This window comes from Streptomyces sp. NK08204 (genome assembly GCF_020400585.1).
Lineage (GTDB): Bacteria > Actinomycetota > Actinomycetes > Streptomycetales > Streptomycetaceae > Streptomyces.
In genome coordinates, this window is record NZ_JAINVF010000003.1 from 282,231 (window position 1) to 451,820 (window position 169,590).

At 71.2% G+C, this 169,590-nt stretch carries 147 protein-coding genes, 1 tRNA gene and 5 pseudogenes (1 of these 153 cut by a window edge); 101 read left to right on the forward strand and 52 right to left on the reverse strand.

Going from position 1 to position 169,590, the window contains the following annotated elements:
• The 16 genes from rsmH to K7G59_RS07145 form a co-directional block, all read left to right on the forward strand.
• Nucleotides 1–576: the 3' portion of a 16S rRNA (cytosine(1402)-N(4))-methyltransferase RsmH gene (gene rsmH, locus K7G59_RS07070; RefSeq protein WP_225831210.1), read on the forward strand. It extends 381 nt beyond the left edge of the window; only the last 576 of its 957 coding nucleotides appear in the window; its start codon lies beyond the left edge, outside the window; it ends in the stop codon at nucleotides 574–576.
• A gap of 34 nt (nucleotides 577–610) precedes the next feature.
• Nucleotides 611–1,288, forward strand: coding sequence for a septum formation initiator family protein (locus K7G59_RS07075; RefSeq protein ID WP_225831212.1), 678 nt, complete (start codon nucleotides 611–613; stop codon nucleotides 1,286–1,288).
• 5 nt (nucleotides 1,289–1,293) lie between these two features.
• Nucleotides 1,294–3,270, forward strand: a complete 1,977-nt coding sequence (locus K7G59_RS07080; RefSeq protein ID WP_308294999.1) for a penicillin-binding transpeptidase domain-containing protein — start codon at nucleotides 1,294–1,296, stop codon at nucleotides 3,268–3,270.
• Nucleotides 3,271–3,468: 198 nt separating this feature from the next.
• Nucleotides 3,469–4,989 carry a UDP-N-acetylmuramoyl-L-alanyl-D-glutamate--2,6-diaminopimelate ligase gene (locus K7G59_RS07085; protein ID WP_225831215.1) on the forward strand — a complete coding sequence of 507 codons (1,521 nt, stop codon included), beginning with the start codon at nucleotides 3,469–3,471 and terminating at the stop codon, nucleotides 4,987–4,989.
• A gap of 4 nt (nucleotides 4,990–4,993) precedes the next feature.
• Nucleotides 4,994–6,409, forward strand: coding sequence for a UDP-N-acetylmuramoyl-tripeptide--D-alanyl-D-alanine ligase (gene murF / locus K7G59_RS07090; RefSeq protein ID WP_225831217.1), 1,416 nt, complete (start codon nucleotides 4,994–4,996; stop codon nucleotides 6,407–6,409).
• Nucleotides 6,409–7,479 carry a phospho-N-acetylmuramoyl-pentapeptide-transferase gene (gene mraY, locus K7G59_RS07095; RefSeq protein ID WP_225831525.1) on the forward strand — a complete coding sequence of 357 codons (1,071 nt, stop codon included), beginning with the start codon at nucleotides 6,409–6,411 and terminating at the stop codon, nucleotides 7,477–7,479. Before murF ends, mraY begins: the two co-directional genes overlap by 1 nt.
• Nucleotides 7,461–8,921: a UDP-N-acetylmuramoyl-L-alanine--D-glutamate ligase gene (gene murD / locus K7G59_RS07100; RefSeq protein WP_225831219.1), complete on the forward strand. Its 1,461-nt coding sequence runs from the start codon at nucleotides 7,461–7,463 to the stop codon at nucleotides 8,919–8,921. The genes mraY and murD overlap by 19 nt, the downstream gene beginning before the upstream one ends.
• A 67-nt stretch (nucleotides 8,922–8,988) precedes the next feature.
• The gene (ftsW, locus tag K7G59_RS07105) at nucleotides 8,989–10,362 is read left to right on the forward strand and encodes a putative lipid II flippase FtsW (RefSeq protein WP_225831221.1); all 1,374 of its coding nucleotides are present in this window, start codon (nucleotides 8,989–8,991) and stop codon (nucleotides 10,360–10,362) included.
• Nucleotides 10,363–10,368: 6 nt separating this feature from the next.
• Nucleotides 10,369–11,457: an undecaprenyldiphospho-muramoylpentapeptide beta-N-acetylglucosaminyltransferase gene (gene murG, locus K7G59_RS07110; protein WP_225831223.1), complete on the forward strand. Its 1,089-nt coding sequence runs from the start codon at nucleotides 10,369–10,371 to the stop codon at nucleotides 11,455–11,457.
• 26 nt (nucleotides 11,458–11,483) lie between these two features.
• Nucleotides 11,484–12,278 carry an FtsQ-type POTRA domain-containing protein gene (locus K7G59_RS07115; RefSeq protein ID WP_225831224.1) on the forward strand — a complete coding sequence of 265 codons (795 nt, stop codon included), beginning with the start codon at nucleotides 11,484–11,486 and terminating at the stop codon, nucleotides 12,276–12,278.
• 278 nt (nucleotides 12,279–12,556) lie between these two features.
• On the forward strand, nucleotides 12,557–13,762 hold the full coding sequence (ftsZ, locus tag K7G59_RS07120) for a cell division protein FtsZ (protein WP_225831226.1): 1,206 nt from the start codon (nucleotides 12,557–12,559) through the stop codon (nucleotides 13,760–13,762).
• On the forward strand, nucleotides 13,759–14,487 hold the full coding sequence (gene pgeF / locus K7G59_RS07125; RefSeq protein WP_225831229.1) for a peptidoglycan editing factor PgeF: 729 nt from the start codon (nucleotides 13,759–13,761) through the stop codon (nucleotides 14,485–14,487). Before ftsZ ends, pgeF begins: the two co-directional genes overlap by 4 nt.
• Nucleotides 14,488–14,493: 6 nt before the next feature.
• A complete protein-coding gene (locus K7G59_RS07130) occupies nucleotides 14,494–15,213 on the forward strand; it encodes a YggS family pyridoxal phosphate-dependent enzyme (RefSeq protein WP_225831231.1) in 720 nt (239 codons plus the stop codon).
• A 128-nt stretch (nucleotides 15,214–15,341) separates the two neighbouring features.
• Nucleotides 15,342–15,983, forward strand: coding sequence for a cell division protein SepF (locus K7G59_RS07135; RefSeq protein ID WP_225831233.1), 642 nt, complete (start codon nucleotides 15,342–15,344; stop codon nucleotides 15,981–15,983).
• A 60-nt stretch (nucleotides 15,984–16,043) separates the two neighbouring features.
• Entirely contained in the window at nucleotides 16,044–16,334 is a 291-nt protein-coding gene (locus K7G59_RS07140; RefSeq protein ID WP_059248823.1) for a YggT family protein, read from the forward strand.
• A gap of 52 nt (nucleotides 16,335–16,386) precedes the next feature.
• Nucleotides 16,387–17,571, forward strand: coding sequence for a DivIVA domain-containing protein (locus K7G59_RS07145; RefSeq protein ID WP_225831236.1), 1,185 nt, complete (start codon nucleotides 16,387–16,389; stop codon nucleotides 17,569–17,571).
• 217 nt (nucleotides 17,572–17,788) lie between these two features.
• On the opposite strand, the gene ileS is transcribed toward K7G59_RS07145, so the two are convergent.
• Nucleotides 17,789–20,956 carry an isoleucine--tRNA ligase gene (gene ileS / locus K7G59_RS07150; protein WP_225831238.1) on the reverse strand — a complete coding sequence of 1,056 codons (3,168 nt, stop codon included), beginning with the start codon at nucleotides 20,954–20,956 and terminating at the stop codon, nucleotides 17,789–17,791.
• 601 nt (nucleotides 20,957–21,557) lie between these two features.
• Between ileS and K7G59_RS07155 the strand changes: the two genes are divergently transcribed.
• The 4 genes and pseudogenes from K7G59_RS07155 to K7G59_RS07170 all read left to right on the forward strand — a co-directional run.
• Nucleotides 21,558–23,021 carry a TraR/DksA C4-type zinc finger protein gene (locus K7G59_RS07155; RefSeq protein ID WP_308295000.1) on the forward strand — a complete coding sequence of 488 codons (1,464 nt, stop codon included), beginning with the start codon at nucleotides 21,558–21,560 and terminating at the stop codon, nucleotides 23,019–23,021.
• A 67-nt stretch (nucleotides 23,022–23,088) separates the two neighbouring features.
• A complete protein-coding gene (lspA, locus tag K7G59_RS07160; protein ID WP_225831240.1) occupies nucleotides 23,089–23,676 on the forward strand; it encodes a signal peptidase II in 588 nt (195 codons plus the stop codon).
• Between the two features lie 70 nt (nucleotides 23,677–23,746).
• Nucleotides 23,747–24,691: an RluA family pseudouridine synthase gene (locus K7G59_RS07165; RefSeq protein ID WP_225831242.1), complete on the forward strand. Its 945-nt coding sequence runs from the start codon at nucleotides 23,747–23,749 to the stop codon at nucleotides 24,689–24,691.
• Nucleotides 24,692–24,708: 17 nt separating this feature from the next.
• A pseudogene (locus K7G59_RS07170) lies at nucleotides 24,709–24,903 on the forward strand (GNAT family N-acetyltransferase); the annotation flags it as partial.
• Between the two features lie 172 nt (nucleotides 24,904–25,075).
• On the opposite strand, the gene K7G59_RS07175 reads toward K7G59_RS07170, so the two are convergent.
• Nucleotides 25,076–26,119, reverse strand: a complete 1,044-nt coding sequence (locus tag K7G59_RS07175) for a mechanosensitive ion channel family protein (protein ID WP_225831244.1) — start codon at nucleotides 26,117–26,119, stop codon at nucleotides 25,076–25,078.
• Between the two features lie 44 nt (nucleotides 26,120–26,163).
• On the opposite strand from K7G59_RS07175, the gene K7G59_RS07180 reads away from it, so the two are divergent.
• Complete coding sequence (locus K7G59_RS07180) at nucleotides 26,164–26,748, forward strand: dienelactone hydrolase family protein (protein ID WP_225831246.1); 585 nt, start codon at nucleotides 26,164–26,166, stop codon at nucleotides 26,746–26,748.
• A gap of 4 nt (nucleotides 26,749–26,752) precedes the next feature.
• Here K7G59_RS07180 and K7G59_RS07185 read toward each other — a convergent pair whose 3' ends face one another.
• The 4 genes from K7G59_RS07185 to K7G59_RS07200 form a co-directional block, all read right to left on the reverse strand.
• A complete protein-coding gene (locus K7G59_RS07185; protein WP_225831248.1) occupies nucleotides 26,753–28,423 on the reverse strand; it encodes an alkaline phosphatase in 1,671 nt (556 codons plus the stop codon).
• Nucleotides 28,424–28,515: 92 nt separating this feature from the next.
• The gene (locus tag K7G59_RS07190; protein WP_225831250.1) at nucleotides 28,516–29,334 is read right to left on the reverse strand and encodes a thioredoxin domain-containing protein; all 819 of its coding nucleotides are present in this window, start codon (nucleotides 29,332–29,334) and stop codon (nucleotides 28,516–28,518) included.
• A gap of 76 nt (nucleotides 29,335–29,410) precedes the next feature.
• Nucleotides 29,411–30,100, reverse strand: a complete 690-nt coding sequence (locus K7G59_RS07195) for a hypothetical protein (protein WP_225831253.1) — start codon at nucleotides 30,098–30,100, stop codon at nucleotides 29,411–29,413.
• A 74-nt stretch (nucleotides 30,101–30,174) separates the two neighbouring features.
• Nucleotides 30,175–31,500: a DUF2252 domain-containing protein gene (locus K7G59_RS07200; protein ID WP_225831255.1), complete on the reverse strand. Its 1,326-nt coding sequence runs from the start codon at nucleotides 31,498–31,500 to the stop codon at nucleotides 30,175–30,177.
• 192 nt (nucleotides 31,501–31,692) lie between these two features.
• Here K7G59_RS07200 and dnaE point away from each other — a divergent pair, with 192 nt between their 5' ends.
• Complete coding sequence (gene dnaE, locus K7G59_RS07205) at nucleotides 31,693–35,232, forward strand: DNA polymerase III subunit alpha (protein WP_225831257.1); 3,540 nt, start codon at nucleotides 31,693–31,695, stop codon at nucleotides 35,230–35,232.
• A gap of 99 nt (nucleotides 35,233–35,331) precedes the next feature.
• Here the strand turns inward: dnaE and K7G59_RS07210 are convergent, their stop codons facing one another.
• Complete coding sequence (locus tag K7G59_RS07210) at nucleotides 35,332–35,511, reverse strand: hypothetical protein (protein ID WP_225831259.1); 180 nt, start codon at nucleotides 35,509–35,511, stop codon at nucleotides 35,332–35,334.
• A gap of 223 nt (nucleotides 35,512–35,734) precedes the next feature.
• Here K7G59_RS07210 and K7G59_RS07215 point away from each other — a divergent pair, with 223 nt between their 5' ends.
• From K7G59_RS07215 to K7G59_RS07230, 4 genes are all read left to right on the forward strand, one after another.
• The gene (locus K7G59_RS07215; protein ID WP_225831261.1) at nucleotides 35,735–36,955 is read left to right on the forward strand and encodes an NYN domain-containing protein; all 1,221 of its coding nucleotides are present in this window, start codon (nucleotides 35,735–35,737) and stop codon (nucleotides 36,953–36,955) included.
• Nucleotides 36,956–37,022: 67 nt separating this feature from the next.
• Complete coding sequence (locus tag K7G59_RS07220) at nucleotides 37,023–38,036, forward strand: ABC transporter ATP-binding protein (protein WP_225831263.1); 1,014 nt, start codon at nucleotides 37,023–37,025, stop codon at nucleotides 38,034–38,036.
• A gap of 97 nt (nucleotides 38,037–38,133) precedes the next feature.
• Complete coding sequence (locus K7G59_RS07225; RefSeq protein ID WP_225831265.1) at nucleotides 38,134–38,955, forward strand: ABC transporter permease; 822 nt, start codon at nucleotides 38,134–38,136, stop codon at nucleotides 38,953–38,955.
• Nucleotides 38,956–38,989: 34 nt separating this feature from the next.
• Nucleotides 38,990–39,628, forward strand: a complete 639-nt coding sequence (locus tag K7G59_RS07230) for an AAA family ATPase (RefSeq protein ID WP_225831267.1) — start codon at nucleotides 38,990–38,992, stop codon at nucleotides 39,626–39,628.
• 14 nt (nucleotides 39,629–39,642) lie between these two features.
• Here K7G59_RS07230 and ybaK read toward each other — a convergent pair whose 3' ends face one another.
• From ybaK to K7G59_RS07250, 4 genes are all read right to left on the reverse strand, one after another.
• The gene (gene ybaK, locus K7G59_RS07235; protein ID WP_225831270.1) at nucleotides 39,643–40,143 is read right to left on the reverse strand and encodes a Cys-tRNA(Pro) deacylase; all 501 of its coding nucleotides are present in this window, start codon (nucleotides 40,141–40,143) and stop codon (nucleotides 39,643–39,645) included.
• A gap of 20 nt (nucleotides 40,144–40,163) precedes the next feature.
• A complete protein-coding gene (locus K7G59_RS07240) occupies nucleotides 40,164–40,904 on the reverse strand; it encodes an LON peptidase substrate-binding domain-containing protein (protein WP_225831272.1) in 741 nt (246 codons plus the stop codon).
• Nucleotides 40,905–40,915: 11 nt separating this feature from the next.
• A complete protein-coding gene (locus K7G59_RS07245) occupies nucleotides 40,916–42,013 on the reverse strand; it encodes a hypothetical protein (protein ID WP_225831274.1) in 1,098 nt (365 codons plus the stop codon).
• Nucleotides 42,014–42,226: 213 nt separating this feature from the next.
• A complete protein-coding gene (locus tag K7G59_RS07250; protein WP_225831277.1) occupies nucleotides 42,227–43,804 on the reverse strand; it encodes an oxidoreductase in 1,578 nt (525 codons plus the stop codon).
• 171 nt (nucleotides 43,805–43,975) lie between these two features.
• On the opposite strand from K7G59_RS07250, the gene hisD reads away from it, so the two are divergent.
• The 10 genes from hisD (at nucleotide 43,976) to K7G59_RS07300 (ending at nucleotide 51,763) form a co-directional block, all read left to right on the forward strand.
• Nucleotides 43,976–45,301: a histidinol dehydrogenase gene (gene hisD / locus K7G59_RS07255; RefSeq protein ID WP_225831279.1), complete on the forward strand. Its 1,326-nt coding sequence runs from the start codon at nucleotides 43,976–43,978 to the stop codon at nucleotides 45,299–45,301.
• Nucleotides 45,298–46,407 (forward strand): histidinol-phosphate transaminase, encoded by a 1,110-nt coding sequence (locus K7G59_RS07260; RefSeq protein ID WP_225831281.1) that lies wholly within the window; start codon nucleotides 45,298–45,300, stop codon nucleotides 46,405–46,407. The genes hisD and K7G59_RS07260 overlap by 4 nt, the downstream gene beginning before the upstream one ends.
• Nucleotides 46,404–46,997, forward strand: coding sequence for an imidazoleglycerol-phosphate dehydratase HisB (hisB, locus tag K7G59_RS07265; protein ID WP_225831283.1), 594 nt, complete (start codon nucleotides 46,404–46,406; stop codon nucleotides 46,995–46,997). The genes K7G59_RS07260 and hisB overlap by 4 nt, the downstream gene beginning before the upstream one ends.
• A 3-nt stretch (nucleotides 46,998–47,000) precedes the next feature.
• On the forward strand, nucleotides 47,001–47,165 hold the full coding sequence (locus K7G59_RS07270) for a hypothetical protein (RefSeq protein WP_225831285.1): 165 nt from the start codon (nucleotides 47,001–47,003) through the stop codon (nucleotides 47,163–47,165).
• Nucleotides 47,156–47,806: an imidazole glycerol phosphate synthase subunit HisH gene (gene hisH / locus K7G59_RS07275; protein WP_374114196.1), complete on the forward strand. Its 651-nt coding sequence runs from the start codon at nucleotides 47,156–47,158 to the stop codon at nucleotides 47,804–47,806. The genes K7G59_RS07270 and hisH overlap by 10 nt, the downstream gene beginning before the upstream one ends.
• Nucleotides 47,807–47,809: 3 nt before the next feature.
• Entirely contained in the window at nucleotides 47,810–48,544 is a 735-nt protein-coding gene (priA, locus tag K7G59_RS07280) for a bifunctional 1-(5-phosphoribosyl)-5-((5-phosphoribosylamino)methylideneamino)imidazole-4-carboxamide isomerase/phosphoribosylanthranilate isomerase PriA (RefSeq protein WP_225831287.1), read from the forward strand.
• Complete coding sequence (locus K7G59_RS07285; RefSeq protein ID WP_225831289.1) at nucleotides 48,541–48,945, forward strand: RidA family protein; 405 nt, start codon at nucleotides 48,541–48,543, stop codon at nucleotides 48,943–48,945. Before priA ends, K7G59_RS07285 begins: the two co-directional genes overlap by 4 nt.
• Nucleotides 48,942–49,712, forward strand: coding sequence for an imidazole glycerol phosphate synthase subunit HisF (gene hisF / locus K7G59_RS07290; protein WP_225831291.1), 771 nt, complete (start codon nucleotides 48,942–48,944; stop codon nucleotides 49,710–49,712). Before K7G59_RS07285 ends, hisF begins: the two co-directional genes overlap by 4 nt.
• Before the next feature lie 165 nt (nucleotides 49,713–49,877).
• The gene (locus K7G59_RS07295) at nucleotides 49,878–50,465 is read left to right on the forward strand and encodes a transcriptional regulator (RefSeq protein WP_225831294.1); all 588 of its coding nucleotides are present in this window, start codon (nucleotides 49,878–49,880) and stop codon (nucleotides 50,463–50,465) included.
• Between the two features lie 14 nt (nucleotides 50,466–50,479).
• The gene (locus tag K7G59_RS07300; RefSeq protein ID WP_225831296.1) at nucleotides 50,480–51,763 is read left to right on the forward strand and encodes an MFS transporter; all 1,284 of its coding nucleotides are present in this window, start codon (nucleotides 50,480–50,482) and stop codon (nucleotides 51,761–51,763) included.
• A 3-nt stretch (nucleotides 51,764–51,766) separates the two neighbouring features.
• Here K7G59_RS07300 and K7G59_RS07305 read toward each other — a convergent pair whose 3' ends face one another.
• Together K7G59_RS07305 and K7G59_RS07310 are read right to left on the reverse strand one after the other, a co-directional pair.
• A complete protein-coding gene (locus tag K7G59_RS07305; protein ID WP_225831298.1) occupies nucleotides 51,767–52,165 on the reverse strand; it encodes a VOC family protein in 399 nt (132 codons plus the stop codon).
• A gap of 20 nt (nucleotides 52,166–52,185) precedes the next feature.
• Nucleotides 52,186–52,821: a TIGR03085 family metal-binding protein gene (locus K7G59_RS07310; protein WP_225831300.1), complete on the reverse strand. Its 636-nt coding sequence runs from the start codon at nucleotides 52,819–52,821 to the stop codon at nucleotides 52,186–52,188.
• 82 nt (nucleotides 52,822–52,903) lie between these two features.
• Here K7G59_RS07310 and hisI point away from each other — a divergent pair, with 82 nt between their 5' ends.
• Both hisI and K7G59_RS07320 read left to right on the forward strand, forming a co-directional pair.
• Nucleotides 52,904–53,308 (forward strand): phosphoribosyl-AMP cyclohydrolase, encoded by a 405-nt coding sequence (hisI, locus tag K7G59_RS07315; RefSeq protein ID WP_225831302.1) that lies wholly within the window; start codon nucleotides 52,904–52,906, stop codon nucleotides 53,306–53,308.
• Nucleotides 53,309–53,319: 11 nt separating this feature from the next.
• Nucleotides 53,320–54,798, forward strand: coding sequence for an anthranilate synthase component I (locus tag K7G59_RS07320; RefSeq protein ID WP_225831304.1), 1,479 nt, complete (start codon nucleotides 53,320–53,322; stop codon nucleotides 54,796–54,798).
• Nucleotides 54,799–54,804: 6 nt separating this feature from the next.
• Here K7G59_RS07320 and K7G59_RS07325 read toward each other — a convergent pair whose 3' ends face one another.
• Nucleotides 54,805–56,019, reverse strand: a complete 1,215-nt coding sequence (locus K7G59_RS07325; RefSeq protein WP_225831306.1) for a S53 family peptidase — start codon at nucleotides 56,017–56,019, stop codon at nucleotides 54,805–54,807.
• A gap of 272 nt (nucleotides 56,020–56,291) precedes the next feature.
• On the opposite strand from K7G59_RS07325, the gene K7G59_RS07330 reads away from it, so the two are divergent.
• The 9 genes and pseudogenes from K7G59_RS07330 to lgt all read left to right on the forward strand — a co-directional run bounded on the left by K7G59_RS07330 (nucleotide 56,292) and on the right by lgt (nucleotide 64,154).
• A complete protein-coding gene (locus tag K7G59_RS07330; protein ID WP_225831308.1) occupies nucleotides 56,292–56,930 on the forward strand; it encodes a TIGR02234 family membrane protein in 639 nt (212 codons plus the stop codon).
• A gap of 169 nt (nucleotides 56,931–57,099) precedes the next feature.
• Nucleotides 57,100–57,357: an HGxxPAAW family protein gene (locus K7G59_RS07335; RefSeq protein ID WP_225831310.1), complete on the forward strand. Its 258-nt coding sequence runs from the start codon at nucleotides 57,100–57,102 to the stop codon at nucleotides 57,355–57,357.
• Nucleotides 57,358–57,460: 103 nt separating this feature from the next.
• Nucleotides 57,461–57,913 (forward strand): DUF2752 domain-containing protein, encoded by a 453-nt coding sequence (locus tag K7G59_RS07340; protein WP_225831312.1) that lies wholly within the window; start codon nucleotides 57,461–57,463, stop codon nucleotides 57,911–57,913.
• A 135-nt stretch (nucleotides 57,914–58,048) separates the two neighbouring features.
• Entirely contained in the window at nucleotides 58,049–58,858 is an 810-nt protein-coding gene (gene trpC / locus K7G59_RS07345) for an indole-3-glycerol phosphate synthase TrpC (RefSeq protein ID WP_225831314.1), read from the forward strand.
• Nucleotides 58,859–58,880: 22 nt separating this feature from the next.
• On the forward strand, nucleotides 58,881–59,069 hold the full coding sequence (trpM, locus tag K7G59_RS34950) for a tryptophan biosynthesis modulator TrpM (RefSeq protein ID WP_308295001.1): 189 nt from the start codon (nucleotides 58,881–58,883) through the stop codon (nucleotides 59,067–59,069).
• 1,036 nt (nucleotides 59,070–60,105) lie between these two features.
• The gene (gene trpB, locus K7G59_RS07350; protein WP_225831316.1) at nucleotides 60,106–61,389 is read left to right on the forward strand and encodes a tryptophan synthase subunit beta; all 1,284 of its coding nucleotides are present in this window, start codon (nucleotides 60,106–60,108) and stop codon (nucleotides 61,387–61,389) included.
• Nucleotides 61,386–62,126 (forward strand): annotated as a pseudogene (gene trpA, locus K7G59_RS07355) (tryptophan synthase subunit alpha); the annotation flags it as partial. The gene trpB and the pseudogene trpA, both read left to right, overlap by 4 nt.
• Before the next feature lie 185 nt (nucleotides 62,127–62,311).
• Nucleotides 62,312–63,085, forward strand: a complete 774-nt coding sequence (locus K7G59_RS07360; RefSeq protein ID WP_225831320.1) for a thioredoxin domain-containing protein — start codon at nucleotides 62,312–62,314, stop codon at nucleotides 63,083–63,085.
• A gap of 94 nt (nucleotides 63,086–63,179) precedes the next feature.
• Complete coding sequence (gene lgt, locus K7G59_RS07365) at nucleotides 63,180–64,154, forward strand: prolipoprotein diacylglyceryl transferase (RefSeq protein WP_225831322.1); 975 nt, start codon at nucleotides 63,180–63,182, stop codon at nucleotides 64,152–64,154.
• 80 nt (nucleotides 64,155–64,234) lie between these two features.
• On the opposite strand, the gene rbsK is transcribed toward lgt, so the two are convergent.
• Both rbsK and K7G59_RS07375 read right to left on the reverse strand, forming a co-directional pair.
• Nucleotides 64,235–65,128, reverse strand: coding sequence for a ribokinase (rbsK, locus tag K7G59_RS07370; protein ID WP_225831325.1), 894 nt, complete (start codon nucleotides 65,126–65,128; stop codon nucleotides 64,235–64,237).
• Nucleotides 65,125–66,570, reverse strand: a complete 1,446-nt coding sequence (locus tag K7G59_RS07375; RefSeq protein ID WP_225831327.1) for an ADP-ribosylglycohydrolase family protein — start codon at nucleotides 66,568–66,570, stop codon at nucleotides 65,125–65,127. Before K7G59_RS07375 ends, rbsK begins: the two co-directional genes overlap by 4 nt.
• 286 nt (nucleotides 66,571–66,856) lie before the next feature.
• Here K7G59_RS07375 and K7G59_RS07380 point away from each other — a divergent pair, with 286 nt between their 5' ends.
• The 5 genes and pseudogenes from K7G59_RS07380 to K7G59_RS07400 all read left to right on the forward strand — a co-directional run bounded on the left by K7G59_RS07380 (nucleotide 66,857) and on the right by K7G59_RS07400 (nucleotide 75,382).
• On the forward strand, nucleotides 66,857–67,588 hold the full coding sequence (locus K7G59_RS07380; protein ID WP_225831328.1) for a VIT1/CCC1 transporter family protein: 732 nt from the start codon (nucleotides 66,857–66,859) through the stop codon (nucleotides 67,586–67,588).
• A 403-nt stretch (nucleotides 67,589–67,991) separates the two neighbouring features.
• Nucleotides 67,992–72,584 (forward strand): glutamate synthase large subunit, encoded by a 4,593-nt coding sequence (gene gltB, locus K7G59_RS07385; RefSeq protein ID WP_225831531.1) that lies wholly within the window; start codon nucleotides 67,992–67,994, stop codon nucleotides 72,582–72,584.
• Complete coding sequence (locus K7G59_RS07390) at nucleotides 72,577–74,040, forward strand: glutamate synthase subunit beta (protein WP_225831330.1); 1,464 nt, start codon at nucleotides 72,577–72,579, stop codon at nucleotides 74,038–74,040. Before gltB ends, K7G59_RS07390 begins: the two co-directional genes overlap by 8 nt.
• Nucleotides 74,041–74,361: 321 nt before the next feature.
• A pseudogene (locus K7G59_RS07395) lies at nucleotides 74,362–74,659 on the forward strand (hypothetical protein); the annotation flags it as partial.
• A gap of 111 nt (nucleotides 74,660–74,770) precedes the next feature.
• Nucleotides 74,771–75,382, forward strand: a complete 612-nt coding sequence (locus K7G59_RS07400; protein ID WP_225831331.1) for a TetR/AcrR family transcriptional regulator — start codon at nucleotides 74,771–74,773, stop codon at nucleotides 75,380–75,382.
• 7 nt (nucleotides 75,383–75,389) lie between these two features.
• Here K7G59_RS07400 and K7G59_RS07405 read toward each other — a convergent pair whose 3' ends face one another.
• Entirely contained in the window at nucleotides 75,390–75,875 is a 486-nt protein-coding gene (locus K7G59_RS07405) for a MarR family winged helix-turn-helix transcriptional regulator (protein WP_225831334.1), read from the reverse strand.
• Between the two features lie 114 nt (nucleotides 75,876–75,989).
• Here K7G59_RS07405 and K7G59_RS07410 point away from each other — a divergent pair, with 114 nt between their 5' ends.
• A complete protein-coding gene (locus K7G59_RS07410) occupies nucleotides 75,990–77,429 on the forward strand; it encodes an MFS transporter (protein ID WP_225831336.1) in 1,440 nt (479 codons plus the stop codon).
• 50 nt (nucleotides 77,430–77,479) lie between these two features.
• Here the strand turns inward: K7G59_RS07410 and K7G59_RS07415 are convergent, their stop codons facing one another.
• The gene (locus K7G59_RS07415; protein WP_225831338.1) at nucleotides 77,480–78,361 is read right to left on the reverse strand and encodes a hypothetical protein; all 882 of its coding nucleotides are present in this window, start codon (nucleotides 78,359–78,361) and stop codon (nucleotides 77,480–77,482) included.
• Nucleotides 78,362–78,420: 59 nt separating this feature from the next.
• Nucleotides 78,421–80,175, reverse strand: a complete 1,755-nt coding sequence (locus tag K7G59_RS07420) for a beta-galactosidase family protein (RefSeq protein ID WP_225831340.1) — start codon at nucleotides 80,173–80,175, stop codon at nucleotides 78,421–78,423.
• 123 nt (nucleotides 80,176–80,298) lie between these two features.
• Here K7G59_RS07420 and K7G59_RS07425 point away from each other — a divergent pair, with 123 nt between their 5' ends.
• The 6 genes from K7G59_RS07425 (at nucleotide 80,299) to pyk (ending at nucleotide 89,458) form a co-directional block, all read left to right on the forward strand.
• Nucleotides 80,299–81,189 carry an AraC family transcriptional regulator gene (locus tag K7G59_RS07425; RefSeq protein WP_225831342.1) on the forward strand — a complete coding sequence of 297 codons (891 nt, stop codon included), beginning with the start codon at nucleotides 80,299–80,301 and terminating at the stop codon, nucleotides 81,187–81,189.
• Between the two features lie 34 nt (nucleotides 81,190–81,223).
• The gene (locus K7G59_RS07430) at nucleotides 81,224–81,574 is read left to right on the forward strand and encodes a chorismate mutase (RefSeq protein ID WP_225831344.1); all 351 of its coding nucleotides are present in this window, start codon (nucleotides 81,224–81,226) and stop codon (nucleotides 81,572–81,574) included.
• A gap of 140 nt (nucleotides 81,575–81,714) precedes the next feature.
• Complete coding sequence (pepN, locus tag K7G59_RS07435; RefSeq protein ID WP_225831346.1) at nucleotides 81,715–84,195, forward strand: aminopeptidase N; 2,481 nt, start codon at nucleotides 81,715–81,717, stop codon at nucleotides 84,193–84,195.
• Between the two features lie 884 nt (nucleotides 84,196–85,079).
• Nucleotides 85,080–86,450, forward strand: a complete 1,371-nt coding sequence (locus K7G59_RS07440; protein ID WP_225831348.1) for an aminotransferase class V-fold PLP-dependent enzyme — start codon at nucleotides 85,080–85,082, stop codon at nucleotides 86,448–86,450.
• Nucleotides 86,447–87,910, forward strand: a complete 1,464-nt coding sequence (locus tag K7G59_RS07445; protein WP_225831350.1) for a lysine N(6)-hydroxylase/L-ornithine N(5)-oxygenase family protein — start codon at nucleotides 86,447–86,449, stop codon at nucleotides 87,908–87,910. Before K7G59_RS07440 ends, K7G59_RS07445 begins: the two co-directional genes overlap by 4 nt.
• A gap of 111 nt (nucleotides 87,911–88,021) precedes the next feature.
• Complete coding sequence (gene pyk / locus K7G59_RS07450; RefSeq protein ID WP_225831352.1) at nucleotides 88,022–89,458, forward strand: pyruvate kinase; 1,437 nt, start codon at nucleotides 88,022–88,024, stop codon at nucleotides 89,456–89,458.
• 128 nt (nucleotides 89,459–89,586) lie between these two features.
• Here pyk and K7G59_RS07455 read toward each other — a convergent pair.
• Nucleotides 89,587–89,670, reverse strand: a tRNA-Leu gene (locus K7G59_RS07455).
• Nucleotides 89,671–89,763: 93 nt separating this feature from the next.
• Between K7G59_RS07455 and K7G59_RS07460 the strand changes: the two genes are divergently transcribed.
• Nucleotides 89,764–90,423, forward strand: coding sequence for an ANTAR domain-containing response regulator (locus K7G59_RS07460; RefSeq protein ID WP_225831354.1), 660 nt, complete (start codon nucleotides 89,764–89,766; stop codon nucleotides 90,421–90,423).
• An 84-nt stretch (nucleotides 90,424–90,507) separates the two neighbouring features.
• On the opposite strand, the gene K7G59_RS07465 is transcribed toward K7G59_RS07460, so the two are convergent.
• From K7G59_RS07465 to K7G59_RS07505, 9 genes are all read right to left on the reverse strand, one after another.
• Nucleotides 90,508–91,224 carry an ABC transporter ATP-binding protein gene (locus tag K7G59_RS07465; protein ID WP_225831357.1) on the reverse strand — a complete coding sequence of 239 codons (717 nt, stop codon included), beginning with the start codon at nucleotides 91,222–91,224 and terminating at the stop codon, nucleotides 90,508–90,510.
• On the reverse strand, nucleotides 91,221–92,174 hold the full coding sequence (locus K7G59_RS07470; RefSeq protein WP_225831359.1) for an ABC transporter ATP-binding protein: 954 nt from the start codon (nucleotides 92,172–92,174) through the stop codon (nucleotides 91,221–91,223). Before K7G59_RS07470 ends, K7G59_RS07465 begins: the two co-directional genes overlap by 4 nt.
• 5 nt (nucleotides 92,175–92,179) lie before the next feature.
• A complete protein-coding gene (locus K7G59_RS07475; RefSeq protein WP_225831361.1) occupies nucleotides 92,180–94,006 on the reverse strand; it encodes a branched-chain amino acid ABC transporter permease in 1,827 nt (608 codons plus the stop codon).
• A 5-nt stretch (nucleotides 94,007–94,011) separates the two neighbouring features.
• Nucleotides 94,012–94,941 carry a branched-chain amino acid ABC transporter permease gene (locus K7G59_RS07480; protein ID WP_225831364.1) on the reverse strand — a complete coding sequence of 310 codons (930 nt, stop codon included), beginning with the start codon at nucleotides 94,939–94,941 and terminating at the stop codon, nucleotides 94,012–94,014.
• A 112-nt stretch (nucleotides 94,942–95,053) separates the two neighbouring features.
• Nucleotides 95,054–96,289, reverse strand: coding sequence for a branched-chain amino acid ABC transporter substrate-binding protein (locus tag K7G59_RS07485; RefSeq protein WP_225831367.1), 1,236 nt, complete (start codon nucleotides 96,287–96,289; stop codon nucleotides 95,054–95,056).
• A 249-nt stretch (nucleotides 96,290–96,538) separates the two neighbouring features.
• A complete protein-coding gene (locus tag K7G59_RS07490) occupies nucleotides 96,539–97,219 on the reverse strand; it encodes a Tat pathway signal sequence domain protein (RefSeq protein WP_225831369.1) in 681 nt (226 codons plus the stop codon).
• Nucleotides 97,216–97,653, reverse strand: coding sequence for a hypothetical protein (locus K7G59_RS07495; protein WP_225831371.1), 438 nt, complete (start codon nucleotides 97,651–97,653; stop codon nucleotides 97,216–97,218). The genes K7G59_RS07490 and K7G59_RS07495 overlap by 4 nt, the downstream gene beginning before the upstream one ends.
• A 96-nt stretch (nucleotides 97,654–97,749) precedes the next feature.
• Nucleotides 97,750–98,244, reverse strand: a complete 495-nt coding sequence (locus K7G59_RS07500; RefSeq protein WP_225831373.1) for a hotdog fold thioesterase — start codon at nucleotides 98,242–98,244, stop codon at nucleotides 97,750–97,752.
• A 48-nt stretch (nucleotides 98,245–98,292) separates the two neighbouring features.
• Nucleotides 98,293–100,572 carry an FdhF/YdeP family oxidoreductase gene (locus K7G59_RS07505; RefSeq protein ID WP_225831375.1) on the reverse strand — a complete coding sequence of 760 codons (2,280 nt, stop codon included), beginning with the start codon at nucleotides 100,570–100,572 and terminating at the stop codon, nucleotides 98,293–98,295.
• Between the two features lie 162 nt (nucleotides 100,573–100,734).
• Between K7G59_RS07505 and polA the strand changes: the two genes are divergently transcribed.
• The 3 genes from polA (at nucleotide 100,735) to K7G59_RS07520 (ending at nucleotide 106,123) form a co-directional block, all read left to right on the forward strand.
• Nucleotides 100,735–103,461 carry a DNA polymerase I gene (polA, locus tag K7G59_RS07510; protein WP_225831378.1) on the forward strand — a complete coding sequence of 909 codons (2,727 nt, stop codon included), beginning with the start codon at nucleotides 100,735–100,737 and terminating at the stop codon, nucleotides 103,459–103,461.
• A 211-nt stretch (nucleotides 103,462–103,672) separates the two neighbouring features.
• The gene (locus K7G59_RS07515) at nucleotides 103,673–104,065 is read left to right on the forward strand and encodes a hypothetical protein (protein ID WP_225831380.1); all 393 of its coding nucleotides are present in this window, start codon (nucleotides 103,673–103,675) and stop codon (nucleotides 104,063–104,065) included.
• 288 nt (nucleotides 104,066–104,353) lie between these two features.
• Nucleotides 104,354–106,123, forward strand: coding sequence for a lytic transglycosylase domain-containing protein (locus tag K7G59_RS07520; protein ID WP_225831382.1), 1,770 nt, complete (start codon nucleotides 104,354–104,356; stop codon nucleotides 106,121–106,123).
• 402 nt (nucleotides 106,124–106,525) lie between these two features.
• On the opposite strand, the gene hrpB is transcribed toward K7G59_RS07520, so the two are convergent.
• Both hrpB and K7G59_RS07530 read right to left on the reverse strand, forming a co-directional pair.
• Nucleotides 106,526–109,099 (reverse strand): ATP-dependent helicase HrpB, encoded by a 2,574-nt coding sequence (gene hrpB / locus K7G59_RS07525; protein ID WP_225831383.1) that lies wholly within the window; start codon nucleotides 109,097–109,099, stop codon nucleotides 106,526–106,528.
• A gap of 68 nt (nucleotides 109,100–109,167) precedes the next feature.
• The gene (locus K7G59_RS07530; protein ID WP_225831385.1) at nucleotides 109,168–110,157 is read right to left on the reverse strand and encodes a class I SAM-dependent methyltransferase; all 990 of its coding nucleotides are present in this window, start codon (nucleotides 110,155–110,157) and stop codon (nucleotides 109,168–109,170) included.
• A gap of 228 nt (nucleotides 110,158–110,385) precedes the next feature.
• Here K7G59_RS07530 and rpsA point away from each other — a divergent pair, with 228 nt between their 5' ends.
• The 4 genes from rpsA to K7G59_RS07550 all read left to right on the forward strand — a co-directional run bounded on the left by rpsA (nucleotide 110,386) and on the right by K7G59_RS07550 (nucleotide 114,327).
• Nucleotides 110,386–111,876 carry a 30S ribosomal protein S1 gene (gene rpsA, locus K7G59_RS07535; RefSeq protein ID WP_100825641.1) on the forward strand — a complete coding sequence of 497 codons (1,491 nt, stop codon included), beginning with the start codon at nucleotides 110,386–110,388 and terminating at the stop codon, nucleotides 111,874–111,876.
• A gap of 332 nt (nucleotides 111,877–112,208) precedes the next feature.
• The gene (locus K7G59_RS07540) at nucleotides 112,209–113,147 is read left to right on the forward strand and encodes a PAC2 family protein (protein ID WP_225831387.1); all 939 of its coding nucleotides are present in this window, start codon (nucleotides 112,209–112,211) and stop codon (nucleotides 113,145–113,147) included.
• A 134-nt stretch (nucleotides 113,148–113,281) separates the two neighbouring features.
• Nucleotides 113,282–113,896: a dephospho-CoA kinase gene (coaE, locus tag K7G59_RS07545; RefSeq protein WP_225831388.1), complete on the forward strand. Its 615-nt coding sequence runs from the start codon at nucleotides 113,282–113,284 to the stop codon at nucleotides 113,894–113,896.
• 50 nt (nucleotides 113,897–113,946) lie between these two features.
• Entirely contained in the window at nucleotides 113,947–114,327 is a 381-nt protein-coding gene (locus K7G59_RS07550) for a tetratricopeptide repeat protein (RefSeq protein WP_225831391.1), read from the forward strand.
• Between the two features lie 31 nt (nucleotides 114,328–114,358).
• Here K7G59_RS07550 and K7G59_RS07555 read toward each other — a convergent pair whose 3' ends face one another.
• Nucleotides 114,359–114,706 (reverse strand): DUF6343 family protein, encoded by a 348-nt coding sequence (locus K7G59_RS07555; RefSeq protein ID WP_225831393.1) that lies wholly within the window; start codon nucleotides 114,704–114,706, stop codon nucleotides 114,359–114,361.
• Nucleotides 114,707–114,885: 179 nt separating this feature from the next.
• On the opposite strand from K7G59_RS07555, the gene K7G59_RS07560 reads away from it, so the two are divergent.
• Nucleotides 114,886–115,578 (forward strand): bifunctional 2-polyprenyl-6-hydroxyphenol methylase/3-demethylubiquinol 3-O-methyltransferase UbiG, encoded by a 693-nt coding sequence (locus K7G59_RS07560; RefSeq protein ID WP_225831395.1) that lies wholly within the window; start codon nucleotides 114,886–114,888, stop codon nucleotides 115,576–115,578.
• Nucleotides 115,579–115,593: 15 nt separating this feature from the next.
• Here the strand turns inward: K7G59_RS07560 and K7G59_RS07565 are convergent, their stop codons facing one another.
• A complete protein-coding gene (locus K7G59_RS07565) occupies nucleotides 115,594–116,190 on the reverse strand; it encodes an RNA-binding S4 domain-containing protein (RefSeq protein WP_225831396.1) in 597 nt (198 codons plus the stop codon).
• A 230-nt stretch (nucleotides 116,191–116,420) separates the two neighbouring features.
• Here K7G59_RS07565 and K7G59_RS07570 point away from each other — a divergent pair, with 230 nt between their 5' ends.
• A complete protein-coding gene (locus K7G59_RS07570) occupies nucleotides 116,421–117,167 on the forward strand; it encodes a uracil-DNA glycosylase (protein ID WP_225831398.1) in 747 nt (248 codons plus the stop codon).
• A 159-nt stretch (nucleotides 117,168–117,326) separates the two neighbouring features.
• Here the strand turns inward: K7G59_RS07570 and K7G59_RS07575 are convergent, their stop codons facing one another.
• A complete protein-coding gene (locus tag K7G59_RS07575; protein ID WP_225831400.1) occupies nucleotides 117,327–117,818 on the reverse strand; it encodes a GNAT family N-acetyltransferase in 492 nt (163 codons plus the stop codon).
• Nucleotides 117,815–118,225: a RidA family protein gene (locus K7G59_RS07580; protein WP_225831412.1), complete on the reverse strand. Its 411-nt coding sequence runs from the start codon at nucleotides 118,223–118,225 to the stop codon at nucleotides 117,815–117,817. The genes K7G59_RS07575 and K7G59_RS07580 overlap by 4 nt, the downstream gene beginning before the upstream one ends.
• Nucleotides 118,226–118,537: 312 nt before the next feature.
• Here K7G59_RS07580 and K7G59_RS07585 point away from each other — a divergent pair, with 312 nt between their 5' ends.
• The 3 genes and pseudogenes from K7G59_RS07585 (at nucleotide 118,538) to K7G59_RS07595 (ending at nucleotide 120,197) form a co-directional block, all read left to right on the forward strand.
• Complete coding sequence (locus K7G59_RS07585; protein WP_225831414.1) at nucleotides 118,538–119,707, forward strand: cytochrome P450; 1,170 nt, start codon at nucleotides 118,538–118,540, stop codon at nucleotides 119,705–119,707.
• A gap of 19 nt (nucleotides 119,708–119,726) precedes the next feature.
• Nucleotides 119,727–119,831, forward strand: a pseudogene (locus K7G59_RS35270) (DUF899 domain-containing protein); the annotation flags it as partial.
• Nucleotides 119,832–120,008: 177 nt separating this feature from the next.
• On the forward strand, nucleotides 120,009–120,197 hold the full coding sequence (locus tag K7G59_RS07595) for a hypothetical protein (protein ID WP_225831416.1): 189 nt from the start codon (nucleotides 120,009–120,011) through the stop codon (nucleotides 120,195–120,197).
• A gap of 182 nt (nucleotides 120,198–120,379) precedes the next feature.
• Here the strand turns inward: K7G59_RS07595 and K7G59_RS07600 are convergent, their stop codons facing one another.
• On the reverse strand, nucleotides 120,380–120,751 hold the full coding sequence (locus tag K7G59_RS07600; RefSeq protein WP_225831418.1) for a hypothetical protein: 372 nt from the start codon (nucleotides 120,749–120,751) through the stop codon (nucleotides 120,380–120,382).
• Between the two features lie 338 nt (nucleotides 120,752–121,089).
• The gene (locus K7G59_RS07605; RefSeq protein WP_225831420.1) at nucleotides 121,090–121,800 is read right to left on the reverse strand and encodes an ATP-binding protein; all 711 of its coding nucleotides are present in this window, start codon (nucleotides 121,798–121,800) and stop codon (nucleotides 121,090–121,092) included.
• A gap of 233 nt (nucleotides 121,801–122,033) precedes the next feature.
• Here K7G59_RS07605 and K7G59_RS07610 point away from each other — a divergent pair, with 233 nt between their 5' ends.
• Together K7G59_RS07610 and K7G59_RS07615 are read left to right on the forward strand one after the other, a co-directional pair.
• A complete protein-coding gene (locus K7G59_RS07610) occupies nucleotides 122,034–122,894 on the forward strand; it encodes a helix-turn-helix transcriptional regulator (RefSeq protein ID WP_225831423.1) in 861 nt (286 codons plus the stop codon).
• A complete protein-coding gene (locus K7G59_RS07615; protein WP_225831425.1) occupies nucleotides 122,895–123,149 on the forward strand; it encodes a DUF397 domain-containing protein in 255 nt (84 codons plus the stop codon).
• A 196-nt stretch (nucleotides 123,150–123,345) separates the two neighbouring features.
• Here the strand turns inward: K7G59_RS07615 and K7G59_RS07620 are convergent, their stop codons facing one another.
• A complete protein-coding gene (locus K7G59_RS07620; RefSeq protein ID WP_225831427.1) occupies nucleotides 123,346–124,776 on the reverse strand; it encodes a PLP-dependent aminotransferase family protein in 1,431 nt (476 codons plus the stop codon).
• A gap of 47 nt (nucleotides 124,777–124,823) precedes the next feature.
• Here K7G59_RS07620 and K7G59_RS07625 point away from each other — a divergent pair, with 47 nt between their 5' ends.
• On the forward strand, nucleotides 124,824–125,300 hold the full coding sequence (locus tag K7G59_RS07625) for a carboxymuconolactone decarboxylase family protein (protein WP_225831429.1): 477 nt from the start codon (nucleotides 124,824–124,826) through the stop codon (nucleotides 125,298–125,300).
• Between the two features lie 40 nt (nucleotides 125,301–125,340).
• On the opposite strand, the gene K7G59_RS07630 is transcribed toward K7G59_RS07625, so the two are convergent.
• Both K7G59_RS07630 and K7G59_RS07635 read right to left on the reverse strand, forming a co-directional pair.
• Entirely contained in the window at nucleotides 125,341–126,828 is a 1,488-nt protein-coding gene (locus tag K7G59_RS07630; protein WP_225831431.1) for a glutamate synthase subunit beta, read from the reverse strand.
• Nucleotides 126,829–126,984: 156 nt separating this feature from the next.
• Nucleotides 126,985–127,683, reverse strand: coding sequence for a DUF2293 domain-containing protein (locus K7G59_RS07635; RefSeq protein ID WP_225831433.1), 699 nt, complete (start codon nucleotides 127,681–127,683; stop codon nucleotides 126,985–126,987).
• 203 nt (nucleotides 127,684–127,886) lie between these two features.
• Between K7G59_RS07635 and K7G59_RS07640 the strand changes: the two genes are divergently transcribed.
• Complete coding sequence (locus K7G59_RS07640; protein ID WP_225831435.1) at nucleotides 127,887–128,519, forward strand: uridine kinase; 633 nt, start codon at nucleotides 127,887–127,889, stop codon at nucleotides 128,517–128,519.
• Between the two features lie 53 nt (nucleotides 128,520–128,572).
• Here the strand turns inward: K7G59_RS07640 and K7G59_RS07645 are convergent, their stop codons facing one another.
• A complete protein-coding gene (locus K7G59_RS07645) occupies nucleotides 128,573–129,700 on the reverse strand; it encodes a magnesium and cobalt transport protein CorA (protein ID WP_225831437.1) in 1,128 nt (375 codons plus the stop codon).
• Nucleotides 129,701–130,105: 405 nt separating this feature from the next.
• Here K7G59_RS07645 and K7G59_RS35275 point away from each other — a divergent pair, with 405 nt between their 5' ends.
• The 3 genes from K7G59_RS35275 (at nucleotide 130,106) to K7G59_RS07660 (ending at nucleotide 132,343) form a co-directional block, all read left to right on the forward strand.
• Complete coding sequence (locus tag K7G59_RS35275; RefSeq protein ID WP_225831533.1) at nucleotides 130,106–130,525, forward strand: DUF6153 family protein; 420 nt, start codon at nucleotides 130,106–130,108, stop codon at nucleotides 130,523–130,525.
• Between the two features lie 102 nt (nucleotides 130,526–130,627).
• Nucleotides 130,628–131,308, forward strand: a complete 681-nt coding sequence (locus K7G59_RS07655) for a DUF305 domain-containing protein (protein ID WP_225831439.1) — start codon at nucleotides 130,628–130,630, stop codon at nucleotides 131,306–131,308.
• Nucleotides 131,309–131,932: 624 nt separating this feature from the next.
• The gene (locus K7G59_RS07660; protein WP_225831441.1) at nucleotides 131,933–132,343 is read left to right on the forward strand and encodes a four-helix bundle copper-binding protein; all 411 of its coding nucleotides are present in this window, start codon (nucleotides 131,933–131,935) and stop codon (nucleotides 132,341–132,343) included.
• Between the two features lie 129 nt (nucleotides 132,344–132,472).
• On the opposite strand, the gene K7G59_RS34955 is transcribed toward K7G59_RS07660, so the two are convergent.
• Nucleotides 132,473–133,114, reverse strand: a complete 642-nt coding sequence (locus K7G59_RS34955; protein ID WP_225831443.1) for a class I SAM-dependent methyltransferase — start codon at nucleotides 133,112–133,114, stop codon at nucleotides 132,473–132,475.
• 442 nt (nucleotides 133,115–133,556) lie between these two features.
• Between K7G59_RS34955 and K7G59_RS07670 the strand changes: the two genes are divergently transcribed.
• Entirely contained in the window at nucleotides 133,557–134,351 is a 795-nt protein-coding gene (locus K7G59_RS07670; protein ID WP_225831445.1) for a methyltransferase, read from the forward strand.
• A gap of 485 nt (nucleotides 134,352–134,836) precedes the next feature.
• On the opposite strand, the gene K7G59_RS07675 is transcribed toward K7G59_RS07670, so the two are convergent.
• Both K7G59_RS07675 and K7G59_RS07680 read right to left on the reverse strand, forming a co-directional pair.
• The gene (locus tag K7G59_RS07675; RefSeq protein ID WP_225831447.1) at nucleotides 134,837–135,805 is read right to left on the reverse strand and encodes a PfkB family carbohydrate kinase; all 969 of its coding nucleotides are present in this window, start codon (nucleotides 135,803–135,805) and stop codon (nucleotides 134,837–134,839) included.
• On the reverse strand, nucleotides 135,790–136,698 hold the full coding sequence (locus tag K7G59_RS07680) for a pseudouridine-5'-phosphate glycosidase (protein ID WP_225831449.1): 909 nt from the start codon (nucleotides 136,696–136,698) through the stop codon (nucleotides 135,790–135,792). The genes K7G59_RS07675 and K7G59_RS07680 overlap by 16 nt, the downstream gene beginning before the upstream one ends.
• A gap of 100 nt (nucleotides 136,699–136,798) precedes the next feature.
• On the opposite strand from K7G59_RS07680, the gene K7G59_RS07685 reads away from it, so the two are divergent.
• Nucleotides 136,799–137,227: a VOC family protein gene (locus K7G59_RS07685; protein WP_225831451.1), complete on the forward strand. Its 429-nt coding sequence runs from the start codon at nucleotides 136,799–136,801 to the stop codon at nucleotides 137,225–137,227.
• A 16-nt stretch (nucleotides 137,228–137,243) separates the two neighbouring features.
• On the opposite strand, the gene K7G59_RS07690 is transcribed toward K7G59_RS07685, so the two are convergent.
• Nucleotides 137,244–137,798 carry a methylated-DNA--[protein]-cysteine S-methyltransferase gene (locus K7G59_RS07690; RefSeq protein ID WP_225831453.1) on the reverse strand — a complete coding sequence of 185 codons (555 nt, stop codon included), beginning with the start codon at nucleotides 137,796–137,798 and terminating at the stop codon, nucleotides 137,244–137,246.
• A gap of 245 nt (nucleotides 137,799–138,043) precedes the next feature.
• Between K7G59_RS07690 and K7G59_RS07695 the strand changes: the two genes are divergently transcribed.
• Nucleotides 138,044–138,760: a transposase gene (locus K7G59_RS07695; RefSeq protein WP_225831455.1), complete on the forward strand. Its 717-nt coding sequence runs from the start codon at nucleotides 138,044–138,046 to the stop codon at nucleotides 138,758–138,760.
• Between the two features lie 30 nt (nucleotides 138,761–138,790).
• Here the strand turns inward: K7G59_RS07695 and K7G59_RS07700 are convergent, their stop codons facing one another.
• On the reverse strand, nucleotides 138,791–139,699 hold the full coding sequence (locus K7G59_RS07700) for a glycerophosphodiester phosphodiesterase family protein (RefSeq protein ID WP_225831457.1): 909 nt from the start codon (nucleotides 139,697–139,699) through the stop codon (nucleotides 138,791–138,793).
• A 276-nt stretch (nucleotides 139,700–139,975) separates the two neighbouring features.
• On the opposite strand from K7G59_RS07700, the gene K7G59_RS07705 reads away from it, so the two are divergent.
• The 5 genes from K7G59_RS07705 to K7G59_RS07725 all read left to right on the forward strand — a co-directional run bounded on the left by K7G59_RS07705 (nucleotide 139,976) and on the right by K7G59_RS07725 (nucleotide 146,904).
• The gene (locus tag K7G59_RS07705; RefSeq protein WP_225831459.1) at nucleotides 139,976–140,851 is read left to right on the forward strand and encodes an MHYT domain-containing protein; all 876 of its coding nucleotides are present in this window, start codon (nucleotides 139,976–139,978) and stop codon (nucleotides 140,849–140,851) included.
• A 39-nt stretch (nucleotides 140,852–140,890) separates the two neighbouring features.
• Nucleotides 140,891–143,047 carry an excinuclease ABC subunit UvrB gene (uvrB, locus tag K7G59_RS07710; RefSeq protein WP_225831461.1) on the forward strand — a complete coding sequence of 719 codons (2,157 nt, stop codon included), beginning with the start codon at nucleotides 140,891–140,893 and terminating at the stop codon, nucleotides 143,045–143,047.
• 155 nt (nucleotides 143,048–143,202) lie between these two features.
• Complete coding sequence (locus tag K7G59_RS07715) at nucleotides 143,203–143,781, forward strand: TerD family protein (RefSeq protein ID WP_225831462.1); 579 nt, start codon at nucleotides 143,203–143,205, stop codon at nucleotides 143,779–143,781.
• A 57-nt stretch (nucleotides 143,782–143,838) separates the two neighbouring features.
• Entirely contained in the window at nucleotides 143,839–145,800 is a 1,962-nt protein-coding gene (locus K7G59_RS07720) for a TerD family protein (RefSeq protein ID WP_225831465.1), read from the forward strand.
• A 99-nt stretch (nucleotides 145,801–145,899) separates the two neighbouring features.
• Nucleotides 145,900–146,904, forward strand: coding sequence for a TerC family protein (locus K7G59_RS07725; RefSeq protein WP_225831467.1), 1,005 nt, complete (start codon nucleotides 145,900–145,902; stop codon nucleotides 146,902–146,904).
• 51 nt (nucleotides 146,905–146,955) lie between these two features.
• Here K7G59_RS07725 and K7G59_RS07730 read toward each other — a convergent pair whose 3' ends face one another.
• Entirely contained in the window at nucleotides 146,956–148,227 is a 1,272-nt protein-coding gene (locus K7G59_RS07730; protein ID WP_225831535.1) for an MFS transporter, read from the reverse strand.
• 211 nt (nucleotides 148,228–148,438) lie between these two features.
• Here K7G59_RS07730 and aroQ point away from each other — a divergent pair, with 211 nt between their 5' ends.
• Nucleotides 148,439–148,912: a type II 3-dehydroquinate dehydratase gene (aroQ, locus tag K7G59_RS07735; RefSeq protein WP_225831469.1), complete on the forward strand. Its 474-nt coding sequence runs from the start codon at nucleotides 148,439–148,441 to the stop codon at nucleotides 148,910–148,912.
• A 270-nt stretch (nucleotides 148,913–149,182) separates the two neighbouring features.
• Here the strand turns inward: aroQ and K7G59_RS07740 are convergent, their stop codons facing one another.
• Both K7G59_RS07740 and K7G59_RS07745 read right to left on the reverse strand, forming a co-directional pair.
• The gene (locus tag K7G59_RS07740; RefSeq protein ID WP_225831471.1) at nucleotides 149,183–149,839 is read right to left on the reverse strand and encodes an MBL fold metallo-hydrolase; all 657 of its coding nucleotides are present in this window, start codon (nucleotides 149,837–149,839) and stop codon (nucleotides 149,183–149,185) included.
• A gap of 44 nt (nucleotides 149,840–149,883) precedes the next feature.
• Nucleotides 149,884–150,570, reverse strand: a complete 687-nt coding sequence (locus K7G59_RS07745) for a maleylpyruvate isomerase family mycothiol-dependent enzyme (protein WP_225831473.1) — start codon at nucleotides 150,568–150,570, stop codon at nucleotides 149,884–149,886.
• A 224-nt stretch (nucleotides 150,571–150,794) separates the two neighbouring features.
• Here K7G59_RS07745 and uvrA point away from each other — a divergent pair, with 224 nt between their 5' ends.
• Nucleotides 150,795–153,824 (forward strand): excinuclease ABC subunit UvrA, encoded by a 3,030-nt coding sequence (gene uvrA, locus K7G59_RS07750; protein WP_225831474.1) that lies wholly within the window; start codon nucleotides 150,795–150,797, stop codon nucleotides 153,822–153,824.
• 191 nt (nucleotides 153,825–154,015) lie between these two features.
• Here uvrA and K7G59_RS07755 read toward each other — a convergent pair whose 3' ends face one another.
• Together K7G59_RS07755 and K7G59_RS07760 are read right to left on the reverse strand one after the other, a co-directional pair.
• Nucleotides 154,016–154,927, reverse strand: a complete 912-nt coding sequence (locus K7G59_RS07755; RefSeq protein ID WP_225831477.1) for a carbohydrate kinase — start codon at nucleotides 154,925–154,927, stop codon at nucleotides 154,016–154,018.
• The gene (locus K7G59_RS07760; RefSeq protein ID WP_225831479.1) at nucleotides 154,924–156,039 is read right to left on the reverse strand and encodes a LacI family DNA-binding transcriptional regulator; all 1,116 of its coding nucleotides are present in this window, start codon (nucleotides 156,037–156,039) and stop codon (nucleotides 154,924–154,926) included. Before K7G59_RS07760 ends, K7G59_RS07755 begins: the two co-directional genes overlap by 4 nt.
• 375 nt (nucleotides 156,040–156,414) lie before the next feature.
• On the opposite strand from K7G59_RS07760, the gene K7G59_RS07765 reads away from it, so the two are divergent.
• A complete protein-coding gene (locus tag K7G59_RS07765; RefSeq protein ID WP_225831480.1) occupies nucleotides 156,415–156,843 on the forward strand; it encodes a Rieske (2Fe-2S) protein in 429 nt (142 codons plus the stop codon).
• A 32-nt stretch (nucleotides 156,844–156,875) separates the two neighbouring features.
• On the opposite strand, the gene K7G59_RS07770 is transcribed toward K7G59_RS07765, so the two are convergent.
• Nucleotides 156,876–157,823, reverse strand: a complete 948-nt coding sequence (locus K7G59_RS07770) for a hypothetical protein (RefSeq protein ID WP_225831483.1) — start codon at nucleotides 157,821–157,823, stop codon at nucleotides 156,876–156,878.
• A 361-nt stretch (nucleotides 157,824–158,184) separates the two neighbouring features.
• Here K7G59_RS07770 and uvrC point away from each other — a divergent pair, with 361 nt between their 5' ends.
• The 11 genes and pseudogenes from uvrC to K7G59_RS07825 form a co-directional block, all read left to right on the forward strand.
• The gene (gene uvrC, locus K7G59_RS07775; RefSeq protein WP_225831485.1) at nucleotides 158,185–160,266 is read left to right on the forward strand and encodes an excinuclease ABC subunit UvrC; all 2,082 of its coding nucleotides are present in this window, start codon (nucleotides 158,185–158,187) and stop codon (nucleotides 160,264–160,266) included.
• Complete coding sequence (rapZ, locus tag K7G59_RS07780; RefSeq protein ID WP_225831487.1) at nucleotides 160,263–161,252, forward strand: RNase adapter RapZ; 990 nt, start codon at nucleotides 160,263–160,265, stop codon at nucleotides 161,250–161,252. The genes uvrC and rapZ overlap by 4 nt, the downstream gene beginning before the upstream one ends.
• On the forward strand, nucleotides 161,249–162,319 hold the full coding sequence (yvcK, locus tag K7G59_RS07785; protein WP_225831490.1) for a uridine diphosphate-N-acetylglucosamine-binding protein YvcK: 1,071 nt from the start codon (nucleotides 161,249–161,251) through the stop codon (nucleotides 162,317–162,319). Before rapZ ends, yvcK begins: the two co-directional genes overlap by 4 nt.
• The gene (whiA, locus tag K7G59_RS07790) at nucleotides 162,310–163,299 is read left to right on the forward strand and encodes a DNA-binding protein WhiA (RefSeq protein ID WP_225831492.1); all 990 of its coding nucleotides are present in this window, start codon (nucleotides 162,310–162,312) and stop codon (nucleotides 163,297–163,299) included. The genes yvcK and whiA overlap by 10 nt, the downstream gene beginning before the upstream one ends.
• 515 nt (nucleotides 163,300–163,814) lie before the next feature.
• Nucleotides 163,815–164,822, forward strand: coding sequence for a type I glyceraldehyde-3-phosphate dehydrogenase (gap, locus tag K7G59_RS07795; RefSeq protein ID WP_225831494.1), 1,008 nt, complete (start codon nucleotides 163,815–163,817; stop codon nucleotides 164,820–164,822).
• A gap of 136 nt (nucleotides 164,823–164,958) precedes the next feature.
• Nucleotides 164,959–166,170: a phosphoglycerate kinase gene (gene pgk / locus K7G59_RS07800; protein ID WP_225831495.1), complete on the forward strand. Its 1,212-nt coding sequence runs from the start codon at nucleotides 164,959–164,961 to the stop codon at nucleotides 166,168–166,170.
• 41 nt (nucleotides 166,171–166,211) lie between these two features.
• The gene (gene tpiA, locus K7G59_RS07805; RefSeq protein WP_225831537.1) at nucleotides 166,212–166,967 is read left to right on the forward strand and encodes a triose-phosphate isomerase; all 756 of its coding nucleotides are present in this window, start codon (nucleotides 166,212–166,214) and stop codon (nucleotides 166,965–166,967) included.
• 108 nt (nucleotides 166,968–167,075) lie between these two features.
• Complete coding sequence (gene secG, locus K7G59_RS07810) at nucleotides 167,076–167,312, forward strand: preprotein translocase subunit SecG (protein WP_225831497.1); 237 nt, start codon at nucleotides 167,076–167,078, stop codon at nucleotides 167,310–167,312.
• Nucleotides 167,313–167,569: 257 nt separating this feature from the next.
• Nucleotides 167,570–167,857: an RNA polymerase-binding protein RbpA gene (locus K7G59_RS07815; protein WP_067232139.1), complete on the forward strand. Its 288-nt coding sequence runs from the start codon at nucleotides 167,570–167,572 to the stop codon at nucleotides 167,855–167,857.
• 141 nt (nucleotides 167,858–167,998) lie between these two features.
• Entirely contained in the window at nucleotides 167,999–169,267 is a 1,269-nt protein-coding gene (locus K7G59_RS07820; RefSeq protein WP_225831498.1) for an MFS transporter, read from the forward strand.
• 83 nt (nucleotides 169,268–169,350) lie between these two features.
• Nucleotides 169,351–169,590: pseudogene (locus K7G59_RS07825) on the forward strand (glucose-6-phosphate isomerase); the annotation flags it as partial.

Below are 169,590 nucleotides of genomic sequence, written 5' to 3' on the forward strand. Positions count from 1 at the left end.
GACATGCGCATGGACCAGACGGCCGGCATCAGCGCCGCCGAGGTCCTCAACACGTACCCGGCGGGCGAGCTGGTGCGCATCCTGCGCGCCTACGGCGAGGAGAAGCAGGCCAAGCGGATCGTGTCCGCGATCGTGCGCGAGCGTGAGAAGGAGCCGTTCAGCAACAGCGCACGGCTCGTGGAGCTGATCCGCGAGGCGCTGCCACAGGCCGCCAAGCGCACCGGCGGCAACCCGGCCAAGCGCACGTTCCAGGCGCTGCGCATCGAGGTCAACGGCGAGCTGGCCGTGCTCGAGCGGGCCGTCCCGGCCGCCGTGAAGGCCCTCGCCGTCGGCGGTCGCATCGCCGTGCTGTCGTACCACTCGCTCGAGGACCGTCTGGTGAAGCAGGTCTTCGCGGCCGGTGCCGCGTCCACCGCCCCGCCCGGGCTGCCGGTCGTGCCCGAGCGCTACCAGCCCCGGCTCAAGCTGCTCACGCGCGGTGCCGAACTTCCCACCGAGGAGGAGATCGCGGAGAACCGCCGGGCGGCTCCGGCCCGGCTGCGCGGTGCCGAGCGCATCAGGGAGGACGCCGAGTGAGCGAGTCGGGTCCGCCGGACTCACCGGAGGCCATGTGAGCAGGAAACCCGAACTGAGGGGGAGGGCCGCCCGGCTCGCCCGGCTCTTGCCAGCCGGGCGCGCGCGGGCGGCCCGCACCCCGTTCGTCTTCCTCGTCGTCCTGCTGCTCGGCGGCGGCCTCATCGGGCTGCTGGTGCTCAACTCCGCCCTCAGTGAAGGCTCGTTCAAACTCGACGCCCTCCAGAAGCAGACGAAGAACCTCACCGACGAGGAGCAGGCGCTCCAGCGGGACATCGACGCCTACTCGTCCCCCGACGCCCTCCAGCGCCGCGCCCGCGAACTCGGCATGGTCCCCGGCGGCGACCCGGCCTTCCTCGGCCCCGACGGCACCGTCAAGGGCGTCCCCGGCGCCGCCGGCCCCGAATCCGCCGCCTTCAACGCCCCGGTCGCCCCCGAGGCGATGACCCCGGCCACCGGCCGCTCCCCGGCGCCGCCCTCCACGGGCCCCTCCGGCGCTCCGTCCATGCCCCCCTCCACGTCCCCTTCCGCACCCCCCTCCGCGCCGCTCTCCGCGCCCCCGTCCGCGGTGGCCTCCGCGGCTCCCTCGTCGACCTCCTCCGGGGGCCCCTCCGTGGCGCCCTCCACCCCGCCGGTCCGGCCGCACGGCGCCCCCGCCCCGCCGGCCGCGGTGACCGGTCCCCAGTCAGCCCCTCCTCCGACCTCCGGCAGGTGACGGAAGTGTCCGACAGGCAACCGCCGCGCCGTCGTGTGCCCGGACCGGCCAAGCCTCCCCGGCCGCAGGGCGCCGTGCGGCGGCAGCCCGGCCCCGGTGCCCGTCCCGCCCGCCGCCCGGGCGGCACGCGGCCCCCGGCCCAGCGTCCGGACCGGCGCCCCCTGCGGCTCGGCAGCCCCCGGCCCCGGCTGCGCATGGTCGGCTTCGCCCTGGCGCTGGTGCTGCTCGCCTTCGTCGTACGGCTGCTCCAGGTGCAGGCCGTCGACGCCCGCGCATACGCCGCGCGGGCCGAGCAGAACCGCTATGTCGTGCACACCCTGGCCGCCGCACGCGGCGGCATCACCGACCGCAACGGGGTGGCCCTCGCCATCAGCGAGGACGCCTACGACATCACCGCCGACCCGACGATGTTCACGGCCAGACAGCTGAAGATCGACGACGGGCCCGAACAGGCCGCGGCCCTGCTCGCGCCGATCCTCGGCCAGGACCAGTCCACGATCGTCAAGAAGCTCAGGCCCAGGAACAAGAACGCCCGCTACACCCGGCTCGCCGCCCGCCGGACCCCGCAGGTCTGGAAGCAGATCAAGGACCTGAAGTCCGCCCTGACCAAGAAGGCCGCGACGGACCACAACACGGTCAACGTGCTGGCCGGCGTCTTCGCCGACCCCAGCAGCCAGCGCGTGTACCCGAACGGCGACCTCGCCGCCGGGATACTGGGCTGGGTCAACGCCGAGGGCCGGGGTGGCGGCGGCATCGAGCAGGAGCTGGACAAACAGCTCTCCGGCAAGGACGGCAAGATCCGCTACGCCCAGGCCGGCGGGCGCGAGGTGCCCACCGTCGGGTCCACGGAGACACCCGCCGTGCCGGGCTCGGACGTCGAACTCACCATCGACCGCGACATCCAGTGGGCGGCGCAGAACGCCATCACCGAGCAGGTGAAGAAGTCCAGGGCGGACCGCGGCTACGTCATCGTCCAGGACACCCGTACGGGGCAGGTCCTGGCCATGGCCAACTCGCCCGGCTTCGACCCGAACGACCTGTCGAAGGCCGACTCCACGGCCATGGGCAACGCGGCCGTCCAGGACGCCTACGAGCCCGGCTCCACCGCCAAGGTGATGTCCATGGCGGCCGTGCTGGAGGAGAACGCGGCCACCCCGCTCACCCACGTCGTCGTACCCAACCGGCTGCACCGCGGCGACCGGCTCTTCCAGGACGACGTCGACCACATCACCTGGTACCTCACCCTCAACGGCGTGCTCGCCAGGTCCAGCAACATCGGCACCATCCTCGCCGCCGGCCAGCTGGGCAGGACCCAGCCCGAGGCCAACCGGGTCCTCTACTCGTACCTGCACAAGTTCGGCATCGGCAGGTACACCGGGCTCGGCTTCCCCGGCGAGACGCCGGGCATCCTCGCCCCCGCCGCCAAGTGGTCGACCTCGCAGCAGTACACGATTCCTTTCGGCCAGGGTTTCTCCATCAACGCCATGCAGGCCGCCTCCGTGTACTCGACCATCGCCAACGGCGGCGTGCGCGTCGAGCCGACGCTGGTGCGCGGCACCAAGGGTGCCGACGGGCGCTTCACCCCCGCGCCGAAGCCCGAGCGGACGCGCGTCGTCAGCGAGAAGACCGCGAAGGCCCTCGCGCAGATGCTGGAGTCCGTCGTGGACGACGAGCACGGCACCGGCATCAAGGCCCGCATCCCCGGCTACCGGGTCGCGGGCAAGACCGGCACGGCCAACCGTGTGGATCCGGCCACCGGCAAGTACCACGGCTACACGTCGTCGTTCGCCGGGTTCGCCCCTGCGGACAACCCCCGCATCACCGTCTACTGCGCCATCCAGAACGCCACCTCCGGCAACTACTTCGGGGGCCAGATCTGCGGTCCGATCTACAAGCAGGTGATGGAGTTCGCCCTGAAGACCCTGCAGATCCCGCCGACCGGCGCGAAGGCGGCGAACCTGCCCGTCGACTACAAGCCCTGACCAGCCCCGGTCCAAGGCCCGGCACCACGGAAGACCACCAGGAAGCAAGTCGTGACAACGATCACCCCCGATCCCGGGAACCAGTCCGGGAACCACAGCACCCCAGGGGGCTCACTTCGCTCCGGAGCGGGTGCGCCCGGTACGCTCACCGCCGTGCCACACGCTGATCAGTACCAAACCACCCAGAAGGGCGCTTCCGTGACATACCCGGGACCGCCGCGACCGGTTCAGGCCCCCGCCACACCCCTCGCGGAGCTGGCCGATCAGCTGGGTGTCGCCGCCGAGAACACCAGCGCCCGGGTCACGGGGATCACCCACGACTCGCGTGCCGTGCGCCCCGGCGACCTCTACGCCGCCCTCCCCGGCGCCCGCCTGCACGGCGCCGACTTCGTCACCCAGGCCGCCGGCCTCGGCGCCGTCGCCGTGCTGACCGACCCGACGGGGGCCGAACGCGCCGCCGCGACCGGACTGCCGGTCCTGGTCGTGGACGACCCACGCGCCCGGATGGGCGAGCTGGCGGCGACGATCTACGGCCACCCGGGCCGCGACCTGCTCCAGATCGGCATCACCGGCACCTCCGGCAAGACCACCACCGCCTACCTGGTCGAGGGCGGGCTCAGGACCACCCGCCGCACCGGGCTCATCGGCACCGTCGAGATGCGCATCGGCGACGAGCGCATCAAGTCCGAGCGCACCACCCCCGAGGCCACCGACCTGCAGGCCCTCTTCGCCGTCATGCGTGAACGCGGCGTCGAGGCGGTCGCCATGGAGGTCTCCAGCCACGCCCTGGTCCTCGGCCGGGTCGACGGCTGCGTCTTCGACATCGCCGTCTTCTCCAACCTCAGCCCGGAGCACATGGAGTTCCACTCCGGCATGGAGGACTACTTCCAGGCCAAGGCGGAGCTGTTCACACCGAGACGCAGCAGACTCGGGGTGATCAACCTCGACGACGAGTACGGCCGCCGGCTCGCCGGGGAGGCGACCGTCCCGGTCGTCACCTTCTCCGCCGAGGGCCACCCCGACGCCGACTGGCGCGCCGCCGACGTCCAGGTCGGCCCCATGGACTCGACGTTCACCGTCCTCGGCCCCCAGGGCGAGCGGATCCGCGCCAGGTCGCCGCTGCCCGGCCCGTTCAACGTGGCGAACACCCTCGCCGCCGTCGTCGCCCTCGCCGCGGCCGGTCTCGACCCCCAGGCCGCCGCCGACGGCATCGCCGCCGTACCGGGCGTGCCCGGCCGGCTGGAGCGCGTCGACGTCGGCCAGCCCTACCTCGCGGTGGTCGACTACGCGCACAAGACCGACGCCGTCGAGTCGGTGCTCAGGGCGCTGCGCAAAGTCACCAAGGGCCGGCTGCACGTCGTCCTCGGCTGCGGCGGCGACCGCGACCGGACCAAGCGCGGCCCGATGGGCGCCGCCGTGGCCCGGCTCGCCGACACGGCCGTACTGACCTCCGACAACCCCCGCTCCGAGGACCCCCTCGCGATCCTCGCCGCCATGCTCCAGGGCGCGGCCTGCGTGCCCGTGCACGAGCGCGGCGAGGTGCTCCTCTTCGAGGACCGGGCCGCCGCGATCGCCGCCGCCGTGGGCCGCGCCCAGGCCGGCGACACCGTGCTGGTCGCGGGCAAGGGCCACGAGCAGGGCCAGGACATCGCCGGCGTGGTCCGTCCCTTCGACGACCGCCAGGTGCTTCGCGAAGCTATCCAGAAGACCCAGGGATGAACTTGTGATCGCCCTCTCCCTCGCCGAGATCGCAGCAGTCGTCGGCGGGCAGACGCACGACATACCGGATCCGTCCGCCCAGGTCACCGGACCGGTCGTCCGGGACTCCCGCGAGGTGGTGCCCGGCAGCCTCTTCGCCGCCTTCGTCGGTGAGCGCGTGGACGGCCACGACTACGCCGCCGCGGTCGTCGAGGCGGGCGCGGTCGCCGTCCTCGCCTCCCGGCCCGTGGGCGTGCCCGCGATCGTCGTGGACGACGTCCAGGACGCCCTCGGCGCGCTCGCCCGGGACGTCGTACGCCGGCTCGGCGCGACCCTCGTCGCCCTGACCGGTTCCGCGGGCAAGACCAGCACCAAGGACCTCCTCGCCCAGGTGCTCCGGCGCAAGGCGCCGACCGTCTTCACGCCCGGCTCGCTCAACAACGAGATCGGGCTGCCGCTGACCGCCCTGTCCGCCACCGAGGAGACCGAGTTCCTCGTGCTGGAGATGGGCGCCCGCGGCATCGGGCACATCCGCTACCTCACCGGCCTCACCCCGCCGAGGATCGGCCTCGTGCTCAACGTCGGCAGCGCCCACATCGGCGAGTTCGGCGGCCGGGAGCAGATCGCCCAGGCGAAGGGCGAACTGGTCGAGGCCCTGCCTGCCCAGGACGAGGGCGGGGCGGCGATCCTCAACGCCGACGACCCGCTGGTGCGGGCCATGGCCTCGCGTACCAAGGCGAAGGTGGTCCTTTTCGGAGAGTCGGCCGAAGCGGACGTACGCGCCGAGAACGTGCGACTCACGGACAGCGGACAGCCCGCATTCAGGCTTCACACACCCTCCGGTGCATGCGATGTGACCATGCGCCTGTACGGTGAGCACCACGTGTCGAACGCGCTCGCCGCAGCCGCCGTCGCCCATGAGCTGGGTATGTCCGTAAGCGAGATCGCCACCGCGCTCTCCGAGGCGGGCTCCCTCTCCCGCTGGCGCATGGAGGTCACCGAGCGCCCGGACGGCGTGACCATCGTCAACGACGCCTACAACGCCAACCCCGAGTCCATGCGGGCCGCTCTCAGGGCGCTCGCGGCCATGGGCAAGGGGCGCCGCACGTGGGCGGTGCTCGGCAAGATGGCCGAGCTGGGGGACGAGGCGCTCGCCGAGCACGACGCCGTCGGACGGCTCGCCGTCCGGCTCAACGTCAGCAAGCTCGTCGCGGTCGGGGGGATCGAGGCCTCCTGGCTGCAACTGGGCGCATATAACGAGGGTTCGTGGGGTGAGGAGTCGGTGCACGTGTCCGACGCACAGGCGGCGGTCGACCTGTTGCGCAGAGAATTGCGTCCGGGAGACGTCGTACTCGTGAAGGCGTCCCGTTCGGTGGGTCTCGAGAGCGTTGCCCAGGCTCTGGTCGACGGCGGTGCCGAGGGTGAGGTTGCCGCCCGATGATGAAGCAGATCCTGTTCTCAGGAGTCATTGGCCTCTTCCTGACGCTGGTCGGCACCCCGCTGCTGATCAAGCTCCTCGCCCGCAAGGGCTACGGCCAGTACATCCGTGACGACGGTCCGCGCGAGCACGCCAGCAAGCGCGGTACGCCCACCATGGGCGGTATCGCCTTCATCCTGGCGACGATCGCCGCGTACTTCCTGAGCAAGCTCATCACCGGCTACCCCCCGACCTACTCCGGACTGCTGGTCCTCGGCCTGATGTTCGGCATGGGCCTGGTCGGCTTCCTGGACGACTACATCAAGATCGTCAAGCGGCGCTCGCTGGGCCTGCGGGCGAAGGCGAAGATGGCCGGCCAGCTGATCGTCGGCATCGCCTTCGCGGTGCTGTCGCTGATGTTCTCCGACGCCCGCGGCAACACCCCGGCCTCCACCAAGCTGTCGTTCATCACCGACTTCGGCTGGTCGATCGGCCCCGTGCTGTTCGTGATCTGGGCGCTGTTCATGATCCTCGCGATGTCGAACGGCGTGAACCTCACCGACGGTCTGGACGGCCTCGCCACCGGCGCCTCCGTCCTCGTCTTCGGCGCCTACACGTTCATCGGCGTCTGGCAGTTCCAGGAGTCCTGCGCCAACGCGCAGACCCTGACCAACCCGGGTGCCTGCTACGAGGTGCGCGACCCTCTCGACCTCGCCGTGGTCGCCTCCGCGCTGATGGGCGCCTGCCTGGGCTTCCTTTGGTGGAACACCTCGCCCGCGAAGATCTTCATGGGCGACACCGGCTCGCTCGCCCTCGGCGGTGTCCTCACCGGCCTGGCCATCCTCTCCCGCACGGAGCTGCTGGTGGCCATCATGGGCGGCCTGTTCGTCCTCATCACCATGTCGGTCGTCATCCAGGTCGGCTCGTTCCGGCTCACCGGCAAGCGCGTCTTCCGGATGGCACCCCTCCAGCACCACTTCGAACTCAAGGGCTGGTCCGAAGTGCTCGTGGTGGTCCGTTTCTGGATCATCCAGGGCATCTGTGTCATCGTCGGACTGGGCCTCTTCTACGCGGGATGGGCAGCGGACAAGTGACCTCCTCGGTGCCCACTGGGCCTTCTGAGTTCCAGGGCAAGCACGTGACCGTCGCCGGGCTCGGTGTCTCCGGCGTCCCGGCGGCCAAGGTGCTGCACGCACGCGGCGCGATCGTCACGGTCGTCAACGACGGCGACGACGCCCGCGCCCGCGAGCAGGCCGCTCAGCTGGAGGCGCTCGGCATCACCGTGCGCCTGGGCGACGGGGCAACCCTGCCGGAGGGCACCGAGCTGATCGTCACCGCGCCCGGCTGGAAGCCGGACAAGCCGCTGTTCCTCGCGGCCGAGCAGGCGGGCGTGCCCGTCTGGGGCGACGTCGAGCTGGCCTGGCGCCTGCGCGGCCTGGACGGCAGAAAGGCAGCCCCCTGGCTCGCCGTGACCGGCACCAACGGCAAGACGACGACCGTGCAGATGCTCGCGTCGATCCTGAAGGCGGCCGGGCTGCGCACCGCCGCGGTCGGCAACATCGGCGTCTCGCTGCTGGACGCGGTCCTCGGCAACGGGGAGTACGGCGATCTCGACGTACTCGCCGTGGAGCTGTCCAGCTACCAGCTCCACTGGGCGCCCTCCCTGCGCGCCCACTCCGCGGCCGTCCTCAACCTCGCCCCCGACCACCTCGACTGGCACGGCTCCATGGAGGCCTACGCCGCCGACAAGGGCCGTATCTACGAAGGCAATCGGGTCGCCTGCGTCTACAACGTGGCGGACAAGGCCACCGAGGACCTGGTGCGCGAGGCGGACGTCGAAGAGGGCTGCCGTGCGATCGGGTTCACCCTCGGTGCGCCCGGGCCCTCCCAACTCGGCGTCGTGGACGGCATCCTGGTCGACCGCGCCTTCGTGGAGAACCGGCACAAGAACGCGCAGGAGCTGGCCGAGGTCGCCGACGTCAACCCGCCGGCCCCGCACAACATCGCCAACGCCCTTGCCGCCGCGGCCCTCGCCCGCGCCTTCGGGGTGCCCCCCACGGCCGTGCGCGACGGTCTGCGGGCCTTCCGCCCGGACGCCCACCGCATCGCGCACGTCGCCGACATCGACGGCGTCGCCTACGTGGACGACTCCAAGGCGACCAACACCCATGCGGCGGAAGCCTCGTTGGCGGCATATGAACCGATCGTATGGATCGCGGGCGGTCTCGCGAAGGGTGCCGTCTTCGACGAACTGGTCGCCAGGTCGGCACAGCGGCTTCGCGGCGCGGTCCTGATCGGCGCCGACCGCGCGCTGATCCGCGAGGCCCTCGCGCGACACGCCCCGGAAGTACCCGTGGTCGACCTCGACCGGACCGACACTGGGGCGATGCTTCAGGCGGTGACGGAGGCGAAGCGGCTGGCACAGCCCGGCGACACGGTGCTGCTGGCCCCGGCCTGCGCCTCCATGGACATGTTCACCAATTACAACCAGCGCGGTGACGCGTTCGCGGCGGCGGTCCGCGAACTCGGAGCCTGACCCGGCCGCCTGCCGGGCGGATTGTGGGAGGGACGCGTGGGACGGTCGGCGTTCAGTGGAGGCGTTGATGTCCGGTAGCCGTACGGGCCGTCCGCCGGTCCAGCGGGCCGTCCGGCGGCCCGTCGTTCCCCGTCCCCCGGGCGACAACCCCGTACGACGGCTGTACACGCGGGCGCGCAGGGCCTGGGACCGGCCGTTGACCGCCTACTACCTGATCCTCGGCGGCAGTCTGCTGATCATCGTGCTCGGCCTGGTGATGGTCTACTCGGCCTCCCAGATCACCGCGCTCCAGCTCGCGCTGCCCGGGTCGTACTTCTTCCGCAAGCAGTTCCTCGCCGCGCTCATCGGTGGCGCACTGCTGTTCGCGGCCTCACGCATGCCGGTGAAACTGCACCGGGCGCTGGCCTACCCGATCCTCGCCGGTGCCGTGTTCCTGATGGCCCTGGTGCAGGTGCCGGGGATAGGGATGGCGGTCAACGGCAACCAGAACTGGATCTCCCTCGGCGGCTCCTTCCAGATCCAGCCCAGCGAGTTCGGCAAGCTCGCCCTGGTGCTGTGGGGCGCGGACCTGATGGCCCGCAAGCAGGAGAAGAGGCTGCTGACCCAGTGGAAGCACATGCTGGTGCCACTGGTGCCGGTCGCCTTCATGCTGCTCGGGCTCATCATGCTCGGCGGGGACATGGGCACCGCGATCATTCTCACAGCGATCCTGTTCGGCCTGCTGTGGCTGGCCGGCGCCCCGACCAGGCTGTTCGCCGGCGTGCTGTCCATCGCCGCGGTGATCGGCGTGATCCTGATCAAGACCAGCCCCAACCGGATGGCCCGGCTCGCCTGCATCGGCGCCACCCGGCCCAGGACCGGCGTCGCCGACTGCTGGCAGGCCGTACACGGCATCTACGCCCTCGCCTCCGGCGGACTCTTCGGCTCCGGCCTCGGTGCGAGTGTGGAAAAATGGGGCCAACTCCCGGAAGCCCACACCGACTTCATCTTCGCCGTCACCGGTGAGGAACTGGGGCTGGCCGGGACACTGTCGGTGCTCGCCCTGTTCGCGGCTCTAGGCTATGCGGGTATCCGCGTGGCCGGACGCACGGAGGACCCCTTCGTGAGGTACGCCGCGGGAGGTGTGACCACCTGGATCACCGCCCAGGCGGTGATCAACATCGGTGCGGTGCTCGGCCTGTTGCCGATCGCCGGCGTCCCCCTCCCGCTGTTCTCCTACGGAGGGTCCGCCCTGCTGCCGACCATGTTCGCCATCGGGCTGCTGATCGCCTTCGCGCGCGACGAGCCCGCTGCGCGGGCGGCGCTTGCGATGCGGCAACCTCGCTTTGGTAGAAAGCGGGCGGGAGACCCAGCGCCTGTCGGAAGGCCGGCCGGAGCTCCTCGGAGATGGAACACGATGCGACGGCGTGCCTCGGCGGCGCGTACGTCCGGAGAGCGGTGAATTTCGGTGCATGTCGTACTCGCCGGCGGAGGAACCGCGGGCCACATCGAGCCCGCGCTCGCCCTCGCGGACGCCCTGCGCAGGCAGGACCCGACCGTGGGGATCACGGCCCTGGGCACGGAGCGGGGACTGGAGACCCGGCTCGTTCCGGAGCGCGGCTACGAGCTGGCGCTGATCCCGGCGGTGCCGCTGCCCCGCAAGCCCACGCCGGAGCTGATCACCGTCCCGGGCCGGCTGCGCGGCACGATCAAGGCCGCCGAGCAGATCCTGGAGCGCACCAAGGCCGACGTCGTGGTGGGCTTCGGCGGTTATGTCGCCCTGCCCGGCTACCTGGCCGCCAAGCGGCGCGGCGTGCCCATCGTGATCCACGAGGCCAACGCGCGCCCCGGTCTGGCCAACAAGATCGGCTCGCGGTACGCCGCCCGGGTCGCCGTCTCCACTCCGGACAGCAAGCTGCGCGACGCCCGCTACATCGGCATCCCGCTGCGTCGCTCCATCGCCACCCTGGACCGTGCCGCCGCCCGCCCCGAGGCCCGCGCCCGCTTCGGCCTCGACCCCAACCTGCCCACGCTGCTCGTCTCCGGCGGCTCCCAGGGCGCCCGCCGCCTCAACGAGGTCGTCCAGCAGGTCGCGCCGTGGCTGCAGCAGGCCGGCATCCAGATCCTGCACGCGGTCGGCCCGAAGAACGAACTGCCGCAGGTGCAGCAGATGCCGGGAATGCCCCCGTACATCCCGGTAAGTTACCTGGACCGGATGGACCTCGCGTACGCCGCGGCCGACATGATGCTCTGCCGTGCGGGCGCGATGACCGTCGCCGAACTCTCCGCCGTCGGACTCCCGGCCGCCTACGTGCCGCTGCCCATCGGCAACGGTGAACAGCGGCTCAACGCACAGCCGGTGGTGAAGGCGGGCGGCGGACTCCTCGTCGACGACGCGGAACTCACGCCCGAGTGGGTGCAGCAGAACGTCCTGCCTGTGCTCGCCGACCCGCACCGCCTGTACGAGATGTCCCGCGCGGCAAGCGAGTTCGGCCGCCGGGACGCCGACGAACTGCTCGTCGGCATGGTGTACGAGGCGATCGCCTCGCGCCGTTAGGACCGTATGACGAAAGGGCAGTGAGCGTGGCCGGACCGACGACCGCCGAGCGCGGAGAACGCCAGCAGGAGTCGTCCGGCCCGCCGCCCGTCCGCCGGTGGGCCGGGCTCCGCCTTCGCACGACCGCCCTCGTGGCCGCGGCCCTGGTGCTCCTCGGGGCCGGTTCCGTCTGGGTGTTGTACGGATCGGAGTGGCTGCGTGTGCGGCACGTGTCGGTGTCGGGCGTGCGCGTGCTGACCCCCGCCGAGGTGCGCGAGGCCGCCGCCGTACCCGTCGGGTCGCCGCTGGTCTCCGTCGACACGGATGCCATCGAAGCCCGACTTCGCCGGAGATTGCCCCGAATTGACACCGTTGACGTGGTCCGTTCCTGGCCTCATGGGATCGGTCTGGAAGTGACCGAGCGAACTCCGGTACTGCTTGTCCGAAAAGGGCGGAACTTCATCGAAGTGGACAGGGAAGGTGTCCGGTTCGCCACGGTTCCGCACGCGCCGAAAGGTGTTCCGGCGCTGGAACTGACCGCTTCCCGGTCGGGGCCCGGCGCGGCGAGCTTCCGGCGCTTCGGCGCCGGCCGACTCGTGCGCGAGGCGGTCCGGGTCGCGGGCGACCTGCCGGCCGCCGTCGCACGGGACACCCGGAGCGTCCAAGTCCGTTCATACGACGACATCTCGCTGGAGTTGAGCGGCAACCGCACGATCGCGTGGGGCAGCAGCGAGGGCGGCGGCGTCAAGGCGCGGGCCCTCACAGCACTCATGAAAGCAGCTCCCGGCGCGCGGCACTTCGACGTCAGTGTCCCCACCGCCCCGGCGTCAGCGGGGAGTTGACGCACATCAGCGCAGGCCAGCACCCTGGTTGGGCATGCCTATGGCTGATCACATAGGGTGAAAAGAAAAACGGGAGGTTCGGCGTGTTCGTTGAACGGGCGCCACTTGTCGACTTAGTGTCAGGTTCAGAAGACTCCAAGGAACAGACACACTGGTAACCCTAAACTTCAGGGTTAGGGTTCGGGTCGGCGTTCGGACCGTCCCATTCGGCATCTGTCGTCCCGGTACGGGCCACCGTCCGGCGGCGACAACGTAATTCGAGGCGAGAGGCCTTCGACGTGGCAGCACCGCAGAACTACCTCGCAGTCATCAAGGTCATCGGTGTCGGCGGCGGTGGTGTCAATGCCATCAACCGGATGATCGAGGTCGGTCTCAAGGGCGTCGAGTTCATCGCCATCAACACCGACGCACAGGCGCTGTTGATGAGCGACGCCGACGTGAAGCTCGACGTCGGCCGCGAACTCACCCGCGGACTCGGCGCCGGAGCCAACCCGGCCGTCGGCCGCAAGGCTGCCGAGGACCACCGCGAGGAGATCGAGGAGGTCCTCAAGGGGGCCGACATGGTCTTCGTGACGGCCGGTGAAGGCGGCGGCACCGGCACCGGCGGAGCCCCCGTCGTGGCCAACATCGCGCGCTCGCTGGGCGCTCTCACCATCGGCGTGGTCACGCGCCCGTTCACCTTCGAGGGACGGCGCCGCGCGAACCAGGCCGAGGACGGCATCGCCGAGCTGCGCGAAGAGGTCGACACCCTCATCGTCATCCCCAACGACCGGCTGCTGTCCATCTCGGACCGCCAGGTCTCGGTCCTGGACGCCTTCAAGTCCGCCGACCAGGTCCTGCTCTCCGGCGTCCAGGGCATCACCGACCTCATCACCACGCCCGGTCTGATCAACCTCGACTTCGCCGACGTGAAGTCGGTCATGTCCGAGGCGGGTTCGGCCCTCATGGGCATCGGCTCGGCCCGCGGCGACGACCGTGCGGTGGCCGCCGCCGAGATGGCGATCTCCTCGCCGCTGCTGGAGGCGTCCATCGACGGTGCCCGGGGCGTGCTGCTCTCCATCTCCGGCGGCTCCGACCTCGGTCTGTTCGAGATCAACGAGGCCGCCCAGCTGGTCAGCGAGGCCGCCCACCCCGAGGCCAACATCATCTTCGGTGCCGTCATCGACGACGCCCTCGGCGACGAGGTGCGGGTCACCGTGATCGCGGCCGGCTTCGACGGCGGCCAGCCGCCGGCCCGCCGGGACAACGTCCTCGGCTCGGCGACCTCGTCGGCCCCCTCCCGTCGTGAGGAGCCCGCCCCGGCGCGGCAGCCCGAGCCCAGCCGTCCGTCCTTCGGCACGCTCGGCAGCGTGACCCCGAAGGAGGAGCCGGAGCCCGCGCCCGAGCCGGTGGCCGACATCCCGGTCGCCCCGCCGGTCCCGCCGTCGCGGACCTACGCGGACAGCGCGGCCGAGGAGCTGGACGTGCCGGACTTCCTCAAGTGATAGGACAGCGCGAGAGCGTGAGCGGCGCGCACTTCGCCTTCACCGACCGGTGGGGCGGGGTGAGCGCCGCTCCGTATGAGGAGCTGAACCTCGGGGGAGCCGTCGGTGACGACCCCGAGGCGGTACGGGGTAACCGGGAGCTGGCGGCGAAGACCCTCGGACTGGACGCCGGCCGGGTCGTCTGGATGAACCAGGTGCACGGCGGAGACGCGGCAGTGGTCGAGGAGCCCTGGGGCGACCGGCCGGTGCCGGAGGTCGACGCGATCGTCACCGCCCGCCGCGGACTCGCCCTCGCCGTCCTCACCGCCGACTGCGTGCCGGTCCTGCTGGCCGACCCCGTCGCCGGTGTCGTCGCCGCGGCCCACGCGGGCCGGCCCGGCATGGTCAAGGGGGTCGTGCCCGCAGCCGTACGGGCGATGGTCGGACTCGGCGCCGAGCCGGGCCGGATCGTCGCCCGCACCGGACCGGCCGTGTGCGGCCGGTGCTACGAAGTGCCCGAGGCGATGCGCACCGAGGTGGCCGCCGTCGAACCGGCGGCGCACGCTGTCACGAGCTGGGGCACCCCGTCGGTCGACGTGAGCGCCGGAGTGCACGCGCAGCTCGACCGGCTCGGGGTGGGCGACCGGGCGCAGTCGCCGGTGTGCACGCTGGAGTCGGACGACCACTTCTCGTACCGCCGCGACGGCGCGACCGGGCGCCTCGCGGGCTATGTCTGGCTGGACTGATGGGGCATGACGGACCGTAAGACCGAAATCGCCGCGAATCTGGCGAAAGTGGAGGAGCGCATCACCGCCGCGTGCAACGCGGCGGGACGCACGCGGGACGAGGTGACCCTGATCGTGGTCACCAAGACCTACCCGGCGAGCGATGTGCGGATCCTGTCCGAACTCGGTGTACGCCATGTCGCCGAGAACCGTGACCAGGACGCGGCGCCCAAGGCCGCCGCGTGTGCGGATCTGCCCCTGAATTGGCACTTTGTCGGTCAGTTGCAGACCAATAAGGTGCGATCCGTGGTCAGTTACGCGAATTTCGTGCAGTCTGTCGATCGTGCCCGACTCGTCACCGCACTGTCGAGGGAGGCGGTGCGGGCGGGGCGCGAGGTGGGCTGTCTCATCCAGGTCGCGCTGGACGCGGGGGTGAGCGGGCGCGGGGAGCGCGGAGGCGTCGCGCCCGAAGGAATCGAAGAGTTGGCCGACCTTGTCGCCGGGGCTCCCGGACTGCGGCTCGACGGCCTGATGACCGTCGCCCCGCTCACCGGTGAGTACGCGGGACGCGAACAGGCGGCGTTCGAGCGGCTCATGGATTTGTCGACCGACCTGCGCCGAGCCCATCCGGCTGCAACCATGGTGTCGGCAGGGATGAGCGTGGACCTCGAACAGGCCGTGGCTGCCGGGGCGACACATGTGCGCGTCGGTACCGCGGTACTCGGAGTCCGCCCCAGGCTCGGGTAACGTCGCCAGGAAGTCGGACCACAGCAGAAAATATGGTCAATGCCGCCGAAGGCGGGCACAACGACCGCGTGGATCGCGGGCACTTGGCAGTCGTCAGCCGATCCACCACAGAGCGGAGGACTCAGAGCATGGCCGGCGCGATGCGCAAGATGGCGGTCTACCTCGGCCTCGTGGAGGACGATGGGTACGACGGCCGCGGATTCGACCCCGATGACGACTTCGAGCCCGAGCTGGACCCGGAGCCCGAGCGGGACCACCGACGGCACGACTCGTCGCACCAGTCGCACAGCGCACACCAGTCCCAAAGGGACGAAGAGGTGCGAATCGTGCAACCGCCCGTGCAGCGCGAGCCGGTGGCCCGTTCGACTTCGCTCGCTGCGGAATCCGGACGTCCGGCGCGGATCGCGCCCGTGGCGTCCATCACACAAGAACGTCAGTCCCTGGAGAAGAGCGCACCGGTGATCATGCCCAAGGTCGTGTCGGAACGAGAGCCTTACCGGATCACCACGCTTCACCCGCGGACCTACAACGAGGCCCGTACCATCGGGGAACACTTCCGTGAGGGCACCCCGGTGATCATGAATCTGACTGAGATGGACGACACAGATGCGAAGCGACTTGTCGACTTTGCGGCTGGTTTGGTGTTTGGTCTTCACGGCAGCATCGAGCGGGTGACGCAGAAGGTGTTCCTGTTGTCTCCTGCTAACGTCGATGTCACGGCGGAGGACAAGGCCCGCATCGCAGAGGGCGGGTTCTTCAACCAGAGCTGAGACGCACGAGCTGACCGAAGTACGGAAAAGGCACGAAACGGGGAGAGGGAAGTCCAGGCCATGAGCGTGTTCGCGCAGGTGATCTACATCGCGCTGATGGTGTTTCTCGTTGTGCTGATCTTCCGGCTGGTCATGGACTACGTCTTCCAGTTCGCCCGCTCGTGGCAACCCGGCAAGGCGATGGTGGTCGTACTGGAGGCCACCTACACTGTCACCGATCCACCGCTGAAGCTTCTGCGGCGGTTCATCCCGCCGCTGCGTCTCGGGGGCGTGGCGCTCGACCTGTCCTTCTTCGTACTGATGATCATCGTTTACATTCTCATCTCCATTGCGCAGAGCTTCGTGAGATGAGGGTGGACGATACGGGCTTGCCGACTGCCGATGACTACGTTGAGGTGAAGAGATGCCGTTGACCCCCGAGGACGTGCGGAACAAGCAGTTCACGACCGTCCGCCTCCGAGAAGGCTATGACGAGGACGAGGTCGATGCCTTCCTCGACGAGGTCGAAGCCGAACTGACCCGTCTGCTCCGCGAGAACGAGGACCTGCGCGCCAAGCTGGCCGCGGCCACGCGCGCCGCTGCCCAGAACCAGCAGAACATGCGCAAGGGGCCGGAGCCGCAGGACCAGCAGCAGGGCGTGCCTCAGCAGGGGATGCGAGGACCCGGCGCGCCGGTGCCCGCCGGCATATCGGGCCCGCCGCAGCAGCAGATGGGCGGCCCCATGGGAGGCCCGCCCCAGCTGCCGAGCGGTGCCCCGCAGCTGCCCGCCGGCCCCGGCGGTCAGGGCGGTCCGCAGGGTCCCGGCCCGATGGGTCAGGGTCCGATGGGTCAGGGTCCGATGGGTCAGGGTCCGATGGGCCAGGGTCCGATGGGGCAAGGGCCTATGGGTCAGGGCCCGATGGGCGGCCAGCCGCCCATGCAGCAGCCGATGGGCGGTCCGATGGGCGGCCCCATGGGCGGTCCGATGGGCGGCCCCGGTCAGGGCCCGGGTGGCGACAGCGCCGCCCGAGTCCTCTCGCTGGCCCAGCAGACCGCCGACCAGGCGATCGCCGAGGCCCGCTCCGAGGCCAACAAGATCGTCGGCGAGGCACGCAGCCGCGCCGAGGGTCTGGAGCGTGACGCCCGCGCCAAGGCCGACGCGCTGGAGCGGGACGCGCAGGAGAAGCACCGCGTCGCGATGGGCTCCCTGGAGTCCGCCCGCGCCACGCTGGAGCGCAAGGTCGAGGACCTGCGCGGCTTCGAGCGCGAGTACCGCACCCGTCTGAAGTCGTACCTGGAGTCGCAGCTGCGCCAGCTGGAGACCCAGGCCGACGACTCCCTGGCCCCGCCGCGTACCCCGGCGACGGCCTCCCTCCCGCCGTCCCCGGCGCCCTCCATGGCCCCGGCCGGCGCGAGCGCCCCGTCCTACGGTGGCAACCAGACGATGGGTGGTGCCCCCGCTCCGTCCGCGCCGTCCTACGGCGGTCAGCAGCAGATGACCCCTGCCATGACCCAGCCCATGGCCCCGGTCCGTCCGCAGGGGCCGGCCCCGATGGGTCAGGCGCCCTCGCCGATGCGTGGGTTCCTGATCGACGAGGACGACAACTGACGGGCCGCGGACACTAGTACGACAACGGCGTCGGCAGCGTTCAGGGCGGGACCCCGGACTTCGGTCCGGGGTCCCGCCCTTTTTACGCGCGTTGCGTGGGGGACTTGTGTGTCCGGTGGGGCTTGTGCGGAAGGGCCCGGCCTCCCACGTGCCGGACGTGGGAGGCCGGGCCCTTCCGTGAACGGCCGGACGGCTGGCCGGCCGTCCGGCCGAACCGTCAAGCGGTCGGCGCCTGTGCCTTGTGCAGCCGGAACGTCAGCGACAGTCCCTCGTCGACGAAGGCGTCGCCGTACGTGCCGTCCGCCTCGCCCTGGCCGAAGTCGGTCGACAGGACCTCCTCGGCGATCAGTTCGGCGTGCTCGGTGAGGGCCGCGATGACCGCCGGGTCCGTGGAGGTCCAGCGCAGGGCGATCCGGTCGGCGACGTCCAGGCCGCTGTTCTTGCGGGCCTCCTGGATCAGCCGGATCGCGTCACGGGCCAGGCCCGCCTGCCGCAGCTCCTCCGTGATCTCCAGGTCCAGGGCGACCGTGGCACCGGAGTCGGAGGCCACCGACCAGCCCTCGCGCGGGGTTTCCGTGATGATCACCTCGTCGGGGGCGAGAGTGACCGTCTCGCCGTCGACCTCCACAGAGGCGGTGCCCTCGCGCAGCGCCAGGGACAGAGCCGCCGCGTCCGCGCCGGCGATGGCCTTCGCCACGTCCTGCACCCGCTTGCCGAAACGCTTGCCAAGGGCGCGGAAGTTGGCCTTGGCGGTGGTGTCCACCAGGGAGCCGCCGACCTCGGAGAGCGACGCCAGGGAGCTGACGTTCAACTCCTCGGTGATCTGGGCGTGCAGCTCGGTGTCGAGGGACTCGAAACCGGTCGCCGCGATCAGCGCCCGGGCCAGCGGCTGGCGCGTCTTGACACCCGACTCGGCGCGCGTGGCACGGCCCAGCTCCACCAGCCGGCGGACCAGGACCATCTGGTTGGACAGCTCCGGGTCGATGGCGGAGAGATCCGCCGCGGGCCACGCGGCCAGGTGGACGGACTCCGGGGCACCCGGGGTCACCGGCACGATCAGGTCCTGCCACACCCGCTCGGTGATGAACGGGGTGATCGGGGCCATCAGCTTGGTGACCGTCTCCAGCACCTCGTGCAGGGTGCGCAGTGCGGCCTTCTCGCCCTGCCAGAAGCGGCGGCGCGAACGGCGGACGTACCAGTTGGACAGGTCGTCGACGAACGCGGACAGCAGCTTGCCGGCGCGCTGGGTGTCGTACGCCTCCAGTGCCTGCGTGACCTGGTCGGTGAGGGCGTGCAGTTCGGACAGCAGCCAGCGGTCCAGCACCGGTCGCTCGGCCGGGGCCGGGTCCGCCGCCGACGGCGCCCAGTTCGACGTACGGGCGTACAGCGCCTGGAAGGCGACCGTGTTCCAGTAGGTCAGCAGGGTCTTGCGGACGACTTCCTGGATGGTGCCGTGGCCGACCCGGCGGGCCGCCCAAGGGGAACCGCCGGCCGCCATGAACCAGCGCACGGCGTCCGCGCCGTGCTGGTCCATCAGCGGGATCGGCTGCAGGATGTTGCCCAGGTGCTTGGACATCTTGCGGCCGTCCTCGGCGAGGATGTGGCCCAGGCAGACGACGTTCTCGTACGACGACCTGTCGAAGACGAGCGTGCCGACGGCCATGAGGGTGTAGAACCAGCCGCGGGTCTGGTCGATCGCCTCGGAGATGAACTGCGCCGGGTACCGGCTCTCGAACAGCTCCTTGTTCTTGTACGGGTAGCCCCACTGCGCGAACGGCATCGAGCCCGAGTCGTACCAGGCGTCGATGACCTCCGGCACGCGCGTGGCGGTCTTGCCGCAGCCCTCGTGACCGCAGGCGAAGGTGACCTCGTCGATGAACGGGCGGTGCGGGTCGAGGCCCGACTGGTCGGTGCCGGTCAGCTCGGTCAGCTCCGCGCGGGAGCCGACGCAGGTGAGGTGGTCGTCCTCGCAGCGCCAGATCGGCAGCGGGGTGCCCCAGTAGCGGTTGCGGGACAGCGCCCAGTCGATGTTGTTGTTCAGCCAGTCGCCGAAGCGGCCGTGCTTGACCGTCTCCGGGTACCAGTTGGTCTTCTCGTTCTCCTGGATCAGACGGTCCTTGACGGCCGTCGTACGGATGTACCAGGAGGGCTGCGCGTAGTAGAGCAGCGCGGTGTGGCAGCGCCAGCAGTGCGGGTAGCTGTGCTCGTACGGCAGGTGCCTGAACAGCAGGCCGCGGTCCTTGAGGTCCTCGGTGAGCTTTTCGTCGGCCTTCTTGAAGAAGACGCCGCCGACCAGCGGCGTGTCCTCCTCGAAGGTGCCGTCCGGGCGGACCGGGTTGACCACGGGCAGGCCGTAGGCGCGGCAGACCTTGAGGTCGTCCTCACCGAAGGCGGGGGACTGGTGGACCAGACCCGTACCGTCCTCGGTGGTCACGTACTCGGCGTTGACGACGAAGTGCGCCTCGGCGGCCTCGGCGGGGAACTCCACCAGCTCGAACGGCCGCTGGTAGGTCCAGCGCTCCATCTCGGCACCGGTGAAGGTCTGGCCGGTGGTCTCCCAGCCCTCACCGAGTGCCTTGGCGAGAAGCGGCTCGGCGACGACGATCTTCTCCTCGCCGTCGGTCGCGACGACGTAGGTGACCTCGGGGTGCGCGGCGACCGCCGTGTTGGACACCAGGGTCCAGGGGGTGGTCGTCCACACCAGGAGCGCGGCCTCGCCGGCGAGCGGACCGGAGGTGAGCGGGAAGCGGACGTACACGGACGGGTCGACGACCGTCTCGTAGCCCTGCGCCAGCTCGTGGTCGGACAGGCCGGTGCCGCAGCGCGGGCACCAGGGGGCGACGCGGTGGTCCTGGACCAGCAGGCGCTTGTTGAAGATCTCCTTCAGCGACCACCAGACCGACTCCACGTACTCGGGGTCCATGGTCCGGTAGGCGTCGTCCAGGTCGACCCAGTAGCCCATGCGGGTCGTCAGCTCGGCGAAGGCGTCGGTGTGCCGGGTCACGGACTCGCGGCACTTGGCGTTGAACTCGGCGATGCCGTATGCCTCGATGTCCTGCTTGCCGGAGAAGCCCAGCTCCTTCTCGACGGCCAGCTCGACCGGCAGGCCGTGGCAGTCCCAGCCGGCCTTGCGGGCCACGTGGTAGCCGCGCATGGTGCGGAAGCGGGGGAAGACGTCCTTGAAGACGCGGGCCTCGATGTGGTGGGCGCCGGGCATGCCGTTGGCGGTGGGCGGGCCCTCGTAGAACACCCACTCGGGGCGGCCCTCGGACTGCTCCAGGCTCTTGGCGAAGATCTTCTGTTCGCGCCAGAAGTCGAGCACGGCGTGCTCAAGAGCGGGCAGGTCGACCTGGGCGGGCACCTGGCGGTACGTCGGCGCTGTCATCTGCGAGCATCCTCCAACGGACTTGCTGCCTTCCGTCGGAGGGACGAGAGCCTTCGATCCTGTCTACGCCGTCTGCGGCGCGCTCCCGCGGTACCACCCTCCTTGGCTCCCCGTCGCGCCGTACGCGCCGTGGAGCCCCCTCATTGGGATCGCGAAGCCGGTTCTACTCGCCGCGCCTCGCGGCTGCGGCTTTCTTCCGGCGGCTCCGGGGTGATCTTCACGTCGCGCTCACCCCCGGGCTCACACCGTCCCCGGGTCGCTCTCGGCTGCGTACGCCGCTACTCGTCCCCATCCAAGCTTTTCGCTGCGCCCAGTGTACGGCGCCGCGCGGACAGCGGCCGACCGCTTTTCGGGGCATGGCGGCGCACGGCCCGGGAGCGGGCGGGATGACCCGAATGGCGAGGGGTCGGCCGGCGTGTCCGGGGAGGGCGACAGCGGCGGATTACCCGCCGGGGAGCTGGGCACAACCGATGCAGACCCGCTGCGCGGGGGTGCGGGCGGGCGAATCGGGCGGTGTGCCCCGTTGCCGCGGGACTCGAGTCGATTTATCGTCCCAGCACGATTCGCGTGCAAGATCACAATATGTGAAGGGGCCGCGGCGATGGTGGCGAAGAAGTCCGCCGTACAGCAGTCGGTGACCGGCCGGTCCAGTGACCCGGCTCCCTCCGGCGATGCGGCTGCCTCCGGTGGCGGGGCCGAGGGAACAGGCGGGAAGAAGAGCACGCGGGGGGCGTCGGCAGCGCGGGCCGAACTCGTGGAGAGGGTGACCGGGGAGACCGTCGCGAGGCCTCCGGCGAAGAAGGAGGCGGACGGGGCGGCGCCCAGGACGCAGGCGGCTGCCCGGAAGGCCCCGAAGAAGGCCGCCGTCAACAGCGCCGTCAACAGCGCCGTCAACAGCGCCGCCCAGAGCGCCGCCCGGACAGCGGTCGCCGCCGAGGCGGCTGCCGAGGCGCAGGGCGGCCCGGGGAAGCCGGCCACTTCGACGAAGGCGGCCACCGCGAAGAAGGTGACCATGGCGAAGAAGGCGGCCGGGAAGAAAGCCGCCGCCAGGACGGCGGCCACCGGTGGGACGGCCGTGACGGAGTCCGCCGCGAAGCGGGCGGCGGCTGAGCGGATGACTGGCCCGAAGGCGGTGGTCAGGGACGCGGTGCCGAAGCGGACGGCGGCCCAGAAGGCGACGGCCCAGAAGACGACGGCCCAGAAGGCGACGGCCCAGAAGGCGACGGCCCAGAAGGAGACGCCCGCCGGGAAGGCGCGCCCCAAGGCGACGGTCGTCGGCGCGAGCGCCGCTGAGAAAGCGGACACTGAGACGACGGCCGCCGGCATGCGGGCGGCTGAGAAAGCGGTCACCGAGACGGCGGTCACCGAGACGGCGGTCACCGAGACGACGGCCTCGGGCACGAGGGCCGCCGAGAAGACGGTCGCCAAGACGCCGGTCGGCGCAAGGAAGGTCGGTGAACCGATGGACGCCAAGACGGTCGGCGCCGAGGAGGCGGCTGCCGAGGGGGCCTCCACGGGAGGAGCCGAGCAGAGCACGGCCAAGAAAGCGGGCGCGGCGCGGGCCGCGAAGCAGACGGGAGCGACGACAGTGGTTGCGAAGAAGACTCCTGGCACGACCGCGGCAGCCGAGACCGGCGTTCCCAAGGCACGGGGCGGCGCGGCGGAGCCCGGCGAGCTGGCGGTGCGCCCGGGCGAGGACCCCTGGACCCTGGAAGAGGTCGAGGAGGCCCGTGCCGGGCTGCTGTCCGAGGGTGAACGGCTGCGGAACGAGATCAGCTCCTCCGAGCTGTCCCTCGCCGGCCTGATGCGGGAATCCGGCGACGGCGCGGGCGACGACCAGGCCGACACGGGCGCCAAGAACATCACGCGCGAGCACGAGATGGCGCTGGCCGCCAACGCGCGCGAGACGCTGACCCAGACCGAGCGGGCCCTGGAACGGCTGGACGCAGGCACCTACGGCCTGTGCGAGAACTGCGGCAACCCCATCGGCAAGGCACGCATGCAGGCATTCCCGCGGGCCACCCTGTGCGTGGAGTGCAAGCAGAAGCAGGAACGCCGCTCCTGAGCATGGGGGGCCGCCGGGGTGTGCCGTAGTCTCGTCATCAGTCAGGCACCTAGGTTGAGGGACTCACGTGGCAGAGGCGGAGCGCATCATCGATACGCCGGACACCCCGGACGGCAGCGACGAGCCGGCGGCGGCCGGGGAGCGGACCCCGCAGGGGCAGCGGACGGGGCGGGGCCGCCGTATCGCCGTGCTGTTCGCCGTGGCCGCGTTCGCGTACACCCTCGACCTGGTCAGCAAGATGCTCGTGGTCGCGAAGCTGGAGCGGCACGCGCCCATCCAGGTGATCGGGGACTGGCTGGAGCTGCACGCCCTGCGCAACCCGGGTGCCGCTTTCGGCTTCGGCGCGGCCTTCACGGTCATCTTCACCCTGATCGCGGCGGCCGTGATCGTGGTGATCATCCGGCTGGCCCGCAAGCTCTACAGCTTTCCCTGGGCGATCGCGCTGGGCCTGCTGCTCGGCGGGGCGCTCGGCAACCTCACCGACCGGATCTTCCGTTCGCCCGGCGTCTTCGAGGGCGAGGTGGTGGACTTCATCGCGCCGAAGGGCTTCGCGGTGTTCAACCTGGCCGACTCGGCGATCGTGTGCGGCGGCATCCTGATCGTGCTGTTGTCCTTCCGGGGCCTGGACCCGGACGGCACGGTCCACAAGGACTGAGGCGGGGCGCTCGGGCCCGTTGTCCACAGGCACGTGCGGTGCCGTTCCACCCGTCCGGCATACTCGACGGGTGAGCACGATTCCCGAGATCCGTACCCTGCCCGTGCCCGACGGCCTGGAGGGCGAGCGCGTGGACGCCGCCATCTCCCGCATGTTCGGCTTCTCCCGTACCAAGGCGGCGGAGCTTGCCGCCGCGGGCAAGGTCCAGGTCGACGGCGCGGTGGTCGGCAAGTCCGAGCGGGTGCGCGGCGGCGCCTGGCTCGAGGTCGAGATGCCGCAGGCGCCCGCACCCGTGCAGGTCGTCGCCGAACCCGTCGAAGGCATGGAGATCGTGCACGACGACGACGACGTGGTGGTGATCGTCAAGCCGGTCGGCGTCGCCGCGCACCCGAGCCCCGGCTGGACCGGCCCGACCGTGATCGGCGGTCTCGCCGCGGCCGGCTACCGGATCTCCACCTCCGGCGCCGCCGAGCGTCAGGGCATCGTGCACCGCCTGGACGTCGGCACGTCCGGCCTGATGGTGGTCGCCAAGTCCGAGTACGCGTACACGTCCCTCAAGCGCCAGTTCAAGGAGCGCACGGTGGACAAGCGCTACCACACGCTGGTCCAGGGCCACCCGGACCCGACGAGCGGCACCATCGACGCGCCCATCGGCCGCCACCCGAACCACGACTACAAGTGGGCGGTCACGGCCGACGGCAAGCCCTCCGTCACCCACTACGACCTCATCGAGGCCTTCCGCGCCGCCTCCCTGCTCGACGTCAAGCTGGAGACCGGCCGCACCCATCAGATCCGCGTCCACATGGCCGCCCACCGCCACCCCTGCGTCGGCGACCTGACCTATGGCGCCGACCCGACCCTCGCCAGGCGGCTGCACCTGACCCGCCAGTGGCTGCACGCCGTCCGCCTCGGCTTCGAGCACCCCGGGGACGGGCAGTGGGTGGAGTTCGAGAGCGACTACCCCGAGGACCTTCAGCAGGCCCTCGACCAGGTCCGCGAGGAGACATGGGCCTGAGCGCGCCGTAGACCGCCCGGGTCGCCGAGGACCCAGCCGACCGCGAGGCCTGCTGCGCGGTCCGCAAGGACGTGTTCGTCGTCGAGCAGGGCGTCCCGCAGGAGATCGAGGACGAAGCGTACGACGCCGCGGCCGTGCGCATGCCGGTCGTCCGGGAGGACGGCGTTCCGCCAGGTGCCGGACGCCTGCTGCACGGCGACTCCTCGTCTTCATCACCTTCGCGGTGATCGTCGCCACGCTGGTGCTCCAGGGGCTGACGCCGCCGTGGCGGCGGGAGGCACACCGCCGGCGCGCAGGGAACCCGGCGCCGACCCGCAGATCGTGGACCGGGTACTCCGGCACCTGGACGTGCGCAGCCTGCGGTGAGGACGGCCCCCAGGGGCCTCAGCCGCGCGGTGGCGGGATCGCGTCCCCCGTATTGACCCGGGGGAGGGCGTACGGGTGTTCGGCGCACAGCCACTTGATCATCTGTTCGCGGACCGTGACGCGGACCGTCCAGATGTCGTCCGAGTCCTTGGCGGTGACCAGGGCCCTCACCTGGATCGTGTTGGGCGTGGAGTCGGTGACGGCCAGGCTGTAGGCGCGCCCGTCCCAGGCCGGGCACTCGCGCAGGATGTCCTGAAGCCGCCCGCGCATCGCCTCTATCGGCGCGGTGTGGTCGACGTGCCAGTAGACGGTGCCGGTCATCTCCGGGGTGCCCCGCGACCAGTTCTCGAAGGGCTTGGAGGTGAAGTACGACACCGGCATGGTGATCCGGCGCTCGTCCCAGGTCCGCACGGTCAGGAAGGTGAGGGTGATCTCCTCGACCGTGCCCCACTCGCCGTCCACCACGACCGTGTCGCCGAGCCGCACCATGTCACCGAAGGCGATCTGGAGTCCCGCGAACAGGTTGGCGAGGGTCGACTGGGCGGCGACACCGGCGACGATGCCGAGAATGCCGGCCGAGGCCAGCAGCGAGGCACCGGCCGCGCGCATCGCCGGGAACGTCAGCAGCATCGCGGCCACCGCCAGCACACCCACGACCGCCGACACCACGCGCATGATCAGCGACACCTGGGTGCGTACCCGGCGGACGCGGGCCGGGTCACGGTGGTGGCGCGCGTAGCGGGTGTACGACGTCTCGACGACCGCGGAGGCGATCCGGACCACCAGCCAGGCCGCCGCCCCGATCAGCACCAGGGTCAGCGTCCGGCCGACGCCCACCCGGTGCTCCTGGAGGAGTTGCGCCTGGTCGTAGGAGCCTCTGAGCAGGGCCGCGCACAGCACGGTCTGGTACGGGACGCGGGCGCGGCGCAGCAGGTCCCACAGGGGCGTCTCGCTGTGCCGGGCGTCGGCCTTGCGCAGCAGCAGGTCCGTGGCCCAGCCGATGAGCGCGGTCAGGACCACGGACCCGCCGACGACTGTCAGAGGGCGGAGTACGGTCTCCATGCCTGAGAAAGTAACCAAGAACGGGCGGCTGGCACCATGGCCTCATGAACATCATGCTCTTTCACTCGACCTATGGGCTCAGGCCCGCGGTGCGCGAGGCCGCGGACCGGTTGCGCGCGGCGGGCCACGAGGTGTGGACGCCGGACCTCTTCGAGGGACGCACGTTCGAAACCGTCGAGGAGGGCATGGAGTTCAAGGAACGGATCGGCAAGGAGGAGCTGCTGAAGCGGGCCGTGCTGGCCGCCGCGCCCTATTCGGAGCGGGGACTTGTCTACGCGGGCTTCTCGCTCGGCGCGTCCGTCGCGCAGACGCTGGCCCTCGGCGACGACAAGGCGCGCGGGCTGCTGCTCCTGCACGGTACGTCGGACATCGCGCCCAACGCGCACGTGGACGAGCTTCCGGTGCAGCTGCACGTGGCCGAACCGGACCCGTTCGAGACGGACGACTGGCTGAGCGCCTGGTACCTGCAGATGGGCCGGGCGGGCGCCGACGTCGAGGTGTACCGGTACGCCGGGGCCGGTCACCTCTACACCGACCCCGGGCTGCCGGACTACGACGAGCAGGCCGCCGAGGCCACCTGGCGGGTGGCGCTCGGTTTCCTGGAATCGCTCGACGAGTCTGCCGACTGACCGGTCACACCGGGTCGTACGTCCGCTCGACCTTCTGCGTGCCGCTGCGGGTGCGGTACGAACGGACCCAGGACGACGTCGCGTCGGGGTCCGTGCGGTCGGACAGGACGTAGTAGTCCATCTGCGCGCGGGCGTCGGTGATGTCCAGGACGCCGTAGCCGTGCCGGTCCGTGTCCACCCAGTGGACGTGGCGGTTGGCGACCTCGATGAGCGGCGCGGCGATCGCGGAGACCGTGCCCTCGGGGACCTTCACGATGTCGTCCAGGTTGTCGGAGGTCACCGAGGTCACCACGAACTCCGTGGCGGCCGACGCCGACAGCGGGTACGTACCCGCGTCCACCGGGACGTCGTTGGCCCACGCCATGTGGATGTCGCCGGTCAGGAACACGGTGTTGCCGATGGCGTTGGAGCGCAGGTGGGCCAGCAGTTCGCGGCGGTCGTCGGTGTAGCCGTCCCACTGGTCGGTGTTGGCGGCGATGCCCTCCTGCGGCAGCCCGAGCAGCTCGGCGAGCGGCTTGAACAGGTCCGCGGAGAGGGACCCGAAGGAGAACGGCGAGATCATCACCGAGTTGCCGACCAGCCGCCACCTGGTGTCGGAGGCCTTCAACCCCGCCTTCAGCCAGTCCAGCTGGGCGCGCCCGGTGATCGTACGGTTCGGGTCGTCCACCGAGCCGCTGGCCGTGGCCGCCTGCTGGGAGCGGAAGGAGCGCAGGTCCAGCAGGGACAGGTCGGCGAGCTTGCCGAAACGCAGCCGGCGGTAGGTGGTGCCCGTGATCGCGGGGCGGACCGGCATCCACTCGAAGTACGCCTGTTTGGCGGCAGCCTGACGGGCCGTCCAGGTGCCCTCGGCGCCCTCGGTGTGGTTGACCGCGCCACCGGACCAGGCGTTGTCGGCGAACTCGTGGTCGTCCCAGATCGCGATGACCGGCGCCTTCAGGTGCAGCGCCTGCAGATCGGGGTCGGTCTTGTACGTGGCGTGCCGGACGCGGTAGTCGGCGAGGGTGATGATCTCGTTGGCGGGCTCGTGCGGACGTACGACCGTGCCCCGGGCCGCGTACTCGCCGCTCTTGTACTCGTAGATGTAGTCGCCGAGGTGCAGCCAGGCGTCGAGGTCGCTGCGGGCCGCGAGATGGCGGTAGGCGGAGAAGTAGCCGGCCTCCCAGTTGGCGCAGGAGACCACGCCGAAGCGCAGGCCGGGCACGGCCGCGTCCGCCGCCGGTGCGGTGCGGGTGCGCGCCACCGGGGAGTCGGTGCCGCCGGCCGAGAAGCGGAACCAGTAGTCGGTGGCCGGCTGCAGGCCGCGGATGTCGGCCTTCACGGTGTGGTCGGCGGCGGCGGTCGCGGTGGTCGAGCCCTTGGCCACGATGTCCGTGAGCGCCTTGTCCCTGGCGACGACCCAGCTCACCTGGGTGTCCGGGCCGAGCCCTGAGCCGGGTACCGCCTCGGGGGTGGGCGTCACCCGGGTCCACAGCAGGATCCCGTCGGGCAGCGGGTCGCCGGAGGCGACGCCGTGCAGGAAGGCGGGGGCCTCCGTCGCGGCGCGGGCCGGGAGGGCGGCGGCGAGCGGGCCGGCCAGGACAGCAGTCGCCGCCGCGGCCTTGACGACCGTACGGCGGCGGGGCGAGAGGGAGTCGGGTCTCTGGGATGCGTCGGAAGATCTGTATCGACTGGTCACGACCCATCAGGTTACTGATCGGTATGACCTGGAGCGGGCAAACCTCGGAAGTTCGCCCGCTCTTCATCTCGTGATCGGTTTCCGACGGGTCCTCAGCCCTTGAGGGCCGCGTCCACCAGGCGGTCGAAGTCCGCCACCGTCAGGGGCGGGCGGCCCTGGCTGTCGGTGACCAGCGTCCTGCCGTCCATGACGAGGGTCGGGGTGCCCGTGACGTTGTCCTTGTTCGTGTCGAACGTCTTCGTCATCGCCATCGCCCAGGCGTCGTAGGTACCCTTCCGCACGGCGCTGCGGAACGTCGCGTTGTTCTTCAGCGCGGGCACGGTGTCCGCGACCTCTATGAGGTAGTCGTCGCTCTTGAACTTGTCGTCCGCCTCCTCGGGATGCCACTTCGCGGAGTAGAGCGCGCTCTTGTACTCCACGAACGCCTCCGTGCTGACGTTCAGCGCGGCGCCCATGGCGCTCATCGCGTTCTTGGAGCCCTGGCCGTTGTCCTTGTCGTCGATGAACGTGCCGCCGACGTACTGGATCCTGAACTTGCCGGCGTCGAGGTCCTTCTTCACGGTCGGGCCGACGACCTGCTCGAACTGGGCGCAGACCGGGCAGCGCGGGTCCTCGTAGATCTTGAGCGTCTTCTTGGCGGTGTCCTTGCCGAGGACGACGGTGGTCCCGTCGGCGCCCGTGGTGTGGGCGGGCGCGACGACCTCGGCGTCCTTCAGGCCCTCCCAGTAGCCGGGCTTGTTGGCCTGGACGACCGCGTAGCCGACACCGCCGGCCGCGGCCAGGACGGCGACGGCGGAGGCGGCCACGACGACCTGGCGCCTCACCTTGTCGCGCCGGACCTGCCGCTCGCGTTCCGCGCGCAGCCGCTCCCGGGCCGCGGCCTTCGACGCCTGGCTGTTCCGCTTGCTCATATCGGTGATCTCCATGGGGACGCGCACACGTGGTACGCGGGGTGAAGGGGGACTGGTCGTGCTCAGCGGCCGTCGCTCAGACGAGAGCGAGGGCGGGTGAGCACGGCGGTCCACGCCGTCCCAGGGAGTGCACGAGGAGCCGGTCGCGGGTGACGACCGGGCGGGAGACCGGACGCGGTGGCCGGCGCGCCGGAGACAGCCGTACGGCGACGGCCGACACGGCCAGCAGCAGTGGCCGGAAAGCGGTCGCGGCCACCGCGCGCAGCAGCTGGACCAGGGCCCGCTCGCCCCGGCGCAGCCAGGCGGCGGCCACCAGTCCCACGGCGACGTGCGCCGCGAGCAGCAGCCAGGCGAGGGCCGGGCTCGCGTGCCACAGCAGCGCCTCCGCACGGCCGGGGCCGCCGGAGACCTGGGCCAGCGGGCTGCCCACGGGGCCGCCCTGGCACAGCACGTCGAGGCCGAGTGCGTGCAGCGGGCCCGTGACCGGGCCGCCCGCGCGGCCGTAACAGGACTGCTGGCCGGTGGTGAACACCGTGTCCGCGGCCAGTTCCAGCGGGACCAGCAGGGCCGCGATCCGGCCGAAGCCGCGCTCGCGGCCCGCCAGCGCGTACGCGGTGGCGAACACCCCGGCCGCGACCGCTGCCACGGTCGCGGCCGGCAGCGGGGCCCGTGACAGCAGCACGTGCGACGCGGTGCTGAGCGTCACGACGACAGCCGTGAACAGCGCCGCGCGTACGGCTCTGAGGTGGGTCCCGGAGATGTCCATAACTGCTTACGAGTCTGGCACGCGGGTGGATAAGGGGCCCTTAAAGGGTGGCCCGTGGTCCCCGGAGCGAGGGCCTACAGCCCCGGGATCCGGCCGTTGCGGAAGAGGTCGACGAAGATCTGGTGGTCGGCACGCGCGCGTGCGCCGTAGCGGTGCGCGAAGTCCACCAGCAGCGGTGCGAAGCCCTCCTCGTCGGCCGCGAGGGCCGCGTCGATGGCCCGCTCCGTGGAGAACGGCACCAGGGACTCGCCGGAGGTGTCGTCCGCCGCCGCGTGCATGGTGGCGGTGGCCCGCCCCAGGTCGGCGACGACGGCCGCGATCTCCTCCGGGTCGTCGATGTCGCCCCAGTCCAGGTCGACGGCGTACGGCGAGACCTCGGCCACCAGCTGCCCCGTGCCGTCCAGCTCGGTCCAGCCCAGCCACGGGTCGGCGTGCGCCTGGAGGGCGCGCTGGGAGATCACCGTGCGGTGGCCCTCGTGCTGGAAGTACCCGGCGATCGCCGGGTCGGTGATGTGCCGGGAGACGGCCGGTGTCTGGGCCTGCTTGACGTAGATCACGACGTCGTTCTCCAGGGCGTCGCTGTGGCCCTCCAGCAGGATGTTGTACGACGGCAGGCCCGCGGAGCCGATCCCGATGCCACGGCGGCCCACGACGTCCTTGACCCGGTAGGAGTCAGGGCGGGCCAGGGAGGAGTCCGGCAGCGTCTCCAGGTAGCCGTCGAAGGCGGCCAGCACCTTGTAGCGCGTGGCCGCATCCAGCTCGATGGAGCCGCCGCCGGGCGCGAAGCGGCGCTCGAAGTCACGGATCTCCGTCATCGAGTCCAGCAGCCCGAAGCGGGTCAGCGAGCGGGCGTCACGCAGCGCGTCCAGCAGCGGACCCTGCGCGGTGTCCAGCGTGAACGGCGGAACCTCGTCGTTCTTGGCGCCCGTGGCCAGGGCGTGGACGCGCTCGCGGTAGGCCCCGGCGTAGACCGTCACCAGCTCGGTGATCTGCTCGTCGCTGAGCGCCTTCGCGTACCCGATCAGCGCGATCGACGCCGCGAACCGCTTCAGGTCCCAGGTGAAGGGGCCGACGTAGGCCTCGTCGAAGTCGTTGACGTTGAAGACCAGCCGGCCGTGGGAGTCCATGTACGTGCCGAAGTTCTCGGCGTGCAGGTCGCCGTGGATCCACACGCGCGAGGTGCGGTCGTCCAGGTACGGCCCGCCGCGCTTCTCGGTGTCCAGGTCGTGGTAGAAGAGGCACGCCGTGCCCCGGTAGAACGCGAAGGCCGAGGCCGCCATCTTCCGGAACTTCACGCGGAACGCGGCCGGGTCGGCGGCCAGGAGCCGGCCGAAGGCGGTGTCGAAGACGGCGAGGATCTCCTCGCCGCGCTGCTCGTCGTCGAGCCGGGTAACCGACATCGGGGGGTGCCTCCTGGGGTTTTGCCTGTACGACAGCGTTTCTGCCGTCCTCAACGCACGACGGTACGCGCGAGTGCCCGTGCTGTGTCACTGCCGGGGCATAGACTTCGACGCTGTCCCCCAGACTGTCCGCAGCCGGTCCGCAGCCGGTCGGAAGACCGTCGACAGCCGTTTCCCTCGGAGGCCGAAACCGTGTCGAAGCCGCCCTTCACGCACCTGCACGTCCACACCCAGTACTCGCTGCTGGACGGTGCCGCGCGGCTCAAGGACATGTTCAGCGCCTGCAATGAGATGGGCATGACGCACATCGCCATGTCCGACCACGGCAACCTCCACGGGGCGTACGACTTCTTCCATTCCGCGAAGAAAGCCGGAATCACCCCGATCATCGGGATCGAGGCGTATGTCGCCCCCGAGTCCCGCCGGAACAAGCGCAAGATCCTCTGGGGTCAGCCGCACCAGAAGAAGGACGACATCTCCGGTTCCGGCGGTTACACCCACAAGACGATGTGGGCGGTGAACAGGACCGGCCTGCACAACCTCTTCCGGCTCTCCTCGGACGCGTACGCCGAGGGCTGGCTGCAGAAGTGGCCGCGCATGGACAAGGAGACCATCGCCCAGTGGTCCGAGGGCATCGTCGCCTCCACCGGCTGCCCCTCCGGCGAGGTGCAGACCCGGCTGCGCCTCGGCCACTTCGACGAGGCCCTCAAGGCCGCCGCCGACTACCAGGACATCTTCGGCAAGGACAGGTACTTCCTGGAGCTGATGGACCACGGCATCGAGATCGAGCGCCGAGTCCGCGACGGCCTGCTGGAGATCGGCAAGAAGCTCGGCATCCCCCCGCTGGTCACCAACGACTCCCACTACACGTACGCGCACGAGGCGGGCGCCCACGACGCCCTGCTGTGCATCCAGACCGGCAAGAACCTCTCCGACCCCGACCGCTTCAAGTTCGACGGCACCGGCTACTACCTGAAGTCCACGGACGAGATGTACGCCATCGACTCCTCGGACGCCTGGCAGGAAGGCTGCGCCAACACGCTCCTCGTCGCCGAGATGGTCGACACCACCGGCATGTTCGAGAAGCGCGACCTCATGCCCAAGTTCGACATCCCCGAGGGCTACACCGAGGTCACCTGGTTCAAGGAGGAGGTCCGCCGCGGCATGGAGCGCCGCTACCCCGGCGGCATCCCCGAGGACCGCCAGAAGCAGGCCGACTACGAGATGGACGTCATCATCTCGATGGGCTTCCCCGGCTACTTCCTCGTGGTCGCCGACTTCATCATGTGGGCCAAGAACAACGGCATCGCGGTCGGCCCCGGCCGAGGCTCCGCGGCCGGTTCCATCGTCGCCTACGCCATGGGCATCACCGACCTCGACCCGATCCCGCACGGCCTGATCTTCGAGCGGTTCCTCAACCCCGAGCGCATCTCGATGCCCGATGTCGACATCGACTTCGACGAGCGCCGGCGCGTCGAGGTGATCAGGTACGTGACGGAGAAGTACGGCGCCGACAAGGTCGCCATGATCGGCACCTACGGCACCATCAAGGCCAAGAACGCGATCAAGGACTCCGCGCGTGTGCTGGGCTACCCGTACGCGATGGGCGACCGCATCACCAAGGCCATGCCCGCCGACGTCCTCGGCAAGGGCATCCCGCTCTCCGGCATCACCGACCCCAGTCACCCGCGCTACAGCGAGGCCGGCGAGGTCCGCGCGATGTACGAGAACGAGCCGGACGTGAAGAAGGTCATCGACACCGCCCGTGGTGTGGAGGGCCTGGTCCGGCAGATGGGCGTGCACGCGGCCGGCGTGATCATGTCCAGCGAGACCATCACCGAGCACGTCCCCGTGTGGGTCAGGCACACCGACGGGGTGACCATCACACAGTGGGACTACCCGAGCTGTGAGTCGCTCGGCCTGCTGAAGATGGACTTCCTGGGCCTGCGCAACCTCACGATCATGGACGACGCCGTCAAGATGGTGAAGGCCAACAAGGGGATCGACATCGATCTCCTGGGCCTCCCGCTCGACGACCCCACGACCTTCGACCTGCTCCAGCGCGGCGACACCCTCGGCGTCTTCCAGTTCGACGGCGGCCCCATGCGCTCGCTGCTGCGACTGATGAAGCCCGACAACTTCGAGGACATCTCCGCCGTCTCGGCCCTCTACCGGCCGGGCCCGATGGGCATGAACTCCCACACCAACTACGCGCTGCGCAAGAACGGCCAGCAGGAGATCACGCCGATCCACCCCGAGCTGGAGGCGCCGCTCAAGGAGGTCCTCGACGTCACCTACGGCCTGATCGTCTACCAGGAGCAGGTGCAGAAGGCCGCCCAGATCATCGCGGGCTACTCGCTCGGCGAGGCCGACATCCTCCGCCGCGTGATGGGCAAGAAGAAGCCCGAGGAACTGGCGAAGAACTTCACCATCTTCCAGACCGGCGCCCGCAAGAACGGCTACAGCGACGAGGCCATCCAGGCACTGTGGGACGTGCTGGTCCCCTTCGCCGGCTACGCCTTCAACAAGGCCCACTCGGCCGCGTACGGCCTGGTGTCGTACTGGACCGCGTACCTCAAGGCGAACCACCCCGCCGAGTACATGGCAGCCCTGCTGACCTCCGTCAAGGACGACAAGGACAAGTCGGCGGTCTACCTCAACGAGTGCCGCCGCATGGGCATCAGGGTGCTCCCGCCGAACGTCAACGAGTCCGAGGCGAACTTCGCCGCCCAGGGCGACGACGTGATCCTCTTCGGCCTCTCCGCCGTCCGCAACGTCGGCACGAACGTCGTGGAGTCGATCATCAAGTGCCGCAAGGCCAAGGGGAAGTACGCCTCCTTCCCCGACTACCTCGACAAGGTCGAGGCGGTGGTCTGCAACAAGCGCACCACGGAATCGCTGATCAAGGCGGGCGCCTTCGACACCATGGGCCACACCCGCAAGGGGCTGATGGCGCAGTACGAGCCGATGATCGACAACGTGGTCGCGGTCAAGCGCAAGGAGGCCGAGGGCCAGTTCGACCTCTTCGGCGGCATGGGTGAGGAGACCAGCAGCGAGCCCGGCTTCGGACTCGACGTGCAGTTCACCGACGACGAGTGGGACAAGACCTATCTGCTCGCCCAGGAGCGGGAGATGCTCGGCCTGTACGTCTCCGACCACCCGCTCTTCGGCCTGGAGCACGTGCTGTCCGACAAGGCCGACGCGGGCATCGCCCAGCTCACCGGAGGCGAGCACGCGGACGGCGCGGTCGTCACCATCGGCGGCATCATCTCCGGCCTGCAGCGCAAGATGACCAAGCAGGGCAACGCCTGGGCGATCGCCACCGTCGAGGACCTCGCAGGCTCCATCGAGTGCATGTTCTTCCCGGCGACCTACCAGCTGATCTCCACCCAACTGGTCGAGGACGCGGTGGTGTTCGTCAAGGGCCGCCTCGACAAGCGCGAGGACGTGCCCCGGCTCGTCGCCATGGAGCTGATGGTCCCGGACCTTTCCCACGCGGGCACCAACGCGCCGGTGGTCCTCACCATCCCGGCCGTCAAGGTCACCCCGCCGATGGTCAGCCGCCTCGGCGAGATCCTCAGCCACCACAAGGGCGACAGCGAGGTCCGCATCAAGCTCCAGGGTCCGCGCAAGACCACCGTCCTGCGCCTGGACCGTCACCGGGTCAAGCCCGACCCGGCCCTGTTCGGCGACCTGAAGGTGCTGCTCGGCCCGTCCTGCCTGGCCGGCTGAGCCGGCGACCCGGCAGGAGGGGGACGAACCGCGCGACACACGAAGGGGCGCACCCTCACCGGGTGCGCCCCTCCTGTGTGTCCGGGCTTCAACTGCCCTTTAGTTGTGGCCGAATCGCTTCTGCTGCTTACGAGCAACATCCGCGGGGCTGCCCTGTATGTGCGACACGGGCGACTCGTGCGCCTCCGTCGACGACCGCTGTGCGTGCTCCTGAGCCTGCTCGGTCTGCGAAGCGCGGTTCTGCGGGCCACCCTGCTTGCGGTTCTTGTTCTTGGCCATGGTGATCTGCCTCCTGGGGGGATCTAGGGGCCAGGGCCGGGATCAGATTCACATACGCTGACATCAATCGCATGTCGGATAATTACCGTGTGTGACAAGCGAGGTGGTGGGGCGATCCCGCAAACGCCACGCCGAAGATCGAGTTCGGGCCGTTAACGCCCGCGCGGTCGGGCAGACTCGAAGTAAGTCCGAAGCAAAGCCTCCCGGGAAGAGGGTGAGTCGCGTGGACCGCTGCATCGTCCTGGTGGACGCCGGTTATCTGCTCGGCGCAGCCGCCAGCCTCCTCGCCGGTGAGCCCTCGCGGTCCCGCATCACCGTCGACCACGCAGCACTGATCCAGGCATTGCGCGACCGCGCCGAGTCGGACACCGAGCGCCCCCTGCTGCGCATCTACTGGTTCGACGGCGCCCCCGACCGCGTCCCCCAGCCGGAGCACCGGCGGCTGCGCGTGATGCCCCGGGTCACCGTCCGGCTGGGCGCCCTGACCCGCAGCGACGGACGCTGGGCGCAGAAGGGCGTGGACGCGGCCATGCACGCCGAGCTGACCGAACTGGCCCGCAATCGCGCCTGCTCCGACATCGTCCTGGTCACCGGCGACGGCGACCTGCTGCCGGGCATGATGGCCGCCAAGGAGCACGGCGTCGCCGTCCACCTGTGGGCCGTACAGGCCGCCGACGGCGACTACAACCAGTCCGAGGACCTGGTCGCCGAGGCGGACGAGCGGCGGGTGCTGGACCGGGCCTGGATCACCCAGGCCGTCCGCGCCAAGGAGCTGACCGGGGTCTGTGCGCCGCCGCCCGCGCCCCGTCCCGAGATCGCCGCGATCCTCTCCGCGCCGCTGCCGGAGTCCGCGCTCGCGGCGGCCGACCGGGCCACCGAGGACGGCGCCCACCATCCGCAGGCGGACACGGCGGCGCGCAACGGCGTCCAGGAGCGGGTGATGAGCGCCAAGGGCGTACCCACCCCGAAGGACGTCGCCGCGCTGCGCGCGCCCGGCGTGCAGGCCGTGCAGAACCCGGCGTCGGCGACCCTGCGCTGGTCCTCCGACAAGGGCTGGGTGGACCGGCCGGGCGTGGCCGCCGAGCCGCCCGAGGTCGCGGGTATGCCGACGCTGGCCCAGCTGACCACCGCCGAGCAGCGCTGGGCCGACCGGGAGGAGGACATCACCACGGTCGGCGGGGACCCTTACGAGGTCGGGCAGGTCTTCGCCCGCCGGTGGATGTCCCGGCTGGGCGACCAGAGCCATCTGCAGCGGCTGTCCACGCTGTACCCGCGCATCCCGCACCGCATCGACGGCGAGCTGCTGCGGTACGCCGCCCGCTTCGGCCTGCTCGCCCACAAGGACGACCAGATCGACGAACACGACCGTTACGCCATCCGGGCGGGCTTCTGGCGGGAGATCGACGTACCGGCCGCCGCGGAGCACGCGCCCGCCGGCGAGTGAGCCGGGGCCGGGACGGCAGCGGCCCCAAAGACGAGTAAAGTCGGGCGACCCCGTACTCTCGTGCCTTGTGAGTACGCGCGCGGGACAGGCATGCCGGCAGGACGAGGTCGTCCGTGTACGCGGGCTCAGAAAGACCTACCCGGCCGTGAAGGGGCGGCGCGGGGCGCCGGGCACACCCGAGGTGCGGGCCACCGACGGGGTGGAGCTCCAGGTGCGGCGCGGGGAGATCTTCGGGTTGCTCGGACCCAACGGCGCCGGCAAGTCCACCCTGGTACGACAGCTCACCGGGCTGCTCAGGCCGGACGCCGGAAGCGTCGAGATCCTCGGCCACGACATCGTCCGGCACCCGGAGCGGGCCGCGCGGATCCTCGCCTACCTCGGCCAGGAGTCCTCCGCCCTGGACGAGCTGACCGTGGCGCTCGCCGTCGAGACCACCGGCCGCCTGCGCGGTCTGGACCTACGGCAGGCACGCGCCGACCGGGACGCCGTACTGGACGAACTCGGGCTCACCGCGCTCGCCGGGCGCGCGCTGAAGAAGCTGTCCGGGGGACAGCGGCGGCTCGCCTGCTTCGCCGCGGCCCTCGTCGGGGAGCGGCCCCTGCTCGTGCTGGACGAGCCGACCACCGGGATGGATCCGGTGGCCCGGCGCGCGGTGTGGGCGGCCGTGGACCGGCGGCGGGCCGAGCGCGGCACGACCGTGCTGCTGGTCACGCACAACGTCATCGAGGCGGAGACGGTCCTGGACCGGGTCGCCGTCATCGACCAGGGCCGGGTCATCGCCTGTGACACCCCGGCCGGGCTGAAGGAGCGGGTCGCCGGCGAGGTGCGCGTCGAGCTGGTGTGGCGGGAGCGGGCGCCGCTGGAGGTGCCCGAGGTCGCCGGCTTGCGCGAGCGCGCAGTGGAGTCCGGCCGGCGCTGGACGCTGCGGCTCGCCCCCGAGGAGGCTCGCGCCGCCGTCGCGACGGTGACCGGTGGGGCCGCCTTCGCCGCCCTGGACGACTTCACGCTCGCCACACCCAGCCTGGAGGACGTCTACCTGGCGCTCGGCGGGGCGGCCCGGCAGGGGCTGGTGAAGGCATGAGCGCCGGGCGCGTATGGTCCCCTGACGAGGAGGGAGTCGTGTGGGGGTCCTTGGGGAGCGGCGGGTGTGCCGCCGTCGGGAAGAGGAGCAGCTCGTCGTGAGTGTCGTACCCGCGGAGGTTGTGCCGGGTGGTGCCCGCACCGTGCCGGAGACGGCGCCCGGCGCGGCCGAACTCGGGCCGCCCGCCCGGCTGTGGCCGTCGCTGGCCGCCGTCTACCGCGCACAGCTGTCCCGTGCCCGGGTGGCGCGGATCCCGCTGCTGTTCGTGGCCACCTTCCAGTCCGTCGGCATCACCGTGATGATGCGAGGCGTCGTCGACACCGCCGGCGAGGCCCAGTCCGTGGTGGCGGGCTCCTCCGTGCTGGTCGTCGCCTACGTCGCGTTGAACCTGCTCGCCCAGTACTTCGGGCAGCTGCGGGCCAGCGGCGGACTCGACCACTACGCCACGCTGCCGGTGCCGCCCGCCGCGGTGGTCCTGGGGGCCGCGGCGGCGTACGCCTCCTTCACGGTTCCCGGGACCCTGATGACGGCCGTGTTCGGCTGTGTACTGTTCGGGCTGCCGCTGGCCAACCTGTGGATCCTGCTGGCGGTGATCCCGCTCGCCGGAGCCGCGCTGTCCGGGCTGGGCGCGGCCTGCGGGCTGCTCGCGTCCCGGGCGGAGCTGGCCACGCTGCTCGGGCAGCTCGGCATGTCGGCGGCGCTGCTGCTCGGGGTGCTGCCCGCCGACCGGATGCCGGTGATCGTACGGCTGGCGCGCGACCTGCTGCCCTCGACCTACGGCGTGGAGGCCTACGCCCGTACGTTCGGCGCCCACCCGGACTGGGCCGTCGTCCTCGGTGACCTGGGGGTGTGCGCGGGCGTCGGGCTGGTCTCGCTGGCCGTGGCGACGTGGGCGTACCGCAGGGCCGCCGTCCGGTGACGCGGAGCACGGCGCGACCTGGCACGATGTCAGGGTGACCGCACCGCTGACTCCGCCACCGCCGCCGCATGACGACTCCGCGCATCAGCTCTGGCAGGCGCCGCCGCCCGCCGCGCAGGCCATGGGCCCGTACGAACAGGACGGCCCTGGGATGAAGACAGAAGTGCGTGAGGCCGCTGTCATCACGGTGGGCATGGCCCTGGGCGGGCTGCTGTTCGGACTGCTGTGGTGGTGGCTCGCGCCGCATGTGCCGCTGGTCGGGGACGAGGCCGGCCGGAACTGGGTCGTCTATTTCAAGGACCCCGAGGGCGAGCAGGCCATCGGCGTCGACGGGACGTTCACCCTGCTCGGGCTGGCCTTCGGCGTGGTCAGCGCGCTGGTGGTGTTCGCGCTGCGGCGGCGCGGCGGTGTGCCGCTCGTCGTCGCCCTCGGCCTCGGCGGACTGCTCGGGTCGTTGCTGGCGTGGCGGCTCGGGGTGTGGCTCGGGCCCGACTCCGACGTGCTCGCGCACGCGAAGGCCGTGGGCAAGGGGGTCACGTTCTCGGCGCCGCTGAAGTTGGGTGCGAAGGGGGCGTTGCTGGCCTGGCCGCTGGGGGCGCTGCTGGTGCACCTGGGGCTGACCGCGTTGTTCGGGCCCCGGGATCCCGAGTTGCCGGCGGCCCCGCCCCGCTGAACGGGCGCCGGCTCTCAGCCCCGCCCGATGGGCGCGAGCACCGCGTCCGTCAGGCCGGCCAGATCCGCCGGTGCCAGTTCCACCTCCAGACCCCGCCGCCCCGCCGACACGCAGATCGTCTTGTGCTGATCGGCCGAGTCGTCCAGGACCGTGCGCAGCTTCTTGCGCTGGCCCAGCGGGGAGATGCCGCCGCGGACGTAGCCGGTGGTGCGTTCCGCCAGGGTGGGGTCGGCCATGGTGGCCCGCTTGCCGCCGACGGCTGCCGCGAGGGCCTTCAGGTCCAGGGACCCGGCGACCGGGACCACGCCGACCACCAGGGCGCCGTCCACGTCGGCCACCAGGGTCTTGAAGACGCGGTCGGGGCTGACGCCCATCGCCTCGGCCGCCTCCTCTCCGTAGGAGGGGTGGGCGGGATCGTGGTCGTAGGCGTGGACCGTGAAGTCCACCCCGGCCGCCGTCAGCGCCACCGTCGCCGGCGTGCCGCCGGACTGCTGCTTCTTGGACTTCTTCGCCATGGGATGCGGGCCTCGTTCCCTCAGTTCAGACTCGTCGGCGTGCGCGTCAGCTCGAACGCGGGCAACGACGGCAGGTTGCGGATGATGGCCGTCTCGGCGCGCAGGAGCGTCAGCTCGTCCCGGAGACGGGAGGCGGTGTCCGGCGCCTGGAGGAGGCGCTGCTTGGTCGGGGTGTCGTGCACCATCGCCGCGGCCACCAGGTACGACACCACGCTCGGGTCGTTCGGCAGTTCCGCGCCCGTCGACAGGGACCGCTCCCGGGCGCCCGCCAGGCGCTTCTGGTACTGGAGGAAGGAGCGCAGCACCCCCTCGGCCAGCGCACCCGCCTCGTCGCCGGGCTCCTCCGGCAGCTCCTCCAGCTCCGCCGTCAGGTACGGGCCCGACGCGTCCACGGACAGCAGCCGTACCCGGGTCGTCCCCGTCGCCAGCACCTCGAAGGTGCCGCCCTCGCGCTCCCGGATCGTCGCCGCGTCCGCCACACAGCCCACGCCGTGGAAGGACTTGACCGGGTCGGGGCCGAAGCCCGCGGCCGGCCCCCGCTCGGGCTGTGCCGTCGGGTCGGGCATGCCGGGGGCGCTCGGTGCCACTTCGTGGCCGTCGCGGATCGCGACGACGGCGAACCGGCGCGGCTCGTCCTCGGGGGTCTTCAGCAGGTCGCGCATCATGGCGCGATAGCGCTCCTCGAAGACGGTCAGCGGCAGCACGAGCCCCGGGAACAGCACGGAGTTCAGGGGGAAGAGGGGGAGACGGACGGTGGTCACGGCGCCCCAGCCTAATGGTCACCGGCATGGACGCGGTCGTTGTGCCCGCATCCCGGCCGGCTCCGGGGTCGCGGGGGCGCCGGCAGCAGCCCCGCCGGGGTGGTGTGCGCACCCGCCGTCAGGAGGTTCTCGCGCAGCCGCAGGAAGAGGCCCAGCGGGTCGTCGGAGAGCCGGTCCCAGGGGAAGGACGTCGCGTACGGGCCGATCAGACGCAGCTGGGCGCGGGCGTCCGCCCAGCGTTCCAGCCGGAGCAGCACGTACAGCAGCTTGTTGCGGACCTCGGCGGGCCAGGGGTCGGCCGCCGGGAGCCGGGCGGAGAGCGCGATCGCCCGGTCGGCCGCCGCGTCCAGCCGGGCACGGGGCACCTGGGGGCCGCGGCCGTCCGTCAGACAGCCGAAGGCCGCCCGCGCCGGCAGCGCCTGGACGAGTGAGTCGTCCGGGGCGTCCTGAGCGGCCTGCTCGGCGAAGTCGAAGCACTCGCGGTGCGAGCCACGGGGGGTGTGGGGCGTGGTCCCCCGCAGGACGCAGCAGGAGACGGCCAGGTAGCGCAGGGCGGCCACATGGCAGCCGTAGTGGTGCGGGGCGCGGCGGACCGCTGCCTCCCACAGCTCCTCGAAGTACCGGTGCCCGGCCCGGGAGCCGCGGGCGTGGTCGAGGGCGATCCGCCAGGGCACCGGGTCGCGGGCGTCGGCGTGGGCGGCGGCCGTGATGAGCGGGCTCGCCTCGCGCAGCGACTCGGCGCGGGCCGGCGAGGTCCAGGCGCGGTCCACGGCCAGCTGGGTGCCGACCAGCAGGGCGCCCGGGTCGTCGGGGGCCGCTGTGCGCCATGTGTCGAACCACTCGGGGCGCGAGCGCGCGAACGCGGCCAGGCGCCGGGTGTACCGGTCGCGGTGCTCCCACTCGGCCGCCGTGCGCGTGGCCGCCAGCAAGGCGGCGGCGGTGGCGTACTCGGACCGGCCGGCCGCGACCAGCGCGGGGGAGAGGCGGTCGTCGGGCGCGTCGAGCACCGCCTCGTCGTCGGCCGACGGCCGGCCGACGGGGCACGTGAGGCGTTTGGTCATCCAGCCGGACCGGATGAGCGAGGGCAGCGCAGCCATGGTGCACACCATTGAAAGACCGCAGGTCGGGGGCGCGCCAGAGGGCCGGGGCAAGTCATGGAAGGTTGTACGGCAGGCGGTCAAAGCCAGGTAAAGGGCGATTCTTCAACTGCTGGCCCTTCAACTGCTGGCCCTTCGACCACTGGTGCCCCTTCGACCACTGGTGACACCTCATCTGCTCGACTGCCGGGCCGTGCCCGTCGGCGCGGCCCACTGCCTGCCGCCTCAGCCACGCCGCAGCAGCCGTGTCGCCCCCGCCGCCACCGTCGTCGCCAGGATCCAGCCCAGCAGGATCATCACCGCGGCCAGCCACTGCCAGCCGCCGCGCAGCTGCCACTGGCCGACCTGGCCCAGGTCGATCACCGGCAGCAGCAGGTCCAGCGTGAACAGGGCCGGACTCCAGGCCGGGTGCCCGTCGGCGTTCATCGGCGGATGGCTCGCGTGCGCGAAGGCGAGCGTGCCCGCCGCCCACAGCACCGCCATCCACACCGCGGCCCGGCCCGGCCGGTAGCCGTAGGCCACCGCCCAGTCCTGGACGTAGCCCCAGAGCTTGGCGGCCACCGGCAGGGTCTCGCGGCGCCGGCGCTGCTTGGCCAGCAGCACCTCGCGCGCGTCCTCGTCCTCCCCGGCGGCGCGCAGCACCGCGGCCAGCCGCTCGTACGGCTCCGGGTGGTACTCGGGGGTGGCCGCCGCCACCCAGTCCAGACGCCGGACCAACGGGAACGGGCCCTGCGGGGCAAGGGCCTCGTACGTGAAGCCGCGCATCTGCAGGCGCCCGAGGCCCGGCCAGCTGCCCGCGCGGTCCACCAGGTTGGCGACCCGCGCACCGGAGAGCACCACCTTGCCGCGCTGAGGCTCGTCGCCGAGGAAGCGCAGCTCCGGTGTCTGCACCCGGCGCAGGGACACCTCCTGGTCGTCGGTGAGGTCGAACCGGGCCCGCTCCAGGTCGACCGCGTCCCCGAACCGCCCGTCGTCCAGGCGCACCCCGCCCCGGCACTCGAAACGCTGGATGCGCGTCCCACGCGCCGGGGTCGTGCCGCTCAGCAACGGGCTGCCCACGCCGGCCGGGGTCAGGTACAAGGTGCGCTCCACCGTGAGCTGGGGGGCGTTGAGGGCGAGGCGGGCGTAGGGGTTGGCGAGCCGGGCGCCGCGCAGGCTCAACGACACGCCGACCTTGGCGCTGCGCAGGCTCAGCTCGCCGTGCGACTCCAGCATCTCCGCCTGGAGGTCCTGGCCGACGGTCATGCCGTCCGCCGCGATGGACCGCCCGCTGCGGTCCCGGTACGCCACCGCCTGGTTGAGCAGCAGATCGGTGCCGATGTGCGCGTCGGTCAGCCGGACCCCGTTCTGGAAGCGGCAGCGCGGCAGATGCAGATCGCCCTCGGTGTGCACCCGGGCGGCCTCCAGACGCGGTACCGCGCAGTCCACCAGGCGCATGGTCGTGAAGCGGGCCTCCGGCAGCAGGACCTCGTGGTCGAAGCGGCAGCCGCGCAGCTCCACGTACGGCGTGACGGTGCCGCCCGCCAGGTTCACCGTGCCCGTGATCCGCACGCCGACGAGCTTCAGCGAGGACACCCGGCCGGCCAGCGCCGGCGGCCCGTCCAGCAGCAGCCAGCAGATGATCCGCGCGCGCACGCTGCGCTCGGGCCCCCAGGGATGCCCGCCGTGCGGGTCGTCCACGACGGCGTCCCCGCTGCTCAGGTCGTACACGCTGCCGTTGCGGAACGCCTGCCACATGCCCGCCTCGGCCGGGGTCAGGTCGTCCGGCGGCTCCCCGGTGAGGATGCCGGCCCCCTCGGTCACCGCAGTTCCGTCTCCCTCCACCGTCCAGGGGATTTCGTACAGCCGTTCATGCCCGTTGAGTGGCTGCTGGAACACTAGAGGTGAAGGCGATCTTCCAGATTTGGCCATGTTCTGTATCAGCCATTGATACGCGCCAACGCCCCGTGACGCCGGTCTGAGAGAATTGAGCCCGTGATCTCCCGAATCGATCTGCGCGGTGAGGCCCTTCCCCAGGGTCCCGCCTTGCGCGACCTGCTGCCCCGAGCCGACTTCGACGTTCAGGCCGCCCTCGAGAAGGTGCGTCCGATCTGCGAAGCCGTGCATCATCGTGGCGACGCGGCGCTGATCGACTTCGCCGAGAAGTTCGACGGAGTACGGCTGGAAACCGTCCGTGTCCCGGCCCAGGCGCTCACCGACGCGCTGGCCGGACTCGACCCGGCCGTGCGCGCCGCCCTGGAGGAGTCCATCCGCCGCGCCCGCCTGGTCCACCGCGAGCAGCGCCGGACCACGCACACCACCCAGGTCGTACCCGGCGGCTCCGTGACCGAGAAGTGGGTGCCGGTCGAGCGCGTCGGACTGTACGCACCCGGCGGCCGGTCCGTGTACCCGTCCTCCGTGATCATGAACGCCGTGCCGGCCCAGGAGGCCGGCGTCGAGTCGATCGCGCTCGCCTCCCCGCCGCAGGCCGAGTTCGGCGGGCTGCCGCACCCGACGATCCTCGCCGCGTGCGCGCTGCTCGGCGTGGACGAGGTCTACGCGGCGGGCGGCGCCACCGCCGTCGCGATGTTCGCCCACGGCACCGAGTCCTGCGCCCCGGCCAACATGGTCACCGGTCCCGGCAACATCTGGGTCGCCGCCGCCAAGCGCTACTTCACCGGCAAGATCGGTATCGACACCGAGGCCGGCCCCACCGAGATCGCGGTCCTCGCCGACGACACCGCCGACCCGGTGCACATCGCCGCGGACCTGATCAGCCAGGCCGAGCACGACCCGCTCGCGGCGGCCGTGCTGGTCACCGACTCCGTCGAGCTGGCGGACGCGGTGGCCAAGGAGCTGGAGCCGCAGGTCGCGGCCACCAAGCACATCGAGGACCGCATCCGCCCGGCCCTGGCCGGCAAGCAGTCCGCGATCGTGCTCGTCGACGGCATCGAGGAAGGACTCAGGGTGGTCGACGCCTACGGCGCCGAGCACCTGGAGATCCAGACCGCCGACGCCGCCGCGGTGGCCGACCGGGTACGCAACGCGGGCGCGATCTTCATCGGACCCTGGGCCCCCGTCTCGCTCGGTGACTACGCGGCCGGGTCCAACCACGTCCTGCCCACCGGCGGCTGCGCCTGTCACTCCTCCGGCCTGTCCGTCCAGTCCTTCCTGCGCGGCATCCACATCGTGGACTACACCAAGGACGCGCTCGCCGAGGTCGCGCACCACGTGGTGACGCTGGCGGAGGCGGAGGACCTGCCGGCGCACGGTGCGGCGATCAAGGCCCGGTTCGGCTGGAAGGTACCGACGAGCAAGTGAGCTACGGAATCGACGATCTTCCCGTACGGGACGAGCTGCGCGGCAAGTCCCCCTACGGCGCGCCCCAACTGGACGTCCCCGTACGGCTGAACACCAACGAGAACCCCTACCCGCTGCCCGAGCCGCTGGTCGAGCGGATCGCGGAGCGGGTGCGGGAGGCCGCCCGCCACCTGAACCGCTATCCCGACCGGGACGCGGTCCAGCTGCGCACCGAACTGGCCGCGTACCTGACGAGGACCGGCAACCACCCGCTCGGCATGGAGAACGTGTGGGCCGCCAACGGCTCCAACGAGGTCATCCAGCAGCTGCTGCAGACCTTCGGCGGACCGGGCCGCACCGCCCTCGGCTTCGAGCCGTCGTACTCGATGCACGCGCTCATCGCGCGCGGCACCGGAACCGGCTGGATCTCCGGCCCCCGCAGCGAGGACTTCTCGCTCGACGTCGCGGCGGCCGAGCGGGCGATCGCGGAGCACAAGCCGGACGTCGTCTTCATCACCACACCCAACAACCCCACCGGCAACGCGGTTCCACCGGAGACGGTCCTCGCACTGTACGAGGCGGCGCAGGCGGCCAAGCCGTCCATGGTGGTCGTGGACGAGGCCTACGTCGAGTTCAGCCACGGCGCCTCGCTGCTGCCGCTGCTGGCGGGCCGCCCGCACCTCGTCGTCTCCCGCACGATGTCGAAGGCGTTCGGCGCGGCCGGCCTGCGCCTCGGCTACCTGGCCGCGCACCCGGCGGTCGTGGACGCCGTCCAGCTCGTACGGCTGCCGTACCACCTCTCGGCGGTCACCCAGGCGACCGCCCTGGCCGCCCTGGAGCACACCGACACGCTGCTGGGGTACGTCGAGCAGCTGAAGTCGGAGCGCGACCGGCTGCTCGCCGAACTGCGGGCCATCGGCTACGACGTCACGGAGTCGGATGCGAACTTCGTGCAGTTCGGGCGGTTCGCCGACACGCACGAGGCCTGGCAGAAGATCCTCGACCGGGGTGTCCTGGTCCGGGACAACGGCGTACCGGGGTGGCTGCGGGTGTCCGCCGGAACCCCGCAGGAGAACGACGCGTTCCTCGACGCGGTACGAGAGCTGAAGAAGGAGCTGGAGGCATGAACCGCGTAGGACGCGTGGAGCGCACCACCAAGGAGACCTCGGTCCTGGTCGAGATAGACCTCGACGGCACCGGGCGGACCGACATCGCCACCGGCGTCGGCTTCTACGACCACATGCTCGACCAGCTCGGCCGGCACGGTCTGTTCGACCTGACCGTGAAGACCGACGGCGACCTGCACATCGACTCCCACCACACCATCGAGGACACCGCCCTCGCGCTCGGCGCCGCCTTCAGGCAGGCGCTCGGCGACAAGGTGGGGATCTACCGCTTCGGCAACTGCACGGTCCCGCTGGACGAGTCCCTCGCCCAGGTCACCGTCGACCTGTCCGGCCGCCCCTACCTCGTGCACACCGAGCCCGAGAACATGGCACCGATGATCGGCGAGTACGACACCACGATGACGCGGCACATCCTGGAGTCCTTCGTGGCCCAGGCGCAGATCGCGCTGCACGTGCACGTGCCCTACGGGCGCAACGCGCACCACATCGTGGAATGCCAGTTCAAGGCGCTCGCGCGAGCGCTGCGTTACGCGTCGGAGCGCGACCCGCGCGCGGCCGGCATCATCCCGTCGACGAAGGGCGCCCTGTAAGCGATGAACGGTCTGTCCACCGCCCTGATCTTCGTGGGCCTCGTCCTCGTCGGCGGGATCATCTCCTTCGTCAAGCAGAAGATGCCCACCAGCCTCATCGTGCTGCTGTCCATCAGCGCGGCGATGTGCCTGGTCGCGGGCGTCATGCGGCTGGAGGTGTGGAATTGAGCACCGGCGGCAAGAAGGTCGTCGTCTTCGACTACGGCTTCGGCAACGTCCGCTCCGCCGAGCGCGCCCTCGCGCGCGTGGGGGCCGACGTCGAGATCACGCGTGACTTCGACAAGGCGATGAACGCCGACGGTCTGCTGGTGCCCGGCGTCGGCGCGTTCGCCGCCTGCATGCGGGGCCTGCGCGCGGCCCGCGGTGACTGGGTCGTGGACCGCCGGCTGTCCGGCGGGCGGCCCGTGATGGGCATCTGCGTGGGCATGCAGATCCTTTTCGCGCGCGGCATCGAGCACGGCGTGGAGGCCGAGGGCCTCGACGAGTGGCCCGGCACGGTCGAGCCGCTCCAGGCCGACGTCGTGCCCCACATGGGCTGGAACACCGTCGACGCCCCGCTCGACTCCCAGCTGTTCGCAGGCCTGGACCGGGACGCCCGCTTCTACTTCGTGCACTCCTACGCCGTCCACGACTGGACCCTGGAGACGAACAACCCGGTGATCGAGGCACCCAGGATCACCTGGACGACGCACGGCAGGCCCTTCGTGGCCGCCGTGGAGAACGGCGCCCTGTGGGCCACCCAGTTCCACCCCGAGAAGTCCGGCGACGCCGGCGCCCAGCTCCTCACCAACTGGATCGGAACCCTGTAGACCATGGCCAAGCTCGAACTCCTCCCCGCCGTCGACGTCCGCGACGGCCAGGCCGTACGCCTCGTGCACGGTGAGTCCGGGACCGAAACCTCCTACGGCTCCCCGCTGGAGGCCGCCCTCGCCTGGCAGCGGTCCGGCGCCGAGTGGCTGCACCTGGTCGACCTGGACGCCGCGTTCGGCACGGGCGACAACCGCGAGCTGATCGCCGAGGTCGCCGAGCGCATGGCGGAACTGCACATCAAGGTGGAGCTGTCCGGGGGCATCCGCGACGACGCCTCCCTGGCGGCGGCCCTGGCCACCGGCTGCACCCGGGTCAACCTCGGCACCGCCGCCCTGGAGAGCCCCGAGTGGGTCGCCAAGGTCATCGCCGAGCACGGCGACAAGATCGCCGTCGGCCTCGACGTGCGCGGCACGACCCTGCGCGGACGCGGCTGGACCCGCGACGGCGGCGACCTGTACGAGACGCTGGAGCGCCTCGACCGGGAGGGCTGCGCCCGCTACGTCGTCACCGACATCGCCAAGGACGGCACCCTCCAGGGCCCGAACCTGGAGCTGCTGAAGAGCGTGTGCGCGGCCACCGACCGCCCGGTCGTGGCCTCCGGCGGCGTGTCGTCCCTGGACGACCTGCGTGCCATCGCCGAGCTGGTACCCCTCGGTGTCGAGGGCGCCATCGTCGGGAAGGCGCTGTACGCGAAGGCGTTCACCCTGGAAGAGGCCTTGGAGGCTGTGTCGTCATGACGTCCGAAGCCGTGCGGCGCGTGCAGAGCGGAAGTCCCTGGGAAGAGAGTTTCGGTTTCGCGCGTGCCGTCGCGGCGGGGGACCGGGTGCTGGTGGCCGGCACGACGTCCTTCAAGGGCACCGTGCTGTACGGCGAGGGCGACCCCTACGAACAGGCCAAGGTGGCCTTCGCCGGCGCGGTCGAGGCGATCGGTGAGTTCGGGCTCGGGATCGAGTCCGTGATCCGTACACGCATGTATCTGACCCATGCGCGGGACGTGGACGCCGTGGGCCGCGCCCACAAGGAACTGTTCGACAGCGTCCGCCCGGCCTCGACCCTGCTGGTCGTCGAGGGCTTCGTCGACCCGCGCATCCTGGTCGAAGTAGAACTAGAGGCATTCAGAGGAGCCGTGGATTCATGACCCTGGCGGTTCGAGTCATCCCCTGCCTGGACGTGGACAACGGCCGGGTGGTCAAGGGCGTCAACTTCCAGAACCTGCGTGACGCGGGCGACCCCGTCGAGATGGCCAAGGTGTACGACGCCGAGGGCGCCGACGAGCTGACGTTCCTGGACATCACCGCGTCCTCGGGCAACCGGGAGACGACGTACGACGTGGTGCGCCGCACCGCCGAGCAGGTGTTCATCCCGCTGACGGTCGGCGGCGGTGTCCGCACGGCCGAGGACGTGGACAGGCTGCTGCGGGCGGGCGCCGACAAGGTGGGCGTGAACACCGCCGCGATCGCCCGCCCCGACCTGATCCGCGAGATCGCGGAGCGCTTCGGCCGGCAGGTGCTGGTCCTGTCGGTGGACGCCCGCCGCACCCCTTCCCGCAGCGGCTCGTCCGGCTCCTTCGAGGTCACCACCCATGGCGGACGCCGCGGCACCGGCATCGACGCCGTCGAGTGGGCGCACCGGGCGGCGGAACTGGGCGCCGGCGAGATCCTCCTCAACTCCATGGACGCGGACGGCACCAAGGACGGCTACGACCTGGAGATGATCGCCGCCGTCCGCAAGCACGTGACGGTGCCCGTGATCGCCTCGGGCGGCGCCGGCAAGCTGACCGACTTCCCGCCGGCGATCGAGGCGGGCGCGGACGCGGTACTGGCCGCGTCGGTGTTCCACTTCGGGGACCTGCGCATCGGCGAGGTGAAGCAGACCCTGCGGGAGGCGGGACACCCCGTCAGGTAGGGCGTACGGCCAAGGGCCCCGGCTGCCGGTGGTGGCCGGGGCCTTGTCGTGGCCGGACACCGGCGCAGGACACCACACGAGGCGCGCAGAAGGCACGGGCAAATGCGAAAGAGAAGTTGCGCAAAATCTATTGCGCAGTTTTTCTTTCGTATCTAGCGTGAGTGCATGGCAAGCAACGAGAACCACCGGATCACGGACGTCGGAACACTCAAGGCCCTGGCGCACCCGCTGCGGGCGAACCTGTACCGGCTGTTGTGCGCCGAGCGGGTCGCGACGGCCTCCCAGCTCGCCGAGCACGTGGACGAGGCCGTGTCCCTGGTCAGCTACCACCTGCGCAAACTCGCCGAACACGGCCTGATCGAGGAGGCCGAGCCGCAGACGGCGGACGGGCGGGAGCGCTGGTGGCAGCCCGCCTCCGACGGGGTGAGCATCCGGGACGAGGACTTCCGCGGAGAACCGGCCAAGGCCGCGGCCCACCTGGCGGCCATCCGTCTCTTCCACGACCAGCGGGCCGACCGCTACCGCCGCTACCTGGACGAGCGCCCCACCTGGAGCCCCGAGTGGAACACCGCGTCCGTGGACAGCGAGTCCCTCATGCGCCTGACCCCGGCCGAACTCACCGCGCTGCAGGGCGAGCTGGAAGAACTCCTGCGCAGGTACGACGCGCAGGGCCGGGCCGCCGAGGCGGCCGGCGAGACCGAGGGCCGCGAGCACGTCGCGCTGTACGTGTACGGATTCCCCTTCCGCTTCTGAGAGAGGCCGCCGCCGTGACCACCCTGTCCGCGCCCCCCGCCGCACAGCACCTACCGGACCTGCCCGCCCACCGCGACCCCAACGTCCTGCGCTGGCTCGGCGCCTACACCTCCTCGATGGTCGGTGACAGCGTCTACTACGTCGCCCTGTCCTGGGCCGCGGTCCAGGACGGCACTCCCGTCCAGGCCGGGGTCGTGATGTCCGTCAGCGCGCTGCCCAGGGCCTTACTCATGCTCGGCGGCGGAGTCGTCGCCGACCGGCTGGGCCCGCGCCGGGTCGTCATCGGCAGCGACACCGTCCGCTGCGGGGCCGTCCTCGCGGTGGCGGCCCTGCTCTTCCTCACCGGCCCCGGGCTGTGGCCGCTCGCCCTGCTGGCCCTGGTCTTCGGGACCGTCGACGCCGTGTTCATGCCCGCCGTCGGGGCACTGCCCGCGCGGATCACCGGACGCGACCAGCTCGCCCGGGTCCAGGGCATGCGCGGCCTCGCCATCAGGTTCGCGAGCGTGGCCGGCGCCCCGCTCGGCGGACTCGGCGTGGCGCTGGGCGGAGCGCCCGCCGCCTTCGCCGTCGCGGGCCTGCTCATCGCCGTCTCCATACCGCTGCTGATCCTCGTACGGGTCCGCGGCCTGCCCGCGGACAGCACGGACGGGGACCGGTCCCGGAGCGTCGACGCGGACGCCTCTCGGGGCACCGGGTGGAGCGATCTCGTGGACGGGCTGCGCTACATCCGCCGGCACCGGGTGCTCGCCCCGCTCATGGCGGCCATCGCCCTCGGTGACCTCGGCTTCGTCGGCCCGCTCAACGTCGGCCTCACCCTCCTCGCCGACCGGCGCGGCTGGGGCGCCTCCGATGTGGGCTGGGTGCTCGCCGGGTTCGGCGTCGGCGCGGGCGCCGCCTCGCTGCTGCTGGCCGTCCGGGGCCGGCTGCCCCGGGCCGGGCTGGTCGCCGGGTGCACGATCATCGGTGGGTCGGTGGCCATCGGCACGCTCGGCTGTGTTCCCGCTCTCGCCGGGGCCGTGGGCACCGCCCTGCTCATCGGCCTGTTCGCCGGGCTCAGCGGCGCGATGTGCGGGGCCCTGCTGCAGACCCACGCCGACCCCGCCTACCTGGGCCGGGTCACTGCCGTCGCCGGCCTGGTGAGCCTCGGTCTCGCCCCGCTGAGCATGCCCTTCGCCGCCGCCGCGATCGGGGCGTGGGGACCCGGCCCGGTCTTCGTGGTCAGCGCCCTCGTCTGCGGCCTCGGCGGTGTCGTCACCCTCGTCGCCCCGCACCTGCGCCGCGCCGAACTGCCCCGCTGACGTTCACCGCCCGGGCTGGGTCAGCTGCACCAGGTTGCCGACGGTGTCGTCGAAGACCGCGGCCAGCACCGGCCCCTGCTCCTGCGGCGGATGCGTGAAGCGGACACCGAGGCCGCGCAGCCGGTCGTACTCCGCTCGCAGATCGTCCACGGAGAAGACGATGCACGGGATGCCCGCCTCGTAGAGGGCCGTGCGGTAGGGCTCCGCGATGGGGCCCTGGCCGGGCTCCAGCAGCAGCTGGAGGTCCGGCTGCGCCCCACCGGGTGCCCCGACCGTGACGAACAGCGTGCCCCCGCCCAGATCCAGGTGCGTGCGGGTCTCGAAGCCCAGGACACCCGTGTAGAAGGCGTGCGCCGTGGCCACGTCGTCCACGTACACGCTGGTCATCGCGACCTTGATCACGGCGAGGCGCCTTCCGGGTCTCAGATGCCCAGTCGCCGGGACTCGTGCAGCCGGGTGATCGCCTCCGTCTCGCCGTCCAGGTCCACCCTGGCCGCGCTCTGCCGGCCGAACGCGAACAGGAGCAGCTCCGAGGGCTCGCCGGTCGCCGTCACCACCGGCGTACCGCGGTGGGCGACGGCCGTCTGGCCGTTCGGGCGCCGCAGGACCAGGCCCGTGGGCACACCCCGGCCGAGCAGACGGGCGGTGCGCTCCAGACGGGACCAGAGCGCGTCCTGGAAGACGGCGTCCAGCTCGCGCGGCGACCAGTCCGGCTGCGCCCGGCGCACGTCCTCCGTGTGGACGTAGAACTCGACGATGTTGGCCGCCTCGTCGATCTGCTTGAGGGCGAACGGCGAGAAGCGCGGCGGACCGGTACGGATGAGCTGGATCAGCTCCTCGTACGGTTTCGCCGCGTACTCGTCCATGACCTTCTCCAGACGAGCCGCGAGAGGCTTGATCAGCGTGCCCCCGGCCGCGTCCGGGCGCCGCTCGCGCACCACCACGTGCGCGGCCAGATCCCGCGTCCGCCAGCCCTCGCACAGGGTCGGCGCATCCGGTCCGGCGGTTTCCAAGAGGTCGGCGAGCAGGAGCCGTTCACGCTTGGCAAAGGTCGACATGTGGTCAGCCTACGACCAGGTGATCCGTCCGCCCAGCCGGCGCGTCCCGTCACCGCCGGTGCCGCACGGCACAATGGCACCCATGACCAGTACGACCGGTACCCCCCGGCCCAGCAGCCGCCTCGCCCCTGAGATCGCCGCACGTCTCAAGCGCAGCGCCGACGGACTCCTGCCCGCCATCGCCCAGCAGTACGACACCGGTGAGGTGCTCATGCTCGGCTGGATGGACGACGAGGCGCTGCACCGGACCCTCACCACCGGCCGTTGCACGTACTGGTCACGCAGCCGGCAGGAGTACTGGGTCAAGGGCGACACCTCGGGCCACTTCCAGTGGGTGAAGTCGGTCGCGCTCGACTGCGACGCCGACACCCTGCTGGTCAAGGTCGACCAGGTGGGCGCGGCCTGCCACACCGGCGCGCGCACCTGCTTCGACGAGGACGTATTGCTCAAGGACGCCGATTCCGGCGCGTCCGGGCCGCATCAGTAAGGTCAGTCGCCATGGACCTCGAGACCTTCCGCAAGCTCGCCACCGACCGGCGCGTCGTCCCGGTCACGCGCAAGCTCCTCGTCGACGGCGACACCCCCGTGGCGCTGTACCGCAAGCTCGCCGCCGAACGCTCCGGCACCTTCCTGCTGGAGTCCGCGGAGAACGGCCGCTCCTGGTCCCGGTACTCCTTCGTGGGCGTACGCTCCGACGCCACGCTGACCACGCGGGACGGCCAGGCCCACTGGCTCGGCACCCCGCCCGTCGGCGTCCCGGTCGACGGCGACCCGCTCGCCGCCCTCCGCGCCACGATCCAGGCCCTGCACACCCCCCACCAGGACGGCATGCCGCCCTTCACCGGCGGCATGGTCGGCTACCTCGGCTACGACATCGTCCGCCGCCTGGAGAAGATCGGCCCCGGCGAGCGCGACGACCTCCGGCTGCCCGAGCTGACCATGCTCCTCACCAGTGACCTCGCCGTCATGGACCACTGGGAGGGCTCGGTGCTGCTGATCGCCAACGCGATCAACCACAACGACCTCGACACCGGGGTGGACGAGGCCTACGCGGACGCCGTGGCCCGGCTCGACGCCATGGAGGCCGACCTCGCCCGCCCGGTCGCCCAGCCCCCGGCCGTCCTGCCGCCCTCGGAGCTGCCCGAGTACACCGCACGGTGGGGCGGCCCCGACTTCCAGGTGGCCGTCGAGGACATCAAGGAGCGCATCCGCGCGGGCGAGGCCTTCCAGGTCGTGCCCTCCCAGCGCTTCGAGACCCCCTGCACGGCGAGCGCACTCGACGTCTACCGCGTGCTGAGGGCCACGAACCCGTCGCCGTACATGTACCTGTTCCGCTTCGACGGTTTCGACGTGGTCGGCTCGTCCCCCGAGGCGCTGGTCAAGGTCGAGGACGGGCGCGCGATGGTCCACCCCATCGCCGGGACCCGGCACCGAGGCGCCACCCCGCAGGAGGACCAGGCCCTCGCCGAGGAACTGCTCGCCGACCCCAAGGAGCGCGCCGAGCACCTGATGCTGGTCGACCTGGGGCGCAACGACCTGGGCCGGGTCTGCGAGCCCGGCTCCGTCGAGGTCGTGGACTTCATGTCCATCGAGCGCTACTCGCACGTGATGCACATCGTCTCCACGGTCACCGGCAAGGTGGCCGAGGGCCGCACCGCCTTCGACGTGCTCACCGCATGCTTCCCGGCGGGCACCCTCTCCGGTGCGCCCAAGCCGCGCGCGATGCAGATCATCGACGAGCTGGAGCCGTCCCGGCGCGGCCTGTACGGCGGTTGCGTCGGCTATCTGGACTTCGCCGGCGACTCCGACACGGCCATCGCCATCCGCACCGCCCTGCTGCGCGATGGCACGGCGTACGTCCAGGCCGGAGCCGGCGTCGTCGCCGACTCCGACCCGGTCGCGGAGGACCAGGAGTGCCGCAACAAGGCGGCGGCGGTCCTCCGCGCGGTGCACACGGCCAACCGGCTCAGCTCGTAGGAAGGCTCAGCCGGTGAACGCGGCGGTGCCGTTCGGGACGCCGAGCCCGGACGGGCCGTCGTACCCCGTGGTGGCGGTGCACAGGTAGGACCCGCCGCAGCTGCCGTTGGAGCCGGTGGTCACGTCGTACAGCGCCGAGGTGTGGGCGTAGGGGAAGGACGCCGGGTAGGAGCCGGAGGAGGGGCTGCCGGCCAGCGCGTAGACCGCCGCGATCAGCGGGGACGAGACGCTGGTGCCGCCGAAGACCATCCAGCCGGTGCCCTGGCCGTAGGTGTCGTACACCGCGACGCCGGTGTTGGGGTCGGCGACCGCCGAGACGTCCGCGACGGTGCGGTTGGCGCAGCCGGTGTCCTTCTGCCAGGTGGGCTTGGCGTCGTACGCGGAGCAGCCGGAGCCGGCCCCGTTCCACACCGTGTCGGTCCAGCCGCGCGTGGTGGACGAGGTCTTCAGGGACGTACCGCCCACGGCCGTCACGTACTTGGACGCGGCCGGGTACTCGACGCCGTAGCCGCTGTCGCCGGAGGAGACGGTGATGGCGACACCCGGGTGGTTGAAGTACGAGGAGTCGTACGACGCGTCGTTGGAGGACTCGGAGCCGCCGTAGCTGTTGGAGACGAACTTGGCGCCCAGCCGGACCGCGGTGTTCACGGCCGTGCCGAGGTTGGTCATGGTCGCCGAACTGGCCTCCACCAGCAGGATCTTGCAGTTCGGGCAGGCCGCGCTGACCATGTCGAGGTCGAGGGCGATCTCCTCCCCCCAGCCGGAGTTGCCGCGCGGGTACTTGGTGCCGCCGGTCTGGTCCACCTTCTGGAAGCAGCCGTTGGCGGTGGTGCAGGCCGGCAGACCGTACTGGGAGCGGTAGACGGCGAGGTCGGCCTCTGCGTTCGGGTTGTCGTAGGCGTCGACGATCGCCACGGTCTGGCCCGAACCGCCGGTCGCGGACGGCAGGTTGTACGCGGCCTGGAGCGAGGCGGGGCCGTAGCCGGAGGGTGTGGCGGCGGCCGTCAGGCCGCTCTCGGCGTGCGCCGACACCGGGGTGCCCGCGGTGACCTTGAGGGCGTTGCACGCCATCTCGTCCTTCGCCGTCGGGACGGCACACGAGCGGGCGACGGTGACTGCGTGCGAGGAGGTGGCCTGGGCCGCCTGGCCGACCGGTGCGGCGAGCGCGAGGGCGGCGGTGGCGAGCGTGGCCACGGCGGTGAGGGATACGGTTCTGCGCAACGTACGTCCTCCGCGAGGTGGGTGAACCGGGAAGGTGCGTGGGGGGTGCGCGGTGCGACCGCGGCGCGGGGTGAACGCCAGGGCCGCGCAGAACCTATGGATGTCGAGGGCACGTCAACAAGGTCCAGGGGGGGAGCCGGTATGTTCCTTTGCCGTTCCTGTGCGCTTCCTGCCGAACCCATGAGCCGTACTCGAAGACGTCATGAGGAGAACGTGGCCTCACCATGGCTTGACGGAACCCGGGTGCGGGTTCGCCCGGGGTGCAGGCGATAGTGGAGTACGTGACTGCCGTACCTCACTCCCGTTCCGAAGCCGCCGCGCCCGCCCGGTCCGGCCGGCGCAGCCTCGCCGTCGCCCTGCTGTGCGGCGCGCTCGGCGCGGCCGTGACCCTGCTCGCCACCCGGCAGCGCTGGTCGCAGGGCAGCGCGACAGTGGCCGGCGGTGCCTTCCGCCTCACCGCCAAGGGCAGCGACGTCACGGGCGTCCCCGCGGCCCTCGCCGTCGTGGGCCTCGCCGCGCTCGTCGCCGTCTTCGCCGTCCGCAAGGCCGGCCGCCTCGCCGTCGCCGCGCTGCTCACGCTCTCCGGCGCGGGCATCGTCGCCGCCTCCCTCGTCGGCGCCTCCGACAGCTCGGCGCTGGACGACAAGGCCGCCAGGGCGGCCGGCGACAGCTCCGCCACCGTCGCCGCGCTCAGCCACACCGGCTGGCCCTACGTCGCGGCCGCCGGCGGCGCCCTCATCCTCCTCGCCGGCCTGCTCGCCCTGCGCTACGGCAGCCTGTGGCCCGCCATGTCCGGCCGCTACGAACGCGGCACCGACCGTCCGCGCCGCACGGCCCGCCCGGTCGACCCCGAGCGCCCGGAGGAGATGTGGAAGGCGCTGGACCGCGGAGAGGACCCGACCGGGGCCTGACCGCAAACCCGCCCCACGGACGTCCCGTGCCGGGGGTGTGGTGAATCAGACTCCACCCCCGCGTCCGGGGCGCGCGGGCGTACGGGAGAATGGGCGACGAGCGTCCGGCTTCGGACAGGCGGACGGGCTCGGAAACGCTACGACTCATACAAGCAACGAGGAGCAAGTCATGGCGGGCAGCGAACACGGTCACACCCCGGCCGCCTGGACCGGTGTCACCATCGTCTTCATCGGTTTCTGCGTCTCGGGCGCCTTCACGGTGATGGCCGAGCCGGTCGGCTTCTGGGCCGGCATGGCGATCGCGGTTCTCGGCGGCGTCGTCGGCGCCGCCATGAGCGCCATGGGCCTCGGTATGCCGAAGGAGGCGCACCGCGCCCCGCACGCGACCCCGGTCGCGACCCCTGAGCCGGCCGGCGCCGAGAGCTGAGCGGCGGCGACGCTTCCCGCGAGGGGCGGCCCCGCACCGGAAACGGGTGCGGGGCCGCCCCTCGCGTATGCACGGGACGCGCACCGGGCGCGTGCGGGGCAGAATGCGAGGCGTGAACGCCGACAGCCGCACCACCCCGCTCAGCCCCGCCCCGCCCGCCCCGGTGTGGACGCGGCTCGCCGTCCCGGCCGGGCTGCTCGCGGCCGTCGCCGGGGCCTTCGCGTACGTCGGCACCGTCGACCCCGACGAGCCCGGCCACTACCCGGTGTGCCCCCTCTACCGGCTCACCGGCCTGTACTGCCCCGGCTGCGGCGGACTGCGCGGCGCGCACGCCTTCGTCCACGGTGACTTCCTCACCGCGCTGCACGACAACGCGCTGGGCGCGGTCGCCTATCCGCTCCTCGCCGTGCTGTGGACCGCCTGGGTGGTCCGCGCGGTGCGCGGCAGGCCGCCGCGGATGGATCCGCGTCCGGCGCACCTGTGGGCCGTCGGCGCGCTGCTCCTCGTCTTCACCGTTGTCCGGAACCTGCCGTTCGGTGGCTGGCTGCATCCTTGATCGACTGGCGAATGTCCAGGTAGTGGGACCGCCGTCGGCCGGATGCGAGACGGACCCGGTCATGCGGATACCATCGCAGTGACCACGGGTTTTCAGAACCTGTAAGGAACCACCGTCTGGAAGGGGGCCGCTCGCGTGAGTGTGCTCGACGAGATCATCGACGGAGTCCGTGCCGACCTCGCCGAGCGGCAGGCGCGGGTCAGCCTCGACGAGCTCAAGGAGCGCGCGGCGAAGGCGCCCGCCGCGAAGGACGGGGTGGCCGCGCTCAAGGGCGACGGCGTCAAGGTGATCTGCGAGGTCAAGCGCTCCAGCCCTTCGAAGGGCGCGCTTGCCGCGATCGCCGACCCGGCAGGGCTCGCCGCGGACTACGAGGCGGGCGGTGCGGCCGTCATCTCCGTTCTCACCGAACAGCGCCGCTTCGGCGGCTCGCTGGCCGATCTGGAGGCGGTCCGCGCCCGCGTGGACATCCCCGTCCTCCGCAAGGACTTCATCGTCACGTCGTACCAGCTGTGGGAGGCGCGGGCCTACGGCGCCGACCTCGCGCTGCTGATCGTGGCCGCGCTGGACCAGCCGGCCCTGGAGTCGCTGATCGAGCGTGCCGTGTCCATCGGCCTCACTCCGCTCGTCGAGGTGCACGACGAGGAGGAGGTCGAGCGTGCCGTGGACGCGGGCGCGCGGGTCATCGGTGTCAACGCACGCAACCTGAAGACACTGGAGGTCGACCGCGGCACGTTCGAGCGGATCGCCCCGGAGATTCCGGAAGGCATCGTGAAGGTCGCCGAGTCCGGCGTCCGCGGACCGCACGACCTGATCGCCTACGCCAATGCGGGCGCCGACGCGGTCCTGGTCGGCGAGTCCCTCGTCACCGGACGCGACCCCAAGGCCGCCGTCGCCGACCTGGTCGCCGCGGGCGAACACCCCGCCCTGCGGCACGGACGGAGCTGAACCACCGCTAAGCTGTGCCCTGATGATGCTTCCGATCACGCCGGCGACGCGGGATCCTTATGCCCGTCTCGCCCGAGGCTGCCGACCCCGAGGCTGCCGTGCCCCCGCGCGCCGGGTGCACGGGCGGCGGGTCCGCTATGTGATCGGCGACGAACCGGGCCAGGTGAACGGCATGCGATGGCGCCCGACGCGTGCGCGTCACCTGCGGTGAGCTGAGCCGACGACCCCACGCACGTCCGGCCGAGGACGACCGGGCTTCCCGCGGCGGTGAGGGCATTCCCGATCTGTTGCGGTGGCCTTCCGCGGCGGCGGGTTCTCCCCGTCCCGCGCAGTCGCCTCCTCGGCAGCAGCACGGGATCCCTGGTTCGCGCGGAGGTCTTCCCGCAAGGGCCCTGGTCTCCCGGGCTGCGCTGAAGAGGTGCGGCGCGACCGAGGTTTTCCCGGTCGCGGTGCGGCCTTCTGCGGCGGTCGGGGATGTTCCTGGTCCACGGCGGTGGTCTTCCCGGCGGCGGGGACGGTTTCCCGGTCCGTGACGGTTGCTTTCCGCGGCGGTGGGTTTCCCTGGCCCGTGGCACGGTCTCCGGTGACGGTACGGGTTCCCTGACTCGCGCGGAGGCTTCCGGCGGTGGCCCTGGATCTCCGGGGCCGCGGTGCGGTCCTCTGTGGCGGCGACGGGATTCCCTGTCCGTGCTGGTGGTCTTCGGGCGGCCGGAGTTTCCCCTTTCGCGGCGGCGGTTTTCCGTGGCGGTGGAGATTTCTCGGCTGACAGCGGTGGCTTTCCGTGGTGGACAGGAACTCCTGGGCTTTTGACGGAGGCTTGTGGCTGCGGCTTCGGATTTCCCGGCCTTCCGGCGGAGGCTTCCGGCTGCGGCCCGGGTTTCTCGGAGCGGTGCGGACGCTTCCGGCAGTGGCTGGGGTTTTCCCCGGCTCGCGGCTGAGGATCGCGGCGGCGGCTGGGGTTTTCCCTGGCACGCGGCTGAGGATCCCGGCGGCTGGGGTTTTCCCTGGCTCGCGGTGGAGCGTCTGCGGCGGCCGGGAATTCTCGGCTCGCCGCGGTGGCCGTGCCTCTGAGGCCGGTTTTCCTGGTCCACAGCGGTAGCTTTCCGTACCGGTGAGTGTTTTCCCTTCGCCTCGGCCGACAGTGCGGGCGGGCGGGTGGAAAAGTGCCTTCGAGGACAGCGCGCGCACGCGTATTCACGTACCCCAAGTCCGGCAACCCGGGGCCACGGCCCCTGCGAGGTATTCGTATGCCCAGCCAGTTCTTCATCCCTGACCCCACCGGCCAGGTTCCCACCGCCGAGGGCTACTTCGGCGCGTTCGGCGGCAAGTTCATCCCGGAGGCCCTCGTCGCCGCCGTGGACGAGGTCGCCGTCGAGTACGACAAGGCGAAGGCCGACCCCGAGTTCGCCCGCGAACTCGACGACCTGCTCGTCCACTACACCGGCCGCCCGAGCGCGCTGACCGAGGTGTCCCGGTTCGCCGAACACGCCGGTGGCGCCCGGGTCTTCCTCAAACGGGAGGACCTCAACCACACCGGCTCCCACAAGATCAACAACGTCCTCGGCCAGGCCCTGCTCACCAAGAGGATGGGCAAGACCCGTGTCATCGCCGAGACCGGCGCCGGTCAGCACGGCGTCGCCACGGCCACCGCCTGCGCGCTCTTCGGCCTCGACTGCACCATCTACATGGGCGAGATCGACACCCGGCGCCAGGCCCTCAACGTCGCCCGCATGCGCATGCTCGGCGCCGAGGTCGTCGCCGTGAAGTCCGGCAGCCGCACGCTCAAGGACGCCATCAACGAGGCGTTCCGGGACTGGGTCGCCAACGTCGACCACACGCACTACCTGTTCGGGACCGTCGCGGGGCCCCACCCGTTCCCGGCCATGGTCCGCGACTTCCACCGCGTCATCGGCGTCGAGGCTCGCCGCCAGCTCCTGGAGCGCGCCGGCCGCCTCCCGGACGCCGCCATCGCCTGCGTCGGCGGCGGCTCCAACGCCATCGGTCTCTTCCACGCCTTCATCCCCGACGAGGGCGTCCGCCTCATCGGCTGCGAGCCCGCCGGGCACGGCATCGAGACCGGCGAGCACGCGGCCACCCTCACCGCCGGCGAACCCGGCATCCTGCACGGCTCACGGTCGTACGTCCTGCAGGACGAGGAAGGCCAGATCACCGAGCCGTACTCCATCTCGGCCGGACTGGACTACCCGGGCATCGGCCCGGAGCACTCCTACCTCAAGGACTCCGGCCGCGGCGAGTACCGCGCGATCACCGACGACGCCGCCATGCAGGCCCTGCGCCTGCTGTCGCGCACCGAGGGCATCATCCCGGCCATCGAGAGCGCCCACGCCCTGGCCGGCGCCCTGGAGGTCGGCAGGGAGCTGGGCACGGACGGACTGATCGTGGTCAACCTGTCCGGCCGCGGCGACAAGGACATGGACACCGCCGCGCGCTACTTCGGCCTCTACGACATCGACGCCGAGGTGGCCGCCAACGAAGCCGACACGGCCGAGATCGAGGGGGACGCCAAGTGAGCGGGAACATCCAACTGCTGTCGGACACGCTCGCCGCCGCCAAGGCGGAGGGCCGGTCCGCGCTCATCGCCTACCTCCCGGCCGGCTTCCCGACCGTGGAGGGCGGCATCGAGGCGATCAAGGCCGTCTTCGACGGCGGAGCCGACGTCGTCGAGGTGGGCCTGCCGCACAGCGACCCCGTCCTGGACGGCCCGGTCATCCAGACCGCCGACGACATCGCCCTGCGCGGCGGGCTGAAGATCGCGGACGTGATGCGTACGGTCCGGGAGGCGTACCGGGCCACCGGCAAGCCGGTGCTCGTCATGACGTACTGGAACCCCATCGACCGCTACGGCGTCGAGCGGTTCACCGCCGAACTGGCCGAGGCCGGCGGCGCCGGCTGCATCCTGCCCGACCTGCCGGTGCAGGAGTCGGCGCTGTGGAGGGAGCACGCGGACAAGCACGGTCTCGCGACCGTCTTCGTCGTCGCCCCCAGCAGCAAGGACGAGCGGCTCGCCCAGATCACCGCGGCGGGCAGCGGCTTCGTGTACGCCGCCTCGCTCATGGGCGTCACCGGCACCCGCGAGTCCGTCGGCACACAGGCCCAGGGCCTGGTGGAGCGCACCCGGGCCACCGGCACCCCGCTGCCGGTGTGCGTCGGGCTCGGCGTCTCGAACATGGCCCAGGCCGCCGAGGTCGCCGGATTCGCGGACGGCGTGATCGTCGGCACCGCGTTCGTGAAGCGGATGCTGGACGCGCCGGACCACGCCTCCGGGCTCGAGGCGGTCCGCGCGCTCGCCGGTGAGCTGGCCCAGGGCGTCCGCGGACAGGCGTAACCGCCGATAACCCTCCGCAGTCGTTCACAACGGAATAATCGGTCACTCGAACGGGTGGACCTCGGGACGGGGAGGCGCGCTGCGCCTCCCCGGCTCGTTCTGGGGGTGTGAGCGAGAAGAACCGTGACGGAAAGCGCACCGCCCGGGAGCGGCTGGCGGTCGAACGCGAGAAGCAGAAGGCCACGGAGAAACGACGGCGCGCGCTGGTCGTGGGCGCCGGTGTGGCCGGTGTCCTGGGCCTCGCCGCGGTGATCGGCATCATCGCCGCCAACGCGGGCAAGGACCAGGGCGGCGGCGCGGGCCCGGTCGTGGCGCCCATGGGTGCGCGGGGCAAGGACGGTCTCGCGATCCCGGTCGGCAAGGACAGTGCCAAGTCGACGCTCACGGTCTGGGAGGACTTCCGCTGCCCGGCCTGCCAGGTCTTCGAGACGGCGTACCGTCCGACGCTCCACGAACTGGTCGACTCCGGCAAGCTCAGAATCGAGTACCACCTGGTCCGGCTGATCGACGGCAACCTCGGCGGCAGCGGCTCCCTGCGCGCGGGGAACGCGGCGGCCTGCGCCCAGGACGCCGGAAAGTTCCGTGACTACCACGACGCGCTCTATGCGAACCAGCCCAAGGAGAGCGACGACGCGTACGGCGACAACGCCAAGCTGATCGAGGTGGCGGGCAAGGTCAGCGGCCTCGGCTCGGCCGCGTTCCAGAAGTGCGTCAAGGACGGCGCCCACGACAGCTGGGTGGACAAGTCGAACAAGGCCTTCCGGACCGGCGGCTTCACCGGCACCCCGACGGTCCTGCTGGACGACAAGAACATCTACCAGGACCGGACGATGACACCGGCCAAGCTCAAGCAGATGGTGGAGGCCGCCGGCCGCCAGTAGGCGTTTCCCGCGTCTGCGTAGGGATTCCCGTTATGGAGCCGTAGCCGGGCTGCTTGCCGTCCCCCTGGTCCGGCACGGTAGCGTCGACCTTGCCATGGAACTTGCCTACATTCCCAGCCCGTCGCGCGGGGTGATCCACCTCGGTCCCATTCCGCTGCGCGGTTATGCGTTCTGCATCATCATCGGCGTCTTCATCGCCGTCTGGCTCGGCAACAAACGCTGGATCGCCCGCGGCGGCCAGGCCGGCACGGTGGCGGACATCGCGGTCTGGGCCGTACCGTTCGGTCTGCTCGGCGGCCGGCTCTACCACGTGATCACGGACTACGAGCTGTACTTCAGCGAGGGCCGTGACTGGGTGGACGCCTTCAAGGTGTGGCAGGGCGGCCTGGGCATCTGGGGCGCGATCGCGCTCGGCGCGCTCGGCGCGTGGATCGGCGCGCGGCGCCGGGGCATCCCGATGCCGGCGTACGCCGACGCCGTTGCGCCCGGCATCGCCTTCGCGCAGGCTATGGGCCGCTGGGGCAACTGGTTCAACCAGGAGCTGTACGGGCGCGAGACCCATGTTCCCTGGGCACTGCACATCACCTCCTCCGAGGGCGGCCGGGTGCCCGGCTACTACCACCCGACGTTCCTCTACGAGTCCCTGTGGTGCGTCGGCGTCGGCCTCCTCGTGATCTGGGCCGACCGCCGCTTCACGCTGGGCCACGGCCGGGCGTTCGCGCTGTACGTCGCCGCCTACTGCGTGGGCCGCGGCTGGATCGAGTACATGCGTGTGGACGACGCCCACCACATCCTGGGCCTCCGCCTCAACGACTGGACCGCGTTGATCGTGTTCCTGCTGGCGGTGACCTACCTCGTGGTGTCCTCCCAGCTGCGGCCGGGGCGGGAGACCATGGTGGAGCCGGCCGTCTCCGGCGGTTCCGCCGAGGGTGCCACCGGTGCCGGGGCGACCGGCGCCGAGGAGGCCGACGCCGAGGCGGCCGGTGCCGAGACGAAGGGTGACGAGGATCCCGAGCCGGACGCCGCTGAGCCCCAGGACGAGGCCGAGTCGGCCGCCAAGAAGAGCTGACGGCTGCTTGTACGACGCCGAGGGCGCCCGGAACCGTCCGGGCGCCCTCGGCGTCGTGTGGGCTCATACGTCGTACAGCGTCATGCGTTGTACCGCGCCTCGATCTCCGGCCGGTACGGCATCGACGCCGACGCCCCTTCCCGCTGTACGGACAGCGCCGCCGCCGCTGCCGCCCAGGACAGGGCCTCCCGTACCGGCCTCTCCTCGGCCAGGGCCACCGCGAGCGCGCCGACGAAGGTGTCGCCCGCGCCCGTGGAGTCGACGGCCTTCACCTGGGGTGCGGCCACCACCAGCGGCTCGGTGCCGCGCGCCAGGTACAGGCAGCCCGTCGCACCCAGGGTGACCACCACCTCCGGGACCAGGTCCAGCAGGGCGGCAGCCGCCTCACGCGGGTCGGTGCGGCCGGTGAGGGTGACGGCCTCGTACTCGTTCGCCACCAGCAGGTCGATCATGGCGAGCAGCTCGGACGGCAGCGGCTGGGCGGGGGAGGGGGTGAGGACCGTACGGACGCCGTGCCGACGCGCCGCCTGCGCACCCGCCACGACCGCGGGCATGGGGATCTCCAGCTGCAGCAGCAGGGCGTCGGCGGAAGCGAGGAGGCCCTCGTCGCCGGGGGAGAGATGGTCGACGGTGCCGTTCGCGCCGGGGATGACGACGATCGCGTTGCCGCCCTCGTCGTCCACCACGATGTGCGCGGTGCCGGACGGGCCCTCGACCGTGCGCAGGAAGTCGGTGTCCACGCCGGAGTGTTCGAGGGTGTCGCGCATCCGCATGCCGAAGGCGTCGTTGCCCACCGCGCCGATCATCGACACGGTGGCGCCGGCGCGGGCCGCGGCGATCGCCTGGTTGGCGCCCTTGCCGCCGGGGATCGTGCGGAACTCCCGTCCGGTCACGGTCTCGCCGCGCTGCGGTGCCTTCGCGACGTAGGTGACGAGGTCCATGTTGGCGCTGCCGAGGACGACGATATGGGTCATGGGCGGGTCGCCTCCAGGTGGGTGAGGTGGGCGAGGGCGTCGAAACCGGTGCCGTCGAAGTCGGCGACGGTGGTGGCGAGCCGGTTCTTGAGCGGGGCCCGCCAGTGGGCGGGCAGCGCGTCCGGGCCGCCGGCGAGCAGGCCGGCGACGCTTCCGGCGGTCGCGCCGTTGGAGCCGGTGTCCCAGCCGCCCGACACCGCACGGCACACGGAGCCGGTGAAGTCGCCGTCCGCGTGGGTGAGGGCGGCGGTGATCAGGGCGGAGTTGGGGACGGCGTGCAGCCAGTGGTGGGTGGCGGCGTAGCGGGCGTGGAGTTCGTCCACGACCTTGTCGAAGTCCCCGTGTTCTCCGGCCACCCGGACGGCGTGGTCGATCGCCCGCGCCAGCCGGGAGCGGGCCGGGACCACCGTGCGGCCGGTGCGCAGGCAGGCGTGGACGTCGTACGTGCCCGTGGCCGCGGCGGCGATGGCGGCGGCCGTGAACATCGCGGCGTAGACCCCGTTCGCGGTGTGGGTGAGGACGGCGTCGCGGTGCGCCTGCTCGGCTGCGGCGGCCGGGTCGCCCGGGTTGGTCCAGCCGTGGACGTCGGCGCGGACCAGGGCGCCGGTCCACTCGCGGAACGGGTTGCGGTGGCGGGCGGTGTGCGGGGGTTCGATGCCACAGAGCAGATTGCGGTGGGCGAGGCGCTCGGCGGCACAGGTGCGGCCGGGCGGGAGTTCCTCCAGCCAGAGGCGGGCGACGTCCGCGGTGGTGAAGGACTTTCCGTGCCGCCGGAGCAGAAGAAGGCCCAGCAGCGGGCGGTCGAGGGCCTTGTCCTCGGGCATGCCGTCGATGTTCTCGGCGAGGGAGGTGGCCGCCGCGCGGTGGTTCCAGGGGTACTGGGCGAGCAGCTCCTCGGAGACGCCCTTCGCCGTGAACCAGGTGCTCAGCTGCCGGTTCCCGGTCGCCCGGGCGAGGGCGCGGACGCCGTCCAGCGGGAGCGTCTTCACAGGCCTGCCGAGCAGGCAGCCGGCGGCGCGACCGAGCCATGCGGCTTCCAGGGCGAGGAGGGCGGGGGCGGTGGAGGGCGGGGCCGCGAACGGCGCCGCGGACGGGGATGCGGAGCGGACGGCGGACCCGGTGGCGGACCCGGCGTCGGGCCGGGCGTCGGGCCGGGCGTCGGGCCAGTCGGGGCAGGAGGCCTTGATGGCCGCCAGGTCCGTCGGCTCGTCGTCCGCGAGCCTGCTGGGCAGATCGGCCAGTTCGTCCAGCAGGTCCTCCGCCAGCAGGCGCAGATAGCGGGAGGCACGGTGCGCCGACGAACCTGCCGTTCGCGGGGCGTCGGGGCCGCCCGCCGCCCGCCAGCGCGTCTCGACCGCCGACGGCTCGCGGCCGTCCAGCCGGGCCTGCCGGAGTTCATGGCCCAGCAGGTCCTCCGGCTGGACCCAGCTCAGGCGGAGCATGGCACGCTCCCGGACCGCTCGGACGCGGGCGAGGCCCCACTGATTTCTTCTCCGTTGGGCGTCATGCACGAATCATCCTCCGGGCCGGGCCCGTCGGGGACGTTTTGACGCTGTGTCCCCCGAGAGGGGTCACGCGGGTGGCAGCGAAGATCAAACCGAGGGTAAAGCCGCAGGTTAGCCGAGCCTTTCCTTGCTGGCGGCGGCAGCCATACCAACGTACTTTTAGGGACGTTAAAAGTAGAACTCGTCCAAAGTTAGCTTTGGCTAAGCTTTTCTGGGGGGCCTCATGGCCATCATCGACACCGAGGCCACGCTGCACCAGGCGCACCGCGACAACCACACGCACCGCGATGTGAACGGCGGCTGGCTCCGCCCCGCCGTCTTCGGAGCCATGGACGGCCTGGTCTCCAACCTTGCCCTGATGACCGGTGTGGCCGGCGGGTCCGTGAGCCAGCAGACGATCATTCTCACCGGTTTCGCGGGGCTCGCCGCCGGCGCCTTCTCGATGGCCGCCGGCGAGTACACCTCCGTGGCCTCGCAGCGCGAACTCGTCGAGGCCGAACTGGACGTCGAACGGCGTGAGCTGCGCAAGCACCCGCAGGACGAGGAGAAGGAGCTGGCCGCACTCTACGTCTCCCGCGGGGTCGAGCCCGAGCTGGCCCGGGAGGTCGCGCGGCAGCTGTCGAAGGACCCCGAGCAGGCCCTGGAGATCCACGCCCGCGAGGAGCTGGGCATCGACCCCGGCGACCTGCCCTCGCCGCTGGTCGCCGCCGTCTCGTCCTTCGGAGCCTTTGCGCTCGGCGCCCTGCTGCCCCTGCTGCCGTATCTGCTCGGGGCGAGCGCGCTGTGGCCGGCCGTGCTGCTCGCCCTCGCCGGGCTGTTCGGCTGCGGTGCCGTCGTGGCCAGGGTGACCGCGCGAAGCTGGTGGTACAGCGGGCTGCGGCAGCTGGCGCTCGGCGGGGCGGCGGCCGGTGTGACGTACGTCCTGGGCAGTCTGTTCGGAACGGCCGTAGGATAGTCGGACAGTACTTATGCGATGGGCCGTATAAGCAGCTGTTACTCGCTGGTTTCGGATGCCTCACCATGGGGCATGAGCCGTAAGCGCTGTGGGCAATGAGGCCTGCCGCACCCCCCAGGGGTGGGCGAAGAAGCTCACCCCGCCCCTTTCGGGCCGACGGACGCCGATCCGACCGATCTCGTCCACAGCGGTCCCCCACATACTTCCGCCGCCTGCGCGCGGCACTCTGCCGTGACCCCACGGCACCCTGCCGCGACCTGGCGGTGTCCGCATGCTGGAACGGGCTATCCACTTCCCGAGAATCGCTCCATCATGTAACCTGCACGAAATTTTGCACTCCACGCAGAGGGCCAACGTCGTCCCTCGGCACAGCACTTGCCACATGACGACGACGGGAGAGCCGATGCGTACGCCGCGCCAGCCGTCCCAGCACTCCGCGAATGGCCGGAACTGGTCCTTCATGGATGCTCGCCCTGCTGCGCAGGGTATGTACGACCCCCGCAACGAGCACGACGCCTGTGGCGTCGGTTTCGTGGCCACTCTCACCGGCGAGGCGAGCCATGCGCTGGTCGAGCAGGCGCTGACTGTTCTGCGCAACCTGGAGCACCGTGGCGCCACCGGCTCCGAGCCGGACTCCGGCGACGGCGCGGGCATCCTCTCCCAGGTGCCGGACGCCTTCTTCCGTGAGGTGACCGGATTCGATCTCCCCGCTGCGGGTTCCTATGCGGTAGGCATCGCCTTCCTGCCGGAGGAGGGGACCGAGGACGCCGTCTCGCGTATCGAGACGATCGCGACCGAGGAGGGACTGGACGTCCTCGGCTGGCGCGAGGTCCCGGTCGCCCCCGAACTGCTGGGGGCCACGGCCCGCTCGACCATGCCGGCCTTCCGGCAGATCTTCGTGGCCGACGGCGCCAGCGAGGGCATCGCCCTGGACCGCAAGGCGTTCGTGCTGCGCAAGCGCGCCGAGCGCGAGGCCGGTGTGTACTTCCCGTCCCTCTCGGCCCGCACGATCGTCTACAAGGGCATGCTGACCACCGGCCAGCTGGAGCCCTTCTTCCCGGACCTGTCCGACCGCCGCTTCGCCTCGGCGATCGCCCTCGTCCACTCGCGCTTCTCCACGAACACCTTCCCGTCGTGGCCGCTCGCGCACCCCTACCGCTTCGTCGCGCACAACGGTGAGATCAACACCGTCAAGGGCAACCGCAACTGGATGCGCGCCCGCGAGTCCCAGCTGGTCTCCGACCTGTTCGGCGGCAAGGAGCTGGACCGCATCTTCCCGGTCTGCACTCCGGACGCGTCCGACTCGGCCTCCTTCGACGAGGTGCTGGAGCTGCTCCACCTCGGTGGCCGTTCGCTGCCGCACTCCGTGCTGATGATGATCCCGGAGGCGTGGGAGAACCACGACTCCATGGACCCGGCGCGGCGCGCCTTCTACCAGTTCCACTCCACGATGATGGAGCCCTGGGACGGCCCCGCCTGCGTCACCTTCACCGACGGCACCCAGGTCGGCGCCGTGCTCGACCGCAACGGCCTGCGCCCCGGCCGCTACTGGGTCACCGACGACGGCCTCGTCGTCCTCGGCTCCGAGGTCGGCGTCCTCGACATCGACCCGGCCAAGGTCGTCCGCAAGGGCCGCCTGCAGCCCGGCAAGATGTTCCTCGTCGACACCGCCGAGCACCGCATCATCGAGGACGACGAGATCAAGGCGGCCCTCGCCGCCGAGCAGCCGTACGCCGAGTGGCTGGAGACCGGCGAGATCGAGCTGGGCGACCTGCCCGAGCGCGAGCACATCGTCCACACCCACGCCTCGGTCACCCGCCGCCAGCAGACCTTCGGGTACACCGAGGAAGAGCTGCGCGTCATCCTCGCCCCGATGGCCAAGACCGGTGCCGAGCCGATCGGTTCGATGGGCACGGACTCCCCGATCGCGGCCCTGTCCGAGCGCCCGCGTCTGCTCTTCGACTACTTCACCCAGCTGTTCGCGCAGGTCACCAACCCGCCGCTGGACGCGATCCGCGAGGAGCTGGTCACCTCCCTGCGCAGCTCGCTGGGCCCGCAGGGCAATCTGCTCGACCCGAGCGCCGCCTCCTGCCGGTCCGTCGTGCTGCCCTTCCCGGTCATCGACAACGACGAGCTGGCCAAGCTCATCCACATCAACGCCGACGGCGACATGCCCGGCTTCAAGGCCGCGACCCTGTCGGGCCTGTACCGGGTCTCCGGCGGCGGCGATGCCCTCGCCGCGCGCCTGGAGGAGATGTGCGCGGAGGCCGACGCGGCCATCGAGAACGGCGCCCGGCTGATCGTCCTGTCCGACCGGCACTCCGACGCCGAACACGCGCCGATCCCGTCGCTGCTGCTCACCGCGGCCGTCCACCACCACCTCATCCGCACCAAGCAGCGCACCCACGTGGGCCTGCTGGTCGAGGCCGGCGACGTCCGCGAGGTCCACCACGTCGCCCTGCTCATCGGCTACGGCGCCGCCGCCGTCAACCCGTACCTGGCGATGGAGTCCGTCGAGGACCTGCTGCGCGCGGGCACCTTCATCAACGGCGTCGAGCCCGAGAAGGCCATCCGCAACCTGATCTACGCCCTCGGCAAGGGCGTCCTGAAGGTCATGTCCAAGATGGGCATCTCGACCGTGGCCTCCTACCGCGGCGCCCAGGTCTTCGAGGCCGTCGGCCTGGACGATGCCTTCGTCGAGAAGTACTTCGACGGCACCGCGACCAAGATCGGCGGCGTCGGCATCGACGTCATCGCCAAGGAGGTCGCCGCCCGGCACGCAAAGGCCTACCCGGCCTCCGGCATCGCCCCGGCGCACCGCGCGCTGGAGATCGGCGGCGAGTACCAGTGGCGCCGTGAGGGCGAGCCGCACCTGTTCGACCCGGAGACGGTCTTCCGCCTCCAGCACTCCACCCGCTCGGGCCGCTACGACATCTTCAAGAAGTACACCGAGCGCGTGAACGAGCAGTCCGAGCGCCTGATGACGCTGCGCGGCCTGTTCGGCTTCACGTCCGACCGCCAGCCGATCTCCATCGACGAGGTCGAGCCGGTGAGCGAGATCGTCAAGCGCTTCTCCACCGGCGCCATGTCGTACGGCTCCATCTCCAAGGAGGCGCACGAGACCCTCGCCATCGCCATGAACCAGCTGGGCGGCAAGTCCAACACCGGTGAGGGCGGCGAGGACCCGGACCGCCTGTACGACCCGGCGCGCCGCTCGGCGATCAAGCAGGTCGCCTCCGGCCGCTTCGGCGTCACCTCCGAGTACCTGGTCAACGCCGACGACATCCAGATCAAGATGGCCCAGGGCGCCAAGCCCGGCGAGGGCGGCCAGCTGCCCGGCCACAAGGTCTACCCGTGGGTCGCGAAGACCCGGCACTCGACCCCCGGTGTCGGTCTGATCTCCCCGCCGCCGCACCACGACATCTACTCCATCGAGGACCTGGCCCAGCTGATCCACGACCTCAAGAACGCGAACCCGCAGGCGCGGATTCACGTCAAGCTGGTCTCCGAGGTCGGCGTCGGCACGGTCGCGGCCGGTGTGTCCAAGGCGCACGCGGACGTCGTCCTGATCTCCGGCCACGACGGCGGTACGGGCGCCTCCCCGCTCACCTCGCTGAAGCACGCCGGCGGCCCCTGGGAGCTGGGCCTCGCCGAGACCCAGCAGACGCTGCTGCTCAACGGCCTGCGCGACCGGATCGTCGTCCAGACCGACGGCCAGCTGAAGACCGGCCGGGACGTGGTGATCGCCGCGCTGCTCGGCGCCGAGGAGTTCGGTTTCGCGACCGCGCCGCTCGTCGTCTCCGGCTGCGTGATGATGCGCGTCTGCCACCTGGACACCTGCCCGGTCGGCATCGCCACCCAGAACCCGATCCTGCGCGACCGCTTCTCCGGCAAGGCCGAGCACGTGGTGAACTTCTTCCGGTTCATCGCCGAGGAGGTCCGCGAGCTGCTGGCCGAGCTGGGATTCCGCTCCATCGAGGAGGCCGTCGGCCACGCCGAGGTGCTGGACGTCGAGCGGGCGGTCGACCACTGGAAGGCGCAGGGCCTGGATCTGCAGCCGCTGTTCCACGTGCCCGAGCTGCCCGAGGGCGCGGTGCGCCACCAGCTCGTCGCCCAGGACCACGGCCTGGAGAAGGCCCTGGACAACGAGCTGATCAAGCTGGCCGCGGACGCGCTGGCCGCCGAGGACGCCACCGCCGCACAGCCGGTGCGCGCCCAGGTCGCCATCCGTAACATCAACCGCACGGTCGGCACCATGCTCGGCCACGAGGTGACGAAGAAGTTCGGCGGCGCGGGCCTGCCCGACGACACCATCGACATCACCTTCACCGGTTCGGCCGGCCAGTCCTTCGGCGCGTTCCTGCCGCGCGGTGTCACGCTGCGTCTGGAGGGCGACGCCAACGACTACGTCGGCAAGGGCCTGTCCGGCGGCCGGATCGTCGTCCGCCCGGACCGCGCGGCCGACCACCTCGCCGAGTACTCGACCATCGCGGGCAACACCATCGCCTACGGTGCCACCGGCGGCGAGCTGTTCCTGCGCGGCCGTACCGGTGAGCGGTTCTGCGTCCGCAACTCCGGCGCGCTGGTCGTCTCCGAGGGCGTGGGCGACCACGGCTGCGAGTACATGACCGGCGGTCACGCCGTCGTCCTCGGTCCGACCGGCCGCAACTTCGCGGCGGGCATGTCCGGCGGCGTCGCCTACGTCATCGACCTCGACCGCGACAACGTCAACGTCGGCAACGCCGACTCCGTCGAGGCGCTGGACGACACCGACAAGCAGTGGCTGCACGACGTGGTGCGCCGCCACGCCGAGGAGACCGGCTCCACGGTCGCCGAGAAGCTGCTCGCCGGGTGGGACACCGCCGTGGACCGTTTCAGCAAGATCATCCCCAGCACGTACAAGGCAGTGCTCGCCGCCAAGGACGCCGCCGAGCGAGCCGGTCTGTCCGAGACCGAGATCACCGAGAAGATGATGGAGGCGGCGATCAATGGCTGACCCGAAGGGCTTCCTGAACCACGGCCGTGAGGTCGCCGAGTCCCGCCCCGTCGACGAACGCGTCAAGGACTGGAACGAGGTCTACGTCCCCGGCTCGCTGCTGCCGATCATCGGCAAGCAGGCCAGCCGGTGCATGGACTGCGGCATCCCGTTCTGTCACAACGGCTGCCCGCTGGGGAACCTGATCCCCGAGTGGAACGACTACGCCTACCGCGAGGACTGGGCGGCGGCCTACGAGCGCCTGCACGCGACGAACAACTTCCCGGAGTTCACCGGCCGCCTGTGCCCGGCCCCGTGCGAGTCGGCGTGCGTGCTCGGCATCAACCAGCAGCCGGTCACCATCAAGAACGTCGAGGTCTCGATCATCGACAAGGCGTGGGAGACCGGGGACGTCGCCCCGCAGATCCCCGAGCGCCTGTCCGGCAAGACGGTCGCGGTGATCGGCTCGGGCCCGGCGGGCCTGGCCGCCGCCCAGCAGCTCACCCGGGCGGGCCACACCGTCGCCGTCTACGAGCGCGCCGACCGCGTCGGCGGCCTGCTCCGCTACGGCATCCCCGAGTTCAAGATGGAGAAGCGGCACATCAACCGCCGTATCGAGCAGATGCGCGCGGAGGGCACCCGCTTCCGGACCGGTATCGAGATCGGCCGCGACATCAAGGCGACCGACCTGAAGAAGCGGTACGACGCGATCGTCATCGCCGCCGGTGCGACCACCGCGCGCGACCTGCCGGTGCCGGGCCGCGAACTCAAGGGCGTCTACCAGGCGATGGAGTACCTGCCGCTGGCCAACAAGGTCCAGGAGGGCGACTACGTCGCCCCGCCGGTCTCGGCCGAGGGCAAGCACGTCGTCGTCATCGGCGGCGGTGACACCGGCGCCGACTGCGTGGGCACCGCCCACCGCCAGGGCGCGGCCTCCGTCACCCAGCTGGAGATCATGCCCCGCCCGAACGAGGACCGGAACCCGGTCAGCCAGCCCTGGCCGACCTTCCCGATCCTCTACAAGGTCACCTCGGCCCACGAGGAGGGCGGCGAGCGGATCTACTCCGCCTCCACCACCCACTTCGAGGGCGACGAGGAGGGCAACGTCCAGTGGCTGCACCTGGCCGAGGTGGAGTTCGTCGACGGCAAGCTGACCTCCAAGCCGGGCACCGAGCGCAAGATCCCGGCCCAGCTGGTCACCCTCGCCATGGGCTTCACCGGCACCGACCGGGAGAACGGCCTGGTCGACCAGTTCGGCCTGGAGCTGGACGAACGCGGTAACATCGCCCGCGACGCCGACTTCCAGACGAACGTGCCAGGAGTGTTCGTCGCCGGCGACGCCGGCCGCGGCCAGTCCCTGATCGTGTGGGCGATCGCGGAGGGCCGCTCGGCCGCCCGCGGCGTCGACCGCTTCCTGACCGGAGCCAGCGACCTGCCGGCCCCGATCCGCCCGACGGACCGCGCCCTCGCTGTCTGACGGCCCACCAAGACGTCCCGCACAAAGGCGTGCGGAACACTGACGACGCCTGCCCGCCACGTCCCCGACCGGACGGCTGGACAGGCGTCGTCGCCTTTTCCGCTGTCGTCTTCCCAGGCGGCGCCGGCATCGGCGGGGGCGACCGCGCGCCGCTTCGATTCCCGGGCGCGGTCACCGCGGTGCGGTGGTCGAAGGTGCTCGACGTGACACTGAACGGAACCTTCCGCTGCGTGCCTGCGGCTCTGCGGCACTTCCGCGCGGAGCGGGTTCGGCGGGGGCGACCGCGCGCCGCTTCGATTCCCGGGCGCGGTCACCGCGGTGCGGTGGTCGAAGGTGCTCGACGTGACACTGAACGGAACCTTCCGCTGCGTGCCTGCGGCTCTGCGGCTCTGCGGCTCTGCGGCGCTTCCGCTGCGTGCCTGCGGCTCTGCGGCTCTGCGGCTCTGCGGCGCTTCCGCGCGGAGCGGGCAGGGCGGCCTGATCGTCAGCAAGGCGCCCGTCGTCGGCCGGCGCGCCCAGGCCGGACAGGCGCACCACGCCGCCGCGAAGGCAGGGTGCGCTGACCCGGTGCGCGGCCGTGGAGGGCGCCGCGTCCGGGGTGCGGGTGAACGCCGTCTCCCGAGCCCCGCCATGCCCCTGTGGCGCCCGGCTGCCCGTCCTGCCTGACCGCCGAGTCGTCTCCGTGAGCAGCCGGCACCTCTGCGTCATGAGCGCAGACCACAATGGATCCGTGCCGAACAAGAAGAAGTCCCAGGTGACCGCAGCGCCCGCCCGTCGCCGCGAGCTCCTCGACACCGCAGCCGAGGTCTTCGCCGAGCGGGGCTACAACGCCACGACCGTTCGCACCATCGCCGACCACGCCGGGATTCTCGCGGGCAGCCTCTACTACCACTTCGACTCCAAGGAGTCGATGCTGGAGGAGATCCTGCGGACCTTCCTCGGCGAGCTGTGGGACGGCTACGACACCGTTCTGGCCTCCGGGCTCGGGCCCCGCGAGACGCTGGAGGCTCTGGTCAGCGAGTCCTTCCGGGGGATCGACCGGCGCCGCGCCGCCGTCGCGATCTACCAGAAGGAGAGCAGACAGCTCCTCGCCCAGGAACGGTTCGCCTTCCTCGCCGAGTCACAGCGCCGGTTCGAACAGGCGTGGCTGTCCACCCTCGAACGCGGCGTCGCGGAACAGGTGTTCCGCGCCGACCTCGACGTCTGCCTCACCTACCGGTTCGTGCGCGACACGGTGTGGGCCGCCGCCTCCTGGTACCGGCCCGACGGACAGCACAGCCCGGGGCAGATCGGCCGCCACTACCTGGCGATGGTGCTGGACGGAATCGCCGTACGCCCGTGACGGGCGGTCAGCCGCTCAGGCGGGCTGCGGCCTTGCGCTGCCGCTCGCTCATCACGGACAGAAAGCGGACCACGGTCTTCAGCTCGTCCGTGCTGAACTCCTCGCAGGCCTCGACGATGTCCCGAGCCCAGTCCTCGAAGAATTCCGCCAGCTCGTCGAGCTTCTCCTCGTCCAGCTCCACCAGCACCCGGCGCTTGTCCGTCGGGTGCTTCACCCTGCGGACGAACCCCTTGGACTCCAGCCGGTCGAGCAGACCGGTGACGGAAGCCGGGGCGAGTCCGGTCAGCGCCGCGAGGTCCTTCGCCGTGAGCGGTCCTTCCCGCTGCAGGAAGTCGAGGGTCTTCTCCTCCGTGGCGTTCAGGCCCTGCTTGGCGGCGACGGCCGAGTGGAACATCACCGTCACGGCGCTGTGCGCCCGCCCCACGTCCATGAGCTGCCGCAGCGTCTCGGCGCGCGCCGCTTCGTCGGTCCGTTCCCGCTCTCGCTCGCTCATGAGAGGAGGCTACCAAAAATTTCGTTCGGTCTAACTAAGTACTTGCGCACAGGGGCGTGCGGGTGCAAGTCTTTCGTTAGTCCGAACGAAATAAATCGAGTGGGGGACCCCTCCATGTCCATGAACCTCGCCGCTTCCCCGCCCCTCGCGACCACGCCGCACCCGCGCCGCTGGGCCGCCGCCGTCGTCATGACGACCGCGGCCCTGATGGACCTGCTCGACGGCACGATCGTCAACGTCGCGATCCCGTCCATCGGCCGCGACCTGCACGCCTCACCCGGTGACCTGCAATGGCTGGTCTCCGCCTACCTCCTCGGCTTCGCCGCCGCGCTGATCGTCTCCGGCCACCTCGGCGACCGCTTCGGCCGCCGCCCGCTCTTCCTCGCCGGGACGGCGGGCTTCGGCCTGGCCGGCCTGGCGTGCGGGATCGCCCAGTCACCGGGGCAGTTGATCGCCGCGCGGGCGGTGCAGGGCGTGCTGGCCGCCGTGCTGGTGCCGCAGGTGATCGGCTCCTTCCGCACGCTGTTCCAGGGCAAGGAGCGTGGCGCCGCCTTCGGCATGTACGGCGCTGTCGCCGGTTTCGCCTCGGCGGTCGGGCTGCTGCTCGGCGGGGTGCTCACCGACGTCGACCTGTTCGGCTGGGGCTGGCGGTCGGTGTTCCTGGTGAACGTGCCGGTGGCCGTGGGGACTTTCGTGGGCGGCCTGCTGCTGGTCCCGGCCACGCGTGAGCGGTCGGCGGGCCGGCCGGACGTGCCGGCGAGTCTGGTGCTGGCCGGCGGGCTGGTCGCGATCGTGCTGCCGCTGGTGCAGGGACGACAGGACGGCTGGCCGGTGTGGGGCTGGGTGTGCCTGGCCGCAGGTGTCGTGGCCGTCGTCGGGCTCGGTGTGTACGAGGCGCGGCGGCACCGGCCCGGGATCGTGCCGCTGCTGCCGGCGCGGGCCTTCGGGCTCCCGGCGTTCTCCGTGGGCGTCGTGGTCCAGCTGCTGTTCTCCGTCGGCATGCAGGGCTTCTTCCTGGTCTTCGCGGTCTGGCTGCAGGGCGGCGAGGGATACACGCCCCTGCAGGCCGGCGTGGTGACGGTCGCCTTCTCGGCCGGCGGCTTCCTGACGGCGCCCGCCGCGGACGCGCTCGCCGCGAAGTACGGGCGGCTCGTGCTCGGTGCCGGGGCGCTGCTGATGGCGGGCGGCTACGGCTGGGTGTGGGCGGCGGTCGACGGCGCGCCGGCCCGGCACGCAGGGGCGTGGCCGCTGGTGCCGGGTCTGGTGCTCGCCGGGGCCGGACTCGGGTTCCTGGTGGTGCCGCTGGTGAACGTGGTGCTGTCGGCGGTGCCGGCGGAGCTGGCCGGAGGGGCGTCCGGGATCTTCTCCACGGCTCAGCAGTTCGGCGGAGCGCTGGGGGCGGCGGTGGTCGGCACGGTGTTCTTCGGACGGGCCGGGGAGGGGTTCACCGGGGCGCTCACCCATGCGATGCCGTGGGTGGTGGGAGCCTTCGTGGTGTGCGGGCTGCTGTGCGCCGCGCTGCCTCGGCGGGCGGTGACCGAGCACCTCGGCTGACACAGCCCCGAGCCCCCGCGGAAGAAGCCGGGGCACCGCGCTCGGCCTCCCTAGGTGTCGCACTCCAGTACCGTCCGGCACAGCCCGCACCGCGCACGGACGCGCCCCCGTACCGGCACCCTGATCCGCTGGTGGCAGGTGGGGCAGGGGAAGGACACACGGAGGTGGCCCGCCGGGTCGGGGCTGAAGGCGTAGGGGGCCGTCGGCTGGACGCCGGAGACGTGCCGGCGGTCGTGGGCGTAGCGGCGGCGGCCCGCCCAGCCGGCCCCGGTCAGCGGCGGCTGCTCCTCGTCCCGGCGGGCCCGCGCCCATCCCTTCTCGTAGGCCGTATAGGCCTGCGGACTGGTGAACCACACGGAAGGGTCCTCGTGGAACAGCAGCGCCCGCTTCGCCAGTACGTACCCGAACTCCTCCGGCGTGAGGTAGCCGAGTTTCTGGGAGGCCTCCCCGTGCTCGCGGTAGGCGTCCAGCAGCAGCCAGCCCGCCCCCAGGTACGTCGCCGTCGTGTCCGTGAGGATCTCGTTCTCCGCCGTGGTGGGGAGAGCGAGGCCCAGACGGTGCAGGTAGACGTGCGCCACCTCGTGGGCCAGTGCCGCGCCGATGTCCTCGCGGTGGGTGCGGAAGCGGTCGTTCAGCTCCACGAAATACTCGGGGCCCGCCGCCAGTTCGACGTTCGCCGCGTGGGTCATCTCCCGGAAGCCGACGATCAGCCGGGCGTCCGGCAGCCGGAAGTGCCGCACGATCTCGCGAGCCACCCGCTGCGCCCCCAGATGCAGGTCGTCGGTGTCGCAGAAGGCCACGTCGGCGGGGGCCACGCTGGTCGAGAAGGTCTGGACGGTGTCGTACGACAGACGTCTGTACAGCGCGGTGACGCAGGCCCGCACCGTCTCCAGGTGCGGGTAGCCGTGCTCGACCGGTCCGCCGTTCGCCACGCCCGCACCCCCAAAGACGCCGGGAACTCCTCTCCACTGTATGCGGGGCGGGCCTTCGCTCACACCGGCAGCAGGCGGGGCGAGGAGAAGCCCGGCGCGGCCTCCTCCAGCTCCAGGACCCACACCTCGTTCCCGCCCTCCCGCAGCACGGGCCCGGGGACGTACAGGAAGCGCTGGGGGCCCGCCGACCAGTAGCGGCCGAGGCCGAAGCCGTTGATCCAGACGAACCCGCGTGTCCAGCCCGGCAGTCCGAGCCGGGCGTCCCCGGCACCCCGCACCGTGACCGTACCGCGGTACAGGCCGGCGGAGCCGTCCCCGGGGAGTGCCCCGAAGGGCACCGCTTCCACACCGTCGTCGAAGGCGTCCAGGTCCAGTCCGCGCGCGCGTACCCCGTGCAGGTACTGCCGCTCGTGCAGGATCCCGCCGGTGATCCCCTTCGCCTCGCCGAGCCGCGGGCCGTAGTTCACCCTCCCCAGGGACTCCACCCACAGCTCCACGCGCGCCGGGCCCGCCACCGGCTCCTTCAGCCCGGGCTCGCCCTCGGTGAGCACCCCGGCCCGCGCGCCGTCGACGTACACCACCGCCAGATCCCGCAGCCCGCGCGCCGTCAGCGGGAAGGGCCGCCGGGGCCCCGGCACGTGCACCTCGTAGCGCACCAGGCCACGGGTGACCCCCAGCTCCTCGAAGGACGGCGGCAGCGGCGTGACCGTCTCCTCGCCGCCGAGCGCCTCGAGGACATCCCCCATGGAGGCCCAGTCCATGAGTTCCACGTCCACGGCAGAAGCCAACCGGGCGGGCGGGGGCGGCAGTTCGCGCAGCGGGCCGAGGCTGTGGGCGGCCAGGACCTCGCGGAAGCGCCAGAACTTCTCCGTGGGCCGCCCGTACTCGTCGACGGGCGCGTCGTAGTCGTACGACGTCACGTCCGGCTGCAGCGCCCCCTCATGGAGTTCGCCGTCCCGGTTGGCGCCCGCCCAGCCCGCGAAACTCGTGCCGCCGTGCGCCATGTAGAGGTTCACCGACGCCCCGCACCGCAGGATCTCCCGCAGCCTCCCGGCCGCGTCCCGCGGGTCGCGCACGACGTGATCGCCGCCCCAGTGGTCGAACCAGCCGCACCAGAACTCCATGCACATCAAAGGGCCCTTCGCCCGGTGGCGGCGCAGCGTCTCGAAGGCCACGCGCGCATGGGAGCCCAAATTCACCGTGGCGAGCACCCCGGGCAGCGAGCCGCCGGTGAGCATGTGGTCCTCGGGGCCGTCCGAGGTGAACAGCGGGACCGTGACTCCCTCGGCACGCAGGATCCCGGCCAGCCGTTCCAGGTAGTCCGCGTCGGAGCCGTAGCTGCCGTACTCGTTCTCGACCTGCACCATGATCACCGGGCCGCCGCGGTCGATCTGCCGGGGCACGATCTCGGGCAGCAGGTCGCGGAACCAGTTCCGTACATGGCCCAGGAACCGCTCGTCGTGGGTCCGCGCGCGCGTGCCCGGCTCGCCCGTCACCCACACCGGCAGCCCGCCGTTCTCCCACTCGGCGCAGATGTACGGCCCCGGCCGCACGATCGCCCACATTCCGGCCTCCCGGACCGCGTCCAGGAAGCGGCCGGCCTGCCCCACGTCCCGCGAGGTCCCCGGGCGCGGCTGATGCAGGTTCCAGGGGACGTACGTCTCCACGCAGTTCAGGCCCAGCGCCCGCAGCATCGCCAGCCGGTGCCACCACTGCGCCTCGTGTACCCGGAAGTAGTGCAGCGCCCCGGACAGCAGCCGCACCGGCCGCCCGTCCAGCAGGAAGTCGGACTCCCCGACCGTGAACTCGCCCATGTCCGCAAGCCTCACCCCTGGCACCGACCGGCGCCATGGACGAAGATCGGCGCTGCTTGGACAAAAGTCCTGGACCTGGGCCACGGGCGGGGCACACGGTCGCCGACGCCGGGAGGAGCGCCGATGTACCAGACCTGGATGCGGTTCTTCAGCCCCGGCCCCGCCCACCGCCGGCTCGGACTGGTCTGTCTCGGCGTCGGCCTCCAGCACGGCGCGCTGCCCACGGTCGGCCCGCGCACCCTGGACCATCACGTGGCCGTCGTGATCAGCGCGGGCGGCGGCTGGTACCGGGGTGCCGACGGGCGCCGTACCACCGTCACGGCGCCCGCCCTGCTGTGGCTCACCCCCGGCACACCGCACCACTACGCGCCCGACCCCGACACCGGCTGGGACGAGGGCTTCGTCGACTTCGCCGGGCCCGCCACCGCCACCTACACCGAACTCGGCTACATCGAGCCCGAGCGGCCCGTCGTCCCGCTCTCCGACGCCGCCGGACCCCGCACGGTCGTCGCCCGCATCGCCCGCGCCGCCCGCCGCGGCAACCCGCTGCTGGAGGTGGAGACCGGCGCGGCCGTGCACGAACTGCTCGTCGCCCTGCGCCGCGCCCGCGCCGACCTCGCCCCGGACGGGAACCAGGTGCTCGAAGCGCTCGCCCGGGACGCCTGCAAGCCCATGAGCGTCGCCGACCATGCGCGCGTGCACGGCATGACGCCCGCCGAGCTGCGCTCTGCCGTCCGCCGCGCCGCCGGGTGCAGCCCCAAGGACTACCTGCTCGGCATCCGCCTCGGCCGGGCCAAGGAACTCCTCGCCGCCACCGAACTGCCCGTCGCCGCCGTGGCCCGCCGCGTCGGCTACGACGACCCCGCCTACTTCTCCCGCCTGTTCACCCGCCGCGTCGGCCTCGCCCCCGTCCGCTTCCGGGCACAACAAGGCCGTAGCGTCCCCGGCGGCTGGAGCGACCGGATTCCGGATCCGGACGATCCGCCGACGGTCTCACCCCTTGACGCGTACTAGGGACCGCTGCGCCCACCCCCTAGGGTGGGCGTCCATGAGCATCAGCAACACCGGTACCGGTGACGTCGACCCCGCGGTCCAGCAGGAACTGGAGCGGCTGCGCCAGAGCATCGACAACATCGACGCGGCCGTCGTCCACATGCTCGCCGAACGGTTCAAGGCCACACAGCAGGTCGGCCGGCTCAAGGCACTGCACCATCTGCCGCCCGCCGACCCGGCCCGCGAGGCCCGGCAGATCGAGCGGCTGCGCAACCTCGCCGCGAACGCCAAGCTCGACCCGGCGTTCGCCGAGAAGTTCCTGAACTTCATCATCGCCGAGGTGATCCGGCACCACGAGCGCATCGCCGAGGACACCGCGACCGGGCAGTCCGTGGCGAGCGACTGACCCGGGCCGGGGCGGGACATGCGGCCGGCCGGGACACGTGCGGCCGGCCGCAACGGGACACGTACGGACGCGGCCAGGACAAATGCCGCGTACCGGTCTGCCTCTGTGCGCTGCCGGTGCCATCAGGCAGCATGGCGTGTATGTCCGTACTGACGCGCGACGAAGCGCAGCTCCGAGCACAGTTCCTCGACGTCCACCGCTACACGGTCGAACTCGACCTCACCACCGGGGACGAGACCTTCGACTCCCGCACGGCGATCCGGTTCACCGCCCGGTCCGCCGGGGACACGTTCGTCGAACTGAAGCCTGCCGAGCTGCGCAGTGTCTCGCTCGACGGAGAGCCCCTGGACCCGCAGTCCCTGGACGACGGCCGGCTGCCGTTGAAGAACCTCGCCGCGGGCGAGCACGAACTGCGCGTCGACGCCGCCATGACCTACTCCCGGACCGGCGAGGGCATGCACCGGTTCACGGACCCCGCCGACGGCGAGACGTACGTCTACACACAGCTGTTCCTGGACGACGTCCAGCGGGTCTTCGCCGCCTTCGACCAGCCCGATCTGAAGGCCGTGTTCGAGCTGTCCGTCACGGCACCCGAGGGCTGGACCGTGCTCGCCAACACCGTCACCGAGCACCTCGGCGGCGGCCGCTGGCGGGCCGCCCCGACCCCGCTGCTCTCCACCTACCTCGTCGCCGTCGCCGCCGGCCCCTGGCACTCGGTGCGCACCGAGCACCGCGGGCTGCCCTTCGGCATCCACTGCCGCCGCTCCCTCGCGCCCCACCTCGACGCCGACGCCGACGAGATCCTCGACATCACACGCGCCTGCTTCGACCGCTACCACGAGAAGTTCGAGGAGCCGTACCCCTTCGACTCCTACGACCAGGCCTTCGTCCCCGAGTTCAACGCCGGCGCCATGGAGAACCCCGGCCTGGTCACCTTCCGTGACGAGTTCGTCTACCGCTCCGCCGTCACCGACACCGAGCGGCAGGAACGCGCGATGGTCATCTCCCACGAGATGGCCCACATGTGGTTCGGCGACCTCGTCACCCTCAAGTGGTGGGACGACATCTGGCTGAACGAGTCCTTCGCCGAGTACATGGGCTACCAGACCACCGCCGAGGCCACCCGCTTCACCGGCCCCTGGACCGAGTTCGGCGTCTCCCGCAAGGGCTGGGGCTACGACGCCGACCAGCGCCCCTCCACCCACCCGGTCGCCCCCGACGCCGTCGACGACACGGCCTCCGCCCTGCTCAACTTCGACGGCATCTCCTACGCCAAGGGCGCCTCCGCGCTGCGCCAGCTCGTCGCCTGGCTCGGCGAGAAGGACTTCCTCGCCGGCATCAACATCCACTTCAAGCGCCACCGGTTCGCCAACGCGACCCTCGCCGACTTCCTGGACTCCCTCGCCGCCGCCACCGAACGCGACGTGCACGCCTGGGCCGACGCCTGGCTGCGCACCAGCGGCGTCGACACGCTCACCCCCGCGATCGCCTCCGCCGACGGCACCTGCACGCTCACCGTCGACCGCGCGGGCAGCCGCCCGCACCGCGTCACCGTCGGCCTGTACGACCACGACGTCGCCGACGAGGGCCACCTCATCCTGCGTGAACGTGTCGAACTCGACATCCCGCAGACCGCCCCGCAGCCGATCGGCAAGCGCCCCGCGCTGCTCCTGCTCAACGACGGCGACCTCACCTACGCCAAGGTCCGCTTCGACGCCGACTCCTTCGAGGCCATCCGCACCAGCCTGGCCGGGCTGCCCGGTGCGCTCAACCGCGCGGTCGTGTGGAACGCCCTGCGCGACGCCGTCCGCGACGGTGAACTGTCGCCCACCCTCTACCTGGAGACGGCCCGCACCCACCTGCCGCTGGAGACCGACCTCGCACTCGCCCAGGGCGTCCTCGCCTTCGCCTCCGGCCAGATCGCCGACCGCTACCTCACCCCGGAGGACCGCCCGGCCGCCCTCGCCACTCTCTCCGCGCTCTGCCGCGACCTGCTGCGCCGCACCGAGGACGGCGACAACCCCGGCCTGCGCCTGATCGCCGTACGGCACTTCATCGATGTCGCCGCCCACCCCGACACCATCGCAGCCTGGCTCGCCGACGGCACCGTCCCCGGCGGACCGGAACTCGACCCCGAGCTGCGCTGGCGCATCCTCGGCCGGCTCGCGGTGCTCGGCGCCACCGACGAGGCCGCCATCGCCGCCGAACTGGAACGCGACCCGTCCGCCACGGGCCAGGAGGGCGCCGCGCGCTGCCGTGCCGCCCTGCCCGACCCGGCGGCCAAGGCGGCGGCCTGGGAGGCCATGTTCAGCCGCGACGACCTGTCCAACTACCTCTTCACGGCGACCGCGCAGGGCTTCTGGCAGCCGGAACAGGCCGACCTGGTACGGCAGTACGTGCCGCGCTACTACGAGGACGTGGTCGCGCTCGCCGCCCGCCGTGGCCCGGCCATCGCCGTCGCCGCGGGCCGCTGGGCGTTCCCGCGTCACACCGTGGACGCCGAACACCTCGCCCTCGGTGAGGCCTGCCTGCGCGACGCCGAGCCGGTCACCGCGCTGCGCCGCAAGCTCGTCGACGAACTGGACGACCTCGCGCGGGCGCTGCGGGTGCGCCAGGCGTAGGGACGGGTGACGCAGGGACGGGTGACCCAGGGGGGGCGGTGCAGAGGGGCGGCCGGGCCGGGCCTCGCTCCGCCCGGCCGCCTCACCGCCGTTCGGCTCGCCGTAGCCTCCCCTCGCGTGGTCCCGTGCGCCGGCTGCCCGTTCCGGACACCCCGCGGCCGGGGGTCCAGGGTGAAGCCGAGCTGGGCCTCACGGCCGTAGTTCGGCTCGCCGCAGCCTTCCCTCGCGTGGTCCCGTGCGCCGGCTGCCAGTTCCGGACACCTCCGCGGCCGGGGGTCCAGGGTGAAGCCGAGCCGTTCCAGGAAGCGCTCACCCGGGCGCCAGCCGGGCGGTACCGTCCCCGCCACCGACGACACGCCCTCGGCGCGGGCCGGCAGCGCCTCCGCCACGGCCCGGCCGAGGTCCCGGCCCCGCGCCCAGGGCGCCAGCAGGAACAGACCCACCGCCACCGCCCCGGGCTCCGGATGGTTCCGTACGGCGTCCACCAGCCCCGTGACCGCGCCGTCCCGCTCCACCACCCGGAGCACCTTGTCCTCGGGGTGCGCACCCTCCGACAGCGCGTAGAACAGGCTCTGCACGTCGCCCGGCCCCGAAGGCCGTCCCGTCGCCGCCACGAACCAGTCCGCGCGCTCCTCGAACAACCGCAGCAGCGGCCCCTCGTCCGCCGGATCCAGCACCAGCACCAGCACCAGCACCCGGTCCCCGGGCACATCGATCATCCATGCGTCAACCATCCTGCGACGCCAGCCACCACCGGGCACCGGTCCAACGCGTTTTCCCCGTACGGCAGTACCCCCTTCCGGGTCGCGATCGTTGGACTCTCCGGAGGCACGGCCCTCTTCCGGCACAAGCCGGTGGTCACCCGTGCTCCCGGAGGAGAGCCCATGAGCATGCCGCCCCTCGCCTCGGGCCCCGACGGCCCCGACGCCCTGCGCCCGTACCTGGACACCGTGCTCGGCGCGCTGGCGGCCGGCGGCAGGGCACGCGGTGGTCCGCTGCCCGCCGGCGGTCCCGAGGCCGTCGCCGCCCGGGTCGTTGCCGCGCTCGGCGACGTACTGCCGGACGAGGGCGACCCCGACGCCCTGCGCGCCCTCGTGCACGCGCTCGCAGAGGGCGCCGCCGATCCCGCCGACCCGCTGTGCGCGGCCCATCTGCACTGCCCGCCGCTCGCCGTCGCCGCCGCCGCCGATCTCGCCGTGAGCGCCCTCAACCCGTCGCTGGACTCCTGGGACCAGGCCCCGGCCGCCTCCGTGCTGGAGGCCGAGGTCACCCGCGCCCTCGCCCTGGAGATCGGCCTCGCCGACGCCCTGGTCACCACCGGCGGCACCGAGGCCAACCAGCTCGCCCTGCTGCTCGCCCGTGAGGCCCACGGCGGTAGCGTCCGGCTGGTCTGCGGGGCCAACGCCCACCACTCGCTGCCCCGCGCCGCCTGGCTGCTCGGGCTGCCCGAGCCCGTCGTCGTGCCCGCCCCGAACGGCACGCTCGACCCGGCCGCGCTGGACGATGCGCTCACCGCGCTCTCCGGCCCGCTGCTCGTCGCCGCCACCGCCGGCACCACCGACGCCGGGCTCATCGACCCGCTGCCCGAGATCGCCGCCCTGTGCGCCACCCACGGCACCCGACTGCACATCGACGCCGCCTATGGCGGAGGCCTCGTCCTCAGCGACCGGCACCGCGGCAAGCTCGCCGGGCTCGAGGCCGCCGACACCGTCACCCTCGACCTGCACAAGCTCGGCTGGCAGCCGGTCGCCGCCGGCCTGCTCGCCGTCGCCCGCCCCCGCGAACTCGCCGTACTCCACCAGAGCGCCGACTATCTGAACGCCGACGACGACACCGACGCCGGCCTGCCCGACCTGCTCGGCCGCTCCGCGCGCACCACCCGCCGCCCCGACGTCCTCAAGGTCGCGGTGACCCTGAAGACCCTGGGCCGCTCCGGACTGGCCGCCCTGGTCGACCAGGTCTGCGCGCGTGCCCGGGACTTCGCCGCACTCGTGCAGGACGACCCCGCCTTCGAGCTGTACGACCGGCCGGTCATCAGCACCGTCCTGTTCCGGCCCGCGGGCGCCGCCGACGACACCGTGGCCGCCGTACGCCGCAGGCTGCTGCACGAGGGCCTCGCCGTCCTCGGCCGGGCCCGCCTCGAGGGCCGCCTCTGGCTCAAGGCCACCCTCCTCAACCCCCGCACCCAGTCCGACGAACTGGCCCACCTGCTGAAACTCGTCGCAGAACTCACAAGAGAAGGCACCCTCGGATGACCCTCCCCCCACGCGATGAGCCCGATTCCCCGCGCGACCTGGTCGGCATCGGCATCGGGCCGTGCAACCTCTCCCTCGCCGCCCTCGCCCACCCGCTCGCCGAACTCGACGCCGTCTTCTACGAACAGCGTCCCGGCTTCGACTGGCACCCCGGCCTGCTCATCGAGGGCGCCATCCTCCAGGTGCCCTTCCTCGCCGACCTGGTGACCCTCGCCGATCCCACCAGCCGGTGGAGCTTCCTCAACTACCTCAAGGCCCACGGGCGGCTCTTCCCCTTCTACTTCGCCGAGCGCTTCCGCATCCAGCGCGCCGAGTACGACGCCTACTGCCGCTGGGTCGCCGACAGCCTGCCCGGGCTGCGCTTCGGCCACCAGGTCGACGCGGTGCGCTGGAACCCCGAACGGGAGGTGTTCGAGGTCGACTTCACCCATCTCGGCGCCGACGGCGAGGCGGAGTCCCTCGGCCGCACGTACACCCGGAACGTCGTCCTCGGCGTCGGCACCGCACCCCATGTGCCCGACCCGCTCAGGCCGCTGGCGGACGCCCCGGGCGTGCCCGTCGTCCATGCCGCCGACTACCTCGACCACCGGGAGGCCCTCCTGGCCGCCGGGCACGTGACCGTCGTCGGCTCCGGACAGTCCGGCGCGGAGGTCTTCCTCGATCTGCTGCGCCACCGCCCCGCCGGGCGCGAGCAACTCCACTGGATCGGCCGCACCGAGGCGTTCTCGCCGATGGAGTACTCCAAGCTCGGCCTGGAGCACTTCACCCCCGACTACACCCGCTACTTCCACGCCCTCGACGAGCCCGTCCGCGACCGGCTCGTCGCCGCGCAGTGGCAGCTGCACAAGGGCATCGACGCGGAGACGCTCGCCGCCATCCACGACGAGCTGTACCGGCGCACCGTGCACGGCGACTGGCCGGACGCCGTCCTCACGCCGGGTGTGTGCGTCCGTACGGCGGGCCGTGTCGCCACCACCAGGGTCGAGCTCCACCTGGAACACATCCAGCAGGGCAGCCGCTCCCGCCTCACCACCGACGCGGTCGTCCTCGCCACCGGCTACCGCGAGCGCCCCCTCGGCCGCATGCTCGCCGGACTCGAGCCCTACATGCGCCACGACGACAGCGGACGCCCGCGCATCGACGAGGAGTTCCGGCTCGTCCTCGACCCCACGGTCACCGGCTCGGTCCGCGTCCAGAACGCCGAACTGCACACCCACGGCGTCGGCGCCCCCGACCTGGGCCTCGCCGCCTGGCGCAGCGCCGCCATCCTCAACTCACTCACGGGAAAGGAGCCGTATCCGCTTCCGGACCGGACCGCTTTCACCACGTTCGGACTTCAGGAACGACCCGGACGCGTGCCGCAGCCCAGGCAGCTGACCCCCCTCGTGGACGGCGCCCGGAACACCGACACCCGGAACACCGACGGCCGGAACACCGCGACCGAAAAGCATCGCTCATAGGAGCGGACCATCGCACAATTCAACACTTGTCAATAACTCTTTGCTCAACGTGTGTTGAATAGTCATACAGGGCCAATTCTCTACCGGTCGGTAAGGAATAGGCTCGAAGTCATGCGCCGAGCGAAGATCGTTTGTACTCTGGGGCCCGCCACCGACTCGTACGACCAGATCAAGGCATTGGTCGAAGCCGGAATGGACGTGGCCCGTTTCAACCTCAGCCACGGCAGTCAGGCAGACCACGAGGAGCGTTACCGGCGGGTGCGGAAGGCGGCCGACGAAACCGGCCGCAGCGTCGGAATTCTCGCGGACCTTCAAGGTCCGAAGATCCGGCTCGGCCGCTTCGGTGAAGGACCCGTATTCCTTGAACGCGGCGACACCTTCACCATCACCGTGGAGGAGGGCGTCGAGGGCGACCGCCATCAGTGCGGCACCACCTACGCCGGCCTCGCCGCCGACGTCGCTCCCGGTGAACGCGTCCTCGTGGACGACGGCAAGGTCTGCCTGGAGGTCACCGCCGTCGACGGCCCCCGGGTCCGCACCCGGGTCGTCGAGGGCGGCGTGATCTCCGACCACAAGGGCCTGAACCTCCCCGGCGTCGCCGTCTCCGTCCCCGCCCTGTCCGAGAAGGACGAGGACGACCTGCGCTGGGCGCTGCGCACGGGCTTCGACGTCGTCGCGCTCTCCTTCGTCCGCAGCGGCAAGGACGTCGAGGACGTGCACCGCATCATGGACGAGGAGGGCCGCCGCCTCCCGGTCATCGCCAAGGTCGAGAAGCCGCAGGCCGTGGAGGACCTCGACGGCATCGTGGCCGCCTTCGACGGCCTGATGGTCGCGCGTGGCGACCTGGGCGTGGAAATGCCGCTGGAGGAGGTGCCGATCGTCCAGAAGCGGGCGGTCAAGCTCGCCAAGCGCAACGCCAAGCCGGTCATCGTGGCCACGCAGATGCTGGACTCGATGATCGAGAACTCCCGCCCGACCCGCGCCGAGGCCTCCGACGTGGCCAACGCCGTCCTCGACGGCACGGACGCGGTGATGCTCTCCGGCGAGACCAGCGTCGGCAAGTACCCGGTCGAGACCGTGCAGACCATGGCGCGGATCGTCGAAGCGGCCGAGGAAGGCATGCTCGCGGCCGGCCTGCCCCCGCTGACCGAGCGGAACAAGCCGCGCACCCAGGGCGGCGCCGTCGCGCGGGCCGCCGCCGAGATGGGCGACTTCCTCGGGGCGAAGTTCCTCGTGGCATTCACCCAGTCCGGCGACACCGCACGCCGGCTGTCGCGCTACCGCTCGCCCATTCCGCTGCTGGCCTTCACCCCGGAGCCGGCCACCCGCTCCCAGCTCAGCCTCACCTGGGGCGCGGAGACCTTCCTGGGCCCGCACGTCGACTCCACCGACGCCATGGTCGCCCAGGTGGACGAGCTGCTGCTGAAATACGGCCGCTGCGAGAAGGGCGACGTCGTCGTCATCACCGCGGGCTCCCCGCCCGGTGTCTCGGGCTCGACCAACATGGTCCGTGTCCACCACATCGGCGAGGACGACAGCCCCAGGTGACGTGGCCGACAGGGGTCAGGGACGGATCGGGATGTGCCGTTCCCTGCGACCCCTCGGTGCTGTCGATCGTGGCCGCGCGTATGCAGTGAAAGCGCAAGATCACGCGAACGTGATACTCCGCTTACGGGTGCCGGGTATGGGATTCGAACCCACACGTCCTTGCGGACAGAGGTGTTTGAGACCTCCGCGTCAACCAGTTGCGCCAACCCGGCTCGGTAACCCTGGAGGAGTGTACCGGGTCACCGCTGGGAAGCGCAGCTAGGTAGGCTCTTGTCAGCAGACCCCTGCCTGAACGAGGAGCCTCAGTGACTGCCCCCGAGTCGCCCCAGCCCGTAGACGTGCCCGATGACGACAAGTCGCACGTGCCGCCGCTGACGACCCGCGTCGTCATCGCCGAGGACGAGGCCCTGATCCGGCTCGACCTGAAAGAGATGCTGGAGGAGGAGGGGTACACCGTCGTCGGCGAGGCCGGGGACGGCGAGCAGGCCGTCGAGCTGGCCCGCGAGCACAGGCCCGACCTGGTCATCCTCGATGTGAAGATGCCCAAGCTGGACGGCATCTCCGCGGCCGAGAAGATCGCCGAGGAGTCCATCGCCCCGGTCCTGATGCTGACCGCCTTCTCGCAGCGCGACCTCGTGGAGCGCGCCCGTGACGCCGGCGCGATGGCGTACCTGGTCAAGCCGTTCAGCAAGAGCGACGTCGTCCCGGCGATCGAGATGGCCGTCTCCCGGTTCGCCGAGCTGAAGCAGCTGGAGCAGGAGGTCGCCGACCTCAGCCAGCGGCTGGAGACCCGCAAGCTGGTCGACCGCGCCAAGTCCGTCCTCCAGACCGAGTACGGGCTGACCGAACCGGCCGCCTTCCGCTGGATCCAGAAGACCTCCATGGACCGCCGCATGTCGATGCAGCAGGTCGCCGAGGCGGTCATCGCGGACAGCGAGGAGAAGAAGGCGGCCAAGAAGAGCTGAGCCCGCCCCACGGCCGTACCGCCGAGCGGACATGAAGAGGCCCGCGCCCCGGAGAAGAGGGCGCGGGCCTCGGCCGTACGGCGATCAGTCCTCGCCGAGGTACGCCTTGCGCACGGACTCGTCGTGCAACAGGTCCTGGCCGGTGCCGGAGAGCACGATGGAGCCGACCTCCATGACGTGCCCCTGGTCGGCGAGCGAGAGCGCGGCCTGGGCGTTCTGCTCGACCAGCAGGATCGTGGTGCCCTGGGCCTTCAGCTCGGCGATCGTCGCCATGATCTTCTGCATCATGATCGGCGACAGGCCCATGGACGGCTCGTCCAGCATCAGCAGCTTCGGCTGGGACATCAGCGCCCTGCCCATCGCGAGCATCTGCTGCTCACCGCCGGAGAGGGTGCCCGCGGCCTGCTTCCTGCGCTCCCCGAGGATCGGGAAGAGGTCGTAGGCGCGCTGGATGTCCTTCTCGATGCCCTGCTTGTCGCTGCGCAGGAACGCACCGAGGCGCAGGTTGTCCTCGATGGTCATGCGCGGGAAGATGTGCCGCCCCTCGGGGGAGTGGGCGAGTCCCAGCGAGACGACCTGATGGGCCGGGACCTTCTTCAGCGACTTGCCGTTGAACCGGATCTGCCCGCCGACCGGCTTGAGCAGTCCGGACAGCGTGCGCAGGGTCGTGGTCTTGCCGGCGCCGTTGGTGCCGATCAGGGTGACCACCTGGCCGGCCTCGACCTTGAAGGAGATGCCCTTGACGGCCTCGATCTTGCCGTAGGCGACCCTCAGGTCCTCTACTTCGAGCAGTGCGGTCATCGGTCGTTCTCCTCGCCGGGCGCGGCATCCGTGGTGGTCTCTGCCTCCGCTTCGGCCTCCGCTTCGGCTTCAGCTTCCGCCTCGGCGTGGGCCTCGGCGGCCTCGACCTCGGCGACCTCCTCGGCGCCGGGGGCGTTCTCGAAGGGCTCGCCGAGGTAGGCGGCGACGACCCGCTCGTCGCCCTGCACGGTCGCGCTGTCGCCCTCGACGAGCTTCTGGCCCTGCACGAGCACGGCGACGCGGTCGCACAGATTGAAGATGAACCGCATGTCGTGCTCGATGACGAGGATGGCGATGCCCTTGTCCCGGATGGCGAAGACCAGTTCCTCGGTGGTCCGGGTCTCCTGCGGGTTCATGCCGGCGGTCGGCTCGTCCAGCAGCAGCAGCCCGGGCTCGCTGGCGAGGGCGCGCGCGATCTCCAGCTTGCGCTGCTCACCGTAGGGCAGGTTGCGGGCCAGGTGCTCGGCCTTGTGCTCCAGGCCGACGAACTCCAGGAGTTCCATGGCCCGTTCGCGCGAGGCCTTCTCGGCGCGGTGGAATCCGGGACCGCGCAGCACGGCCGACCAGAAGCCCTCCTTGGTCCGGGTGTGGCGGCCGACGAGCACGTTCTCCAGGACCGTCATGTTGGCGAACAGACGGATGTTCTGGAAGGTGCGGGCGATGCCTGCCTCGGTGACCTTGAAGGACTTGGGCGGCAGGACGTTGCCCTTGTAGCGGACCTCGCCCTCGGTGGGGACGTACAGGCCGGTGAGGCAGTTGAAGAAGGTGGTCTTACCGGCGCCGTTGGGACCGATGAGGCCGACGATCTCGCCGGCGTTGACGGTGAGGTCGACGCCGCGGACGGCGGTGAGACCGCCGAAGCGCATCGTCACGCCGCGGGCGTCGAGGACGGTCTCGCCGGGCGCGGCTGCGTCGGGGGCGGTGTCCTTCGTGGTGGTGTCGGTGGTCATCTTGGTCAGGCCCCTGCCTTGGTGAGGACGGCGGGCGCTTCCGCGTCTTCGTGGAACTCGAGCTGGCGGCGCCGGTTGGGGATGAGGCCCTCGGGACGGAAACGCATCAGCAGGATGAGTGCGACACCGAAGGCGAAGAGCTGGTAGTCGCCGAGGAACTGGAGCTTGTTGGGGATCAGGTACAGCAGGGCCGCGCCGATGAGCGGTCCGCTGATGGTGCCCATGCCGCCGAGGACGACCGCGGCCAGCAGGAAGGCGGAGTTGGGCGGGATGGCGCCGGCGAACTGGTACTGCTCCGGTGTCACGGTGTAGGTGACGTGGGCCTGCACGGTGCCGGCGAGACCGGCGAGGGAGGCGCCGACGGCGAAGGCGACGAGCTTGACCCGGAAGCCGTTGATGCCCATCGCGAGCGCGGCGGTCTCGTCCTCGCGGATGGCCACCCAGGCGCGGCCGATGCGGGAGTCGCCGCTGCGCCGGAAGACGACCACGACGACGGCCGTGATGAGCAGCATCAGCAGGAAGTAGTTGGCGAACCGGCCGATGGTGAAACCGGCGATGTCGTGCTGGACGCCGAAGTCGAATCCGCCGATGTCGAGGTTCGGGATGGACGAGACGCCGTTGGATCCGTTGGTGACATCGGGGCCGGAGGTGCCGTCGAGGTTGTTGACGGTGATCCGGAAGATCTCACCGAAGCCGAGCGTGACGATGGCGAGGTAGTCGCCGCGCAGGCGCAGCGTCGGGGCGCCGATGAGGACGCCGAAGACGAGCGAGGCGGCGGCGCCGACCAGGGCGGCGGCCCAGAACGGGAAGTGCACGTCGAACGGCGAGCTGGGGGAGCCCGAGACCAGACCTGCGGCGTAGGCGCCGACGCCGAGGAAGGCGACGTAGCCGAGGTCGAGCAGGCCCGCGCGGCCGACGACGATGTTCAGGCCGAGCGCGACCGTGGCGAAGATCAGGATGTAGACCCCGAGCGTCGCGTACTGGTCGGAGGTCTGCGTGAAGGGGAACAGTGCCGCGGCGATGAACGCGCCGAAGATGGTGATGGTCTGGTGCCGGGACGTGATCTCCGAGGCTTGGGCGACCAGACCGGCCTTGTTCAGGGCGGCGAAGCTGAAGCCCGCAGTGATCAGGAAGCCGATGAACAGTTCGTCGTACTCGGTGCCGATGCCGTAGGTGAAGACGGTCAGGCCGAGCGCGAGGATCGCGACGATGACCAGGATCTCGGCGTACGCGGGCAGTTTGGGCACGGGCCGCGGGGAACCGGCGCTGAAGGCTGCCTTGACCGTCTCCCACTGCTGGGCGCGGGCGTGCTTGAACTGCTCCCAGCCGGTGTCCTCGGGGTCGATCGGATCCGGCTCGGGTCGCTGGAAGGGCAGGGCCAGGGCACCGACGAAGGCGGCGAGGCTGCCCACGGCGACGACGAAGCCGCCGGGTTCGAGGTTGACGAGCCCGCCGAGCTTGTCGCTGATCGCGATGATCGTGTACCAGCTGGTGGCGAAGGTGGCGAGCGCGGCGAACTTGATGGCCACGTCCGCGCCGGCCGGCACGAGCCAGCGCAGGCCCCGGATGTCGTACGAGGCAAGGCACAGCAGTGTGGTCAGGATGCCGCCGATGAGCACCAGAACCTGCAGGCCGCCCGGGTAGCCGTAGACGGTGAGGTCGCCGGGGAAGTCGGCGGTCCAGGTCCAGGCGAGGAACGTGGAGATGATCGTCAGCACGCCGCCGCCGGTGGCGAGTGCGCGTCCGGCCTTTTCCGGCAGGGCGATCAGGCCGGAGGGTGTGCCCGCGGCGGGGGTGCTCGGGGTGTCGGATGCGGTGGTCTGTGTGGTCATCGGTCTCACGCCCTGTCCGCGACGCGCTCGCCGAGCAGACCCTGTGGCCTGAACAGCAGTACGAGGATGAGGAGTACGAAGGCCCAGACGTCGGCCCAGGACTGGCTGCCGAACTTGTCCATGCCCGGGATGTCGGCGATGTAGGCGGTCGCGAGGGTCTCCGCGACACCGAGGACGACGCCGCCGATCATGGCTCCGTAGATGTTGCCGATGCCGCCGAGGACGGCCGCCGTGAACGCCTTCAGACCGAGGATGAAGCCCATACGGAAGTTGATCTCGCCGTACTTCAGGCCGTAGGCCACGGCTCCGACCGCGGCGAACGCGGCGCCGAGGGCGAACGCGATCACGATGATGCGGTCGGTGTTGACGCCCATCAGCTTGGCGGTGTCCGGGTCCTGGGCGGTTGCCTGCATGCCGCGCCCGGTGCGGGTCTTCGTCACGAAGTAGGCGAGGATCGCCATGCTGATCGGGGCCGCGGCCACGAGGAAGATGTCACCGGTCTGGATGGTGACGTTGCCGATCTCGAAGGGACCGCCGTCGATCTGCGGGAAGGTGCGCGCGGACTTCGCCTGCGGGTACCAGGCCCACACGGCCTGCTGCAGGGCGAGGGAGAGGCCGATGGCGGTGATGAGGGGCGCGAGACGTGGGGCGGTGCGCAGGGGGCGGTAGGCGAATCGTTCCGCTCCGACGGCGATGGCCACCGCGACGATGATGGCCCCGATGATCATCAGGGGCAGCGCGATCCACATCGTCGTGCCGCCGGGAAGCCAGAGCCAGACCGTGAGAGCGCCGAAGGCTCCCGTCATGAATATCTCGCCGTGGGCGAAGTTGATGAGCTGGACGATGCCATAGACCATCGTGTAGCCGATGGCGACCAGCCCGTACATGGATCCCAGTAGCAGGCCGTTGACCAGCTGCTGCGGCAGTTCGTTCACCGCATGTCCTCCGAGACGTTCGGAATGTTCGACGAAGTGTGGCCGGATGCGAGTCCGCGCGGGGCGCCAGTGGTGCAGCGCCCCGCGCGGCTCGGCTGGTGCGGGGGAGGGGTCAGCTGCCGTTGTAGGTGCCGGACTCCACGGCCTTCCAGGCACCGGAGGTCACGGAGTAGACGGTGAGCTGCTTGTTGGTCGCGTCACCGTACTCGTCGAAGGAGACCTTGCCGGTCACACCGTCGAAGGAGACGTTCTGGACGGCGGCGGTGACCTTGGCGCGGGCGTCGGACGGCAGCTTGCCGCCGTTGTCGTCCACGACCTTCTTCACGGCCTCGATGATCGCCCAGGCGGAGTCGTAGGAGTAACCGCCGTAGGCCGCGTAGGCCTCCTTGTAGCCCGCCGCCTTGTAGTTGGCGACGAAGTCCTTGGCGGAGGGCAGCGTCTCGACCGGCGCGCCGACCGAGGTGGCCAGGTCACCGGTGCCGGAGGACCCGGCCAGCTTGATGAAGTCGTCGGCGTAGATGCCGTCACCGCCGACCAGCGGGACCTTGGCGCCGGCGGCCTTGATCTGCTTGCTCAGCGGGCCGGCCTGCGGGTACTCGCCGCCGTAGTAGACGACCTGGGCGCCGGAGCTCTTCACCTTGGTCGCGACCGCGGAGAAGTCCTTGGTGTCCGGGTTGATGTGCTCGGTGCCGACCACCTTGCCGCCGAGCTTGGTGAACTCGCTGGTGAAGGTCGCGGCGAGGCCGGCGCCGTAGGTCTTCTTGTCGTCGATGACGAAGACCTTCGTCTTCTTGGCCTTGTTGTACACGTACTGCGCGGCGAACGGGCCCTGGATGGCGTCCGTGGTCGCGGTGCGGAAGTACGACTTGTACATGCGCGCCTTCGACTTCTGCCAGTTGTCACCCTGGGTCAGCGCCGGGTTGGTGTTGGCCGGGGAGACCTCGACCAGCTTGGCGTCGTCGAAGACCTTCTGCATCGACTGGGCCACGGAGGAGTTCAGCGGGCCGACGACGCCGAGGACGTTGGACTCGCCGACGAACTTGGTGGCGTTCTGCTGGCCGGAGGAGGGCTGCGCCTGGTCGTCGAGGCCCTCGACCTTGAAGGTGACACCCTTGACGTAGTTCTTCTTGTTGGCCTGCTTGGCCGCGAGGTCCACCGAGTTCCGGATGCCCAGGCCGAGCGCGGACAGGTCGCCGGTCAGTGGGGCGTCGACACCGATGACGACGGTGGTGCCGCCGTTGCCGGAGTCGGAACCCTTGTCGCCGCTGTCGCGCGAGCCGCAGGCGGTGAGGGTGAGTGCTCCCGCCGCCAGCGCGGCGGTGATGGCGATGAGCGAACGTTGACGCACGATCAGTCCTTTCCCCTGGACGGCCGTCTCCCTGTGGAAACGGTCGAGCCGCGCGCCTGGTCGAAGTGACAATCTGACGGCGCGGTGACTGGCCGTGACTCTAGGCGCGTGCAGGGAATGTGGAGGAGGGTCTGAGGCATGCTGTGACTCTCTTGTTATGACACGGGGTAATGCACAGCGGTACGCCGAGGGGAGAAGGGAGGAATTCCGGCCGATTCGCCCCGTCCGCATCGTGAGAACCCGCAGGACTCACCCAGGTCCGTTCAGGCGTCTCGAGGGTTTTGGTGATGACGCGCTGATGTTGCTGCAGGAGACTTTCAGGGCCCGTGAGAGGTGCTGCGCGTAGCGCGAACCAGGTATGAAACTGTGAATCTGTATTGCGCGCGCATTACGCAGAGTTACTTCCAGGAAAGGGAGTCCGGCGTCCTTCGGTACTTTTCCGCATTCCGTCACGTGCATGGTTATCGTGATCTTGCGGGCCGAATCCACCTGCGTTTCGAAGGGCGTGCGCGGGTCCGTGGTCAACGACAGACCCGCGTACGGCTGGGTCACCCGGGTCACGGTGACCGGTGGTCCCGACTCCACGGTCAGCAGCAGCGTGAAACTGAAGCTGCGGGGCGGGGCGCCCGCCGGAGTGGCCGCGCCGTGCAGATACGTCACCTCCACCACCTGGGCCGGGTACGGCGGCTCCGGCGGAGGCGGCTGCTGGGGGCGGGTCGCGTAGAGGGTGCCGCCGCCCGCGAGCAGGACGGCTCCGGCGGCCACGGCCACGGTGGCGCGGCGGTGGCGGGCGTACAGCGCCCGGAGGACGCCAGGCGTGCGGCCGGCGGTACGGGCGGCGGCGCCGGCGGCTGAGGCGCGGCCCTGCGCCCACCCGGCCTCCCGCTCATGGGTGCCCTCGCCGGGCTCCAGGGGTCCGATGCCGCTCACCGCCACGGACCTCCGCTCGGGGCACCGTGCCGGTAGCGCTCGGCGCAGGCCCGGCGGGCCCGACGGTCGATCAACTTGTCGGCTGCCGCCGCACCTTGACGGCGCTTCACGGCGCGTGCGGCGTCCACGACGTCCCGCAGGATCTCGTACTGGCCGTTGGACAGCCCCATCGACTGGTAATCGCCGTAGGTGCCGCTGTCGAGCACCGCGCGCGACCAGTGCGCGACGATCCTGGCGCACAGCTCGGTGTCGTGGGCCGCCGACGCCGACGACGCCGAGACGGCCGAGGTGGCCGAGGTGGCCGGGACGGAACCGCGGGCGGGGTGCCCGGAGCCCTTGCCGCAGCCGGCCGCCGACACCGACAGGAGCGCCGGCAGCGCCAGTCCGAGCACCAGTGACCTCACCCCCCGCAGGGAGCCTCCTCGCCGTCCCATGAGCCGAAGCTAAGGGGGCGAGCGGCCGGGGGCAACGGCCTGGCCGGACCCGCTCGCCTTCCGGCGGGGGCCACTTGCCTCCCGGCGGCGGTCTGCTCAGCTTCCGGTGGCGGTCTGCGCCTGAGCCTCCTCGCCCGCCGGGATGTCCCGCAGCAGGCAGGTCAGCCGGGCGCTGCACACCCGGCGGCCCTGCTCGTCGCTGATCACGATCTCGTACGTCGCCGTCGAGCGGCCCCGGTGCACGGGCGTGGCGACGCCGGTCACCATGCCCGAGCGGACCCCGCGGTGGTGCGTGCAGTTCAGGTCCACACCGACCGCGAGCTTCGAGCTGCCGCCGTGCAGCATGGAGCCGATCGAGCCCAGGGTCTCCGCCAGGACCGCGGAGGCGCCGCCGTGCAGCAGGCCGTACGGCTGGGTGTTGCCCTCCACCGGCATCGTCCCGACGACCCGCTCGGGTGAGGCCTCCAGGATCTGCACGCCCATGCGCGTGCCCAGGTGCCCGGCCGAGAACAGGGCCGGCAGGTCGACGCCGAGCGAGGCGTACTCCTCGACGATCTCCGGCGGGAACTTCACACGCTGCTGCTCACCCATGGGCCCGGCTCCGTTCATGGTGCTCCTGTCTGGCGGCTGAGCAAACGCTCAGTCGGTCGCCGATTGTTCCAGACGCACCACGACGGACTTGCTGGCCGGGGTATTGCTCGTCTCCGCGGTGGCGTCCAGCGGCACCAGCACGTTGGTCTCCGGGTAGTACGCCGCCGCGCACCCCCGTGCCGTCGGATAGTGCACCACCCGGAAACCGGGCGCCCGCCGCTCCACACCGTCCTGCCACTCGCTCACCAGGTCGACGTACGACCCGTCCGCCACCTTCAGCTCCCGCGCGTCCTCGGGGTTCACCAGGACGACCCGGCGGCCGTTCTTGATGCCCCGGTAACGGTCGTCCAGTCCGTAGATGGTGGTGTTGTACTGGTCGTGCGAGCGCAGGGTCTGCAGCAGCAGCCGCCCCTCGGGCAGCTCGGGACACTCCACCGGCGCGGCCGTGAAGTTCGCCTTGCCGGTGGCTGTCGGGAAACGCCGCTCGTCGCGCGGGGCATGCGGCAGCGCGAAGCCGCCCGGACGGGCCACGCGCGCGTTGAAGTCCTCGAAACCGGGGATCACCCGCGCGATGCGGTCACGGATCGTCGCGTAGTCCCTCTCGAACTCCTCCCACGGCACCACGCTGTCCTCGCCCAGCACCCGGCGCGCCAGCCGGCACACGATCGCCGGCTCCGACAGCAGATGCACGCTCGCGGGCCGCAGACGGCCCCGGGAGGCGTGCACCATGCCCATGGAGTCCTCGACGGTCACGAACTGCTCGCCGCTGCCCTGCACATCCCGCTCGGTCCGCCCGAGCGTCGGCAGGATCAGCGCCCGCGCACCCGTCACGACGTGCGAACGGTTGAGCTTGGTCGACACGTGCACGGTCAGCCGGGCCCGCCGCATGGCCGCCTCGGTCACCTCGGTGTCCGGGGATGCGGAGACGAAGTTCCCGCCCATCGCGAAGAACACCTTCGCCTCTCCGTCGCGCAACGCGCGGATGGCCCGGACGACGTCGAGGCCGTGCTCTCGCGGCGGCGCGAACCCGAACTCCTTCTCCAGCGCGTCCAGGAAGGCCGGCGCGGGACGCTCGAAGATGCCCATCGTCCGGTCGCCCTGCACGTTCGAGTGACCGCGCACCGGGCACACGCCCGCGCCCGGACGGCCGATGTTGCCGCGCAGCAGCAGGAAGTTGACCACCTCGCGGATGGTCGCGACGGAGTGCTTGTGCTGGGTGAGGCCCATCGCCCAGCAGACGATGGTGCGCCGGGAGGCGAGCACCATCCGCAGGGCTTCCTCGATCTCCGCGCGCGAGAGACCGGTGGCCGCCAGGGTCCCGTCCCAGTCGGCGGCCCGGGCCGCCTTCGCGAACTCCTCGTAACCGTGGGTGTGTTCGCGTACGAACTCCTCGTCGACCGCGCCCTCGGTCTCGAGGATCAGCTTGTTCAGCAGCCGGAAGAGCGCCTGGTCGCCGCCGATACGGATCTGCAGGAACAGATCCGTGAGCGCGGTGCCCTTGAGGATGCCCCTCGCGGTCTGCGGGTCCTTGAACCGCTCCAGGCCCGCCTCGGGCAGCGGATTGACGCTGATGATCCGCGCGCCGTTCGTCTTGGCCTTCTCCAGCGCGCTGAGCATGCGCGGATGGTTGGTCCCCGGGTTCTGACCCGCGACGATGATCAGGTCGGCCTGGTACAGGTCCTCCAGCAGGACACTGCCCTTGCCGATGCCGATGGTCTCGGACAGTGCGGAACCCGAGGACTCGTGGCACATGTTCGAGCAGTCCGGCAGGTTGTTCGTGCCCAGCTCGCGCGCGAACAGCTGGTACAGGAACGCCGCCTCGTTGCTGGTACGGCCCGAGGTGTAGAAGACGGCCTCGTCAGGGGAGCCGAGGGCGGCGATCTCCTCGGCGATGATGTCGAAGGCCCGCTCCCAGGTCACCGGCTCGTAGTGCGCGCCCCCTTCGGGGAGGTACACGGGGTGGGTCAGCCGCCCCTGCTGCCCCAGCCAGTAGCCGCTGCGCCCCGCGAGGTCGGCGACGGAGTGCGCGGCGAAGAACTCCGGGGTCACCCGGCGCAGCGTGGCCTCTTCGGCCACCGCCTTCGCGCCGTTCTCGCAGAACTCCGCCGTGTGCCGGCGCTCCGGCTCCGGCCAGGCACAGCCCGGGCAGTCGAAGCCGCTCTTCTGGTTCACGCTCAGCAGCGTCAGTGTGGCGCGCTTCACACCCATCTGCTGCTGGGCGATGCGCAGCGTGTGCCCGATGGCAGGCAGCCCCGCCGCCTTGTGCTTGGGCTCCGCGACCTGCGGCGCGTCCTGAACCGGATCACCCTTCGGTGGCTTCGTCGCCATCGCACGGTCCCCTTCGACTGCATGTGAGAAGTACGACGTCGATCCTCCCACGCACCACCGACAACGGCGCCGGGCGGGCGCAGGGGAACCGGGAACCGGCCGTCTGCTCCCCCCGTCCGCCGCTGTCCCGGCTTGTCAGTGGGGCGTGGCAGGATCGGGGGCGTGGCAGAGACAGCATCGAACACGACCGACAAGAACCCCGGCGGCACCCGTCCCCGGCTGATGCTCATGGACGGGCACTCGCTGGCCTACCGCGCGTTCTTCGCGCTGCCCGCGGAGAACTTCACGACCGCGACGGGCCAGCCGACGAACGCGATCTACGGTTTCGCTTCGATGCTGGCCAACACGCTGCGTGACGAGGCACCCACCCACTTCGCGGTGGCCTTCGACGTCTCCCGCAAGACCTGGCGCTCCGAGCAGTTCACCGAGTACAAGGCGAACCGCTCGAAGACCCCGGACGAGTTCAAGGGCCAGGTCGAGCTGATCGGCGAGCTGCTCGACGCGATGCACGCGCCGCGCTTCGCCGTCGAGGGCTTCGAGGCCGACGACGTCATCGCCACCCTCGCCACCCAGGCCGAGGCCGCGGGCTTCGAGGTGCTGATCGTCACCGGCGACCGCGACTCCTTCCAACTGGTCACCGAGAACACGACCGTGCTCTACCCGACGAAGGGCGTCTCGGAGCTGACCCGGTTCACCCCGGAGAAGGTTCTCGAGAAGTACGGACTGACGCCCGTGCAGTACCCGGACTTCGCGGCCCTGCGCGGCGACCCGTCCGACAACCTCCCCGGCATCCCCGGCGTCGGCCCGAAGACCGCCGCCAAGTGGATCAACGAGTTCGGTTCGTTCGCGCAGCTGGTCGAGCGCGTGGACGAGGTCAAGGGCAAGGCGGGGCAGAACCTGCGCGACCACCTGGAGTCGGTCAAGCTCAACCGCCGTCTCACCGAGCTGGACCGCCAGGTGGACCTGCCCAGGACCGTCGCCGACCTGCAGCGGGCCCCGTACGACCGCAAGAGCGTCGCGATGGTCCTGGACACCCTGGAGATCCGCAACCCCTCTCTGCGCGAGCGTCTCTTCGCGGTGGACCCGGGCGCCGAGGAGGCCGACTCCACCCCGGTCACGGCTCAGGGCGTGGAACTGGACGGCAAGATCCTCGGCGTCGGCGAGCTGGCCCCCTGGCTCGCCGAGCACGGCACGCAGACCCTGGGCGTCGCCACCGTCGACACCTGGGCACTCGGCACCGGCTCGGTCGCCGAGGTCGCCCTCGCCGCGGCCGGGGGAGCGGCTGCCTGGTTCGACCCGTCCGAGCTGGACGAGGCCGACGAGAAGGCGTTCGCCGCCTGGCTGGCCGACGCCGGCCGCCCCAAGGTGTTCCACAACGCCAAGGGCGCCATGCGCGTCCTCGCCGAGCACGGCTGGTCCGTCGAGGGCGTCATCATGGACACCGCGCTCGCCGCCTACCTGGTCAAGCCGGGCCGCCGCTCCTTCGACCTGGACGCGCTGTCCATGGAGTACCTGCACCGCGAACTGGCCCCGGCCGCCGTCGCCGACGGCCAGCTGGCCTTCGGCGCGGACGAGGGCGCGGAGGCCGAGGCGCTGATGACGAAGGCCCGCGCCGTCCTCGACCTGGGTGCGGCCTTCGAGGGCCGCCTGGAGGAAGTGGGCGCCGCCGACCTCCTGCGCGACATGGAGCTGCCCACCTCCGCACTGCTCGCCCGCATGGAGCGCCACGGCATCGCGGCCGACCGCGCACACCTCGAAGCCATGGAGCAGATGTTCGCGGGTGCCGTGCAGCAGGCCGTGAAGGAGGCGCATGCGGCGGCCGGCCACGAGTTCAACCTGGGCTCGCCCAAGCAGCTCCAGGAGGTCCTCTTCGGCGAGCTGGCCCTGCCCAGGACCAAGAAGACCAAGACCGGCTACACCACCGACGCCGACGCCCTCACCTGGCTCGCCACCCAGACCGACAACGAACTGCCGGTGATCATGCTCCGGCACCGCGAGCAGGCCAAGCTGCGGGTCACGGTCGAGGGCCTGATCAAGACCGTCGCCACCGACGGCCGCATCCACACCACGTTCAACCAGACGGTCGCCGCCACCGGCCGCCTCTCCTCCACCGACCCGAACCTGCAGAACATCCCGGTCCGCACCGACGAGGGCCGGGCCATCCGCCGCGGTTTCGTGGTCGGTGAGGGCTTCGAGTCCCTGATGACCGCCGACTACAGCCAGATCGAGCTGCGCGTGATGGCCCACCTGTCCGAGGACGAGGGCCTGATCGAGGCGTTCACCTCCGGCGAGGACCTGCACACCACGGTCGCCTCCCAGGTCTTCTCCGTGGCGCGCGACGCGGTGGACGCGGAGATGCGCCGCAAGATCAAGGCGATGTCGTACGGCCTCGCCTACGGCCTCTCCGCCTTCGGCCTCTCCCAGCAGCTGAACATCGAGGCCGCCGAGGCCCGCGCCCTGATGGACACCTACTTCGAGCGGTTCGGCGGCGTACGGGACTACCTTCGCCGGGCGGTCGACGAAGCACGGGCGACGGGCTACACGGCGACCCTCTTCGGGCGCCGCCGCTACCTCCCCGACCTCAACAGCGACAACCGCCAGCGCCGCGAGGCGGCCGAGCGCATGGCCCTGAACGCCCCGATCCAGGGCACCGCGGCCGACATCGTCAAGATCGCCATGCTCAACGTCGACCGGGCGCTGCGCGAGGCGGACCTCACGTCCCGCATGCTGCTCCAGGTCCATGACGAAATCGTCCTGGAGATCGCCCCCGGCGAACGCGAGAGCGCGGAGCGGATCGTCCGCCGTGAGATGGCGGGCGCCGTGCAGCTGAGGGCCCCGCTGGACGTCTCGGTGGGTGTGGGCCCGGACTGGGAGTCGGCGGCGCACTAGCCTGCCCCGCCTGGACGGGAGGGGCGCTGCCGTACAAGAGCAGGGCAGCGCCCCTTTGCCTCCCCCTGCCGGCCGTTGCTGGGACACCGGCGTCGAGGAGCCGGCCTCACCGGCCCGGCGCACCCCCATGGCGGCCCTGCCCGCCGGGCCCGTCACTCACGTGGCCCCCGCCAAAACGCCCCGGGGGCCTCCCAGCCGCCAAGATGCGGGCATGGGTATACGCATGCTCCACCGCCGGTCGCCCGAGGCGGGCACCCCGGACCGGGCGGACACCGCCTCGGCTCCGGTACCGCCTCACACGCCGGTCCCGGCCCTCGCGGCCGACGCAAGCACCGCCCGCATTCCCGCCGACCTGGCCGCGACCGTACGCAGAGCCGCCTCGGACCTCGGACACCGGCTCGCCGGCCGGGCCGTCCGAGCGGGCGACGCCCCCGACTGGCGCCAGTGGGCCGACCTCGCCCGCTCCTACCTCGCCCTCGCGCTCACCCTCGTCCCGAGGACGCGCACCCGGCCCAAGCTCACCGTCTTCGTGGCACCCCTCACCGAGCGACCGCCCGGCCGCGGCCCGCACCGACCGGAACCGGGACCGGCCGCCACGCCCTGACCCTCGAGACACACCCGAGCCGCGCCGCCGCCGTCGGCACCCTTATGACCACCCCCGCCCGGTGTGCCCTGGGTCCTGCCATGGCGTCGTGGACAGACGTCAGTCGGCCAACCGGTGAAAACCGGGCACGAACGGGTCCCGGCCCACGGCAAGTTGTCGTAGGGTCACCTGGGTTGCCGTACAGGGAGGGCAACCACTGCACCGGGTCAACCGTCAGACCAGAACGAGGCAGACGGACGGACACTGACGGACACGGACGCCACGGCGTCCACGGGAGGGGTTCACTCTATGGCGGCGCATTTCGGCAGGCGGCTGCGCAAGGGGGCGGCGACCACCGCCGTGGCCGCGGCGGCGGTCGCGGCTCTGTCCGCGTCCCAGGCTCCGGGAGTGATCAGTGAGAACCACGGCGGACAGGCCGCGGCCGGCGCCAGCACGCCGGTACCGGAACCGGACACCGGCTCCGGCTTCGGCTCCCACGCCGATACCAACGCCACCGGCGACTCGCCGTACTACACGGACCTGCCGCCGCTGAACAGCCCCGAACCGAGCCCCTCGCCGACGATCGGCACCCCCGTCTCCCGGGGCGACGCCGAGGCCGGCATCCCCGCGACCGTCCTCGACGCCTACAAGCGGGCCGAGGCCGAGCTGCGCGCCTCCAAGCCTGGCTGCAACCTTCCCTGGCAACTGCTCGCCGCCATCGGCAAGGTGGAGTCGGGCCAGGCCCGCGGCGGCCGTGTCGACGCCGAAGGCACCACCCTGGGCCGGATCCTGGGCCCGCAGCTCGACGGCAACGGCTTCGCCCTCATCAAGGACACCGACCACGGCGCGTACGACGGCAACAGCACCTACGACCAGGCCGTCGGCCCGATGCAGTTCATCCCGTCCACCTGGGCCTGGGCCGGCCGGGACGGCAACGACGACGGCAAGAAGGACCCCAACAACGTCTACGACGCCGCCCTTGCCGCCGGTCACTACCTGTGCCGCAACGGCTGGGACATGTCCACCACGGACGGCCTGCACAGCGCGATCCTCAGCTACAACGGCTCCCAGGACTACCTCAACCTCGTCCTGAGCTGGCTGGAGTACTACCGCAAGGGCACCCACTCCGTCCCCGACGGCACCGGCCCCGTGCCCTCCCACCGCAGCGACGGGCACAAGGGCGGCCACCACGGCGCCTCGTCGTCCCCCAAGCCGCACCACCCGAAGCCGCAGAAGAAGAAGCCGGAGCAGAAGAAGCCGACCCCGCCCTCGCACAAGCCCGGCGGCGGCACCGGGACCCCCGACCCGACCCCGCCGAAGCCTCCGGTCCCGCCGCAGCAGCCCACCCCCACCGAGACCGTGGACCACCTCGTGGACGCGGGCACCGGGAAACTCACCGCAATGGCCGGCGACGCGTTCGACCACCGGATCAGCACCCGCGCCGAGACCAAGGCAGGGATGGCCGTCGGCAAGGTCAGGATCCGGTTCACCATCACCGGTGACACCGACGCCACCTTCGACGGCGGCGAGACCGTGGCCACGATCGTCACCGACGCGCAGGGCGTGGCGGTCGCACCGGTGCTCCAGGCGGGCGGGAACACCGGCGACTTCACCGTCACCACGGCCGTCGTCGGCCACCAGGCCAAGGGCGTCGACTACACCGCCACCGTCACCGAGCGCGCCGCGGACACCCTCACCCGCACCAGTGACACCCCGCTGACCTGCACCCCCGGCGGCGAGTTCGCCGACCAGGTCCAGGTGAAGGCGACGTACAAGGACGCGGTCGCGGACGACGTCGCGGCCACGGCCACGCTGATCAAGTCGGCCGACGACGCCACCGAGAACGACAAGGGCCCCTACTTCAAGGACGCCGACGGCAAGGCCGTGCGCACGCTCACCGGCCTCCGGACGGACGCCAAGGGCCTGCTGACACTGCCGAAGCTGTACGCGGACGACGTTACCGGCACCTTCCTGCTCCGTATCACCACCCCCGGCGGCGCCACCCTCACCGTCGAACTGACGGTCGCGGCGGCCGACACCTCGCCGAGCCCGTCGCCGAGCCCGTCCACGACGTCCTGACCGGACGGCCACAAGGGACAGCACAGCAGGGCGCCCCCTCCGCTCCGGCGGGGAGGGCGCCCTCACCCGTTCGTGCAACGTGTTCTCGTCCCACCCGCCCGTCGCCGCGTCGCCTCACCTGAGTCGCCATCAGGAACCGTCCCCGTCCGGAGGGAGGGGCCGCAAGGCGTCGCGCGGCCGGCCTGGTCCTGGTCGCCTGCGCCGTGTGCTGCGCGGCGCTGTCCCCCAAGTGGCCCTTCCCGACCCAGAAACGCGCCACGAGCAGTGACCGGGGCACCCGTCTTCGGCGAGGAGACCCACAAGGAGGAGTTGCGCGGCGGCACGCTGCTCGGAGGCCGACCGTAGGCAGGCAGCCCCGCGCGGCGGACCCGGCCCCCGCACGGGCGGCGCAACCGGAGCCGGTCAGCGCCTGAGCCGCGCGTTGGTGTGCCGGGTGGGCTCGGCGCCGGCCGGGTCCTCGGGCCACGGATGCTTCGGATAACGCCCGCGCAGCTCCGCGCGTACGCCCTTGTAGCCGTCCTTCCAGAAGGAGGCGAGGTCGGCCGTCACGGCGGCCGGCCGCCCGGCGGGGGAGAGCAGATGCACCAGCAGCGGCATCCCGGCCACGCTCGGCGTGTCCTGCAGGCCGAACATCTCCTGCAGCTTGACGGCGAGGACCGGCCGCTCCGGGTCCTGGTAGTCGATCCGGATCCTGGACCCGCTCGGCACGGCGATCCGCTCGGGTGCCAGCTCGTCCAGCCGGGCGGCCTCCCCGCTCGCCCAGGGCAGCAGCCGCGCGAGCGCCTGCCCGGCATCGATCCGCGCCAGATCAGCCCGCCGCCGGGCCCGGCTCAGCTCCGGCTCCAGCCACTCCTCCACGCGCGCGTGCAGGGCACGGTCCGACACGTCCGGCCACGGCTCCCCGATGTGCGCGCGCAGGAACGCCAGCCGCTGCCGCAGCACGTGCGACTCCGGCGACCAGCGCAGCAGCCCGAGCCCTTCGACGCGGAGCCCTTCGAGCAGCGCGTCGCGCACGAGACGGGGGTCGGCGTCCTTCAGAGGCCGTACGCCCAGCTCCACGGCCCCGAGCCGTTCGACACGCCGGGCGACGACATCCCCGTCGGCCCAGTGCACCTCCTCCCGCTCCTCCAGGAGCGCCCCGGCGGCGGCCCGTGCCACGTCCTCCGGCACCGCGGCCCCGAGCCGCACCCGCGCGTGCCCCTTCCCCGAGGGCCGGTCGGCCACGGCGACGACGATCCAGGGCGCCCCCCGCAACGCCGACCCCTCCGCCGGCTCGGCCCGGGTACCGGACGCCATGAGGTACGACCCCCCGTCCAGCTTGCCGACCCGTTCGGGAAACGCGAGCGCCGCAACGACCCCGACGAGCTCCTCCTCCCCGGCAACCGCAGCCGCCGAAGGAGCACCCCCACCCGCACCCCCGGCCACGGAAGCCGCAGCGGCCTGGGCATTTGCCGGAGCCTGGCGGTCGTGGGCGCGCGGGTGGGCGAACTCCGCGGAGAGGGCCCGCAGGCGCCGGACCTCCGCCGCCCACCGCCCCGCATAGGCGTCACCCCCGCGCCGCGCACGCCGCAACGCACCGGCGAGGTCGTCCCCGTAGTCCCGCGGCACCTCCTCGGACAGCAGGGCGACGACCGGGGCACCCTCGCCGCAGGTGTCCAGCAGCGCCCGCCCCAGCCGGGGGTGCACCCCCAGCCGGGCCAGCCGTACACCCAGCTCCGTGGCCCGGCCGGCCCAGTCCACCCCGCCCACGGCCGCCAGAACGTCCCGCGCCGCCGCCATCGCCCCGCCCGGCGGCGGATCCAGCAACGCCAGCCCGGAGGCGTCCGGATCGCCCCAGCAGGCCGCCTGGAGCGCGAACGCGGTCAGGTCGGCCACCTTGATCTCTGGTGCCGGAAAAGCCGGCAGACGGATGTCCTCGGCCTCCGCCCAGCACCGGTACACCGCGCCCGGCGCCTGCCGCCCGGCCCGGCCCGCCCGTTGCCGCCCGGCCGCCCGCGACGCCCGTACCGTCGTCAGCCCGCTCAACCCGCGCGCATGGTCGACCCGCGGTTCCCGCGCGAGCCCCGAGTCCACGACCACCCGCACTCCGGGCACCGTCAGCGACGACTCCGCCACGGACGTGGCCAGCACCACCCGCCGCCGATCCCCGCCCGCCAGCACCGCGTCCTGGACGGCGGCCGGCGCCCGTCCGTGCACCTGGAGCACCTCGACATCGCCGAGCCCCGCGAGCTGCCCGGCCACGCGGGCGATCTCACCGACACCCGGCAGGAAGCACAGCACGTCCCCGTCCCGCTCGGCCAGCGCCCGCCGCACCACCGACGCCACGTGCGCCAGCAGCGCCGGATCCACACGCATCCCCTGCGGCGGTCGTACCGGACGGGCCGGAGGCGCCCACACCACCTCCACGGGATGGGTCACGCCCGCGGCCTCGACCACACGGGCCCCGCCGAGCAGCCGCGCCCAGCCCTCCGCGTCGGTGGTGGCCGACGCGGCCACCAGCCGCAGCTCCGGCCGCAGCGTCTGCCGCACGTCCCACAGGAACGCGGCCACCGTGTCGGCGTCCAGATGCCTCTCGTGGCACTCGTCGAGCACCACCACGTCCACGCCCGACAGCTCCTGGTCGCGCTGCAGCCGCTGGAGCAGCACGCCCGTCGTCACGACCTCCACGCGCGTGTGCCGCCCCACGACCCGCTCACCGCGCACCGTGTAGCCGACGCTGTCGCCCGCCCGCTCGCCCAGCAGCCACGCCATCCGCCGGGCCGCCGCACGCGCCGCGATCCGCCGCGGCTCGGCGACCACGACCCGCCGCGCGGGACCGTCCCCGACCAGCCCGGCCAGCACCAGCGGCACCAGCGTCGTCTTGCCGGTGCCGGGCGGTGCCACGAGCACGGCGGTGCCGTCCGCCTCCAGCGCCTCGGCGAGAGCGGGCAGGGCGGTACGCACGGGCAGCGCGTCCAGGGCGTCGTAACGGATCACGCCCCCAGTGTCGTACGACGGCGAGGGCACCCCTCACGAGCGCCCTGGGCGCGCGGCTGCAACCGGTCTCAGTCCCGCTCGCACACGAAGACCGCCGTGCCCGGGATCAGGTTCCCGCGCAGCGGGGACCAGCCGCCCCACTCCGAGGTGTTCCAGGCCGGCCACTCCGGCTCCACCAGATCGGCCAGCCGGAAGCCCGAGGCCACGATGTCCCGCACCCGGTCGCCGAGGGTGCGGTGGTGCTCGACGTACACCGCGCGGCCCTCCCCGTCCTGCTCGACGTAGGGCGTGCGGTCGAAGTAGGACGAGGACACCGACAAGCCCTCCGCGCCGGGCTCGTCCGGGAACGCCCAGCGGATCGGGTGCGTCACCGAGAACACGAACCGGCCGCCCGGCCGCAGCACCCGGTGCACCTCCCGCAGCACCAGCCGCGGGTCGGCGACGAACGGCAGCGCCCCGTACGCGGAACACGCCAGGTCGAAGGAGCCGTCCGCGAAGGGCAGCGCGCCGGCGTCGGCACACACGAGCGGGAACGATCCGCCGATGCGCAGCGCGTGCTGGAGCTGGCGGTGCGAGAGGTCCAGCGCCACCGGCCGGGCGCCCTGGGCGGCCAGCCAGCGCGCGCACTGCGCCGCGCCGGCGCCGATCTCCAGGACGTCCTTGCCCTTCAGCTCCTCCGGCGGCCCCAGCAGCTCGGCCTCGACCTCGTCCAGACCCTCCGGGCCCCACACGAAGCGGTCGTCGCCGAGGAACGTGCCGTGCTCGACCTGGTACTCGTCGGCGTTGCGGTCCCACCAGCCCCGGTTGGCGCGGGCGCTCTCCGCGACCCCGGCGTCACGTCGGGTGGCTTCCGGTTCGAACTCCTCGGACCCCCGGGGTTCGAACGCTTCCGGCTCTTGGATGATCGGCTCCCTCGTCGTACTCTTCCGTGCAACCCGCCGGGCACGCGTGTCGCAACGCGTGTCACGGAAGGGGTCCCGCAGCCCTGTGCGGGACCCCTGGGACGATTCCTGTGCCGGGAATGCGGCGATCCGCCCCGGGTGTGCGCCTTCGCGCATTGACCCTGCCCGGCTGCCCCCGTATGCTACAAGTTGCGCTGCGGGCCTGCGCACCTCAGACGTAGCAGGCTGCGCTCGCATCTGTTGTATGTCCCCTCGGTTCTCGAGGCGCCATCACCAGTTTCTGGTGAGGCGCTTCCTTGGCTGTCCGGCTTCATCAGAGCGAAACGGGCTCCCGGCGTAAGCAGTGCCTACGACTTCAATGTCCGTACCGGAGCCCTTTCCCACATGACGAGCAGCACCGAGACCACCGCCACCACCCCGCAGGTTGCGGTCAACGACATCGGTAACGAGGAAGCCTTCCTCGCAGCGATCGACGAGACGATCAAGTACTTCAACGACGGCGACATCGTCGACGGCGTCATCGTGAAGGTCGACCGGGACGAGGTCCTGCTCGACATCGGTTACAAGACCGAAGGTGTCATCCCGAGCCGCGAGCTCTCGATCAAGCACGACGTCGACCCGAACGAGGTCGTCGCCGTGGGCGACGAGATCGAGGCCCTTGTCCTCCAGAAGGAGGACAAGGAAGGCCGCCTGATCCTCTCGAAGAAGCGCGCCCAGTACGAGCGTGCCTGGGGCACCATCGAGAAGATCAAGGAAGAGGACGGCATCGTCACCGGTACCGTCATCGAGGTCGTCAAGGGTGGTCTCATCCTCGACATCGGCCTCCGTGGCTTCCTGCCGGCTTCTCTCGTCGAGATGCGTCGTGTCCGCGACCTCCAGCCGTACGTCGGCAAGGAGCTCGAGGCCAAGATCATCGAGCTGGACAAGAACCGCAACAACGTGGTCCTGTCCCGCCGTGCCTGGCTGGAGCAGACCCAGTCCGAGGTCCGCCAGACGTTCCTCACGACCCTCCAGAAGGGTCAGGTCCGTTCCGGTGTGGTCTCCTCGATCGTCAACTTCGGTGCCTTCGTGGACCTGGGTGGCGTCGACGGTCTGGTCCACGTCTCCGAGCTCTCCTGGAAGCACATCGACCACCCGTCCGAGGTTGTCGAGGTCGGCCAGGAGGTCACCGTCGAGGTCCTCGACGTCGACATGGACCGCGAGCGCGTCTCCCTGTCGCTGAAGGCGACCCAGGAAGACCCGTGGCAGCAGTTCGCCCGCACCCACCAGATCGGTCAGGTCGTGCCCGGCAAGGTCACGAAGCTGGTTCCGTTCGGTGCGTTCGTCCGCGTGGACGAGGGCATCGAGGGTCTGGTCCACATCTCCGAGCTGGCCGAGCGCCACGTGGAGATCCCGGAGCAGGTCGTCCAGGTCAACGACGAGATCTTCGTCAAGGTCATCGACATCGACCTCGAGCGTCGCCGCATCAGCCTCTCGCTGAAGCAGGCCAACGAGGCCTTCGGCCCCGACGCCGCCGCGGTCGAGTTCGACCCGACCCTGTACGGCATGGCCGCGTCCTACGACGACCAGGGCAACTACATCTACCCCGAGGGCTTCGACCCGGAGACCAACGACTGGCTGCCGGGCTACGAGAAGCAGCGCGAGGAGTGGGAGCGCCAGTACGCCGAGGCGCAGGCCCGCTTCGAGCAGCACCAGCAGCAGGTCATCAAGTCCCGCGAGGCCGACGCTGCCGCTGCCGCCGAGGGTGGCGAGGCCGCCGCTCCGGCCGCGACCGGCGGTTCGTACTCCTCCGAGGGCGCGGACACCTCTGGTGCCCTGGCCTCGGACGAGGCGCTGGCCGCGCTGCGCGAGAAGCTGGCCGGCGGCCAGAGCTGATCGCTAGCCGCTGGGCTTAGCCGACGACGGCTTCGAGGGGTCGCACCTTTCACGGGTGCGGCCCCTCGGGTCTTTTTCCGTGCCCGGTCTTCTTCCCGATCTTCTTCCCCGTCTTCTTCTGGGCGGCTCCAGGCCGGGGCGTGTTCCCGGTGGCGCAGCTCTTCGCCTTCCTGATCACACGGTCCAGGACCATTTCCTGGGCCTCGCCGGTCTTTCGCTGCCCGACGGTGCCTCAACAGGCGGAAACAAGGGGCCTGATGAGAGGCGTGCCGCGGGAATGCCCACGCCGCAAGGCATGTTGTCGATGAGGAGGACGAGGAGGAGCGGTCACAGTGCTTGATCCGCAGGGTTTGTACGCATGGGAGCCGAAGGGCCTGGCCGTCGTCGACATGGCGCTGGCACAGGAGTCGGCCGGACTTGTCATGCTCTACCACTTCGACGGATACATCGACGCGGGTGAGACCGGCGACCAGATCGTCGACCGGCTCCTCGACTCGCTGCCCCACCAGGTCGTGGCCCGCTTCGACCACGACCGGCTCGTGGACTACCGGGCCCGCCGCCCCCTGCTGACCTTCAAGCGGGACCGCTGGACCGGCTACGAGGTCCCCTCCCTCGAGGTCCGCGTGGTCCAGGACACCACCGGCGCCCCCTTCCTGCTGTTGTCCGGCCCCGAGCCGGACGTCGAGTGGGAGCGGTTCGCGGCGGCCGTCCAGCAGATCGTCGAGCGGCTCGGCGTCCGCCTGTCCGTGAACTTCCACGGCATCCCCATGGGCGTCCCGCACTCCCGCCCCGTGGGCCTCACCCCCCACGGCAACCGCACCGACCTCGTCCCCGGCCACCGCAGCCCCTTCGACGAGGCCCAGGTGCCGGGCAGCGCCGAGTCGCTCGTCGAGTACCGCCTCATGGAGGCCGGACACGACGTCCTGGGCGTCGCCGCGCACGTTCCGCACTACATCGCCCGCTCTCCGTACCCGGACGCGGCTCTGACCGTCATCGAGGCCATCACCGCCGCCACCGGTCTGGTCCTGCCCGGGATCGCGCACTCCCTGCGCACGGACGCCCACCGCACCCAGACCGAGATCGACCGGCAGATCCGGGAAGGCGACGCGGAGCTGACCGCGCTCGTACAGGGCCTCGAGCACCAGTACGACGCCGCAGCCGGCGCCGAGACCCGCGGCAACATGCTCGCCGAACCCGTCGACATCCCCTCGGCCGACGAGATCGGGCAAGAGTTCGAGCGCTTCCTGGCGGAGCGCGAGGGCGACAGCTGACCCCGTCCTCCACGACCGGTCTCCGCAACCGGCACCGTGCCGGCGACACCCGCGCAAACGAACCCGCGCAACCGAACCTCCGCAACCGACCTCCGCCGATCCCGCCGTCAGAGGCAGGCCCTAAGCTTCCGTTCATGCTGAAAGTGGGCCTCACCGGTGGGATCGGCGCCGGCAAGAGCGAGGTGTCACGGCTGCTCGTGGAGCACGGAGCCGTACTGATCGACGCCGACCGCATCGCACGCGAGGTCGTCGCGCCCGGAACACCCGGCCTGGCGGCGGTGGCCGAGGCATTCGGTGAGGACGTCCTCGCCGCCGACGGCAGCCTCGACCGTCCCCGGCTCGGTTCCATCGTCTTCGCCGACCCCGGCAAGCTCGCCGTCCTCAACTCGATCGTCCACCCCCTGGTGGGTGCCCGCTCCCGCGAACTGGAGAGCGCCGCCGACGACGACGCCGTCGTGATCCACGACGTCCCGCTCCTCACCGAGAACGGCCTGGCGCCGCTGTACGACGTCGTGGTCGTCGTGGACGCGAGCCCCGAGACCCAGCTCGACCGGCTCGTACGGCTGCGTGGCATGACGGAGGACGACGCACGCGCCCGTATGGCCGCGCAGGCGACACGCGAGCGGCGCCGGGAGATCGCGGACATCGTCATCGACAACGACGTCCCCCTGGACGCCCTCCGAAAGCGTGTGGCGGAGGTCTGGGACGACCTCGTGCGCCGGGCCCGCGACGCCGGTGGCGCGGAATAGCCTCCCCTCGCCCGAGCGTTGAACCGCCCGAGCATGGGAAGGACTCTGTCGTGCCCGAGACCAGCGGTCCGACCGGACGTACCCCGGAAACGCATGTCATCGACTTCCGCGCCGCCGAACAGCTCCTCAACCAGCGCGACCCGCGGGGCGCGGTCAAGCTGCTCGACGGAGTCATCGCCGCACACCCCGAGAACACCGCCGCCCGCCTGCTGCGCGCGCGTGCCTTCTTCGCCTCCGCGCAACTGCGTCCCGCCGAACTGGAATTCTCCCTCGTGCTGGAACGCGAGCCGGACAACGCCTTCGCACACTTCGCGCTCGCCCGGACCTACGAACGCCAAGGCCGCCCCGACCCTGCCAGGCGCCACTTCCGGCTGGCCGCCGCGCTCGACCCCAACCCGGACTACCTGAAGGCCGCAGGCTTCGACACATGAGGCCCGCCCCCGCACATCACGGACGACGGGGCTACGGCGGCTGCCGCCGACGGAACGGCGGCCGCGGGTACGGTGGCTGCTGTGGACCGGGCTGACCGCCCTCCGGAGGCCGGCGCGGCGGGTGGGTGTCCGGCGGCCAGTACGGCGGTACATCGGGGCCTGGCTGATAGTGCGGGCCCTGCCGGATATGCCTGATGATCATGATCAGGTCGGTGACGACCACCAGGAGCAACACCCCGAAGGCCATCGCCCAGCCGGGACGCCCGACCAGGGCGAACACCACCGTGCCGCAGATCGCCCAGGCCAGCCCCCACAGGCTCAGCCAGAAGCGCGCCCGCAGGGCACTGCGCGCGGTCGCCGGTTCACTGCCCGTACGCATAGGATCATCGCTCCTCCTAGAAACGTACTCTCCGGCGACGACGTTCACCAACCGCATCCACGGCCTGCCCGGGCCCCCGCGATCAGGCCGCAAAGTTCCCGGTACAGCGGTGAATCCCTCGAACAGGTGAACCCGCCGGAAACGGGAACGGCTGTCAGACGCCCCGCCGTTCTCCGGGCATGACGATCGAAATGCGGAACGGACACAGCGGAACAGGCCCAGGTGCGATCACCCCGGACGGCTGCGCGGTCGAACTGTACTCGCGCCTGCCCGTACGCGACGAACCGGACATCATCGCCGCGGCGGTACCGGCCGGAGCACACATCCTGGAGCTGGGCAGCGGAGTGGGCAGGGTGACCCACCCCCTGCTGGAGCGCGGCTTCACGGTCACCGCCGTCGACGAGTCCGCGCAGATGCTCGCCCGCGTCCGCGGGGCCCGCACGATATGCAGCCCCATCGAACACCTCGACCTGGACGAAAGGTTCGACGTGGTGATGCTCGCGTCGTTCCTCGTCCACACCGCCGACGTCGAGGTGCGCCGAGGCCTGCTGCGCACCTGTGTCCGGCATGTCGCGGACGGCGGCTGCGTGCTCATCCAGCGGGAGGGCGCCGACTACCACGCCAACGTGCCGAGGGAGCGCGTCGACCCGAGCGGCTTCACCGTGCGGATCGTCTCCTCGGAGCCGGTCGGCGACGGGGTGGACTCGGTCCGCGCCGAGTACCTCTTCCCCGACGCGGTCTGGACACAGACCTTCCGGTCCCGCCTCCTCACAAAGGAGCAGTTCGAGACGGCACTCGCGGAAGCGGGACTGGCGGTCGCCGAGTACCTGACCCCGGACGGGATATGGGTGAAGGCGATACCGGTGAAGTGACCCAGATGGTCCAGATCAGCTGCTCCTGGGCCGGGTGCCGGGGCGGCCTGGACCCCCGAGGCCGCCTTGGGCGGCAAGAGCCCGCAGGCGCTCCAGTTCGCGGCGGTCCCGTTTGGTGGGGCGGCCGGTGCCACGGTCGCGCAGACCGGCCGGGGCCGTGGCCTCGCGGGGCGGGGGCGGCGGGGAGTTGTCGATGTAGCACTGGACGGCCACGGGGGCGCCGACCCGCTTGCGGATCAGGCGTCTGACGATGACGACACGTTCCCGGCCCTCGTGCCGCAGGCGAACCTCGTCCCCGACGCGCACGGAATAGGCGGGCTTCACCCGCTCTCCGTTGACGTGGACGTGCCCGCCACGGCAGGCGGCGGCACCCAGGGAACGGGTCTTGATCAGGCGTACGGCCCAGATCCAACTGTCGATCCGTACCGTCTCGCCGCCGGCCGGACCGGCGGCCTCGGCGGCGGCCACCGCAGCGGCGATCTTGGGGTCGAGCGGCTGGGCAACGCCGGCGCCGGGGCTCTCGGCACCTCGGGCAGCAGCCGCCTCGACCTGTCCGCCGACGCGTCCGCCGGTGTCACGGTTCACGTCCTCGTCCGCATCCTCGGAAGCCATGCTCCGACCCTAACGCCATGGGACCTGCGACCCGGAGCCGTTTTTTGCGGCGCAACGCCCGACCCCTGGGCATTCAGAGAACACGGAACCGGACCACGAGAAAGGGGGAGGGACTGGGTGGGAAGCGGAGAACGATCGGTGCGGGTGCGGGTGCGGTGCGGGCGGGGGGAGGGGGGCGGGAGGGGGAGGGGGAGGGGCCCCTCCTGGTCGAGCGGGCATACCGTGGGCCCATGGACGACAGCTGTGCCCTCGCTCGGCTCGACCGGCGTGTCGTCGGGTGCCGGGCCTGTCCTCGGCTCGTCGCCTGGCGCGAGGAGGTGGCCCGGTCCAAACGGGCCGCGTTCGCCGACTGTACGTACTGGGGGCGGCCGGTGCCCGGCTTCGGCCCGGCCGACGCCCGTCTGGTGATCATCGGGTTGGCGCCTGCCGCGCACGGCGGAAACCGCACCGGCCGCATGTTCACCGGCGACCGCTCCGGAGATGTGCTCTACCAGGCGCTGTACGACGTGGGGCTCGCCTCGCAGCCCACCTCGGTCGGCGCCGACGACGGCCTGGAGCTGTACGGCGTCCGGGTCACCGCGCCCGTGCACTGCGCCCCGCCCGCCAACAGGCCGACCCCCGGCGAACGCGACACCTGCCGCCCCTGGCTGGTCCAGGAGCTGAAGCTGCTGCGCCCGACGCTCAGGGCGGCGGTCGTGCTCGGCGCCTTCGGCTGGCAGGCCGCGCTGCCCGCCTTCGCCGAGGCGGGCTGGACCGTACCGCGCCCCCGCCCGGCCTTCGCCCATGGCACCCGGGTCGCCTTGGACGGCCTCGTTCTCCGCTCCGATCTCGGTCCTGGTCTCCGCCCTGCTCGCCGCCTCGACCTGTTCGGCTGCTTCCACGTCAGCCAGCGCAACACCTTCACCGGCAGGCTCACTGCCGAGATGCTGCGCGAGGTGCTGCGCACGGCGGCGGACGCGGCCGGGCTGTTGCCGTAGCACGCCGCGCATCGCTCGGCCGGGTTCCCGCCTGGACAGGTGCCGTACCGTCTGCGCCGCGTCGGGACGACGGGACTGCAGCGGGTGGTGGGGGACAGGCCGGGGCTGCCAGTGGTCGGGTGAGCGGTCGCGCCGGGGTCGGTCCGGGTGCCGGATCCCTCAGAGGCGCCAGACGTAGCGCACGTCCGGTTCCTGCTCCTCGTTGCCGCTGCCGTCGGTGAACTCGACGGCGCGGAAGCCGTGTCGTTCGTAGAAGCGGTGGGCGGGCTTGTTGACCTGGAACGTCCACAGGGTCAGGCCACCCGGACTGCGTTCCTTGGCGAGGGCGACGAGCCGATCGCCGAGACCACGGCCCCGCCACTCGGGAGCCAGGTACAGCTGGGACAGCAGCTCCCCGTCCAGGACCATCAAGCCCACGATCTCACCCCCGGCCGCCTCCGCGACCCACGTCTCCCGTAGGGGCACCACGACGTCCCGGATGTAGTGCCGCACCTCCTCGTCGGAGCGCGGCCGGACCACCGTGGGCAGCGCGGCGGCGAAGGAACGCAGCCAGACGTCGGCGGCGGCGCGGGCGTCCGCGGGACCCGCCCGCCGAATCCGGACGGTCCCCTGCCCGGCCGTCCCCTGCCCGGCCGTCCCCTCGGCCGTCACGCCCCCTCCTCCGGCACCACGGCCGTTGCCGTGATCTCCACCAGCTGACCGGCATACCCGAGGCAGGCCACACCGAGCAGCGTGGACGAATGCGGGCCCACGCTCAGCCCCGAAGCCTCGACGACCTTCCACACGGCGGCCAGCACGGCGGGATCGGCGCTCACCACGTACACATCAGTGGCGACGACATGCTCCAAGTCGCTGCCGACAGCCTGCAGTTGCTCTCGGAGATTGGCGATCACCTGCTCGGCCTGCCGCAGCGGGTCGCCCTCCCCGACCAGCGCTCCCTCGGCGTCGAGCGGCACGGCACCGCCGAGGAACGCGAGCTTCGTGCCCGCCTCCACGACGGAGACGTGCGCATAGGTGGGCGGCGGAAAGAGACCGGGTGCGTTCACTCGCCGGATCATGGCGACTCCTCGGATTGGATCGGGTCGGCCGGTCGGGAGGGTTGGGCCGAGTTGGCGGGGCGGACCGGGTTGGGCGGCAAGGGGCAGCCTCCTGATGATCCGTGTCACGGCCGCGGTTCGCACGCGGTTTTCTGCTCGGCCGCCCATGACGGCACCAGGTCGAGGCCACTGAGCAGCCAACCTCAGCGGAACACGCTCGATGCCCCATGAGGCGTACGGGAGTTGACGTAGCGGCTGCCTGTCCCCGGTCCGCCGCCGTCATGGGCGGCGGGGCCAGGAGTCCGACGCCCGAGCCCGCGTAGGCTGCCTGTCATGGATCTTGCGGACGGCCTGGTCGACCACCCCTACGACATCTACCGGCGCCTGCGCGACACCGCGCCCGTGCACCGCATCACCGGTCCGGACGGAACCCCCGCCTGGCTCGTCACCCGGTACGAGGACGTACGGGCCGCCCTCACCGATCCGCGGCTCTCGCTGGACAAACGGCATGCGTCGGCCGGCACCTACAAGGGGTTCTCCCTGCCGCCCGCCCTGGACGCCAACCTCCTCAACATGGACCCGCCGGACCACACCCGTATCCGGCGTCTGGTCGGCCGGGCCTTCACCCCGCGCCGCGTAGAGCAACTGCGCGAGCCCATCCGCCGCACCGCCGACCGGCTCCTCGACGCGCTCGGCCCGCACGGCACCACCGACCTGATCGCCGCCTACGCGGCCCCCTTGCCGATCACCGTCATCTGCGACCTGCTCGGCGTGCCGGAGAGCCATCGCCTGGACTTCCGGATCTGGACGGACACCCTCGTAGCCCCGGACCCGGCAAGGCCCGGTGCCGCCCGCGAAGCGGTGGGGGCGATGCTCGGCTTCTTCACCCGGCTTCTCGCCGCCAAGCGCGCCGAGCCTGCCGACGACCTCCTCTCCGACCTGATCGCCGTACGCGAGGAGGGAGGCGACCGGCTCAGCGAGGACGAACTGATGTCGCTGGCCTTCCTCATCCTCTTCGCCGGCTACGAGAACACGGTCCAGCTCATCGGCAACGCCGTCCTGGCCCTCCTCCAGCACCCGGACCAGCTCGCCGCCCTGCGCAAGGACCCGGATCGACTGCCCGCCGCCGTGGAGGAGTCGATGCGTTACGAGGGCCCCGCCCTGCTCGCCATCCGCCGGTTCCCTGTCGAGGACGTGACGATCGCCGGGGTGACGATCCCAGCGGGCGAGACGGTCTGGGTGTCCCTGTCCGCCGCCGACCGCGACCCCGACCGCTTTCCTGACCCCGACCGCCTAGACCTGGGTCGCGACGCCTCCGGTCACCTCGCCCTCGGCCATGGCATCCACTACTGCCTGGGCGCGCCCCTGGCGCGCGCCGAGACCGAGATCGCACTGGCGGCCCTGCTGGAGCGGTTCCCCGATCTGGCACTCGCCGAGGGTGAGTTGCGGTGGCGTCGGTCGCTGCGGGCCCACGGTCTGGTGGCGCTCCCGGTGACGTACTGAGTCATGGAGGGAAGAGGCGGTCAGCAGGGCCTGTGAGCTACTGCACGCCGAGCGGCGACGGTTGCCCATGGTCGAGGTCGACCGGGAGTACGTCCTCGAGGGCGGCGACCTCAAGGCCACCCTCCTGAACCTCCTTCGAGCTGGGACCAAAGGGCCGTCCATCACTTCATGTTCACGCTGGACCAGGCGGCGGGCTGCCCGTGCTACGTGGCCCTCCCCGACCAGGTCGGCCACCTCGCGTCTACGGGCCGCATGGATCGTGCCGAAGTGGTGTCGCAACGCTTTCTGGAGGTGCAGGACGGTGAACGGGCGAACGGTGCTCGAACGCTTTCCGGCCGGTGGTCCGCGAGGATCGTGGCCCGCGGAGGAGTTCGCGCACGCGCGGCGTCTGGAGGGTCTGCCCGCCGAGGTAGTCATGGACCTCGCGGCGGACATGTTCCTGGTCATCGTCCGCGGCGGGTCGGCTTCGGGTTCGGTTCCCGCGCCCTGAACCGCGTCCTGAACTGTTCCGTCTGCAGCGCGTGCGGCTCCGCATGGAACTCGCCCCTGGCCATCTCGGGCCGCACGTCCAGCGCCGCAGTCGACTCGTCGCCGATGAGGACACCGCCACGCCGGTAGGCGGCCCGGGCGGACGCGGGTGCGCGGGGTGCGGAGGGCGAAGCTGCGCGGCGGCTATGCCGAGACGGCCCGGGACCAGTCCGGGGCCGTGCCCGTCACCCGGCACAGGGACAGGTACAGCGGGATCGGCGGGGTGTAGGGGACCGTACCCTCCGGGCGGTGGATGAGGCGGGCGGTGCCGGGCAGCAGGGCGCCGGGGGCGTAGTGGGCGGGGGCCGGCCAGGGGAGGTCGAAGTCGGAGTCCGCCGGAACGATCCACCACCAGCGCGCGCCGTCGGTGTACACGCAGCCGAGGCGTGGCAACCGCGGCACGACGAGCGGGCCGAGGCGGTCGGGTACGGCCACGGCGTCGAAGCCGAGCGGGGCTGTCATGCCCTCGGGCATCGTCAGTCGGCGGGGCGTCGCTGTGGGTGTGGCCGTAGTCATAGCCGAGGTCGTAGCCTTGGCCGCAGCCGCCACAGCCCCAGACGTGGCCGCAGCCGCAGCCGCAGCCGCAGCCGCAGCCGTGGCCGCAGACGTTGTGGCGGTGGCCCACGCGGGTTGCCGACGCTTCAGACGCACCAGCGTGTCCAGCCCGATAGGCCGGTCGGACCCCACGGCGAGGCGCGGACCGGGCTCGTCGGCATGGTGTGCGCCGACTCCGGGACCGGTGCCGAGACGCGGGCCGAGCCCGGCGCCGTCGACGGGGTGTGGGCCGCTGGCGAAGTGCGGGGCGATGCCGGGCCCGATGCTGTGGTGCGGGCGGCCGGGGCCGATGGTGCCGGTCACGGCAACTCCCATGCGCTGTGCTGCTTCGGGGGTGTCCGGCGCCGGGCAGGGACCGGCTCGTCCTCGCGGTAGCCGTGCGAGGGGCTCGGTTCGTGGGAAGGGCTCGGCTCGTGCGAGGGGCTGGGCTTGGGCCGGGCGCCCCAGCCCAGGTCGCTGTGCGGTCCGCTTGCACCGGAGTCCGCGTCGGCCTGGCGCACCAGCTCGGCCCAGACCAGCAGCCCGGGGCCGTGTTCCTGGGCGCCCCAGGCCCGGCACAGGGCATCCACGAGCATCAGTCCGCGCCCGCACTCCTCGTCGGGCCGCCGCGCGGACGGATGCGGTTCGCCGGGTGCGCAGCCCTCGTCGCGCACAGCTATGCGCACCGTGTCGTCGCGGTCGTGCAGTTCGCACACGACGCGACTGCTCGCGGTGTGCACGATCGCATTGGTGACCAGCTCGGATATGACCAGAGCCGCGTTGTCGCACGTGTCCGCGCACACCGACCAGCCCGTCAACCGGGCACGCGTCAGGCGTCTCGCCTGGGCGGGGGAACCCGGATGTGCGGCCAGCTCGAACCGGAACCGACGCCCGGCAGCGCCCCGTTCGGGAGCTGCCTCCTCCCCCACTCTCGAGCATGCTCGAACGGGGGGTCCCGCATCGGCACCGAGACCGAGGCGGTCAGCGGCGGCGTCTGTTCCTAAGGGCGCGGACGGAATCACGCTTGCCACTATCTCCCCGCCGTGAACACTTGGCAAGGGTCACTCTGAAAATTGCAGAGTGCAGTGTGACTCGGTCGGGGGCCGTGGCACACTGCTCGCAACAGCACGTCCAACGGCGCCAATTGGGACCCCGCTGATCCGCCCCGGATCTTCGAACGAGTCTTCGAGCGGCGCCGTGGGGCTGTCAGGATCCGTTGCTGGATCCTCTGCGGACTTCGGTTTCCTTCGGTGGAGGTGGGAGCGTGAGCGAGCCGCGGTCCGCGCCGACCGTGGGCCAGGTGGTCCTTGGCCGGCGCCTGCTGGACCTGCGGGAACGCGCCGGTCTCAAGCGCGAGGAGGCCGCCCGTGTCCTTCGTGTCGCCCCCGCCACTGTCCGCCGTATGGAGATGGCCGAGGTCGCCCTCAAGATCCCGTACCTGCAACTGCTGCTGAAGGCGTACGGGATCCCCGAGGACGAGGCCGAGCTTTTCGTCCAGATCGCCGAGGAGGCCAACAAGCCCGGCTGGTGGCAGCGGTTCCATGACATCCTGCCCGGCTGGTTCTCCATGTACGTCAGCCTGGAGGGCGCGGCCAGCCTCATCCGCTCGTACGAGCCCCACTTCGTCCCCGGCCTGCTGCAGACCGAGGACTACGCGCGTGGAGTGCTCATGTCCGGTGCCATCGGCCAGACGAGCCCGGACGAGATCGAGCGCCACGTCGCGCTGCGCATGCAGCGCCAGGAACTGCTCACGCGTTCCGACGCCCCCCGCTTCTGGGTGGTGATGGACGAGACCGCCCTGCGCCGCCCCGTCGGCGGCCCGGAGGTGATGCGCGCGCAGATCGACAAGCTGCTGGAGGCCGTGAAGCTCCCGCATGTGACGCTCCAGGTGGCCCCGTTCACCAACGGGCCGCACCCGGGGACCTACGGACCCTTCGTGCTGTTCCGATTCGCCATGCCGGAACTGCCGGACATGGTCTACAGCGAGTACCTGACCGGCGCCGTCTATCTGGACGCGCGCTCCGAGGTGGCGACCCACCTGGAGGTCATGGACCGCATGGCGGCGCAGGCCGCCTCGGTACAACGCACGAAGGAGATCCTCCGGGATCTCCGCAAGGAGCTGTGAATGGATCGCATCACGCCGCGCAGTCGCGTCTACAACGGCATGCCCGCGCGGGAGTTGGGCAGCGAGGGGTGGCACAGGCCGTGGAGCGGCGGCAACGGCGGCAACTGTCTGGAGGCGATGAAGCTTGCCGACGGACGGATCGCCGTACGCCAGTCCACCGACCCGGACGGTCCGGCGCTGATCTACACCACGGACGAGATGACCGCCTTCATCGAGGGCGCGAAGGCGGGGGAGGCGGATTTCCTGCTCTCATGATCGACCCATGTGTTGTTATGACTTGTCCAACTTTCCGATGACGAACAACCCGACTTGAGCATGCACCGCTGTCCCCGGTCGCTTCAGGCATGACGGTCACCGCGCTCGCGGCGGTCATAGCCGACAGCTCCGTCACCACAGCCAGTGCTGTCACTGCCCGTCATGCCCGTCATGCCCGTCATGGCCGTCATGGCCGTCATCGGGGTGGCAGCACCCCGCACAGGCCGTCGAGGGCCGCCCCGTAGGCGTGTTCCGGAGGCGTCGCGTATCCCACCACCAGGCCGTCGCCCGCCGCCGTCGCCGCCTGCGGATGCCGGAACGCGGAGAGGCCGTCGAGCCCGATCCCCTGCCAGGCAGCGGCCTTGACCGTGGACCGTTCGGTGCCGGGCGGCAGCCGCAGCACCGCGTGCAGTCCGGCGGCGACGCCGGTCACCTCGATGTGCGGCGCGTGAACGGCGAGCGCCTCGACCAAGCGGTCGCGACGGCGCCGGTAGCGCTGCCGCATCCGCCGCACATGACGGTCGTACGAACCCGAGCCGATGAAGTCCGCGAGGGCGAGCTGATCCGGCACGCTCGCCCACGCCTCCCGCTCGCCCTTGGCCGCGAGCGCCGGACCGACATACCGCTCCGGCAGCACCATCCAGCCCAGACGCAGCGCCGGTGACAGGCTCTTGCTGACCGAGCCGATGTGGATCACCCGCTCGGGATCGAGACCCTGGAGGGCGCCGACGGGCCGTCGGTCGTACCGGAACTCGCCGTCGTAGTCGTCCTCCAGCACCACCCCACCCCGCGCGCGTGCCCAGTCGATCACCGCTGCCCGGCGCTCCGGATGCAGCGGGCCGCCGGTCGGGAACTGGTGCGCGGGTGTGAGCAGTACGGCCCGCTCCCGGCCCAGTCCCGTCACACGCGCCCCGTGCTCGTCCAGCGGCAGCGGCACGGTGCGCACGCCGGCCGCCGCCAGCAGCTCACGGTGGAAGCCGAGCCCGTACTCCTCCACGGCCAGCGGGCCGCGCGGCACCACACCGCTGCCCGGGCCACCGGACCCGAACAGCAGTCGCAGCGCGTGTGCGAAGCCGGAGCAGATCACGATCCGGTCCGGCGCCGTACGCACACCCCGCGCTCGCGCCAGGTACTCCGTGAGCGCCTCCCGCAGCTCCCGGCGTCCGGCGGGATCCCCCGGTCCGAACGCGTCACTGGGCGCCGCCTGCAGCGCCCTGCGGTAGGAGGCCGCCCAAGCCGCCCGGGGGAACGCCGACGCGTCCGGTGTGCCCTGCCGCAGATCGTGCCGCGGCCCACACGCTCGTGCGGGTGCCCTCACGGGCGCCCGCCCGGCCCGCCGCAACGGTGCGGCCCGCTCCGCGACCCGGGTGCCCGAGCCCTGGCGAGCGGTCAGCCAGCCCTCCGCGACCAGCTCCGCGTACGCGTCGGCGACCGTGTTGCGGGCCACGCCCAGGTCGGCGGCGAGCGAACGGTACGGCGGCAGCCGTGTACCCGGCGCCAGCCTCCCGTCGCGCACCGCCTCCCGCAGCGCCCGGATCACAGCCGCCCGCCGCCCACCGGGCCCCGACACGTCCAGATGCAGATCGGCCCCGATCCGCTCCGCCGAATTGACCCACGATTCCTTCATGGAAATGCACCCTACGACGGGTCTTTCAGCCGCATAGGTTGAGGGACATGACGACGACGAACACGACCGCCCGCAGCCGCCTGGACCTCGCCGAGACCGCCCCGAAGGTCTTCCGCGCCCTCGTCGGCTTCGATGCCGCCTCCCGGGCGGGCCTCGACCCCGCCCTGGTCGAACTGATCCAGATCCGCGCCTCGCTCCTCAATCACTGCGCCTACTGCCTCCATATGCACACCAACGACGCCCGCAAGGCCGGCGAGAGCGAGGACCGGCTGCACATGGTCGCCGTCTGGCGCGAGGCACGGCACTTCTTCACCCCGCGCGAACAGGCGGCCCTGGCCCTGACCGAGGCGGTCACCCTCGTCGCCGACGGAGGTGTCCCCGATGACGTGTACGCGCAGGCCGCCGCCCGCTTCGAGGACGAGGAACTGGCCCAGGTACTCGCCCTGATCCTCACGATCAACACATGGAACCGCCTGGCCCTGGCAACGGCCAAGGTGGCGGGCACGGACGAACGACGGCGCTGAGCGGCCCCTCCCGCCCGGCCCGGCGCGGTCCGGCCGGGCCTCACACGGCCATCGGCCGGTCCCTGGGAGACACTGGTGCAGGCAGCCGCGAGCTGCCCGTCAGATGGCGGTCGACGGCCGCGGCGACCGACCGTCCCTCCGCGATCGCCCACACGATCAGCGACTGCCCGCGCGCGGCGTCCCCGGCGGCGAACACACCGGGAACGTTGGTCGCGAAACCATCGTCCCGGGCGATCGTGCCGCGCGGGTCCAGACGCAGGCCCAACTGGCCGATCAGCCCGTCCTCCTGGTCGGGGCCGGAGAAGCCCAGGGCGAGAAGTACGAGGTCGGCGGGCAGCGACCGCTCCGTACCCGGTACCGCCTGCCGCCGCTCGTCGACCTCGACGACGTGCAGCCACCGCACGTGCCCGTCCGCGTCACCGGTGAAGCGGAGCGTGGACGCCGCGAACAGCCGCGCGTCCGCGTCCGCCGCCGGGGCGGTCCGCAGGTCCCGTGCCTCCTCGTGTGCCGCCGACAGCCGGTACAGCCTCGGGTACGTCGGCCAGGGGTGGGCATCCTCGTCCCGCTCGGCACCCGGCTGGGCGTAGATGTCCAGCTGGGTCACGGACGCCGCCCCCTCGCGTACCGCGGTCCCCAGGCAGTCCGCCCCCGTGTCCCCGCCCCCGACGATGACGACATGCTTGCCGGCGGCGGACAGCGGAGAGACCTGCAGATCCCCCTCGCACACCCGGTTGGCCAGCGGCAGGTACTCCATCGCCTGGTGTATTCCGTTCAACTCGCGGCCGGGCACCGGGAGTTCCCGCCACGCCGTGGCTCCCGTGGCGATCACCACCGCGTCGTAACGGCCCCGCAGACCGGACGCCGGCACATCCCGCCCGACCACCGTCGAGGTCCGGAACCGCGTCCCCTCCGCCCGCATCTGCTCCAGTCGCCGCTCCAGATGCCGCTTCTCCATCTTGAACTCGGGGATGCCGTAGCGCATCAGACCGCCGACCCGGTCGTCCTTCTCGTACACGGCGACCGTGTGCCCGACCCGCGTCAGCTGCTGCGCCGCCGCGAGCCCGGCGGGCCCGGAGCCGATCACCGCGACCGTCCTGCCCGACAGCCGCTCGGGAGGCCGCGGTGGGGCGAACCCCTCCTCCCAGGCCCGGTCGGCGATCGCGCACTCGACGTTCTTGATCGTGACCGCCGGCTGGTTGATCGCCAGCACACACCCCGCCTCGCAGGGCGCCGGGCACAGGCGTCCGGTGAACTCGGGAAAGTTGTTCGTCGCGTGCAGCCGGTCACTCGCGGCGCGCCAGTCCTCCCGTGACACCAGGTCGTTCCACTCGGGGATGAGATTGCCCAGCGGGCACGCGTGGTGGCAGAACGGGATGCCGCAGTCCATGCAGCGGTCCGCCTGCTTGCTGATGATGGGCAGCAGCGCACCGGGGACGTACACCTCGTCCCAGTCCCGTACCCGCTCCTCGACGGGCCGCCGCGGCCACTCCTGGCGCGGTGTGCTCATGAACCCCTTGGGATCGGCCATGGTCGTCTTCCTCGCGTACGCGTACCGGAGGTACTGGGTGTACGACGGGCCGTGCGCCACCGGCGGACGCCACTCTTCCGGCCACGATACGTCCGCGGCGGCAGCCGCGCAGAGCGGCCGGACAGCGCTTTCTGCCAAGGTGTCCCGGCCGTCCCGTCAGGCGCCCAGCCGCTCACCGTCGTCCTGCCAGGCCCGCAGGACGGCCTCCACCGCCGGTGCGATCCACCGCCGCGCCTCGTACCGCGGCACGCCCCTCATCAGCAGGTGGTCGTACGGCGTGTCCACATGCCGTACGGCGGCCACGACGGCGGAGATCACCGCCCCCTCCGTCAGCGCCCGCCCGGCCGCACTGCGCCCGACCCGCCCGCTGCCCCGCACAGACGCGTGCGCCGCGATCGCCCGGGCCCGCTCGGCCGGGCAGCCGGGAAACAGTCGCAGTATCTCGGCCGTGAACGTCCCTACGAACCGCTCGTCCTCGGCCGCCCTGCGCCTGGCGTCCCGCGCCCTGCGCCGACGCCGGGCCTCCGCGTCCGCCAGGCAGCGTGCCTCGGCGCGGGCCAGCGCCGCCTCCTCCACGAGCACGCCCTGCCGCTCGTACCGGCTCCGGCGCCGGTTGAACCGCACCACCACCGCCGACAGCGTGCTCTCCTCCCGCGACCTGCGGGTCAGCGCCGTGTCACCGCGTGGCAGGAACACCAGATGCCCCAGGTCCACGCAGTCCAGGCAGCGCGGCGCCCCGTCCTCCAGGACGAGCAGCGACAGCGGCCCACGCCGGCACGCGGCACACCGCTTGCGCTTGAGGGGCTGGATGGCAACAAGCCCGCTGGAGGAGAAGGGAGTTGCGGGAGGCGTCATACCCGTTGCTTTCCCCGTCGCCGTCCCCCGGCACCACCCCGGCCCTCCACCCCAGTCCTTTCCGTCAGTCCTCTCTTCCAGCCCTCGCCTCTCTTCTCGTCCAGTAGTCCTCTCGTGCAGCCCTTTCCGCCGGCCTCCGCGGGCGACCACTCGGCCCCTACGGCCGCTGCCACAGCCCCTGCCGCACCCGGCATGATGGGCCTGTGCGACTCGAAGCGATCACCTGGGACCGGCTCGCCGAACTGCTCGCCGACCGGCTGACCGGTCTGGAGCCCGCCGACGGCGGTGCCTGGCCGCGCGTCGGTTTCGACGGAGCCCCGGCCGCCCGCCCCGGAGACCTCGCCGAGCGCGTAGGGCAGGCGCTGCGTGTGCGCGGCCGGCCCTCACTGGTCGTAGGCGCTGAGGGTTTCCTGCGCCCCGCCTCACTCCGCCTGGAACACGGGCGGCGCGACGCCGAGTCGTACTACGGCGGCTGGTTCGACACGGGCGCCCTGTGGCGCGAGGTCTTCGGCCCGCTCGAGCCCGGAGGCAGCGGGCGCGTCCTGCCCGACCTGTGGGACCCGGCCACTGACCGTGCCACCCGCAGCCCGTATGTCCAACTTCCGCCCGGCGGAGTCCTGTTGATGCACGGCCCTCTCCTCCTTCGGCATTGGTTCCCCTTCGACCTGACCGTCCACGTCCTCCTCTCTCCGGGGGCCCTGCGCCGCCGTACCCCCGAGACCGACCACTGGATGATCCCCGCCTTCGAGCGCTACGAGACCGACACCGACCCCGCCGCGACCGCCGACGTCCTCGTCCGCGCCGACGACCCGCGGCATCCCGCCTGGAGCGGCTGATCCGGCCGGGCGGACCATGGCTGGGTGCAGGAGGCTGCCGCCTTCTGCGTCGATCAGAGCCAGCCGTTGCGCCGGAACCCTCGGTGCAGCGTCAGACAGGCCACCGCCATCACGCCCATGACCAGCGGATAGCCGAACCGCCAGTGCAACTCCGGCATGTGGTCGAAATTCATGCCGTACACCCCGCACACCATCGTCGGTACGGCGATCACCGCTGCCCAGGCGGTGATCTTCCGCATGTCCTCGTTCTGCGCGACCGTCACCTGCGCCAGATGCGCTTGCAAGATGGAGTTGAGGAGTTCGTCGAACGCGGCGATCTGCTCCTTCGCTCGCATCAGATGGTCGAGCACGTCCCGGAAGTAGGCCTGAATCTCCGGGTCGACCACCCGTATCGGCCTTGTGGCCAGATCCTCCACCGGGCGGCCGAGCGGCACCACCGCCCGCTTCAGTTCCAGCAGTTCCCGCTTCAACTGGTAGATGCGTCCGGGGTCGGTCCGTGCGCCGTTCTCCGAGAACACGTCCGTCTCGACCTGGTCGATGTCGGCCTGCAGCGCATCGGTGACGTTCAGGTACTCGTCGACGACGTGGTCGGCGATCGCGTGCAGGACCGCCGCGGGCCCCTTGGCGAGTTGCTGTGGGTCCGCCTCGAGTTCCTCGCGCAGCGGGCCCAGCGAGCCGTGCCGGCCGTGCCGAACCGTGACGACGAAATCCGGGCCGACGAACACCATGATCTCGCCGGTGTCCACCACCTCGCTGGTGGACGTGAGTTGCTCGTGGTCCACGTAGCAGACGGTCTTGAACACCGCGAAGAGTGTCTCGCCGTACCGCTCCAGCTTCGGACGCTGATGCGCCTCGACGGCGTCCTCCACCGCGAGCGGATGCAGGTCGAACAGCTCTGCGATGCCCGCGAACTCACGGACCGTCGGCTCATGCAGCCCGAGCCAGACGAAGCCCCCGTGGCTCTTGCGGACCATCTCCACGGCGGCCACCAGGTCCGTGCATCCCGGCACGCGCGCGCCGTCCTGGTAGGTCACGCAGTTCACCACCGAGGACCCGAGCGGTGACCGGGCGGGATGGCTCAGGTCCACGCGGGGGCGGCGCCGGGTCAGGCGTGCCATCCGGCGCAGTCCACCGACCTTGCCGAGCCCTGTGACCTTCCGCAGATTGCCTGCCATGGACATCTGGATCTCCTCGCATGGATCTCCTTGCGCAACGCCTTCGCGCCTTGCCCGGCAAGTCTGCCAGTCTCGGACAAGACGCGGGTGAGCCTGTGGGAACGTCTGGTTCCGTTTGGTTCCGGCCTGTGGACAGAGGGCGCACCCCCTGCGGACGGAGCGGCGACCGTCCCGGGATGTGACGTGGTCTCGGGTGGTCGGTGAAGCTGCCTCTGCATGGGCGAGGGCTGCTGGCGCTTATGTCCGGCCAAGCACAGGCAGAGCGGAAAGCCTCGGTGAGCAGCCCACGACGGGCCCGCACTCGCCGCGGAGTCCCGGGGGCCGCCGACGGCGAGGCGGATGGTGGGGGATGAGGCACCCACGGAGTGTTGGCCTGCTTGGGGGGCGAGGGGCCCATACGATGAGCCCATGATGTCCAGCGCTCGCATCGGCTCCGAGGTGAGTCCCGTGCGCTGGATCTGGCTGGTTCCTGCCCTGGTGGCGGAGGTGCTGGGGAGGCATGCCCTGTCGCCTACCGGTACGCCGGCCGGGGGTCGGCACGACGTGATGGTGTCTCTTGAGTCGGCAGGGCATCACTCGGCGCATGCCCACCGTGTCGGTGGAGACTGTCGGCATCTGTCGCATGCGGGCACCGCTGGCGTGGTCGTCGACCACGCTCGAGGGACATGGGCGGCAGGCGGTACACGCACTGCCCATGTGCCGCCGGCTCTGATGCCCGCCCTGACTGCTCGCCTCGAGCCTGCGGCGAAGGCCTGCAGCGATCGGGCCGCTGGTGGCGCTGACGGCCGCGCATTGCCTGATCTTTCCGAGCCGCGGCTCCTGCGGATATAGAGGCGCCCGCGCGACACCCTCCTGGCAGGGGTGGCGTGCTCCGGCCTGTCTGAGTCCGTTTCTTCCCGTGCATGGGCGCGGGCGCTTCAAGGAGTTGTTCTCATGGCATCTCGCCGTTCTCGCATCCGCCGGGCCGTTGCCTCGGCCGCTGCTGCCACCGCCGCGGTCCTGCTGGCCGCCTGCGGCAGCAGCAGCGATTCCTCCTCGTCCCCGTCGTCATCGGGGCACTCGGCCCACGACATGGGGGTGATGTCCTCCGCCGGCCCCTCGGGCACCGCTTCTGCCATGCAGGGCAGCCACAACGCGCAGGACGTGTCGTTCGCGCAGGGCATGATCCCGCACCACCGGCAGGCCGTGGCGATGGCCGATCTGACTGCCTCGCGGGCGAAATCTCAGTCGGTGAAGGATCTGGCCGCGAAGATCAAGCAGGCGCAGGACCCGGAGATCAACACCATGTCCGGCTGGTTGAAGGCCTGGGGCGAGAAGGTCCCTGACGGCAGCATGCCCGGCATGGAGAGCATGCCGGGCATGGGCCACTCCGCCTCGTCGATGCCCGGCATGATGTCGGCCGACGACATGGACAAGCTGAAAGGCCTGTCCGGTGACCCCTTCGACAAGGCGTTCCTGCAGATGATGATCAGCCATCACCGGGGTGCGATCGAAATGGCGAAGACCGAGCAGGCCAAGGGCGCCTACGGTCCTGCCGAGACGATGGCGAAGTCGATCGTCACCTCGCAGTCGGCCGAGATCACCGAGATGAACAAGATGCTCGGCAAGCAGTAGATCCGTCAGCCGGGCCGGGCTCGGGGCAGCCGCCCTACCGCCCCCCGAGTCGGCGGCCCGCTTCAAAGGCCCGAGGGATTCATGTAGGTCCCATTCACCGCCGCAACACCCAGGGGGTGCACCGCTCGTGGGGGTGCGCCATCGGGCCGGGGGAGGGTGACGAGGGACCACAGCGCACACCGGCAGCAGCACCGGCGACATGTTCAGTGGGGGCGCCGGTGCGTGCCGGGTTTCCGTTCCGCCGGCCGCTGAGGACCGCCCTGGCCGCGGACACCGGTCCATCACTGTGAGGGAACTGACCGGCACACCGTCATGGTCGGCGGCCCGGAGGCATCGATGCGGGCCTGTCCCCGGCCTCGGTCTGGGTCTCACTCGCGGGCTCGCTGCTCTGCCGTTCGCGCTGACCCCCCGTGAACCGGTGGCTGATCGGCCGCGGCAAGGGGAATGCCGTCGTGCACGCCCATCACTCACGGCCGCCGTGTTCCACCCGGCCCGGGCCCCACCGCTCAGGCCGGACCTGTTTGCCCCGGCTGTGGTGGGTGAGTCGACAAGGGCCGGTGGGTTTCAGCAGGCACGGCCGGCCCGGTGTGCCGCCTCCGGTGATCAGAACGAGGAGGCATCACCGTGACCACCAGCGTGAAGGACATGCTCGCCACCTACCCCGCCGACCTCGGCGACGTCGACCGGGACAAGCTCACCCGCTGCATCGAGGAGTGCATCGCCTGCGCCCAGGCGTGTACGGCCTGCGCGGATGCCTGCCTGTCCGAAGGCATGGTCGGCGAGCTGACCAAGTGCATCCGCACCGACATGGACTGCGCCGACATCTGCAGCGCCACGGCCGCCGTCCTGTCCCGCCACACCGGCTACGACGCCAACATCACCCGCGCGATCCTCACTGCCTGCGCCACTGCCTGCAAGGCCTGCGGCGATGAATGCGCCTCCCACGCCGACCAGCACGACCACTGCCGCATCTGTGCCGAGGCCTGCCGCTCGTGCGAGCAGGCCTGCAACGAACTGTTGCAGTCCCTCGGCTGAACCCGTTGCCCGGCTGCGCTGCCCTCAGTGGGCCTGCGGCGCAGTTCGGGCCAGAACGGCGAGCAACGGTCGTGAGGACCGTCGTCGGAAGGTTGCGCTCGCGCTTCCGCGGTGAGGCGACCTCCCAGCTCAGCGGATGCGGCGCAGGGCGGCCCAGCTGCCCCAGCCTGCCTCGGACTCTGTGGCCTGCCAGGTGCCGGGCAGAGCGGCAGCGACGGTGGCTGCGGGAAGATGGAGCGGCCCGTCGCTGCCGAGCTGGTTGATCCACAGCAGTACTCCGCCGGGTGCCAGGACGCGGGCGGTTTCAGCGGGGAACAGGAGCATGTCGATCGCCACGATGGCGGCGACGCAGGCGTCCGCCAGCGGCAATCTGCTCGCGTCGGCGCGCACCCGCCACGAGGAGCGGCCATGGGCTTGCTGCAGCATGCGCATCGACAGGTCCACGCTGATCACCTGCGGGAAGACGGCGGTCAGTGCGGGAGTGGAAATGCCTGTACCGGAACCGAGTTCGAGACACGGCCCCTGGGGCATCGGACCGCCGCGGGTGACGGCGTCGCGTAGGGGGTCGTCGCGGCCGGTGGCGCGGGTGGTGTCCCAGTCGGCGGCGAGCTGGTCGAACAGATCGGCGACGAACTGCGCTGCTTCGGCGGTCCACGGCCGTCGGCCGGCAGCCAGGTCGTGAGCGAAGGCCCGGAAGGACTCGGCGGCGCCGGGCGGCGTAGCCGGTTTGCCGTCCGGGCTGGGCAGGACGCGCGGCAGGGTGGCAGTCACACACGTACTCCACCATGGGTCCGACACCGCGTGGATCGACCCGGGGGCGGAACGGCCCCTCCACCCCTGGGTGGAGGGCCCGTTCCGATCGTTGTGCCCGCAGTCCACAGGCCCGGGTTGTCGGCGTCGAAGAACACCGACACGTTTTCTTCGGCAGGACGCTGGCGGTGTTGACTGAGCCGAGCGGGACCCGCTGGCCCTCCTCGACGGTGGCCGGATGGGGTCGGGCTGTTCATGTCGAGCCGTCGGCCGTCGAGGGCCCAGTCGTAGCTCAGGGCAGTCGGCTCGGCTCCCGCTTCCCGCTGCTGAAGAACACCCACGCCGGCGGGTACCTGTGGAACGAGCCGAGCGACACCGCACTGACCGGTCGCCAAGCCGCTCAGGCTCGCCAACCATCAGGCAACGTGCCCCGGAGGGGCAGGACAACTGGGATGATCGCGGCATGACACCATCCGACGGCTATCTCCTGGACAATCGGCAGGCGGAGGCGGGGCAGCGTTTCGACGCCTTGGCCACCCTTTTCGACCCCGTCACCTTCCGGCACTTCGAAAGGTTCGGGATCGGGCCTGGCTGGCGCTGCTGGGAAGTCGGGGCCGGCGGCACCTCCGTGGTGTCCTGGCTCGCCAAGAAGGTCGGACCGACCGGCAAGGTTGTGGCCACGGACATCGACACCTCGCGGCTCACCACCGCGGCCCGGCCCCCGGTCGACGTCCACGTCCACGACGTGGGCGCCGAAGAGCCGCCGGAGGAGGGCTTCGACCTGGTGCACGCCCGGCTGGTCCTCGTTCACGTGCCGGACCGGGACCGGGCGTTGCATTCCATGATCAAGGCGCTGCGGCCCGGCGGACGGCTACTCATCGAGGACGCCGACCCCGCCCTGCAGCCTCTGCTCTGCCCGGACGAGTGGGGCCCCGAGCAGCGGCTCGCCAACCGGCTGCGCCAGGGCTTCCGCGAACTGCTCGCCGGCCGCGGCGCCGACCTGTCGTACGGCCGCAAACTCCCGCGCCTGCTCCGCGAGGCCGGACTGAGCGGGGTGGAGGCCGACGCTTACTTCCCGCTGACCTCACCTGCCTGTGCCGCCCTCGAGGCTGCGACGGTCCGCCAGATCCGCGACCAACTCGTCACCGCGGGCCTGGCCACGGACGAGGACATCGACCAGCACCTGGCCAACGTCGAGTCCGGCGGCATGGACCTCGCCACCGCACCGATGATCTCGGCCTGGGGGCGCAAGGGCTAGGCCGTGCTGAAGGGGCCCCAGGGAAGTACGCCCGACGTCCTACCGAGGCGGCCACCGCCGGCCACGCAGGCGTCAGCCGTCACCGGGCTCCCGCATTTCCCCGGCACCGACATGCGTATCCGCCCGGACTTCGGTTCCGCTCCCAGCTCTCATCCCGGTCGCAGCCTCGGTCTCGGCGCGGGCAACGTCCCAGGGCCGGCTCCAGGGCATCGCCTCGTCCCGGGCACGGGCACCCGCCGGACAGGTTCAGTCGCAGTTCCGGCCTCAGTCGCAGCCTTGCCCTGATGTCGGCGTCGACCCGGGCCGGCCCCACGCTTCCCTCCGGCACAGGCATGGGCAGGCCTCGCACCGGCACAGGTTCCGGTCCCCGGGCGCGGTGGTCTGCCGCCCACTCGTTCCACTGCCCGGGCGCCGGTCAGGCGGCCCTGAGTCGCCGCTTCGGGGCGGGTACGTGTCCGTGGCCAGGAGGAACCGGCAGGAAGGTGTCAGCCGGCACTGCTACGGGTCTCGGCTACGGGTCCGGCCTCGGTCCCCGGGCGTGGTGGTCTGCCGCCCACTCGTTCCACTGCCCGGGCGCCTGCCAGGCAGCCCCGCGCTGCCGCCTCGGCCGGGGCCGCGCCTGCGAGCAGGGCGGCGAGGAACGTGCCGGTGAAAGCGTCGCCCGCGCCCGTCGTGTCCCGGGGGGCCGCGGGGGCGGCGGGTACCCGGGCGAGCACGGTTCCGGAGCGGGCCACCACGGCCCCGTCCGCCCCGGACTTGGCCACCACCAGCGGGACCAGGCGGCTCAACTTGGCGGCCGCGTCGGCCGGATCGGGCAGACCGGTGAGCAGGCACGCCTCGTCCCGGCTGGGCAGCAGGATGTCCAGGCCGTCCGCGAAGGCCAGGAAACGGTCCACGCCGAGTTCCACGAGGAAGCCCGCCGACGCCGGGTCCAGGCTGACCGGTACGCCACGCGTGCGTGCCGCCGCGAGCGCCACTTCCGCGAGAGCCCGGCTGGAATCCGTGAACAGCAGGTACCCGGACAGGTGCACCCGCGCGACCCCGTCGAGCAACGCGTCCGTCCAGTCCGCGGGTTCGAGCCGCAGGGACGCCCCGCTGTCGGTGAGAAACGTGCGCTCGGCCGCCGCGCCCGTGTCCACCAGGCAGACGACCGTCCCGGTCGCCGCCTCAGTGTCGATCACCAGCCGGGGCCGCACCCCGGCCGCCACCAGCTCCCGCTCGTGCCAGTCGGCCGCGTCCGCGCCGACCCGCCCCAGCAGCCGCACCTCCGCACAGCCCGCGTGAGCGGCCCAGCAGGCCACGTTGGCCCCCGCTCCACCGGGCAGCGTCCGCACCACGGCGGCCGTGTCGGTGCCGGCCGCGAGCGGACCGCGGTGCCGGGCGACCACGTCCGTGACGACGTCCCCCACGACCAGCAGCGCACCCGCCGGCCCGGCGGTCACGGCCTGGTCCACGCCGCGGCGATCCGGGCGGCCAGGCGCACGTTGCCGCGCACCGCGGCCAGGTTGGCGCTGAGCGAGGCCCCGTCCGTGTGCCGGACCAGATAGTCGAGCAGGAACGGCGTGACCGCCTGACCGGTGACTCCTTTCTCCTCGCAGGCGCCCAGCGCGTCGGCGAGCACGCGCGCGTGCAGCCCGGGATCGAGTTGCTCCGCCTCCGGGACGGGGTTGGCGACGATCAGCGCCGAACCCGGCGCGGCGAGCGCGTCCTGCGCCCGCATGACCGACGCGACCTGCTCCGGGTTGTGCAGCGTCCACTCGACCGGATAACCCGAGTCGCACAGGTAGAACCCGGGGAACCGGTCCGTGCCGTACCCGGCGACGGCCACACCCAACGTCTCCAGACGCTGCAGGGTCGCCGGCACGTCCAGGATCGACTTCACCCCCGCGCACACCACCGTGATCCGGGTGCGTGCCAGCAGCCCCAGGTCCGCCGACTCGTCCTGCGTCACCGTCCACTCCCGGTGCACACCGCCCAGCCCGCCCGTGGCGAACACCCGGACACCCGCGAGCGCGGCCAGCTGTGCCGTCGCCGACACCGTGGTCGCCCCGCTCGCCCCCGCCGCCACGGCGAGCGGCAGATCGCGGTGGCCCAGCTTGCGGATGCCGTGCTCGTTCGCGACCCGCTCCAACTGCCTCTCGTCCAGGCCGACACAGGGGCGCCCGTCGAGCACGGCGATGGTCGCCGGCACGGCGCCCTCCTGCCGCACCACGTCCTCCAGCTCCCGTGCCACCCGCAGATTGCGCGGCCTGGGCAGCCCGTGCGCAATGATCGTGGACTCCAGAGCGACCACGGGCCGCCGGGCGGCGATCGCTTCCCGGACTTCTTCCGACACCACCAGCACCACGTGCCCGCCTCCCGTCAGTCGGTCCTCTCTCGATCCCTGGCGGCTGCCACGCCCGCATAAACGCTTGCGGCCTGTGGGGGACGCCACCAGCCTGGGCGGCATGAAGGACAACACCATGCGCCTCGACCACGTCGTCCTGTGGGTGACCGACCCGGCCGCCGCGGCCGACTTCTACGAAAAGGCCGTCGGCCTGGAGCCGTTGCGCCTCGCCGAGTACGTCAACGGCAAGGCGGCATTCCCCTCCGTACGGGTCAATGAGCACACCATCATCGACCTCTCCCCGCGCGCCTCCGCCGAGCGCATGAAGGTGCTGCCCGGCTCGGCCGACAGCGCGGGCCACCCTGTCAACCACATCTGTCTGTCCCTGCCGTCGGACACCTTCGACGCCCTGCGCGCCCGCCTGACGGAACACGGCGTGCCCATGTCGGAGATCGGCCACGACTCGTACGGAGCCCGGGGCAAGGCCCCGCGCAGCTTCTACTTCAAGGACCCCGACGGCAACGTCATCGAGGCCCGGCACTACGCGTAGCCGCATCCGGGCGCGGTCAGAACAGCGGCTCGGGCAGCACGCCCTCCAGCGCGAGCAGCTTCCGCTTGGTCTCCAGGCCGCCTCCGAAGCCGCCGATGCCGCCGTCGCTCTCCACCACGCGGTGGCACGGCACGACGACCGGCAGCGGATTCGCCCCCATGGCCGCGCCCACCGCCTGCGCCCCGCCCGGCTGCCCGACCCGCCCGGCGAGGTCGCCGTACCCCACCACCGTGCCGTACGGCACACCGGACGCCAGCTCGCGCAGCACCTGCCGGTTGAAGCCCGTGATCAGCGACCAGTCCAGCGGCAGGTCGAAGTCATGACGCTCACCCGCGAAGTACGCCTCGACCTGGCGTATCGCCTCGGCCAGCAGCGACGAGTGCGGATCCTCGGCCGGCTCGCCGCCCAGCCGGGCCGCGAGCCGCTCCAGAGCCCGGTCGCGCACCGCGTCCGTGGCGTGGAAGACGACGTTGACCAGTCCCTCGCGGGTCGCCGCCAGCATCAGCGGGCCGATGCCCGTGTCCACGACGGCCCACACCACCCGCTGCTCGTCCTGCCCATGGCTGTTCATGCGCCCACGGTACGGCCCGGCACTGACATTGATAGGGGTATGCAGGTTCCGGTGGTCGTGGCTCGGGCACTGACTGACGCCCTGCTGGGTTGTCCTGGCGTTGTTCTGTCCGGCCACCGGGGCTTGTTCTCATGGCTTCGGCCGGGCGGAACATGACCTGATAAGAGCTTGGTCAGAAGCCCCCTCAACGTCCTGTCTGCGCCACCCGGCCGACGCCTGCCTCCGGCCAGGAAGGCGTTACCAGCATGGCAGCAGTGGCGGCAGAGGACACAGCCGGGCAGAACGTGATCGGCGGGGTCGGCTCCCACGCCGGGACGCCCCACGTCGCTGTCATCAGCGACAACGGCGGCCACCTAGCGGACGCCGAGTCCGCCACCACCGCCGCCGGGTATGCCGCGGCGCTCGCCTTCCTGACCGCGCACGGACACGTGATCCCGATCGGCGTGGAAGGCACTCCCTCCTACGGGGCGGGCTTCACCCGCACCGCCCGCTCCCAGGGACTTCACATCGTGGAGGTCAACCGGCCCGACCGGGCTGAACGCCGCCGCATCGGCAAGTCCGATCCCATCGACGCCTGCGCCGCCGCCCGCGCCGCCCTGTCCGGACGGGCCTCCGGCGCGCCCAAGGGCGACACCGTCGCGGGGATACGCGCCCTGCACAACGCCGCTCGCTCGGCCGTCAAGGCCCGCACCGCCGCGCCGAACCAGATCGGCCAGATCCTCCGGCTCCTGAAACGGGCGATCGCCCGCGAGATGTTCCGCTGCCTGACCATCCCGGTCACCGTCCCCGGCATCGCCGATCTGCGGCCTCTGCGGCAGGCCAAGAACATCACCCTCACCGCCGCAGCCCGCCACTTCGGAGTTTGGCCGGCCACCATCTCCACCCTGGAACGAGGAATCCGCCGCGAGACACCCTCGCCCACGCCTACCGCGACTGGCTCCAGGCCGCTTGACGAGCAATAGGAGCTTCAACGCCGTCCGGCCGCCCGCCGCTCAGTGCGCGCCGAGGGCCGACTGGATCACGTCCGGCTCATTGGTGATGACCCCGTCGACGCGGTAGCCCGCCATCCTTCGGGCCGTGGCCGCGTCGTCGACCGTCCACGAGAACACCCCGAGGGGCCTGCCGTGCGGCCCCGCGAACGCGTGCACGCTCGTGACGTAGCCGAGAGTGACCGACTTGTACGAAGGATTGATCAGATCGGTGAAGCGCGCGTACCGGTTCAGCTGCGCCAGGGGCGGCTTGCCGAGGTAGCCGGTGGTGACGGCGGGCCGCAACTTGTGGACGGTCCGCACGCTGTCCGCGCTGAAGCTCTGCACGATCAGCCGGCCCAGGTGCTCCCGGTCCAGCCAGCCCTCCTTGGCCAGGAGTTTCAAGGTCTGCTGCTCGATGCCCGGGTACAGCTGCGGACTCTTGATCTCCAGGAGCAGCCTCTCGTGGTTGTGTTCGACCCGGCGCATGTACTGCCGCAGCGTCGGCACGCGCGTGCCCGCGTACCCAGGGGAGAACCAGCTGCCCGCGTCCAGCCGGGCGATCTCGGGCGCGGTGAAGTCCTTCACCTTCCAGGGCGCCCGGTCGGGGAAGACGGCCTCGGCGTTCGTGGTGCGCCGCAGGTTGTCGTCGTGGATGACGACCAGTTCGCCGTCCTTGGTGCGCTGGACGTCGTTCTCGACCCACGTGAAGCCGAGCTTCGCGGCCTTGTCGATGGAGGCCAGCGTGTTCTCGGGCGCGTACGCGGAGGCGCCCCGGTGGGCGATCACGGTGGGCCCGCGTGTCCCGCCCGCACGGGCATGGGGGACATGGGCGTCAGAAGCGGGAGCGGCACGGATGTCCGAGGCCGGAGTCTGCAGGACGGCCGTCCCCAGGACCGCGGTGACCACGGCGGCGACTGCACGCGCGAACATGCGTTCTCCTCACGTCGGGCGAACACCTACGGCTACAGCCTGACAGCAACACGTGATCGGCGCCCGGCTCACCATGACCACACATAGGACCGATGGGTCCCCGCGTCTTCACCGGCGCCGCACAACCGGGCAAGGGCGTGTTTCTTTGCCGGAAAATCGTTCGACCATTCCGGTGGGGGTCATACTCTCTGCGACAACCCTGACCGCCCGCGCGGTCCTGGGACGGGGGCATGTTTCAGGTATTCCGGGACGTGAGAGGCGGAGGGGCAGCCGCGCATGCAAGGCACGGTCGACGGATTCAGCTACGGGGCCGTCACCCCGCTGGTGGCCTACGTGATGGCCTGCCTCGGCGGTGCTCTCGGCCTGCGCTGCACCACCCGGTCCCTGCTGGTCACGCACTCCCGGCGGCCCGCCTGGCTGGCCCTCGGCTCGGCCGCGATCGGCTCCGGCATATGGACCATGCACTTCGTCGCCATGATGGGTTTCACCATCAGGGAGACCCCGATCCACTACGACAAGGCGATGACCTTCGCGAGCCTCGGCCTCGCCGTCCTCATGGTGGGCATCGGGATCTTCATAGTCGGTTACCGGGGTGCCACGGGCACCCCCCTCTTCACCGGCGGCACGATCACCGGTCTGGGCGTCGCCTCGATGCACTACCTCGGCATGGCGGGCATGCGGTTCGACGGGCGCTTCAGCTACAACACGTTCACCGTCGCCGCGTCCGTCGTCATAGCGGTCGTGGCCGCCACCGCCGCCCTGTGGGCCGCGGGACGCGTCCGTGGCCTCCTGTGGAGCGTGGGGGCGAGCCTCGTCATGGGGCTCGCGGTCAGCGGCATGCACTACACCGGCATGGCCGCGCTCAGCGTCCACCTGCACGGCACCTCCGGTGCCCCCGGCGGGGCGCCCGCGGCAGCGACGCTCGCGCCGATGCTGATCGGCCCGCTCGCTTTCCTGCTCCTCGCGGGAGCCCTCGTCATGTTCGACCCACGGATGGTCACGGGCCGGCCCGACTGGAAACCGGTCGAGCACAAGCCGGGCGTCCCGGCCGCCGCAGTCGCCTCCCATCCGGATCGCCGCCCGCCCCACCCCACCGCCCGGAGGGCCGGACGGCCGGAGCCCCATGGCTCCCGCACCCCGCAGAACCGCTGATCCGGACCGGTTGTCAGTGAGGGGTCGTACGGTGGATCCATGCGGCCCGTTTCCCACATCGAACGCACGGTGGCGCCCTTCGAGGTCGTCAGCCCCTACCAGCCCAGCGGCGACCAGCCGGCGGCCATAGCCGAGCTGGCCAAGCGCATCAAGGCCGGTGAGAAGGACATCGTCCTGCTCGGTGCGACCGGCACCGGCAAGTCCGCCACCACGGCGTGGATGATCGAGAAGCTCCAGCGCCCCACGCTCGTGATGGCGCCGAACAAGACGCTGGCCGCCCAGTTGGCCAACGAGTTCCGCGAGCTTCTTCCCAACAACGCGGTCGAATACTTCGTCTCGTACTACGACTACTACCAGCCCGAGGCCTACGTCCCGCAGTCCGACACCTACATCGAGAAGGACTCCTCGATCAACGAGGAGGTCGAGCGGCTGCGCCATTCGGCGACGAACTCGCTGCTCACCCGGCGCGACGTCATCGTGGTCGCCTCCGTCTCCTGCATCTACGGCCTCGGTACACCACAGGAGTACGTGGACCGGATGGTCCCCCTGCGCGTCGGCGACGAGATCGACCGCGACGAGCTGTTGCGCCGCTTCGTCGACATCCAGTACACCCGCAACGACATGGCCTTCTCCCGAGGCACCTTCCGGGTCCGCGGCGACACCATCGAGATCTTCCCGGTCTACGAGGAGCTGGCCGTCCGCATCGAGATGTTCGGCGACGAGATCGAGGCGCTGTCCACGCTGCACCCGATCACGGGCGAGATCATCAGCGACGACCAGCACCTGTACATCTTCCCCGCCTCCCACTACGTCGCCGGCCCCGAACGCATGGAGCGGGCCGTCAACGACATCGAGAAGGAGCTGGCGGAGCGCCTGGCCGAACTGGAGAAGCAGGGCAAGCTCCTCGAGGCCCAGCGCCTGCGCATGCGCACCACCTACGACATCGAGATGCTCCGCCAGATCGGCACCTGCTCCGGGGTGGAGAACTACTCGATGCACTTCGACGGCCGCTCGCCCGGTACGCCGCCGAACACCCTGCTGGACTACTTCCCCGACGACTTCCTGCTCGTCATCGACGAGTCGCACGTCACCGTCCCGCAGATCGGCGCCATGTACGAGGGCGACGCCTCCCGCAAGCGCACCCTCGTGGAGCACGGCTTCCGCCTCCCCTCCGCGCTCGACAACCGGCCGCTCAAGTGGGAGGAGTTCCAGGAGCGCATCGGGCAGACCGTCTACCTGTCGGCGACCCCGGGCGCCTACGAGCTCTCGCGTGGGGACGGCGTCGTGGAGCAGATCATCCGACCGACGGGCCTGGTCGACCCGGAGGTCGTGGTCAAGCCCACCGAGGGCCAGATCGACGACCTGGTGCACGAGATCCGCAAGCGCACCGAGAAGGACGAGCGCGTCCTGGTCACCACGCTCACCAAGAAGATGGCCGAGGACCTCACCGACTACTTCCTGGAACTGGGCATCCAGGTGCGCTACCTGCACAGCGACGTGGACACCCTGCGCCGCGTCGAGCTGTTGCGCGAGTTGCGGTCCGGTGAGTTCGACGTCCTGGTCGGCATCAACCTCCTGCGCGAGGGCCTCGACCTGCCCGAGGTGTCCCTGGTGGCGATCCTCGACGCCGACAAGGAGGGCTTCCTGCGCTCCGGCACCTCGCTGATCCAGACCATCGGCCGCGCGGCACGCAACGTCTCCGGCCAGGTCCACATGTACGCCGACAAGATCACCCCGGCGATGGAGAAGGCCATCGAGGAGACCAACCGCCGCCGGGAGAAGCAGGTCGCGTACAACAAGGCCAACGGCATCGACCCGCAGCCGCTGCGCAAGAAGATCAACGACATCGTCGCGCAGATCGCCCGCGAGGATGTCGACACCGAACAGCTCCTCGGCTCCGGCTACCGCAAGCTGAAGGACGGCAAGGGCGCCAAGGCACCCGTCCCGTCCCTCGGTGAGAAGGCGGCCAAGGGGGCCAAGGGCGGCAAGTCCGCCAAGTCCGTCAAGGGCAAGGCGGCTGCTGCGGTGCCCACCGACCGCCCGGCGGCCGAACTCGCCGAACAGATCGAGGAAATGACCGAGCGTATGCGCGCCGCCGCCGCGGAGCTGCAGTTCGAGATCGCAGCCCGGCTGCGCGACGAGGTCTCCGAGATGAAGAAGGAACTGCGCCAGATGCGGGAGGCGGGCCTCGCCTGAACCCGTCACCGTGCCGGGCCTCCGCACCTGCGCCAAGTGTTGCAACACCGACACAAAGCGCGGGCCGGGGTTCGGCCCTGTCGGTGCCCCTGCGTAGGGTTCTGAACGACCGTGCACTGCACGGCAACAGGGGAACACCGAGAGGGGAAGCAGCCGTGTCCGTCAACTTGACCAAGGGTCAGGCCATCAGCCTGGAGAAGAAGGACGGAGGCACCCTGACGGCGGTCCGCATGGGGCTCGGCTGGCAGGCGGCGAAGCGGCGGGGCCTGTTCGGCTCGCGCACCAGGGAGATCGACCTGGACGCCTCAGCGGTCCTCTTCGCCGAGAAGCAGCCGGTCGACGTGGTCTTCTTCCGCCACCTGGTGAGCGACGACGGCTCCGTGCGCCACACCGGCGACAACCTGGTCGGCGGCGTGGGCCAGGGCGGCGACGACGAGGCGATCCTCGTGGACCTGCAGCGCGTCCCGGTCCACATCGACCAGATCGTCTTCACCGTGAACTCCTTCACGGGTCAGACGTTCCAGGAGGTGGAGAACGCGTTCTGCCGCCTCGTGGACGAGACCAACGGCCAGGAACTCGCCCGCTACACACTGGCGGGCGGCGGCGAGTACACCGCCCAGATCATGGCGAAGGTGCACCGGGCGGGCTCCGGCTGGACCATGACGGCCCTCGGCACCCCGGCGCACGGCCGCACCTTCCAGGACCTGATGCCGGCGATCCTGCCGCACCTGTAGGACCGCCCGCTCATCCGGCGAGGGCGTAGGACATCACGACACACGGGGGCAGGGGCGATGACGGCCGAACTGGTCCGGGGGCAGAATCACCCACTGCCCAGTGCCCGGCTGGAGATCCGGATCACGTCCGGCGTGCCGGTCCTGGCCGGAGCGACGCTCGGCGACGAGACGGGAACGGTGCGCGGCCCCCAGTGGGTGGTCCACCCCGGCGCCCCCGCCCGGTCCGGCCTCGAAGTGCCCCGGCAGGCCGCCACCGAGCACCGCCTGACCGTGGACCTGGCCGCCCTGCCCGAAGCGGTGCACCGGGTCGAGGTGTTCCTCGCCCTGCCGGCGGCGACACAAGGCCCGCTCCGGTTCGGGGCCGTCGCCGCCCCGCACACCACGCTCACGGCCGCGGACGGCACCGAACTCGTCGGTTACACACTCACCGGACTGGACGCCGAGTCGGCCGTCGTCGCCGTGGAGCTGTACCGCCGTCAGGGCGCCTGGAAGGTGCGCGCGGTGGGCCAGGGCTACGCGGGCGGCCTGGCCGCGCTCCTGGCCGACCGGGCACTGCGCGAGGCCGACGACATCACGGCCGGGATCCAGGACGCCGTGGGCCGCAGCCCGGCCCGCGCGACAACGGACCCGGCGCCCCGGCCGCAGGACACCTCCGGCTTCTCGTCCCAGGAGCCCTGCAGTTCCTCGTCGCAGGAGATCTCCGGGTCCGTGACGGGGCAGCTGCCGTCGTACGACACCCAGCGCCTGTACGACGCACCACGCCCGCACACCGCCGAGGCACCCGACGGTGGTGAGGGCACCGGCGGCCCGATCGACTACACCCACCCTCGCCGCCGTACGCGTACCTCCCCGCCACCGCCTGCCCCGGCGGCGCCTCCGGCCGCCGACGGCGTGCCCGCGCAGCCCGTCGCCGGGGACGCGGCGGGCTGGTCGATGGAGGAGCGGCTCTACAACCAGGTGTGGGGGATGTTCGAGGACCTCGCTCGCACCACGGCCGCGTACCGCAGTGCCGTCGACTTCGCCGACTCCCGCATGGAGAAGGAGCTGGAGCAGTTCCTCGGCGACCCGCGCCGTCGGCTCGGCACGGCGGGTGAGGCCGCACGCGAGGCGGCCCGTGTGCGGCGGGGCAAGCTGGTCGACGAGGCGCGCGCGGTCCTCGAGCGTGACCTCGCCCAGTTGACCGCCGAGTCCGAGGTCGTCGAGCCCGCGCTCCCACCGGCGTATGCCCGCTGGGACAATCCCGTCTGGCACGGCTACCAGGTACCGTCCGACTCCGCGATGGCCGTGCGCGTCGGTGACCTCCACCTCCCCGAGTGCGCGCCGCTGCGCATCCCGCTGCTGGTGAGGCTGCCGTTGGAACGGGGCCTGTGGATCGACAGCGGGTCCGCGGCGGCATCCGGTGGGACCTTCCCCGACCTGCGGCACCTGGGGATGGAGACGGCGGTGGCCCTCGCGGTCAGGATGCTCGCCGCGCACCCGGCCGGGGAGTTCGCCGTGCAGGTCATCGACCCGGCCGGCGCGGGAGGCCGGGCGCTGTTGCCGCTGACACGGACGGAGGCACTCGCCGTCCCGCCCGCGAGCGGCGCACGGGGCGTGACGGACGCGCTGGAGAGACTCACGCGGCGGGTCGACCTGTTGCAGATGGCGGTGCGCGGCGGCGCGGCCGAGTCACTGCCGCCCGATGTCGACCTCGCCCGGCAGCTCCTGATCGTCAACGACTTCCCGCACGGCTTCGACGACCGGGCCGTGACCCGGCTGCGCTACCTCGCCGACGAGGGCCCGGCCGTCGGCGTGCACCTGCTGATGGTGGCGGACCGGGAGGACGCCGCCGCGTACGGCCCTCTGCTGGACCCGCTGTGGCGTTCGCTGATGCGGCTCACTCCCGTGCCCGACGACCATCTCGCCGACCCCTGGGTGGGGCACGCCTGGACCTACGAACCGGCGCTGGTGCCGCCCGGCAGCCAGATCCTCCAGCAGGTGCTCACCGAGGTGGCTAAGGCAAGAACCAAATACAGGTAAAAGGGGTTGACCAGGGGTTTTTGACCTTTCTTTGCTAATCACTTTACCAATACTTGGTGATTGGGGTACCGTTTTCCGTGCCGTCAAGCCGGAGGTGCCGTGGAAATCTCCCCGACCCTGTGGGTCCTCACTGTCCTGGGCCTCGCCGCCCTCATCGCCGTCGACTTCATCATCGGCCGGAAGCCGCACGAGGTGTCGGTCAAGGAAGCCGGGGTCTGGACCGTCGTCTGGATCGCCCTGGCCGGACTCTTCGGCCTCGGACTGCTCGTCTTCGGTGGCGGGCGGCCGGCCGGAGAGTTCTTCGCGGGCTTCGTCACCGAGAAGTCACTCAGTGTCGACAACCTCTTCGTCTTCGTCCTGATCATGGCGAAGTTCGCCGTCCCCCCGCGATATCAGCAGCGGGTCCTGCTCGTCGGCGTCCTCATAGCCCTGGTCCTGCGGGCCGTCTTCATCGCCGCGGGAGCCGCGATCCTCGGCAGCTTCTCGTGGGTGTTCTACCTCTTCGGTGCCTTCCTCATCTGGACCGCCTGGAAGCTCGTCCAGGAGGCCCTGGCCGACGAGGAGGACGAGGAGTTCGAGGAGAACAGGCTGCTGAAGGCCGCGGAGCGCAGGTTCGGCGTAGCCGACCGCTACCACGGCACCAGGCTGTGGATCCGTCAGAACGGCAAGCGGGTCATGACCCCGATGCTCGTCGTGATGCTGGCCATCGGCAGCACGGACGTCCTGTTCGCCCTGGACTCCATCCCCGCGATCTTCGGCCTGACCCAGGACCCGTACATCGTCTTCACCGCGAACGCCTTCGCCCTGATGGGGCTGCGACAGCTGTACTTCCTCATCGGCGGCCTGCTGGAGAAGCTGGTCCACCTGTCGTACGGCCTGTCCGTCATCCTCGGCTTCATCGGCGTCAAGCTGGTGCTGCATGCGCTGCACGAGTCCGGTGTCCATGTCCCTGAGATCAGCATCCCGCTCTCGCTCGGCGTCATCTGCGGGGTCCTGATCGTCACCACGATCACCAGCCTGGTGGCCTCCCGGAAGCAGGCCGCGGCACAGGCAGCGCGGGCGGAGGAGAGCGAACGCGTTCCGAAGGAGGCCGTCGACGCCTGACCGGGTTCACCGAGGGGATCCCGAGGCAGATCAACCCCTGACCCCGCCCGGTCAGCCCGTGGCCGGCTCCACCGCCGGCACGGGCACCGGCCGGGTCTCCGGCAGCAGCGCGAAGCAGGCCAGGCTCAGCAGCGACATCCCCGTCAGATACCCGCCCACCGCCCAGGGGACGTGCCCGCCGCGGTGGGCGAGTGCGGTGGCCACGATCGGGGTGAGAGCGCCACCGAGGACTCCGCCGAGGTTGTAGCCCACCGCCGCACCCGTGCAGCGCACCCGAGGCTCGTACAGCTCCGGCAGATACGCGGCGATCACGGCGAACATGGTGATGAAGGAGATCAGGGCCCCCAGGATGCCGAGGAACATCGGCATCGGCTCGCCCGTCGCCAGGAGCGCGACCATCGGCAGCATCCACAGCGCGCACGCGGCGCATCCCGTCAGGCACATCGGACGGCGCCCGTAGCGGTCGCCGAGCAGTGCCATGAAGGGGGTGAGCACCCCGTTCACCACCACGGCCGCCAGGACGCAGGTCAGCATGACCGTACGGCTCACGCCGAGCCGTTCCGTCGCATACGCCAGCGACCACGTCGTCACCGCGTAGAAGACCGCGTAGCCCGCGGCCAGCGCCCCGGCCGTCAGCAGCACCAGGCGCCAGTGGTTCCGTACGACCTCGGCGATCGGCACGCGCGCGTGATCGTCGATCTCCAGGAACCGGGGACTTTCCGTGAGCGACGAACGCAGCCACAGCCCAGCCAGCGCGAGCACGCCGGCCAGCCAGAACGGCACGCGCCACCCCCAGGCTGCGAACCGCGCGTCGGACAGCGCCGCCGACAGCGCGAGCATCACGCCGTTGGCGAGCACGAAGCCGAACGGAGGCCCCATTTGAGGGATGCTGGTCCACACAGCGCGCCGTCCCGCGGGCGCGTGTTCGGCGGTCAGCAGCACCGCACCGCCCCATTCTCCGCCGAGCCCGAGCCCCTGCAGAAAGCGCAGTGCGAGCAGCAGCAGCGGAGCGGCCACACCGATCCTCCCGTACGACGGCACGCAGCCGACCGCGACCGTCGAGGCGCCGGTCAGCAGCAGGGAGAGGATCAGCACCGGTCGCCGGCCGCGGCGGTCCCCCAGATGCCCGAACAGCACCGAGCCCAGCGGCCGGGCCACAAAGCCCACGCCGAACGTCCCGAACGCCGCGAGCGTCCCCGCCATCGGCGAGAACGTCGGGAAGAACAGAGGCCCCAGGACCAGAGCCGCCGCCGTCCCGTAGACGAAGAAGTCGTAGAACTCGATCGCGGTGCCGGCGAGGGAGGCGGCTGCGAGCCGCAGCATGGACGGGGCCTTCACGGCGCGTACATCGTGCATACCGCGTCAACTACCCACCGTGATCAAGGGTTACGGGGGCGTGCGGACGTGACCAGCGGTACCGGAGCGCACGCCGATGTGACCGGCGTGCGCAGTCCGACACCCGCCGTCGGTGCCGTGATAGACCGGGGTCGAGCAGCGGTCGCCGACGGACCGCTCCGACCGGACCGGAGGAACCGTGCCCCGCATCCTGGCCAACGCCCCGATCATGATTCTCAACGGGCCCAACCTGAACCTGCTCGGTCAGCGTCAGCCGGAGATCTACGGCAAGGACACACTCGCCGACGTCGAGGCGATGTGCGCCAAGGCGGCGGCTGCGCACGGCGGCACCGTCGACTTCCGGCAGTCCAACCACGAGGGTGAGCTGGTCGACTGGATCCACGAGGCGCGGCTGGGCCACTGCGGGATCGTCATCAATCCCGGCGCCTACTCCCACACGTCGGTCGCGATTCTGGACGCACTCAACACCTGCGACGACATGCCCGTGCTGGAGGTGCACATCTCCAACATCCATCGGCGTGAGTCGTTCCGGCACCACTCGTACGTCTCGCTGCGCGCCGACGGTGTCATCGCGGGCTGCGGGGTGCAGGGGTACGTGTTCGGCGTGGAGCGTGTCGCCGCCCTGCTGGGCGCGGCGCAGGCGGACGCCTGACAAACTCCCGCCAGCCCGCCGCAGGCGCCGGCCCCACGATCCGCCGCAGCAGTCGGTGAGCTCGTAGCCCGCCAGTGGCAGCCGGCGTCGCATCGGTCCCTGCCTGGGCCGCCGGACGGGGGCGGGCGAGAAGGCCGGCCCGCACCGCGCAGGAGCCGTCGTCCTGTGCGGTGCTGCCTCTGGTCGACCCCACGTCGCCGGTCGGGAGGCGCGCACGCCCGCACGTGCGAAGCGTTCACACGGGGCGCGGGACGTGCGGCGACCGGCGCGTCACCATCCGCGCGCGTGCCACTCCGGAAGATGGGGCCGCTCCGCGCCCAGCGTGGTGTCGTTGCCATGTCCGGGGTAGACCCACGTCTCGTCCGGCAGCACGTCGAAGATCTTGGTCTCGACGTCGTGGATCAGGCTGGCGAACGCCTTCGGGTCCCTGCGCGTGTTGCCGACGCCGCCCGGGAAGAGGCAGTCGCCGGTGAAGACGTGCGGGTGGCCGTGCGGGTCGTCGTACACCAGAGCGATGGAGCCGGGGGTGTGCCCGACGAGGTGGCGCGCGGTGAGTTCCACGCGCCCGACCCTGATGGTGTCGCCGTCGTCGACCAGGACGTCGGTGGGCACCGGGATGCCGGCGGCGTCCTCGCGGCCCGCGTAGGTGCGCGCGCCCGTGGCGGCGACCACCTCGGCCAGCGCCTGCCAGTGGTCGCCGTGCTGGTGTGTGGTGACGACGGACGCGATGCCGTCGTCACCGATCATGTTCAGGAGTGTCTTCGCCTCGTTGGCGGCGTCGATCAGGAGCTGCTCGTCGGTGGCCCGGCAGCGCAGCAGATAGGCGTTGTTGTCCATCGGGCCGACCGCGATCTTGGTGATCATCAGGTCCTTCAGCTCGTGGACGTCCGCCGGTCCGCCGACCTTGACCTCTCCGCTGTACGTCATGGCTGTCAGCCTATAGCGGGAGGGCCTTGCGGAACATGATCGCCCTACAGAGGGGGAAGCTTCGGAAGCGCTCCGCCCTGCACCTCCAGCTCCGCTCCGTCGCGCCGCCCGGAGAGCCAGCCGAGCAGGTCTGCCGGCCGGCCGATGACGGTGACCTCGGGCTCGGCCGCCTCGCGTCCCGTGCTCCACGCGCGCGTGCCGTCCGTGACGCGCGTCGCCGGGATGTCGTGGTTCCCGAAGAACCGCTGCGTCAGGAAGTCGATCTCCCGTTCCGTGAATTCTCCGGACAGGTCCTCCAGCTCGTAGCCCACCCCGAGGTCGACGTGGTGCAGGTCGACCTCGACCCAGCGCCGGAACGGCACCCGGGCTGCGGAGTCGGTCACCCCGTTGCGCAGTTCCACCGTGCGTGTCCAGTCCGCGGGCTCGGCCCCCGCCTCCTGGAAGCGGGCCGCGCTCTCACGGACGTCGGCGAGCTGGACATCGAGGGGGCGCGGGGCGTCCCGCTCGATGTCGGCGTTCCGCGCCTCGGCGCTCGCGTACATGGGACGGCCCTGAAGGACGTTCACGAGAGCGTCGGCATTACGGGCGATGTGCGCGAGGAGGTGTCCGCGGCTCCAGCCCGGAAGCCGTGACGGCGCGGCGAGCGACGCGTTGTCCAGTTCGGCGGCGGCGGTGAGCAGCCGTTCCGTCGCGTCGCGTACACAGGCCAGGTCATGAGCGTGATCAATCATGCGCCCGACCCTAGCCGCGCCACACCTTCGGGTGAAGCTGGTGAACCGCGTCCGCAATTCGAATGCGCGTGCTATATGGTCGGGTGTGGCGTCGGGCATGCTGGATGGCCGGGGGGTGTTATGCAACCGGGAAATCCGACCGGCGTTGTCAGTGGCTCCCCCTAGTCTGAAGAAGCACGGGGGCCTCGCCCCTGTCACTTCTCTCAAGAAAGGTGCGGACCGGCGTGGCCGACCGTCTCATCGTCCGTGGCGCGCGCGAGCACAACCTGAAGAACGTCTCGCTCGACCTGCCGCGCGACTCGCTCATCGTCTTCACGGGCCTGTCGGGGTCGGGCAAGTCCTCCCTGGCCTTCGACACGATCTTCGCGGAGGGCCAGCGCCGCTACGTGGAGTCGCTGTCCTCGTACGCCCGGCAGTTCCTCGGCCAGATGGACAAGCCGGACGTCGACTTCATCGAGGGCCTGTCGCCGGCCGTCTCCATCGACCAGAAGTCCACCTCCCGCAACCCCCGCTCGACCGTCGGCACGATCACCGAGGTCTACGACTACCTGCGCCTGCTCTTCGCGCGCATCGGCAAGCCGCACTGTCCCGAGTGCGGCCGTCCGATCTCGCGCCAGTCGCCCCAGGCCATCGTCGACAAGGTCCTCGAGCTGCCGGAGGGCAGTCGCTTCCAGGTGCTGTCGCCGCTGGTGCGTGAGCGCAAGGGCGAGTTCGTGGATCTCTTCGCAGACCTCCAGACCAAGGGCTACTCCCGCGCGCGCGTGGACGGCGAGACCATCCAGCTCTCCGACCCGCCGACCCTGAAGAAGCAGGAGAAGCACACCATCGAGGTGGTCGTGGACCGCCTCACGGTCAAGGACTCCGCCAAGCGCCGCCTCACCGACTCCGTGGAAACCGCCCTCGGCCTGTCCGGCGGCATGGTCGTGCTCGACTTCGTCGACCTCCCCGCGGACGACCCCGAGCGCGAGCGCATGTACTCGGAGCACCTGTACTGCCCGTACGACGACCTGTCCTTCGAGGAGCTGGAGCCGCGCTCCTTCTCCTTCAACTCGCCCTTCGGCGCCTGCCCCGAGTGCACCGGCATCGGCACGCGCATGGAGGTCGACCCGGAGCTGATCGTGCCGGACGAGGACAAGTCCCTGGACGAGGGCGCCATCCACCCCTGGTCGCACGGCCATACCAAGGACTACTTCGGGCGCCTGATCGGCGCTCTCGCCGACGCGCTCGGCTTCCGCACGGACATCCCGTTCGGGGGCCTGCCGCAGCGCGCCAAGAAGGCCCTGCTCTACGGTCACAAGACACAGATCGAGGTCCGCTACCGCAACAGGTACGGCCGTGAGCGCGTGTACACCACCCCCTTCGAGGGCGCGGTGCCGTTCGTGAAGCGCCGGCACGGCGAGGCCGAGAGCGACGCCAGCCGCGAGCGCTTCGAGGGCTACATGCGCGAGGTGCCCTGCCCCTCCTGCGAGGGCACGCGCCTGAAGCCGATCGTCCTCGCGGTCACGATCATGGAGAAGTCGATCGCCGAGGTCTCCGCGATGTCGATCAGCGACTGCGCGGACTTCCTGGGCGAGCTGAAGCTGAACGCCCGCGACAAGAAGATCGCCGAGCGGGTGCTGAAGGAGGTCAACGAGCGGCTGCGCTTCCTCGTCGACGTGGGCCTCGACTACCTCTCGCTCAACCGCGCGGCCGGCACTCTCTCGGGTGGCGAGGCCCAGCGCATCCGCCTGGCCACCCAGATCGGCTCCGGACTCGTCGGCGTCCTGTACGTCCTGGACGAGCCGTCCATCGGCCTGCACCAGCGCGACAACCACCGGCTGATCGAGACCCTCGTGCGGCTGCGCGACATGGGTAACACGCTCATCGTCGTGGAGCACGACGAGGACACCATCAAGGTCGCCGACTGGATCGTGGACATCGGCCCTGGTGCCGGTGAGCACGGCGGCAAGGTCGTGCACAGCGGCTCCCTGAAGGAGCTGCTCGCCAACCCCGAGTCGCAGACCGGGCAGTACCTGTCCGGCCGCAGGTCGATCCCCGTCCCGGACGTGCGGCGCCCCCGCGACCTGTCCCGGCAGCTCACCGTGCACGGCGCCCGTGAGAACAACCTGCAGGACATCGACGTGTCCTTCCCGCTCGGCGTGTTCACGGCCGTGACGGGCGTCTCCGGGTCCGGCAAGTCGACGCTGGTCAACGACATCCTCTACACGCACCTGGCCCGCGAACTGAACGGCGCGCGCAACGTCCCCGGGCGGCACACGCGCGTGGACGGCGACGACCTGGTCGACAAGGTCGTCCACGTCGACCAGTCGCCCATCGGCCGCACCCCACGGTCCAACCCGGCGACGTACACCGGCGTCTTCGACCACATCCGCAAGCTGTTCGCCGAGACCACCGAGGCGAAGGTCCGCGGATACCAGCCCGGCCGCTTCTCCTTCAACGTCAAGGGCGGGCGCTGCGAGAACTGCGCGGGCGACGGCACGATCAAGATTGAGATGAACTTCCTCCCGGACGTCTACGTCCCCTGTGAGGTCTGCCACGGCGCCCGCTACAACCGGGAGACCCTGGAGGTCCACTACAAGGGCAAGTCCATCGCCGACGTGCTGAACATGCCGATCGAGGAGGCCACCGACTTCTTCGAGGCCGTTCCGGCCATCTCCCGGCACCTGCGGACACTGAAGGACGTCGGCCTCGGCTACGTCCGGCTCGGCCAGTCCGCGACCACCCTGTCCGGCGGTGAGGCGCAGCGCGTCAAGCTCGCCAGCGAGCTGCAGAAGCGCTCCACCGGGCGCACGGTCTACGTCCTGGACGAGCCGACCACCGGTCTGCACTTCGAGGACATCAGCAAGCTGCTGAAGGTGCTCTCCGGCCTGGTCGACAAGGGCAACACCGTCATCGTCATCGAGCACAACCTCGACGTGATCAAGACCGCCGACTGGCTCGTCGACATGGGTCCGGAGGGCGGGGCCGGCGGTGGTCTGGTGGTCGCCGAGGGCACGCCCGAGGAGGTCGCCGGCGTTCCGGCCAGCCACACGGGCAAGTTCCTGCGCGAGATCCTCGACGCCGACCGCATCAGCGACGCGGAGCCGGTGCGGGCGCCGCGGGCCAGAGCGGCCAGGAAGACGGCCGCGGCCGAGTCGGCGGCGAAGAGGACGGTGACGGCCAAGGCCGACAACACGGCGATCAAGAAGGCCGCCGCGGTCACGAAGAAGGCGGCGGCACCCGCGAAGAAGGCGACCCGGGCCCGCAAGGCCTGAGAGCGAGTCAGGCCGTGTCGCGGTCATGCTGACACGACGTCAAAGATCCGGCGCCCCGTGGGAACTTCCCACGGGGCGCCGCTCGTTCTGTCAACAGCCACCCCGGCTCTGCGGCTCGCTGGTTCCACAGACCGCGGGGCCGGTCGAACCTTGACAAGACCAGAGAGGAAACGGGCACCCGTCGGCCCGGCTCACAGCTCGCCCAACTCGGCCGCGTACGGCGGCTCCGCCCCCGCCCGCGAGCAGGTGATCGCCGCCGCGCGTGCCGCGAACCGCAGCAGCCGCGTCCAGCCGTCCCGTCCCAGGCCGGCAAGGGCCTCCGCGGACAGCGCGTCCCGGACGGACAGCCCGTGCAGCAGTGCGGCGTTCACGGTGTCTCCGGCGCCGATGGTGTCCACGACCTCGACCTTCTCACCGGGCACGGAATACTCCGCCCCGTCCCGGGTGAAGACGGTCAGGCCGTTGCTGCCGCGGGTGACCACCACGGCCTGCGGCCCCGCGGTCAGCCACTCCCGCGGGGTGCCACCCAGCCACGCGGCGTCCTCCGTGGAAAGCTTCAGCAGGGTGACCGAGGGCAGCCAGCGCTCGAAGCGCGCCCGGTAGGCCTCCGCGTCCGGGATCAGACCCGCCCGGATGTTGGGGTCGAGCGCGGTGAACAGGCCCTGCCCGGACGCGGTTCGCATCAGCTCCTCATAGGCGCTCGCCCCCGGTTCCAGGACGAGTGAACAGGTGCCGAAGGCCACCGCGCGCGTGCCTTCGGGGAGCGCGGAGGAGGCGGTGAACAGGCGGTCGGCGGTGCCGTTCACATAGAAGGAATAGGCGGCCGACCCCCCGGCGTCGAGGGTCGCGACGGCGAGGGTGGTCGGCTCCGGCCCACGCTGCACGTCCGACACGTCCACCCCCGCCCGTCGCAGCCCGTCGAGGAGAGCCTCACCGAAGGCGTCGTGGGAGGTGCGGGAGCGGAAGGCGGTGGGGGAGCCGAGGCGACCGAGGGCCACGGCGGTGTTGTACGGGCCGCCACCGAGCGCCGGTTTCAGGCCGGCGAGGGCGCCGGGGCCCTGCGGTACCAGGTCGATCAGTGCCTCACCGGCGACGACGATCACGAGACGGGTCCCTTCTCGGACAGCGTGGATGGTTCGGTTCGCGCCTCCGCCCCCGGTTCCCGCGCGGTCCCCGCGGCCCGGGCGGGCTGCTCCGGGCAGCCACAGGACGTGCGGTGCACGAACGCGCACGGCAGGCGCAGCGTCCGGGCGGCCCGGTCCGGCTCGGCCAGCCGGTCCAGGAGAATCCGGACGGCCTGGGTGCCGATCTCCCTGCTGGGCTGGGCGATGGCGGTGAGCCGAGGAGAGAACAGGTCGGCCCACGGGAAGTCGTCGAAGCAGCACAGGGCGATGTCGTCCGGCACGGACAGGTGCTGCCGGCGCAGGGCGCGCAGGGCGCCGATGGTCATCGCGTTGTTGGCGGTGACGAGGGCCGTGGGCACATTGGGCAGCGCGAGCAGTGCCGCCGTGGCCCGCTCGGCGCCGGCGGACCCGGAGTTGCCGGAGACCAGAAGGCCGTCGTCGTAGGCCAGGCCGGCGGCGGCGAGACCCTGCCGGTAGCCGGCGATACGCTCACTGGTCGTGCTGAGCCCAGGCATGCCTGCGACCAGACCGATTCGCCGGTGGCCCAGACCGGCGAGGTGGGTGACGAGCCGAGCCGTCGGTTCGGCGCTCTCGGCGCAGACCTGGTCGAAGCGCGGGGCCCCGTGCACCGGCGCGTCGGTCTCCGTGACCACCCGGTCGAGAAAGACGGTCGGTACGGCGTGCCGGTGGAGGTAGGACACGAGGTGATGCGCGCTCGCGGACGGGGCGACGATCATGCCGTCCACACGGCGCTCGTGGAGGAGCCGGACGACCTTGCGCTCGTGCTCCGGGTCGTCGTGCGGGTCGGCGATGAGCAGGCTGTAGCCGGCCTCCAGGGCGGCGGCCTCCACGCCGTGGACGATCTCTGTGAAGTACGGGTTGCCGATCACCGACACCGCGAGGCCGATGGAGCGGGTGCGGGAGGTCACCAGGGCGCGGGCAAGGCCGTTGGGCGTGTAGCCGAGCGCATCGACGGCGTCCAGCACGGCCTGCCGGGTGTGCGGCAGCACCGGGCGCGTGCCGTTGAGAACGTGGGACACGGTCGCCACGGAGACTCCGGCGCTCCGGGCGACGTCCGCCATGGTGGGCATAGCGCTCCAGTGGGGTCTCGGGCCGATGGGCTGACCGGCCGCTGGGCTGCTGTGCGGGCCCTTCTGGCCGCGAAGGTATCCCATTCGCCAACCTTGCGTAAACGCTTGCGTAAACGCTTACGTGCCGGAGCCGCCCGCTGCGGGTGCCTCCTCAGCTGCCCGCGGCCCCTGCCGATCCACGCGGGAATCGTCCTCCGTGACCGTCGTCCCGGCCGGCCCCGCCCCCTCCGCAACGGTCGCCTTCCGCAACGGTCGCCCTGCGCCGGTCGCCTCCCCCCGCCGGTCGCCCTCTCCAGGCCCCGCCCCCCTCCGGCCCCCACCCTCCTGGCCGGGTATCGTCGGCCTGCACAACCCCCTGATCCGCTGGAGACCCAGATGCCCGCCCGTGCGTCCGCGAGCCGCCGTACCGTTCTTCGAGGAGCCGCCGCGGCGCCGGTGGCCGGGTTCGGCCTGGCCGCCTGCGCCGGGCCGGGTTACGGCGACGATGCCTCGGCGACCCCGACCGCGCCGGTCGACCTCGGGGCCGAGAGTGAGGTAGCCAAGGGCGGCGCCAAGCTCTTCCGGGATCACAACGTGGTGGTCAGCCGGGACGGCAGCGGCGCCCTCAAGGCGTACAGCACGGTCTGTACGCACGCCGGGTGCGCCATCAACAAGCTCCAGGGGACGACCCTGATCTGCCCCTGCCACGGCAGCCAGTTCGACGCGGTGACCGGCAAGGTGGTGCAGTCACCGGCCACCGAGCCGTTGAACGAGCTTCCGGTGAAGGCCGCGAACGGCAGGATCGTGGCCGGGCCCGGCGCCTGACCTCACCGGCACCGGGGACGGGTGCCGCGCCCTTACTCCCAGTCCCAGGCGATACCGAGGACGCCCGGCCGGATCCGCGGCTCGACCACGTGGGCGCTGTGGTGCGGTCCGCTGATCGGCAGCTCCTGCCGGCCGCTGCGCGGGGCCGCGGGCGAGTGCTGGGTGAAGCGGTGGCAGCGCGTCGGCAGGGCCGCTGCGTCGAAGCGCACCTGGAGCGCGTACTGGCCGCCGGCAGAGCCGCACCGGTGGACGTACTCGCGCGAGTCCCCGGCGGTGCCGTCCTCCACGCCGTACCGGAAGAGGAACGTGTCGCCGGTGCGCAGCCGGGTACCGAAGAGCAGCTCGGCCACCAGCACACCGGTGGCCTGGTCCCAGCGGACGCGCCCGGTGCGGCAGTTCTCCAGGGCCACCACGCGCATGTCGCGCGGGCTGCAGCCGGGGTCACCGTGGTGGACGGCGAGGAAGCGATCGACGCCGTCGTGGTGGGCGCGCACGATGTGGTGGCACTCGCGGCCCAGCAGCCGGCGCTGGGCGTCGATCCGGACCAGTTCATGGTGGCCCAGGGTGTGCAGACCGCCGTCGAGGGACCAGCCCAGCTCGCTCTGGAGCCGGTTCAGGACGTCGGAGGCTTCGACCAGGGAGCGGTACGTGTGCGCCGCCGGGTGGCCGTCGGCGGCGCGGCCGTCGGACTCGGCGAGCAGGCGGATCAGCGACTCGTCCGGCAGATGGAGGATCTCCTCCAGTGCCCGCACGGCCCGCAGCGACTCGGGGCGCTGCGGGCGGCGGGCGCCCTGCTGCCAGTAACTCAGGCTGGTCACGCCGACCTTCACCCCGTGGCGAGACAGATGGTGCTGCACCCGCTGGAGGGGCAGGCCGCGCGCGGCGATCGCGGCGCGCAGCGCCACGTGGAAGGGGCCACCCCGCAGGACCGTGTCCAGTTCAGCGGTGGGGACGTCCGCGTGTTCTGTGGCGTGCAGCATGCACAGGGGCCTTTCTGTGAGATGTCACGACGGCTGGTCAGACCGTTCGGCGCGGGTCCCCCGGGGCCTGCCCGTCGGCGCCGTCGGCGCCCGGGCGTGCACACGGCGTGCGCGGGCGCCGTGTGCACGGCCCTGAGTTCCCCCGCATTGAAGCGTGTTGACCAGACCCCGACAACACCTCGGACCCGGTCGGCGCGCAGTCGTGGCCGAGCTGCGACCGTGATCGCCGCGAGCCGTGCCGCCCGCCGGACGGGTGCGCGGCGCCCGGGTACGGCGTGCGCAAGGTCCCCTGAGCCGTACGGGTGCGGGCGTTGTCCACAGGCCCGACGCTGTGTCGGTGCTCGCCAGTAGGGTGTGGGACATGGCCGACCCCTCCAGCTACCGCCCCAGGCCGGGAGAGATCCCGGACTCCCCCGGGGTGTACCGGTTCCGTGACGAGCACCGCCGGGTGATCTACGTCGGAAAGGCGAAAAGCCTGCGTCAGCGCCTGGCGAACTACTTCCAGGACCTGGCGAACCTGCACCCGCGCACCCGGACGATGGTGACCACCGCCGCGTCCGTGGAGTGGACCGTGGTGTCCACGGAGGTCGAGGCGCTCCAGCTGGAGTACTCCTGGATCAAGGAGTACGACCCCCGGTTCAACGTCAAGTACCGCGACGACAAGAGCTACCCGTACCTCGCGGTGACGATGGGCGAGGAGTTCCCGCGGGTGCAGGTGATGCGCGGTCACAAGAAGAAGGGTGTGCGGTACTTCGGGCCGTACGCGCACGCCTGGGCCATCCGCGACACCGTGGACCTGCTGCTGCGCGTCTTCCCGGTGCGCACCTGCTCCGCCGGTGTCTTCAAGAACGCCGCCCGCACCGGCCGGCCCTGCCTGCTGGGCTACATCGGCAAGTGCTCCGCCCCCTGCGTCGGCCGGGTCACCCCCGAGGACCACCGGGAGCTGGCCGAGGAGTTCTGTGACTTCATGGCCGGCCGTACCGGTACGTACCTGCGTCGTCTGGAGAAGCAGATGATGGAGGCGGCCGAGGAGATGGAGTACGAGCGGGCCGCGCGCCTGCGGGACGACATCGAGGCCCTGAAGAAGGCCCTGGAGAAGAACGCGGTCGTGCTCGCCGATGCGACCGACGCCGACCTCGTCGCCGTCGCCGAGGACGAGCTGGAGGCGGCCGTCCAGATCTTCCATGTGCGCGGCGGCCGGGTGCGCGGCCAGCGCGGCTGGGTGACCGACAAGGTCGAGGAGGTCACCACCGGCGCTCTGGTGGAGCACGCCCTTCAGCAGTTGTACGGCGAGGAGACCGGGGACGCGGTGCCCAAGGAGGTCCTGGTCCCGGCGCTGCCCGAGCCGGTCCTGCCGGTGCAGGAGTGGCTGACCGGCCGGCGCGGCTCGAACGTGTCGCTGCGCATCCCGCAGCGCGGCGACAAGAAGGCGCTCATGGAGACCGTGCAGCGCAACGCCCAGCAGGCGCTCGCCCTGCACAAGACCAAGCGCGCCTCCGACCTGACGACGCGCTCGCGCGCCCTGGAGGAGATCGCCGAGGCCCTCGACCTGGACAGCGCCCCTCTGCGGATCGAGTGCTACGACATCTCGCACCTCCAGGGCGACGACGTGGTCGCCTCCATGGTCGTCTTCGAGGACGGGCTGCAGCGCAAGAGCGAGTACCGGCGCTTCCAGATCAAGGGACGTGTCGGAGACACGCAGATCTGGCACGGTACCGGTCAGGACGACGTGCGTTCCATGCACGAGGTCATCACCCGCCGCTTCCGGCGCTACCTCGCCGAGAAGGAGAAGACCGGCGAGTGGGTGGAGGACGAGACCGAGGGCGGACTCGGGAACGGCCCCAAGGACGACGACGGCCGCCCCCGGAAGTTCGCGTACCCGCCCCAGCTGGTCGTCGTCGACGGCGGGCAGCCGCAGGTCGCCGCCGCCCGGCGCGCCCTGGACGAACTGGGCATCGACGACATCGCCGTCTGTGGCCTCGCCAAACGTCTGGAGGAGGTCTGGGTGCCCGGTGAGAACGACCCCGTGGTCCTGCCCCGCACCAGCGAGGGCCTGTACCTGCTCCAGCGTGTCCGTGACGAGGCCCACCGCTTCGCGATCACCTACCAGCGCACCAAGCGCACCAAGCGCCTGCGTTCCAGCCCCCTGGACGACGTGCCCGGCCTCGGTGAGACCCGCAAACAGGCGCTCGTCAAGCATTTCGGCTCCGTGAAGAAGCTCCGGTCCGCCACAATCGAGCAGATCCAGGAAGTGCCCGGGATAGGCAGGAAGACGGCCGAGACCATCGCCGCGGCCCTCGCCCAGGCGGCCCCGGCGGCACCCGCCGTGAACACGGCGACCGGAGAGATCATTGAAGACGGGGAACCCGACACGACGGGGGGTTCCTCGGGGGAGCCCGTGACCGCGGGCCACCCGGACGAACGACGGGGGCAGGAGACATGACCGAGCACGATGCACAGCCCACAGCGGACCGAGAACAGACGGCCGTGGGGGAGCCGCAGCAGGCGGCTCAGGAAAACGGAGCACAGGTGAGTACGGACGTCACACCAGCCGGGGGCCCCGAAGCGGCCATCCCCGAACTGGTGATCATCTCCGGCATGTCCGGAGCGGGCCGGTCGACGGCCGCCAAGTGCCTGGAGGACCTCGGCTGGTTCGTCGTCGACAACCTCCCGCCCGCCCTCATCCCCACCATGGTGGAGCTGGGGGCCCGCTCCCAGGGCAACGTGGCACGGATCGCGGTCGTCGTGGACGTACGCGGCCGACGCTTCTTCGACAACCTGCGCGAGTCCCTCGCCGACCTCGACACCCGGGGCGTCACCCGGCGGATCGTCTTCCTGGAGTCCTCCGACGAGGCCCTGGTGCGCCGCTTCGAGTCGGTGCGCCGCCCGCACCCCCTCCAGGGTGACGGCCGCATCGTGGACGGCATCGCCGCCGAGCGGGAACTGCTGCGGGAGCTGCGGGGCGACGCCGACCTGGTGATCGACACCTCCAGCCTCAACGTGCACGAGCTGCGCGCCAAGATGGACGCCCAGTTCGCCGGTGAGGAGGAGCCCGAGCTGCGGGCCACGGTGATGTCCTTCGGCTTCAAGTACGGCCTGCCGGTCGACGCCGATCTGGTCGCGGACATGCGGTTCCTGCCCAATCCGCACTGGGTGCCGGAGCTGCGCCCGTTCACCGGGCTCAACGAGGAGGTCTCCGCCTACGTCTTCAACCAGCCCGGTGCCAAGGAGTTCCTCGACCGGTACGCCGAGCTGCTGCGGCTCGTCGCGGCCGGCTACCGGCGCGAGGGCAAGCGGTACGTGACCATCGCGATCGGCTGCACCGGCGGCAAGCACCGCTCGGTCGCGGTGTCGGAGAAGCTCGCCGCGCGCCTCGCGGCCGAAGGGGTGGAGACGGTGGTCGTACACCGGGACATGGGACGGGAATGACGGAACGTACACGGCGGCTGAGCCGGCTGCGCCGCGTGGTACCGGAGGGGCGCGCGGCCCGCGCCGCGGCCGAGCCCCGCGGTGCGAGGCCGCGCCGCCGCGGCGCGCAGCCCAAGGTGGTCGCCCTCGGCGGCGGCATGGGCCTGTCCGCCTCGCTCGCCGCGCTGCGCCGGATCACCGGCGACCTCACCGCCGTCGTCACCGTGGCCGACGACGGCGGCTCCAGCGGGCGCCTGCGTGACGAGCTGGGCGTCCTGCCGCCCGGCGACCTGCGCAAGGCTCTGGCCGCACTGTGCGGCGACGACGACTGGGGCCAGACCTGGGCCCGGGTCATCCAGCACCGCTTCCAGTCCAAGGGCGAGATGCACGGGCATGCGGTCGGCAACCTGCTGATCGTCGCCCTGTGGGAGCAGCTCGGCGACCATGTCCAGGCTCTGGACCTGGTCGGCAGGCTGCTCGGCGCGCACGGACGGGTGCTGCCCATGTCCGCCGTGCCCCTGGAGTTGCAGGCCATGGTCAAGGGGCACGACCCGAGGCGCCCGGACGACGTGGACACGGTGCGCGGGCAGGCGACCGTGGCACTGACGCCCGGCGAGGTGCAGTCCGTGCACCTGGTCCCCAACGACCCGCCCGCCGTCCCCGAGGCCGTCGCGGCGGTCCTGGACGCGGACTGGGTGGTGCTCGGTCCCGGCTCCTGGTTCTCCTCGGTGCTCCCGCACCTGCTCGTCCCCGAGCTGCTGGACGCGCTCACCCAGACAAAGGCGCGCAAGGTCCTGTCCCTGAACCTCGCCCCGCAGCCGGGAGAAACCGAGGGGTTCTCCCCGCAGCGTCATTTGGAGGTTTTGGGGCGACACGCCCCTAAACTCGCCCTGGACGTGGTGCTGGCCGACGAGGCTGCCGTGCCCGACCGCGATGCGCTCGCCGAGGCCGCCAAGCGGCTCGGAGCCGCGGTCGAGCTGGCCCCGGTGGCCCGGCCCGACGGTTCACCCCGGCACGACCCGGAGCTGTTGGCCGCCGCGTACGACCGTATTTTTCGGATGCATGGAAGGATCGGCCCATGGCGATGACGGCAGCGGTGAAGGACGAGATCTCCCGGCTCCCCGTCACCCGGACCTGCTGCAGGAAGGCGGAGGTCTCCGCCGTTCTGCGGTTCGCCGGCGGCCTCCATCTGGTCAGCGGGCGCATCGTGATCGAGGCCGAGCTGGACACTGCGATGGCCGCCCGCCGCCTCAAGCGGGACATCCTGGAGATCTTCGGCCACAGCTCGGAGCTGATCGTGATGGCGCCGGGCGGCCTGCGCCGCGGCTCGCGTTACGTGGTCCGGGTCGTCGCGGGAGGCGACCAGCTGGCTCGCCAGACGGGGCTGGTGGACGGCCGTGGCCGTCCGATCCGCGGCCTGCCCCCGCAGGTGGTCTCCGGGGCCACCTGTGACGCGGAGGCGGCCTGGCGCGGGGCCTTCCTGGCGCACGGCTCGCTGACCGAGCCCGGCCGCTCCTCCTCGCTGGAGGTGACCTGCCCGGGTCCGGAGGCCGCGCTCGCGCTGGTCGGCGCCGCCCGCCGGCTGTCCATCGCCGCGAAGGCCCGCGAGGTGCGCACCGTGGACCGGGTCGTCGTCCGCGACGGTGACGCCATCGGCGCGCTGCTCACCCGGCTCGGCGCGCACGAGTCGGTGCTGGCCTGGGAGGAGCGCCGGATGCGCCGCGAGGTGCGCGCCACGGCGAACCGTCTCGCCAACTTCGACGACGCCAACCTGCGCCGTTCGGCCCGCGCCGCCGTGGCCGCCGGTGCCCGGGTGCAGCGGGCCCTGGAGATCCTCGGTGACGAGGTGCCCGAGCACCTCGCCGCTGCCGGCCGGCTCCGCATGGAACACAAGCAGGCCTCTTTGGAGGAGCTGGGTGCGCTCGCCGACCCGCCGCTCACCAAGGACGCCGTCGCAGGCCGGATCCGCCGGCTGCTGGCCATGGCCGACAAGCGCGCCGCCGACCTGGGCATCCCCGGCACGGAGGCCAACCTGTCGGAGGATCTGGCGGACAACCTGGCCGGCTGAGCCCGAGCCGCACCATCGCCCGCACGAATGCCCGGTGGAAGAGGCATATCGGTTTCGCGTTGCCCGGAGTCGCCGAGCGGCTCCGGGCAACGTCGTCACAGGGGTCCGGATAACGCCATGAGGGGTTCGGATAACGCCGTGCGAGGGACTTCGGTCAACGCCGTGACGAGTGAAAGAGCCATATTGCCGAGAAAGACGCTGACAATATTTAGCAGGTGAGCGCAACCCCCTCTCAATAGTGCGCAGAATCGGCCGTGATCAGGTGAGACGACCCGCTCACGAACGAGTGAAAAGGCAGCCAACACGCACCGGCATTCTCAGGCAAAAGGGGGCGAAACAACCCCCGATCCGAGGTGTTCCGTACGCCTACTGGCGGGTACGGACTGCCTGCCCTTTTATGCGGCATCTGAATGTCACCCAAGGGCCTTCGGAGAGGTAGGGTCATTGGTGGTCGGGGACATCCCAAACAGAGCCGCCGGCACCGCATGGCCGGCGTACCACGAGGAGATCGGTTCGTGACGATCCGCGTAGGCATCAACGGCTTCGGCCGCATCGGTCGTAACTACTTCCGCGCGCTCTTGGAGCAGGGCGCGGACATCGAGGTTGTGGCTGTCAACGACCTGGGTGACACCGCGACCACGGCTCACCTGCTCAAGTACGACACGATCCTGGGTCGCCTCAAGCAGGAGGTCTCCCACACCGCCGACACCATCACCGTCGACGGCCACACCATCAAGGTGCTCTCCGAGCGCGACCCGGCCGACATCCCCTGGGGTGAGCTGGGCGTCGACATCGTCATCGAGTCCACCGGCATCTTCACCAACAAGTCCGACGCCGCCAAGCACCTCGCCGGCGGCGCCAAGAAGGTCCTCATCTCGGCCCCGGCCAAGGACGAGGACATCACCATCGTGATGGGCGTCAACCAGGACAAGTACGACGCGGCGAACCACCACGTCATCTCCAACGCCTCCTGCACCACCAACTGCGTGGCGCCGATGGCGAAGGTCCTGGACGAGAACTTCGGCATCGTCAAGGGTCTGATGACCACGGTGCACGCGTACACCAACGACCAGCGCATCCTGGACTTCCCGCACAAGGACCTGCGCCGCGCCCGTGCCGCCGCCGAGAACATCATCCCGACCACCACCGGTGCCGCCAAGGCCACCGCCCTGGTCCTGCCGCAGCTCAAGGGCAAGCTCGACGGCATCGCGATGCGCGTCCCGGTCCCGACCGGCTCGGTCACCGACCTCGTCGTCGAGCTGGGCCGCGAGGTCACCAAGGAAGAGGTCAACGCCGCCTTCCAGAAGGCTGCCGAGGGAGAGCTGAAGGGCCTCCTCGACTACACCGAGGACCCGATCGTCTCCTCCGACATCGTCAACGCCCCGGCGTCCTGCACCTTCGACTCCTCCCTGACCATGGTCCAGGAGGGCAAGAACGTGAAGGTCATCGGCTGGTACGACAACGAGTGGGGCTACTCCAACCGCCTCGTCGACCTCACGGTCTTCGTCGGCGGTCAGCTCTGATCGCACAAGCAGCACGACCTTGAAGTGAGAGCAGGGCTCGGGCAGCGCACCGCCGCGCTGTCCGGGCCCTGTCTCGCGTGCCGACCACGTCCTTTTACGATCAGGTGCACAACGAGCCCTCCTTGGAGTCCACTCAATGAAGACGATCGACGAACTTCTCGCCGCCGGCGTCAGCGGCAAGCGGGTCTTCGTCCGCGCCGACCTCAACGTGCCGCTCGACGGCACCACCATCACCGACGACGGCCGCATCCGCGCCGTTGCGCCCACCGTCAAGGCGCTCTCGGAGGCGGGCGCCAAGGTGGTCGTCGCCTCGCACCTGGGCCGCCCCAAGGGTGCCCCGGACCCCGCCTTCTCCCTCGCCCCGGCCGCCGCGCGGCTGGGTGAGATCCTCGGTTCCGGCGTCGCCTTCGCGACCGACACCGTCGGGCAGTCCGCCCAGGACACGGTCGCCGGCCTCGCCGACGGCCAGGTCGCCGTCCTGGAGAACCTCCGCTTCAACCCCGGCGAGACGTCCAAGGACGACGCCGAGCGCGGCGCCTTCGCCGGCCAGCTCGCCGCCCTGGCCGACATCTACGTCGGCGACGGCTTCGGCGCGGTGCACCGCAAGCACGCCTCCGTCTACGACCTCCCGGCCCGGCTGCCGCACTACGCCGGCTACCTCATCGCGACCGAGGTCGGCGTCCTGAAGAGGCTCACCGACGACGTCCGGCGCCCGTACGTGGTCGTGCTCGGCGGCGCCAAGGTCTCCGACAAGCTGGGTGTCATCGACAACCTGCTCAAGAAGGCCGACCGCATCCTCATCGGCGGCGGTATGGCGTACACCTTCCTGGCCGCCAAGGGACACGAGGTGGGCATCTCGCTGCTCCAGGAGGACCAGAAGGGCACGTGCCTTCAGTACCTGGCGGAGGCGGAGAAGCGCGGCGTCGAGTTCGTGCTCCCCGTCGACGTCCTGGTCGCGTCCGAGTTCCCGGACCTGAAGACGAAGGCGCCCGCCCACCCCGACGTCGTCTCCTCGGACGCCATCCCGGCCGACAAGGAGGGCCTCGACATCGGCCCGAAGACCCGTGAGCTGTACGCCGCGAAGCTCGCCGACGCGGGCACGGTCTTCTGGAACGGCCCCATGGGTGTCTTCGAGCACCCCGACTACGCGGGCGGCACCAAGGCCGTCGCGCAGGGCCTGCTGGACTCGCCGGGCTTCACCGTCGTCGGCGGCGGTGACTCCGCCGCGGCCGTGCGTACGCTCGGCTTCGACGAGAACGCGTTCGGCCACATCTCGACCGGCGGCGGCGCCTCCCTCGAGTACCTCGAGGGCAAGACGCTCCCCGGCCTCGCCGCACTGGAGGACTGACCTACATGGCTGCATCTAATGTTTCCGGGCGCACGCCGCTGATGGCGGGCAACTGGAAGATGAACCTCAACCACCTCGAGGCCATCGCGCACGTCCAGAAGCTCGCCTTCGCCCTGGCCGACAAGGACTACGAGGCCGTCGAGGTCGCCGTCCTGCCGCCCTTCACCGACCTGCGCTCCGTGCAGACCCTGGTCGACGGCGACAAGCTCAAGATCAAGTACGGCGCCCAGGACATCTCTCAGCACGACTCCGGCGCCTACACGGGCGAGATCTCCGGCCCGATGCTGGCCAAGCTGAAGTGCACCTACGTGGTCATCGGCCACTCCGAGCGGCGCCAGTACCACAACGAGACCGACGAACTGGTCAACGCCAAGGTCAAGGCCGCCTACAAGCACGGCCTCACCCCGATCCTGTGCGTCGGCGAGGAACTGGACGTCCGCGAGGCGGGCAACCATGTGACCCACACCCTCGCCCAGGTGGAGGGCGGTCTCAAGGGCCTCCCGGCCGAGCAGGCCGAGACCGTCGTGATCGCCTACGAGCCCGTCTGGGCCATCGGCACCGGCAAGGTCTGCGGCGCCGAGGACGCCCAGGAGGTCTGTGCCGCCATCCGTGGCAAGCTCGCCGAGCTGTACTCGCAGGACGTGGCCGACAAGGTCCGCATCCAGTACGGCGGCTCCGTCAAGGCAGGCAACTGCGCCGAGATCATGGCGCAGGCCGACATCGACGGCGCCCTGGTCGGCGGCGCCTCGCTGGACGCCGAGGAGTTCGTAAAGATCGTGCGTTTCCGCGATCACTGAGCCGGTCCGTGAGTAGGCGGTAGCGGCGATACGTCGTACCCTGGCGGGGGCACAGCCGCAGTGCTGTGCCCCCGTCGTCCATCCGAATCCGAGGAAGTTGGTCCAGCCGTGGTTTTGGGGTTCTCGATCGCCCTGATCATCTTCAGCCTGCTGCTGATGCTGCTGGTGCTGATGCACAAGGGGAAGGGCGGCGGCCTCTCCGACATGTTCGGTGGCGGCATGCAGTCCTCCGTCGGCGGCTCCTCCGTCGCCGAGCGCAACCTCGACCGGATCACCATCGTGATCGGTCTGCTCTGGTTCGCCAGCATCGTCGTCCTCGGTCTGCTGATGAAGACGAACAACTGATCAGCGTCGCACAACCACATACATTCCGTACGTAAGGCCCCATGTTCGGTACGCGCTCCTGAGCGCGGCCTATCATGGGGCTTGCGTCTGGGTAGGGGAGCGGTAACTCCAATCACTGGACGCGCGTTGGGCCTTACGTAGACTGAGGCGCTCGCAACGAAGCGAAACGCCGACTCGCTTCGCGGCACCATCACGCAGGGAGTTACACCGTGGCAAGTGGCAACGCGATCCGAGGAAGCCGGGTCGGGGCGGGGCCGATGGGCGAGGCCGAGCGCGGCGAGTCCGCGCCGCGGCTGCGCGTCTCCTTCTGGTGCTCCAACGGGCACGAGACGCAGCCGAGCTTCGCCAGCGACGCGCAGGTCCCCGACACCTGGGACTGTCCGCGCTGCGGCTTCCCGGCCGGTCAGGACCAGGACAACCCGCCGGACCCGCCGCGCACCGAACCGTACAAGACGCACCTTGCGTACGTACGGGAGCGGCGCAGCGACGCGGACGGCGAGGCGATCCTCGCCGAGGCGCTCGCCAAACTGCGCGGTGAGATCTAGGAGTTGAGAACCGGCCGGGTGTCCGCGGGCACCCGGCCGTCAGCTGTGTCCGCCCGCTCGCGGCCGACCCGTTGTCAGTGGTGCCCTCTACGGTGAGTGCATCGGCACGGTGTGCGCATCTGCGTGCGGTGAGGGGGAGACATGGCAGCGGTCGAGGAGGCGGGCACGGGCGCACCCGCATGGCGCGGGGGATTCGGACGGCTGTGGACGGCCGCCGTGGTCTCCCGGTTCGGGGACGCCCTGCGGACGTCCGCGCTGCCGCTGCTCGCCGTGCGCCTCAGCGACGACCCCCTCGTCATCGCCTCGGTGACCGCCTGCGGTTACGTTCCCTGGCTGCTGTTCGGGCTGCTCGGCGGAGCCGTGGCCGACCGGATCGACCAGCGGCGGGCGATGTGGGCCGTGGACACCGTACGCGGACTGCTCGTCGCCGGTTTCGCACTCGCCGTGGGACTCGGCCACGCCTCGATCCCGCTGCTGCTCGTGCTCGCCTTCGCGCTGACCACGCTCCAGACGCTCTTCGACAACGCCGCCACGGCCCTGTTGCCCTCCCTGGTGGACCGCGAGAGCCTGGGCAGCGCCAACGCCCGGCTGATGACGGGTCAGCAGCTCGCCGGGGGGCTGCTCGCCGCGCCGCTGGTGCCGCTGCTGCTGACGGCCGGTGCCTCTCTGCCGTTCGCGGCCGACGCGAGCACGTTCCTGGCCGCCGCCGCCCTGGTGGCGTCCCTGCGCACACGGCCCCCGGAGCGGGCACCGCGGCCCGCCGGAAGCACCCTGCGGACCGAGATCGCCGAGGGCCTGCACGCCCTGTGGGGCGACCGCGCCCTGCGCGCGACCTGCGTCGCCACGCTGTTGTGCAACATCGGCATGGGCGCCCTGATCGCCACCCTGGCGCTGCATGTGACGCGCTGGCTCGACGCGGGCAACGCCGGGTACGCGGCGGCGATGACGGCCTACTCCCTCGGCAGCATCTCGGGCGGCTTCCTCGCACAACGCGTCGCCCGCCACACCGGCCGGGTGCGGGCCCTGCTGGTCGCCGGCGGTGTCCAGACAGCATCGCTGCTGCTCATCGGGTCCGTCCGCCACGTGACAGCGCTCGTCGCCGGGATGCTGCTGCTGGGTGCGATGAACATGGTGTGGAACGTCAACCAGGTGACGCTGATGCAGCACCGCAGCCCCGAGGCGATGGTGGGCCGTATCGCCTCCGCCTTCCGCACGGCCTCGACGTCCGGGGCCCCGCTCGGCGCGCTCCTCGGCGGCGCCGCCGCCCGTGCCTGGGGCCTGAACGGCCCTGCCCTGCTCGCCGCCGCGCTCTTCGCCCTCGCCGTCACGTCGTTGACAGCGGCGGGCAGGGCGGACATACCGGCGGCCGTGGCCGACGACAGCGCCACAAGACGTCACGTCGCGCCCTGATCAATTAGGTTGGGACCGGCAGCGGGGCAAGGTACGCAGCACCATGCAGCACGGACAGGCAGGAAAGAAGGCTCGAGTCGCACATGAACGCAGACGCCCGTACCAGGCTCAATCAGACACCCGAATGGACCGCTCTCGCCAAGCACCGCGAGGAACTGGCCGACACCCACCTGCGGGACCTGTTCGCCGCCGACCCGGAGCGCGGCACCGGGTACACCCTGCGGGTCGGTGATCTGTACATCGACTACTCCAAGCACCTGGTCACCGACGAGACGCTGCGGCTGCTGCGCGAGCTGGCCGCCGCCACCGACGTCTTCGGCCTG

Bases quoted from the DNA above. Each gene is read 5' to 3' on its own strand.
- K7G59_RS07620 (WP_225831427.1), bottom strand. From the start codon at position 124,776: ATGAAGGAATCGTGGGTCAATTCGGCGGAGCGGATCGGGGCCGATCTG.
- K7G59_RS07475 (WP_225831361.1), bottom strand. From the start codon at position 94,006: ATGACCACACAGACCACCGCATCCGACACCCCGAGCACCCCCGCCGCG.
- rbsK (WP_225831325.1), bottom strand. From the start codon at position 65,128: ATGACCCATATCGTCGTCCTCGGCAGCGCCAACATGGACCTCGTCACC.
- K7G59_RS07645 (WP_225831437.1), bottom strand. From the start codon at position 129,700: ATGTCCATGGCAGGCAATCTGCGGAAGGTCACAGGGCTCGGCAAGGTC.
- ybaK (WP_225831270.1), bottom strand. From the start codon at position 40,143: ATGGCGAAGAAGTCCAAGAAGCAGCAGTCCGGCGGCACGCCGGCGACG.
- K7G59_RS07470 (WP_225831359.1), bottom strand. From the start codon at position 92,174: ATGACCACCGACACCACCACGAAGGACACCGCCCCCGACGCAGCCGCG.
- K7G59_RS07210 (WP_225831259.1), bottom strand. From the start codon at position 35,511: ATGGCCAAGAACAAGAACCGCAAGCAGGGTGGCCCGCAGAACCGCGCT.
- K7G59_RS07765 (WP_225831480.1), top strand. From the start codon at position 156,415: ATGCCCGCCCGTGCGTCCGCGAGCCGCCGTACCGTTCTTCGAGGAGCC.
- K7G59_RS07615 (WP_225831425.1), top strand. From the start codon at position 122,895: ATGGATCGCATCACGCCGCGCAGTCGCGTCTACAACGGCATGCCCGCG.
- K7G59_RS07445 (WP_225831350.1), top strand. From the start codon at position 86,447: ATGACCCTCCCCCCACGCGATGAGCCCGATTCCCCGCGCGACCTGGTC.
- whiA (WP_225831492.1), top strand. From the start codon at position 162,310: ATGGCGATGACGGCAGCGGTGAAGGACGAGATCTCCCGGCTCCCCGTC.
- K7G59_RS07430 (WP_225831344.1), top strand. From the start codon at position 81,224: ATGAGCATCAGCAACACCGGTACCGGTGACGTCGACCCCGCGGTCCAG.
- K7G59_RS07500 (WP_225831373.1), bottom strand. From the start codon at position 98,244: ATGGGTGAGCAGCAGCGTGTGAAGTTCCCGCCGGAGATCGTCGAGGAG.
- priA (WP_225831287.1), top strand. From the start codon at position 47,810: ATGGCCAAGCTCGAACTCCTCCCCGCCGTCGACGTCCGCGACGGCCAG.
- K7G59_RS07530 (WP_225831385.1), bottom strand. From the start codon at position 110,157: ATGCGCGAAGGCGCACACCCGGGGCGGATCGCCGCATTCCCGGCACAG.
- K7G59_RS07440 (WP_225831348.1), top strand. From the start codon at position 85,080: ATGAGCATGCCGCCCCTCGCCTCGGGCCCCGACGGCCCCGACGCCCTG.
- K7G59_RS07420 (WP_225831340.1), bottom strand. From the start codon at position 80,175: ATGGGCGAGTTCACGGTCGGGGAGTCCGACTTCCTGCTGGACGGGCGG.
- K7G59_RS07140 (WP_059248823.1), top strand. From the start codon at position 16,044: ATGAGCGTGTTCGCGCAGGTGATCTACATCGCGCTGATGGTGTTTCTC.
- K7G59_RS07625 (WP_225831429.1), top strand. From the start codon at position 124,824: ATGACGACGACGAACACGACCGCCCGCAGCCGCCTGGACCTCGCCGAG.
- K7G59_RS07655 (WP_225831439.1), top strand. From the start codon at position 130,628: ATGGCATCTCGCCGTTCTCGCATCCGCCGGGCCGTTGCCTCGGCCGCT.
- tpiA (WP_225831537.1), top strand. From the start codon at position 166,212: ATGGCGGGCAACTGGAAGATGAACCTCAACCACCTCGAGGCCATCGCG.
- K7G59_RS07495 (WP_225831371.1), bottom strand. From the start codon at position 97,653: ATGGGACGGCGAGGAGGCTCCCTGCGGGGGGTGAGGTCACTGGTGCTC.
- mraY (WP_225831525.1), top strand. From the start codon at position 6,409: ATGAAGCAGATCCTGTTCTCAGGAGTCATTGGCCTCTTCCTGACGCTG.
- hisI (WP_225831302.1), top strand. From the start codon at position 52,904: ATGACCAGTACGACCGGTACCCCCCGGCCCAGCAGCCGCCTCGCCCCT.
- hisF (WP_225831291.1), top strand. From the start codon at position 48,942: ATGACCCTGGCGGTTCGAGTCATCCCCTGCCTGGACGTGGACAACGGC.
- K7G59_RS07130 (WP_225831231.1), top strand. From the start codon at position 14,494: ATGACGGACCGTAAGACCGAAATCGCCGCGAATCTGGCGAAAGTGGAG.
- K7G59_RS07685 (WP_225831451.1), top strand. From the start codon at position 136,799: ATGAAGGACAACACCATGCGCCTCGACCACGTCGTCCTGTGGGTGACC.
- K7G59_RS07340 (WP_225831312.1), top strand. From the start codon at position 57,461: ATGCGAGGCGTGAACGCCGACAGCCGCACCACCCCGCTCAGCCCCGCC.
- K7G59_RS35275 (WP_225831533.1), top strand. From the start codon at position 130,106: ATGTCCAGCGCTCGCATCGGCTCCGAGGTGAGTCCCGTGCGCTGGATC.
- K7G59_RS07285 (WP_225831289.1), top strand. From the start codon at position 48,541: ATGACGTCCGAAGCCGTGCGGCGCGTGCAGAGCGGAAGTCCCTGGGAA.
- K7G59_RS07175 (WP_225831244.1), bottom strand. From the start codon at position 26,119: ATGGAGACCGTACTCCGCCCTCTGACAGTCGTCGGCGGGTCCGTGGTC.
- K7G59_RS07180 (WP_225831246.1), top strand. From the start codon at position 26,164: ATGAACATCATGCTCTTTCACTCGACCTATGGGCTCAGGCCCGCGGTG.
- K7G59_RS07760 (WP_225831479.1), bottom strand. From the start codon at position 156,039: ATGCCCACCATGGCGGACGTCGCCCGGAGCGCCGGAGTCTCCGTGGCG.
- K7G59_RS07740 (WP_225831471.1), bottom strand. From the start codon at position 149,839: ATGACGTACAGCGGAGAGGTCAAGGTCGGCGGACCGGCGGACGTCCAC.
- K7G59_RS07200 (WP_225831255.1), bottom strand. From the start codon at position 31,500: ATGTCGGTTACCCGGCTCGACGACGAGCAGCGCGGCGAGGAGATCCTC.
- ileS (WP_225831238.1), bottom strand. From the start codon at position 20,956: ATGACAGCGCCGACGTACCGCCAGGTGCCCGCCCAGGTCGACCTGCCC.
- K7G59_RS07565 (WP_225831396.1), bottom strand. From the start codon at position 116,190: ATGGCTTCCGAGGATGCGGACGAGGACGTGAACCGTGACACCGGCGGA.
- trpB (WP_225831316.1), top strand. From the start codon at position 60,106: ATGCCCAGCCAGTTCTTCATCCCTGACCCCACCGGCCAGGTTCCCACC.
- K7G59_RS07195 (WP_225831253.1), bottom strand. From the start codon at position 30,100: ATGGACATCTCCGGGACCCACCTCAGAGCCGTACGCGCGGCGCTGTTC.
- K7G59_RS07375 (WP_225831327.1), bottom strand. From the start codon at position 66,570: ATGCTCCGCCTGAGCTGGGTCCAGCCGGAGGACCTGCTGGGCCATGAA.
- K7G59_RS07320 (WP_225831304.1), top strand. From the start codon at position 53,320: ATGGACCTCGAGACCTTCCGCAAGCTCGCCACCGACCGGCGCGTCGTC.
- K7G59_RS07465 (WP_225831357.1), bottom strand. From the start codon at position 91,224: ATGACCGCACTGCTCGAAGTAGAGGACCTGAGGGTCGCCTACGGCAAG.
- K7G59_RS07245 (WP_225831274.1), bottom strand. From the start codon at position 42,013: ATGGTGTGCACCATGGCTGCGCTGCCCTCGCTCATCCGGTCCGGCTGG.
- K7G59_RS07405 (WP_225831334.1), bottom strand. From the start codon at position 75,875: ATGAGCGAGCGAGAGCGGGAACGGACCGACGAAGCGGCGCGCGCCGAG.
- K7G59_RS07770 (WP_225831483.1), bottom strand. From the start codon at position 157,823: ATGCTGCACGCCACAGAACACGCGGACGTCCCCACCGCTGAACTGGAC.
- K7G59_RS07135 (WP_225831233.1), top strand. From the start codon at position 15,342: ATGGCCGGCGCGATGCGCAAGATGGCGGTCTACCTCGGCCTCGTGGAG.
- rpsA (WP_100825641.1), top strand. From the start codon at position 110,386: ATGACGAGCAGCACCGAGACCACCGCCACCACCCCGCAGGTTGCGGTC.
- pgk (WP_225831495.1), top strand. From the start codon at position 164,959: ATGAAGACGATCGACGAACTTCTCGCCGCCGGCGTCAGCGGCAAGCGG.
- K7G59_RS07155 (WP_308295000.1), top strand. From the start codon at position 21,558: ATGGTGGCGAAGAAGTCCGCCGTACAGCAGTCGGTGACCGGCCGGTCC.
- yvcK (WP_225831490.1), top strand. From the start codon at position 161,249: ATGACGGAACGTACACGGCGGCTGAGCCGGCTGCGCCGCGTGGTACCG.
- K7G59_RS07635 (WP_225831433.1), bottom strand. From the start codon at position 127,683: ATGACGCCTCCCGCAACTCCCTTCTCCTCCAGCGGGCTTGTTGCCATC.
- K7G59_RS07720 (WP_225831465.1), top strand. From the start codon at position 143,839: ATGACGGCCGAACTGGTCCGGGGGCAGAATCACCCACTGCCCAGTGCC.
- K7G59_RS07335 (WP_225831310.1), top strand. From the start codon at position 57,100: ATGGCGGGCAGCGAACACGGTCACACCCCGGCCGCCTGGACCGGTGTC.
- murD (WP_225831219.1), top strand. From the start codon at position 7,461: ATGGGCAGCGGACAAGTGACCTCCTCGGTGCCCACTGGGCCTTCTGAG.
- rapZ (WP_225831487.1), top strand. From the start codon at position 160,263: ATGACCGAGCACGATGCACAGCCCACAGCGGACCGAGAACAGACGGCC.
- K7G59_RS07425 (WP_225831342.1), top strand. From the start codon at position 80,299: ATGTACCAGACCTGGATGCGGTTCTTCAGCCCCGGCCCCGCCCACCGC.
- K7G59_RS07145 (WP_225831236.1), top strand. From the start codon at position 16,387: ATGCCGTTGACCCCCGAGGACGTGCGGAACAAGCAGTTCACGACCGTC.
- K7G59_RS07410 (WP_225831336.1), top strand. From the start codon at position 75,990: ATGTCCATGAACCTCGCCGCTTCCCCGCCCCTCGCGACCACGCCGCAC.
- K7G59_RS07815 (WP_067232139.1), top strand. From the start codon at position 167,570: ATGGGCGAGGCCGAGCGCGGCGAGTCCGCGCCGCGGCTGCGCGTCTCC.
- uvrC (WP_225831485.1), top strand. From the start codon at position 158,185: ATGGCCGACCCCTCCAGCTACCGCCCCAGGCCGGGAGAGATCCCGGAC.
- K7G59_RS07570 (WP_225831398.1), top strand. From the start codon at position 116,421: ATGGACGACAGCTGTGCCCTCGCTCGGCTCGACCGGCGTGTCGTCGGG.
- K7G59_RS07700 (WP_225831457.1), bottom strand. From the start codon at position 139,699: ATGTTCGCGCGTGCAGTCGCCGCCGTGGTCACCGCGGTCCTGGGGACG.
- K7G59_RS07705 (WP_225831459.1), top strand. From the start codon at position 139,976: ATGCAAGGCACGGTCGACGGATTCAGCTACGGGGCCGTCACCCCGCTG.
- K7G59_RS07555 (WP_225831393.1), bottom strand. From the start codon at position 114,706: ATGCGTACGGGCAGTGAACCGGCGACCGCGCGCAGTGCCCTGCGGGCG.
- K7G59_RS07580 (WP_225831412.1), bottom strand. From the start codon at position 118,225: ATGATCCGGCGAGTGAACGCACCCGGTCTCTTTCCGCCGCCCACCTAT.
- K7G59_RS07295 (WP_225831294.1), top strand. From the start codon at position 49,878: ATGGCAAGCAACGAGAACCACCGGATCACGGACGTCGGAACACTCAAG.
- coaE (WP_225831388.1), top strand. From the start codon at position 113,282: ATGCTGAAAGTGGGCCTCACCGGTGGGATCGGCGCCGGCAAGAGCGAG.
- pyk (WP_225831352.1), top strand. From the start codon at position 88,022: ATGCGCCGAGCGAAGATCGTTTGTACTCTGGGGCCCGCCACCGACTCG.
- K7G59_RS07820 (WP_225831498.1), top strand. From the start codon at position 167,999: ATGGCAGCGGTCGAGGAGGCGGGCACGGGCGCACCCGCATGGCGCGGG.
- K7G59_RS07515 (WP_225831380.1), top strand. From the start codon at position 103,673: ATGGGTATACGCATGCTCCACCGCCGGTCGCCCGAGGCGGGCACCCCG.
- ftsW (WP_225831221.1), top strand. From the start codon at position 8,989: ATGTCCGGTAGCCGTACGGGCCGTCCGCCGGTCCAGCGGGCCGTCCGG.
- hisB (WP_225831283.1), top strand. From the start codon at position 46,404: ATGAACCGCGTAGGACGCGTGGAGCGCACCACCAAGGAGACCTCGGTC.
- K7G59_RS07745 (WP_225831473.1), bottom strand. From the start codon at position 150,570: ATGATTGATCACGCTCATGACCTGGCCTGTGTACGCGACGCGACGGAA.
- K7G59_RS07730 (WP_225831535.1), bottom strand. From the start codon at position 148,227: ATGCTGCGGCTCGCAGCCGCCTCCCTCGCCGGCACCGCGATCGAGTTC.
- K7G59_RS07695 (WP_225831455.1), top strand. From the start codon at position 138,044: ATGGCAGCAGTGGCGGCAGAGGACACAGCCGGGCAGAACGTGATCGGC.
- pepN (WP_225831346.1), top strand. From the start codon at position 81,715: ATGTCCGTACTGACGCGCGACGAAGCGCAGCTCCGAGCACAGTTCCTC.
- K7G59_RS07190 (WP_225831250.1), bottom strand. From the start codon at position 29,334: ATGAGCAAGCGGAACAGCCAGGCGTCGAAGGCCGCGGCCCGGGAGCGG.
- uvrB (WP_225831461.1), top strand. From the start codon at position 140,891: ATGCGGCCCGTTTCCCACATCGAACGCACGGTGGCGCCCTTCGAGGTC.
- trpM (WP_308295001.1), top strand. From the start codon at position 58,881: ATGATGCTTCCGATCACGCCGGCGACGCGGGATCCTTATGCCCGTCTC.
- K7G59_RS07390 (WP_225831330.1), top strand. From the start codon at position 72,577: ATGGCTGACCCGAAGGGCTTCCTGAACCACGGCCGTGAGGTCGCCGAG.
- gltB (WP_225831531.1), top strand. From the start codon at position 67,992: ATGCGTACGCCGCGCCAGCCGTCCCAGCACTCCGCGAATGGCCGGAAC.
- K7G59_RS07630 (WP_225831431.1), bottom strand. From the start codon at position 126,828: ATGGCCGATCCCAAGGGGTTCATGAGCACACCGCGCCAGGAGTGGCCG.
- K7G59_RS07270 (WP_225831285.1), top strand. From the start codon at position 47,001: ATGAACGGTCTGTCCACCGCCCTGATCTTCGTGGGCCTCGTCCTCGTC.
- K7G59_RS07690 (WP_225831453.1), bottom strand. From the start codon at position 137,798: ATGAACAGCCATGGGCAGGACGAGCAGCGGGTGGTGTGGGCCGTCGTG.
- K7G59_RS07310 (WP_225831300.1), bottom strand. From the start codon at position 52,821: ATGTCGACCTTTGCCAAGCGTGAACGGCTCCTGCTCGCCGACCTCTTG.
- K7G59_RS07600 (WP_225831418.1), bottom strand. From the start codon at position 120,751: ATGACTACGGCCACACCCACAGCGACGCCCCGCCGACTGACGATGCCC.
- K7G59_RS07585 (WP_225831414.1), top strand. From the start codon at position 118,538: ATGGATCTTGCGGACGGCCTGGTCGACCACCCCTACGACATCTACCGG.
- K7G59_RS07560 (WP_225831395.1), top strand. From the start codon at position 114,886: ATGACGATCGAAATGCGGAACGGACACAGCGGAACAGGCCCAGGTGCG.
- K7G59_RS07505 (WP_225831375.1), bottom strand. From the start codon at position 100,572: ATGGCGACGAAGCCACCGAAGGGTGATCCGGTTCAGGACGCGCCGCAG.
- lgt (WP_225831322.1), top strand. From the start codon at position 63,180: ATGGAACTTGCCTACATTCCCAGCCCGTCGCGCGGGGTGATCCACCTC.
- K7G59_RS07520 (WP_225831382.1), top strand. From the start codon at position 104,354: ATGGCGGCGCATTTCGGCAGGCGGCTGCGCAAGGGGGCGGCGACCACC.
- K7G59_RS07670 (WP_225831445.1), top strand. From the start codon at position 133,557: ATGACACCATCCGACGGCTATCTCCTGGACAATCGGCAGGCGGAGGCG.
- K7G59_RS07380 (WP_225831328.1), top strand. From the start codon at position 66,857: ATGGCCATCATCGACACCGAGGCCACGCTGCACCAGGCGCACCGCGAC.